This window comes from Pseudomonas sp. HP_12 (genome assembly GCF_055283955.1).
In genome coordinates this window covers 57,672-277,760 of sequence record NZ_JBTOQG010000056.1, presented here as the reverse complement: position 1 = coordinate 277,760, position 220,089 = coordinate 57,672, and the positions used below count along the sequence as shown (strand labels likewise).

171 protein-coding genes and 9 pseudogenes (1 of these 180 cut by a window edge) are annotated in these 220,089 nt (G+C 57.2%); 79 read left to right on the top strand and 101 right to left on the bottom strand.

Features of this window, described 5'->3' with window-relative positions; all coding sequences use genetic code 11:
* Positions 1-384 precede the first annotated feature (384 nt).
* The 6 genes from dxs to ACYASU_RS22630 all read right to left on the bottom strand — a co-directional run bounded on the left by dxs (position 385) and on the right by ACYASU_RS22630 (position 6,929).
* On the bottom strand, positions 385-2,274 hold the full coding sequence (gene dxs, locus ACYASU_RS22655) for a 1-deoxy-D-xylulose-5-phosphate synthase (RefSeq protein WP_463584129.1): 1,890 nt from the start codon (positions 2,272-2,274) through the stop codon (positions 385-387).
* 192 nt (positions 2,275-2,466) lie between these two features.
* Entirely contained in the window at positions 2,467-3,354 is an 888-nt protein-coding gene (ispA, locus tag ACYASU_RS22650) for a (2E,6E)-farnesyl diphosphate synthase (RefSeq protein WP_463584128.1), read from the bottom strand.
* The gene (locus ACYASU_RS22645) at positions 3,351-3,593 is read right to left on the bottom strand and encodes an exodeoxyribonuclease VII small subunit (RefSeq protein ID WP_062384761.1); all 243 of its coding nucleotides are present in this window, start codon (positions 3,591-3,593) and stop codon (positions 3,351-3,353) included. The genes ispA and ACYASU_RS22645 overlap by 4 nt, the downstream gene beginning before the upstream one ends.
* Before the next feature lie 402 nt (positions 3,594-3,995).
* Entirely contained in the window at positions 3,996-4,649 is a 654-nt protein-coding gene (gene nfsB / locus ACYASU_RS22640) for an oxygen-insensitive NAD(P)H nitroreductase (protein ID WP_463584127.1), read from the bottom strand.
* Between the two features lie 28 nt (positions 4,650-4,677).
* The gene (locus ACYASU_RS22635) at positions 4,678-5,865 is read right to left on the bottom strand and encodes an L-dopachrome tautomerase-related protein (RefSeq protein WP_463584140.1); all 1,188 of its coding nucleotides are present in this window, start codon (positions 5,863-5,865) and stop codon (positions 4,678-4,680) included.
* A 56-nt stretch (positions 5,866-5,921) separates the two neighbouring features.
* The gene (locus tag ACYASU_RS22630; RefSeq protein WP_463584126.1) at positions 5,922-6,929 is read right to left on the bottom strand and encodes a zinc-binding alcohol dehydrogenase family protein; all 1,008 of its coding nucleotides are present in this window, start codon (positions 6,927-6,929) and stop codon (positions 5,922-5,924) included.
* A gap of 118 nt (positions 6,930-7,047) precedes the next feature.
* Here ACYASU_RS22630 and ACYASU_RS22625 point away from each other — a divergent pair, with 118 nt between their 5' ends.
* Complete coding sequence (locus ACYASU_RS22625; protein WP_463584125.1) at positions 7,048-7,953, top strand: LysR family transcriptional regulator; 906 nt, start codon at positions 7,048-7,050, stop codon at positions 7,951-7,953.
* A gap of 311 nt (positions 7,954-8,264) precedes the next feature.
* On the opposite strand, the gene ACYASU_RS22620 is transcribed toward ACYASU_RS22625, so the two are convergent.
* Both ACYASU_RS22620 and ACYASU_RS22615 read right to left on the bottom strand, forming a co-directional pair.
* Positions 8,265-10,049 carry an IlvD/Edd family dehydratase gene (locus ACYASU_RS22620; RefSeq protein WP_463584124.1) on the bottom strand — a complete coding sequence of 595 codons (1,785 nt, stop codon included), beginning with the start codon at positions 10,047-10,049 and terminating at the stop codon, positions 8,265-8,267.
* A gap of 46 nt (positions 10,050-10,095) precedes the next feature.
* A complete protein-coding gene (locus tag ACYASU_RS22615) occupies positions 10,096-11,271 on the bottom strand; it encodes a fumarylacetoacetate hydrolase family protein (RefSeq protein ID WP_463584123.1) in 1,176 nt (391 codons plus the stop codon).
* Between the two features lie 121 nt (positions 11,272-11,392).
* Between ACYASU_RS22615 and ACYASU_RS22610 the strand changes: the two genes are divergently transcribed.
* From ACYASU_RS22610 to ACYASU_RS22570, 9 genes are all read left to right on the top strand, one after another.
* Positions 11,393-12,334: a LysR family transcriptional regulator gene (locus tag ACYASU_RS22610; protein WP_463584122.1), complete on the top strand. Its 942-nt coding sequence runs from the start codon at positions 11,393-11,395 to the stop codon at positions 12,332-12,334.
* A gap of 134 nt (positions 12,335-12,468) precedes the next feature.
* Positions 12,469-13,854 carry an MFS transporter gene (locus ACYASU_RS22605; protein WP_463584121.1) on the top strand — a complete coding sequence of 462 codons (1,386 nt, stop codon included), beginning with the start codon at positions 12,469-12,471 and terminating at the stop codon, positions 13,852-13,854.
* Positions 13,855-14,209: 355 nt separating this feature from the next.
* Positions 14,210-14,962 (top strand): maleate cis-trans isomerase family protein, encoded by a 753-nt coding sequence (locus ACYASU_RS22600; RefSeq protein WP_346631183.1) that lies wholly within the window; start codon positions 14,210-14,212, stop codon positions 14,960-14,962.
* A gap of 58 nt (positions 14,963-15,020) precedes the next feature.
* Positions 15,021-15,902 carry a LysR family transcriptional regulator gene (locus tag ACYASU_RS22595; protein WP_463584120.1) on the top strand — a complete coding sequence of 294 codons (882 nt, stop codon included), beginning with the start codon at positions 15,021-15,023 and terminating at the stop codon, positions 15,900-15,902.
* A 48-nt stretch (positions 15,903-15,950) separates the two neighbouring features.
* Entirely contained in the window at positions 15,951-16,646 is a 696-nt protein-coding gene (locus ACYASU_RS22590; protein ID WP_463584119.1) for a DUF6933 domain-containing protein, read from the top strand.
* Positions 16,647-16,753: 107 nt separating this feature from the next.
* Positions 16,754-17,806 carry an ADP-ribosylglycohydrolase family protein gene (locus ACYASU_RS22585; protein WP_463584118.1) on the top strand — a complete coding sequence of 351 codons (1,053 nt, stop codon included), beginning with the start codon at positions 16,754-16,756 and terminating at the stop codon, positions 17,804-17,806.
* A 292-nt stretch (positions 17,807-18,098) separates the two neighbouring features.
* The gene (locus ACYASU_RS22580) at positions 18,099-18,593 is read left to right on the top strand and encodes an Hcp family type VI secretion system effector (RefSeq protein WP_463584117.1); all 495 of its coding nucleotides are present in this window, start codon (positions 18,099-18,101) and stop codon (positions 18,591-18,593) included.
* An 11-nt stretch (positions 18,594-18,604) separates the two neighbouring features.
* Complete coding sequence (locus tag ACYASU_RS22575) at positions 18,605-19,450, top strand: RNase A-like domain-containing protein (RefSeq protein WP_463584116.1); 846 nt, start codon at positions 18,605-18,607, stop codon at positions 19,448-19,450.
* A gap of 37 nt (positions 19,451-19,487) precedes the next feature.
* Positions 19,488-19,820: a hypothetical protein gene (locus tag ACYASU_RS22570; RefSeq protein ID WP_463584115.1), complete on the top strand. Its 333-nt coding sequence runs from the start codon at positions 19,488-19,490 to the stop codon at positions 19,818-19,820.
* Between the two features lie 50 nt (positions 19,821-19,870).
* Here ACYASU_RS22570 and ACYASU_RS22565 read toward each other — a convergent pair whose 3' ends face one another.
* The 9 genes from ACYASU_RS22565 to exaC all read right to left on the bottom strand — a co-directional run bounded on the left by ACYASU_RS22565 (position 19,871) and on the right by exaC (position 27,018).
* The gene (locus ACYASU_RS22565) at positions 19,871-20,311 is read right to left on the bottom strand and encodes an HIT family protein (protein WP_463584114.1); all 441 of its coding nucleotides are present in this window, start codon (positions 20,309-20,311) and stop codon (positions 19,871-19,873) included.
* Positions 20,308-21,159: a macro domain-containing protein gene (locus tag ACYASU_RS22560; protein WP_463584113.1), complete on the bottom strand. Its 852-nt coding sequence runs from the start codon at positions 21,157-21,159 to the stop codon at positions 20,308-20,310. The genes ACYASU_RS22565 and ACYASU_RS22560 overlap by 4 nt, the downstream gene beginning before the upstream one ends.
* Positions 21,159-21,668 carry a TIR domain-containing protein gene (locus ACYASU_RS22555; RefSeq protein ID WP_463584112.1) on the bottom strand — a complete coding sequence of 170 codons (510 nt, stop codon included), beginning with the start codon at positions 21,666-21,668 and terminating at the stop codon, positions 21,159-21,161. The genes ACYASU_RS22560 and ACYASU_RS22555 overlap by 1 nt, the downstream gene beginning before the upstream one ends.
* 120 nt (positions 21,669-21,788) lie before the next feature.
* A complete protein-coding gene (locus ACYASU_RS22550) occupies positions 21,789-22,031 on the bottom strand; it encodes a hypothetical protein (protein ID WP_463584111.1) in 243 nt (80 codons plus the stop codon).
* Positions 22,028-22,762 (bottom strand): S24 family peptidase, encoded by a 735-nt coding sequence (locus ACYASU_RS22545; protein ID WP_463584110.1) that lies wholly within the window; start codon positions 22,760-22,762, stop codon positions 22,028-22,030. The genes ACYASU_RS22550 and ACYASU_RS22545 overlap by 4 nt, the downstream gene beginning before the upstream one ends.
* 440 nt (positions 22,763-23,202) lie before the next feature.
* Complete coding sequence (gene ppa, locus ACYASU_RS22540) at positions 23,203-23,730, bottom strand: inorganic diphosphatase (protein WP_062384817.1); 528 nt, start codon at positions 23,728-23,730, stop codon at positions 23,203-23,205.
* Between the two features lie 107 nt (positions 23,731-23,837).
* On the bottom strand, positions 23,838-24,656 hold the full coding sequence (locus ACYASU_RS22535) for a M90 family metallopeptidase (RefSeq protein WP_463584109.1): 819 nt from the start codon (positions 24,654-24,656) through the stop codon (positions 23,838-23,840).
* A gap of 4 nt (positions 24,657-24,660) precedes the next feature.
* Positions 24,661-25,308, bottom strand: a complete 648-nt coding sequence (locus ACYASU_RS22530) for a DedA family protein (protein ID WP_065988392.1) — start codon at positions 25,306-25,308, stop codon at positions 24,661-24,663.
* 189 nt (positions 25,309-25,497) lie between these two features.
* A complete protein-coding gene (exaC, locus tag ACYASU_RS22525; protein ID WP_463584108.1) occupies positions 25,498-27,018 on the bottom strand; it encodes an acetaldehyde dehydrogenase ExaC in 1,521 nt (506 codons plus the stop codon).
* 313 nt (positions 27,019-27,331) lie between these two features.
* Here exaC and ACYASU_RS22520 point away from each other — a divergent pair, with 313 nt between their 5' ends.
* The 4 genes from ACYASU_RS22520 to ACYASU_RS22505 all read left to right on the top strand — a co-directional run bounded on the left by ACYASU_RS22520 (position 27,332) and on the right by ACYASU_RS22505 (position 31,849).
* A complete protein-coding gene (locus ACYASU_RS22520; RefSeq protein ID WP_463584107.1) occupies positions 27,332-29,236 on the top strand; it encodes a sigma-54-dependent Fis family transcriptional regulator in 1,905 nt (634 codons plus the stop codon).
* A 357-nt stretch (positions 29,237-29,593) separates the two neighbouring features.
* On the top strand, positions 29,594-30,943 hold the full coding sequence (gene mpl, locus ACYASU_RS22515; RefSeq protein ID WP_282372958.1) for a UDP-N-acetylmuramate:L-alanyl-gamma-D-glutamyl-meso-diaminopimelate ligase: 1,350 nt from the start codon (positions 29,594-29,596) through the stop codon (positions 30,941-30,943).
* Positions 30,940-31,569 (top strand): flavin prenyltransferase UbiX, encoded by a 630-nt coding sequence (gene ubiX / locus ACYASU_RS22510; protein ID WP_463584106.1) that lies wholly within the window; start codon positions 30,940-30,942, stop codon positions 31,567-31,569. The genes mpl and ubiX overlap by 4 nt, the downstream gene beginning before the upstream one ends.
* A complete protein-coding gene (locus tag ACYASU_RS22505) occupies positions 31,562-31,849 on the top strand; it encodes a YceK/YidQ family lipoprotein (protein ID WP_463584105.1) in 288 nt (95 codons plus the stop codon). Before ubiX ends, ACYASU_RS22505 begins: the two co-directional genes overlap by 8 nt.
* Before the next feature lie 179 nt (positions 31,850-32,028).
* Here the strand turns inward: ACYASU_RS22505 and ACYASU_RS22500 are convergent, their stop codons facing one another.
* The 3 genes from ACYASU_RS22500 to ACYASU_RS22490 all read right to left on the bottom strand — a co-directional run bounded on the left by ACYASU_RS22500 (position 32,029) and on the right by ACYASU_RS22490 (position 35,116).
* Positions 32,029-32,670 (bottom strand): oxidoreductase, encoded by a 642-nt coding sequence (locus ACYASU_RS22500; protein ID WP_192173770.1) that lies wholly within the window; start codon positions 32,668-32,670, stop codon positions 32,029-32,031.
* Between the two features lie 123 nt (positions 32,671-32,793).
* Positions 32,794-34,488, bottom strand: a complete 1,695-nt coding sequence (locus ACYASU_RS22495; protein ID WP_282372954.1) for a C13 family peptidase — start codon at positions 34,486-34,488, stop codon at positions 32,794-32,796.
* 172 nt (positions 34,489-34,660) lie between these two features.
* Positions 34,661-35,116: a MaoC family dehydratase gene (locus tag ACYASU_RS22490; protein WP_463584104.1), complete on the bottom strand. Its 456-nt coding sequence runs from the start codon at positions 35,114-35,116 to the stop codon at positions 34,661-34,663.
* Between the two features lie 287 nt (positions 35,117-35,403).
* On the opposite strand from ACYASU_RS22490, the gene ACYASU_RS22485 reads away from it, so the two are divergent.
* From ACYASU_RS22485 to ACYASU_RS22475, 3 genes are read left to right on the top strand one after another with little or no spacing between them, the layout of a single operon-like run.
* Positions 35,404-35,766 (top strand): CidA/LrgA family protein, encoded by a 363-nt coding sequence (locus tag ACYASU_RS22485; RefSeq protein ID WP_065988384.1) that lies wholly within the window; start codon positions 35,404-35,406, stop codon positions 35,764-35,766.
* 2 nt (positions 35,767-35,768) lie between these two features.
* A complete protein-coding gene (locus ACYASU_RS22480) occupies positions 35,769-36,479 on the top strand; it encodes an LrgB family protein (RefSeq protein WP_192133651.1) in 711 nt (236 codons plus the stop codon).
* Positions 36,480-36,489: 10 nt separating this feature from the next.
* The gene (locus tag ACYASU_RS22475) at positions 36,490-37,095 is read left to right on the top strand and encodes an LON peptidase substrate-binding domain-containing protein (RefSeq protein WP_192173767.1); all 606 of its coding nucleotides are present in this window, start codon (positions 36,490-36,492) and stop codon (positions 37,093-37,095) included.
* A gap of 62 nt (positions 37,096-37,157) precedes the next feature.
* Here ACYASU_RS22475 and ACYASU_RS22470 read toward each other — a convergent pair whose 3' ends face one another.
* Complete coding sequence (locus ACYASU_RS22470; RefSeq protein WP_192173766.1) at positions 37,158-38,474, bottom strand: bifunctional DedA family/phosphatase PAP2 family protein; 1,317 nt, start codon at positions 38,472-38,474, stop codon at positions 37,158-37,160.
* 4 nt (positions 38,475-38,478) lie between these two features.
* Positions 38,479-39,162: a DNA-3-methyladenine glycosylase gene (locus ACYASU_RS22465; RefSeq protein ID WP_463584103.1), complete on the bottom strand. Its 684-nt coding sequence runs from the start codon at positions 39,160-39,162 to the stop codon at positions 38,479-38,481.
* Between the two features lie 631 nt (positions 39,163-39,793).
* On the opposite strand from ACYASU_RS22465, the gene ACYASU_RS22460 reads away from it, so the two are divergent.
* The 12 genes from ACYASU_RS22460 (at position 39,794) to lipA (ending at position 51,340) form a co-directional block, all read left to right on the top strand.
* Positions 39,794-41,068 carry a glutamate-5-semialdehyde dehydrogenase gene (locus ACYASU_RS22460; protein ID WP_463584102.1) on the top strand — a complete coding sequence of 425 codons (1,275 nt, stop codon included), beginning with the start codon at positions 39,794-39,796 and terminating at the stop codon, positions 41,066-41,068.
* Positions 41,069-41,150: 82 nt separating this feature from the next.
* Entirely contained in the window at positions 41,151-41,795 is a 645-nt protein-coding gene (gene nadD / locus ACYASU_RS22455) for a nicotinate-nucleotide adenylyltransferase (RefSeq protein WP_108121747.1), read from the top strand.
* A gap of 66 nt (positions 41,796-41,861) precedes the next feature.
* Complete coding sequence (gene rsfS / locus ACYASU_RS22450; protein ID WP_065988378.1) at positions 41,862-42,281, top strand: ribosome silencing factor; 420 nt, start codon at positions 41,862-41,864, stop codon at positions 42,279-42,281.
* A 9-nt stretch (positions 42,282-42,290) separates the two neighbouring features.
* Positions 42,291-42,758 (top strand): 23S rRNA (pseudouridine(1915)-N(3))-methyltransferase RlmH, encoded by a 468-nt coding sequence (gene rlmH / locus ACYASU_RS22445; protein WP_037017961.1) that lies wholly within the window; start codon positions 42,291-42,293, stop codon positions 42,756-42,758.
* 31 nt (positions 42,759-42,789) lie between these two features.
* On the top strand, positions 42,790-44,688 hold the full coding sequence (mrdA, locus tag ACYASU_RS22440) for a penicillin-binding protein 2 (RefSeq protein ID WP_282367186.1): 1,899 nt from the start codon (positions 42,790-42,792) through the stop codon (positions 44,686-44,688).
* A 31-nt stretch (positions 44,689-44,719) separates the two neighbouring features.
* On the top strand, positions 44,720-45,823 hold the full coding sequence (rodA, locus tag ACYASU_RS22435) for a rod shape-determining protein RodA (RefSeq protein WP_163022102.1): 1,104 nt from the start codon (positions 44,720-44,722) through the stop codon (positions 45,821-45,823).
* Positions 45,824-45,840: 17 nt separating this feature from the next.
* Complete coding sequence (gene mltB, locus ACYASU_RS22430; RefSeq protein ID WP_282367188.1) at positions 45,841-46,851, top strand: lytic murein transglycosylase B; 1,011 nt, start codon at positions 45,841-45,843, stop codon at positions 46,849-46,851.
* A complete protein-coding gene (locus ACYASU_RS22425) occupies positions 46,851-47,900 on the top strand; it encodes a septal ring lytic transglycosylase RlpA family protein (RefSeq protein WP_192173760.1) in 1,050 nt (349 codons plus the stop codon). Before mltB ends, ACYASU_RS22425 begins: the two co-directional genes overlap by 1 nt.
* A gap of 195 nt (positions 47,901-48,095) precedes the next feature.
* Positions 48,096-49,256 (top strand): D-alanyl-D-alanine carboxypeptidase family protein, encoded by a 1,161-nt coding sequence (locus tag ACYASU_RS22420; RefSeq protein ID WP_282367192.1) that lies wholly within the window; start codon positions 48,096-48,098, stop codon positions 49,254-49,256.
* A 98-nt stretch (positions 49,257-49,354) separates the two neighbouring features.
* Positions 49,355-49,630 (top strand): DUF493 domain-containing protein, encoded by a 276-nt coding sequence (locus ACYASU_RS22415; RefSeq protein ID WP_074892711.1) that lies wholly within the window; start codon positions 49,355-49,357, stop codon positions 49,628-49,630.
* The gene (gene lipB / locus ACYASU_RS22410) at positions 49,630-50,277 is read left to right on the top strand and encodes a lipoyl(octanoyl) transferase LipB (protein WP_463584100.1); all 648 of its coding nucleotides are present in this window, start codon (positions 49,630-49,632) and stop codon (positions 50,275-50,277) included. The genes ACYASU_RS22415 and lipB overlap by 1 nt, the downstream gene beginning before the upstream one ends.
* 73 nt (positions 50,278-50,350) lie before the next feature.
* Positions 50,351-51,340: a lipoyl synthase gene (gene lipA / locus ACYASU_RS22405; protein ID WP_192173834.1), complete on the top strand. Its 990-nt coding sequence runs from the start codon at positions 50,351-50,353 to the stop codon at positions 51,338-51,340.
* Between the two features lie 87 nt (positions 51,341-51,427).
* On the opposite strand, the gene ACYASU_RS22400 is transcribed toward lipA, so the two are convergent.
* From ACYASU_RS22400 to leuS, 5 genes are all read right to left on the bottom strand, one after another.
* A complete protein-coding gene (locus ACYASU_RS22400; protein ID WP_463584099.1) occupies positions 51,428-52,765 on the bottom strand; it encodes a lytic murein transglycosylase in 1,338 nt (445 codons plus the stop codon).
* Between the two features lie 86 nt (positions 52,766-52,851).
* Complete coding sequence (gene arfA / locus ACYASU_RS22395) at positions 52,852-53,010, bottom strand: alternative ribosome rescue factor ArfA (protein ID WP_463584098.1); 159 nt, start codon at positions 53,008-53,010, stop codon at positions 52,852-52,854.
* Positions 53,011-53,105: 95 nt separating this feature from the next.
* Entirely contained in the window at positions 53,106-54,143 is a 1,038-nt protein-coding gene (gene holA, locus ACYASU_RS22390) for a DNA polymerase III subunit delta (protein ID WP_346627663.1), read from the bottom strand.
* Between the two features lie 42 nt (positions 54,144-54,185).
* Complete coding sequence (locus ACYASU_RS22385; RefSeq protein WP_463584097.1) at positions 54,186-54,791, bottom strand: LPS-assembly lipoprotein LptE; 606 nt, start codon at positions 54,789-54,791, stop codon at positions 54,186-54,188.
* A gap of 88 nt (positions 54,792-54,879) precedes the next feature.
* Positions 54,880-57,486 (bottom strand): leucine--tRNA ligase, encoded by a 2,607-nt coding sequence (gene leuS, locus ACYASU_RS22380; RefSeq protein ID WP_463584096.1) that lies wholly within the window; start codon positions 57,484-57,486, stop codon positions 54,880-54,882.
* A 300-nt stretch (positions 57,487-57,786) separates the two neighbouring features.
* Between leuS and ACYASU_RS22375 the strand changes: the two genes are divergently transcribed.
* From ACYASU_RS22375 to ACYASU_RS22365, 3 genes and pseudogenes are all read left to right on the top strand, one after another.
* Entirely contained in the window at positions 57,787-58,158 is a 372-nt protein-coding gene (locus ACYASU_RS22375) for a hypothetical protein (protein ID WP_346631217.1), read from the top strand.
* A gap of 85 nt (positions 58,159-58,243) precedes the next feature.
* The gene (locus tag ACYASU_RS22370) at positions 58,244-59,005 is read left to right on the top strand and encodes a YdcF family protein (RefSeq protein ID WP_463584095.1); all 762 of its coding nucleotides are present in this window, start codon (positions 58,244-58,246) and stop codon (positions 59,003-59,005) included.
* Between the two features lie 476 nt (positions 59,006-59,481).
* Positions 59,482-59,957: pseudogene (locus ACYASU_RS22365) on the top strand (REP-associated tyrosine transposase).
* 381 nt (positions 59,958-60,338) lie between these two features.
* On the opposite strand, the gene lnt reads toward ACYASU_RS22365, so the two are convergent.
* From lnt to miaB, 5 genes are all read right to left on the bottom strand, one after another.
* Entirely contained in the window at positions 60,339-61,859 is a 1,521-nt protein-coding gene (gene lnt / locus ACYASU_RS22360; protein WP_463584094.1) for an apolipoprotein N-acyltransferase, read from the bottom strand.
* 26 nt (positions 61,860-61,885) lie between these two features.
* Positions 61,886-62,728 carry an HlyC/CorC family transporter gene (locus ACYASU_RS22355; protein ID WP_065988361.1) on the bottom strand — a complete coding sequence of 281 codons (843 nt, stop codon included), beginning with the start codon at positions 62,726-62,728 and terminating at the stop codon, positions 61,886-61,888.
* A gap of 5 nt (positions 62,729-62,733) precedes the next feature.
* On the bottom strand, positions 62,734-63,249 hold the full coding sequence (ybeY, locus tag ACYASU_RS22350; RefSeq protein ID WP_463584093.1) for an rRNA maturation RNase YbeY: 516 nt from the start codon (positions 63,247-63,249) through the stop codon (positions 62,734-62,736).
* The gene (locus ACYASU_RS22345) at positions 63,242-64,258 is read right to left on the bottom strand and encodes a PhoH family protein (RefSeq protein WP_463584092.1); all 1,017 of its coding nucleotides are present in this window, start codon (positions 64,256-64,258) and stop codon (positions 63,242-63,244) included. The genes ybeY and ACYASU_RS22345 overlap by 8 nt, the downstream gene beginning before the upstream one ends.
* Before the next feature lie 262 nt (positions 64,259-64,520).
* Entirely contained in the window at positions 64,521-65,849 is a 1,329-nt protein-coding gene (gene miaB, locus ACYASU_RS22340) for a tRNA (N6-isopentenyl adenosine(37)-C2)-methylthiotransferase MiaB (RefSeq protein ID WP_282367219.1), read from the bottom strand.
* A 131-nt stretch (positions 65,850-65,980) separates the two neighbouring features.
* On the opposite strand from miaB, the gene ACYASU_RS22335 reads away from it, so the two are divergent.
* Positions 65,981-66,307 (top strand): DUF1820 family protein, encoded by a 327-nt coding sequence (locus tag ACYASU_RS22335; protein ID WP_065988358.1) that lies wholly within the window; start codon positions 65,981-65,983, stop codon positions 66,305-66,307.
* 6 nt (positions 66,308-66,313) lie between these two features.
* Here the strand turns inward: ACYASU_RS22335 and ACYASU_RS22330 are convergent, their stop codons facing one another.
* From ACYASU_RS22330 to ACYASU_RS22315, 4 genes are all read right to left on the bottom strand, one after another.
* Complete coding sequence (locus ACYASU_RS22330) at positions 66,314-66,880, bottom strand: tetratricopeptide repeat protein (protein ID WP_282367220.1); 567 nt, start codon at positions 66,878-66,880, stop codon at positions 66,314-66,316.
* A 198-nt stretch (positions 66,881-67,078) separates the two neighbouring features.
* Positions 67,079-68,362, bottom strand: coding sequence for a glutamate-1-semialdehyde 2,1-aminomutase (gene hemL / locus ACYASU_RS22325; protein WP_463584091.1), 1,284 nt, complete (start codon positions 68,360-68,362; stop codon positions 67,079-67,081).
* A 57-nt stretch (positions 68,363-68,419) separates the two neighbouring features.
* Positions 68,420-69,046 (bottom strand): thiamine phosphate synthase, encoded by a 627-nt coding sequence (gene thiE, locus ACYASU_RS22320; protein ID WP_192173745.1) that lies wholly within the window; start codon positions 69,044-69,046, stop codon positions 68,420-68,422.
* A gap of 23 nt (positions 69,047-69,069) precedes the next feature.
* The gene (locus tag ACYASU_RS22315) at positions 69,070-69,867 is read right to left on the bottom strand and encodes a hydroxymethylpyrimidine/phosphomethylpyrimidine kinase (RefSeq protein WP_192173744.1); all 798 of its coding nucleotides are present in this window, start codon (positions 69,865-69,867) and stop codon (positions 69,070-69,072) included.
* 472 nt (positions 69,868-70,339) lie between these two features.
* Between ACYASU_RS22315 and ACYASU_RS22310 the strand changes: the two genes are divergently transcribed.
* From ACYASU_RS22310 to ACYASU_RS22295, 4 genes are all read left to right on the top strand, one after another.
* Positions 70,340-72,295 (top strand): sensor histidine kinase, encoded by a 1,956-nt coding sequence (locus tag ACYASU_RS22310; protein ID WP_463584090.1) that lies wholly within the window; start codon positions 70,340-70,342, stop codon positions 72,293-72,295.
* A 200-nt stretch (positions 72,296-72,495) separates the two neighbouring features.
* Positions 72,496-74,142, top strand: a complete 1,647-nt coding sequence (locus tag ACYASU_RS22305) for an acyl-CoA dehydrogenase family protein (protein ID WP_463584139.1) — start codon at positions 72,496-72,498, stop codon at positions 74,140-74,142.
* A gap of 93 nt (positions 74,143-74,235) precedes the next feature.
* Positions 74,236-75,699, top strand: coding sequence for an AMP nucleosidase (gene amn, locus ACYASU_RS22300; protein ID WP_065988354.1), 1,464 nt, complete (start codon positions 74,236-74,238; stop codon positions 75,697-75,699).
* A gap of 83 nt (positions 75,700-75,782) precedes the next feature.
* On the top strand, positions 75,783-76,415 hold the full coding sequence (locus ACYASU_RS22295) for an rRNA large subunit pseudouridine synthase E (protein WP_282367227.1): 633 nt from the start codon (positions 75,783-75,785) through the stop codon (positions 76,413-76,415).
* 181 nt (positions 76,416-76,596) lie between these two features.
* Here the strand turns inward: ACYASU_RS22295 and ACYASU_RS22290 are convergent, their stop codons facing one another.
* Complete coding sequence (locus ACYASU_RS22290; RefSeq protein WP_074893299.1) at positions 76,597-77,076, bottom strand: Lrp/AsnC family transcriptional regulator; 480 nt, start codon at positions 77,074-77,076, stop codon at positions 76,597-76,599.
* A gap of 409 nt (positions 77,077-77,485) precedes the next feature.
* Positions 77,486-77,977 (bottom strand): hypothetical protein, encoded by a 492-nt coding sequence (locus ACYASU_RS22285; RefSeq protein ID WP_463584089.1) that lies wholly within the window; start codon positions 77,975-77,977, stop codon positions 77,486-77,488.
* Between ACYASU_RS22285 and ACYASU_RS22280 the strand changes: the two genes are divergently transcribed.
* Positions 77,963-78,697 carry a DUF6515 family protein gene (locus tag ACYASU_RS22280; protein WP_192173742.1) on the top strand — a complete coding sequence of 245 codons (735 nt, stop codon included), beginning with the start codon at positions 77,963-77,965 and terminating at the stop codon, positions 78,695-78,697. The two genes, ACYASU_RS22285 and ACYASU_RS22280, sit on opposite strands and share 15 nt — an antisense overlap.
* A 221-nt stretch (positions 78,698-78,918) precedes the next feature.
* On the opposite strand, the gene ACYASU_RS22275 is transcribed toward ACYASU_RS22280, so the two are convergent.
* Entirely contained in the window at positions 78,919-79,824 is a 906-nt protein-coding gene (locus ACYASU_RS22275) for a cation diffusion facilitator family transporter (protein WP_463584088.1), read from the bottom strand.
* A 24-nt stretch (positions 79,825-79,848) separates the two neighbouring features.
* Positions 79,849-80,274 (bottom strand): polyribonucleotide nucleotidyltransferase, encoded by a 426-nt coding sequence (locus ACYASU_RS22270; RefSeq protein ID WP_122536914.1) that lies wholly within the window; start codon positions 80,272-80,274, stop codon positions 79,849-79,851.
* 144 nt (positions 80,275-80,418) lie between these two features.
* On the opposite strand from ACYASU_RS22270, the pseudogene ACYASU_RS22265 reads away from it, so the two are divergent.
* A pseudogene (locus ACYASU_RS22265) lies at positions 80,419-80,799 on the top strand (DEAD/DEAH box helicase); the annotation flags it as partial.
* A gap of 320 nt (positions 80,800-81,119) precedes the next feature.
* Complete coding sequence (locus ACYASU_RS22260; RefSeq protein ID WP_463584087.1) at positions 81,120-82,679, top strand: caspase family protein; 1,560 nt, start codon at positions 81,120-81,122, stop codon at positions 82,677-82,679.
* A 282-nt stretch (positions 82,680-82,961) separates the two neighbouring features.
* Here the strand turns inward: ACYASU_RS22260 and ACYASU_RS22255 are convergent.
* The 4 genes and pseudogenes from ACYASU_RS22255 to ACYASU_RS22240 all read right to left on the bottom strand — a co-directional run.
* A pseudogene (locus ACYASU_RS22255) lies at positions 82,962-83,084 on the bottom strand (IS3-like element ISPsy37 family transposase); the annotation flags it as partial.
* Between the two features lie 228 nt (positions 83,085-83,312).
* Positions 83,313-86,585: a DEAD/DEAH box helicase gene (locus ACYASU_RS22250; RefSeq protein ID WP_463584086.1), complete on the bottom strand. Its 3,273-nt coding sequence runs from the start codon at positions 86,583-86,585 to the stop codon at positions 83,313-83,315.
* Positions 86,586-86,848: 263 nt separating this feature from the next.
* Positions 86,849-87,586, bottom strand: a complete 738-nt coding sequence (locus tag ACYASU_RS22245; RefSeq protein ID WP_463584085.1) for a hypothetical protein — start codon at positions 87,584-87,586, stop codon at positions 86,849-86,851.
* Between the two features lie 190 nt (positions 87,587-87,776).
* Positions 87,777-89,030 (bottom strand): hypothetical protein, encoded by a 1,254-nt coding sequence (locus tag ACYASU_RS22240; RefSeq protein ID WP_463584084.1) that lies wholly within the window; start codon positions 89,028-89,030, stop codon positions 87,777-87,779.
* 203 nt (positions 89,031-89,233) lie between these two features.
* On the opposite strand from ACYASU_RS22240, the pseudogene ACYASU_RS22235 reads away from it, so the two are divergent.
* A pseudogene (locus ACYASU_RS22235) lies at positions 89,234-89,614 on the top strand (DEAD/DEAH box helicase); the annotation flags it as partial.
* A 139-nt stretch (positions 89,615-89,753) separates the two neighbouring features.
* Here ACYASU_RS22235 and ACYASU_RS22230 read toward each other — a convergent pair.
* Entirely contained in the window at positions 89,754-90,023 is a 270-nt protein-coding gene (locus ACYASU_RS22230; protein WP_463584083.1) for a helix-turn-helix domain-containing protein, read from the bottom strand.
* A 163-nt stretch (positions 90,024-90,186) separates the two neighbouring features.
* Between ACYASU_RS22230 and ACYASU_RS22225 the strand changes: the two genes are divergently transcribed.
* Positions 90,187-90,657 (top strand): hypothetical protein, encoded by a 471-nt coding sequence (locus tag ACYASU_RS22225; protein WP_463584082.1) that lies wholly within the window; start codon positions 90,187-90,189, stop codon positions 90,655-90,657.
* A gap of 379 nt (positions 90,658-91,036) precedes the next feature.
* Here the strand turns inward: ACYASU_RS22225 and ACYASU_RS22220 are convergent, their stop codons facing one another.
* A complete protein-coding gene (locus tag ACYASU_RS22220; RefSeq protein ID WP_463584081.1) occupies positions 91,037-91,810 on the bottom strand; it encodes an AbrB family transcriptional regulator in 774 nt (257 codons plus the stop codon).
* Between the two features lie 2 nt (positions 91,811-91,812).
* Positions 91,813-92,127, bottom strand: coding sequence for a hypothetical protein (locus tag ACYASU_RS22215; RefSeq protein ID WP_463584080.1), 315 nt, complete (start codon positions 92,125-92,127; stop codon positions 91,813-91,815).
* A gap of 94 nt (positions 92,128-92,221) precedes the next feature.
* On the opposite strand from ACYASU_RS22215, the gene ACYASU_RS22210 reads away from it, so the two are divergent.
* Positions 92,222-93,130, top strand: a complete 909-nt coding sequence (locus tag ACYASU_RS22210; protein ID WP_463584079.1) for a LysR family transcriptional regulator — start codon at positions 92,222-92,224, stop codon at positions 93,128-93,130.
* A 93-nt stretch (positions 93,131-93,223) separates the two neighbouring features.
* On the opposite strand, the pseudogene ACYASU_RS22205 reads toward ACYASU_RS22210, so the two are convergent.
* From ACYASU_RS22205 to ACYASU_RS22190, 4 genes and pseudogenes are all read right to left on the bottom strand, one after another.
* Positions 93,224-93,802 (bottom strand): annotated as a pseudogene (locus ACYASU_RS22205) (tyrosine-type recombinase/integrase).
* 330 nt (positions 93,803-94,132) lie between these two features.
* Positions 94,133-94,906 carry an SDR family NAD(P)-dependent oxidoreductase gene (locus tag ACYASU_RS22200; RefSeq protein WP_463584078.1) on the bottom strand — a complete coding sequence of 258 codons (774 nt, stop codon included), beginning with the start codon at positions 94,904-94,906 and terminating at the stop codon, positions 94,133-94,135.
* Between the two features lie 108 nt (positions 94,907-95,014).
* Positions 95,015-95,311, bottom strand: a complete 297-nt coding sequence (locus ACYASU_RS22195; RefSeq protein WP_463584077.1) for a YciI family protein — start codon at positions 95,309-95,311, stop codon at positions 95,015-95,017.
* 60 nt (positions 95,312-95,371) lie between these two features.
* On the bottom strand, positions 95,372-96,184 hold the full coding sequence (locus ACYASU_RS22190) for an SDR family NAD(P)-dependent oxidoreductase (RefSeq protein ID WP_463584076.1): 813 nt from the start codon (positions 96,182-96,184) through the stop codon (positions 95,372-95,374).
* Between the two features lie 362 nt (positions 96,185-96,546).
* Here ACYASU_RS22190 and ACYASU_RS22185 point away from each other — a divergent pair, with 362 nt between their 5' ends.
* Entirely contained in the window at positions 96,547-97,548 is a 1,002-nt protein-coding gene (locus tag ACYASU_RS22185; RefSeq protein WP_463584138.1) for an AraC family transcriptional regulator, read from the top strand.
* Positions 97,549-97,846: 298 nt separating this feature from the next.
* Positions 97,847-98,347, top strand: coding sequence for a GNAT family N-acetyltransferase (locus ACYASU_RS22180; protein ID WP_463584075.1), 501 nt, complete (start codon positions 97,847-97,849; stop codon positions 98,345-98,347).
* Between the two features lie 29 nt (positions 98,348-98,376).
* Here the strand turns inward: ACYASU_RS22180 and ACYASU_RS22175 are convergent, their stop codons facing one another.
* The gene (locus tag ACYASU_RS22175) at positions 98,377-98,691 is read right to left on the bottom strand and encodes a hypothetical protein (protein WP_463584074.1); all 315 of its coding nucleotides are present in this window, start codon (positions 98,689-98,691) and stop codon (positions 98,377-98,379) included.
* A 530-nt stretch (positions 98,692-99,221) separates the two neighbouring features.
* Positions 99,222-99,656: a tyrosine-type recombinase/integrase gene (locus tag ACYASU_RS22170; RefSeq protein WP_463584137.1), complete on the bottom strand. Its 435-nt coding sequence runs from the start codon at positions 99,654-99,656 to the stop codon at positions 99,222-99,224.
* A 217-nt stretch (positions 99,657-99,873) separates the two neighbouring features.
* On the opposite strand from ACYASU_RS22170, the gene ACYASU_RS22165 reads away from it, so the two are divergent.
* A complete protein-coding gene (locus ACYASU_RS22165) occupies positions 99,874-100,053 on the top strand; it encodes a DUF3606 domain-containing protein (RefSeq protein WP_463584073.1) in 180 nt (59 codons plus the stop codon).
* 41 nt (positions 100,054-100,094) lie between these two features.
* Here ACYASU_RS22165 and ACYASU_RS22160 read toward each other — a convergent pair whose 3' ends face one another.
* Positions 100,095-100,853, bottom strand: coding sequence for a COG4705 family protein (locus ACYASU_RS22160; protein WP_463584072.1), 759 nt, complete (start codon positions 100,851-100,853; stop codon positions 100,095-100,097).
* Positions 100,854-101,243: 390 nt separating this feature from the next.
* Here ACYASU_RS22160 and ACYASU_RS22155 point away from each other — a divergent pair, with 390 nt between their 5' ends.
* The gene (locus tag ACYASU_RS22155) at positions 101,244-103,196 is read left to right on the top strand and encodes an LTA synthase family protein (RefSeq protein WP_463584071.1); all 1,953 of its coding nucleotides are present in this window, start codon (positions 101,244-101,246) and stop codon (positions 103,194-103,196) included.
* 391 nt (positions 103,197-103,587) lie between these two features.
* On the opposite strand, the gene ACYASU_RS22150 is transcribed toward ACYASU_RS22155, so the two are convergent.
* The gene (locus tag ACYASU_RS22150) at positions 103,588-104,502 is read right to left on the bottom strand and encodes a LysR family transcriptional regulator (RefSeq protein ID WP_463584070.1); all 915 of its coding nucleotides are present in this window, start codon (positions 104,500-104,502) and stop codon (positions 103,588-103,590) included.
* A gap of 100 nt (positions 104,503-104,602) precedes the next feature.
* Between ACYASU_RS22150 and ACYASU_RS22145 the strand changes: the two genes are divergently transcribed.
* From ACYASU_RS22145 to ACYASU_RS22130, 4 genes are all read left to right on the top strand, one after another.
* Positions 104,603-105,415, top strand: coding sequence for a phytanoyl-CoA dioxygenase family protein (locus tag ACYASU_RS22145; protein ID WP_463584069.1), 813 nt, complete (start codon positions 104,603-104,605; stop codon positions 105,413-105,415).
* A 98-nt stretch (positions 105,416-105,513) separates the two neighbouring features.
* On the top strand, positions 105,514-106,482 hold the full coding sequence (locus ACYASU_RS22140; RefSeq protein ID WP_463584136.1) for an ABC transporter substrate-binding protein: 969 nt from the start codon (positions 105,514-105,516) through the stop codon (positions 106,480-106,482).
* A gap of 428 nt (positions 106,483-106,910) precedes the next feature.
* A complete protein-coding gene (locus ACYASU_RS22135; RefSeq protein ID WP_463584068.1) occupies positions 106,911-107,507 on the top strand; it encodes a GNAT family N-acetyltransferase in 597 nt (198 codons plus the stop codon).
* Between the two features lie 162 nt (positions 107,508-107,669).
* Positions 107,670-107,894 (top strand): DUF6555 family protein, encoded by a 225-nt coding sequence (locus ACYASU_RS22130; protein ID WP_463584067.1) that lies wholly within the window; start codon positions 107,670-107,672, stop codon positions 107,892-107,894.
* Between the two features lie 86 nt (positions 107,895-107,980).
* Here ACYASU_RS22130 and ACYASU_RS22125 read toward each other — a convergent pair whose 3' ends face one another.
* Positions 107,981-109,576, bottom strand: coding sequence for a histidine kinase famiy protein (locus ACYASU_RS22125; protein WP_463584066.1), 1,596 nt, complete (start codon positions 109,574-109,576; stop codon positions 107,981-107,983).
* 63 nt (positions 109,577-109,639) lie between these two features.
* On the bottom strand, positions 109,640-110,002 hold the full coding sequence (locus tag ACYASU_RS22120) for a response regulator (protein WP_463584065.1): 363 nt from the start codon (positions 110,000-110,002) through the stop codon (positions 109,640-109,642).
* Between the two features lie 1,167 nt (positions 110,003-111,169).
* Here ACYASU_RS22120 and ACYASU_RS22115 point away from each other — a divergent pair.
* The 3 genes and pseudogenes from ACYASU_RS22115 to ACYASU_RS22105 form a co-directional block, all read left to right on the top strand.
* Positions 111,170-111,952, top strand: a pseudogene (locus tag ACYASU_RS22115) (MCP four helix bundle domain-containing protein); the annotation flags it as partial.
* A complete protein-coding gene (locus ACYASU_RS22110) occupies positions 111,947-112,810 on the top strand; it encodes a methyl-accepting chemotaxis protein (protein WP_442969420.1) in 864 nt (287 codons plus the stop codon). The pseudogene ACYASU_RS22115 and the gene ACYASU_RS22110, both read left to right, overlap by 6 nt.
* A 313-nt stretch (positions 112,811-113,123) precedes the next feature.
* Positions 113,124-113,483 carry a response regulator gene (locus ACYASU_RS22105; protein WP_463584064.1) on the top strand — a complete coding sequence of 120 codons (360 nt, stop codon included), beginning with the start codon at positions 113,124-113,126 and terminating at the stop codon, positions 113,481-113,483.
* Positions 113,484-113,522: 39 nt separating this feature from the next.
* Here ACYASU_RS22105 and ACYASU_RS22100 read toward each other — a convergent pair.
* Positions 113,523-114,974 (bottom strand): annotated as a pseudogene (locus tag ACYASU_RS22100) (GAF domain-containing hybrid sensor histidine kinase/response regulator); the annotation flags it as partial.
* Positions 114,975-115,232: 258 nt separating this feature from the next.
* Between ACYASU_RS22100 and ACYASU_RS22095 the strand changes: the two are divergent.
* The 4 genes from ACYASU_RS22095 (at position 115,233) to ACYASU_RS22080 (ending at position 119,984) form a co-directional block, all read left to right on the top strand.
* A complete protein-coding gene (locus tag ACYASU_RS22095; protein ID WP_463584063.1) occupies positions 115,233-116,732 on the top strand; it encodes an ATPase domain-containing protein in 1,500 nt (499 codons plus the stop codon).
* Positions 116,722-118,830: a response regulator gene (locus ACYASU_RS22090; protein WP_463584062.1), complete on the top strand. Its 2,109-nt coding sequence runs from the start codon at positions 116,722-116,724 to the stop codon at positions 118,828-118,830. The genes ACYASU_RS22095 and ACYASU_RS22090 overlap by 11 nt, the downstream gene beginning before the upstream one ends.
* Positions 118,831-118,838: 8 nt before the next feature.
* Positions 118,839-119,111: a response regulator gene (locus ACYASU_RS22085; protein WP_463584135.1), complete on the top strand. Its 273-nt coding sequence runs from the start codon at positions 118,839-118,841 to the stop codon at positions 119,109-119,111.
* Positions 119,112-119,759: 648 nt separating this feature from the next.
* The gene (locus ACYASU_RS22080) at positions 119,760-119,984 is read left to right on the top strand and encodes a hypothetical protein (protein WP_423574486.1); all 225 of its coding nucleotides are present in this window, start codon (positions 119,760-119,762) and stop codon (positions 119,982-119,984) included.
* A gap of 135 nt (positions 119,985-120,119) precedes the next feature.
* On the opposite strand, the gene ACYASU_RS22075 is transcribed toward ACYASU_RS22080, so the two are convergent.
* Positions 120,120-121,685: a sensor domain-containing diguanylate cyclase gene (locus ACYASU_RS22075; RefSeq protein ID WP_463584061.1), complete on the bottom strand. Its 1,566-nt coding sequence runs from the start codon at positions 121,683-121,685 to the stop codon at positions 120,120-120,122.
* 755 nt (positions 121,686-122,440) lie between these two features.
* Between ACYASU_RS22075 and ACYASU_RS22070 the strand changes: the two genes are divergently transcribed.
* The gene (locus tag ACYASU_RS22070) at positions 122,441-124,027 is read left to right on the top strand and encodes a putative bifunctional diguanylate cyclase/phosphodiesterase (RefSeq protein ID WP_463584060.1); all 1,587 of its coding nucleotides are present in this window, start codon (positions 122,441-122,443) and stop codon (positions 124,025-124,027) included.
* A gap of 235 nt (positions 124,028-124,262) precedes the next feature.
* Here the strand turns inward: ACYASU_RS22070 and ACYASU_RS22065 are convergent.
* Positions 124,263-125,714 (bottom strand): annotated as a pseudogene (locus ACYASU_RS22065) (GAF domain-containing hybrid sensor histidine kinase/response regulator); the annotation flags it as partial.
* Positions 125,715-126,212: 498 nt separating this feature from the next.
* Here ACYASU_RS22065 and ACYASU_RS22060 point away from each other — a divergent pair.
* Entirely contained in the window at positions 126,213-127,784 is a 1,572-nt protein-coding gene (locus ACYASU_RS22060; protein ID WP_463584059.1) for a M10 family metallopeptidase C-terminal domain-containing protein, read from the top strand.
* A 425-nt stretch (positions 127,785-128,209) separates the two neighbouring features.
* Here ACYASU_RS22060 and ACYASU_RS22055 read toward each other — a convergent pair whose 3' ends face one another.
* From ACYASU_RS22055 to ACYASU_RS22020, 8 genes are all read right to left on the bottom strand, one after another.
* Positions 128,210-131,041 (bottom strand): TrlF family AAA-like ATPase, encoded by a 2,832-nt coding sequence (locus ACYASU_RS22055; protein ID WP_463584058.1) that lies wholly within the window; start codon positions 131,039-131,041, stop codon positions 128,210-128,212.
* 605 nt (positions 131,042-131,646) lie between these two features.
* Complete coding sequence (locus ACYASU_RS22050; RefSeq protein ID WP_463584057.1) at positions 131,647-132,609, bottom strand: tyrosine-type recombinase/integrase; 963 nt, start codon at positions 132,607-132,609, stop codon at positions 131,647-131,649.
* Between the two features lie 1,000 nt (positions 132,610-133,609).
* Positions 133,610-134,230, bottom strand: coding sequence for a hypothetical protein (locus ACYASU_RS22045; protein ID WP_463584056.1), 621 nt, complete (start codon positions 134,228-134,230; stop codon positions 133,610-133,612).
* A gap of 98 nt (positions 134,231-134,328) precedes the next feature.
* Positions 134,329-134,889, bottom strand: a complete 561-nt coding sequence (locus tag ACYASU_RS22040) for a YkgJ family cysteine cluster protein (protein WP_463584055.1) — start codon at positions 134,887-134,889, stop codon at positions 134,329-134,331.
* A gap of 62 nt (positions 134,890-134,951) precedes the next feature.
* A complete protein-coding gene (locus ACYASU_RS22035; protein WP_463584054.1) occupies positions 134,952-136,862 on the bottom strand; it encodes a UvrD-helicase domain-containing protein in 1,911 nt (636 codons plus the stop codon).
* Entirely contained in the window at positions 136,859-138,781 is a 1,923-nt protein-coding gene (locus tag ACYASU_RS22030) for an ATP-dependent nuclease (RefSeq protein ID WP_463584053.1), read from the bottom strand. The genes ACYASU_RS22035 and ACYASU_RS22030 overlap by 4 nt, the downstream gene beginning before the upstream one ends.
* Before the next feature lie 551 nt (positions 138,782-139,332).
* A complete protein-coding gene (locus ACYASU_RS22025; protein WP_463584052.1) occupies positions 139,333-140,112 on the bottom strand; it encodes a hypothetical protein in 780 nt (259 codons plus the stop codon).
* Positions 140,113-140,115: 3 nt separating this feature from the next.
* Positions 140,116-140,268 (bottom strand): hypothetical protein, encoded by a 153-nt coding sequence (locus ACYASU_RS22020; protein ID WP_463584051.1) that lies wholly within the window; start codon positions 140,266-140,268, stop codon positions 140,116-140,118.
* 178 nt (positions 140,269-140,446) lie between these two features.
* Here ACYASU_RS22020 and ACYASU_RS22015 point away from each other — a divergent pair, with 178 nt between their 5' ends.
* The 3 genes from ACYASU_RS22015 (at position 140,447) to ACYASU_RS22005 (ending at position 143,193) form a co-directional block, all read left to right on the top strand.
* The gene (locus ACYASU_RS22015; RefSeq protein WP_463584050.1) at positions 140,447-140,782 is read left to right on the top strand and encodes a hypothetical protein; all 336 of its coding nucleotides are present in this window, start codon (positions 140,447-140,449) and stop codon (positions 140,780-140,782) included.
* Between the two features lie 242 nt (positions 140,783-141,024).
* A complete protein-coding gene (locus ACYASU_RS22010) occupies positions 141,025-142,059 on the top strand; it encodes a TOPRIM nucleotidyl transferase/hydrolase domain-containing protein (protein ID WP_463584049.1) in 1,035 nt (344 codons plus the stop codon).
* Between the two features lie 324 nt (positions 142,060-142,383).
* Positions 142,384-143,193: an RES domain-containing protein gene (locus ACYASU_RS22005; protein ID WP_463584048.1), complete on the top strand. Its 810-nt coding sequence runs from the start codon at positions 142,384-142,386 to the stop codon at positions 143,191-143,193.
* Positions 143,194-144,707: 1,514 nt separating this feature from the next.
* Here ACYASU_RS22005 and ACYASU_RS22000 read toward each other — a convergent pair.
* Positions 144,708-145,043, bottom strand: a complete 336-nt coding sequence (locus ACYASU_RS22000; RefSeq protein WP_463584047.1) for a hypothetical protein — start codon at positions 145,041-145,043, stop codon at positions 144,708-144,710.
* Positions 145,044-145,692: 649 nt separating this feature from the next.
* Here ACYASU_RS22000 and ACYASU_RS21995 point away from each other — a divergent pair.
* Together ACYASU_RS21995 and hrpB (ACYASU_RS21990) are read left to right on the top strand one after the other, a co-directional pair.
* Positions 145,693-145,944 carry a hypothetical protein gene (locus tag ACYASU_RS21995; RefSeq protein WP_463584046.1) on the top strand — a complete coding sequence of 84 codons (252 nt, stop codon included), beginning with the start codon at positions 145,693-145,695 and terminating at the stop codon, positions 145,942-145,944.
* A 203-nt stretch (positions 145,945-146,147) separates the two neighbouring features.
* A complete protein-coding gene (gene hrpB, locus ACYASU_RS21990) occupies positions 146,148-148,682 on the top strand; it encodes an ATP-dependent helicase HrpB (protein WP_463584045.1) in 2,535 nt (844 codons plus the stop codon).
* 164 nt (positions 148,683-148,846) lie between these two features.
* Here hrpB (ACYASU_RS21990) and ACYASU_RS21985 read toward each other — a convergent pair whose 3' ends face one another.
* The 4 genes from ACYASU_RS21985 to ACYASU_RS21970 form a co-directional block, all read right to left on the bottom strand.
* Positions 148,847-149,998, bottom strand: a complete 1,152-nt coding sequence (locus tag ACYASU_RS21985) for a tyrosine-type recombinase/integrase (protein ID WP_463584134.1) — start codon at positions 149,996-149,998, stop codon at positions 148,847-148,849.
* 307 nt (positions 149,999-150,305) lie between these two features.
* Positions 150,306-150,911 (bottom strand): hypothetical protein, encoded by a 606-nt coding sequence (locus ACYASU_RS21980; RefSeq protein ID WP_463584044.1) that lies wholly within the window; start codon positions 150,909-150,911, stop codon positions 150,306-150,308.
* Positions 150,911-153,007: an integrase gene (locus tag ACYASU_RS21975; protein WP_463584043.1), complete on the bottom strand. Its 2,097-nt coding sequence runs from the start codon at positions 153,005-153,007 to the stop codon at positions 150,911-150,913. Before ACYASU_RS21975 ends, ACYASU_RS21980 begins: the two co-directional genes overlap by 1 nt.
* Entirely contained in the window at positions 152,991-155,273 is a 2,283-nt protein-coding gene (locus ACYASU_RS21970; RefSeq protein WP_463584042.1) for a hypothetical protein, read from the bottom strand. The genes ACYASU_RS21975 and ACYASU_RS21970 overlap by 17 nt, the downstream gene beginning before the upstream one ends.
* 89 nt (positions 155,274-155,362) lie before the next feature.
* Between ACYASU_RS21970 and hrpB (ACYASU_RS21965) the strand changes: the two are divergent.
* Both hrpB (ACYASU_RS21965) and ACYASU_RS21960 read left to right on the top strand, forming a co-directional pair.
* Positions 155,363-157,513, top strand: a pseudogene (gene hrpB / locus ACYASU_RS21965) (ATP-dependent helicase HrpB); the annotation flags it as partial.
* A gap of 196 nt (positions 157,514-157,709) precedes the next feature.
* The gene (locus tag ACYASU_RS21960; RefSeq protein WP_463584041.1) at positions 157,710-159,773 is read left to right on the top strand and encodes a TonB-dependent siderophore receptor; all 2,064 of its coding nucleotides are present in this window, start codon (positions 157,710-157,712) and stop codon (positions 159,771-159,773) included.
* A 78-nt stretch (positions 159,774-159,851) separates the two neighbouring features.
* Here the strand turns inward: ACYASU_RS21960 and ACYASU_RS21955 are convergent, their stop codons facing one another.
* Positions 159,852-160,946, bottom strand: a complete 1,095-nt coding sequence (locus ACYASU_RS21955) for an endonuclease/exonuclease/phosphatase family protein (RefSeq protein WP_463584040.1) — start codon at positions 160,944-160,946, stop codon at positions 159,852-159,854.
* A 4-nt stretch (positions 160,947-160,950) separates the two neighbouring features.
* On the bottom strand, positions 160,951-161,604 hold the full coding sequence (locus tag ACYASU_RS21950; RefSeq protein ID WP_463584039.1) for a YciC family protein: 654 nt from the start codon (positions 161,602-161,604) through the stop codon (positions 160,951-160,953).
* Positions 161,605-161,793: 189 nt separating this feature from the next.
* Here ACYASU_RS21950 and ACYASU_RS21945 point away from each other — a divergent pair, with 189 nt between their 5' ends.
* The 3 genes from ACYASU_RS21945 to ACYASU_RS21935 all read left to right on the top strand — a co-directional run bounded on the left by ACYASU_RS21945 (position 161,794) and on the right by ACYASU_RS21935 (position 164,363).
* Entirely contained in the window at positions 161,794-162,603 is an 810-nt protein-coding gene (locus tag ACYASU_RS21945) for a DUF2076 domain-containing protein (RefSeq protein ID WP_463584038.1), read from the top strand.
* Between the two features lie 164 nt (positions 162,604-162,767).
* Positions 162,768-163,247 carry an NYN domain-containing protein gene (locus ACYASU_RS21940; RefSeq protein WP_108121635.1) on the top strand — a complete coding sequence of 160 codons (480 nt, stop codon included), beginning with the start codon at positions 162,768-162,770 and terminating at the stop codon, positions 163,245-163,247.
* Positions 163,248-163,748: 501 nt separating this feature from the next.
* Entirely contained in the window at positions 163,749-164,363 is a 615-nt protein-coding gene (locus tag ACYASU_RS21935; RefSeq protein WP_463584037.1) for a 3'-5' exonuclease, read from the top strand.
* Between the two features lie 21 nt (positions 164,364-164,384).
* Here the strand turns inward: ACYASU_RS21935 and ACYASU_RS21930 are convergent, their stop codons facing one another.
* The gene (locus tag ACYASU_RS21930) at positions 164,385-166,742 is read right to left on the bottom strand and encodes a DUF4214 domain-containing protein (RefSeq protein WP_463584036.1); all 2,358 of its coding nucleotides are present in this window, start codon (positions 166,740-166,742) and stop codon (positions 164,385-164,387) included.
* Between the two features lie 486 nt (positions 166,743-167,228).
* Between ACYASU_RS21930 and yedA the strand changes: the two genes are divergently transcribed.
* Positions 167,229-168,119 carry a drug/metabolite exporter YedA gene (gene yedA, locus ACYASU_RS21925; protein ID WP_282367256.1) on the top strand — a complete coding sequence of 297 codons (891 nt, stop codon included), beginning with the start codon at positions 167,229-167,231 and terminating at the stop codon, positions 168,117-168,119.
* 69 nt (positions 168,120-168,188) lie between these two features.
* Positions 168,189-169,526 (top strand): DEAD/DEAH box helicase, encoded by a 1,338-nt coding sequence (locus tag ACYASU_RS21920; protein WP_192133561.1) that lies wholly within the window; start codon positions 168,189-168,191, stop codon positions 169,524-169,526.
* Positions 169,527-170,045: 519 nt separating this feature from the next.
* Here the strand turns inward: ACYASU_RS21920 and ACYASU_RS21915 are convergent.
* From ACYASU_RS21915 to ACYASU_RS21860, 12 genes are all read right to left on the bottom strand, one after another.
* Positions 170,046-171,167, bottom strand: coding sequence for a glycosyltransferase family 4 protein (locus ACYASU_RS21915; RefSeq protein WP_463584035.1), 1,122 nt, complete (start codon positions 171,165-171,167; stop codon positions 170,046-170,048).
* A 135-nt stretch (positions 171,168-171,302) separates the two neighbouring features.
* Positions 171,303-172,199 carry a GDP-mannose 4,6-dehydratase gene (locus ACYASU_RS21910; RefSeq protein ID WP_463584034.1) on the bottom strand — a complete coding sequence of 299 codons (897 nt, stop codon included), beginning with the start codon at positions 172,197-172,199 and terminating at the stop codon, positions 171,303-171,305.
* Positions 172,199-173,230, bottom strand: a complete 1,032-nt coding sequence (gmd, locus tag ACYASU_RS21905; protein ID WP_192174574.1) for a GDP-mannose 4,6-dehydratase — start codon at positions 173,228-173,230, stop codon at positions 172,199-172,201. The genes ACYASU_RS21910 and gmd overlap by 1 nt, the downstream gene beginning before the upstream one ends.
* Positions 173,231-173,404: 174 nt before the next feature.
* On the bottom strand, positions 173,405-175,066 hold the full coding sequence (locus ACYASU_RS21900) for a hypothetical protein (protein WP_463584033.1): 1,662 nt from the start codon (positions 175,064-175,066) through the stop codon (positions 173,405-173,407).
* 37 nt (positions 175,067-175,103) lie between these two features.
* The gene (locus ACYASU_RS21895) at positions 175,104-175,442 is read right to left on the bottom strand and encodes an EamA family transporter (RefSeq protein ID WP_346627689.1); all 339 of its coding nucleotides are present in this window, start codon (positions 175,440-175,442) and stop codon (positions 175,104-175,106) included.
* Positions 175,439-176,437: a glycosyltransferase family 2 protein gene (locus ACYASU_RS21890; RefSeq protein ID WP_346627690.1), complete on the bottom strand. Its 999-nt coding sequence runs from the start codon at positions 176,435-176,437 to the stop codon at positions 175,439-175,441. The genes ACYASU_RS21895 and ACYASU_RS21890 overlap by 4 nt, the downstream gene beginning before the upstream one ends.
* 267 nt (positions 176,438-176,704) lie before the next feature.
* Positions 176,705-177,790, bottom strand: coding sequence for an acyltransferase (locus tag ACYASU_RS21885; RefSeq protein WP_463584032.1), 1,086 nt, complete (start codon positions 177,788-177,790; stop codon positions 176,705-176,707).
* A 513-nt stretch (positions 177,791-178,303) separates the two neighbouring features.
* Positions 178,304-180,787 carry a glycosyltransferase family 4 protein gene (locus ACYASU_RS21880; protein ID WP_346627734.1) on the bottom strand — a complete coding sequence of 828 codons (2,484 nt, stop codon included), beginning with the start codon at positions 180,785-180,787 and terminating at the stop codon, positions 178,304-178,306.
* Positions 180,787-182,253, bottom strand: coding sequence for a methyltransferase domain-containing protein (locus tag ACYASU_RS21875; protein WP_463584031.1), 1,467 nt, complete (start codon positions 182,251-182,253; stop codon positions 180,787-180,789). The genes ACYASU_RS21880 and ACYASU_RS21875 overlap by 1 nt, the downstream gene beginning before the upstream one ends.
* On the bottom strand, positions 182,253-183,464 hold the full coding sequence (locus ACYASU_RS21870) for an ABC transporter ATP-binding protein (RefSeq protein WP_463584030.1): 1,212 nt from the start codon (positions 183,462-183,464) through the stop codon (positions 182,253-182,255). Before ACYASU_RS21870 ends, ACYASU_RS21875 begins: the two co-directional genes overlap by 1 nt.
* Positions 183,461-184,255, bottom strand: a complete 795-nt coding sequence (locus ACYASU_RS21865) for an ABC transporter permease (RefSeq protein ID WP_463584029.1) — start codon at positions 184,253-184,255, stop codon at positions 183,461-183,463. The genes ACYASU_RS21870 and ACYASU_RS21865 overlap by 4 nt, the downstream gene beginning before the upstream one ends.
* A 345-nt stretch (positions 184,256-184,600) precedes the next feature.
* Complete coding sequence (locus ACYASU_RS21860) at positions 184,601-186,043, bottom strand: mannose-1-phosphate guanylyltransferase/mannose-6-phosphate isomerase (protein WP_463584028.1); 1,443 nt, start codon at positions 186,041-186,043, stop codon at positions 184,601-184,603.
* A 643-nt stretch (positions 186,044-186,686) separates the two neighbouring features.
* Between ACYASU_RS21860 and ACYASU_RS21855 the strand changes: the two genes are divergently transcribed.
* The gene (locus tag ACYASU_RS21855; protein WP_463584027.1) at positions 186,687-188,876 is read left to right on the top strand and encodes a GSCFA domain-containing protein; all 2,190 of its coding nucleotides are present in this window, start codon (positions 186,687-186,689) and stop codon (positions 188,874-188,876) included.
* 59 nt (positions 188,877-188,935) lie between these two features.
* Here ACYASU_RS21855 and ACYASU_RS21850 read toward each other — a convergent pair whose 3' ends face one another.
* From ACYASU_RS21850 to ACYASU_RS21810, 9 genes are all read right to left on the bottom strand, one after another.
* A complete protein-coding gene (locus ACYASU_RS21850) occupies positions 188,936-190,270 on the bottom strand; it encodes a WcbI family polysaccharide biosynthesis putative acetyltransferase (protein ID WP_463584026.1) in 1,335 nt (444 codons plus the stop codon).
* A 223-nt stretch (positions 190,271-190,493) separates the two neighbouring features.
* On the bottom strand, positions 190,494-191,159 hold the full coding sequence (locus ACYASU_RS21845; protein ID WP_463584025.1) for a hypothetical protein: 666 nt from the start codon (positions 191,157-191,159) through the stop codon (positions 190,494-190,496).
* 12 nt (positions 191,160-191,171) lie between these two features.
* Complete coding sequence (locus tag ACYASU_RS21840; protein WP_463584024.1) at positions 191,172-192,272, bottom strand: glycosyltransferase family 4 protein; 1,101 nt, start codon at positions 192,270-192,272, stop codon at positions 191,172-191,174.
* A complete protein-coding gene (locus tag ACYASU_RS21835) occupies positions 192,269-193,450 on the bottom strand; it encodes a glycosyltransferase (RefSeq protein WP_463584023.1) in 1,182 nt (393 codons plus the stop codon). Before ACYASU_RS21835 ends, ACYASU_RS21840 begins: the two co-directional genes overlap by 4 nt.
* A gap of 180 nt (positions 193,451-193,630) precedes the next feature.
* A complete protein-coding gene (locus tag ACYASU_RS21830) occupies positions 193,631-195,532 on the bottom strand; it encodes a glycosyltransferase (protein WP_463584022.1) in 1,902 nt (633 codons plus the stop codon).
* A 49-nt stretch (positions 195,533-195,581) separates the two neighbouring features.
* Complete coding sequence (locus tag ACYASU_RS21825) at positions 195,582-197,990, bottom strand: glycosyltransferase family 2 protein (RefSeq protein WP_463584021.1); 2,409 nt, start codon at positions 197,988-197,990, stop codon at positions 195,582-195,584.
* Entirely contained in the window at positions 197,980-200,460 is a 2,481-nt protein-coding gene (locus tag ACYASU_RS21820) for a glycosyltransferase family 2 protein (RefSeq protein WP_463584020.1), read from the bottom strand. Before ACYASU_RS21820 ends, ACYASU_RS21825 begins: the two co-directional genes overlap by 11 nt.
* 148 nt (positions 200,461-200,608) lie before the next feature.
* Complete coding sequence (locus tag ACYASU_RS21815; RefSeq protein ID WP_463584019.1) at positions 200,609-202,039, bottom strand: DUF4214 domain-containing protein; 1,431 nt, start codon at positions 202,037-202,039, stop codon at positions 200,609-200,611.
* Between the two features lie 16 nt (positions 202,040-202,055).
* The gene (locus ACYASU_RS21810; RefSeq protein WP_463584133.1) at positions 202,056-202,874 is read right to left on the bottom strand and encodes a hypothetical protein; all 819 of its coding nucleotides are present in this window, start codon (positions 202,872-202,874) and stop codon (positions 202,056-202,058) included.
* Between the two features lie 968 nt (positions 202,875-203,842).
* Here ACYASU_RS21810 and ACYASU_RS21805 point away from each other — a divergent pair.
* The 3 genes from ACYASU_RS21805 to ACYASU_RS21795 are packed head-to-tail and all read left to right on the top strand — an operon-like array spanning position 203,843 to position 208,366.
* Entirely contained in the window at positions 203,843-205,618 is a 1,776-nt protein-coding gene (locus tag ACYASU_RS21805) for a type I secretion system permease/ATPase (protein ID WP_463584018.1), read from the top strand.
* 13 nt (positions 205,619-205,631) lie between these two features.
* On the top strand, positions 205,632-206,957 hold the full coding sequence (locus ACYASU_RS21800; protein WP_346627704.1) for an HlyD family type I secretion periplasmic adaptor subunit: 1,326 nt from the start codon (positions 205,632-205,634) through the stop codon (positions 206,955-206,957).
* Positions 206,954-208,366, top strand: coding sequence for a TolC family outer membrane protein (locus ACYASU_RS21795; protein ID WP_463584017.1), 1,413 nt, complete (start codon positions 206,954-206,956; stop codon positions 208,364-208,366). Before ACYASU_RS21800 ends, ACYASU_RS21795 begins: the two co-directional genes overlap by 4 nt.
* A gap of 11 nt (positions 208,367-208,377) precedes the next feature.
* On the opposite strand, the gene ACYASU_RS21790 is transcribed toward ACYASU_RS21795, so the two are convergent.
* A complete protein-coding gene (locus ACYASU_RS21790) occupies positions 208,378-209,538 on the bottom strand; it encodes a glycosyltransferase family 4 protein (RefSeq protein WP_463584016.1) in 1,161 nt (386 codons plus the stop codon).
* A 170-nt stretch (positions 209,539-209,708) separates the two neighbouring features.
* Here ACYASU_RS21790 and lapG point away from each other — a divergent pair, with 170 nt between their 5' ends.
* Complete coding sequence (gene lapG, locus ACYASU_RS21785; RefSeq protein ID WP_423574116.1) at positions 209,709-210,404, top strand: cysteine protease LapG; 696 nt, start codon at positions 209,709-209,711, stop codon at positions 210,402-210,404.
* An 8-nt stretch (positions 210,405-210,412) separates the two neighbouring features.
* Positions 210,413-212,359: a cyclic di-GMP receptor LapD gene (lapD, locus tag ACYASU_RS21780; protein WP_463584015.1), complete on the top strand. Its 1,947-nt coding sequence runs from the start codon at positions 210,413-210,415 to the stop codon at positions 212,357-212,359.
* A gap of 102 nt (positions 212,360-212,461) precedes the next feature.
* Here the strand turns inward: lapD and ACYASU_RS21775 are convergent, their stop codons facing one another.
* Complete coding sequence (locus ACYASU_RS21775; protein WP_463584014.1) at positions 212,462-212,590, bottom strand: hypothetical protein; 129 nt, start codon at positions 212,588-212,590, stop codon at positions 212,462-212,464.
* Positions 212,591-212,658: 68 nt separating this feature from the next.
* Here ACYASU_RS21775 and ACYASU_RS21770 point away from each other — a divergent pair, with 68 nt between their 5' ends.
* A complete protein-coding gene (locus tag ACYASU_RS21770) occupies positions 212,659-212,979 on the top strand; it encodes a YceK/YidQ family lipoprotein (RefSeq protein WP_463584013.1) in 321 nt (106 codons plus the stop codon).
* Positions 212,980-213,537: 558 nt separating this feature from the next.
* On the opposite strand, the gene ACYASU_RS21765 is transcribed toward ACYASU_RS21770, so the two are convergent.
* On the bottom strand, positions 213,538-213,876 hold the full coding sequence (locus tag ACYASU_RS21765; RefSeq protein WP_037018113.1) for a hypothetical protein: 339 nt from the start codon (positions 213,874-213,876) through the stop codon (positions 213,538-213,540).
* Between the two features lie 83 nt (positions 213,877-213,959).
* Positions 213,960-220,089, bottom strand: partial view of a retention module-containing protein gene (locus ACYASU_RS21760; RefSeq protein ID WP_463584012.1) — the end only. 9,461 nt of this gene lie beyond the right edge of the window; 6,130 of the gene's 15,591 nt are visible here — the last part of the coding sequence; its start codon lies off the right edge, out of view — the gene reads right to left on this strand; its stop codon occupies positions 213,960-213,962.

Below are 220,089 nucleotides of genomic sequence, written 5' to 3'. Positions count from 1 at the left end.
GATCACCCGGACAATGCCATAGATGGACCTGCTGAAAAATTAACTGTGGGAGCGAGCTTGCTCGCGAATGCTGAGTGTCAGGCGATGAAGATGTGTCGAAGGCACGAACGTCTTCGTGAGCAAGCTCACTCCCACAGGATTCGCGTTTGTCAGCTGATTGCGGTGTACAACCACAGCAGGACAGTCTCACGCCTCCGATCACCCGGACAATGCCATAGATGGACCTGCTGAAAAATTAACTGTGGGAGCGAGCTTGCTCGCGAATGCTGAGTGTCAGGCGATGAAGATGTGTCGAAGGCACGAACGTTTTCGTGAGCAAGCTCACTCTCACAAGTTTGCGGAATGACCCGGTCGCTCGGCCACCCCGCTTACGCCTGTAACTGTCTACATCTTCAGCAGGCGCTGGTTGATCGACGCTTCAATCCCTGCAGCATCCAGCCCGCACTCGGCAAGCATCTGCGCCGGTTTGGCGTGCTCGACGTACACATCCGGCAGGCCCAGGTGCAGCACCGACTTGAGAATGTTCTCTCGCGCCAGGAACTCGCTAACCGCCGCACCGGCACCGCCCATGATGGCGTTTTCTTCGATCGTCACGAGCAAGTCGTGGCTGCCGGCCATTTCGCGCAACAGTGCCTCGTCCAGCGGTTTGACAAAACGCATGTCGACCACGGTTGCATCAAGTTTTTCCGCCACGATCAGCGCTTCGGTCAATTGCACGCCAAACACCAGCATCGCGACTTTGCTGCCTTGACGGCGAACCACCCCCTTGCCGATTTCCAGCGGTTCGAGACTGCTCTCGATCACGGCATTGGGGCCGTTGCCGCGCGGGTAACGCACAGCGGCGGGGCCTTTGAACAGGTGACCGGTGGTGAGCATCTTGCGCAGTTCGTTTTCATCGCTCGGCGTCATGACCAGCATGCCGGGGATGCAACGCAGGTACGACAGATCGAAACTGCCGGCGTGGGTCGGGCCGTCTTCGCCCACCAGACCGGCGCGGTCGATGGCAAACAGCACGTCCAGATTCTGCACCGCGACGTCATGAATCAGCTGGTCGTAACCACGCTGCAGGAACGTCGAGTAAATCGCCACGACCGGCTTGGCGCCTTCGCAGGCCATGCCCGCTGCCAGCGTCACCGCGTGCTGCTCGGCGATGGCAACGTCGAAATAGCGCTCCGGGAAACGTTCGCTGAACGCAACCAGATCCGAGCCTTCTTTCATGGCGGGCGTGATGCCGACCAGGCGCTCGTCCGCTTCGGCCATGTCGCACAGCCACTGGCCGAACACGCCGGAATACTTTGGCCCGCCGGCTTTTTTGGGCACGACAGGCGCATTCAGCGGATCGAGTTTGGTGATCGCGTGATAGCCGATCGGGTCGACTTCAGCCGGCGCGAAACCTTTGCCTTTCTTGGTGACCACGTGCAGGAACTGCGGACCCTTGAGGTCACGCATGTTGCGCAGGGTGGCGATCAGGATAGGCAGGTCGTGGCCATCGATCGGGCCGATGTAGTTCCAGCCGAGTTCTTCGAACAGCGTGCCGGGCACCAGCATGCCTTTGGCGTATTCCTCGGTGCGGCGGGCGATTTCCCACGCGCCGGGCAGACGCGACAGCACTTTCTTGCTGCCTTCGCGCATGCTTGTGTACGTGCGGCTTGAGAGGATTTTCGCCAGGTAGTTCGACAGCCCGCCGACGTTGCGCGAGATCGACATGTCGTTGTCGTTGAGGATCACCAGCATGTCGGCGCTGACTTCGGGCGCATGGTTCAGCGCTTCGAAGGCCATGCCGGCGGTCAGTGCGCCGTCGCCGATCACGGCGATGGACTTGCGCTCACTGCCTTGCAGCCGGGAGGCGATCGCCATGCCCAGCGCGGCGCTGATGGAGGTGCTGGAGTGACCGACGCCAAAGGTGTCGTATTCGCTCTCGCTGCGACGCGGAAATGCCGCCACACCGCCTTTTTGGCGCAGGGTCGACATCTGCTCGCGGCGACCCGTGAGGATCTTGTGCGGGTACGCCTGATGACCGACGTCCCAGACCAGCCGGTCGTCGGGGGTATCGAAGACGTAGTGCAAGGCCACGGTCAGTTCGATGACGCCGAGGCCGGCGCCGAAGTGGCCGCCGGTCTGGCCAACGGTGTAGAGCAGCTCCAGGCGCAGTTCATCAGCCAGGGCTTCAAGCTCTGCTTCACCTAAGCGGCGCAGGCCGTCCGGCGTCACTGCCTTGTCGAGCAGGGGCGTGGACGGGCGCTCGCGGGGAATCTCTTTGAACGTCGTGGGCATCAGGCGAATCGTTATAAGTAAAAGAGGCGGCAGTTTACCTGATGCATTACCGGCTGCGCACGATGTGCAGCAACGCGATGTTCAGGAGAAACGATTGCCGGCGAAATGGGGCAGCGGCAGCAAGGCCGCTCACGCCCGATAAGTCCTATGACCTGCGCTTGGTTGCGGGGTTCGACTCGTCGCGGGCTTCGACTAGTTGCGGCGTTCAACGATATAACGCGCCAGGGCCCGCAACGGCTCGGCGGCCTCATCGAACGGTCGCAGCGCCACAAGGGCCTGATCGCGCAATTCAAGTGCGTAATGTTTGGCTTCTTCCAGACCCAGCAGCGCGGGGTAGGTCGGCTTGTCCCGGGCAATATCGGCGCCCTGGCGTTTGCCCAGCGTGGCGGTATCGCTTTCGACGTCCAGAATGTCGTCCTGGACCTGAAAAGCCAGACCGATGGCGCGGGCGTAAATCTGCAGCGAATCGAGTTGAACCTGGGTTGCGTTGCCGCTGGCCAGAGCGCCAAGCCTGACGCTGGCTTCGATCAGTGCGCCGGTCTTGTGCCGGTGCATGAATTCCAGCGCCTTCTGGTCGAGCTTGAGCCCGACCGAGCCGAGATCGATGGCCTGTCCGCCGACCATGCCGGCAGGGCCGGATGCTCGGGCGAGGGTGGCGACCATCTTCAGCCGGGTGTCGGCGTTCTGCGGGGTCAGCGCGTTCTCGCTCAGCACGCTGAAGGCCAGGGTCTGCAGGCCGTCGCCGGCGAGAATCGCGCAGGCTTCGTCAAAGGCTTTATGGGTGGTGGGCAGGCCGCGACGCAAATCGTCGTCGTCCATGGCTGGCAGGTCGTCGTGCACCAGCGAGTACGCGTGGATCAGCTCGACGGCACAGGCCGCGCCGTTGGCGTGCTCGGCGTTGCCGCCCAAGGCTTCGCAGGCGGCGTAAACCAGCAGCGGGCGCACGCGCTTGCCGCCATTGGTGACGCTGTAGCGCATGGCGGCGTAAAGGCGGGTCAATTCAGGGGCGGGCGCATCGAACAGCGTCTCCAGCGCCGCATTGACGCGAGCCTGGCTGAGTGCCTGATACGCCGCGATCATTCCGGCTGTTCCGCGTCAAATGGCTCTTCGGCCAGTTCGCCGTCGCGTTCCAGCAAGACCTGCACTTTCTGCTCGGCCTGGGCCAGCGCGCTCTGGCACTCGCGGGTCAGGCGGATGCCTTGCTCGAAGGCAGTCAGTGAGTCTTCCAGCGACAGCTCACCGTTCTCCAGACGCTCGACGAGCGTTTGCAAATCCGTGAGGGACTGTTCGAAATCCAGTGCAGCTTTCTTGCGGGCCATGGCGGCTATCCCGGTAGACGTTAAACCGGCGCGACACTAGCAGAGCGCACGCATCGGGGCAAATGAGAAGGGGGTGCAGATGAGGGCTCGCTGCTGCCGCACTCCCGTCAAAAACCGAAGATGTCACTACCGGCGGACTAACTGTGGGAGTCGAGCTTGCTCGCGAAGAGGCCCGAACATCCGCTAAATAATCAGCGGCTGAAATACCTTCTTCGCGAGCAAGCTCGCTCCCACAAGAATTGCATCTGCCTCGCGGATGTTGGCCGCAGATGATGGACCTGTGGGAGCGAGCTTGCTCGCGAATAGGCCGGGACATCCGATAAATCTTCAGCGGCTGAACGACCGTCTTCGTCCGGATGCGGCCCAGAGCAAGCTCGCTTCTTCAGGTGTGTGCGGCAAGGGTTAAAGGAAGGTAAACACCGTCTCGGCCGGCAGGCGCGATTTCGGCAGTTTGGCGTTGAAATCGCTGTCGCTGCGGTAGCCCAGGCTGACCACGACCAGACTGGTGAAGCCCTTGTTACGCAGGCCGAGTTCTTCGTCGAGCTTCTTGAAATCGAAACCTTCCATCGGCGTCGCATCCAGCCCCAACGATGCAGCGCCCAACAGCAAGGTGCCCAGCGCCAGGTAGGTTTGCTTTTCCATCCAGTGCTGCACGTCTTTCTGATCGTATTTGTGCATGTTCACGTAACCGCGACGGGTTTTGTCCTGACCGGCTTTGGCCTCGTCGTTGGCGAACCGCCCGTCAGCCGCTTCTTGGGCCAGCACGTCGTACAGGTGCGATTCCGGCATTTCAGTGCGGGTGCAAAGCACTACGACGTGAGAGGCATTGAGCATCTTCGCTTCGTTATAGGCAAAACTACCCTCCGCCGATTTGGCCACGCGCGCTTTGCCCTGCTCATCGGAGGCGACGATGAAGTGCCATGGCTGCGAGTTCACCGATGACGGGCTGTGACGCAGTTGTTCCAGCAACTCGTGGATCGTCTCCTGCGGGATCTTGCGTGAGGCGTCGTAGGCTTTCGTGGTGTAGCGCGATTTTGCCAGTGCGGTCAGTTGCATGATGAATCTCCGGAATTGGAAAACGGAATCAACGTGTCGGTGCAGGTGCGGCGTCGATCTTCACCCGCAGCAGGCTGTAGGGTTTTTCGCGCAGATCCCTGCCATCGTGGAAACCGGCCTGGCGCTGCAGCTGGTTGGCGGTGAAATACAGGTAGCCATCCGGCCCGACCGACAAGGTGTCCGGCCACAGCACGCGAGGATCGTGAACGATGGTCTGCCAGCTGCCGTCGGCCAGGCGTTTGCGGATGCCGTTGTGTTCGTAGTCGCCGGCGTAGACCGCGCCGTTGGCATCGGCTTCCAGACCGTCGGACGCGCCTTTTTCGCCGAGATCTTTGACCGCAGCGTTCAGTTGCGCCTCGCTCACACTTGCATCACGCAGCATCCCGGTAGGCACTGCATACAGGTGGCGACTGGAAAGCGCGCTGAAATACAGTGTCTTGCCGTCAGGGGACAGGGCGATGCCATCAGACGCAACGACCATGGTTTTTGGCTTGCCGTCTGGGCCTTTGCTGACCAGTGCGGTTTGGCCTTCGACGACCGGTTTGAAGTCAGGATCGGCCGAAGTGGATTTTGCGCCGCTCAAGCGACGGGTCGCCTTGCCGCTGGCGATGTCCATGACGATGATCGCGCCGGGCCCGGAGACCGACGAATCCGTCACGTAAACCGTGCCTTCCTTGCCGCTGCGAAAATCAAAGCGCATGTCATTGACGTAGGTGCTCGGCAGGATGACGTTGGCCGGGAAGACCAGGGTTTTGACCACCTTGTTACTGGCCAGATCAACCGCCACCAGCTTGGCGCCGCCGGCTTTTGGCGCGGCGAAATTCGGTGCAGCGGTGTCCAGCAACCAGACGCGGCCCTGACCGTCGGCGACCACGCTTTGCACGCTGATCAGCCCTTTCGCCGGGTCTTTGGGATCTTCCTTGTTGATGGCGGCATCGGGGTAGGCGACGACTTTGCCGTCACGGATCTCACCCACGGTAAACGGCACGTCGTCGCCCCAGTGCGGGAAGTTGACGAAGATGCGCCCGGTTTCTGTCACGGTCACGCCGGTGGGCATGGCGTCGTGGAAGGTGAACACCTGCTCCAGCTGACCGATGGTTTTTTCCGCCGGTGCATTGGCGGGTAGCGCGGTGGTTGCGATCGTGGCGGCGATGCCGGTCTGGCTGATCAAAGCGACTGAGAGTGCCAGCGCCGACACCATCATGTTCTGTTTCATGGACACAAACGACTCCCGGCCTGCCGCAGCAGGCCATTCAAATAATGGAAACAGGTTCAGAAACCTTCGAGAACGATCTTGCCCTTGGCCTTGCCGCTTTCGATCACGGCGTGGGCGCGGCGCAGGTTTTCAGCATTGATCGCGCCGAAGTGCTCACCGAGGGTGGTCTTCAGTACGCCCTGGTCGATCAGATCGGCGACGCGATTGAGCAGTTCGTGCTGGGCAATCATGTCCGGCGTTTCGTACAGCGAGCGGGTGAACATCAATTCCCAGTGCAGCGACAGGGCCTTGCGTTTCATCGGCACCACGTCGAGGGATTTCGGGTCATCGATCAGCGCCAACTGGCCTTGTGGTTTGAGGGCCTCGATCAGCTGCGTGAAGTACGAATCGGTGTGGGTCAGGCTGGCGACATGGCTCACCTGGCCGACGCCGATCTGGTTCAGCTGCTCAACCAGCGGCTGGCTGTGATCGATGACGTGATGGGCGCCCAGGCTTTCGACCCACTCGCGGGTTTCCGGACGGGACGCCGTGCCGATCACGGTCAGCTTGGTCAGTTGACGGGCCAGTTGCACCAGAATCGACCCGACGCCGCCACCGGCACCGACGATCAGCAGGCTGTCACCTTCGCCGCCGCCTTCTTCAACGCCCAGACGGTCAAACAGCAATTCCCAGGCGGTGATCGAGGTCAGCGGCAGCGCGGCGGCGTGGGCGTTGTCGAGTGTCTTGGGTTTGTGCCCGACGATGCGCTCATCGACCAGGTGGAATTCGCTGTAGCTGCCGGGGCGAGCGATGGAACCGGCGTAGAACACTTCGTCCCCGGCTTTGAATAGCGTGACGTCGCTGCCCGTTTCGCGAACTACGCCGACCGCGTCCCAGCCGACCACTTTGGGGGCGGTGGCCGCAGAGCCGGCGCGAATTTTGGTGTCCACCGGGTTCACCGAAATCGCTTTGACTTCGACCAGCAAATCCCGAGCGCCGGGCGTTGGCTTGGGCAGGTCTATGTCGAGCAGCGCATTGGGGTCTTCGATGGGCAGACCGTGTTGGGTGAAGGCGACGGCTTTCATGGCGATCTCTCTAAAATGGGATGACAGAGGCGTATTGAAACGTTGGACCCATCTTGTTCTTGTTCGTCAGGCAGAAAAACCCGCAGAATCCGGCAACACTTTCACCGCTGGAGTGAAAATGATCCGCATCGACGACCTGACTCTGTTCGTTCGCACCGCCGCTTTGGGCAGTTTTTCCAATGCCGCGCGGGAGGTGGATCTGTTGCCGGGGCAAGTCGCGGCGGCTATCAAGCGCCTCGAACGCGAGCTGGATATTCGCCTGTTTGCCCGCTCGACGCGCAGCTTGCGTCTTACCGCTGAAGGCGAGCAGTACCTGCCGACCGCCCAGACGGTGCTCGATGCGTTACGGGATGGCCGGGAAAAGCTGCAGCGGGAAAGCGCTGAGCTGCAAGGCACGCTGCAAGTGGCGGCGCCTTCGGATCTGGGGCGAAACATGCTGCTGCCGTGGCTGACGGATTTTCGCAGTCAGCACCCGGCGCTGAATCTGCGCCTGTTTATCTCCGATCAAGTGGCCGATCTGTTTCGCGATCCGGTGGACGTCGCCATTCGCTACGGCGTGATCGAAGACGCGAATTACATTGCGTTGGCGCTGGCGCCATGGAATCGCCGGGTGTTGGTGGCATCGCCGGACTACTTGGCGCGCAAGGGCCGTCCGATGGTGTCTGATGACTTGCTGCGACACGAGTGTCTCCTGTTTACGCTGGCAGGGCGGGTGTACGACAAATGGCGGCTCGGTGGCCGGGTGTTTTCAGTGTCAGGCCCGTTGCTCACCGATGACGCAGATCTGGTGAGACGCTGGGCGGTGGCGGGGCAGGGCGTTGCGTACAAGTCGTGGCTGGATGTTTGCGAGGACGTGCACGCCGGGCGGCTGGAGCTGTTGCTGCCGGATTACCCGGGCGAACCGACCCCGCTGAATCTGGTTTGCCCGCACCGCAAACAGTTTTCCCCGGCGGTGCAGCAGTTGCATTCGCTGTTGAAAAACCGCTTTGCCGGAATGGAGAAGGGGTTGCCGGCATTGTTGTGAGTATGAGTTGTGATCGTTCCCACGCCGAGCGTGGGAACGATCAAACGCAATCATTGTGGGAGTGAGCTTGCTCACGAAGACGGCATTTCAACCGCTGAAGATTCGGCGGATGTACTGGCCTCTTCGCGAGCAAGCTCACTCCCACAGATTTTGCGTTCGCTGAAGATTATGGTCGCTGCCGAGAGCGACTGTGGGAGTGAGCTTGCTCACGAAGACGGCATTTCAACCGCTGAAGATTTGGTGGATGTACGGACGCCTTCGGGAGCAAGCTCCCTCCCACAAGTTATATGCCAGGCGATACATCTGCGGCGTTAATGGGAATGCCGTGGCTCTCCGCTTCGTGCGATGACCCGCAAATGCAAGGTCGCTGGCTCCAGACATCCGCCGGTGGACAACTGCCCCACCAACTGCCGATACAGCTCCTGCCACGGGGTTTGCGAGGCCGGCATTTTCGGCTCGAACAGCGCGCGGCGCGCGGCCATCTCCTCGTCGCTGACCAGCACGTTGACGCTGCGGTTATTCAAATCCACGCGCAGCCGGTCGTTGGTTTTCAGCAACGCAAGCCCACCGCCCACCGCCGCTTCGGGCGACATATTGAGGATCGAGGGACTGGCCGAGGTCCCGCTCTGCCGGCCATCGCCCAGGCACGGCAGCGAATCGATGCCCTGCTTGATCAGCGCAGACGGCGGCGCCATGTTTACCACTTCGGCGCTGCCGGGATAACCGACCGTACCTGCGCCACGGATCACCAGAATGCAGCGCTCGTCGATTTCCAGCGAAGGGTCGTTGATCCGCGCGTGGTAGTCCTCCGGGCCCTCGAACACAATGGCTCGCGCCTCGAAGCTGTTCTCCGCGCCCGGTTCGGACAGATAGGTCTTGCGGAAGGCCTCGCCGACCACCGACATCTTCATGATCGCGCTGTCGAAAAAATTGCCGCTCAGCACGATAAAACCGGCGCGGTGTTTGAGCGGGTCTTCGTACGGACGGATCACGTCAGCGTCGTGGGCGACGGCGTTGCGCACGATGTCACCAATGGTTTTGCCGGAGACCGTGCCGCATTCTCCGTGCAGCTTGCCGGCCTTCTGCAGCTCGTGCATCACCGCTGGCACGCCGCCTGCGCGGTGAAAGCCTTCCCCCAGGTACTTCCCGGCCGGCATGCAATTGACCAGCAACGGCACGTCTTCGCCGATGCGCTGCCAGTCGTCGAGGCTCAACTCGACGCCCATGTGCCGGGCGATGGCGATCAAGTGAGGCGGGCAGTTACTCGAAGCCCCCAGTGCTGAGGCCACCGCGATCGCGTTTTCAAACGCCTCGCGGGTCATGATCTGCGAGGGGCGCACGTCTTCACGGACCAGATCGCAGATCCGCTTGCCGGTCATGTAGGCCATCTGCCCGCGCTCGCGGTACGCCGCCGGAATACTCGCGCAACCCGGCAGCGACATGCCCAGCGCCTCGGCCAGCGCGTTCATCGAAAGCGCGGTGCCCATGGTGTTGCAGTGGCCCACCGACGGCGACGCGGCGGTGGTCATTTCCATGAAGTCTTCGTAATTGATCTCACCGGCCGACAGCAGATTGCGCGCATGCCAGAGCACCGTGCCGGAGCCGATCAGCTCGCCCTTGTGCCGACCGTCAAGCATCGGCCCGCCGGACAACACGATGGCCGGCAGGTCGGTGGTCGCCGCTGCCATCAGGCAGGCCGGGGTGGTTTTGTCGCAGCCGGTGGTGAGGACAACGCCATCCAGCGGGTAGCCGTGGAGAATTTCCACCAGCCCGAGGTACGCCAGGTTTCGGTCCAGAGCAGCGGTCGGACGGCGGGTCTGCTCGGCCATCGGGTGGACCGGAAACTCCATCGGAATCCCGCCTGCATCACGAATCCCGGCCTTGACCCGCTGGGCGAGCTCCAGGTGATGACGATTGCAGGGCGCCAGATCAGAACCCGTCTGAGCGATGCCGATGATCGGTCGGCCGGATTGCAGCTCCTCGCGGGTCAGGCCGTAGTTCATGTAGCGCTCGACGTACAGCGCCGTCATGTCGGCGTGTTCCGGATCATCGAACCATTGCTGGCTGCGAAGGGGGCGTTTCGGCGTGTCGGACATGGTTCGGGTCTCTCTTGGAATTAGGTGTGCTGCGTAAGGTGCAGCGTTACAACAAACCGCGCACGGCGAGATTGCGTATCAACGCGCCGACGCCGAACGTCCACGGCGCCGCGTCGCTGCTGTGGGTCACCTCATTGTGCAGGCCGCCGAACAGGCTGCTGCTGATACTGACCTGATCGCCCAGCTTGTGGGTAAAACCGCCACCGGCATGGTCGCGGTCGGCGGTCGGGGCGAAGAGGGTGCCGAGAAACAGCAGGAAGCCGTCCGGGTATTGATGGTTGGCGTTGAGCGCCTGGCCGGCGATGTCAGCGGGATCGCGGCTGATCTGCGACATTGAGCTTGAGCCTTTCATCACGTAACCGTCATCGCCTTTTACCTGCAGGTCGACCACGCAGTTGCGCACGTCATCGAGGGAGAAGGTTTCGTCGAACAGCCGAATGAACGGGCCGATCGAGCACGAGGCGTTGTTGTCCTTGGCCTTGCTCAACAGCAGCGCGCTGCGGCCTTCGAAGTCGCGCAAGTTGACGTCATTGCCCAGGGTTGCGCCGTGGATCTGCCCGCGACTGTTCACCGCCAGCACCACTTCCGGCTCGGGGTTGTTCCACTCCGATTTCGGATGAATACCCACCTGGCTGCCGCTGCCCACCGCCGCCAACACGGGCGCTTTGGTGAAAATCTCGGCGTCCGGCCCGATGCCGACTTCAAGGTACTGCGACCACATGCCTTGCTCGATCAGCAGCGCCTTGAGGGTGCTCGCCTGTTCGGAGCCCGGCTTGATGTTTCGCAGGTTGTCGCCGATGGCGTTCTGTACGATCGCGCGCACGCTCTCCGCCTTGGCCGGATCGCCTGCCGCCTGTTCCTCGATTACTCGTTCGATCATGCTTGCGGCGAAGGTCACCCCTGCGGCTTTGATCACTTGCAGGTCCGCCGGCGCCAGCAGGTACGGCTTGTTGGGATCAGGCGTTGCGGTCGAATTCGCCAGCAGTTCTTCGAGGCTGGCGACACGTTTGCCCTGGGCTTCACGCACGGCGGCCAAAGGGGATTCCAGCTCCAGCAACTCACTCAAGGTGGCGAAGCTTGATGAAAGATCAAACACGCCGTCGTTGCGCAGCACCACAGGCGATGGGCCGCTGACGTGTCCGGGCACCCACGCGCGACCGATCAACGTGCCATTGAGGCCGTCGGCGGGGAGGGTGTTTTCGGGAGTGAGCTGGATGGGCATGGTGAAGTCCTCAACGCTTTTTATGATTTACGAACGACCCTAATCAGCACCGGCGATAAACTCCAATGACATCTGCTCAGTAATCGATAACACTGGGTTATCGCTCATCGAGGCATTCCTCATGTCAGACATTTCCTTTTCCACGGTCTGTAACTGGCTCAAGTTCAAGCACCTGGTGCTCATCGAAACCCTGGCGCGCACCCGCAACATGCACGCGGCGGCGCAGCACATGAATCTTAGCCAGCCGGCGGTGAGCAAAATGCTGCGGGAGATCGAACGGCTGCTGGGCTTTGATGTGTTCGAGCGCCTGCCGCGCAACATGCCGCCCACCGCCCTCGGCGAACATGTGGTGCGCTACGCACAGATCGCCCTGAATGACGCGAGCAAGTTCGTTGACCAAATCAGCAGCTTGCGCGAGGGCGGGCATGGCTTTCTGAAGGTGGGGGCGATCTTCGCGGCGACTGCGGTGGTGCTGCCGGAAGCTATCGTGCAGTTGAAACAGCGTTGGCCGCTGCTGTCGATCGAAGTGGTGGAGCAGACCAGCGACCACCTGATGGAAATGCTCGACGACAAGAAGCTCGACCTCGCGGTGGCGCGTTACACCAATGAAAACCAGCAGCAGGTGTACGACTTTCAGGCGTTGGCGCCGGAGCCGTTCTGCATGGTCGTCAACAGTCGCCATCCGCTGACCGAACTGGCGCAGACGCCGCTGCAGGCGCTCGGAAACTGGCCATGGATTCTGTACCCGCTGGGCACGCCGATTCGCGCACGGATGGAGCAGGCGTTCGCCAAAGCTGGAATTCCCGTGCCGAAGAACACCATCGACACCATCTCGATGCAGACCTTTCTGCAAGTGCTGCAGGCAGGGCCGATGATCGCCATGTTGCCGGCTTCCATGGCGCAGCCGCATCTGGATTCCGGCCTGCTGAAAGTGCTGAACACGCCGCTGAAACTGGCGCCCCAGGATTACGGAATTCTTACCCGGCGGGGTGAGCCGTTGCTTGGTGCTGCGTCGGAATTCGCTGAAATCCTGCTGGCGAATGCGCGGCTGGCGCATCAATAACTGATAACGCAGCGTTATCAATCAATGGAAACAAGTCATTATCCTAATCAACGCCGCTGTCAGTAACATCGCCCCTTGTTTCGACCCTCACATAACAACAATACAGGCGCCTCCGAGTGCCTGGAGGTCCCACCATGGAAACCGTTTCCCAGCGCCTGCCCGAGTCCTCGGGTCCCGGGCACGCCAGCTTTGAAGACCGCACCTACCGCAAAGTCATTCTGCGCATCCTTCCCGTCCTGCTCTTGTGTTACATGGCGGCGTATCTGGACCGCGTGAACATCGGCTTCGCCAAGCTGGACATGCTCAACGATCTGCAATTCAGCAACACCATCTATGCCCTCGGCGCGAGCATGTTCTTCTGGGGCTATTTCCTCTTCGAAGTCCCTAGCAACCTGTTGCTGCATCGCTTCGGCGCGCGGTTCTGGATCGCCCGGATCATGCTCACCTGGGCCATCGTATCCATGGCCGTCGCGTTTACCGTGCCGCTGGCGAAGTTTTTCCACATCGAATCGGAAACCATGTTCTATGTGCTGCGCTTCTTGCTCGGCATCTGTGAGGCAGGCTTCTTTCCCGGCGTCATCCTTTACCTCAACTACTGGTTTCCTACCCGTCGTCAAAGCCGGGTGATGGCCGGTTTCCTGATGGCGATGCCGATCAGTCTGACGCTGGGCGGTGTGATTTCCGGCTGGTTGATGACCCGTATGCAGGGCGTCAACGGCATGGCCGGCTGGCAGTGGCTGCTGATCATCGAAGGCCTGCCTTCGGTGGTAATGGCCTTTGTGGTGCTGGCGTTCATGGCCAATAACATCGACGCGGCCAAATGGCTGTCGCCCCAGGAAAAGGCCATGCTCAAGGCCAACCTGGAGACCGACAGCAAAGGCAAGGCGACCAGTCTGCGCGAGGTGTTTTTCAACGGACGCGTGTGGCTGCTGGTGCTGATCCTGCTGACGTTCAACACCGGTTTCTACGGGCTGGCGTTCTGGATGCCGTCGATCATCAAAAGCGCCGGCGTCTCCAATCCGCTGGACATTGGCCTGCTGACGGCCATTCCCTATGGCATCGCCGTGATCGCCATGACCCTCAACGCGCGGCACTCCAACAAGACCGGCGAGCGCCGCTGGCACGCCGCGATTCCGGCGATCATCGGCGGCATCGGCTTGATCCTCAGCGCCTACTTCGCCAGTAACGTGGTGTTGTCGATCATCTTCCTGAGCGTGTCCGCCTCCGGCGTGCTGAGCCTGATGCCGATCTACTGGACCCTGCCCGGCACCGTGCTCTCCGGCGTCGCGGCTGCTGCGGGAATCGGCATGATCAATGCCATCGGCAACCTGTCAGGCTTCACCGGCTCGATGATCACCGCAGTGGCCGAGAACCTCACCGGCAACATCAACAACGGCACCTACGTGCTGGGCGCCTGTCTGTTCATCAGCGCCGGACTGATTCTGTCCATCCCTCGGGCGATGTTGGGCAATCACAAGGCCGAAGCGCCTGCGCGAGGCGAGGTGCTTTCTCACGCGTAATCGAGATAGAGCGGACACACGCTTTTCCTTTTGGGAGATTCCCGGCGTCCAGACGTTCCACACTTTCGCGTAGTAACACGGTCCCTGTGGGAGTGAGCTTGCTCACGAAGACGGCATTTCAGTCGCCGAAGATTCAGCGGATGTTCCTGCCTCTTCGTCCGGATGCGGCCCAGACCAAGCTCGCTCCCACATGAACGGGTGCCAGCACTAATATCGTGCCCCGGTCATCCCTATCTTTTTGCCTGCCATCGCCAGCCGCGATGGCAGGCTCGCCATTGCCTGATATACGCCGCTCACGGTCCCTACTAGCATCGGTCGCACATGACCTCGCCGTCGGCGAAATGGAGAAGACCCTGTGAGAAACTTCCGGATTGGCCAGATCGTCCCCAGCTCAAACACCACCATGGAAACCGAGATCCCGGCGATGCTCACGTCGCGGTATTCCCTGTTCCCGGACGAGCGTTTCACCTTTCACTCGTCTCGCATGCGCATGATGAAAGTCAGCCCCGAAGAACTGAAAAAGATGGACATCGACAGCGACCGCTGCGCACTGGAATTGAGCGATGCGCGGGTCGATGTCATGGCGTACGCCTGCCTGGTGGCAATCATGTGTCAGGGCGCCGGTTACCACAAAGTCTCCCAGGAGCGCTTGAGCAAAACCGTCGCCAGCAACGCGTCCGACGCACCCGTGCTCAGCTCGGCCGGCGCGCTGATCGACAGCCTGCAGATGCTCGACTACAAGAAAGTGTCGATCATCACGCCCTACATGAAGCCACTCACCCAACAGGTCATCGACTACATCGAAGCGGCCGGCATCGAGGTGGTGGACGCCATCAGCCTGGAAGTCTCCGACAACCTGCAAGTCGGGCGGCTCGACCCGATGGATCTGGTTTCCCACGCTAACCGGCTTAACATCGGACAGGCCGACGGGGTGGTGCTGTCGTGCTGCGTCCAGATGCCGTCACTGCCCGCCATCCAGGTCGTACAGGACCGACTGGATAAACCGGTGCTGTCGGCGTCTGTGGCGACCGTCTACCAGATGCTCAAAACCCTCGGGCTCAAAGCGCAGGTTCCGAACGCCGGCCATCTGTTGTCGGGCGCGTTCTGAGGCGATGTCTGACGGGGTACTATGGCGGCCACTCAGGCCAGCACGCCCGGTACCCCACATGAAACTCGACCCTGTCTCGCTGCGCCTCTTCGTCAGCGTCGTCGAAGAAGGCACTATCGCTGCCGCCGCCAAGCGCGAACACATTGCCGCGGCGGCCGTCAGCAAGCGGCTCAGCGAACTGGAAGAGCTGCTCGATTCCCGGCTGCTCAACCGCACCAACAAAGGCATCACCCCGACCGACGCCGGCCTGTCGCTGTTGTTCATGGCCCGCAGCGCGCTGAACAACCTCAACGACATCGTCCTGCAGATGCGCGACTACTCCAACGGTACGCGCGGCTCGGTGCACGTGCTCGCGAACATCTCCGCGATCACCCAATTCATGCCCGGCTTGATCAAGTCGTTCATGGCGCTTTATCCGCTGATCAACATCGTCCTCGAAGAGCAGCAAAGCCTGGCGATCACCAAAGCCGTCGCCGAAAACCGCGCCGAGATCGGCATCTTCACGCGCCTGCCCCATGGCGCCGACATCGAAGTCTTCCCGTTCCGCACCGACCGCCTGGTCTTGATCGTGCCCAACGACCACCCGCTGGCAGGCCGCGAGTCAGTGCGCTTCAGCGACACCCTCGACCATGAATATGTCGCCCTGCGCAGCGGCACCCATCTGAATTTCCAGCTGATCAAAGCCGCCAACGACCTCGGTCGCTCCCTGAGAATCCGCATGGAAGTGGCCAGCTACGACGCCCTGAGCCTGATGGTTCAGGCAGGCGTGGGCATCGGCATCATGCCCGAAGGCAGCGTAGGGATTTACCGAATGGAGGGTGCGAAAGTGGTTCAGCTGGAAGAGGAATGGGCCAGTCGTGAGCTCAACGTCTGCGTGAGATCAAGGGAGGGTTTGGCGGTGGCGGCGGCGTTGTTTTTGCGCCATGTGTTGGCGGGGTGAGGCTGATCGCCGGTATCCTCGACCATCGCCGAACGGACCCCCATCCCCATGCTGATTTTTGACTGCACCAAAGACGCCGCTGATTTTTTTTCGAAGAAAGTGAAGGGCGAAATCATCAGCGCTGTGCAGCCCTCCGCCGCTGCCCAGTCGCTGGAACCGGACAGCGCAGACCACGAGCGAGTGGATCGCTGGCAACTGCACGTCACCAAATTCGGCAGGACTCATGTCCTGCTCGCCATGAAAGTCGACACGCGCTACGCAATGATGTTTGTGGGCCTGAAACGCAACGACGTGCAGGGTTTTCTGCAGCAGTTCAGTGCTCGATACATTCTTGAAGTGCTTGTGTTGGCGGGTAATGTTCGCGGGCAAATTCCGCCTCAGTCTGAGCTCCAGCGATACATTGATCTGTTGGAAGAAAGCCTCCAGTCTGTGCATTTCTTCAAGCGTAGCGATCGGAGTGTTCAAGCCCACATCAATGATGTGCTCTACATGGCTGCATACGATGCCTACGAAGGAAAAGGGCTGCCAGTTGAGGCGCCGAGTCTCATCGCCTTCGGTGAGGTGCCCAACGGTATGCTCCGATCAATCAGGGGCGGGGATTACTTCATTCCGGCCGAGCTGGAGCTGAAGCAGGCTTGTCCGAGGTTCGGAATGGTGATGACCGAGGTGGAGATTGCGGATGGGTATAAGAGGTGGAGGTCGCGTCGGCGTGAGCAAGATCCGGAACCTGAATTTGAGGATTAAAAAATAGAGGATCAGGACTTCGCGTGCAGAAAGCGCCTATGTTGAGCCACTTGAAAGAACGCTCGAATTGCTCCAAACCATGATGCAGCCAGTGTAGGGAAGCGCAGATGAACAGACTTGAACGGATCAAAGGCTGCCTGCTCGGCGGCGCGGTGGGCGATGCGCTGGGTGCGCCGGTCGAATTTCTCAAATGGAATGCCATCCACGCGACGTTCGGTGCGCGTGGCATCGTCGATTTCGTCCCCGCTTACGGTCGACTTGGCGCCATCACCGACGACACGCAAATGATGCTCTTCACCGCTGAAGGTCTGTTGCGCGCCTATGTGCGCGGCATCTCCCGCGGTATTTGCAACGTACCCGGCGTCATCCACCATGCGTTGCTGCGCTGGCTGATAACCCAGGACTACTCGCCGGCCACTGACGTCAGCCTGGACGGCTGGCTGGTGCATGAACGCGAGTTGTGGTCCCGCCGCGCGCCCGGCCTCACCTGTCTAAGCGCATTGAAGGCCAGTACGGAATTTGGCTCTTTCGCCCAAAACGACAGCAAAGGCTGCGGCGCCGTCATGCGCGTCGCGCCGTGCGCGTTCTTCCCCAACGCGTTCGACAACGCCGCCGAATCCGGCCGTCTGACCCACGGTCACCCAACGGGCTACCTGGCAGGCGGTCTTTTCGCCGACATCCTCCAGCGCATCGTCGACCGCCAGGACAGCCTCGAAGAGGCCATCGCTAAAAGCCTGTCCGAGCACGGCCAGAAACCCGGCATGGAAGAAACACGTGCCCTGGTCGAGCGCGTGCTGTTCTTTAGCTACGAAGGCCACCGCCCAACCCCCGAGCGGATCGAGGAATTGGGCGGCGGATGGATCGCGGAAGAAGCCTTGGCGATTGGCATCTGGTGCGCACTGACTGCAACATCGTTCGAAGACGGCGTGATCAATGCCGTGAATCATAGCGGCGACAGTGACAGCACCGGGCTGATTGCCGGGCATCTGCTGGGTATTGAGCACGGCGTAGAAGCGATTCCGGGTCGATGGCTTGCGCCGCTTGAATTGCGTGAAGTGATTGAAGCGGTGGCGGAGGATATCGAGCGGGTGCCGAGGGTGTTTACGGGATATGGCGGGGAGTTTGATGATGAGATTTGGAAACGTTATCCAGGGGGTTGAATTCCAGCCCTTGGCAAGGAGGACCTGATAACACGAAATTGTCCAACAGCCTGTTGGACATTCTCATCGCTTGGGTAAATCTTGTAAAACAGCTTTAAGGGGGCAGCATCGAGCTGTCTTAGCCACTCTTTGTATTTGTTATGAAGAATAATCTGTATAGGATTGCCCCAACATCGCCCCGCAGTTTTTTAAACTGTCGTCGACGTCACAAATTTATACCGCCAATGGGGTGTGATCATTAACGTTCATCAGGTAGCATCGCTTTTCATTTGAAAAAAGCAGGGAGCTAACGATGTCGTTTGACGCATTTATGCAGGTGGGTGGGGTAGAAGGTGAGTCGTTGGATGCTGACCATAAGGGTTGGATCGAGCTGCTCTCTTATCATTACGACGCAATCCAATCGATCAGCCAGTCAGCGAGTTCCAACGGCGGGGCGTCCGCAGGCGGTGTCGCGCTGGGCGATTTCCAGATAAGTAAATATATTGATCGAGCAACACCCAAACTCTTCGAACTGTGCTGCCGAGGCTCGCACATCAAGACGGTGACGATTCGGGTACACCGCTCGGGTGGGGAGAAGTTCAAGTACATGGATATCGTACTTGAGGAAGTTCTAATCGCAACCGTAAGCGGGCAAGGTGCCGAACAAGGTGGTTTTCCTGTCGAAGTCATCAGCCTGAATTATGGTCGTATCAAATTCGAATACTCTCAACAGCGTCGCGCTGATGGCGGAAGTGCGGGAATAGTGTCTGGAGGTTGGGACAGAACCGCCAACAAAGCATTCGCGTAAGGAAACGCAACATGGCAGACGATGGAGAGTTTCGCGTGGCGCTGAGCTTTGCTCAGATGGCTGCGATCTTGACGCAAGAGTCGCTCACACCTGCGGAGATAATGTCGAACCGTATCTTTGGGAGTCTGCGCCTTGTTGGCGGTATCGTAGAGCTGGCAGGTTCAGGGGTACTCTGCGCCGTGCCCGAACCAACGATGATTACTAAAATCGGATGTGTCGCAATGGGCGTGCATGCTTCCGACCAACTTTCCGCAGGCGCAACACAGCTCCTTACAGGCAAAGAGACTGACTCTTTTGCTTTCAAAGCCGGTTCATCTGCCGCTGAAGCACTCGGCACCTCTAAATCGGCTGGCCAGGTGATCGGTCTTGCAACTGAGTTTGCCGTTCCGCTTTCCACCGCTTCGCTGTACAGCGCGTTCAGAGTGTCGTCCGTGCGAGCGGGGCGAATATCAATTGTCACAAGCGAAAAGCTGCCCAATGTGCCTGGCAACTTGGGAGGGGGACACGCGCTGCGAAAGCATGTAGGTAAAGATATTGACTACTTAATAAAGCGCTTTGCGTCAAAAAAAGTTAATGTTTCCTCGACGTTTTATGACATAAATACGGCAGAGTGGGCAGTTAGCAAGGTGCTTCAAAATAGCAGGTTAAAAATATCAATGTTCTCAAAGGCCAAGTTTTTACTGAGAAATAATACTAGTCGTGATTTTAAGATGGATCTTGGGAAGAGTGTTGGTTGGGGGGTTTCGCGAGAAGCACCTAGTAAAATGGTGCACATGTCTAAAGTTAACGTGACTATTCAGTTTGTTGAATATAATCACATGCCATATTACATTGTCACTGCTCATCCGATTTTATAGGGCGTTAGAGATGCGATACGCATATTTACATGGATTCATGTTCTCCGTCGGCGATGCAGTTGGCGAGTTCTTAGATGAAGAAGAAAAGAAAGGATTTGAACCCCTCACGCTTCCTCAGATAGTCAAGGAATGCATCGGCTATGGGTTTCTGGATCTGCTGCACGCAATCCTGTTCAAACGAGAAATAAAGACCTATATCCGAAGGAATATGACGCCCGAAGGTTTGCAGTATGTCGATCCGCCTTTTGGTCAAGACACCTCTTTCGCCGAAGATTACTTCGAAGGCGACCTGTATGTATTCCTGACCACCGTATCCGCATTGCTCGACAGCGAAATTAAAATCCGAAGGAAAAAGCTTTTCGGATTCTGATTGGGAGACGGCGCAAGGTTGTTCGAAAGCGACTAGCGAACCGGCCAAACCTATCTCGCCTCCAGCAACCGCCGCGCAATCTCATCCGTCTCCATCACCGATATCTCCTGCACTTCCCCAAAATCCGTCCCCCCGCCCTCCAGCGTCCCCGCCACATGAAAGTGCACATGCCCAATCGCCTGGCCCGCCGGCACGCCGTTGTTCTGCCAGACCGCGATCCCCGTTTTCCCATACGCCTTTTCAATCAGCCTCGCGGCGTTGCGCACTTCCACCGCAACCGCCGCCACTTCCTCGTCGGTCATTTCCAGCAACGAGGGCACGTGTCGCAGCGGCAGCACCAGCAAGTGCGGGTGACCCCGTTGTTCGCGGGTCACGAAGGTCGCGGTATGTGCGGTGCAGGAGAGGATGGTGTAAGGCCGTTTACCCTTCAGATACGCGCAGAACGCGCAGTCGGGATTGTCCGGCAGGTCGAGGCTGGTTTCCGGGCTCATGATGACCTCAATGACGAGAGGAAGGACTGCAGTTCGAGCCGGTCAAGTTTTCGGTAGTCGTCGGGGCGGACGACGATGCGCAGTTCGTCGCAGACCTTCGAGTTGCGGGAGGCGAACATGAACGAGAGCAGGGTGAAGCGAATGGCGTCCTGGGCGGGGAGCACGCTGGACAGTCGCGCCTGTCCGCCGCCGATCACCGGGATCGAGATCGTGCCGCCGTTGCCGCGCCGGGACACCTCGGCCCACAGCGCGAGCAAGCCCTTCCACACTTTGTCCGGCGTGGAGCGCGCGACGTTCTGGGCGTCCATTTCGCAGTAGGCCAGGAAGAAGATCAGCCGGTGCGCGTGCTTGAGCGTCGCGATGGTGCCGACACCGTATTGCACTTGCTTGCCTGGCTTGTTGAGCGTGCCGATGCAGGGCGTGTTGACCAGCGCGTCGTCCAGATGACGATCAAGTTCTTTCAGGTCGCCGCCGTAGAGCACTTGCAGCGCTTGGCCCTGCAGGCTGGAGGTGGCAATGATGTTTGGCGTTTCCGTGTCGAAGGTGTCGTTGGTGCCAATCACCAAATGGCCGTCCTCCTTGAGAAGGTCGCCGGGCACGATGGTGATCCGCGTTTTCGGTGCGTTGTATTCCTCGGCAATCGGGCGCGGCCACGCCTTGAACAACGCGGCCGAAACTGACAGCGCGATGATCGCGATCAGGATGCCGAACCCTTCCATCGCGTGGCTGCCGGGGTAAATGACGTTGAAGGTCTGCATGATCGTCGACAGCCCGCCGACGCAGGCGAACAACGCCACCAGAAAGTGGCGCCAGAAGCGCCACGTCTGCATGTCCTGAAGGATGGTCATCACAGGCCCAGCTCGTCGTAGATTCTGCCGACATATCGATGGGGGCCCTGCATCTCGCTCTTCGCGTAGCCCTCGACGTAGTTGTCCAGCGCGTACTGAATGATTTTTGGCTGGAAGGACACAGACACGTTGAAGTGTTTTTGATCGATGAGCGGCTGGGGGATGTTGTCCGTGACGATGTTTCTGCTTTGGCAGAGATTCGCGATGACGATAGGAAGATCCAGTTCGAGAATCACCTCGATTTCATAGGCAAGAAACGAATCCCCGTCACCGCCTTTGCGTCGGCCATCTTCGCTGCCCAGAAAAATGACTTGCTTGGTGTTATTGAGGCGTTCGCGCAGTCGGCGTTTGATGGTCTCTGGCGAACTGCTGTCCCGCGCTTCGAACAAGTCATGGGCATTGAAAAAATCGAAGTCGATTTTCTCGTTCTGCTTCCAGGCTTTCATCAGCCAGTAATGCTTGATGTCTTCACTGGCGAACGCGATGTAGGTTTTGTTGCGATAACTCATGATGAACTTCCTGTATTGGAACGAAGGCGGTTGTCCGCTTCGTTGATTAAGGCGCTCAGTCCATTGATTGCCGATTTTCGGGCGCGCGGAGGCGCCGCGTGGGTTAGCGGTGCGACGTATTCATGGGAAGTTAAAAAGCCGGCTTGTGGCCGGCTTCTCGGTGACGGGTTTGATTAGTTTTTGGCTAACCGCACCCGTCCGCAAAAGTGCGCGCTGCAAGGAGGCGCTTGTCAGGTAGACCGGGCAGGTCACGGAGACGGTGCCAGGTCGATCACCCATCGGCGTGTGGCCGAGGGGTGCTGAAACGAAGGCGTGCAGGATACCCATGTTGCTGGCATCTGCCCAGTTCTGAAACACGCTCATTCCGCGCCTCGCCGCAATGTTGCCGGATGACGGCGGTTATTGAGGGTCGACCACCAGAAGATCCACCCCAGAATATGAATGTGCTGAGCCTGAACCTGTTCGGCGCTGAAGATCTCGTCCGGGTATTCGGCGCAATTGTGGCTGCGCAGGCGCAAACCGCCGCCCGGCAGGCGATACAGGTATTTCACCCGCAGCATGCCGTCGTGTTCGAGGGCGTACATTTCGCCATCGATGATCTGCACGCGTCCGCGATCAATGCCGATCAGCGAACCGTCCTGAATCTTGTCCGCCATGCTGTTGCCGACCATTGCCACACAAATGGCGTTGTGCAGCTCCACGTCCATGGTTTCAAGCACACGCCGGGACAGGCGCACTTTGTGGTTGTGGATTTCGCCCACCGCAGTCCGGCCTGAGCTTTGCGTTTCCAGTTCGGTGTAGACCGGCATTTCCAGTTCTTCGCGGGCGCTTCGCTCGGCCTGGGACGGTTGAGTGTCTGGCTGCTGGGCAATTGAGCGGTCTTGTCCGGGGTGCTTCGGGCCCTCGCCGCTGCGCAGCCAACGCGCGTTGACGCTCAGCAGTTCAGCGACTTCCTCAATACGCGCCATGGGGATGCCGCGCTTGAACCAGTTATTCACGTGTTGGGGCGTAACTTTTCGGTTGGCGGCAAAGTCCGTCGCGGAGAGATGGCACTCTCGCAAAAGGCCGCGCAGTCGATCACCTGATGTATTCATGGGCCGAAGTTTACGGCGGGTTGAAGCTCGTTTAAATGAACGAAGTGTTCAAATGAGCACGCCGTCATGCCTGGGCGTGAATGTAAGGATTACAACGTTCGGCTGTTTTTGTAGGCCGATTCATTCACTGTTTTCTTTTGCATCAACAATGGCTGAAGCCGAGGTCATTGTTGGTCTTAAGCCATTGGCGAGCGCAAAGGCCTGCCTAAAGCGGTCGCCAGGGAAGTTTGAATCAAGCGGTGTTGCTCAAATAAGAAATTCTAACGGCGCAATTAAACACGCTGTGTGTGGAAGGCGAGTTTTAAACATTCGTGTAAGGGCGGAGGGCGAAAAAAAGCGGGATGTATGGGGGAGGGGTGTTCAAAAAGCAGGAGGCGGGGACGTGCAGGTAAAGCGTGGCCCCGTCGAAGCGGCGAGCGCTTCGGCGGGGCACAACCGGATCAGCCCTTGTAGGCCGCTACCGATTTGGTGATCGCTTCGCGAGCGGCGTCAGCGCCAGCCCAGCCTTCGATCTTCACCCATTTGCCTTTTTCGAGGTCTTTGTAGTTCGCGAAGAAGTGCTCGATCTGCTGGATCAGCAGCGGTGGCAGATCGGTGTATTCCTTCACGTCCACGTACAGCTGGGACAGCTTGTCGTGGGGGACTGCGATGACTTTGGCATCGCCGCCGCCGTCGTCGGTCATGTTCAGCACGCCGACCGGACGGGCACGGATCACGGAACCCGGAGCCACCGGATAAGGCGTCACGACCAGCACGTCGAGGGGGTCGCCGTCGTCAGCCAGGGTGTTGGGGATAAAACCGTAGTTGGCCGGGTAGAACATCGGGGTGGCCATGAAACGGTCAACGAAAAGGCAGTCGCTTTCTTTGTCGATTTCGTACTTGATCGGCGCGTGGTTGGCCGGGATCTCGATTGCGACGTAGATGTCATTCGGCAGGTCTTTACCGGCCGGAATCTTGCTGTAGCTCATTGGGCTTTGCCCCCTTGGTTGACCATTCAGAATCTGGCATGCAACGCCAAAAAGTGGCCCGGATTATAGGCACATTCCCGGAGCGTTGCCATGCGTGACGGCAGGCTTCAGGCGTCGTGTTGAGCCTCATAGACCGGGTTGTCGCGCTGAAGTGCCGTCAGCCGCGCCAACGGATCCTGCCGATAGAACGCTTTCAGTTGCCTGTAGACGGCGGGATAGGCCTCGACGAGCAAATCCGGGGCGCTGAAGAAGTATTCGCTGATGACCGCGAAAAATTCAGCGGGGTTTTCCGCAGCGTAGGGGTCGATGGCGGTCTCGGCGTCCGGGTCGGCATCGAGTTGCCGATTGAGATCGTCGTATGCGCTCTGCATGGCGTTGGCCCAGTCACTGACGCGCATGTCGGGGTGCAGCGGCGGCAGGCCGTTCGCTTCGCCGTTGAGCATGTCCAGCTTGTGCGCCAGTTCGTGGATCACCAGGTTGTAGGCTTCCCATCCGCCGCTGCTCAGCACACCCGGCCAGGCCAGAATCACCGGGCCCTGGGACCACGCCTCTCCGCTGTGCTCGCTGTCCCATTCGTGTTCGATGCCGCTGGCATCGCGATAGCGTTGCGGGCTGATGAAATCGTCGCCGTAGAGGATGATTTCGTGAAAACCCTGATACCAGTTCAGATCGCCCAGGGCGAGCAACGGCAGCTGCGCCTGAGCGGCGAGAAACAGCCGCGATTCGTCATCCAGTTCGACGCCTTCCAGCGCCGTCAGGTGTTTGGCTTGCAGAAACAGCACGCAGCTGTCGAGCAGGTAGCGGTCTTCTTCGGCGCTCAGCCCGTCGAGGATTGGCAGGCGCTGGCGTACGCGCTCCCACAGTTGCGGATCGACCGGATGGCGGGCCAGCGTGCGCCGTTTGCGCCATTCCCGGAACGACCACATGGGCTCAGCGCGCCTCGGCGGAGCGACCTGCGCGGCTGCGGATCAGACCGATGATCATCGGCAGCAGCGAGATCAGGATGATCGCCAGCACCAGCAGTGTCAGGTTCTTCTTGATGAACGGGATATTGCCGAAGAAGAAGCCCAGGGTGACCAGCCCGCCGACCCACAGCACCGACCCCAGTACGCTGAAGCCGAGAAAGCGCAGGTAAGGCATGCGGCCAAGACCAGCCACGAAGGGGGCGAAGGTGCGGATGATCGGCAGGAAGCGCGCGAGGGTGACGGTTTTGCCGCCGTGGCGACCGTAGAATTCCTGGGTTTTGGTCAGGTAATCGCGACGGAAGATTTTCGAATTCGGGTTGCTGAACAGCTTGTCGCCGGCCGTGCGGCCGATGATGTAGTTAGTGCTGTCGCCGAGAATCGCCGCTGCCATCAGCAGGCAGGCCAGCAACACCGGGTCCATGCCGCCACCGGCTGCCACGGCGCCCGCGATAAACAGCAGCGAATCGCCCGGCAGGAAAGGCATTACCACCAGGCCGGTTTCGCAAAAGATCACCAGGAACAGAATCGCGTAAACCCAGGTGCCGTATTGGGTCACAAGCAGGTCGAGGTAAACGTCGAGGTGAAGAATCAGATCAAGCGGATTGAAATCCATGTAGGCACCTGGTTTTGAGACCCGATCCGGGTCGTGCGGGGCGAAGAGGGGAAATGTGCGCGGCAGTATAAAGGCATGCAGCAGCGATGTCCGCTGACACGCTGCCGCGCGTGCACCTTCAATCGCCGGTATCCGCGAATAAAAAACGGCCTCCGAAGAGGCCGTTGCTTGTCGCCCGATTACGCTAAATCAAAAGAAGCCCAGCGGATTGATGTCGTAGCTCACCAGCAGGTTTTTCGTCTGCTGATAGTGCTCGAGCGCGACCTTGTGGGTTTCGCGGCCGACGCCGGATTTCTTGTAACCGCCGAACGCCGCATGGGCCGGGTACAAGTGATAGCAGTTGGTCCACACGCGACCGGCCTTGATCGCCCGGCCTACGCGATAGGCGCGATTGATGTCGCGGGTCCAGACCCCGGCACCCAGGCCGAACTCGGTGTCATTGGCAATGGACAGGGCTTCCGCTTCGTCCTTGAAAGGGGTCACGCTGACCACCGGGCCGAAGATTTCTTCCTGGAAGACGCGCATCTTGTTGTTGCCTTTCAGCAGCGTCGGCTGGATGTAATAACCGGTCGCCAGCGAGCCTTCGAGCTTCTCGACCTTGCCGCCGGTCAGTAATTCGGCGCCTTCGCCCTGGGCGATTTCGAGGTACGAAAGAATCTTGTCGAACTGCTGCTGCGACGCCTGCGCACCGACCATAGTGTCGGTGTCCAGCGGATCGCCGCGCTGGATCTTCAGCACCTTCTTCATCACCACTTCCATGAACTGCGGGTAGATCGACTCCTGAACCAGGCAGCGTGACGGGCAGGTGCAGACTTCGCCCTGGTTGAAGAACGCCAGCACCACGCCTTCAGCGGCTTTGTCGATGAACTCCGGCTCGGCCTGCATGATGTCTTCGAAGAAGATGTTCGGCGACTTGCCGCCCAGCTCCACAGTGGACGGGATGATGCTGTCGGCCGCCAGTTTCATGATGTGCGAACCCACCGGCGTCGAACCGGTGAAGGCGATCTTGGCGATGCGTTTGCTGCTGGCCAGCGCCTCACCCGCTTCGCGGCCATAACCCTGCACGACGTTGAGCACGCCTTTGGGCAACAGATCGCCGATCAGCTCCATCAGCACGGTAATACCCAGTGGCGTTTGCTCGGCCGGCTTGAGGACGATGCAGTTACCGGCGGCTAGGGCGGGCGCGAGTTTCCAGGCGGCCATCAACAGTGGGAAGTTCCACGGGATGATCTGCCCGACCACGCCCAGCGGCTCGTGAATGTGATACGCCACGGTGTTGCCGTCGATTTCCGCAGCCGAGCCTTCCTGGGCACGCAGCACGCCGGCGAAATAACGGAAGTGATCGACGGCGAGGGGGATGTCCGCGTTGAGGGTTTCGCGCACGGCTTTGCCGTTGTCCCAGGTCTCGGTGACCGCCAGCAATTCCAGATTCTGTTCGATGCGGTCAGCGATTTTCAGCAGGGTCAGCGAGCGTTCCTGCACCGAGGTTTTGCCCCACGCATCGGCCGCGGCATGGGCGGCGTCGAGGGCCTTGTCGATGTCTTCGGCGGTCGAGCGAGGGAATGTTGCGATCAACTTGCCGGTGATCGGCGAGGTGTTTTCAAAGTATTGGCCTTTGACCGGCGGCACGAATTCGCCACCGATGTAATTGCCGTACTGGGTCTTGAAGGTGACGATTGAGCCTTCAGTACCGGGGTGGGCATAACGCATGGTGAATATCTCCTTGCTCTTGTGATTGTCTGGGGATAACGCGTTGCGGCGTATGACTATGTCGCATGGCTAGAGCGTAGAGCAAAGCGCGGGCCACTGCCGTCCGGTGCCCATTTTATGGGGGTTTTGTCGATGGGTCGTGTGGTCCTGACCGAGTGGTGTATCAACGGCGGGGCGGATCGAGTGACACTTTGTACCCTTCGCGTGACAACTCAGCGGACCCCGCCTTTCGCAGCATTGCAATGGATCCGGGCGAGGAGGATGCTGAGTCGCAAATCCTCCGCAGAGCCTCGGCTCAGGGTGAAGAATAAAAATGCACAGCAATCACCTGACGCGCCACGCCGAACAAGTGCTGACCGTTACCCAGGGCAAAACACCCCATCACCTTGCCACCGACCCTTCCATTGCCCGTTCATGGTTGCGGTGTCTGGAGGACTATCACCTCGACCCCGCGCAAGCCATGGCGCCGACCGTGCTTGAGCACGCGCGGGTGCTGGAAAGTCGCGAGCAGTTGCAGCAGGTGCTGACCATCGCCGGCGACGAGATGAACAGCCTGCACCGTCAGCTTGCCGGCGGCAGCGCGGTGCTGCTGACCGATCCCCGCGGGATCATCCTCAACTGCGTGACCGAGCCGGGCGATCGACGGATTTTCGAGCGCGCCGGTCTGTGGCTGGGCGCCGACTGGAGCGAGGCGCGGGAGGGCACCAACGGCATCGGCACCTGCCTGGTCGAGCGTCAGTCGGTGACGATCCATCGCGACGAGCATTTTCGCGGGCGCCACACCGGGCTGACCTGTTCGGCGAGCCCGGTGTTCGATCCCCATGGCGATCTGCTTGCGGTGCTGGACGTTTCTTCGGCCCGTCACGACGTGTCCCGGCAGAGCCAGTTTCACACCATGGCGCTGGTGAATCTGTCGGCGAAGATGATCGAAAGCAGTTATTTCCTGCGCCATTTCGACGATCAATGGCTGCTGCGTTTTCACCTTCAGGCCGGCGCGGTGGGTCTGTTCAGCGAAGGGCTGCTGGCGTTTGATGGCGAAGGTCGCGTCAGTGCGCTGAACCAGAGCGCGTTGAATCTGCTCGGCTTGAGCCGTGACGAACGGGTCGGGCAGGGCGTGGAATCGTTGTTTGACTGCTCGCTGGATGAACTGCTGAGCCGAGCTTCGCCGGACGCCGCCGCCAGTTGGCCGCTGCGCACGCGGGACGGGCGGGGATTCTTCGCCGTGCTGCGTGGGCAATCGCGTACCGAGCTGAAGGGCCTTGCTACGCCGATGGTCAGCAAGTTGGCGGTGCCGCTCCCTTCGAACGACATCTGCCTGGGCGATGCGTCGCTGCAAACTGATTTCCGTCGCGCGCTGAAGGTATTCGAGCGCGACGTGCCCTTGTTGATCAACGGTGAGACCGGCTCTGGCAAAGAGGCGTTCGCCAAGGCAGTGCATCAGGCGAGTCAGCGCTCCACCAAGCCGTTCGTGGCGCTGAACTGCGCGGCCATTCCGGAAAGCCTGATCGAGAGCGAGCTGTTCGGGTATCGCGGCGGCAGCTTTACCGGCGCGCGTAAAGAAGGCATGCGCGGCAAGCTGCAACAGGCCGATGGCGGCACGTTGTTTCTGGATGAGATTGGCGACATGCCGGTGGCGTTGCAGACCCGTTTACTGCGAGTACTGGAAGACCGGCTGGTGGTGCCCATCGGCGGCGAGCCGCAGGCGGTGGATGTACGACTGATCAGCGCGACCCACCGGAATCTGCTGGAGCGGGTGGAGGACGGCAGCTTTCGTGAGGATTTGTTTTATCGGCTCAACGGGCTGGAAATCGCTTTGCCGCCATTGAGAGAGCGGAGTGATCGGGCGCAGTTGCTGGAGTTGCTGTTGAAGCAGGAGGCGGGCGGGCTTGCGATTGAGCTTGAAGCGAAGGCGAGGCAAGCGCTGCTCGACTTCAACTGGCCCGGCAACGTGCGGCAGATGCGCAACGTGCTGCGTACGCTGGCGGCGCTGTGTGATGAGGGGCGGATTGGTTTTGATGACCTGCCGGTGGCGATTCGGCAGGGGAGTGCGCGGACGATGCCCGACGTTTGCCATTCTCCCCTGGACGACGCCGAACGCGCAGCGCTCATCGCCACCCTGGAAACCCAGCGCTGGCACATGACCCACGCCGCCCGGGAGCTAGGGGTGAGCCGGAATACGCTGTACAGAAAGCTGCGCAAGCATGGAATCAGCCGCTAATTTCTAGGGCGGAGGAGATCGGTGTGAGCTCTCTCGATACTGCGGCGTGGCACCTGACGCCTTCCCGGCTAAAGCCGGTCCCACTAGGGCGTCGCGTTCAGCCAGTAGGACCGGCTTCAGCCGGGAAGAGGCCAGTGTGGGCACCATCAATTCTGCAATGTGCACGCGGTCTTTTAGTGGGACCGGCTTCAGCCGGGAAGAGGCCGGTGTGATCGCCATCAGTTCTGCGGCGTAGCGCCCGACGCCGTCCCGGTTAAAGCCGGTCCTACCATGGCGTTCACTCGCTCTCGGTAATTCCCCCGTGCGCATCCACTGCCTTCTACGCTAACCTGCGGCCCATGTTCTAAGAGGTCGGTCATGCACATTCATATTCTGGGTATCTGCGGCACGTTCATGGGTTCGCTGGCGGTGCTCGCCAAGGATCTGGGCCATAAAGTCACGGGCTCCGATGCCAACGTCTACCCGCCGATGAGCACGCAGCTCGAAGCGCAGGGCATTCAGTTGATGCAGGGTTACGACCCTTCGCACCTCGAACCGGCACCGGATCTGGTGGTGGTCGGCAACGCCATGTCGCGCGGCAATCCCGCGGTCGAATATGTCCTGAACAAGGGCCTGCCCTACGTTTCCGGGCCGCAGTGGCTGGCCGATCACGTCCTTCGCGGTCGCTGGGTGCTCGCCGTTGCAGGCACCCACGGCAAAACCACCACCAGCAGCATGCTCGCCTGGGTGCTGGAACACGCCGGCATGGCACCGGGCTTTTTGATCGGCGGCGTACCGCAGAACTTCGATGTCTCGGCGCGTCTCGGTGATACGCCGTTCTTCGTCGTCGAGGCGGATGAATACGACAGCGCCTTCTTCGACAAGCGCTCCAAGTTCGTCCATTACGGCCCGCGCACCGCCATCCTCAACAACCTGGAATTCGATCACGCCGACATCTTCCCCGATCTCCCGGCCATCGAGCGGCAGTTCCACCACCTCGTGCGCACCATTCCGAGCGAAGGCCTGGTCATTCACCCGACCACCGAGCCCGCGCTTGAGCGCGTGATTCAAATGGGCTGCTGGACGCCGGTGCAAACCACGGGCGAGGGCGGTCAATGGCAGGCGAACCTGCTCAGCGATGACGGCTCAACATTCGAGGTGCTGTTTGAAGGTGCGGTCCAGGGCGTCGTCGACTGGGGCATGACCGGCCAGCACAACGTCGCCAATGCCTTGGCGACCCTCGCCGCCGCCCGCCACGTGGGCGTCGTGCCGCAGCAGGGCGTTGAAGCGCTGAGTGCGTTCAAGAGCGTGAAGCGGCGCATGGAAAAGGTCGCCGAGGTACGCGGCATCATCATCTACGACGACTTCGCCCACCACCCGACCGCCATCGCCACCACGCTGGACGGTCTGCGCAAGAAGGTCGGCGATGCGCCGATCATCGCCATCGTCGAGCCGCGTTCCAACTCCATGAAGCTCGGCGCCCACCGCGACGGTCTGCCGGAAAGCGTTGTTCAAGCTGACCAGGTGGTCTGGTATGCGCCGGCCAATCTGGGTTGGGATCTGGCGGGAACAGCGGCCCAGTGCACCATTCCATCGTTGGTCTGCGACAGCCTCGACGGCATCATTGATCTGGTGAAAAACCAGGCTGTGCCCGGCACCCATGTAGTCATCATGAGCAACGGCGGCTTCGGCGGCCTGCACGGCAAACTTGCGGAGGCCCTGCAATGAGCGGCCCGGAACGCATCACCCTGGCGATGACCGGCGCGTCCGGCGCGCAATACGGCCTGCGCCTGCTGGACTGCCTGGTGCGCGAAGACCGCGAAGTGCATTTCCTCATCTCCAAGGCCGCGCAGCTGGTCATGGCCACGGAAACCGACGTCAACCTGCCGCCAAAGCCGCAGATGATGCAGGCGTTCCTCAACGAATACACCGGCGCGACCGCGGGCCAGATTCGGGTCTACGGCAAGGAAGACTGGATGTCGCCGGTGGCGTCCGGTTCCGGTTCGCCGAGTGCGATGGTCGTGGTGCCGTGTTCGACCGGGACGTTGTCGGCAATCACCACGGGCGCCTGCAACAACCTGATCGAGCGCGCCGCAGACGTGACGTTGAAGGAGCGTCGGCAGTTGATTCTGGTGCCCCGCGAGGCGCCGTTTTCCAGCATTCATCTGGAGAACATGCTCAAGCTGTCGAACATGGGCGCGGTGATTCTGCCGGCATCGCCCGGTTTCTATCACCAGCCGCAGACGATCGACGATCTGGTGGATTTCGTCGTCGCGCGGATTCTCAATCTGCTCAACATTCCCCAGGACATGCTGCCGCGCTGGGGCGAGCATCACTTTGGCGCTGATGAATAAGCTCGTCGCCATTGCGCTGGGTCTGTTGCTGACCACAGGCTGCTCGACCGTGCGCACCCTCGACGCCAATCAACCCGGCGCGCCGGTGGTTTACGCCGGGACGCGACTGGATCTGTACGCCATCGAAGGCGGCTGCTGTGAGAAGGACCGCTTCGGCACCGAGGCGCCGAAATACCCCATGCTCGACCTGCCCGGCAGCGCGCTGCTCGACACGCTGCTGCTGCCGCTGTCGATTCTGACCGCGCTGGGTGTGGGATTTCAGGCTACGGGCGGGATGTAACTCAGAACGGCGATCCCTGTAGGAGTGAGCTTGCTCGCGAAAGCGGTCTATGTCCTGTCGGAGATACGTCGGATGTGATGGCCTCTTCGCGAGCAAGCTCACTCCTACAATATGCTGCGGTGTCCGGGCCGAACGCATTCCATGTAGGAGTGTTTGCTGTCAGCTTGAGCAGTGCTCAGTCATTTCCCCAACCGCCGCAAATCATCTGATTCAACCACCCGCACCCCCTCCTGCTCTTCCAGCGCCAGGCGCCACAACGCGCGGGCGAGGTTGCAGGCTTCGATGCCGCCGTATTTGCCGGGAATCAGCTTGGCAATCGGCGCGGCCAGCTGTTCCACAAACCGCTGATCCTGCCGCTCGCCAATCAACAACGACGGCTGGACGATGGTCAGTTGTGGCCAGCCCTGAAGCTTCAGCGCTTCTTCCATCTCGCCTTTGACGCGGCTGTAAAAGATGCTCGATTTCGGATCGGCATTCACCGCGCTGATCACCAGCAGATGACGCGCACCCAGCTCGCGAGCACGTTTGCCGAACGCCACGACCATGTCCAGATCCACGGCCCGAAACGCTTCCTGGGAACCGGCCTGTTTGATCGTGGTGCCCAGGCAGCAGAAAGCGATGTCCACCGGACCTTCGAGGGTGGGCAACAAACTCTGGAGATCGCCGACCGGGTTTTCCAGCCGTGGATGTTCAGCCAGAGGACGACGGCTGGGGGCGAGGAGGCGGGTGACAGTGGGTTCGTTAAGCAGGCGGTCGAGCAAGTGCTCGCCAGTCAATCCGGTAGCTCCGGCAAGCAAAATGTGCTGAGGCGTCAAGTACATGATCTTTCTCCCTTGATACGCCACAAGCATAGGCGCTGTACCGGAACAGACTGCGAGCGAAGCGGGAGGGTTTCACAAAAACACATGAAATGTTCAAGCGACCCCGCTTTTGGGCCTCAGCACTCAGCGTCGAACGGTATTCAACGCCCGCTCCGCCTGGCTCTTGCGCAGCTGCCGCCAATGGGCGACCACACCTTTCGGCGCCCACATCTGCGGCTCGGAGGCTTCGAAGCTTTCGTCCGTCTCACGCTGGGCGACGATGTCTTTTGCCTCATTGAACGCTTGCACCAGATCGTCGGTTTCCACCAGCGCCTTGCCGAACAGCGCCTCGCCGAAGTAGGTGAAATCGGCCTCCTCGGAACAGCCAAACGACACTCGATCTTCACGTGAAGCGGTAATCACCATCGTCCGCTCGTCCTTGATCGCTGGTATGAAACCGCCCGAATAGCAGGCGGAAATCACCACCACCTTGTCGCGATTCTTCAGCGGAGCCAGCACGCCAGCCATCTCATTGGCAGGCAGGTCGGACAGCTCCAGACGCGGCTGATCCAGCACCAACTCGTGTTCATGGGTGCCGTGGCTGGTCAGGTAAATGAAGATCAAGTCTTCCGGGCCGCTGCGCTTGGCCAGCGTTTGCACGGCGCGGCTGATGGTCTCGCGGGTGGCCAGCGGTCGATCGGCCATGTGATCGCGGTGGTTCACCAAGGTGATCTGACCCGAAGCACCGAAGCGCGTCGCGAGCAGCTTGTTGACGTAGTCGGCCTCGCGCAGAAAGACGCTCTGCTTGCCATCGCCACCCACGACGAGGCTGTAAAGCTCGATGGCCGGCGTGGAGGCGGGCACGGCGGCGAGGGCCTTTTCGACGAGGGCACCCTGGGCGAGCAAGCCGATTTCCAGCGGATCCGGCAGCAGCTTGCCGGCGGCGTCGCGCACCCGCTGGCCGTTCGACCAGGTGCCGCTTTGGACTTCGCCTTCCGCAGTGGTCAGCACGCCGCTGCCTTGATAGTTGTCGTTCTCGAACTGCCCGATGTACACGCTGCCGTCGGGGAGCTTCAGGCTGCCCGAGCCTGCGAAGCGCCAGTTCTTGAAGTCGCCTTGGTAGCGGGTCCCGTCGGCGCCGATCAACTCGCCCTTGCCGGTGAACGCGCCATCCTTGAACTGCCCCGACCAGACATCGCCATCGGCGTTTTCGTAGCGACCGCGACCGTTGAGCTGATTGTTGTGAAAGCCGCCGACGTATTGATCGCCATCGGCGCTGTTGAAATTGCCCGTGCCTTCAAGCTGGCCATCGACGAACTTGCCGCTGAACTGGTTGCCCGCCGAATCGTTGCGCTGGCCTTCGCCGTTGGGTTTGCCGTGGGCGAACTGGCCCTGATACTCGCTGCCGTCGTCCAGTTCCAGATGACCGGCGCCGTCGTACAGGTCGGCCTTGAACTCGCCGCGATAACTCATGCCGTGCTCTTTCAGCGTGCCTTCGCCGTCGCGCCGCCCCAGCTTGTAGCCGCCGACGTAGCTGCCGGCGCTGGTCGTCAGCGAGCCTTGGCCATGGAAAAGCCCGTCCTGGAAACCGCCCTTGTACACGTCGCCGTTGCTGGCGTGCCACTCACCCTGGCCGTTCCACTGACCGTTCTTGAATTCCCCGGCGTACCAGCTGCCATTGGGGTAATCGATCCGGCCCTTGCCTTGCAGCACGCCGTTGATCACGTCGCCACGATAGCGTCCGCCGTCGGGCAGGCGAGCGTCCGGGGGCAACAGCGATTCGCCATCGCCGCAAGCGGTAAGAAGGAAGGTCAGGGCCAAAGGAGCAAACGCGCGCATGGTAAATCCCGAAAATAAGATGTTTCGGCGTGATCTGATCGCGTACGTGTATCGAGTCGCTCACACAGCCGCAGCGAGTATGCCGCAGCGAGGAACGCTCATGAAACAGTCTGTTACGACTGTTTCATGTTTCAGGAAGGTTTGCGCAGGCGTTATGGAGGGACGGCGGGGCTTACACGAAGCACAGCGAAAGCGGTTCCGCAATGAACGCAGGCTTGTCCAGGCCTTCGATTTCAAGGGTTGCGGAGGCTTTGAGCAACCATTGGCCGGGCTTCTTTTCGGTCACCTCCGCCAACGTGACTTTTAGACGAACGCGCGAATCCACTTTCACCGGCTGAATGAATCGCACGCTGTCCAAGCCATAGTTGATCGCCATCTGCATGCCTTCGGGCACGACCATCAAGGACTCCATCAGCTTGGGCATCAGCGACAGCGACAGAAAGCCATGGGCGATGGTCGAACCGAACGGTGTTTGCGCTGCTTTTACCGGATCGACGTGGATGAACTGGAAGTCGCCGGTGGCTTCGGCGAACAGATTGATGCGTGCCTGATCGATGGTCAGCCACTCGGAGCATCCCAGGTCCTTGCCTTCATAGCTCTTGAGTTCTGCAACGGGTACGTGGGGCATCGCTACTCTCCTTGTGGGTGATTGTTTTTGCGCGGGATCTTCACGGGCAGGCCCCCTGACACAACGCGCTCGCAGGTTTGCTGCCGCTTCGCGTCAGATCGCGAGCAAGCTCACTCCTACAGTTTGAACCGCAGTCGATGAGGTGACGTCGGCGCTGTTATTGCTTGGCATTGAAGATCAGCACGCGCCACTGCGCGGGTCAACGTGACCTCAACTGGCGAATACCACCCCATAGGCAGCGCGGGTGGCGTGCCTATAATGTCGCCGCGAATCTGCTGGAGTTTTTTATGTTGCTAAGAGGCCTGACCTGGCTTGTGCTGTTCCAACTGATCGGAACCGCGCTCAATCACCTGTTTCTGTCGATCCTGCCCGGCCCGATCATCGGGCTGGTGTTGCTGATGATCTACCTCATGACCCGGGGCGAAGTCAGCGAACCCATCAGCCTGGCGGCCAGCAGTCTGCTGCGATACCTGCCGCTGCTGCTGGTGCCGCCCGCCGTGGGTGTGATGGTGTATGCCGACCAGATCGCCGAGGACTTCTGGGCGATCGTCGGCTCGCTGGTGATTTCCCTGATGGTGTCGCTGACCTTCGCCGGCTGGCTGATGCAGAAACTCATCGACCGTCAGGCCAATCGCCGGGAGCCATCATGAATCTGGACTGGCACGGCGCCTGGCTGTCGGTGATTCATCACCCCTTGTTCGGTATCGCCATCACGCTGGGCGCGTATCAACTGGTGCTGGCCGGCTACGAGAAAACCCGCTGGGTGTTTTTGCAACCGGTGCTGATTTCGATGCTGGTGGTGATAGGCGTACTGGTGAGCTGCGGGCTGTCCTACGTTGAGTACCGCAAAAGCACCGAAATCCTCAGCATTCTGTTGGGCCCGGCAACGGTTGCGCTGGCCGTGCCGCTTTATCTGAACCTGCGGCGCATCCGGCAGCTGTTCTGGCCGGTATTGACTACGCTGGTGGTGGGCGGCGTGCTGGCCACCGGGCTGTGCGTCGGGCTGGGCTGGATGCTCGGCGCCGATCACATGATCCTGATGACCATGGCGCCCAAGTCAGTGACCTCGCCGATCGCCATGCTGGTCGCCGAGCAGATTGGCGGTGTGGCGGCGCTGGCCGCAGTCTTTGTGTTGATAACCGGAGTGATCGGCGGCATATTCGGCCCCGGCCTGCTGACGCTGGCGCGGGTCACCAGCCCGGAAGCCCGCGGCATGGCCCTCGGGCTGACGGCCCACGCGGTGGGTACGTCGGCGGCCCTGCAGGAAAGTGAGGAATGCGGCGCCTTCGCGGCGTTGGCGATGAGTCTGATGGGTGTCGCCACGGCCTTGTTCCTGCCGTTGGCGGTGTCTCTGGTTGCTTGAGGATAGGTTTATGTCGTTGCCGTTGTTTACGCTGCCGCTGTTTCCACTGAATGCCGTGCTGTTCCCGGGGTGCGTGCTCGATCTGCAGCTATTCGAGGCGCGCTACCTCGACATGATTAGCCGCTGCATGAAGCAGGGCGAAGGCTTTGGCGTGGTCTGCATCACCGAGGGCAGTGAGACGGGCGACGTGCCGGACGGTTTCTCGATGATCGGCTGCGAAGCGCGGGTGACCGATTTCCAGAAGCAGGACAACGGCCTGCTCGGCATTCGGGTGGTGGGCGCCCGACGCTTTCGGGTGAAGGACTACAGTACTCAGCGCGACAACCTGCTGATCGGCGAGGTCGAGTGGCTCGACGATCCCGAAGAACAACCGCTGCAAGAGGAGGACGACGACCTGGTCGCGTTACTCGCCGCGCTGGCTGAGCACCCGATGGTGGCCGCGCTGAACATGGGCCTCACCGCGAGCGGTCAGCATTCATTGGCCAATCAACTGGCCTACCTGTTGCCGTTCGCGGAAGAAGACAAGATCGAGCTGCTGGAAATCGAAGACGCCGAACAACGGCTCGATGCGATTCAGGACCTGCTCGACGAAATGCAGGGCGACATGCAGGCCTGAATGCTGTTGTTTTGCGCGGCGCGGACCGGATCGTTGTTCCGGCAGGCCGCGCCTGAGCTGTTTCAGTACTGGTAGCGAATCAAACCGTGGGGGAACGAGTGCAGTCCGAACCCGCCGAACAGCGCCACCATCGCCGGCAGCACCAGCCACCACACTTTGATGGGCAGCGCTTCCAACGGCTTTTTGTTCTGCACGAACGCAAGGCTCGCGGCACAGGTGAAAAACGCCAGTAGCATCCCCGCCGTGACATCCGTCGGCCAATGCACGCCCAGATAGACTCGTGACATCGCGATCGCCAGCGCCGGAATCCCGCCCAGCAGCAGCCACGTCAGGCGCAGCCGCACCGGCTGACCGCGACCGGCAAGCACCGCCAGCGTCATGAACAGCGCAAACGAGGCCGATGCATGTCCGCTCGGCATGCTGTAGGTCCCCAAGGCCTCCGTCAGTACGTCAGGCCGGGCGCGGGCGAAGGTGTATTTCATGCTCTGGTTGATCAGCGCCGCGCCTAGGGTGGTGCCGACCGCGAAGATCGCATGGCGCCATTGCCGCGTGACGACCAGCAGGATGGTCAGCAGGGCGGCGGCGCAGAACTGCGTGCGGAAATCCCCCAGGCCCGTCACCATCACCACGAAGTTCTCGGCCGCAGCGCTCCGGCTGGCCTGGACCACCGTCATGATGCCCTGATCGAAATCGGCCAGGTATGGCCAGCCCAGAAAAACACTTCCCAGCAGCACGAAGCAGGTCAGGGCGATGACCTTGGTCGCGTAGGGCTTTTGCCGAAGGCTGCTCTGCACGCTGATGCCCAGCAGAAGCGCCAGCCCGCCGCCCACCACGGCAGCCTGGGGCCAGAAGTTTTCCGGCAGCGGCAGGCGGATGGCCGCACCGGTCGCCCAGCCCGGCAGTATGTAGGCCACTGACCAGCCGGCAGCGGCAATCAAGCTCACACCGGCAAAGCGCACGAACGGCATGTCGCACATCCCGGCCACCATCGGCAGCATCGGGCGCAGCGGGCCGATGAAGCGGCCGACCAGCAGGCTGGCGATGCCGTAGCGCTGGAAGTAGGTCTCGGCGCCACCGATCCACTCCGGGTGATTGCGCAGGCCGGGCAATTGACGAATCTTCTGATGAAAGCGCCGGCCGAGGAAGTACGAGACCAGATCACCCAATATCCCGCCGAGGAAACCCAGCAACAGCGCTTCACTCAACGGGAGTATGCCGCTGCCGGCCAGTGCGGCGATCGCGAACAGCACAACGGTCCCGGGGACGACGATGCCGGCAATCGCCAGGCACTCGATGAATGCAACGATGAAAATCGCCGCGCCGAGCCAGGAGGGGTTGGCGCTTAGCCAGGAGGTGATGCTGTCGAGCCACGCGCCCATGGGTTCAGTTTCCTTGCTCGATGAAAATATAGTCGCGTCCTTCGACTTGCCCGCGTCTGACCGGGTTCCGTGTGCAGAAGCGGGCATAGGCGGCGTCAACGAACCGGTACATCAGGTGCTCGTCGCGTCCGGCGGGGATGCCGAGGCGTGTCGTTTGGATAATGCGCGGCGGTCGCTGACCCACGTCCTCGACAAAGAGTTGCTCTTCATCGAAACGCTTGGCGTCCCACATCGGCACTTTCAGGCCCAGCGCCTTGCACAGCAGCGTCTGCCCGGCACACAGCCGCTCTGGCGTGCGCACGTTTCCACTGGCGTCGGGATTGTTGAGGAGCATGCGGGCGAGGGCGTTCTCGTCGGACACCGCATCGACCCACGGATAGGCCGATTTGATCAACACGGCATTGCCCGGACCTTCCGCACTGAAGTTCAACGAGTCACCGCCACGGGCGTAATACATATAAATGTGCCCGCCTTCCAGAAACAAAGCCTTACGTTTTTCTGTGTAACCGAGGGACGCATGACTGCCTTTCTCGGCCACGTAATACGCCTCCGTCTCAATAATCCGCGCCGACAACCACAACCCGTCGACCTTGTGGCGGATCACCTTGCCCAGCAAATCCCGGGCAAGCGTCTGAGCATCGCGATGAAAGAAACTGTCCGGCAGGGCGCGTGGCGATTGGTCAGGCATAAACAACGGCAGTCAGAGAATGGACCGCGATCATATCAACATCGGCCTTAATTGGAGCTGAATGGGTGAGAGCCGCCGCGAAGCCGGGGACAGATTAATTTACGGTGAAGCGTTGTAAATAAATCAGTCCCCTACCAACGCCAACAGATCCAGAATCCCGGTGCCCACACGGACGCCTTCCCGGCTAAAGCCGGTCCCACTAAAAGCATCGCATCCCGCCAGTGGGACTGGCGCTGACCCCCGTAGGACCGGCTTTAGCCGGGAAGCTTTTGATCTGCTTCGCTTCTGATCTGCTTTTGATCTTCATACGCAAAAAGTCCAGACACCGCCAAACGCGACTTGGGCCCACGGAGCGAGACCGGAGTGAAGGAACCCGACGAAGTCGGGCCCAACCAGGAGCACGGCCTTTTTGGTTACTTTTTCGGCTGTTGGAAAAAGTGACCCGCCGTAAGGGCGGAACCATAATTCGTGCCGCTGGAGATAATGGGAATACCCCCGATCGCACTACCGCCGCGCCGCCCCGAGAACAACAAAACCCCCTTATTCTGACCATCCGCCCGTCGCCGCTGTCGTTCAGCACGCCCGACAGCTATAATCCGCCGCTTTCCCATTTGCCAAGACCCCCGAGACCATGACTGAGTCCGTTCTTGACTACATGACCCGCCTGGGTCGCGCCGCCCGCGAAGCCTCCCGCGTGATCGGCCGTGCCAGCACCGCACAGAAGAACCGCGCCCTCGCAGCCACCGCTGCCGCGCTGGACGCTTCCCGTGCCGAGCTGACCGCCGCCAACGAACAAGACCTCGCTGCCGGCCGCGCCAATGGACTCGAACCCGCTCTGCTCGAACGCCTCTCCCTGACCCCGGCCCGCATCGACAGCATGATCGCCGGCCTGCGTCAGGTCGCCAGCCTGCCAGACCCCATCGGCACCCTGCGCGACATGAACTTCCAGCCGTCCGGCATACAAGTCGGCAAAATGCGCGTGCCACTGGGCGTCGTCGGCATCATCTACGAGTCGCGCCCCAACGTGACCATCGACGCCGCCAGCCTCTGCCTCAAATCCGGTAACGCCACCATCCTCCGTGGCGGCTCCGAAGCCATCAATTCGAACCGCGCCATCGCCGCCTGCATCCAGCGCGGCCTCGACGAAGCCGGCTTGCCTGCCGCCGTCGTACAAGTCGTCGAAACCACCGACCGCGCCGCCGTGGGTGCGCTGATCACCATGCCCGAGTACGTGGACGTCATCGTTCCCCGTGGCGGCAAAGGCCTGATCGAACGCGTCAGCCGCGACGCCAAAGTCCCGGTCATCAAACACCTGGACGGCATCTGCCACGTCTACGTCAGTTCCCACGCCGACCTGGCCGCCGCCCAACGCATCAGCTTCAACGCCAAGACCTACCGGTATGGCATCTGCGGCGCGATGGAAACCCTGCTGGTCGATCAAACCATCGCCGCAGACTTCCTGCCGCCCATGGCCGCCCAGTTCCGCGAAAAAGGCGTCGAGCTGCGCGGCTGCGAGCGCACCCGCGACCTGATCGACGTTTTGCCGGCTACTGAAGAAGACTGGCACACCGAGTACCTGGCGCCGATCCTCTCGATCCGCCTCGTGACCGGTCTGGATCAGGCCATCGAACACATCAATCACTACGGCTCGCATCACAGCGACGCCATCATCTCCGACTCGCAAGCCCAGACTCGCCGCTTCATGGCTGAAGTCGACTCGAGTTCGGTGATGGTCAACGCGCCCACCAGTTTTGCCGACGGTTTCGAATACGGCCTGGGTGCGGAAATCGGCATTTCGACCGACAAGATTCACGCGCGGGGTCCCGTGGGGCTCGAAGGCCTGACCTGCGAGAAATACATCGTCGTCGGCGATGGCACACAATTGCGCGGGCAGGGGCCGGTCTGACTTGGCCGACGTCGGTCAGGCTTCAGTGAGCGGCGCCCAGGCAGTGGCCGATCCGATTGCGGTTCCGCTGAACACTGCACGGGTGCCCCAGCGCATCGGCATACTCGGCGGCACGTTCGACCCGGTGCACATTGGCCATTTGCGTGGCGCACTGGAAGTCGCCGAGCTGCTGAAACTCGATGAGCTGCGTCTGACGCCCAGCGCCCGACCGCCTCATCGCGACACGCCGAGCGTTTCAGCGCAGGACCGTCTGGCGATGGTCCAGTGCGCGGTGGCCGGTGTGCCGCCATTGACGGTGGATGATCGCGAGCTGTTGCGCGACAAGCCGTCGTACACGATCGACACGCTGGAATCGATGCGCGCGGAACTCGCCGCCGATGACCAGCTATTTTTATTGCTGGGTTGGGACGCCTTTTGCGGGCTGCCTTCCTGGCATCGGTGGGAAGAGTTGCTGGAGCACTGCCATATCGTGGTGCTGCAACGCCCGGACGCCGACAGCGAGTCCCCGGATGCGATGCGAAATCTGCTCGCGGGACGTGCCGTCAGTGATCCGAAGGCCCTTAAAGGGCCCGGCGGAAAGATTACGTTCGTCTGGCAGACGCCGCTTTCGGTGTCTGCCACCCAGATCCGTCAACTGCTGGCCAGCGGTAAGTCGGTACGTTTTCTGGTGCCAGACGCGGTACTGGCCTATATCGATACGCACGGGCTGTACCGTGCGTCGAACTGAAGGTGTGTTGCTACGCAGCCAAGTGCGCGAAGAAACGCCCAAACATACGAGTTGAAAGAGTTTTTTATGACTGACAAACGCGCTGTAAACCCAATCATCGAAGTGATCAGGGCTGCCCTGGAAGACGTCAAGGCCCAGGATATCCAGGTGCTGGACGTTCGTGACAAACAAAGCATCACCGACTACATGGTCATCGCGACCGGTACGTCCAATCGCCAGATCAACGCGATGCTCGACAAGGTCCGCGAAGAAGTCAAAAAACAGGGCCTCAAGCCGCTGGGCGAAGAAGGCAAGGGCGACAGCGACTGGGTGCTGCTCGACCTGGACATCGCCATCGTCCACATGATGACCGCCTCCGCTCGCCAGTTTTACGACCTCGAGCGTCTGTGGGCCGGTGCCGAGCAGAGCCGTTCGGCCAGCGCTGCACACCACAGCCCGGAAAACGCTCACGAGCATTTTGACAAGCTGAACAAAGACCAGGCCTAAGGCTTCGTTGTGCGTTTGCGTCTGATCGCCGTTGGTTCCCGCATGCCCAAGTGGGTGGAAGAGGGTTGGCATGAATATGCCAAGCGTCTGCCATCCGAACTGGCGCTGGAACTGGTGGAAATTCCGCTCAACACCCGTGGCAAGAACGCCGACGTGGCACGCCTCATCCGTCAGGAAGGCGAGGCCATGCTGGCGAAAGTGCAGCCGGGCGAGCGGATCGTCACGCTTGAAGTGCATGGCAAGCCATGGAGCACCGAGCAACTGGCGGGCGAGCTCGATCGCTGGCGTCTGGATTCGCGCACGGTCAACCTGATGGTCGGCGGTCCGGAAGGGCTGGCGCCGGAAGTCTGTGCACGGGCCGAGCAGCGTTGGTCGTTGTCGCCGCTGACGTTGCCGCACCCGCTGGTGCGCATTCTCATCGGTGAGCAGATTTATCGTGCCTGGACCGTGCTGTCCGGTCACCCTTATCACAAGTAGCGCCGCTGCCTTCACTGTGAACCTGCCCTAAATGTCTCAGCCGATTCGCCTGAAAGACCACGAAAAGGACGCACGCCTGGTGCGCAGCCGAGTCGTGGTCGGCGCAGTCGCGGTCGTCGTGCTGATCTGCGTGCTGGTCGCGCGGCTGTATTTCCTGCAGGTCATCCAGTACGAGTACCACTCGACGCTGTCCGAGAACAATCGCGTTCATGTGCAGCCGATCCCGCCGAGCCGCGGGCTGATCTACGACCGTAACGGTGTAGTCATTGCCGACAACCGGCCCAGTTTCAGCCTGAGTATGACCCGCGAACGCTCGGGTGACTGGACCCAGGTGCTGGACACCATCGTCCAGGTCCTTGAGTTGACGCCTGACGACCGGATCATCTTCGAAAAGCGCATGAAGCAGGGTCGCCGGCCGTTTGAGCCGGTGCCCATCCTGTTCGAACTGACCGAAGAGCAGATCGCCCGTATCGCCGTTAACCAGTTCCGCCTGCCGGGGGTTGAAGTGGTGGCGCAGCTGGTTCGCCACTACCCACAGGGCGAGCACTTCGCCCACTCGGTGGGTTACATGGGGCGGATCAACGAGAAAGAGCTGAAAAGCCTCGATCCCGTGAACTACAGCGGCACCCACCACATGGGCAAAACCGGGATCGAGCGTTTCTACGAGCCCGAGCTGCACGGTCAGGTCGGTTACGAAGAAGTCGAAACCAATGCCCGCGGCCGCGTGCTGCGCGTGCTCAAACGGACCGATCCGGTGCCCGGCAAGGACATCGTCCTTAGCCTCGACATCCAGTTGCAGGAAGCCGCCGAAGCCGCCCTGGCCGGGCGTCGCGGCGCGGTGGTGGCGCTGGACCCGAACACCGGCGAGGTACTGGCGATGGTCAGTCAGCCGAGCTTCGACCCGAACCTGTTCGTCACCGGCATCAGCTTCAAGGCCTATTCCGAGCTGCGCGATTCGGTCGACCGTCCCCTGTTCAACCGTATTTTGCGGGGCCTGTACCCGCCGGGTTCGACCATCAAGCCGGCGGTGGCGATTGCCGGTCTCGACACCGGCGTGGTCACGGCCAGCACGCGGGTTTTCGACCCCGGCTACTACATGCTGCCGAACTACGATCACAAATACCGTAACTGGAACCGCACCGGCGATGGCTGGGTGGATCTGGACACGGCGATCATGCGCTCCAACGACACCTACTTTTACGATCTGGCCCACAAGGTCGGGATTGATCGGCTGTCGGCGTACCTGAACAAGTTCGGCATCGGCCAGAAGGTGTCGTTGGACATGTTCGAAGAATCCCCCGGCCTGATGCCGTCCCGTGACTGGAAGCGCGTGACCCGGCGGCAGGCGTGGTTCCCGGGCGAAACACTCATTTTGGGGATCGGCCAGGGCTACATGCAGGCCACGCCGTTGCAGTTGGCCCAGGCCACCGCCTTAGTGGCGAACAAGGGCAAGTGGAACCGTCCGCACTTGGCAAAAACCGTCGAAGGGCAGAAGCCGGTGGACGAGAACCCGATGCCGGACATCGTCCTGCGTGATCCGTCGGACTGGGCCAAGGTCAACCACGGCATGCAGCAAGTGATGCACGGCGCTCGCGGTACCGCGCGCAAAGCCGCCATCGGTGCCCAATACCGAATCGCCGGCAAGAGTGGTACGGCTCAGGTCGTGGCCATTCGGCAGGGCGAGAAATACGACCGCTCGAAAGTCCAGGAACGCCACCGCGACCACGCTTTGTTTGTCGGCTTCGCGCCGGCCGACAGCCCGAAGATTGTCGTCGCGGTGATGATCGAAAACGGCGAGTCCGGGTCGGGCGTTGCCGCGCCCGTCGTGCGGCAGGTCATGGACGCCTGGCTGCTTGATCCACAGGGCCACCTGAAACCCGAATACGCCAGCAATGCACAGCCTCCGGAGACCGCGGCCCGTGAAGAGTAATTTCGACCGCATCTTGTCCAGCGAAGATGTGATGCGCCGTCGCGCCACGTTTCTGCAGAAAATCCACGTCGATGGCCCGCTGCTGATCCTGTTGCTGACGCTGGCGGCGGGCAGTCTGTTCGTGCTGTATTCGGCCAGCGGCAAGAGCTGGGACCTGCTGATCAAGCAGGCGACCTCCTTCGGTATCGGTCTGGTGTCGATGTTCGTCATCGCCCAGCTTGAACCCAGGTTCATGGCCCGCTGGGTGCCCGCCGCCTACGTGATCGGCGTTCTGCTGCTGGTGGCGGTGGACGTCATGGGCCACAACGCCATGGGCGCCACGCGCTGGATCAACATCCCCGGGGTCATCCGCTTTCAGCCCTCGGAATTCATGAAGATCATCATGCCGGCGACCATCGCCTGGTACCTGTCCAAGCGCACGTTGCCGCCGCACCTCAAGCACGTCGCGGTGAGCCTCGGGTTGATTGGTCTGCCGTTCATTCTGATCGTGCGTCAGCCGGACCTCGGCACCTCGCTGCTGATTCTGGCGTCCGGCACCTTCGTGCTGTTCATGGCCGGCTTGCGCTGGCGCTGGATCATCAGCGTGGTGGCAGCCGCAGTTCCGGTGGCGGTCGGCATGTGGTTCTTCTTCATGCATGACTACCAGAAGCAGCGGATCCTGACCTTCCTCGACCCGGAGAGTGATCCCCTCGGCACCGGCTGGAACATCATTCAGTCCAAGGCGGCGATCGGTTCGGGCGGCGTATTCGGCAAAGGCTGGCTCATGGGCACGCAGTCGCACCTGGACTTCCTCCCGGAAAGCCATACCGACTTCATCATTGCGGTGCTCGGCGAAGAATTCGGGCTGGTGGGGATTTGCGCGCTGCTGCTGATCTACCTGTTGCTGATCGGCCGCGGGCTGGTGATCACCGCCCAGGCGCAGACGCTCTACGGCAAGCTGCTCGCAGGCAGCCTGACCATGACCTTTTTTGTTTACGTTTTCGTCAATATCGGTATGGTCAGCGGTCTGCTGCCGGTCGTAGGCGTGCCGTTGCCCTTCATTAGCTACGGCGGAACTTCGCTGGTGACGCTGCTGTCAGCGTTTGGTGTTTTGATGTCGATCCACACGCATCGCAAGTGGATCGCTCAGGTTTGATTAAGGTGAAGAACTTAATGCAAGTAGTGCGTGGCTGGGCTGCTCGATATGCGCCGCTGGTCGGTCTGATGGGCATCTTCGGCTCAGTGCAGGAATCACTTGCCGGTGACTATGACGGCTCTCCTCAAGTCGCCCAGTTCGTCAGCGAAATGACCCGCGATTATGGTTTTGCGGGCGAGCAACTGATTGATGTATTCCGCGATGTGCAGCGCAAGCAGGCGATTCTCGATGCCATTTCGAAGCCTGCCGAGCGTGTGAAGCCGTGGAAGGACTATCGCCCGATGTTCCTCACCGACGCGCGCGTTGCCCGGGGCGTCGATTTCTGGCGTCAGCACGAGGCCGCCCTGGCGCGCGCCCAGCAAGAGTATGGCGTGCCCGCTCAGGTGATCGTTTCGATTATCGGCGTCGAGACGTTTTTCGGCCGCAACACCGGTAATTACCGGGTGATGGACGCATTGTCGACGCTGGCGTTCGACTATCCCCAGCGCGCTGATTTCTTCCGCAAGGAGCTCCGTGAATTCCTGCTCCTGTCCCGCGAACAGCAGGTCGATCCGCTGACGCTCAAAGGCTCCTACGCCGGCGCCATGGGTTTGCCTCAGTTCATGCCGAGCAGCTTTCGCGCCTATGCAGTGGATTTCGACGGCGACGGCCACATCAATATCTGGAACGACCCGGACGACGCAATCGGCAGCGTTGCCAGCTACTTCCAGCGTCACGGCTGGGTCGCCGGTCAGCCGGTTGTCAGCCGCGCGGACGTTCGCGGTGACCGTGTTGACGAGGGCTTGAGCCCCGGCATCGATCCGGTGAAAAACGTTGGGGAGTTGCGAGCGTTGGGGTGGGCGAGTCATGATGCGCTGCGCGACGACATGCCGGTCACGGCGTTTCGCCTCGATGGTGACAAAGGCCCTGAATACTGGATGGGTCTGAAGAATTTTTACGCAATCACGCGGTACAACCGCAGCGTGATGTACGCCATGGCCGTGCATCAGCTGTCTGAAATGCTTGTTCAAGCCCGGGACGTCAAGTAATGCGGCCACTGCCGATGCAACAACCATTGAAACTGATGGCCTTCACGGCGCTGACTTTGCTGATCGTCAGTTGCTCGACCAGCCGCCCGACGACCACGACGCAGCGGCAGCAGGGCAACATCATTCGTTCGCAGCCCGGGCTGGACATCAACAGGGCGCACAAAGACGGCGCTCCCTGGTGGGACGTTGACGTTTCGCGCATCCCCGACGCCATTCCGACCCTGCACACCGGCCCCTATAAGGCCAACCCGTACACCGTGCTGGGCAAGACCTATTTCCCGCTCAGCGATTCCAAGACCTATTCCCAGACGGGAACGGCGTCGTGGTACGGCACCAAATTCCACGGCCAGAACACCGCCAACGGCGAGGTCTATGACCTGTACGGCATGAGCGCGGCCCACAAGACCCTGCCGCTGCCCAGCTATGTTCGCGTGACCAATCTGGACAACAACCGCACTGTGATCCTGCGGGTCAACGACCGCGGCCCGTTCTATTCCGACCGCATCATCGACCTGTCATACGCGGCGGCGAAGAAACTCGGTTATGCCGAGACCGGCACAGCGCGGGTAAAAGTCGAAGGCATCGACCCTTCTCAGTATTGGGCGCAGCGCGGCAAACCGGCGCCGCTGATGCTGGATCAGCCGCAGGTGGCGAGCAGCAATCCTCCGGCGCGTCAGCCGCAACCGGGCGCTCCGGTGATTACCGCATCAGCGGGTACGATCGAACAATGGACGCCGCCGCCGCAGCAACATGCCGCCCCGGTCACACCGGTGCCGATCGACGCAAAAAAAAACGCTTCCGGACAAGCGTCTGGGCTGTTTCTCCAAGTGGGAGCCTTCGCCAACCCGGACGCTGCGGAACTCCTGAGGTCGAAATTGAGCGGGATGGTCCGGGCGCCGGTGTTCGTGAGTTCGATCGCACGCAATCAACAGACGCTCTATCGCGTGCGGATGGGACCGGTCGACACGCCGGGTGAAGCCCAGCAACTGCAAAACAGCGTAAGGTCGGCCAACCTCGGCTCGCCAAGCGTCGTCACGTCGGACCAGTAACGTTTTTATCAGCGCTTCTCGCCCCGGGAACAGAGGCGAGTTTCGCTGCCTGACCGACGACGTGCCGACCGGGTGTGTCGTTGTCAGCAGCTTTTCACGGCACGTTCTGTAGAATGTGAGCCCGTTTGCCGGGGTAGCCCGGCACCCGCTTTGCCCGCAAGGGCATGTTTGCCCATTAGCATTTTCGAGAGACGGATGAACATCACCAGCTTTGCAAAACGCCTTTGCCTGCTAATCCCGCTATTCACCGCGCCTGCCGTGTTTGCGGCGGAACAGATGACGCCATCGCCACCGCAACTGGCTGCCAAGGCTTATGTGCTGATGGACGCCAACAGCGGCAACGTTCTGGTCGAAAACAATGGCGACCAGCGCCTGCCACCGGCCAGTCTGACCAAGCTGATGACCGCCTACATCGCCACGCTGGAAATCCGTCGCGGCCAGATCGGCGAAAACGACCCTGTCACCGTCAGCGAAAACGCCTGGCGCACCGGCGGTTCGCGGATGTTCATCAAGGTGGGCAGCCAGGTCACCGTCAGCGACTTGCTGCACGGCATCATCATTCAGTCGGGTAACGACGCCAGCGTTGCGCTTTCCGAGCACATCGCCGGCAGCGAAGACGCCTTCGCCGACCTGATGAACAAGACCGCTGCCGACCTGGGCATGGTCAACAGCCACTTCATGAACCCGACCGGCCTGCCGAACCCGGATCACTACGCCACGGCCCATGACATGGCCCTGCTGGCGCGCGCGATCATCCACGAAGACCCGGCTCACTACGCGATCTACTCGCAGAAAGAGTTCTTCTGGAACGGCATCAAACAGCCGAACCGCAACCTGCTGCTGTGGCGTGACAAGACCGTCGACGGTCTGAAAACCGGTCACACCGAAGAAGCCGGCTACTGCATGGTGTCCTCGGCCGTTCGTGATGGCATGCGTCTGATTGCGGTGGTGTTCGGCACCAACAGCGAGCAAGCTCGTGCTGCCGAGACCCAGAAGCTGCTGACCTACGGTTTCCGCTTCTTCGAAACCCAGACCTTCTATCAGAAGGGCACCGAGCTGGCTCAGGCGCCGGTCTGGAAAGGCACAGAGCGTCAAGTCAAAGCCGGCCTGGCTGAAGACCTGACCATGACCATGCCAAAAGGCGAGCTGAAAAAGCTGGCTGCCAGCATGACCATGAACCCGCAACTGGTTGCACCGATCGCCAAAGGCGACGTTATCGGCAAGGTTGAGGTCAAACTGGACGACAAGGTCGTGCACAGCGCCAACCTGATCGCCCTGGACGCCGTCGACGAAGGTGGTATCTTCCGCCGCCTGTGGGATAGCATCCGCCTATTCTTCTACGGTCTGTTCAACTGATCAACGATTGATCAAAAACTGACCGTTGCTCCGTACGCCCCTGTCGCCGAACGCGCCGGGGGCCTGTCCGTTTTCCGGCTTACGAGGCCGTTACTGCCATGACAGATACCGAAGTAAAAGCGCCAAAAATCGAATTTCCCTGCGCCGACTATCCCATCAAGATCATCGGCGACACGGGTGTGGGCTTCAAAGACAGGGTCATCGAGATCCTCGAGAAGCACGCCACCGTCGACATGAAGACCCTGGCGGAGCGCCAGAGCAGCAACGGTAAATACACCACCGTTCAGCTGCACATCATCGCCACCGGTCAAGACCAGCTCTACGACATCAATAGCGAACTGCGGGCCACCGGCTTCGTGCACATGGTGCTGTGATGGGGCCGGTTCTGGGCTTTCGTGAACTCGGGCTGACCGATTACGAGCCCACTTGGCAGGCCATGAAACGCTTCACCGACGGCCGCGACCGCGAAACCGCCGACGAGGTCTGGCTTGTGCAGCATCCGCCCGTCTTCACCCAAGGCCAGTCCGGCAAGCCCGAGCATTTGTTGCTGCCGGGGGATATCCCGTTCGTGCAGGTCGATCGCGGCGGCCAAGTGACTTATCATGGCCCCGGCCAACTGGTCGCTTACTTGCTGCTGGACGTTCGCCGTCTGGGCTTCGGTGTTCGCGAACTGGTCACCCGGATCGAGCGCAGCCTGATCGATCTGCTGGCCAGTTACGGCGTAGACGCCGCAGCCAAGCCCGATGCACCGGGGGTTTACGTCGATGGCGCCAAGATTGCCTCGCTGGGGCTGCGCATCCGCAACGGCTGTTCGTTTCATGGCCTTGCGTTGAACGTCGATATGGATCTGGACCCTTTTAAACGGATTAATCCCTGCGGGTATGCGGGGCTGGCGATGACCCAGCTGCGCGAACAGGCAGGTCCGATTGAATTTGCCGAGGTTAGTGCCCGGCTGCGTGCGCAGCTCGTCAAACACCTCGACTACGCTGAGCAGACGACCCTAACGGGCGGAATCGATTGATATGACTACTGCGTATGAGGCAGCTGACACTGTCGTGAATACAGAGAATGCCGTACAGACCCTGATCCCGACGGTGAGCGTGACCACGCCCGAGCGTGTGGCGCGTCCGAAAGTGGAGGCCGGCGTGAAGCTGCGCGGCGCGGAGAAAGTCGCGCGCATCCCGGTGAAGATCATTCCGACGGTCGATCTGCCGAAGAAGCCGGACTGGATTCGCGTGCGCATCCCGGTCTCGCCGGAAGTCGACCGCATCAAAGCGCTGCTGCGCAAGCACAAGCTGCACAGCGTGTGCGAAGAGGCGTCTTGCCCGAACCTGGGCGAGTGCTTCTCCGGCGGCACCGCGACCTTCATGATCATGGGCGACATCTGCACCCGTCGCTGCCCGTTCTGCGACGTCGGTCATGGCCGTCCGAAAGCGCTGGACACCGATGAGCCGAAGAACCTGGCCGTCGCCATCGCCGACCTGAAACTCAAGTACGTCGTGATCACTTCCGTTGACCGGGACGACCTGCGCGACGGCGGTGCCCAGCACTTTGCCGACTGCATTCGCGAGATCCGCCTGCTGTCACCAAACGTGCAGCTGGAGACCTTGGTCCCGGATTACCGTGGCCGCATGGACATCGCGCTGGAAATCACCGCCGCGACGCCGCCAGACGTGTTCAACCACAACCTGGAAACCGTGCCGCGTCTGTACAAGGCTGCGCGCCCGGGTTCGGATTACCAGTGGTCGCTGACCTTGCTCAAGCGCTTCAAGGAAATGGTCCCTCACGTCCCGACCAAATCCGGGCTGATGCTGGGGCTGGGCGAGACCGACGAAGAAGTCATCGAAGTCATGCAGCGCATGCGCGAGCACAACATCGACATGCTGACCCTGGGTCAGTACCTGCAACCGTCGCGCAACCATTTGCCGGTCCAGCGCTTCGTCCACCCGGACGTCTTCGACTGGTTCGCCGAAGAAGGTTACAAGATGGGCTTCAAGAACGTCGCCTCTGGCCCGCTGGTTCGCTCCTCGTACCACGCGGACGAACAAGCCAAGCTGGTCAAGTCGCTGCTCACGGCGGGCTGATCACAGCGTCGTTGATGCAGAAAGCAAAACGGGCCGGATAGAAATATCCGGCCCGTTTTTTTGCGTTGCGTTTAGCTGTGCCGGAATTTACGGCTGGCGCAACTGCTGCAGCAGCTCTTGCGTCGGGTACCCGTCCGCCGGCCAGCCAAAGGATTGCTGTGCACTGCGAATCGCCTTACGCGTGTTGGCGCCGATGATCCCGTCCGGGGCGCCTGCGTCGTACTGTCGGGCCGAGAGCAGCGTCTGCAACTCGATACGCTCGGAGCGGCTCAGCGGACGATCACCCCGCGGCCAGCTGCCCTGCACATAACCGCCGCCACTGAACCGCTCGGACAGCAACCCGATGGCCAGTGCATAGGACGACGAGTTGTTGTACTTGAGGATGGCGCGGAAGTTGTCCATCACCAGAAAGGCCGGGCCCTTGTAGCCCGCAGGCAGCAGCAAGGCCGCCTGCTGTTGCAGCAAATTGGCCGGCAACGCTGAACCGTTTGGTAGCTTCAGCCCCAGCTGTTGCCATTCGCTGATGGATTTACGGGTTGAAGCGTCGGCCAGCGCGTAGTCGAAACCCTGAGCCAGTTGCACCTCAAAGCCCCACGGCTGGCCTTTCTGCCAGCCCGAGCTTTGCAGGTAATGTGCGGTGGAGGCGAGGGCGTCGGTGGGGGAGTTCCAGATGTCACGGCGACCGTCGCCGTCGAAATCCACCGCGTGGGTGTTGTAGGTCGTCGGGATGAACTGCGTCTGGCCCATGGCGCCGGCCCACGAGCCCAGCATGCTCGGCGCGTCGATATCGCCATGCTGGATGATCTGCAGCGCGGCGATCAGCTGGTCCTGGGCAAACTGCGGTCGGCGGCCTTCATAGGCCAGCGTCGCCAGTGAGCGAATCACCGATTGCGTGCCCTGGAACTGGCCGAAGCTGCTCTCCATGCCCCACACGGCGACCAGTGCCTGGCGATCGACGCCATAACGCTGCTCGATGGCGCTCAGCGCGTCGGCGTATTGGTTGAGCAGGGCCTGACCCTTGCGCACGCGTACAGCCGACATGGCGCCATCGAGGTATTCCCACACCGGGCGGCTGAACTCCGGCTGGCTGCGATCGGCCTTGACCACGCTCATGTCCGGGGTGACGCCGGCAAACGCGCTATCGAACACATCGGGCCGCACACCCGCGTTCACCGCCAGAGCACGGAACTGGCTCTGCCACTCGCTGAAGCTCATCGCGGGCTGGATTTCAAAGTTGGCGTCGTCGGGTTGCGCAACAGCGCCTGAAGGCGTGGGCAGGTTCTTGACGACTTGGGCCGCGGGCGCGGACTGGAGAGGGGTGGCAACGGCAGCGGTAGGCTGCTCGGCACAGGCAACCAGCGCGAAGAGGCTGGAGGCGGCGATCAACTGGCGAAGGTGCCAGCGACGGGGAAAGCTTGGGGGCATTCTGGGGTCCACAGGGCTAAACCGGAAGGTGCAGACCTTAACATGCCGGCCCTGTTGGTGGGGCGTCAGTCAGTAACCTGAAGTTTTCAAGCCGCCATAAGGGAAGAAGCCTCCCAGCTTTTAGACTGGAAGGCTTCGCGGCGGTAGCTGCCTTTGCCTTTGCCGGGTTGTTCCTGACGGCTGCGGAACAGTGGCTGGGCGATGATGGATTTGGCCTTGTTCGGCCGCTTTTTGGCTTTGCTCATGGCGTTCTCGCTCAAGTGGTGGGGTGGAGCAGCGGGGATATTCGGCCACTTCGGCGCCGCTGTCCAATTAACCTGAGCTATCGAAAGGTTACATATTATTCCGCTGGCAATGCCAGCCGTTGTCCCGCCATCAGCAGCGTCAGTCGACTCAGGCTGCTCCAGACCGAGCCTTGGGCCTGTCCTTTGATTTGCGCGTCGATGTGTTGCGCGTCCATCAACAGCTGACCCCAGCGTCGCGCGGAGTGGCGTTGCAGGGCCTTGCTCATCAACGGCTTGCGCTTGTCCCAGATGGGCGGGCGCGCCTGACTGAAGGCTTTGTCCAGCGGAATGCCCTGACTGAACTGCAACGCCAGATTGGCCAGCACACGCAGCTCGCGGGACAGCGCCCAGAGAATGACCGGAGGTTCGACGCCTTCGCCACGCAGGCCTTCGAGCATTCGCAGCGCATGGGCCGCTTCGCCGTTGAGGATGGCGTCAGTCAGACCGAAAACATCGAAGCGCGCGCTGTCAGCCACCGCCGCCTGCACGGTTTCGACCGTGATCTGGCCTTCCTCGGCCATCAGCTTGAGCTTTTCGATTTCCTGCGCAGCGGCCAGCAAGTTGCCTTCCACCCGCGCAGCGATCAGTTCGATGGCGTCCGGCGTTGCTGCCAGGCCGGCTTGTGACAGGCGCTGACGAATCCATTGCGGCAACTGGCTGGCGTCCACCGGCCAGATCTGCACGAACTGAGTCTGCGGCCCTTCAACCAGCGCCTTGCCCCATTTGGTTTTCTGCGCCGAGCCGTCGAGCTTGGGCAGGCTGATCAGCAGCAGCGTGTCTTCGGCGGGACGACCGCAGTATTCCAGCAGCGCGGCGGCGCCTTTGTCGCCGGGTTTACCGGACGGCAGGCGTAACTCCAACAGCCGGCGCTCGGCGAACAGCGACATGCTCGCGCCCGCCTGGAGCAGGGTGCCCCAGTCGAAGCTCGAATCGGCGCTGAACACCTGACGTTCGTCATAGCCCTGCTGGCGCGCAGCCGCACGAATGGCGTCGCAGGCCTCCTGACACTGCAGCGGGTCATCGCCGCTGACGATGTAGACGGGCGCAAGGGTGCCTTGCAGGTGTTTGGAAAGCTGGGCGGGGGCGAGTTTCATGGGTCAGAAAAGATCAGGGCCGGCGAACCGGCCCCGATGCCGTCACTTGGACGGGATTTCGATAGGCGACTGCTGTGGCGTCTCGTCGCGAATGCGTTGAGCTGCAGCTTCGGCATCAGCCTGGGCGCGGGCAGCGGCGTCGGCTTTGGCTTGCAGTTCATCGAGGCGCTCAGGCGTCAGTTGCTGCAGACGGGCCAGCACTTTTTGCACGAGGTCGCTTTGCATTTCCTTACGGATCTGCGCGGCTTCCTGGTCAGAGCCGATCAGGTTGTTGCCGTCATGGACGAAGACTTTCTGCGACTGCACGGAGTCATCAAGCAGCAGGACGTCTTTGCTGCCATGAATCTCGTACTTCAGCACGGTGGTCAGCTCGTATTCGGCGGAGCGGCCGGAACCTGCGTAGCTGGCTGTGCGCTGGGTCTCGTCTTCACGGGCGATGAACAATTTGTACTGGGCGCCGGTGTAGACATGTACGCCGCTATTGGTCAGCGTCTGACGCAGTTGAGTGACGACGTCGCCGTAAGCATCGCGCGCGCTCACGTCCAGTTCCTTGATCGACAGGGCGTTGGTGCCGGTGCCGCGCAGCTGGAAACCGCAGGCGCTCAGCAGAACCGCGAGTCCCATTACCAGCAGATTGCGTTTGATCATCTTGTTGCTCCCTTGAATCCGTTAGAACCCGGCATCCCGGGTTCTTGAAGTTGATGCGGCGCCTGCAGACAGGCGCCCGATGATTGCGTCAGCTGGCGACGATGTTTACCAGTTTGCCCGGCACCACGATCACTTTGCGGATGGTCAGGCCGTCGATGAAGCGCAGCACGTTTTCGTTGATCCGTGCGGCCGCCTCGACTTCCTCGCGGGTGGCGCTGGCCGGCATCTCGATATGACCACGCAGTTTGCCGTTGACCTGAATCACCAGCTGCAACGTGTCCTGCACCAGTGCCGAGTCATCGACCACAGGCCAGCCGGCGTCGATGATCGGATCGGAGTGGCCCAGTGCCGCCCACAGCTCGTGGCTGATGTGCGGGGTGATCGGCGCCAGCAACAGCGCGACCGTCTCCAGACCTTCCTGTAACAGCGCGCGGTCCTGAGCCGAAGCCTGCGGCGCTTTTTCCAGCACGTTCATCAGCGTCATCACCTGAGCGATAGCGGTGTTGAATTTGTGATGCTGCCCAACGTCCTGACCGGCCTGCTTGATGGCCAGGTGAATCGAGCGGCGAATGGCCTTCTGGTCGTCGTTCAGCGCGCTTTTGTCGAGTGCGCTTGCAGCGCCCGCCGTCACGTGGGCCTGAGCCAGGCGCCAGACGCGCTTGAGGAAGCGGTGCGAGCCTTCCACGCCGGAATCAGACCATTCCAGGCTCATGTCAGGTGGCGAGGCGAACATCATGAACAGGCGGCAGGTGTCGGCGCCGTACTGGTCGATCATCGACTGAGGGTCGACGCCGTTGTTCTTCGATTTCGCCATCTTTTCGATGCCGCCGATTTCAACCGGCTGGCCATCGGCAATCAGTTTGGCGCCGATGATCTTGGCCTTGCTGTCGCGTTCAAACTCGACATCAGCCGGGTTGAACCAGGTTTTGCTGCCGTTGGCTTCCAGACGATAGAACGTCTCGGCCACGACCATGCCTTGGGTGAGCAGGTTCTTGAACGGCTCGTTGGAACTGACCAGGCCTTCGTCGCGCATCAGCTTGTGGAAGAAGCGCGCGTACAGCAGGTGCAGGATCGCGTGTTCGATACCGCCGATGTATTGATCAACCGGCAGCCAGTGATTCGCGGCCTTCGGGTCGACCATGCCGCCCTCGTAGTGAGGCGAGGCGTAGCGGGCGAAGTACCACGAGGACTCGACGAAGGTGTCCATGGTGTCGGTTTCGCGCTTGGCCGGCGCGCCGCAGGTCGGGCAGCTGCACTCGTAGAACTCGGGCATGCGCGCCAGTGGTGAGCCAGCGCCGTCCGGTACCACGTCTTCAGGCAGCTTGACCGGCAGTTGATCTTCCGGGACAGGCACGTCGCCACAGGTGTCGCAGTGAATGATCGGGATCGGGCAGCCCCAGTAGCGCTGGCGACTGATGCCCCAGTCGCGCAAGCGGAACTGGGTGCGTGACTTGCCGAGTTCTTTCTTGAGCAGCGCGGCTTCCATCGCGTCGAAAGCACCCGCGAAATCCAGGCCGTCGAACTCGCCGGAGTTGATCAGCTGACCGTGCTCGCCGTATGCGTCCTGCCAGGGCGCAGGGGTTTCATCGCCCGCGCTGGTGCGCACAACGGCTTTGATCGGCAGGCTGTACTTGGTCGCGAACTCGAAATCGCGTTCGTCGTGGGCAGGAACGGCCATAACCGCGCCGTCGCCGTAATGCATCAGCACGTAGTTGGCGACCCACACCGGCAGCTTCTCGCCGGTCAGCGGGTGCTCGACGAACAGCGAGGTCGGCAGGCCTTTCTTTTCCTGGGTGGCGACGTCCGCTTCGGCGACGCTGCCGCTCTTGCATTCGTTGATGAACGCTTGCAGCTCGGGATTGTTCTGCGCAGCCAGGGTCGCCAGCGGGTGCTCGGCGGCAACGGCCACATAGGTCGCGCCCATCAGGGTGTCGGGGCGGGTGGTGAAGACTTTCAGGGTGCCGGCTTCGCCGATCGACGCCTGGTCGTATGGGAACTGCACTTCCATGCCACGGGATTTGCCGATCCAGTTGCGCTGCATGGTCTTGACCTGTTCAGGCCAGCCCGGCAACTCGTCGAGGCTCTCCAGCAGCTCATCCGCGTAGGCGGTGATCTTGAAGTAGTACATCGGAATTTCGCGTTTTTCGATCACCGCGCCCGAACGCCAGCCGCGCCCGTCGATGACTTGCTCGTTGGCCAGAACGGTCTGGTCGACCGGGTCCCAGTTCACGGTGCCGTTCTTGCGGTAGATCACGCCTTTTTCGAACAGGCGAGTGAACAGCCATTGTTCCCAGCGGTAGTAATCGGGTTTGCAGGTGGTGATTTCGCGGGACCAGTCGATCGCCAGACCCAGGCTCTTGAGCTGGTTCTTCATGTAGGCGATGTTTTCGTAGGTCCACTTGGCGGGGGCGACGTTGTTCTTCATCGCAGCGTTTTCCGCCGGCATGCCGAACGCGTCCCAGCCCATCGGCTGCAGCACGTTTTTGCCTTGCATGCGCTGGTAGCGGGCGATCACGTCGCCGATGGTGTAATTGCGCACATGACCCATGTGTAGCTTGCCGCTGGGGTAAGGGAACATCGACAGGCAGTAGAAGGTGTCCTTGCCTGGCTGTTCACTGACTTCAAAAGACTTTTGCTCGTCCCAGAAGGTCTGGGCGGCGGCTTCGATTTCGCGGGGCTGGTAGAGTTCGTGCATGGCTACTTTTGGCTGAAATGAGTGACCCTTGACCGCTTCTCGGCGTGACCGGATCAGGAAGCCTTCGCATGCCAGACGAGGCCGTCCGCATTGCGATGCATCCATGCCCGGTTGGGCGGAAGTGGATTTACAGGAAGCGCCGTAGCATACATGAGGCTACCAAGCCGAGGGAAACCCTGATTGCGTGCTCAAGACTCGGCATCTGCGGCATCCGCCGTTGGTCGCGGCACCGCGCCGGTTTTTGCAGTGGCGCTAAGCTCACTGACGGGGGTAAGCGTTTATCTTCAGTGAGGTGAGCGGATGGCAGAGCTGCAGCATGAAGTAGAGCAACCTGATGTGTATGACCGTTTGATCGATCGTCTGGGCCTGGCTCTGGACACAGCAAAAACGGCGGTGCGGCTTCGAAACGAATCCCCCGCCGAGCTTGAGTTGCGTGGATTGAGCCACGCCGAGTTTCAGTTGATCGAGGCTTATCTGGGCAGGACCGAAATCGTTATCAAAGAAGATTCTTCGATCATCACGAGGGGAAGTTCCAGCACCTCACGGGAGCCTTCCGAGTCGATGCGAGCGCCGCATCCTCAAGCCAATGTCATCTGGCTCAAGGAGCAGCGCCGAGCCAAGGTGTCGGCAAAGTTGAGTCGCTACAGTTCCACCAAACATTTCAAGCGTTAACTTCTGCGGGGGCTGACCCCGGCCAATCGAGCATTGCTGCTTAGCGTCATTGCTTCTAGGCTTCGGGCATCTTTGGAGATGCCCGATGCCCGTTCGTTATTTCATCAAAAACCTGCTACTGCCTCCGGGCCTTTTCCTGCTGTTGTTGGCGCTCGCCTGGTGGTTGAAAAATCGCCGGCCGGTGTTGGCGCGGGTGCTGTTTTTCATCGGCGTTGGCGGCATGACCGCAATGAGTCTGCCCATTGTGGTGGAGTGGTCGGCGAAAGGCATCGAGAGCATTCCGCCGCTGCCGCGTAGCGAGTGGGCAACATTGGCCCAGCGCGCCGATGCCATTGTGATTTTGGGGTCAGGCCGCGAACGCAATGACCCGAGCTGGGGCACTGATATCCCAACGGGCGTGGCGCTGGAGCGCATGCGATACGCCGCGCGTCTGTCGAAAGCGTCCGGTTTGCCGATCCTCACCACGGGCGGGCTGCATTACGGCGAGCCACCGAGCGAGGCGGCGATCATGGCTGACTCCCTGCGCGACGACTTCGGCGTGAATGTCCGTTGGCAGGAAGGCGAAAGCCGCACGACATGGGAAAACGCCAACATGACCGCCGCGATCTTGTTGCCCCAGGGCATCAAGCGCGTGGTCGTGGTCACCCAGGCGTGGCACATGCCGCGTTCGGTGTGGAGTTTCGAGAAAGCCGGATTTGACGTGGTTCCGGCGCCGGTCGGATTCCTGAGCGTTGACAACGCCCGCCCCTTCGGCGGCTGGACGCCGGAGGCGAGGGCGGTGTGGCAGAACGGGCAATTGATCAATGAAGCGGCGGGACTGGTGGGCTATCGCTTGTTTTACCGGTGACCTGGGCAGAGCAGGCGTTTGGTCCCGCTGTCACAGTGCGTATCCCCTGACGCCGCGCGTGCTGTTAGTGGGACCGGCTTTAGCCGGGAAGGCGCCGGGTGTCACACTGCAAATCTGATGATGCGCAAACTGGCCTCTTCCCGGCTAAAGCCGGTCCCACTAATAGACCGCATGCATCCAGTCAGGCTGGTGCCCAATTGTAAGATCGTGCGCACTCAGCGGGACTGGCGGTGGCCCAATGGTGGAACCGTACGTGTTCAGCGGGACTGGCTGCGGTTTAATGTGGGACCGGCTTTAGCCGGGAGGCGTCGGGTGATAAACCGCGAAATTGATGGTGTTCATGCGGGCCTCTCCCCGCTGAAGCCGGTCCCATGGGGATGTCATCATCTATCAGAAATCTCTCGATACCCACCCGCTATAGGTAAAGGGGTTCACTGCTTTTACTGTTCGCCTTCACAACGACGGAGAGCGGCAGGATGCATGGAAGCAAACATGAACGGTCTTTGCGTATCGGTCGATATTCCCAACAGGGGAACGTCTATCTCGTAACCTCTGTGGTGAAGGATCGCGCCCCTCTGTTCAGTGATATTCAAATAGGCCGCCTGGCGGTTCAGGAAATGAAACGTTTGCACGACTCAGGCGTTGTGCACTCATTCGCCTGGGTGCTTATGCCTGATCATCTGCATTGGCTGTTTGAACTCAAGTCAGGATCACTGCCTGCGCTCATGCAAGCGCTGAAGGGCAGAACCGCTTTCGCAGTGAACAAGGCACATGGCGCAAAAAAATGACATGGCAGAAGGGTTATCACGATCACGGGGTCAGGGCCGATGAGGACCTCGTTGAAATAGCTCGCTATGTCATTAACAACCCAATCCGGGCAGGGCTGGTAATGCGCCGGGGTGACTATCCCCTGTGGGACTGCGAATGGATGCTTGGGTGGGACTGCCTTTAGCTGTCTTACTGACACACCGCGTGCTCTTAGTGGGACCGGCTTTAGCCGGGAATGCGTCAGGCATCACACCGCGAAAGTGAGGGTGTTCGAACTGGCCTCTTCCCGGCTGAAGCCGGTCCCACTAATGGACCGTAGGCATTCGGTCAGGCCGGTGTTGCTCAATGGTGGGACCTTACTAAGTCATCGGGACCGGCTGCGATTTATTGTGGGACCGGCTTTAGCCGGGAAGGCGTCGGGTGTCACACCGCAAATCTGATGGTGCGCAAACTGGCCTCTTCCCGGCTGAAGCCGGTCCCACTATGGACCGCATGCATTCAGTCAGGCTGGTGGAGGCCAATTGTGGATCGAGCGCAGTCAGCGAAGCTGGCTGCGGTCGAGGGCTCACACCGCCTTTGCCATCCTTCCTGCAAAGAACGCCCAGCCGATCAGCAGCAGCGAAAGCACGATCAGCGGCCATGAGCGCCAGTGCAGGTAGGGCGTGAGGTTCTGCATTGGGGTCACTTCGCCGTACATCACGGCGCGCTCGAACTGCGGCACGGTGGTGGTGATTTCGCCAAACGGGTTGATCAGCGCGCTGACGCCGTTGTTGGTGGCGCGGATCATCCAGCGGCCGGCTTCCAGTGCGCGCATTTGCGCCATTTGCAAATGCTGCAGCGGGCCGATCGAGGTGCCGAACCACGTGTCGTTGCTCACCGTCAGCAGCAGATCGCTTTGCGCCGAGAGCCCGGCGGCGAACTCCGGGTACACCACTTCGTAACAAATGAACGGCGCGATCTCATAACCCTTGGCCTGCAACAGCGACTGCCCGGACGGGCCGCGCGCAAAGTCGGACATCGGCAGGTTGAAGAAGGTAATCAGTCCACGCAGCAGGTCCTGCAACGGCACGTACTCACCAAACGGCACCAGCTTCTGCTTCAGATAAGTGCCGTCGCCTTCGCCGGTTACGGTGATGGCGTTGTAGTAACGGTATTCCCCGTGGGTGCCTTTTTCTCGCAGCGGTACCCCGGTGATCAACGCCGAATCCCGCTCGGCCGCAAACTTGCCCATCACCGACAGATAACCTTCGACCGACTCCTTGAGCACCGGCACGGCGGTTTCCGGCCAGATGATCAGGTCCGCTTTTTTCGAGGTGAAGGTCATGTCCCGGTACAGCGCGAGTTGCGCGTTGAGCGCCGCCGGGTCCCACTTCATGCTCTGCTCGACGTTGCCCTGCATGGCTGCAACGGTCAGCGGCTTGCCCGAAGGCTCGGTCCAGGCGTGATGCTTCAGCGCCAGCCCGGCAACCCACGGCGCCAGCAGCAACACAATGCCAGCCGCCAACTTCGGGGCGCGCGTCCGCAAACGGGGCAGATTGCACAGCAGCGCTGCAGTCAGCGCGAGCACAAAGGAGATCAGCCACATGCCGCCCAATGGCGCGAGCCCTGTGAGCGGGCCGTCGAGTTGGCTGTAGCCGGAATACAGCCAGGGGAAACCGGTGAGGAACCAGCCGCGAAACATTTCCTGGCCGAACCACAAGGCGGCAAAGGCCAGTGAATCCGCCAGCGGGGCTTCGTTACGGCGGATCCAGCGGGCCCAAATCCATGCCGGCAGGGCGAAGAAAAACGCCACCGCCGCGCAAAACAGCACCATCAGGAAGGCCGCCAGCCAGACCGGCGCCTCGCCATAGGTGTGGATGCTGACGTAAATCCAGCTGGTGCCGCCGCCGAACAGGCCAAATCCGTAGGACCAACCGCGCCAGAGGGCCTGACGGGGTGTAAGGTCGCGCAGACCGAGATAGAAAACCACCAGCGCGACAATCGCCAGTGGCCAGATATCGAAGGGTGCCAGGGCCAGGGTAATCAACGCGCCGGCCACCATGGCTAGCAGGTTACCGGGCCAGCCGGGGCGGGTGATCCAGCGCATTTACATTCCTTAAAGCGGGTAGGGCATCACGTGCGGTTGATCGGGCTCAGGCGCAGCAAGTGAATACGACGGCTGTCGGCATTCAGGATGCGGAAACGGTACGCGCCGATTTCGGTGATTTCATTACGCTTGGGCAGGTGCCCGAACGCATTCATCACCAGACCGCCGACGGTGTCGAATTCGTCATCTGAGAACCCGCTGTCGAAGAACTCGTTGAAGCTCTCGATCGGGGTCAGCGCCTTGACCAGGAAGTCGCCACTGGGCAGCGGCTTGATGTAGCTGTCTTCCTCGACGTCATGCTCGTCTTCAATGTCGCCGACGATTTGTTCGAGCACGTCTTCGATGGTCACCAGACCCGCCACGCCGCCGTATTCGTCGATGACGATGGCCATGTGATTGTGGTTGGCGCGGAATTCCCGCAGCAGCACGTTCAGACGCTTGGATTCAGGGACGAAGGTCGCCGGGCGTAGCAGGCTTTTCACGTCGCCGCTGCCACCGTCTTCCTTGAGAATCAGCGGCAGCAGGTCCTTGGCGAGCAAGACGCCCAGCACGTCATCGTGGCTTTCACCGATGACCGGGTAGCGCGAGTGCGCCGAATCGATCACGGCAGGCAGAAACTCGCGTGGGGTCTGGCTGGCCTTGATGCTGATCATCTGCGAACGCGGCACCATGATGTCGCGGACCTGCAGGTCAGCGACCTGAATGGCGCCTTCGACGATGGCCAGCGCTTCACTGTCCAGCAGCTTGTTCTGATGGGCTTCGCGCAGCAGCTCTAGCAGCTCCTGGCGGTTTTTCGGCTCATGGGCAAATGCCTGGGTCAGTTTGCCCAACCATGACTTTTGCCCGTTGCTCGATCGGTCTTCGCTCATAGCCCTTACTCGTGGTCCTTGGCTGATGTTTCTAAATGGGGTGTGTCGGAATTAGTGATGTCGACAGATTCGTCGTCGGCGTAAGGATCCGGATAGCCAAGCTCTGCAAGCAACTCCCGTTCCAGCGCTTCCATCTCTTCGGCTTCGTCGTCATCGATGTGATCGTAGCCCAACAGATGCAGACAGCCATGAATCACCAGATGCGCCCAATGAGCGTCCGATGACTTGCCCTGTTCAGCGGCTTCACGGGTGACGACAGGCACGCAGATGACCAGATCGCCCAGCAGCGGGATGTCCAGCATCTCGTCGGGGACGTCGGCGGGAAATGACAACACGTTGGTGGCGTAATCCTTGTGCCGCCACGTGTTGTTCAGCTCTCGGCCTTCGGCTTCGTCGACGAGGCGAATGGTCAGTTCCGAGTCAGCCGAACGCTGGCGCAGGCCCATTTCACACCAGAGGCGGAACTGGGCTTCGCTCGGGGCGCTGGCCTGACTCGCACGTTGCAGATCCAGCTCAAGCATCGCGGCGGGTGTCCCGTGAACCCTGGGGAGCGACCGGATTGTCGTTGCGTTCCTCGTAGCGCTCGTAGGCTTCGACGATGCGCTGCACCAACGGATGGCGCACGACGTCCTTGGGCTTGAAGTGGGTGAAGCTGATGCCCGGCACGTCCTTGAGCACGTCGATGACGTGGTTCAGACCGGATTTAGTGCCCTTGGGCAAGTCGATCTGGGTGACGTCACCGGTGATCACGGCGGTGGAGCCGAAGCCGATACGGGTCAGGAACATTTTCATCTGCTCGACGGTGGTGTTCTGACTCTCGTCGAGAATGATGAAGCTGTTATTAAGGGTGCGACCGCGCATGTACGCCAGCGGCGCGACTTCGATCACCTGCTTCTCGATCAACTTGGCGACATATTCGAAACCGAGCATTTCGTACAGCGCGTCATACAGCGGGCGCAGGTACGGGTCGATTTTCTGGGACAGGTCGCCGGGCAGGAAGCCGAGCTTTTCGCCCGCTTCCACGGCAGGACGCACCAGCAGGATGCGGCGGATGGTCTCGCGCTCAAGGGCATCAACCGCAGCGGCCACGGCCAGATAAGTCTTGCCGGTACCGGCCGGGCCGATGCCGAAGTTGATGTCGTTGGCGAGGATTTCCTTCACGTACCGCTGCTGATTCAAGCCACGGGGGCGAATCATGCCTTTCTTGGTACGCAGAGCGACGCCGACTTCGGCAGCAGGGTGGTTATCCAGCTCTTCAACGCCGGATTCCTGCAGGAACAGATGAACCATGTCCGGTGACAGTTCGGTCGCTTTCGTTTCCCGATACAGCCGGCGCAACAGGTTCTCTGCCGAGGTGGTTTGTTTGCGCTCGCCGATCATCTCGAACTGGCCTCCGCGATTGCGGATCTCGATGTCCAGGCGCTGTTCGATCAAGCGCAAATGCTCGTCGAATTGCCCGCACAGATTGGCGAAGCGGTGAGCCTCGATAGGTTCGAGGCTGAAGCGATGTGGTTCGATAGGTGCGTTCAAAGTGGTTTTGGGCCGCCCGACGGCAATGTGAAGTGACGTGAAGGATAACCCCTGCAGGCAGTGTCAGGAAGGGTTCACTCACGAATGGATAAATGAGCTGCGCAGACGCCCGGCGGGGCAGCCGATAACAGACAGCCCGCCGGGCCTGCGAGTTGAATCGTGCGCCGGTGAAGCCGACGTATGGCGGCTGTCCGACAGCAGATTCAGCGCGAGGGCCTGCGCATAGACATCATGCGTGGCGATTAGATTGGGGCGCTTTGGCTTATTGCAACAACGACCCGCGCAGCGAGTGGGGTTGGGCGCTGTCGATATAGACATCGGCGAACTGGCCGATCAGCCGGGGGTTGTCGCAGCGGAAATTGACGATCCGGTTGTTTTCGGTACGGCCCTGCAGTTCGCCGGGGTCCTTCTTCGAATAGTCGGTGACCAAAATGCGCTGCACGGTACCGGCCATCTTGCGGCTGATGTCCAGGCCCTGGCGGTTGATCAGGTCCTGCAGCTGCTTGAGGCGCTCCTTCTTCACCTCTTCCGACGTGTCGTCGGGCAAATCGGCCGCGGGTGTGCCGGGACGCGCGCTGTAGACGAAGGAGTAGGAGAAATCCATGCCGACGTCTTCCACCAGCTTCATGGTTTGCAGGTGATCCTTCTCGGTTTCGCCCGGGAAGCCGACGATGAAGTCGGAGCTGATGCAGATGTCCGGTACCGCCGCGCGCAGCTTGCGCAGGCGTGACTTGTATTCGAGCACCGTGTGATTGCGTTTCATGGCCGCGAGAATCCGGTCGGAACCTGATTGCACGGGCAGATGCAGATGCTTCACCAGTTCCGGGACTTCGGCGTGGGCCTGAATCAGGCTGTCGGAGAACTCCAGCGGGTGCGAAGTGGTGTACCGAATGCGGTCGATGCCGTCGATGGCGGCGACCACGCGGATCAGTTCGGCCAGGTCAGCGAGGCGCCCGTCGTGGGTGGTGCCGCGATAACCGTTGACGTTCTGGCCCAGCAGTGTCACTTCGCGCACGCCGTTCTCAGCCAGATGAAGCACCTCGTTGATAACGTCGTCGAACGGCCGGCTGACTTCTTCGCCACGGGTATAAGGCACCACGCAGAACGTGCAGTACTTGCTGCAGCCTTCCATCACCGACACATAAGCGCTCGGGCCATCGACACGGGGCTCGGGCAGGTGATCGAATTTTTCGATTTCGGGGAACGAGACGTCGACCTGGGGCAGGCGGGTGATGCGCGCCGCGTCGATCATTTCCGGCAGACGGTGCAGGGTCTGCGGGCCGAACACCACGTCGACGTACGGCGCACGATCGCGGATGGCCGCGCCTTCCTGACTCGCCACGCAGCCACCGACGGCGATGACCATTTCCGGATTTGCCAGCTTCAATTCGCGCCAGCGGCCAAGCTGGGAGTACACCCGATCCTGCGCCCGCTCGCGAATCGAGCAGGTGTTGAGCAGGATGACGTCAGCGTCTTCCGCCCGTGCGGTGACTTCCAGTGCTTGATGTTCGCCCAGCAGATCGACCATGCGCGAGCTGTCGTACTCGTTCATCTGGCAGCCGTGGGTTTCGATGTAAAGCTTCTTGGCCATGCGGGGGTTCATCAGGTGATTCAAAGAACCGCGCATTATAGGGATGCGAGCCCCGGCTTCCTAGCGTCGTCTAACCAGCGGCATGCTATAGTTCGCGCCCTTTTCAAAACGCTGATCACTGCCTGCCTGTTATGACCAAACGCGAAGCTCCAATCTACAAGGTGATTTTTCTCAACCAGGGACAGGTGTTCGAGATGTACGCCAAACAGATCTATCAGAGTGATCTGTGGGGTTTTCTGGAAGTGGAAGAATTCGTCTTCGGCGAGCGCACCACCGTCGTGGTCGACCCCAGCGAAGAGAAGCTCAAGGCGCAGTTCGATGGCGTAGTGCGCAGCTTCGTGCCGATGCACTCGATCGTGCGGATCGATGAAGTGGAGCGTATGGGCACCGCGAAGATCACCGAGGCGCGTCACACCGGCAACGTCATGCCGTTTCCGATGCCCATGCCGGACAAGTAATTCAGATCAAGGCTTGTCGCTGTCGGCAGGGAAGGGCGCAAACGGCGTGCGTCCTTCAGCGGTCTGCAGCTCCAGCAGGTATTTGCGGAAGATCTGCCCCAGCACTTGGGTGGCCACGTCGAGATCTTCGCGCTTCATTTGCGCGGACACTTCGTCCGCCTGATCCAGCGCATCTTCAGAACCGTTGACCGCCGCCATCTTCAGCACGATATACGCCTGAATGTTGTTGGCCTGCACCCCTTCGCCACGAAAGAACATCAAGCCCAGCTGGTACTGCGCCTGGGCGTGCCCCTGCAACGAAGCTTTTTCGAAGTAATTGAGTGCCTGGGTCAAGTCACGTGGCGCACTTTTGCCCTCGTAGTAGAACTCCCCCAACTCGTATTGCGCCTGCGCATCCCCATCCTGAGCCGCCTGCTGACAAGCGGACAACGCTGCTGGCAGGTTGTCTGGCTGGGTATTGAGGGTGCAACGACCCACCGCCGGGATCAACAACGAGTTGCCACCTGCATTAGCCAGCAGGGGATGAAGAAGCAACAGGCAGCCCAATGCAAGGGTGCGGCCGGTGCGATTCATGGAAGTCGACTTACCTCTGAAAAAGGTGCGGGCATGCCCGTCCAGCGAAACGTGCTGGCTGCGCATTATGAAATAAGCGAGGGCAACCTTACAAAGTCTTTACTGATTTTCTGCTGCGCGGGCTTGATTGGCCTGAATTCAGGGCGGTTGAGTAGCCTGTAGATACGCGGGCGCAATCCGTTGCGCCCTGTCTACCCGTCATTTCAGTTGGGCGAATGCCTTTTCCGCCGCGTCCAGCGTCTGCTGCAACTCTGCGTCGCCGTGGGCGATCGAGGTAAAGCCGGCTTCGAACGCGCTTGGCGCCAGGTACACGCCGCCTTCCAGCATAAGGTGGAAGAACTGTTTGAAGCGATTGGCGTCGCTGGTCATCACGTCCTGGAAGGTGACGATTTCTTTGGCGTCGCTGAAGTACAGGCCGAACATGCCGCCCGCCTGGGTGGTCACGAACGGGATGCCGGCGGCGTCGGCGCGCTGTTGCAGGCCTTCCAGCAGGCGTGTGGTGAACGCAGTCAGTTCGTCGTGAAAACCCGGGCGGCTGATCAGGCGCAGGGTGGTCAGACCCGCCGCCATCGCCAGCGGGTTACCCGACAGCGTGCCGGCCTGATACACCGGGCCCAGCGGCGCGATGTGCGACATGATTTCGCGCTTGCCGCCGAAACAGCCGACCGGCATGCCACCGCCGATGATCTTGCCGAACGTGCTCAGGTCCGGTTTCACGCCGTAATACGCCTGCGCCCCACCGAGGGCGACGCGGAAACCGGTCATCACTTCGTCGAAAATCAGCACCACGCCGTGCTCGTCGCAGGCCTCGCGCAGGCCTTGCAGGAAACCCGGCGCAGGCGGCACGCAATTCATGTTGCCCGCCACCGGCTCGACGATGATGCACGCCACTTCCTGGCCGACGTCAGCGAGCATCGTTCTGACCGCGTCGATGTCGTTGAACGGCAGGGTCAGCGTGTGCTTGGCGAAGGCCGCCGGTACGCCGGGCGAACTCGGCACGCCCAGGGTCAGCGCGCCGGAACCGGCTTTCACCAGCAGGCTGTCGGAGTGGCCGTGGTAGCAGCCTTCGAACTTGATGATGCTGTCCCGGCCGGTGAAACCGCGCGCCAGACGGATCGCGCTCATGGTCGCCTCAGTGCCGGAACTGACCATGCGCACCATTTCCATCGACGGCACAATCGAGCAGACCAGATCGGCCATCTCGGTTTCCATCGCGGTCGGTGCGCCGTACGACAGCCCGTGTTCCAGCTGCTTGCGCACGGCATCCAGCACGTCCGGATGACTGTGGCCCAGAATCATCGGGCCCCACGAGCCTACGTAATCGACGTAACGCTTGTCGTCTTCGTCGGTGACGTAGGCACCGACCGCGTGTTTGAAGAACAGCGGCGTGCCACCCACGCTTTTGAACGCGCGGACCGGTGAATTGACGCCGCCGGGGATGTGTTTCTGGGCGTTGGCGAACAGGGTTTCAGAACGGGACATGATGAGGTCTCTGTTTGAATCGGGAATGAATGAGTGCGTAACCGTCCTGATGCAGAATCAGGCGGGTTTGAACAAATCGTTGAAAGCCCGGGCGCGGCGCGTAACTTCCTGAGTGGTTTCAGCGCCGAACAGCCCGTGCACGACGGCCAGCAGATCGGCGCCGTGGTCCACCAGCGGCGCAGCGTTCTCCAGGGTGATGCCGCCGATCACCGCAATGGGCAGCTTGATGCGTTTGCGTGCCTGGCTGAGCAGGTCGAGGCTGCAGGTCGGCGCGCCGGGTTTGGTCTGGGAATTGAAGAAGCGTCCGAAGGCGACATACGAGGCGCCGTCGGTCTTGGCCTTGTCGGCCAGTTCCAGCTGTGCGTGGCAGGTCGCGCCGACAATGGCTTTGTGACCGAGCAGGGCGCGGGCGTCAGGCAGCGAGCCGTCGGTTTGCCCAAGGTGCACGCCGACGCCCAGGCGCGCGGCCACTTCGGCGTCGTCGTTGATGATCAGACGGGTCTTGTAGCGCTCGCACAGCTTGAGCAGCGCCGAGGCTTCGCGCAGGCGGCGGGTCTCGTCGCCGGATTTGTCGCGGTATTGCAGCAGGGTCACGCCGCCATCGAGGGCGGCTTCGACGTAAGACAGGAATTTACCGGCCAACAGCTGGCTGTCGGTCACGGCATACAAGCCACGTAATCTCATCAGGGTGCCTCTTTTTCGTGGCGTTACGAGCAGAAATCCAGCGGCAGGCGGCGCGGAACGAATTGTCCCCGGCCCAGCTGTTCGGCATCGCGCAGCGTGCGCCAAGTGTAGTCCAGCGCCATTTGCACAGCGCCGATCAGGTCCTGGCCCTGCGCCAGTCTTCCCGCCAGGGCGCTGGCCAGTGTGCAGCCGGAGCCGTGATAGCTGCCCGGCAAACGCTGACAGGTGAAGGTGCGTGACTGACCGCCGCGGATGTACAGACGGTTGTGAACTTCGTGCTCATCGCCATGACCGCCGGTGATCAGCAAGTGCTCGCAGAACGGCAGCAGCTTTTCGGCACATTCATCGGCGGTGCCTTCAGGCAGTTCGGCGAGGATACGGGCTTCCGGCAGGTTTGGCGTGGCGATGGTGGCGAGTGGCAACAGACGCTCGCGCATGGCGTAACCCACTTCGTCCTTGCCCAGCCGACCGCCGCCACCGGCACGCAACACCGGATCGCAGACCATGGGCAGATGCGGATGCGCGGCCAGCAGTTCAACGACGGTGTCGACCATCTCCAGCGAACCCAACATCCCCAGCTTCACTGCCGCGACGGTGGAATCGTTGAGCACGGCATTGGCTTGCGCCAGCACCCACTCGCGGTCCAGCACGCGAAAGTCAGTGACGTTCACGGTGTCCTGAACGGTCAGGGCGGTGACGGCGGGAGCGGCGTGGCAACCCTGAGCAAGCAGGGCTTCGATATCCGCCTGCAAGCCGGCGCCGCCACTGGGGTCGTGACCGGAGAGACAGAGGACAACAGGGCGGGAGCTATAGATATTCATGGTGCGCGAGCTTACCACTAAACTTTTTGCCAGTGGGACCGGCTTCAGCCCGGAAGGGGCCGGTGCAAACACAATCATTTTGCGGCAGGACGCCTGCTGTGAGTAGGACCGGCTTCAGCCGGGAAGGGGGCCGGTGCGTTCACCATTGATTTTGCAGCGAGACGCCTGACGTCTTCCCGGCTAAAGCCGGTCCCACCAGGTGCATTGCGATCAGCCTGTACTGCTTGGCAATCCGGCCAAAGCCAGTCCTGCATGTGAACGAACCGGTCTCACCCGATACACAGATTTAGATGGTGTCATCGAGCTATCAATCGCTATCCTGTGGCGCTTCATCTGTTCCGCCAAAAGAGTAAATGCAAGTGCGTTGCCCGCTGACCCTTTCGACCCATACAGCGGTCGCTCGCAGAATTGCGAAGCCGTCCCACGATTCCACGGCGGCTCGCGCCCGTCATCAGTGCCAAGGCGGTGACCCATGCGCCTGGTGCTGATTGCGCTGTTCTGCCTGTTGCCGATGTTCGCCAGCGCCGTGGACTTCGATGAAAACACCCGCACCCTTGCATTGGGGCGCGACACCCAGGTGTTCGAAGACCCCACCGGCGATGCGACCATCCAGCAAGTCTCATCTCCCGAGGGCGCTGCACGCTTCAAACCGCTTGCCGGTCCGTCGCTCAACGCCGGGTATTCGCGCTCGGCGTTCTGGCTAAAGGTGCGACTGACCTATCGTCCCGCCAACCCGCTGGCGTCCGCCGACTGGTTGCTCGAACTCGCCTACCCGCCGATGGACCACGTCGATCTGTACCTCGGCAACGGCGACGCGCGCCCCAGTCTGGCCTGGCAGACCGGCGACATGCTGCCATTTGCCAGCCGGCAGATTAAGCAGAACAACTACGTATTCGATCTCAACCTGAACGCCCACGAGACCAAAACCGTTTACCTGCGCGTCGCCAGTCACGGCTCGGTGCAGGCGCCGCTCAATCTGTGGGCCAGTCATGCGTATATAGAAGAGCAGCCGTCGCGCCTGTACATCCTCGGCATGATTTACGGCGTGCTGGCGGTGATGCTGGTCTACAACCTGTTCATCTACCTGAGCGTGCGCGACACCGCTTACCTGCATTACATCCTCTACATCACCTTCTTCGGCCTGTATCAGGTGTCGGTCAATGGCGCGGCGATCGAGTATTTCTGGCCCGACAACCCTTGGTGGGCCAATACCTCGACCACTTTCCTGATTGCTGCCGCGATCCTGTTTGCCAGCCAGTTCACCCGTAAATTCCTGCAGACGCCGAGCCTCGGTCGCTGGCTGGATGTGCCGCTTCTGGTGATGATGGTCTGCGCTGCGGTGATCATGGCGCTCGCGTTGAGCATGGATTACGGCGTAGCGCTGCGGCTGGTGACGGGGCTGGTCTTGCTGTTCACGCCGGTGGTGCTGCTGATCGGGCTGGCGGCGTGGTTCAAGGGGCGGCGGGTCGCGCGGTATTTCATTATCGGCTGGTCGGCGTTTCTGATCGGCGGAGTGGTCAACGCGACCATGCTCCTCGGGCATCTGCCCAACAACTTCTGGACCATGTACGCCAGCCAGATCGGCTCGGTGATCGAGGTGGCGTTGCTGTCGCTGGCGCTGGCCGACCGCATCAATGCCATGCGTGAGCGCGAGGCGCAGATCATGGCGGAATCGCAGCAGGGGCTTGAAACCCTCAACCAGCAATTGGCCGTGAGCAACCGGTTGAAGGACGAGTTTCTCGCCACGCTGACCCATGAACTGCGCACGCCCATGAACGGCGTGATCGGTTCGCTGGAGTTGATGCAAATGGACGTGGCCGACAGCGAGATCGAGCTGTATCGCCAGACCGCCGCCGACTCGGCGCAAAACATGATGGGCATCGTTAACGGCATCCTCACGCTGACTGAACTGCAAGCGGGCCGCATCACCGTGCGCAACGAGCCATTCAGCCTGCGTCATGTGCTGTTTCAGCTGCGCAGTGGCTTCGAACCGCTGGCCCGCAGCAAGGCGCTGGCGTTCAGTGTGGAACTGGACGAGACGCTGCCGGACAGCCTGCACGGTGACGGCATCAAGTTGCGCCAGTGCCTGGAGTGCCTGCTGGACAATGCGATCAAGTTCACCAAGACCGGTTCGATCAGAATCCGCGTCAATGGCCAGCGCCCAGACGCCGAGCACGTGCGGCTGGTGATCGACGTCATCGACACCGGCATCGGCTTCAGCCGTCTTGATGAAGAAACGCTGTACGCCAACTTCTTCCAGGTGGATGGCTCGACGACGCGGGAATACGGCGGGCTGGGTATCGGTCTGGCGATTTGCCGACAGTTGATTGAGTTGCAGGGCGGGCGCCTGAGCCATCAATCCGAGCCGGGCAACGGCAGCCAGTTCCGCTTGAGCCTGGATGTGCAGATCGCGACGCAAATGGTGTAGGAGCGCCACCCCGGCCACTCCTACATGGGCCGTGCATCCAGCGGGATGTGCATCAACTCTGATGCCAGCCATCGACAAGGCAAAACCGCCGTGATTTCGTCTTTTATGGCGCTGTCGCCGGTGCGGGGTGCGTGATTCACTAGGTCATCTGCACGACCGCCGCGTGCTGCCCGGACCGGAGTCGCCTCATGGACCAGCGCATCAACCTGCATCAGTTCGCCGAGACCCACGAAGTCACCAATCAGCCGCCTTCTCTGGACGGCACCAACCTGTACCGCATCGACCTGCCGCTGCAAGAGTGGTCGCAGCGCTTCGGCGCGGGTTGGGCACGGGACCGAATCGATGCCTATGGCGCACTGGCTGGTGGCCCGTTGATGGAAGCGGGTTTCCTCGCCAATCAGAACAAACCGGTGTTCGCCAGCCATGATCGCTACGGCCATCGCATCGATCTCGTGGAATTTCATCCGGCGTATCACCAACTGATGCAGACGGCGGTCGAACACGGCATCCCTTCGCTGCCGTGGACCGATCCCCGGGAAGGCGCCCACGTGGCCCGCGCGGCGATGAGCTACTTGCACACCCAGGCCGAGGCAGGCAGCGGGTGTCCGCTGACGATGACCTTCGCCAGCGTGCCGGCGCTGCGTCTTCAACCGGACCTGGCCGAGACTTGGCTGCCGAAGATCCTCGCCACCCACTACGACCCGCGCAACGTCGGCATCGCGCATAAGGCTGGTGCGACCATCGGCATGGCGATGACCGAGAAGCAGGGCGGCACCGACGTGCGCGCCAACACCACCCGGGCCTATCCGGTCGGCCAGCCTGGACCGGGTCACGCCTACGAACTGGTCGGGCACAAATGGTTTTGTTCGGCGCCCATGTGCGACGCCTTTCTCACTTTGGCGCAGACCGACAAGGGCCTGACCTGTTTCCTGCTGCCACGCCATCGCCCGGACGACACCCGCAACGCGTTCTACATACAGCGGCTGAAGAACAAACTGGGCAACTGGTCCAACGCCTCCAGCGAAGTGGAATTCCGCGGCGCTCTGGCCTGGATGGTGGGCGAGGAAGGGCGCGGCGTGCCGACCATCATCGAAATGGTGGCGATGACCCGATTCGACTGCATGACCGGTTCCAGCGCGCTGATGCGTCAGGCGCTGACCCAGGCCGCGCACCATTGCGCCCACCGCAGCGTCAGCGGTCGTGTGCTGAGCGAGCAGCCGCTCATGCAAAACGTGCTCGCCGATCTGGCGCTGGAAAGCGAAGCGGCCCTCGCACTGACCTTGCGCATGGGACGCTCGCTGGAGCGTCTGGATGACGGCCACGAAGCCCGTTTCGCACGACTCGTAACGGCGGTGGGCAAGTACTGGATCTGCAAGCGCGCGCCGGCAATGATCAACGAAGCGGCGGAATGCATGGGCGGTGCAGGCTATGTCGAGGACAGCATCCTGCCGCGCCTTTACCGTGAGGCGCCGGTCAATTCGACGTGGGAAGGTTCCGGCAACGTGCAGTGCCTGGACGTCCTGCGCGCGCTGTCCAAAGAGCCCGGCGTGCTGGATGCTTTGTTCGATGAGCTGGGCGACGGTCATGGCGACAAGCGACTGGCCGCGCATATTCATGGTTTGAAAGAGGCATTTCAGGACACCAGCGACATCCAGTACCGCGCCCGTCAACTGACCGAAGACATCGCCGTCGCGCTGCAGGCAAAACTGCTGCTGGAAGCGGGCAATGCAGTGGTCAGCGACGGGTTTATTGCCGGACGCCTGGAACGGCCGGGGCGCGTCTACGGCGCCTTGCCGCGCGGGGTGGATGTCCAGGCGCTGGTCGCGCGGTCATCGCCGCAGGTATAACGCGTCCATTGCCGCGTCGGCTGCAGGCAAATCGTGCCTTCGTCATCTGTTGCAGGCAAGATATGCGCTTGCAAGATAAGAAGGATATGCATCGTGACCGAAGCTTTCATTGTCGTAGAAACTGCCGAACACGCCGTTGACCGGCTCGCTGAGCTGCACGCACGGGCAACCACCGCCTTGAGCCAGGCGCTCAAGCGCTACCTGAAAGACCGCGTCGAACCTACTGCCGCCGAGCGTCTGACATTCCGCTACCCCGAGCTGCGTCTGACCTACCACTGCCAGGGTGAAGTGCCGCTGACCACCCGCGCCTACGCCAAGGTTCAGTTGCCGGGCACTTACAGTGTCACCGTCACCCACCCGGCGGCGTTCCGCAAATACCTGCTCGAACAACTTGTGCCGTTGATGAACGACTTCACCGTGACGGTGGAAGTGGGCGTCAGCGAGCAGAACATCCCCTACCCCTACGTGGTTGAGCAGGGCGATGAGCTGGCCGGGACCGGCGTCACCGCTGCGACACTGGCCCGCGTTTTCCCGAGCACCGATTTGTCGGCCGCCACCGATGGCATCGCCGACGGTCTGTACGACTGGGCCAACACCGATCCGCTGCCGCTCGCGTTGTTCGACGCCGCCCGTGTGGATTTCTCGCTGCGCCGTCTGGTGCATTACACCGGCAGCGACTGGCGCCATGTTCAGCCGTGGATCCTGCTGACCAACTACCACCGCTACGTCGACCAGTTCATCGTGCATGGCCTGGAAAAACTGCGCGATGACCCGCGCTTCGTGAAGATGGTCCTGCCGGGCAACGTCGTCGTCGACAAGAGCATGGATTACGGCGAAGCCCAGGCCATCGTCTCCGGTGTGGTCTGGCACCGCTACCAGATGCCGGCGTATCACCTGATCGCCGAAGACGGCCATGGCGTGACATTGGTCAACATTGGCGTCGGCCCGTCCAACGCCAAGAACATCACCGACCACCTCGCGGTATTGCGTCCCCATTGCTGGCTGATGATCGGGCACTGCGGCGGCCTGCGTCAGTCGCAGACCATCGGCGACTACGTGCTCGCCCACGCCTACATGCGTCGAGACGGTATTCTTGATCGCGTGCTGCCGCCGAACATTCCGATCCCGGCGCTGGCCGAAGTGCAACTGGCGTTGCAGGAATCAGCCGCCCAAGTCACCGGCGAACGCGGCGACGATCTGAAGAAGCGTCTGCGCACCGGCACGGTCCTGACCTACGACGATCGCAACTGGGAACTGCGCTGGGCCCAGGAACGGCCGCTGATCAACCTGTCCCGAGCCGTGGCGGTGGACATGGAAAGCGGCACCATCGCCGCTCAGGGTTATCGCCTTCGGGTGCCTTACGGGACCTTGCTCTGCGTCTCGGACAAACCGCTGCACAGCGAGATCAAGCTGCCGGGTTCGGCCAACGCGTTTTATGAGCGTGCGGTCACCCAGCATTTGAAGATCGGCATCGCCGCGCTGGACCTGATGCGCACGCAGCTCAACTCGCTGCACTCGCGCAAGCTGCGCAGCTTCGACGAACCGCCGTTCCGATAAGGCTCCGTTAAGGCGCTAGGCGTTCAACGAAAGGGCCACTAAAGTGGCTCTTTCTGTTTCTGTCATTTTTTTACCGGTTTCCCATGCCCCGCCACCAACGTCCCGATTCCCGCCGTCCTTCGCCTGATCGCACGGGCGCGCCCCGGCGTGTCGCCAAAGCACCGCCCGCCGAACCGCGGTTGATTCTGTTCAACAAACCCTTCGACGTGCTGACCCAGTTCAGTGATGGCGAAGGCCGGGCGACGCTCAAGGATTTCATCGACATCCCCGGCATCTACCCGGCCGGGCGCCTGGACCGCGACAGCGAGGGCTTGCTGCTGCTGACCAACGACGGCCAATTGCAGGCGCGCATCGCCGACCCCAAGCACAAGCTGGCGAAAACCTACTGGGTGCAGGTAGAGGGTGAGCCGACGGAAGAGCAACTGCAGAAGCTGCGCAACGGCGTCGAATTGAACGACGGCCCGACGCTGCCCGCACAGGCCCGACAACTGGACGAACCGGAGCTTTGGCCGCGCAACCCGCCGGTGCGGTTTCGCAAAAGCGTGCCGACGAGCTGGCTGGAGCTGGTGATCAAGGAAGGCCGAAACCGCCAGGTGCGCAGGATGACCGCGGCAGTCGGCCTGCCGACGTTGCGACTGGTCCGCGTGCGGATCGGCGACTGGAGCCTTGATGGGCTGGATCAGGGGCAGTGGCGGGAAGTGCCAGCGAAGCTTTGATTGAAGAACTGCAGCAAGACCCGAATTCGAATGCTGCTGAGTTCCATTGTGGGAGTGAGCTTGCTCGCGAAGGCGTCATCTCTACCGGCGGTTATTCAGCGTCTTAACGGGCCTCTTCGCGAGCAGGGTAGATCGGCACCCCGGTCGCTCTCACAAAAACCTGTACCTGCGCGGACGCGCTTCAGCCGCGCAAATGCACCAGCGGCAGTTCGGTGCTCGCCAGTACCTGATTGAGCACGAAGCTGGAGCGCACGCTGGTCACGCCGTCGATGCGGGTCAGATGGCCGAGCAGAAATTTCTGATAGTGATCCATGTCCGGGACGACGACCTTCAGTTGGTAATCGGCGTCGATGCCGGTCACCAGGCTGCATTCCAGCACCTGCGGCAGGTTGCGGATGTGCTGCTCGAAATTCTCGAAGCGGTCGGGCGTGTGGCGATCCATGCCGATCAGCACGTAAGCCGTCAGGCTAAGGCCCAGCTTCTTGCGGTCCAGCAGCGCGACCTGACCCACGATATAACCGTCGTCTTCCAGCTGTTTGACGCGGCGCGAGCAGGGTGAGGGCGACAGGCCAATCCGCTCGGCCAGTTCCTGATTAGAGATGCGCGCGTCCTTTTGCAGCTCGGCCAAAATACTCAAGTCATATCTGTCGAGCTTGCTCACGATAAGCGCCTTTATTGAATGGATTGCGCAGGATTATTCATCTGAAGTGAATTATTGCGCAAGTGGTGTTTTCGTCAGCAATATTCGCAATCCTGTGTCGTCCGCCAAAGCCTATTCTTTTAACCAGAATCACTGCCCGGACACAGCGTCCAGCGCGGCCCGCCGAATCAGGCCAGCCGCGGCCTCCAGCCCGACAGGGTTGATCAGGCCACCGGGCTACGCACTGTCCAGAAGACGATGCGAGGTGAGCCGATGCCACAAGTGTCGAGCCAGGACGAAGTATTCCAGAGAGGGCCATCGAGCCCTCTTTTTTTGTGCCCGGCTTTTGTCCAGCAGCGCAGCGAGCGCTTCTATAGTTTCACCCGCCACGCTGATAGAGTGCGGCGAACGGCGCACCCGACTCGCAGTCCTATCCCATAGGTATCCGCGCCGTAGTGAGGAAAGCATGAACACGCGCATCTGGCGTTTGGCAGGTGTCAGTCTCTTGGCCTTGAGCATCAGTGCTCAGGTGTTGGCCGACGACAACAATCAACAGCAGCAACAGCAGCAGCGTAACGAGCAGCAGCAGCGCCAACAGCAGCAACGTGGGTTCGAGATGCAGCGCCAGCAGCAGGAGAACCAGCGCGGCTTCAACGACAACCAGCAGCGTGAACAGCAGCAACAACGCCAGCAACAGCAGAATCAGCAACAACAGCAGCGCCAGCAGGAACAGGTGCAGCAACAGCGCCAGATCCAGCAGAACCAGCAGGAGCGCGCCAATCAGCAGCGCCAGCAGCAGGATCGCGAGCGCAATCAGCAGCGTGACGATCAGCGCCAACAGCAGCAACGCCAGCAACAGCAGGATCAGCAACGACGCCAGCAAGAGCAGCAGCAACAACAGCGTCAATTGCAGGACCGCCAAGGCGGTCTGCCGATTCAGGGACGGCCGGACACGGTGGTTCAGACCCAGGAGCCGCGTCAGGGCTTCTACCGCGACCAGCCCCGAGACAACCGCTGGCGCGACGGCGACCGTCGTCCCGATAACGGCAACTGGCAGGCCGGCCGCCCCGGTGGTCATGGCGACGGCTGGGGATCGGGTCCGCGCTATCGGCCGGGTTACGAGATTGATCGCATGCCGGGTGGTTACTCGCGGGTGCCTTATCGCGGAGGGGATTACTTCTACTCAGGCGGTTACTGGTATCGCCCACAGGGCCCGCGTTATGTAGTTGTCCAGCCTCCACGGGGCGTTCGCGTCCGTTACCTGCCCGACTACGCGCAACAGGTCTGGCTCGGCAGCGCCTTGTTCTTCGTCGCGGCCGGGACCTACTACACCTACGAGCAGAACACCCAGGAATACGTGGTCGCCGAGCCTCCGCAGAATGTCGAGCCGGTGTATTCACCTCAGCAGCCGCAGCCCGTTCAGCAGGCAGCGAATCCCTACGATGTTGTCGCCTACCCGCCTGAAGGCAAGCCGCAACAGGAAATCGAACAGGACCGCTACGACTGCTACCGCTACGCCGTGCAGCAAAGCAATTTCGACCCGGCAGGCGCAGCGTATCAGCCGGCACCGGAAGTGCTCGGTGTGTACCGTCAAGCGATGGCCAGTTGTTATGCAGGGCGGGGGTATAGCATTCAGCAGTAGAGGCGCGGGCACGCAGGCCGGAATTCGGAATGCCCTAATGGGACCGGCTTCAGCAGGGAAGAGGCCGGTTTGAGCGACATGAGATTTGCGGTGTGACAACCGACGCCTTCCCGGCTAAAGCCGGTCCCACTAAGTGCGCGCGGTGTGTCAGTGGGACCGGCTTCAGCCGGGAAGAGGCCGGTTTGGGCGACATCAGATTTGCGGTGTGACAACCGACACCCTCAATTTAAAACCGGTCCATCCCCACGGCCCACCACTTCCTGCGGGTCCGCGTGCACCAGCACTTCGGCCTTGGGGAATTCGTCTTGAATTGCCGCTTCAACCCGCTCGCACAAATCGTGGGCCACCGACAGCGTCAGCGTACCCGGCAGCTCCAAGTGCAGCTGTACGAACCAGTGATTGCCCGAAATCCGCGTGCGCAGGTCATGGGCGCCCAGTACGCCTGGCACGCCTTCTGCCAGTTCGAGCATTTTGGCGCTGACATCCACAGGCAGTTCAGCGTCCATCAGCACCGACACCGTTTCCCGTGCAATGGAAATCGCGCTCCACAAAATGTAGAACGCGATCGCCAGACCAAAATAAGCGTCCAGTTGGGAATAGCCGAAATAAGCCAGACCCAGCGCCAGCATGATGCTGAAGTTAAGCAGCAGGTCAGAGCGGTAATGCAGGGAATCCGCACGAATTGCCGCCGAACCCGTGGCCTTCACCACACGGTGCTGCAACATCAGCAACGCGATCGTCAGGCCGATCGACAACACCATCACCAGCAAACCTAACCCGGGGGCGCCGAGGGGTTGCGGGTGTTGGATGCGATCGACCGCCTGAAAACCAATCAGAAAAGCACTCACCGCGATAAAAAGCGCCTGGGCCATGCCCGACAGCGCTTCTGCCTTGCCGTGGCCATAGCGATGATCGTCATCGGCCGGGCGCAGCGCGTAATGCACGGCCAGAAGATTAAGGAACGACGCGGCGCCATCGAGCAACGAGTCAGTAAGCCCGGCCAACAGACTCACCGAGCCGCTTAGCCACCACGCGATGGCTTTGGCAACAATCAGAATGCTCGCCACGGCAAGCGATGCACGGGTTGCCAGACGCAATAAGCGGGCGTGTTCGGGGCTGGTGCTCATGGCGCTTCCTTTAAATCATGAATCTCAAGCGGACGGGACAAGGCCCAGAGCAGCGAGCTGCTGCACGCTGCCTTTGTGCTGGATCAGGCGAGGATCATCCAGCGGCAATGTGCGGCCGAGCTCGGTTTGAATGATGGCTTGCAGCTTGAGGTTGTCGACCGTGCCGTCAGCGCGCACCGCCGGTTCAAGTTTCTGCGGATCGATCTGCGCCTGATTGCCGCTTGGCAGGTAAATCGCGCCCGTGGCGAAGTCCACGCCGAACGCGATCACGCCGGGGATGATGTAGAACAACAGGCCGATGGCGTCGAGTATCACGATGGCGGGGTCCATTCGACCGCTGCCCTGAATCTGGCCACGACGATCCGGGTAGAAAATACTGCCGCACGCGGTCAGTTGCGTCAGCAGCGTGGCAACCAGAACACCGCCAATCAAACGGGATGGAATGCGCATGGGGATCTCCTCATAAGAAGTCGCAACTATACAAGGCAAATGCCTAATCAATAAGAGTATCCGTAGGGGAAGACAGTTCGTAGGCAGGGTGAACAAAGCCGCAGCGGCTCGCCGTATAATCGTCGCCCTGTTTCTGGAACTCTCATGAATTCGCTGCCCATCGACGCCGTTCTCCCCGCCTTGCGCCAGGCCCTTGCCGATCGGGACGAGGCTGTGCTCGAAGCGCCGCCGGGCGCGGGCAAGACCACCCGTGTGCCGCTGGCGCTTTTGCACGAGTCGTGGCTTGCAGGGCAGACGATCCTGATGCTTGAGCCCCGGCGTCTGGCGGCTCGTGCTGCTGCCGAACGATTGGCGAGCGAAATGGGGGAAAGCGTCGGCGAGACGGTGGGTTATCGGATTCGTCTGGACAGCAAGGTCGGCCCCAACACCCGCATTGAAGTGGTCACCGAGGGCATCCTCACCCGGCGCTTGCAGGAAGACCCTTCGCTGGAAGGCGTCGGGCTGCTAATCCTCGACGAATTTCATGTTTTCCCACAATCCCTGAAATACCCCTCTATCTTGTCAAACTCTGTATCGGTAGTCGCCGCCCCTGCTCTTGATCCAAAGCCTGGAAGGCTTTGTTGCTCCTGCATTGGTTTGGAAAAGCTTCAGCCGGGTAGGTGATTAGCTGATATGGATTCATCTTACGAGTGGACAATATGCAAGAAAAGCCTGGATGCGCGCGTTCAGTACGCCAACTGTTCCTCGTTGGGACGCCCTCATGCGCTTGACGGCTATCGACGCCAACGACAGAATTCAGATTGTGAGCAGAGGCATTCGCTTCCAGGCGCTAAGGATGAAGTGAATTGAAACGGAAAACCAAAGTAGCTGCGCCAGCTGAAATGTTGAAAAAACAGAAAAGATTCAGTCGAGTGACTGCTTTCGTTGTTGCTGTAGAAAACTATCGCAAAAACTCTCTTCCAATAGTTGACTATGCGCATGCCGACGCGCAGGCGTTCGCCGATTGGGTAAGTGCAGTCTATACAGACCTTTCTGATGAAACTCCATCTGTAACTCTGCTTCAAGATTCAGACGCTAGTCTAGCTGCCCTACAAAACGATCTTGGCTATGCTATTAGGAATCTTGAGGCGGAAGAACTGTTTATTTTTTACTACGCCGGTCATGGGTTTCACGGGGCTGGCGGAAATCGGCTCAGCGCCTACGATACAAACCGGGTGAACATTGCAGCTACTTCACTGATGATGCGAGACGACCTTCTCGAACCATTGCTAGTCAGCCAATGTCAGCAAGCCCTGATATTTGTGGATGCATGTGCTGAAAGTTTCAGAGGCGTGGTCAGCTCGCGTGATGTAATCTCTAATCTCGAAACAGATGAAATAGATGAGTTTTTAAATGAGAGCTGGTATCTAGGTGTTTTCCTGTCTTGCTCTCCTGGTGAAAAGTCATTTCCTTCTGCGGATTTAAAACATGGCATATGGACTCATTTCCTGCTTGAGGCGCTGAATGGCCGAGCTCCCAGCGCTTTGACTCGTGACCGGTGGCTTACTGACATAGGGCTGCGAGATTATCTTCAAACGGAGGTGCGTCGTTACATCAAGCATGAGACGACCCTAAACGCTTCCCAGACACCTCAGGCAATATTGAACGCAAGTGGCTCATTTAAGATTCATCATGTAGTTGAGGAATCCAATGCACCCTTGGATGCTTCGTTTTCAAGTATCAAGCTACGCAACACTAGCGTCTACCTTGAGGGAGTCAAAAGCGGAGCGATTAGATCACTTCCCGGCTTCAGTCCCGCCAAAAAACACCGAGTACCCACCAGTCACAGTGATTCAGCTGCATCATGGTGCCGTCGTCTGTTGGATCAGCAGGTCGCAGAACATCTGCAGCACGTTTACGATGTATCGAAAAACACTCTTAAGGAGGGGCGTCGGAGAGTTACTAAGGACTCTGATCCTGGTATGGGAGACGTCCATTCGGATGTCTTTCGATACTCAATCGTTGCAGGGCAGAATCCTGATGATCCATCTGAATTTGAGATTCGTCAAACGCTAGAACTTAGGGATGACTGGGAGGCGGAGCGTGAAGCCATTGAAGCGATTCTGGATCGTGACCTTGATAGCCTAGTTATAATTTTCTCTAAGCTAGATTATGGCTTTGAAGAACTTGTGAGTCGGATCGAGAATATTCGGGATGCCAGCGGTGGAGATGTCGATGATGACAGTCGTACAAAATGCGTTTCCTATAAAAATGATGGCACGACGTTCAGATTCGATCTCAAGCAGAAGAAACTTGAGATCCGGATTAGTGGAATGAGGGATCTCGATTTGCTTGATCAGATTCTACAAATTCAGTTGGGCATTTCCACTGAAAGCCCAATGCTTGCTCTACCTTTAGAACTATAGAAGGTTAGTCATTGGTTTTCATAGGCGGCTGATGATGGGGGCATCTCCGCAGTTCAACCGGCGTAACTTATTGTTTTTGCGGGAATAACCGAGCTGTCGGGTGTGATAGCGCTATTCATTAGTCTATAGCTGAAGCTGTTAGTGGTCAGTCGTAGCGAGAATGAGGGGGCGCAGCAACCCCTCGATCTCGCTAGGCCACTCGCTCCTCCCCCTTCTGTAGAGCTAACCCACAGGGTTTAACTGTAGTGGTCAATTTTTTCCGAACACCTAAACCGGTGATCGTCAGGCCGCTTGCCAATCATATTGATTAGGCCGCAAGTAGCCCATTGTCGAGTGCAATCGTCCCTCGGCATAGAACCGCACTATGTAATCTGTGATGTCCTTTATTGCTTCGCCATGGTTGGCTGCTTTGCTCGTTATTCAGGTTTCATGTGAATCATAACGTTCGGGGTGCGGTCACCAATCCAGGGAGGCCGCTTGACGGGTGGCGAATTACCGATGCCGCTGATAAGCGCTAACGTGAGGGCTCACGATCCTTACCAACCCTCGCGCCCCATCCGCGCGCCTGGATAAGTGACGAGTACATGGTAGTAATGGTTCGATACCTACGTATGACGCCCCCTCCGCAGCGACTTACCCGCTGCATACGATGTCCATATCACACCCTATCGTCTCCTTGAGGTACGCCACCGCAGCGGCTAGGACGAGGTTTTGGTTAGCAGTACGATTAGTCACAGACAGGCCCGGTTGAACGATGAGAATTTCGGCCTCAACAGGTTTGAAACGCGCTTTCTTGATCAAATCATTGAGTGCCAGTCCATTTCCAGCAAGGTAGCGAGTTGAGCGTTGCAGAGAACGCAGTCGTTCCTCACGGCCTTGCATGTGCTTGCCGAGCTCAGAGAAGCGCCATTTCCATTTAGCCGACCTGACCGCCTGTGAACAGACTTCCACGACATCCTTAACTCGCTCGCCGGGAGTGTCTCCCCCGGAATATTTGCAGTGGATCAGCGCAAGTCGGATACGATCATCTTCCTCCTTGAGGCAGACAAGATCCGCTGCCTCACCGGCGCCGTCGTCGTCGAAGACGATATCAAAATCGCCCTGGATGAAGTGTTGGGCGGCCTTCCACTGAATAGCGTCGGCGCGTGCAATGCCGTCTTTCCAGTACGATTCTTTTGTTATGTCGACCCCTGACCAATCCCACGTCTCGAATCGCTCTTCTCCGATTTCTAAATGTCTGGGGTCTTTTGGCTCGATAAGCATGTTGCCGTCCAGTTCGCTCAGGTCGACGAACCGAACCAGCGGTGGATATGAACTCAGATATTGGCTGAGTGCTCCTGACTTTCTCCCCACGGTGAGTTCGACTGCCTCACCGCCTGTTTGCGCAACTACGAAACCAGCCTCGCCACCTACCGTTAAGGTGAACTCGGCAAACTGGCCGTGCTCGTCACAGCTCAGGGCGAACCTCATACAATCACCTTGAACATCAATGTATTTTAGATCGATAAACGTGATTGGAAGGCCGTTTGGAAACGTTGGCGCGGTGAGTACGACCCTATCTTCTGCAATGCCGATAATCTCAGACGGCCATTCGACCGCAAGCACATTTCTGTCCCTTGGAAACCCCGGTATATCCTTGGGAATGAGGACGTTTGCAATGATGTCATCGACAACGATGCTGTCATCGAGAAGTTTGGCGCCAGCCGTCGCACACCAGCGAACGAACTCGGGTATGGAACCTTGCTCTCTCGACCAGACCCTCCCTTTGTATGAGCAGCCAACAGAAACGCGCTCACCATTCTCCCAACCAGTGCCACTGACATTGTTCTTAACGGAGCCGCTGCGCTCGGCTACACCGAGTGCTACCGCAACGTCGGCGCCTGTGTACATGGCGTAACTGAGATTGCGTCGCCCGTGTTTCTTGACCCCCATGTTTTGAAATACCAGGCGGTTTATATGGCCGAGTATCCGGAACATCTGTTCGCCATGGATCAGGTCGGCTTGTCCTGTGACTTGTTCCGCCAGATCCGGGAAAAGCGAGCTGTGATCGGTCGAGGATAGGAATAGCAGTCCAAGTTCCGGATTGTGGTGCAGGACGAAGAGTGTCCACTCACGGTCGAGAACGCCTTTGATGTTCGTCCAGCGAACCCTGCCTTCAGCGCGGGTGACGAAGTAAAGCGTGCGCATTTCCCGGTTGAGCCAGACCCCTTCTATGTGAAGTTGTTGGGAAAGCCCGTGGTGAAAGCGCTCAGGGAAAAACTGTTGGGCCCTGTAAGTGGCTGTGCTGAAAACTGGGCGGAGCAACTGAGGCGACAGAGAAATTTTGGAGTCGCCTTCCTCATCCAGACGTTCGGATGCTTGCAGGAACTCAATCAACTCGCGGTGCTCCCGGACTGCGTTGGAGCTAAGCTCGCTCAGTACCTGATTCCAGTCGGCGTCTTCGCTATATAGGCGTTCCAGTGAGTGGGCGACATCTTGGTCGCCAATGTTGGCCACCACCGTCGCCTCGCCGATGTCCCTTTCTGCCACGCGGGTGAACCGTCCGATAAACTGGAGCATGATGGCCAAACTCCGATGACTGTCATGGAGCGCAGCCACTTTGAGCTCGGGCAAATCAAACCCTTCGCCCAGCATGTCGACGCAGATGACCACCCTGGAAACCCCTGACCGAAGATCGGCCAGCCTAGCTTCAGTGTCGCTGATCTTTGAATGAACCAGGATTGGCTGCAACTCAGGCGCAAGGTGTCGGTAAAGACGTTCTACTAGGGTTGCACGGGCAATACTGCTGCATCGAGCCAGAAGTAGGTGATTAAACCCTGCATCCAAGTCACGTCGTAGCCTAGCTAAGGCTGCCACAGCGATAGCTTGGTCTGCTTGGGTACCACCGCTCGGCTGGTGCACTGGCTCGAAATGTATTGGCTTGAAATAACCGTCGCGCTGTGCAGCGGCAAGTGAGTAGTTGAAAATCACTTTTCCGTCGACTAGTTCGCCATCCCTACGAAAAGGCGTCGCGGTAAACTGCAAGATGGGCAGAGAGTGAAACGCTGATCTTAGCCCGCTCCATGTTTTGGCGGGGACATGGTGGGCTTCATCTAATATCAGTGATTTGCACCGTTGAGCGATCTCAGCAGCGAGCGGGCTACCAGCTTCGAATGCCAGTGAACTTATTGTGGAAACCACCACGTTGCATTGGGTGAATATGTCCAAATCCGTCAGCGTCTTGGGCTTGGATGTGATCAGTCCGACTATTGGATTTGTCACTTCGTTTGGTAGCACCCCCAGAGAGCGCAGCAGCCCCAAGCTCTGAAACTTATTTGCAGTTTGCTGCCGCAGAAGATCCCAAGGAACGACCACAAGCGTGGTCGATTTACCGTACGCTGTCAGAGTAGCCAGCATCGTCTCAGTCTTGCCCGTGCCGGTGGGCATCACAATCGTTGCGGGCTGTGTATCGAGGCTCCAGTGGGCCCCGATGGCGAAGAGAGCGCCTAACTGAGGCGGTCGCAAACCTTCCTGTCCCATTGGGACTTGCCCATTTGCGCCGCGTTGTTCCGCTCTGTATGAAAGTTGATTCTGCCAGCTCTGCGCCGCGTCGTCGGCTACAACGGCCCACCCAGATTCGAGGACTTTGGCTTTGAGATCGATAAGGAGGCGATGAGTCCTCCAGACGACTTTGTCTTCCCGCAGTTGAATGATTCCATCCACTCCGTCGGGCAAAGTGACATTGGGTCGGTCGGTGAGCAGGACGCGTCTACCACATTCGAGCAGCCACAAGCGTTCTTTGATACGGGGCGACACGTTCACCAAGGTCTCATTGACGACGCGCGTAGTGACGGCTGGCTGTAGCTGATGCCGGATCTTTCCTATAGAACAGCGTTGCTCATAGACCACGGGTGGGAGCACAACCATCAGAATCCTCCTTGAATTACTTACAGTTGGGTGCTGCATAGGGCAGGCATTATATGACGAATGGCTTAATGATGGCGCAGTGGCGCGCACCGAAAGGCCCAGAGCGGGCTTCGCCTCAGTCTTAGTCTTCCCTTCTGCTTCAGCACCGTAGCTAGGTTCTCACGGTTCTCGCCCTTCGGGTGGCCGGGCTTCGAGTCCTTTCAGTAAAGGGTTCGACTCCTGCTCGCGGCCAAGCCACCCCTCGGATGCCAATAATCGCGCTCTTAGCTGTACGGCGTCTTATCACCCCGACCATACATGGCATCACGCTCTTGATCCCGTTGCTTGCGCAGGGGCGGATGATAAACATCGGATCGAGGGTAGGGTTTCAGAATCGTGTTGATCAGCAGCATGATGGCAGTGGGGGCAAGGCAAAGATAGAACGGCACCTCATGGCCATCGGCTAGCCATACGAGCAGCGTCTGAGTGCCGGAGGCGTAGCCTGCCCAGGCATCTGCGATCAGTAACAACGCCAGACCGCACATCAAGGTAGCTGCTTGCTGGTGGTTGCTAAACTTGCGAACAAAGGATGGATTTTTCTCCCGATAGATGGCCATCAGGAACTCATCCCGCGTTCGTAACGCTTCAGTGTGCAAGTAATGAAGGGACACCTCGTGGGGACGCGCAGAATGCTCGCTGAACGCGTTGATGAGCCAGTTGGGAGCATATTCGATCACTATCGCTCTCAGTAATCCAGAGAACAACGGGATGACCAGGGACACGGTGAGGCAAAATCCTGCGGCGGCGATGAGCAGGGCGCCCACCGACCCCCAGATCTGTGCACTGTCAGCGGTGACCGATAACAAGTTTCTGTGAAGGAACCAAGCCAGCACCGCATCGGCGTACAGCGCTATGTAGACGAGCTGGACTCCCCACTTGAACTCCCACGCTTTTTCGATGAACGAGATTGAGATAGCGTCAGCGGCATTCACCTTGCTCTTGCTTTGAGTCTCGTCTGTCATGCAAATCCTTTTTCTTTCTTGAAATGAGAGGATGTATGGATACCTAACACCTACCGAAGCTGACCAGCAGGTGTAGCAACGCAGTTATGGATCGAAATCCTGATGCTGCCATGTGGCTGGACGCCCTCGCCAGCAATGTCCACTTACCTCAAAGGCCTTGGCAAAATTCGTGATGATGCCTGGCTCCTTCTCAGTCGCTATATGGAGCTTCGGCTAAGTTCGATGCAGATGCCTTGGGTACCAGCCGCCTGAAGAAATTCTGCGCCGTCGTAAACCATGCTCCATACCAGCCCTCGTATTTTTCGGCGATCGGATAGCTGTAATCGTAGTCAAATATGTCGTCGAACCAGTGGGCACCAGCTGAGTTGGTTTTGTTCAGAAACTGCGCAGGATGGGTGTTACCAGACAGGATGTCGGCATGCTGCCTAGCGCCAACCACCCTGCCAAAGATCCGCCCTTGGTAATCGTCCGACAGCTGTTTAAGCATGTCATATACTTCCGGGATTCGGTGGTGGTCTCCGCACCAGGCGGCAAAGTTGATGTCGAACCCGATGTTGTAGATTTTCCAGTTTTTGGAATGTAAATGAGCGAGCACTACCAGCTGCTGGGTTGTTTCGTTGATCAGCACGTGCACGGACGTTGGGCAAGCATCCCTTAACCACTTCAGGTGTTCCCAATGGTAGGTAGAGATGGTCTCTATGCAGAACATATCCTTCTCACCGTGGGCCAGCCATTCAGCGCAGACTCCGGTAGCGTGGCAAACGCCTGCAATCTCGACTTGGCTCATTTCGATTGTCTCGGACTCCAAGTAGCCCAATCGCTGCTCGCTGTCGTAATCGACCAAGTCAATGAACCGACTGGGGGACATCGACAGGCTTGCTCTGACTGCATGAACCCGCTTACCGCAGTTGTAGAAGCGTCTTGTCATCGTGTTGTCTGTAGTTGGGAGCTGTTCTTGCTGGGTATCCAGTCTCTTCATCACCGCCGAGATTTCCACGGCGCAAAGTGCATCAGTGATCTCGGGACTTTCATTTGCAAGGTGGGCCAGCTGATGGAGAGGATAAATGGTCGAAGCCCAGCCATGGTTAGCACACGCGTTGCGAAAAACTTCTTCGTCCGTGCCCACGGGGGCCGAAATGCAAACAACGACCTCGTCGATTTTGTCACGGATCCCGCAATCCTCACGGCGGAGCTTCTCAATGTCACCCAAGACCTTGGCTTGCAGTCCGGAAATCTGGCCAGTGCATAGCACGGCAGTGTAGCGGTCATCAGCCTTTTTGTAGGCCAGCAGATCGGCAGGGCCCTGAGTCACCCGACCCAGGTAATTCAAAGTGTCGTTCAGGTTCTCGTAATCGCTGGATATTGTCGGAAGCAGTCGGCGCACGAAATTTTCGAGCTCGGAGCCATGCAGCAATCCGATCTTGGACTTCAGTAGTTCAATCAAGCTTTCCTTCCCCATCTGCGAGAAAAATACGGTCTTTGCCTACTGGCTGCCGTAGGCTCGCTTTCATTCATGATTGCAGCTCAACGCTATTTGCATTGCGCTGTGCATCGTGTTGTTGGCGGTGACTGCTCTTAAGCTAAAACACGCTGCCTGATTCCCCAACCCCACCCCGGTATACTCTCGGCATCTCTCCGGGGGCCCCCATGATCTCGTTACCCATCGACGCCGTTCTCAACGCCCTGCGCCAGGCCCTTGCCGATCGGGACGAGGCCGTGCTCGAAGCGCCGCCGGGCGCGGGCAAGACCACCCGTGTGCCGCTGGCGCTTTTGCACGAGTCGTGGCTCGCAGGGCAGACGATCCTGATGCTTGAGCCTCGGCGTCTGGCGGCTCGTGCTGCTGCCGAACGATTGGCGAGCGAGCTGGGGGAGAGCGTCGGCGAGACGGTGGGTTATCGGATTCGCCTGGACAGCAAAGTCGGCCCCAACACCCGCATCGAAGTGGTCACCGAAGGCATTCTCACCCGGCGCTTGCAGGACGACCCGTCGCTGGAAGGTGTTGGCCTGCTGATCTTCGACGAATTTCATGTTTTGCCATTTGCACCAAAACCCGAGATTTTCGTCAAAAACGCAAAGGGGCTGCTGATCGGTCAGAGCTGATCTGAGGTGTTTGATAAGAGGTGGCGCTGCTTCCTTAGCGGAGTTAGTGAGCCAATGTCACTTAAGCTTACTTACCCAAGTCGCGCAGTTCCTCCCTCACGGACGCGAAGAGAGCTTCGGGCGACTGCCCGTTTGCTAACTGTGAGTATGCCAATATGGTTATTGGGTTAACGTTGAGAGTGGCCGCCAGTTGCTCAAGTTTTTGTAGTGTGGGACTTCTCAATCCTCTCTCAACTGCACTGATGAAGGACTGGCTAGCGCCTAGGGATTCTTGGGGGATATGCTTCCGAGTTCGGATTTCTCTAAGCGCAATTCCAAAATCGCTTTTGCTTGTCATTCTGAATAGCTCACAAAAGGTAAGATAAAGCCCTTTTGTTAATTGAAGCGCTATGCTGTATGCAGCATATGTGGCATTCTTTCCTTTGAATTGATGTCCGATCGGTGTTCTCGGTAGGTGTACTGACCGTGTGCAGCGAGCATTCACCTGTTCCGGAGGAAATATGTTTATCACTTACCTAGATGACCAGATTGAGAGCAGAAGCGAGGCGGGTCTTCACCACCACATTAATGCTTGGAAGCGATTTGATACCACCCAGATACATTTCCAGTTGGTCGAGAGAAGACGGGTGGCCGGAGAGCTTGAGGAAGTTCTGGTTTTTATTTCCGATCCCTACGAACTGCGAAGACTAGTGATGAAGCTAAGAGCAGTAGACTCAGCAGCGGTGCGAAGTGTAAAAGTATGTACGCCGGGACCGTTCAATGGTACGGATGGCTGGTCACAGGATCTTCTTCTTGCGCTATACCTCGCTGTACATAAATTAACTTCGGAGGTCAAGCTGATTTACACAACTGAAAAAGAGGTGTTTGGCTTAGCTGACGCTGAGAATTTGAAGGCTTTTTATAAGGAAGTTTTGTATCAGGCGCCAGGCCATGCCCTTGATCTTTTCGATGACTATATAAGTGTTCTTTGATAGCCGCCTGCGCTTGTTTGGGATGCACTACCGTTGATTTCGAAGTCATTGGATGCTACAGCAGAAATTGTCCAGAATCTAAGGACGTTGGCCATCGTAATACGGGTAAGTTATGACTTCATTTACGAGTCTCCTCTCTCGGATCCGCAAAACCTGTCTCATGCCATGGTAGGTCGATAATTGGTGATAACGTATTTCTTGCCTTAGCAAGCACTCGAGGCCACAGCACAAACGGCATTTATGGTTGATGGAATTGCCTGGCTTGCCTTGCCGAGACCAGCGTACCGCTCGCCTCCCGCCCGTGCCGCGCAAGTTTAAGAAGGTCGATGTAAAGAGGCCGCTTCCGGCCAAAAGCGGTCATTCAGGCCTACCTGCATTTTTAAGCAGCCCAGTTTTTTAACCGAGCTGCCATCCACCTGTGGAGCGGCAACGTGGCCGTTTGTATCGAAATCATTCGGATGATTTGCATGGCCGTCACGAGTGTGACAGCCAGGTTCAACGCCTCAGCCGTAAGGCTCATCTCGGGCGCGCTTCCAGGCATCATACCAAGTCCCAGTGAAAGCCAGGACACGCCCAGCAGCCATCCAAGAACCCATGCGACCGCCCCCGTCGCTATTACCGACCCCGCGAGCAACGACATCACTTTGCACAAGAAAGCCGGTGCCCGGCGAAAGAACGCGCGATCAAAATTGATCGCAAGCGCACACCCGACCATCAACTGCCCACAGGCACTTAGCCAACCTGGCATGCTCATGCGCAGTTCGGCACTAGGGACTACTACCGCACACACTAGAAAAGGGCCAAAGGTCCAGGGGTTAGGCAAATCGAAGCGCTTGAACAGCAATGCTGCGACCAATCCCAACGGCAGAACGGTCAGTAGCCATCCCCACACTACAGGCAGAGCAATGGCCTGCACCGCGTGGGGTGCAGCAAACGATGCGGCTAACGGAACGCCGAGCAGAATCAATAACAGCCGAACGCTATGCGCTGCCGCTACAAAGCCGGCATCTGCGCCCCGTTGGCGTGCAAGGTGGATCATCTCTGTTGAATTGGCAGGCATCAGTGCGAAGTAAGCCGTTGAATAAGGCACGCCCCAACGGCATAGGATGACAATACCCAGCAATGCCAGCACCAAAGTGAGCGCAATTGCCACCGTCACAATCCCAGGTTTGAAAGCACCTCGTGCATGACGCTCAAGGTGAAGTGGCAACCGATTGCCGTAGCGACGATCAGTTGTCCTGCTTTGCGGCCATGGGGAATCTCTGGCAACAACCATCCGCAGCAGCGCACGACCATCACCGTTGCCAACGATCCAATCACCCAAGGCAGCTGCCAGCCAATCAGGCTGGCAAGACCACCGCCAAGCACGCCAGCGAACAGAGTTGCAAGGGGAGAAACAGGAAGTCTGAGCATGACGGCCTCGATATTCGGGTCACGCAGGAGTCGCGGACCACGATCATTGGCGCGCATGTTAATAAGTCCCTTCCATCACGAATAATACTAAGATGTGATTACATTCATCACAGGTTGTTATTCTGTGACTTTCACAATGAGCGTATCTGCCATGAACCTGAAGGCCCTTAGATGCTGCGTCGAAGTGGCCCGGCAAGGCAGCTTCACCAACGCTGCACAGAGCCTGCACATCGCGCAACCTGCTCTGAGCATGGCTGTGAGCCGGATGGAGGAGGAGCTGGGTGTCACTCTCTTCAATCGCGCAGGCCGAAAAATCACCGTGACCGCTGAAGGGCAAAGCTTTCTGGCCCATGTGCAAGTAGCGTTGCTGGAGCTGGACATGGCGCGCCAAGAGCTACGTGACATGACGCAATTGCAGAGCGGCGAGATACGCATAGGCGTGCCCCCGATGTTCGGTCTTAACTATATCCCCGAGGTGCTCAGCGCATTCCGGATCCAGTATCCGGACATTGTGATGACAGTGCTGGAAGGCAGCGCCGATGACATCAGCCAGCGCCTTGAAGACCGCAACATCGAAGTCGCGTTGTTGGAGTCGCGGCGAGTCAAATCAAACTGGGACTCAGTACTATTGGGAACGGACGAGATGGTGTTATGCATGAACGAACACAACCCGTTAGCCCAGGAACCCTTTCTAGAAGCCCGACACTTGCAGGATGAGCCCATGGTGGTGTTCGATCAGACATTTCTGCAACGCCATTTGCTCGACGCTTTCTGCGACGGTGGCGGCGCAAATTACCGGATTGCATTGCAAAGCAACTTCGTATCACTCGTCATCAAGGCCACTGCCGATGGGATCGGGATTTCCACCTTATTGCGCTCTGTTCAGGAGCGCGAGCCGGGCATTCTGGGCGTACCTTTCAAACCCGCACAAGCCATGAGTTTCAGCTTGTGCTGGCGGGCGAACGAATACCTTTCCTTCGCTAACAAGCGTTTCGTCGACTTTCTCCAGACAACGGGGATTTTTGAGAGGGATCCGGCCAGGGGCCGGCGAGCGGAGTGACTGCTTTGGGTCGGACAGCGACGGTCTAGCATCGACCGTCGCAGCGGGTGGTCAGACTTCTGTCTGTTCCGCCATTTCCAGGGCGTCATCGACCTAGATTCCCAGGTATCTGACGGTGCTTTCAAGCTTCGTATGACCAAGCAGGAGTTGGACCGCTCTCAGGTTCTTCGTCCTGCGATAGATCAGCGATGCCTTGGTTCTCCGTAGCGTGTGAGTACCGTACATGGTTGGGTCAAGGCCAATGGCTGTCACCCACGCTTTGACTATTCGAGCGTATTGCCTGGTGGAGAGATGATCTGAGCCGTGCAACCGGCTCGGAAACAAGAAGTCCTCACTGCGGAGGTGAGCCTGATGCATCCAAGCCTCCAGAACCGTTCGGGTTTGCTAAGTGATTTCAAATTGCACTGGGTGCTGAGTTTTCTGCTGCATCACGATGGCCCGTGACGACACATGTTCCTCATGGGCTATGTCTCGTACTCGCAACTTAGTTAAGTCACAGGCACGCAGCTTGCTGTCGATAGCCAAGTTGAAGAGAGCCAGATCCGGTGTCTTCTCCGCGAGCTGGAGCCTGACTCGGATGGCCCAGATACTTCTGACTCGGAGCGGGGCTTTCTGCCCGACAAGCTTTTCCTTGTTCCAAGGCTGGTGGCTGTATGTAGCAATAGTATTCATGGCTTGTCTTCCATGTTGAGGGAGGACAAGGGTGGATCAGTCACAGTGCGTGGTGGTCGCTAACCGGCCCAAAGCGGACATTCGTCCAATCAACGGGACAGCTCTTGGCGATCCACTAGCACTGGTGTGAGGTATCTATTGGCTAGGGCCGGCCGTGCCCTGGCGGGCTACGATGTCTGCGCGTCTAAGGGCGCACTTTTCGACGACAGCCATCAGCTCTCGACGCTGATCTGCAGAGCTATAACCTCACTTTCAGCCGCCTCGAAGGTTAAGGAGTGACCTTCGAGGCGGGGGTAATGGCAACGCCTGCGCCCGGCGTCACCACACTTTTTAAGAGCGGTAGCGTGCTGCCGGTTGGGCGTTGCTGAAACCTTGCGCCAAGAGCCCGCGTTCCCGCTCGAAAGCTTCCCATGCAGTAACGTCAGGTACAGGTGGAATGGTGACCAATTCCTTACGATCAAAACCTACCAGTGCCGCATCCACAAGATCATCAACTTCCATGACGTCGGGCACCTTGCTGATGTCGCCGCCCGCACGTTCGTAAATTTCTGTACGCGTAGCTGCAGGCAGTACGGCTTGAACGTACACGCCCTTCGACGTGACTTCTGCCGCGAGGCTCTGCGAGAGCGTCAGGACATAGGACTTTGTGGCCGCGTAGATGCCATGGGAGTATTCAGGTAGAAGTGCCAGCACTGACGCGATGTTGATGACCGATCCGCTGCCACGTTTCACCATCCCACCAATGACGGCTGATGTTAATAACGTTGGGGCAAGGACGTTGAGTCGCAGTAACTTGTACATGTCGGCAGATTCGGCTGTGGCGAAATCCCCCATCAATGCGGCCCCGGCATTATTGACGAGAATATCAATCGGTGGTTCTGAGCGCAGCCGTTGAAGCACCGGCTCGATCTGAGCGCTGTCAGTCAAATCAGCAGTTATGACTTCGATGGAAACACCATGTTCGTCACGTAACTCAGTGGCGAGAATGTTGAGTTTGTCGGTCGCGCGAGCGACGAGAACAAGGTCATGGCCGCGAGCGGCAAACCGGCGGGCATAAACAGAGCCTATGCCGCTCGATGCGCCAGTGATAAGTGCAGTTGTCATATCTATACTTCCTGTTGTTGGCATTTATAACTTAGTGGGCAGCCGCCTGCTGAGCACTAAAGTCATTTACTTAATAAAAACAGCTCGTCGATATCGACAGCCCACGAATCATCCACGCGCCTTTAAATGAAGCATTGCGTAGTGTTCGTAGTGTCCACTTCCGTTCTTTACGATAGGGTCCTGCGATGTGATCGCCGCGATGTCCTGATCATCCTCAATTTGATACAGCGAAACACCATAGCTGCCATCAGGATCAATCACCGGGCCGTGGGCCACGACCACTCCCTGCTCAAGAAGCTCATTCAGATAACTACCATGTTGAGTCATCCACTGACGCTCGTCGGCAGTCATTGTTGCCAGGAAGTCCGCGCGTGGCGGGATATACTTGCAAAGATAATGTTTCATAAGTTAGTTCTCGTTACCTGAACACATATGAATCGACAAAAACAGAGCCTTATAGATATTCTATAGCTTTTTGCCTAATGCAATGCTTTTAAATATTGCATTCTCAAAAATTTTGGGTAGGTAGCTTTGAAGGAACAAAATCATGCCGGCCATCTTTGCCACAGGATTGCTGAACTTCGGTTCTTTCGTGCCGATAAGCTTGATGATAGTGCTCACAACGGCGTGCGGCGATTCTGCTTCATCTATACCCTTTTGTGTTACCAGGTTCACTTTTGTACGGTAAGGGTCGTAGTCGGCGATCTTGCTATCCGTAACAGAGAGGGCATTCAGCCCCAGATTTGTTTTAAACCAACCGGGTTCGACCACGCTGACATTGATATTGAATTGATTCAACTCGAAGCGTAACGATTTAAAGTATCCTTCCACTGCGTGTTTTGATGCCGAGTAGTAAGAAAGATTAGGTGGCCCTATCAATCCTACCATTGAACTGACTGTGATGATCTGGCCACTTTTCTGTTTTCGCAATTGCGGCAACACCGCATTTGTAACCTTGACGGTGCCCCAGAAGTTTGTTTCAAGCTGCTGGCGACCTACTTTTACAGGTGTTTCCTCCGCAATCCCAGTCACCATATAGCCAGCGTTGTTGACCAAAACATCCAAAGTTTTGATGTTTTTAAACAGCTCGTCAGTAAACGACCGGATAGAACTATCATCGTCAATATCTAAGCGCAGTAATTTGAATGGAACTCTGCTAACATACTTTTCTGGATTACGACTCGTACCAACGACGTTAAAACCTTGCTGGTGAAGATTGGTGGCAAGAATTAAGCCAAATCCCGATGAGGCGCCGGTGATTAAAACTGTTTTTTTCATATGACTACCATTAGTGGGAGGAGAAGCGCAAAACCCGTCTTGTTCTGGAAGATGCTTTGTTCTGTATTTACTCGATACCGATGCGACCATCGAGATCGGGCAATTCAACATCTCAGATAGGCATACATTGCTCGCCTAATGAACAGCTAGCACTCGCCTAACGCGCCAACTTGACCTCGAAAGGCGCCAATTTTGTTTTGGTGTTTCTGGCGCCATCCGCCGTTGTCGTGGCGTGATTGGCGACCTAAACTGAGCCTGTGAATACTGAAAATAAATCTCCCCATGAGTGAAGTAAATTTCCCATGATTGGTAAGCGCAGCTCAGCTTTGGACTATTCAGTTTGGCCAGGATGGCGGGTATTGATGCAAGATGCGGGACTGGCAACTGCTCCCGTTTTGCGTCGCGCGGAATTGCCAGGCGATTTGTTTACGCGACAGAACGTTCGCCTGGACTCGGCAAATTTTTTCAAGCTTTGGGAGGCTATTGAAGCTGAAGCCAAATCTATAAACGCCGACTTGCCCGCTCCCTTACAAATTGCTCAGGTCATGTCGTCAGACTGGTTTGACCCGGAGCTTTTTGCTGCGCTGTGTAGTGCCAATATGGGCAGTGCCCTCGACCGGATTGCCAAATATGTGAGGTTAATCGCGCCCATGGTGATTCGGGTTGTACGGACTAACTCGCACACCACCGTCACCATGGACTTTTTAGACTCCTCTGAGCCACCTACAGTGTTTTTAGCGTTCAAGCTCGTCTTCTTTGTTCAACTGGCAAGGTTGGCGACACGTAGTGCTGTGCAGCCGTTGCAGGTGAACTGGCCATCGCCGTCAACCCTTGGCCCGGACTTAAATACGTACCAAGCCTACTTCGGTGTTCCCGTAACTAATGCGCCACAGGCCAGCGTGGTATTTGCAGCAGCGGATGTCGAGCGCCCTTTTCTGACAGAAAACCATAAGATGTGGCTGTTTTTTGAACCCAGTCTGCGACAGCGATTGTCTGACCTGGACAGGACATCCGGAATGGTCGAACGGGTACGCAGTACGCTGCTTGAGTCTTTACCGGCGGGCGCGGTATCGATGCAGGAAATCAGTCGAAAACTAGGGGTCAGCACCCGCACGCTTCAGCGCAGGCTGCAGGACGAAGGGACTACGTTCCAGCAGACGCTGGATACTTTGCGCGACTCCTTGGCACGCCACTACCTGCGCAATACCGCTATGTCGAGCGCGGAGATATCGTTTCTTTTGGGGTTCGAGGACTCCAACTCTTTTGCTCGCGCATTTCAATCGTGGACAGGAAGTACGCCACGCAAGGTGAGGGCTCAAATGGATAATTCCAGCCATCCCTTGGCTGATAGTTCAGGCGAATAGGAGGGGGGGATCGCCGCTGATTAAATAGACACTCGGGAGCGTCCGCTTCGGGCCGTTTTCTGCCTGTCGTGGACGGGCAAAAAACGACCCAAAGCAGCCGCTCCGACTGAGGGCCTTTGCCACCTGCTACCGCTACCTGCGTGGAACGGGGTTCTGTTAAACCGCTCGACTACTTCATATAGTGGTTATGTGGCGAAGAATGACCAGATTTTTTTCAGGTTTGCACGGCGAAAAATAAACTTCAGAGGCGCAGGGGATAACCACTGCAGAGGTCCAGAACTCATGGGAGGAAAGTGCGGTGATTGACTCTAAAATTCGTATTGATCGTTATGCGCAAGGTGATGAGCAAGGCATCGTCGAGATGATCGTGCCCATTCAGAGGGAGGAGTTTGGCATCAACATCTCGGCTAAAGAGCAACCCGATCTGATGTCGATCCAGACGTTCTATCAGACCGGCGCGGGGGATTTCTGGGTGGCAAGATGTGAGGATGATGTGATTGGCTCGATCGGCTTAAAGGACATCGGCAACGGCGAGGCGGCATTGCGCAAGATGTTCGTTGCCGCGCCTTGGCGCGGCCGTAAGTACGGTGTGGCACGGCAGTTATTGGAATGCTTGCTTGAAGCTGCTCAGCGGCGAGGATTGCAGCGGATCTATCTTGGGACCACGGCGAATTTTCTGGCGGCCCATCGATTTTATGAAAAGCACGGATTCGAGCTCGTCGAGAAGAACGCGTTGCCAGCGAGCTTTCCGCTGATGGCGGTTGACACGCGATTTTACGTGTTGCGTTGCCAGCGCTGAGCTTTCTGCTTTACCAGGTCTGGCCGCCATCATGTTTCGATGCAGTTGGCCGGATCGAAAAGCACCCATTCGTCTTCGTCCATGATCTGAATTGCTCGCAGCGAGCCGTTCGTAAACTCCAGTCGGTATTCTTCGACAGCATCGCGAATGTCGAGCCATCCGGTATAGCTCAAGTCGCCCACAGGCCGCTCGTAGACATCCTGAGTGCAGACACGGACCAGACGGCCTGATGTCGTAACTTCGTATCGGTCTTGCTTGCATTCGAGGTCTGTCGTCTGGAAGTGGCCGCCTTCGCGTCCGTTTGGCAGGCGGTAGCTGAAAATGACTTCGTCGTACATCTCCATAGATTTCCCCTCAGTATTTGAAGAACTTCAGACGGCAAGCATATTTCTTTCGGACGCGGCGTTCAGGCGGATCAGCTGGTGCAGACAGCCAGGCACCTGCTCAAAAACGGCCACTTATCGCAGCTAGAGATTTAAAGACTTACGTTAACCCGCGGTAGGGATATCTAAGCACGGCAACGCGCGAGGTAATCTATTGCGCAGAACCGCTGAACACTTAAGCGGTGTGGTGTTTTACCTCAAAGGGCTAGCGAGTGCAGATCATGTGCTGCGGTGATGTGACCGTCCACCTGTGAGCCCCAATGATAGGAGAAGCCCGTGGTCCGCCGCCTGCTCAATTCCAGATATGAACCCCGACGTATGATTCGAGCGATAGGGCTGCCCCTGGAGTTGCAGGAGGGTCTACAGACATGTGTTGAACAGATCATGAGTGCGCACAACATGATAGATCTGAGTTATGCCCATGGTCGTGCCCTAGGCCCCCTTAGTTTCATTTCTTATGCCAAAACTGGACACATCCCTGTGCAGCTGCTTTAGTACTTCACCTTGTAGGTCGGAGAGTCCTCGGGCCTGTTCTCACGCCGATCGTAGATCTTGGTTGTGCTGATATTGGCATGACCCCACCAGGCCTGGACCTTGGCGATATCGGCTTCATGCTCCAGGGCGTTGGTGGCTGCGGTTGCTCGGAGTCCATGAACCCCAAGGCCGTCGACCTCAATCCCGGCCTTTTTCGCGTAGGCCGTGACGGCGGCATAGATGCCGTTGGCCGTGATCCCGGCGCTGGTCAGCTTGCCCCGCAATGGTATGAACAGCGGCACCTTCCTGTCCGCCAGATGATGCCTTGAGCTTTCCAGGTATTGGTGAATGCGGCCGGCCGCGATTGGGTGCAATGGTAGGTAGCGCCGGGTCGCGCTGGCCTTCAAGCGTCGTTTCATCCGGCGCCTCGAGCAGCGCCTTGGCCTGGTGATTATCCAATGCCGGCGTCTTGCCCTCGTTGCTTTCTATCCTGGGTCGTTTCACCCCATGCTGGGATTGCCGCCGGTTATGGCTGCTTGACGCAAACGACGGATTGGCTAAAAAAAGGTAAGGTTTAAACGCCTTAAAGGCGCATGCTATCAACACGGGGGCGGGAATGGGCAAAAATGCGTCATATGCTAACCTGTGCGAAAAGGAGAGGTAGCTGACATGGAAAAAGGGAATGTTTTACGTGGTACGGATGACATAAAAATCAATCCAGGTGATGCCACTGAGCTGAGGTACTGGTCGACCAAATTCGGCGTCAGGAAAAGCGACATTCTCACTGCAGTGAGCGAAGTAGGTGACTCGCTCACTGCAGTGACGAATTACTTCAAGCCTCGCCGGTAATGACCGGCATAATCGGCATTCATCTTCGCTGCAACGCAAAGCTATTCGTTAAGGCCCACGGGCAGCCTTGCATAGCGTTGACGATTATAAAACGTCGCGACTCCAACCAATGTGAGTAATACCGCAAGCAGGACCGCGGATGAGCCGACCGTACCAAAATCCAGTCCACCCTTTTCGTGGGATTTGGTCAGAACATCCCCTAAGGTCGCGCCAAAAGGGCGAGTCAACACGAACGCAAGCCAGAACAGCAGGACAGAGGATACCCGAGTGGTGTAGTGCAAAAGCGCTATCAATGCGATGGAACTGCCGATGAGCATTGCTCCTCCCGCGAATCCCAAGCCTGAATCGTCGGCTAGAAAATCCCCTAACGCCGTGCCCAAAGTGTTTGAAAACAAGATGGCGAACCAATAAAACAGCTCTCCCTTTGCGCTCGTAATTAGATGCACAGACAGGGATTTTTCGCTGCGATACCACAGAAAAAATGTGGCTGCCAAAATTGCAATCAGGGTCGCGGATCCGGCGGCGTAACCCATGCCCAGACTGCGATCCATGAAGTCGGACATGGTCGTGCCCGCTGTGCTGGTACTCAAGATCACAGACCAGTAGAGCGCAGGCTTATAGCGGTTGGAGGCTATTTGCCCGAGGAGTGTGAGTACGAAAAAGCTTATAAGTATCAGAGAACTGATCGCATATCCCACGTCCAGGGTCATCGAAAGCAGGTCGCCCGCAGTCTCTCCGAGCGTGGTTGCACAAATCTTCATGATCCAGAAAGCCAGCGTGATTTGAGGCAATTTATTCATTTTTAGCCTAACCGGTTTGAATAAAAGAGTGGCTCCAGACGCTGGAGGTTGGTCGATTTTCAAGCGGAGACTGTTAAAAATACGTCATAAACGTATCAAAGTATTACGAAGGAATAAGAAGTTGAGCCGCGTCCGCTATCCCGTAGGAATGAACCTGTCCTCCCGTAAGGTAGGAGCGATGTGACTTACCTTAGTCGAGGGATCTGGTCAAAAAGGTGGTCGCCATGTGATGAAGAAGTCATAACCCCCCCCCTGATGCATGCCACACTTCCGCGCCATGCGGATCGGCTTGACATATTTTTGCGATTTGGATCGCTATCCTAAGACGTCAACTAGTCGACCCCCCGATCCCCATAGGGAAGGTCCCGAATTCGTCTTAAAGGATTAAGTATGTCTGCCACTCGCCCCGCGCCCGTGCGTTTCATGTTCCTGATGATTTGCTGCTGGCTGTCGATTTTCTCTGTGACCAGGTCGCTGCTGCTGCTCTCCCACTTCACCGAAGCGGGGAGCGGCTCCGCAGTCAGCTATCTCGTAGGCTTTGCTTATGACTTAGCTTTTATAAGTTACGGGATGCTGCCGCTAGCGCTTTATCTTTTTCTTTGTCCTGCCAGGCTTTGGCATTCCTCACCCCATCGCTGGCTCATGCGCGGGGTATTTATCTGCAGCCTGTTCCTCATGCTTTTCGTCGGGGTCGCCGAGTGGCTGTTCTGGGACGAATTTGGCGTGCGATTCAACTTCATTGCCGTGGATTACCTAGTGTATTCGGACGAGGTGTTGAACAACATCCTTGAGTCGTATCCGGTTGCAACCTTGCTTTCAATTCTCGCGATCCTTGCACTGGTTATTGGAGTAATGCTACGTCGTCCACTTAACGAGGCGCTGCACGCCTTTGTTGGCAGTCGCCGTCAGCGATTTGCATGTCTGGCTGCACTGGGTATCTTGGCCGGTGCAAGCTCGTTGCTATTAGACCAGCAATGGCCCAGGGGGCAGAACGGCAATGCATACCAACGAGAGTTGGCCAGCAACGGGCCCTACCAGTTCTTCGCTGCATTTCGTAATAACGAGCTGGACTATGAGCAATTTTATGCCACGCTCGGCGCCGAGCGCGCCGGTAATCTCATTCGCTCGGAACTTGTGCAACCGCCCGGTCAGTTTCCCGGCACTGATCCCATGGACGTACGACGTAAAGTTGTGAGTGATGGAGTCCCTCGTACGCCCAACATCATATTGGTGACTATCGAAAGCCTGAGTGCGAAGTACCTTGGCAGCAACGCCGGCCCAGGAAATCTCACTCCAAACCTGGATGATCTGCGTAAGAAAAGCCTCTACTTCAGTAACTTCTACGCAACGGGCACCCGTACCGACCGCGGGCTGGAAGCAATCACTTTGTCTATGCCCCCTACGCCGGGACGTTCTATCGTCAAGCGAGTCGGCAGAGAAAGCGGCTTCGCCAGTCTCGGTCGGCAGGTTCGGGAATTGGGTTACGATCCGGTCTTCCTGTATGGCGGGCGTGGCTACTTTGACAACATGAACGCTTTTTTCAGCGGTAACGGGTATCGTGTGGAAGATCAAAGCAGCGTCAAAGAAGATGAAATCTCCTTCAAAAACGCGTGGGGTATGGCGGACGAGGATCTTTATAACCAGGCACTGAAACTGGCAGATACCAGTTTTTCAAAAGAGGTGCCGTTTTTGCTGCAGCTGATGACGACGTCCAACCACAGGCCCTATACCTATCCCGCTGGCCGCATTGATATCCCCTCTGGTCAAGGCCGGGACGGTGCGGTCAAATACACTGACTACGCAATTGGGAAGTTTCTCGACGAAGCGCGCACCAAACCGTGGTTTGGCAACACGCTCTTTGTCTTTGTCGCTGACCATACAGCCGGCAGTGCAGGGAAAGAAGATCTGCCTGTGAGCAACTATCTGATTCCCCTGTTTATTTACGCTCCAGCTTTCATCGAGCCCGGTGAATATAAACAGCTAGCAAGCCAGATCGACTTGGCTCCCACGGTACTCGGGCTGCTGAACGCAAGCTACACGTCGACTTTTTTTGGCCGGGACCTGTTGAAGCAGTCTGATCTGCCCCCTAGGGTGCTGCTCGGCAATTACCAGCATTTGGGATTGTTCGATGGGCAGGACTTGGCGATTCTAAGTCCACGTAGTGGCTTACGTCGTCACAACCAGGCGTTGGGTATGAGTCAGGAGGAGGCGGCGTACGTCGACGATCCGCTCATCGCGAGGGCTATCGCTTACTATCAGAGCGCTAGCCATGATTTCAAAGAACAACTGCTCGATTGGGCCGCCGCCCCAGCGTCTGATGAAGTTAAACCGGGCCGACCTTAACATTGCAGTTTGGGGCCGCACGTGAAAAAGAGCAGGCCGGATAATCTCTCGCCTGCAGTACACGTCTCAAAACGTGCCCATCATGCCGTCTGGTCCAGCAGAGCATCTGCAGCCGAACGTAAGACACGTCGTGGATGTGTTCGTTGTGCGGACGGAAAGTGGTGTGCTGAGTTGATCGGCACAGTCTTTGCCCCTCGGCAGCTTTTAAGCCAAAGCGGCCCTCCACGAAGGGAATATCGACCATCTCCGACGTGCTTATCAGAATCATGTCGACTGCCACCGGATACTAGGAAGCTCAGTAGCCATTCAAGTGCACACCCGCCGCTATCTGCCCATGAGAAGAATCAGCAGATCATGCCTTGAAGCGACGCGGCGCTTGAGCCTGACCGCGCTAGATCGATGAAAATGTCTGCCGCTCCGAGAACCACTCCAGAGCCTTCGCTTTGAATGCTTCGGCCGCAGGGGTTAGAGGATAACGCTGGTCATAAGCCAGGACGATTCGCTGGGGAGGAAGTACCTGCTTGATGGGGCGACAGACCAGAGGCAAGCCATCGTAGCTTCGGTCACCAAAGGGCCTGGTATAGGTCAGAGCTACACCAAACCCATTGGCTACCAGACTGCGCTGAAATTCGAAGCTATGAGCCCGGGTGACGTTCTCAGGGACAAGGCCAAAGGTATTGAACAGATCCAGCACGTGCTGCCAGCTGTGAGTCTGATCTGTCACCACCAGATTGCATGCGCTGAGTGCCTTCATACTGACGTGGGACTCAGTGGATAATGGGTGATCTGCGGCCAGCAGCGCGTGGGCAGTCAACTGGCAGAGTTCCAAGCGTTCAGTATGGGTGGGCAGGCCCAGATCATAAGTCAGCGCCAGCTCCAATGTCCCTTCGCCGAGCCGCTTTCCAAGGTATTCAAAACCACCTTCGCGCATGTCGACCGAGACGCGAGGATACTCGAGTTGGAGACGCTTGAGGATCTGCGGAAGGCAATAAGGTGCCAGGTCTGCGTAGCAACCGATAACCAATTCTCCAGCGAGATCGCTGCCGTCACTTCCGATGTCTGCAAAGCCTCGCGCTTCTGCCAGTACGCGCTTCGCCTGAGTCATCACAGTACGACCAAAGGGCGTCAGCGATACGCCCAACCCGCGCTGACGAACGAACAAAGGTTGCCCAAAAAGGCCTTCAAGTTCGGTAATCGCCGTGGATATAGATGGCTGGGAAACATGCAGTTCCTCGGCTGCGAGCGTGAGATTGCTGTGTTTGGCCGCAGCGATTGCATAGCGCAATTGTCGAAGTGTGAAGTTCATAAGTTTTTCTTGGGTGATAAATCAATACATATTATTTTATCTTAACTGATACTCATGGAATATTTGTCCTGTGCCCACCTTTTCTAGGGAGTCTCAGGTCATGACGCACAGTGAATACACCGTTGATCAACAGGACATCGAAGCTTTTCAGCGCGATGGCGCGGTGTGCCTAAGGGGCATTTTCAGTGGCTGGATAGACCGGATCGCAGCGGGCATCGAGCAGAATCTCGCCGAGCCGGGTGTTTATGCGAGCCGGTACGTCGAGCAGGGCGACGCATCAGGTGGTTTTTTCGACGACTATTGCAACTGGGAGCGCATCGAGGGCTTTCGTGCGATGGTTGAGGAGTCGCCCGCTGCTTCGATTGCCGCCCAGGTCATGCTATCCGCTAGCGCACAGTTCTTTCACGACCATGTCCTGGTCAAGGAGCCTGGTGCGCAGAAAGCGACACCTTGGCATCAGGATATTCCGTATTACTTTCTTGACGGTAGCCAGTCTGTGAGCTTCTGGATTCCTGTCGATCCGGTACGTGAATCGACGTTGAGACTGCTGCCTGGTTCTCATCGTTGGGAGAAAGGTATCAGGCCGGTGCATTGGGCTGATGAGAGTGATTTTTACAAAGGTGCCGAGGGTTACCGGGACGCCCCTGATCCTGATGCTGAAGAAGGAATGCCGGTGCTGGAGTGGGAAATGCAGCCAGGGGACGCCGTGCTTTTCGATTTTCGTACCGTGCACGGCGCCAGGGGTAATGGGGCAGCGCAGCGGCGGCGGGTGCTCTCGTTGCGTTGGGTAGGTGATGATATTCGTTACGTGGAGCGGCCGGGGCGTACATCTCCGCCGTATCCAGGACATGAAATGCAGACCGGCCAACGGCTACGCGAAGACTGGTTTCCAACAATATATAAATCTTGCTGACCTTTTTCGCTCGCAGCCGCTGCACTGCTGATTGAGCCTGTTTTGCTGACATCTGCCCACACCTGGTTTGATTATTTCAGTGCTTAGGAGCGCCGATGATGAAGATGAAAAACAGCGTGAAGGCTTGTCTGCTGTCTATTGGGTTGGTAATGGGTAGCGCCCCGACCTACGCTGCTGGCTGGTGTGGTTCAGGCAAGCCTGTGAAATTTGCCGGACTCAATTGGGAGAGTGGCATGCTCCTGACCGATGTGTTGCAGACGATTCTCAAGGAAGGGTATGGCTGTCAGGTCGACACCATTCCGGGGAACTCCATCACCATGGAAAGTGCATTGAGCAGCAACGACATCCAGGTTCTAGCCGAAGAATGGGTGGGACGAAGTGAGGTCTGGAACAAGGCTGCCCAAAGCGGAAGAGTCGTTGGCGTTGGCGCGCCGATCATTGGTGCGACTGAAGGCTGGTATGTCCCTCGATACCTGGTTGAGGGGGACGCCAAACGAAATATCAAAGCCAAGGCACCTGATCTCAAAAAAATCGCCGATCTGACCCGCTATACCGAGCTGTTCAAGGATCAGGAGGAACCGGGCAAAGGACGCTTTTATAACTGCCCGGCCGGCTGGACCTGTGAGCTTGAGAATACCGAGATGCTGAAAAGCTACGGTCTCGAAGGGAGTTACATCAACTTCCGACCCGGTACCGGCCCGGCTTTGGATGCGGCCGTGCTGTCGAGCTACAAGCGTGCGGAACCAATCCTTTTCTACTACTGGACGCCGACGCCTTTAATGGGACAAGTCGATCTGGTGAAGCTGGAAGAGAAGCCTGGTGTTGACAAGAAAATCAGTATTCAGGTCGGGTTGTCGAAAACCTTTCACGAGCAGGCACCAGAGCTGGTAACGGTTTTAGAGAAGGTTAATCTGCCCATCGACTTACTCAACCAGAACCTGGCGCGAATGACCAAGGAGCATATCGACTCTCCGAAGCTGGCGAAGATTTTCTTCAAGGAGCATCCGGAAATCTGGCATGGCTGGGTAAGCGAAGCAGCTGCAAAGAAAATCGAAGCGACACTGTAATCTGGCCCAGAGTGCAGATGCGACGCCTGACGTCGCATCATGCGTTTATCCCCCAGCATCTACCAAGCATCGAGGGAAGGCTCGTGGCCGCTGAGGGTCTGTGGCAAGGAAAGCGCCAGGGCCTGATCGACCCTAACGGCTCGATCAGGGGAGTGGACTAGAAACTCCAGTTGGAGGGATGACGCGAGTTACTGATAACGGGTTATCTGTTAAATAGGCCCCCTGACTTTCCGACGGTCCGGGGGCCTTTTTATGGCCGCAGATCTTGTTCATTGCGAACGACAGCCATCGACCCAAAGCAGCCGCTCGACCTCAAGGCCTTTGCCAGTTTCTAGCCGTGTAGAGCGGTATTCCTATCAAGACGTCTTTGACTTCCAGCGCTCTGGACACGTAAATTTTGCCGTCGAATGATCAGACGAAGCGCGGATATGGATATCGATTTGAACCCATCAACAGCATTGAGCGTACCTAGTTTTGACTTGGGAAATTACGTGCTTCGCGAGATACGACCCGAGGACATCCAGGGCGTTTTCGCAGGTCTCTCGAACCCTGACGTGATACGACATTATGGCGTGTCTTACCACAGCCTAGAGGCGACCGTAGAGCAAATGCGGTGGTATGAGCGGCTGTTGTCTGAGCGTCAGGGGATCTGGTGGGGTGTTGCAAGGTATGAGGGCGACGAGCTCATCGGAGCCTGCGGATTCAATGACTGGATACACGAGCATCGCAGTGTCAACTTGGGATACTGGCTACTGCCTGCCTACTGGAGGCGCGGAATTATGCAAAAAGCGTTGCCGGAGGTTTTACGGCATGCTTTTAGGCATATGAACATCCATCGGGTGCACGCAGATGTTGAGCCTGAAAATGCAGCTAGCTTCCATCTTCTCCGTAAGCTCGGTTTCCTTCACGAAGGAACCTTGCGTGACGTCGAATACAAAGAAGGAAGCTATGTCAGCTTGCATCAGCTGAGCATCATACAAAGTGACCCCGTAGCAATGGAGCTTCACGACCCGAACATTGGTTGATCGCAGATCAAGGCTTCTCCACTTGCATCGCGTCCCAAGTGTGAACCACGCACTTCGCCGCCGGCGCCAGAGCGGCCGAGGTGATTCAAAGATACGGAACGAAGGAGTGTGTGAACTCTCAGAGTAAGTGAATTTCGTCACATATTGGGAAAGGAGTCGCCCATGCCACACTCCGCTCATTATCGAATCGACTACGTTCACGATGGTGCCGACAAGAGCTTTTACGTCAGCGCGCAGACCATGAGTAATGCTGAAGCATGGCACTGGGCTGCAATGGATTTGGGGGTTGCTCAGATCCCGAAATATCGCCGAGACAAGGTGCAGGCCTTTAGCAAACCACTCGCAGAGCGGCACGGTATTGTCCATGTGCGGTGGTCGCACGCTTAGACAATGCTCGGTCTGGCACGCCGCTTCAAAGAACCATTAGTGCAGCCTGGCGGGCTTTCGCGACTGCACCAAACAAGAACGGACAATCAGCTTACCCCGTTGGGTCCCTCCAGCACCTGCCTTATCTTCTTCGCCAGATCGGTGGGCACGTAGGGTTTGGATATCACATCAAACTCGTTGCCCCCTGCATCCGTACGCTCTAGCGAGTTTTCGGAATAACCAGTTGTCAGCAACACCTTCAAGGTGGGGTAAAAGCGCTTGGCTTCACGGGCCAGCATCACGCCGTTCATTCCACCGGGCATGATCAGGTCGGTGAAAAGCAGGTCAAATTTCTCTCCCTTGAGAATGGCAAGCGCCTCTTTGCCGCTGTAGGCCAGTCCGCACCTATAGCCGTATTCTTCCAAAACCATCCTGGCCAGTTCCGCGACGTCTGGACGGTCTTCCACAATCAGGACCCGCTCTCGGCCTGATTGCTCGACGATCACCTCCATGACGGGAAGGGTATTGAGCTGGCTGTCATCCACAGGGAAATACATCCGAATCGTTGTGCCGATGTTCTCTTCGGAATAAATCCGGGCTGTTCCTCCGGATTGCTTCATAAATCCGTACACCATGGAAAGGCCTAATCCAGAGCCCTTTCCTTCGTCTTTGGTGGTGAAGAAGGGATCCATCACTCGGTTGACGATGGAGGGCGGCATACCAGCGCCGTTGTCGGTAATAGCCACGCTGACATAACGTCCAGGCATCAATCCGTCATATGACGTGGAGGCCAGGTTCTGAATTTGTACGTTCTTGGTCTCCATGGTCAGACGTGGCTGCTGTCGTGATTCCATGGCATCACGGGCATTGATGAATATATTGAGCAACGCGACCTCCGTTTGGGTCGTGTCCACTCTGCAATTCCATAGATCACTTGCCAGAGAAAGCCTGATTTCGGTTCCGACCAACGTGCGTTCGGCCATTTCCTGCGATGAAGTGATGATGGCATTCAGGTTCACCACACGGCCCTGAAGCTTCTGTTTGCGCGAAAAGGCAAGCAGCTGTTGAGTGAGCGTTTTCGCCCGTTCAGCGGCGTCTCGCGCATTACCGGCACTGCGTAGAATCCGCTGTTGATCATAATGCGGTTTATCGGCGGTGCGCTGAATCATGTCCAGGTAACCAATCATCACCTGCAGCAGATTGTTGAAGTCGTGTGCGATGCCCCCTGTAAGCTGGCCCAGAGCTTCCATTTTCTGAGCCTGGCGCAGCCCATCTTCTGCATCACGCCGGCGGCTGACATCCAGCTGCGAGGCAAAGAAATAGATCAGCTCACCGGACTCGTTGTACACCGGCGAAATAAAAAGCGCGTTCCAGAAGGCCGAACCGTCTTTCTTGTAATTCACCAACTCAACGGCCACTTCGTTATTGGCAGCAATGGCCTCACGGACCTGCTTGACGGCAGCTGGATCGGTTTCTGGCCCCTGCAGGAATCGACAGTTGGAGCCCACGATTTCATCGCGGCTGTAACCGGTCATGTCGATGAATGCGTTGTTCGCGAAGATGATCGGGTTATCAGGCCGCTTGGGGTCTGTAACGATCATCGGCATGCGCGTGGTCTCCACGGCAGCGAAGAAGATGTTGTGATCTGATCCGCTGATGTCTCCGGTGGAGCTATCGTTTACACGTGTTGGGTGGCTCGCCATCGCTGCTCCGGCCTGTATCAAGCAGTACGCTATCTTTGAATAGTCTGTATATATGAACAGTGTTTAACGCTGTGGTGCAAGTTTTTGGCATATTGCATGCAATTGGTCGACATCAAACGGTTTGGGTAACCAGTGCACGCGATGGTCATCCAGTGACTCAGCGGTTGAGTGATAGCCGGAGGCGACGACAACGGGCGTCGAAGGCTGAAGTTGCTGAACTCGCTTGACCAACTCAATGCCGTCAATCTCTCCTGGCATCTGTAAATCCGTAATCAGTAACCGCGGAGGATAGCCGCAGCTTTCGATAAATCTCCAGGCAGCATCGGCATTGCTGAAAGGAGTAGCCGTGTAGCCATACATTTCAAGAACGTCGATCACCAGATTCAGGATCAGAAGCTCGTCTTCAACAACCAGGATGGAGTCCATTCGCAGCATTCCCGCTGAGGAGTGTTACGTTCCGACAGAATCTTGAGTGGTTGATTCCTAGTAATCACGTCGAACGGGCTGGTGGGATCGGTCCAACTGCAGCGATCAGGCCAAGTGAAACCGTAGATGGAACGATCCATCGACTAGACCACTTATCATGAAGAAGTGTTTCGTCCTCTCACGAATTTCGCTGACCTGCGGTGTGTAGCGTTCCGAGAACTGTTATTGTCAAATGGCCACTATGGCTCTGAGCGGCCAGCGACGCCGGCTCATCCTCGTGATCCAGGTGATATTTCATTCGATTGGCTGTTCTGCGGTAGCGACAGTGACTGCGATGCTGGGTCGAAGCCCGGTATTGCTAAGAACATACTAAAAGACATTCAGACAGGGATAGATCTTGAATGAAAGCGGATTTCAGCGATGCCCCGGAAAGGGTGACCCGACGACGTCGCAGCCGTAGCATTCGTAGCATTCGTAGCATTCGTAGCCTTGTCGCCTGTCTAGCAGTGGTGGGTATGGTGGCCGCCGCCGTTTTTTTGTTGATTGGCCGACCAGAGCCTCTTAGGTTCATCCCCCCATTAGGGATTACGTCCCAAGCGCTAGATGGAGACACCAATACAGGTTCTGTCTTACGATCCGAACCAGCGTCGCTTGACACTGTTGTGGACTCCGCTTACCGGCAAACCAGCTTTAACGATCAGAATTTTGAACCGACAGGCGCTCATAATATTGTCATCTATCATCCAAACTACGACGGTATCCATCGGATTGAACCGACGCAGAAGGTGAAACTGACGATCGTTCGGCAGACGCCTAGCATGAAGGATCGGGTGTGCTGGCCTTTTCGGCAGGGGAGTATCGAGTCTCGCAACTGTCGGCTTTCAGTAGGTCTCAAGCATCGAGGCTAGCGAGGGGGCGACTAGCGCGCCCCATTGCCTTACCGGGTGCTGTCATCCAGTGCGATAAGTCACTGCGCTTACCTCATCTCCAGAAACGCTAAATCTCCTTGAGCCCACAAGCCTGGACCCTTGATGCGGGGGCATTTGGGGCAGCGATCACCTGTTTGTTGAGGGCTTGCCGACGTTCTCTGTGTAATCCGCCTATCTTAAGTTATCCACCTGCGGGCCGATTACTGGGTAATCCCTTCCCTTTTCGGCGAGTACCGTTATGTCTTGGTTAACCAATCTCAAGTTGAAGTCCAAGCTTCTAACCGCCTTTGGCTTGTGTGCGTTGATCACTGTCGTCGTAGCGGCACTCGGCAAGTCGGGTATCGCCGGACTCTACGAACAGGTTCAAGGCATCACCGGTAATAATCTGGTATCGATCAAAAAAACCGATGCAGTTAAGGCTAACCTCATCGGTACCAATCGGGATCTCTATAAAGCGATTGTGCTCACCACTTCAAATGCCGAACAGTCCGATATCGACGCCGTTTTCGAGTCATATCGCATGAATCAAGCTGAGGCCTTGGCCTCGTTCAAGGCGTATCGGGCCACGCCGCTGGAGGCTGACGAGCGCGCAGCTGGTGATGATTTCGAACGCGATTGGCCGACGTACATTGCGGCGGTGGACGCAGGTATTGCTGCACTCAAAAACGGTGATGCAGGATCGGCCAAAAGAATCGCCAACGACGTGGTAACGCCGGTATACAAAAAGCTCATGAGTGAGGTATCGATCATCATTGAGTCGAACTCCCGTCAAGCTAATGAATCGACGCAGGCCGCTGCCAGTACAAATTCGCAAGTCACCTGGACTCTGATCATTGGATGTTTGGTGGCCGTCGCGTGTGCGATTGCCCTTGGGATGATTGTAACGGCGATGATTACTCGACCGATTTATCGATCTGTGGAAGGAGCCGGACGTGTTGCTATTGGTGATCTTACTCAGACCATCGAGGTGCGCGGTAAGGATGAAACGGGTCAGCTCCTCAAGTCGCTATCTGACATGCAGAGTGGCCTCAAAAACACTGTACACCAGATTGCTGATGCGGCTAACCAGTTGGCGTCGGCGGCAGAGGAGCTGACTGCGGTTACGGAGGATAGTACGCGCGGATTAGTCACGCAGAACGGCGAAATCCAACAAGCAGCCACCGCTGTCAACGAAATGACAGCGGCTGTGGAGGAAGTAGCACGAAACGCAGTCAGTACGTCGCAGATATCCAATCAAACCGCTGAAGATGCAATGAAGGGGCAAAAACAGGTTCAGCAGGCGGTTACAGCCATCAACACCGTGACAGAGGTAATCAACGATTCGACACAGCGTGTCGAAGCATTGGCTGAACAGATCCATGACATCACCAAGGTTCTGGAGGTCATAAGCGGTATCGCCGAGCAAACCAACCTGCTTGCCCTCAATGCTGCGATCGAAGCTGCTCGGGCCGGCGAACAAGGCCGAGGTTTTGCCGTAGTCGCGGACGAGGTGCGAGCCTTAGCTCACCGCACTCAAACTTCAACAGGTGAAATCGAAGCCATGATCAGTCGGGTGCGAAATGGTGCCGACGAAGCTGTGCATGCGATGGGCAAAAGCCGGACTCTTGTGCAAAACACACAGTTGCTAGCGACCGAAGCCGGATTGGCATTAGAGCGAATCAGCAATGGGGTAAGTCAAATCAACGAGCGTAATCTGGTCATTGCCAGCGCTGCAGAAGAGCAGGCCCAAGTAGCGCGGGAGGTGGATCGCAATCTGGTGAACATCCAGGACCTATCCACGCAGACGGCTGCAGGCGCGAATCAGACCAGTGCCTCTAGCCAAGAGCTGTCGCGGCTAGCGATGTCGTTCAATAGTTTAGTGGGGCAATTCAAGCTTTAGCAGAGGCTCCCGAACGTATAGGAAGGAAAAACGGCTACCGTCCCACGTCCCGATGGATTTGCTGGCTGCTGAGCGCCGGCGTGAGCCGGGGCCTTTACTCTATCGGCGGTAACGCTTTGAGAGGAGCTGTTGAGGCAAGACTACGTAGCGGCGGTTGCAAACCACCACTTGGAAGTCCCGGCGCATTGACCTTTTCGACCCGTTCATCGGACTTAACGCTTAAATGTAAGCTTGGTTTGTCCAATCAGTTACATGCACTCAAATGCTCAGACATCGCTCAGACAGGTCTGATCGTCACGACAGGAATTACCTTATGAGCACCATCATTCTTGTCGAGGATGAGCAGGACATATTGACCATCATGGTCGAAATTCTGGAAACGGAAGGCCATAGAGTCAAAGCATTTTGCGAGGCAGATTCAGCCTGGAGTCACATTCAGCATAATGGTTTCGATGCAGATCTGTTGATCACTGACCTAAGAATGCCTGGCAGGATCGACGGGCTTGAGCTGGTCCAAAGGCTTCATGACCTGGTACCGCAGGTGCCTGTAGTCGTCGCCTCAGGTTTCCATGCTGCGGTAAACACGTTGGACTATGATCATGTGCACTGGTTGAACAAGCCATTCACCTTGACTCAGCTGCAGGCGATTTGCCAAAAGCTGACCGCGCACTGATCAACTGGATTTGCCCGGAGCCTCGGAAATTTCCTCCAGATAACGCGGCAGGTAGATACAGACTGTCGTGCCTTCACCCACGCTCGACCAGACGCGCACCTGACCACCCGATTGCTTGGGAAAGCCATAGACCATCGAAAGGCCAAGTCCGGTGCCCTGGCCGACGGGCTTGGTGGTGAAAAACGGCTCAAATATATGGGCCAGGGTTCCGGGCGGAATGCCCGACCCAGTGTCTTTGACATAAATGCACAAATACTGGCCTTCAGCGAGACCTTCACCTTGCGCTGTGTATTCGTCTATCTGCTGGTTGGTCGTATTGAGCGTGATGCGACCGCCGTCGGGCATTGCATCCCGGGCGTTTATACAGAGATTTAAAAGTGCATTTTCAAGCTGGCTGGCATCGACATAGGCCAGCCACAGGTTTGAATCGCCATGAGCATCGAGCTCGATGTTTTGCCCCATCAGAGGCCGAGCGAAATCGGCTATTTCGTGCATCAAGTTGTTGACGTCGGTGGGCAGCGGCTCCAAGGTTTGACGACGCGAAAACGCAAGCAGCCGATGCGTCAGTGCCGCAGCGCGATCGGTGAAGCTTTGTGCCATCGTTATATACCTGTCGAGGTCCAACACTCGGCCTTGGGCCACACGCAATTTCAGCAAGCCCAGGGAGCCTGAGATACCTGTAAGCAAGTTACTGAAGTCGTGAGCGATACCTCCAGTCAACTGACCCACTGCTTCCATTTTTTGTGACTGGCGCAGCTTCTCTTCCAGCTCCATGAGCAGGGCTGTACGGCTCATTTCACGCTGTTCTAGAGCTTCATTGAGCAGCCTCAATTTCGCCTCGGTATCACGGAGTGTATGGCAGGTGCGTTCGAGGTCCTGCTCGCGCGTTCGCAGTGCTTCTTCAGCAATGGTACGTTCGAGCAGGTCAGCTGCCTGTCGCGCCAGAATATCCAGCAGTTTCAGATCCCGCTCGGAGGGATGATGCGCATCGCGCCAGTGAGTCGATATCATCCCCAACAACAGGCCGGAGCGTGACAGTAGTGGTGTGCTCTGCGCCGATCGTATGCCCGTCTTACGAAAAGCCAACAAGTCTTCGGTCCCGGCGATTTCTGCCCATTCCTCGAAATCCGGAATGATGGCCCGCTTACCCAGCTTGAGCGCCTGAGTACAACTGCTATGAGCCGTTGGGCTGACCCACTGCCAGAAGCCAATCGCTTCCGGGGACAATCCTCGCGAGCAAAGTAGCTGAAGTTTGCCACCGTGGCCCGACGCGTGGCCCTCGGGGCAAAGCAGTTGCATTGTTCCGAATTGAGAGCCGGTAATGGACACTGCGGCGTCTACGATCTTGCCGTATAGCGTCTCCAGGTGTTGTTCACCGATCAACTCGGTACTGATCGCGTGCAGTAACGCGATATCTGATGGTACATCTGTCGCGGTGACCGAAGAGGCGGGGTGAGCCTCCAGCTGACGGGGAGCAGATTGAGCGGGCATGACAACCTCTGCTGACGCTGGAGTAGACGCGAAGTCTAGCATTTGCAGTACTTTCCGCGACAGCAGCCGCCTTTGCCTCCGTATTTTAGTTGGGGAGAGAATGATTGCATTCCCCCAATTTCGTCCTGCTGGTGTGCTGACTGATATTCGATAACCGTCTTAACGGTCGCACGCTTGTTTTCGTAGCGTCGGTATCTACGCGGCTTCATACTGGAAGCCCTAAGCTTTAACGCTTGCCTCCCTATTAAGGTTTAAAAAATGGCCTCGTTGCGCCCAGTGATATCAACCGGCAACGTCGGATTCGATTCAGTGTTGAGAGGAGGCCTACCCAACAATCGGCTTTACCTTCTGGAAGGAACGCCTGGGTCAGGCAAAACTACGCTTGGCCTTCAGTTTTTGCTGGAGGGAGTAAAAGCCGACGAGTCCGTCCTGTACATTACCCTTTCAGAAACGAGCGAAGAGTTGGAAGGCGTCGCGCATTCGCATGGCTGGACTTTGGACGGCATTGACCTTTTTGAGCTTTCTTCAACCGAGGAGGTGCTGGGCGCAGGTTATGAACAGTCCATCCTGCACCCTTGGGAGGCAGAACTGGGTGACATCATCAAGCTAATCCAGGAGCGAGTGGACAGGATAAAGCCGAAAAGGGTGGTATTTGACAGCCTTTCCGAGATGCGCCTTCTGGCTCTGGATCCTTTGCGTTATCGCCGTCAGGTGTTAGCCCTAAAACAGTATTTTGCTGGTCGGGACATAACCATCCTGCTGGTGGACGATCTTACGGCTTCGAATGGGGAAAGAGACAACCACCTTCACAGTCTTTGTCATGGCGTCATCACCCTTGAACGGCTGACTCTGGATTTCGGAGCCGCCCGCAGGCGCCTTCAAATACAAAAATTACGCGGCGTTGATTTCGTTGCGGGCTTTCACGACTTCACTATCCGCAAGGGCGGACTCGAAGTGTATCCGCGGCTAATCGCGGCCACCCATCATGTGCCGTTCGCCGCAGAGCCTGTAGGTAGTGGGGTTGCTGCTCTGGATGAACTATTGGTAGGAGGTCCACTAAGGGGGACTAGCACCCTAGTAACCGGGCCTGCCGGCTCTGGCAAAACCACTATTGCGCTGGCTTATCTTGCAGCGGCTTGCAGTCGGGGTGAGAACTGCACTATCTACGAATTTGACGAGCGCGTCGCTACTCTGGTTTTGCGTGCGGATAGCATGGGGATGGATTTGAGTAGTCACATTTCCAGCGGTCGCCTGGTCATTCAACAAATCGACCCGGCAGAGATCTCACCAGGTGAATTTTCCTGGCGCGTGCGCACCGAAGTTGAAGAGCGCAACTGCACCATGATCGTGGTTGATAGCCTGAACGGCTACTTGGCAGCGATGCCGCAGGAGCAGCAGCTGATCTTGCAGATGCACGAATTGCTTTCCTATCTCAGCCAGCTTGGCGTGGTCACATTCCTGATCAACCCTCAGCACGGCCTGGTTGGCTCAATGTCAACAAATCTCAATATTTCTTACGTTGCAGACTCAGTGATCCTTATCCGGTTCTTTGAGGCGCAGGGACGGCTGCGTAAAGCAATTTCTGTCCTGAAGAACCGTAGTGGTGCCCATGAAGACGCGATTCGGGAGCTTCGCATTGACTCGAAAGGCGTGCGCGTTGGTGAACCACTGGCCAATTTCCGTGGCGTGTTGACTGGAACGCCGGAGTACTTCGGCGCAGACCTGCCCTTGATGGAAGAACGAAAGCGTGTCGACTGAGCGATTCTCTGAAGGTAGAAATCTGCTTGTGGTGGCTCCCTTCCAGGGAGATGCAATTGCTTTGCGCAAGCTCTTCGGCCAGACCTACCCGATTGAAATCCATAGTGATTTGCACTCACTTTCGGCGGCAGTCGGTGAAAGCACTGGTCTTGTGATACTCACCGAGGAGAGTCTTTCCGGTGAGGTACTTAGCCTTGGAGCAGCACTCGACCTTCAACCACGCTGGTCCGAGATTCCAATCATCCTCCTCGCGTCCAATAAAAGCCGGTCTGGCCGAGACACCGAGATGGCTCGGCGCAGGCTCCCTAAATCGGCGGGGCACGTGATCGTACTGGAACGCCCGATCAGTTCGGCATCGTTGTTGAGTGCTACAGCTGCAGCATGGCAGTCGCGTATGCGCCAATTCGAAATGCGCGAGAGTATTGAGCAACTGGCGGAGGAGAGGAGGCGATTACATATCCTGCTTGAAAATATTCCAGTGGGCGTGTGCTTCATGGACATGCAAGGGACCGCACTCGTTAGCAATCCCTTGTATCGGCACTATGTGCCGGGAGGCATCATCCCTTCTAGACAACCGGAAGTCGCTACTATGTGGGTAGGGCTTGATGCTCATGGCAGGCAGTTGGAGCCCGATATGTTTCCGGGTGCTAGAGCGCTGAGAGGAGACCCGGTAGCTGGCTTGGATTTTTACCATCGCCTAAATGACGGCACAGAGTCATGGATGCGTGTCAGTGCTGTTCCTTTATACGATGAAAAGAAGTCCATCATCGGTGCAGCTTCTGTGATCGTCGACATCAACGAGGAGAAGCAAGCTGAACTGACTCTGCGCAGGTTCAATGAAGAGCTTGAGATTCAGGTTGAAGCGAGGACTCGTCAGTTAAACGCGGCTGTCGAGCAGCTCAAGGCCGAGAGTGAAGAACGTGCGCGCGCCGAGGAGCAATTGCGCCAATCCTTGAAAATGGAAGCAGTGGGGCAGTTGACCGGTGGCATTGCCCACGACTTCAACAATATGCTGACGGGCGTTATCAGCGCGCTCGACCTTGTGAAACTTCGAATGAACAAGGGCCGCCTGGAAGGTATTGATAGGTTTATGGACGCAGCGCAGAGTTCAGCGCAAAGAGCTGCGTCTCTGACGCACCGTCTGCTTGCCTTCTCTCGACGCCAGTCGCTGCATCCAAAAGCAGTTTCGGTCAATGAGCTTATCCGATCGCTCGCTGATCTACTCAAGCGTACGGTTACGGAGAACATCGTTCTCAAGGTTGAGCTGAGCCTGGACCAACTCTGGGTTTTTGTGGACTCCAACCAGTTGGAGAACGCGGTTCTCAACCTGGTCATCAACGCACGAGACGCCATGCCTGATGGCGGTGAATTAACCATTGCCACCTTCCTTGATGCGGGAACAGGTACAAGCCCTTTCCAGCACGTCTGCCTGCAGATACGTGATACCGGCTATGGCATTCCAGAAGATCTCCTAAACAAGGTTACTGAGCCGTTTTTCACTACCAAACCTATAGGCCAGGGTACTGGCTTGGGATTATCCATGGTTTATGGATTCGCTAAACAGAGCAACGGTGGTCTGTCCATCGAGAGTAAAACCGGCGTAGGAACTGTCGTTTCAATCTGTTTACCGGAACATCAGGGGGTCGAAGAAGATCATCCGAGCGCCGCCTTGCAGTTCACCGCAGGACAAGGTCAGACCATCCTTCTGGTTGAAGATGATGACTCTGTTCGCCTGATCAATCAGGAAGTGCTGAAAGAGCTTGGATATCGGGTGTACGAGGCCCGCAGTGGTGAAGAAGCCCTGAAGGTGTACAACGATTTGCAAAATGTGGACCTCTTGCTTACCGATGTCGGATTGCCGGGCATGAACGGGCGTCAGTTAGCCGAGATTCTTCAACAACGTAAGCCGCGTCTTCCAGTACTGTTCCTCACAGGGTATGCAGAGGGGGCTATGGTGCGGGCCGATTTTCTAGGCCCTTTCATGCAGCTACTCACTAAACCACTAGCTTTAGACGTGCTTGCCAGCCGAGTGGCAGAGATGATCGCGGAGCCGGATGCGAGGGTCGAAACCTTGGCAGATGGCCTTGGCCGTGTCTGAAACGTCGACTGGTAGTAACCCAGCACCTCCTGCAGTCCAAAATTCCCTGTGCATTGCTGATCACCGATTTTACTTTGCTAGGTCAGCTTGATGTCAAAGAGCTCGCGATGATGGTGCAGCAGCGCTGGCCAAATACCCCGACTATAGAGACCACAGTCTACGGAGCCGAAGTGAGCCGTGATCTGCCTGCCAGAGTTGCTTTCCTGCAAAAGCCTTGGAGTTTGGATCAGCTGGTTCAAACAGCTAGGCACATGCTCAAAACCGCCACTAATCGCAGCTAGACATTTACAGGGCTAGCGAGTGCAGATCATGTGCTGCGGTGGTGTAAACGTCCACCTGTTAGCCTAAATAGGAGAAGCCCGTGGTCTGCCGCCTGCTCAATTCCCGATATGATCCCCGACGTATGATTCGAGCGATAGGGCTGCCCCTGCAGTTGCAGGAGGGTCTACAAACATGTGTTGAGCAGATCGTGAGTGCGCAGGACCTCATAGAGCTGAGTCACGCTCATGGCCGTGCTCTAGGCCTGAGCACCGGATTCGGGATGGTGAACGCAATTACCCATACGCATTTCAACCTGCTGGGTGAGATCTATCAGCGAGCCTTCGACGATCGCCTTGTAATGCTGAAGAGGTCAGCATTCATTTTGTCAAATAACGTATTTCGATAAACTATGCCAATCGGCAGCCGCCGGGCAGGAAAGACCGTGCGTGCCGACCTCTCCGCAAGGAAGTATCGAACTGGGACACTGCCGCGCCGGAGTTGGCAAGCGAGGCGGACGAGGTGATCAAGGACATTCAGCAGAGTGCTAACAGTGTGGTAGCAGCCGTTGAGCAGTTCTCGGGCCAAGCCAGATAGCGATGGATTTAAAATCAGGCTTGCCCAGCAACTCGCATTAACCACTCGGTTAAGCGCGATATCTAGGTGATCCTATGCTCGATGCTCTCAAACAATCCATTCGTAATCTGCACCTGGCTCACTGGGCCAGCCTTGAAGATGAATGTGATGCATTACTCATCAGGATTGAGCAAGCCCGAAGAACACGTGTTGTGACTGACGAGCAGGCCATGCAGCTGGTCTATGATGTCCGAAACGAACGCTCACGTTGCTTTCGCAGCGTGAATCGTTGTCGCATCAAGGGCTCCGCTTCAAGTTGATTTTCCTTTGACCCCAGTTCACCAGGTGCGGCTTTTCGAGACGGGACCGACCGACTGAATGACCGATCCCCGTTCAGTTCAGCTTTCCGCGGTTGTGGTTATGGTTCTTCTCAAGTATGCCCTGATGCTCGGCTATCAAGACAGGTCGATAACGTTTGTCTGATGCAGCCGGTAAGCATCAGGCATTGACTGACCCTCTACAGCATTGCGACCTTTGCTTTTAGCGAGATAGAGAAGTCGATCTGCTTCAGCCAGGGCGGCTGTATAGGAATCCTTTGCAGGTGAATTAATCGCCACCACGCCGGAACTGATCGTTAGGATGCCCAGCGAGCTGCCGGCGTGATCAATGAGTGCACTGGCGATGGACAATCTGACATTTTCGGCGACGCTCAAAGCGCCGGCCAGATTCGTCTCAGGCAGCAGGACCACAAATTCCTCCCCACCATACCGTGCGGCAAGATCGCCCGGCCGATTGACGCAGGTCCCGATGATTTCTGCCACTTGCCTCAGGCAGTCGTCACCCTGCAGATGGCCATAGTGGTCGTTGTATTGTTTGAACCAATCAATGTCCAACAGAATAATCGCTATGGTTGAGTTATTTCGCCTGGCCCGGCCCCACTCCTGTTGGAAGGTAGCATCGAAACGCCGTCTGTTGGCCAGATGCGTCAAGCTATCAGTCTGAGCGATAATCTCCAGTTCATTTCTGGCGACGTTCAAATCACCCTCCGCGGTGATTAGCTGCTGGATCTGCCGGTATAGCAGAATGCCCAGCAAGCACAGAGTCAACGTGATCATGCCGATCAAAGCCATGGATCTGTATGCATAAACCCACCAGGGCGCGAAGACATGTTGGTACGACACACCTGCAGCTGCAACGATGGGTAGGCCGGACACCCGTCGATAGGCATATATCCTTTCCACGCCATCCACCACAGACTTGATTACGGCAGCGCCATTTTCGCTGTATGGCAGATAGCGGGTAAATATATCCCCCTTGGCCACATTGGTCGTCATCAGTGCAGTCAATGTTGGCCGGCGAGCCAGCAGATCACCATTGTTCAATGCGAGAAAGATAACGCCTTTGTCGTCTACATCCATTCGCTCGAAGAACGCTTGAAAATATGCGACCGGGACCGTCGCCAATGCGACGCCTGCAAACTCCCCATCAGGAGTATTGATACGCCGACTGATCGGGATAACCATATCTCCCGTACTGCGGCTTTTTACAATTGAGCCAACGTGAATGGATTCATCGGTATTGTCGCGGTGATAGGCAAAATAGGCGCGGTCGCCGTTGTTTTTTTCCTGCACACTGTGCGCAAAGGAATTGGCGACCCACTGACCTTGGGCATCGTAGATAAACAGCCCTTGAAGCCCTGCCACGTTTATCACGTCCTGAGCCATTACCTTCGTCAGTCGTGACGAATGTTCTCCCGTTACACCATCGTTTTCCACACGTTCGACAAGATCACGCAGCGTATTGTCAGCTTGGCGTATTGTGTCTTGAGCTTGCTGTTCAGCAGCTAGAACAATGTTTGAAACTGCAATCTTGGCGTTAGCGATGCGCTCAAGTCTGGATTGATTCATCTGCCACGCGGCAGCAAGCATCAACGATAAACATACTAGCGCAATGAAGCCAATCAGCGCCCTGGTGAGCGCCGAGGGTGAAAGCCTCGGTAAGGTAAAATATGGAGGCTTCATAGGTTGTCATCAAATTGGCGGTCGAATGGTGTATGCAGTTTTTGTACCCGAGCTGAGTGGACGGGCGCCGAGCGAGCATCTCCAGGCCATCGCGGTGGACCGAGGTAGTAGAACCAATTTCGCTTTGGCGTCGACTAAATCGAAGGACGGAGACAGGCCGCGACCGCCCCCAAACATGGCCCTCCGCCGGCTGCGAGCCGCCAAGGCTCAGCTGCTAAGGGCCTTGGCTAGGGTGAGAGGATCCAAACCTAAACCTGCCCGCCAAGCGCGCTGCTTCTGAGGGAGATACTCAAGGTTTCACTCGTCCCGTCGATAGCATTTCATGACAATGCGAGTGTCTGGGATGTCCATCTGCCGGTCACAAACGAGAATCCAGCAAGGAGAAAAGCCGATGAGGGCTCTTGAGCAAGTCAAGAGTGAATCGGGATCTTGGACCCATGGCGGTCACTTGGACCCAGCAATGCCAACCAACCATTGTGTGGAAGCTGGGACGGACGCTGTCTGATGCTTAATGAAGAGCGGGTCGGCTGGGTGGCCTTGCCCACAGGCGCAGTTTCTCAGGGCAAACTACTGGGCCGTACGCTATTTCGGCGATAGCTCCAACCTTCGTTGGCCTGCCAATAAAAATGAAGCTCCCTAGAAAAAGCAATCTTTTCTATTGAATGAATAGACAGGTTCTATAACCGACGCAATGGCTGTATGGGATGATGGCCATATGATATTACGTGCTGTTAGCTTGGCCTGTGAGGCTGCCCATGACCTATTTACGCTTACCCAGTCCATCCCGTCTGATACAGCTACTTTTTCTCACCCTGCTTACCGTCATGGCCCTTTCCATTCTCTGGGAGTTCGAGCTGGAGGCAGGGGTGATGCGGGGGCTTGGCCTTCACTATGACGGTATTTTTGAGGAAGGAGAAAGGTTACGTTTCGTACTGACATCTACGGGTTTTTCACTGATCGCCTTGATCGGGCCGGGAGTGATGCTCATGAAAATGATCAGTAATGCCCGACGCAATTACCTTCAACTCGAAGGGTTGCAGTTCCACACAGAGAAGCTGGCAAGGTACGACTCACTCAGCGGCCTGCTCAATCGGCGTGCCTTTATGGAGCTTGTAAACGAGCAACTCGCTCAGCTGGAACCTGTGATTGTGATGCTGATCGACCTTGACTATTTCAAGGCGGTTAACGATCAGCGCGGGCATGCAACGGGTGACGCAGTGCTCATTGAGGTAGCGAAACGACTGGAGGAGATTGCAATCAAGTACGGCTGCATCGCTTCGCGTCTAGGAGGCGATGAATTCTGCGTCGTATTTACCAGCCGTAGAGAGGAACGCGAGCTGGGCCTCATTGCCGCAGATGTGATTTCGCGAATAGGGGACCCTATGCTCGAGAAGCTTCGACCCTTCCGACAGGGAGCTACAGTTGGCATCTCTCGTTCGTGGGTCGACGCTACCGAAACCTCAGCGCTATTGCACTGCGCAGATGTAGCAATGTACAGGGGTAAGGTTACGGGTCGTTCAACCTACCATTTTTACGAAACAGAGCATGGGCTCCAATATCAGGCTCAAATCGATGAAGACGCTGCGCTTAAACAAGCAGTGGAACTGAATGAGATTGTTCCATTCTATCAGCCTATTGTTGCACTGCCTTCTCAGGAAGTCGTCGGATTTGAGATCTTGGCCAGATGGCTCAAGCCAGATGGGAGCACTGGGATGCCTGCTGATTTTATTCCAGCGCTCGAACGCCTAGGGTTGATCCCCATGATGACTCAATCTCTCGTCAAGCAAGCTTGTAGTGCTGCCAGGGACTGGGACGATAACCTTCATCTTTCGCTGAACGTCAGTGCAGCAATGATCACCGATGAGCTTTTTCCTGATCGGTTCCTAGAGCAGTTGCGTCATGAGCAGTTTCCATTTGACCGCTTTGAGGTCGAAATAACCGAAGAGGCCTTGGTCGGTAATATCGAAGCGGCCGAGCGCAACCTGAACAGACTTCACGCACATGGCATCACAGTGGCACTTGATGACTTCGGCACTGGCTACTCAGGTCTTTATCATTTGACACGTTTGTCCATTGATAAAATCAAGATAGACCGATCTTTTTTTGAGAACGGTAAGACTGATCATCGTCCAATGGTAGAAGCCATTTTAGGGATGGCACGTAGCCTGAATATGAAAGTGACCGCGGAAGGCATCGAGGATTTTCACTCACCCTTCCTTCCATCTTGGCTGGCCAGCAATGGGTGTAACTATGCTCAGGGGTATCACTACGGTCGGCCCCAGGCTCACGTTTCACGCTCCGTAGCTGGAGTTTCGGGTCCTGAAGTTCTATCGCGGCTGTAGCTGGGCGTGCAGCAAAATTGACGGGCTCTAGCTGGTCCAAAGGCTGCATGACCTGCTACCTCAGGTGCCTATAGTCATCGCCTCAGGTTTCCATGCTGCGGTAAACACGCTGGACTATGATCAGGTGCATTGGGTGAACAAGCCATTCACGTTGATTCAGCTGCAAGCGATTTGCCAAAGACTGACCGCACACTGATCAACTGGCTTTGCCCGGAGCCTCGGAAATTTCCTCCAGATAACGCGGCAGGTAGATACAGACTGTCGTGCCTTCACCCACGCTCGACCAGACGCGCACCTGACCACCCGATTGCTTGGCAAAGCCATAGACCATCGAAAGGCCAAGTCCGGTGCCCTGGCCGACGGGCTTGGTGGTGAAAAACGGCTCAAATATATGGGCCAGGGTTCCGGGCGGAATGCCCGACCCAGTGTCTTTGACATAAATGCACAAATACTGGCCTTCAGCGAGACCTTCACCTTGCGCTGTGTATTCGTCTATCTGCTGGTTGGTCGTATTGAGCGTGATGCGACCGCCGTCGGGCATTGCATCCCGGGCGTTTATACAGAGATTTAAAAGTGCATTTTCAAGCTGGCTGGCATCGACATAGGCCAGCCACAGGTTTGAATCGCCATGAGCATCGAGCTCGATGTTTTGCCCCATCAGAGGCCGAGCGAAATCGGCTATTTCGTGCATCAAGTTGTTGACGTCGGTGGGCAGCGGCTCCAAGGTTTGACGACGCGAAAACGCAAGCAGCCGATGCGTCAGTGCAGCAGCGCGATCGGTGGAGTTCTGTGCCATCGTTATGTACCTGTCGAGGTCTAACACTCGGCCCTGTGCCACACGCAATTTCAGCAAGTCCAGGGAGCCTGAGATACCCGTGAGCAAGTTACTGAAGTCGTGAGCGATACCTCCAGTCAACTGACCCACGGCTTCCATTTTTTGTGACTGGCGCAGCTTTTCTTCCAGCTCCATGAGCAGGTCTGTACGGCTCATTTCCCGCTGCTCCAGAGCTTCATTGAGCAGCCTCAGTTTTGCCTCGGTGTCACGGAGCGTATGGCAGGTGCGTTCGAGATCCTGCTCGCGCGCTCGGAGTGCTTCTTCAGCAATGGTACGATCGAGCAGGTCAGCTGCCTGTCGCGCCAGAATATCCAGCAGCTTCAGATCCCGCTCGGAGGGATGATGCGCATCGCGCCAGTGAGTCGATATCATCCCCAACAACTGACCAGAGCGTGAGAGCAGTGGGGTGGTCTGCGCCGATCGTATGCCCGTTCTGCGAAACGCCGACAAGTCTTCAGTACCGGCAATTTCTGCCCATTCCTCGAAATCCGGAATGATGGCCCGCTTACCCAGCTTGAGCGCCTGAGTACAACTGCTATGAGCCGTTGGGCTGACCCACTGCCAGAAGCCAATCGCTTCCGGGGACAATCCTCGCGAGCAAAGTAGCTGAAGTTTGCCACCGTGGCCCGACGCGTGGCCCTCGGGGCAAAGCAGTTGCATTGTTCCGAATTGAGAGCCGGTAATGGACACTGCGGCGTCTACGATCTTGCCGTATAGCGTCTCCAGGTGTTGTTCACCGATCAACTCGGTACTGATCGCGTGCAGTAACGCGATATCTGATGGTACATCTGTCGCGGTGACCGAAGAGGCGGGGTGAGCCTCCAGCTGACGGGGAGCAGATTGAGCGGGCATGACAACCTCTGCTGACGCTGGAGTAGACGCGAAGTCTAGCATTTGCAGTACTTTCCGCGATAGCAGCTGCCTTTTGCCTCGTACGTCAGCCCAGCGAGAAAGGTTGCTTACCCATTACCTTCCTGCAGGTGAAAGAGTGAACATTCACGACCACCCTTTGAAACGGTGGGGAGCCCATCAACACCAGGGCAATCACTGCACCAAACTCAGATCCGAGCTAGGCACCTGACCTGGTGCTTTAGCGTGAACTAAGCACTGTGCTGAGCTCAGGACCCATAGAGCGCGAAATTAACGTCCTTGCTCTCCATGACTCCGCCCAAGCACCCCGGGGCTTTTTGATTGGTCCAGTAAAGGTTGGTGCGCTTGATTACGGCCTCTGCGGGAGGCGCGCCCGTTTGCGTCATGTCTTCGTCCATACCGGCCCATGGCCTGCAACGAAATGGCTTTAATAGCGTTACACCACACGCGCTGTGGACCAACGGAACCTAAGGAGCAGGTATGACCAAAATTTCAGGCATCAAGAAAGTCACCAGCTATACGGATTTACAGGTCACGAGTGCCAGTAGCCAGGTCAGCAAGAACGCGATCGAACTCATCGTGCAGGGTACGCCTGGCAACGACTACATACGTGGTGGGCTGGCCAATGAACTGCTGATGGGTGGAGGCGGCAACGACCACCTAGTCAGCGGGGGTGGCAACGATGTGATGGTCTCCAGTGCCGGATACGACGGCATGGACGGCGGCGCCGGTAATGATGTATTCCGCTTCGACCGCCTCGGCGACAGCTATATCAAGGACGGAGGCGAGTATACCGACACCATCAACTATTTCGATCCCGCCCACGATATCCTCGACGTGTCGGCTCTGGGCTATAGCCATTTAGGCAATGGTTATGGCGATACCTTGCACATCCGTAGCGAGCCTCTGCGCGGCATTTACATTTTGGAAAGCTACGAGCGAGACGGTAATGGCAAACATTTTGCCGTGCAGTTTCTGGCCAATAGCGGCCTTATTACCGATGCCAACTTCCAGCCGCTGATCAACGGCACTTCGCACAACGATCTGCTCGAAGGCACACACGCCAGCGAATCCCTGAAGGCCGGCACTGGCCGCGATACCGTCGAAGCAGGTGCGGGCAATGACCGGCTATTCGGCGGCACCGGCGGCGATACCCTGAGCGGCGGAGCAGGTGCAGACAACTTCGTGTATACCCGGCTCAGCGACAGCTACCGTAATGATGCCAGCGGTAGCTACAGCAGCCGCGACCTAATCACCGACTTCAGTGGCAGCGGCCATGACATGATCGACGTGTCCGCATTGAGCTTCACCGGGCTGGGCAACGGCTACAATGGTACGCTGAAGGTGGTCCTCAACTTGGCCGGCGATACCACCGCGCTTAAATCGCTGGAGCCCGATGCCAACGGCAACCGCTTCGAAATTCTGCTCAGCGGGAACCACGTCAGTGAGCTCAATGCCAGCACCGTGCTGTTCGCCCCGCCCAGTGACGCGACCGCCGTGACCACCCCGCAGCCGATCACACCAGTGAATCTGGCCGGCGACGACAAGGCGAACATCCTGTATGGCTACTGGGGCAACGACACGCTGGCCGGCGGCGCCGGAAACGACACGCTGGCCGGCGGCGCCGGAAACGACACGCTGGAGGGTAACGCCGGCGACGATGTGCTGACCGGTGGGTTAGGCGCGGACAAGCTCACTGGCGGTACAGGCAACGACCGGTTCGTGTTCACGAGCAGCGCCGACAGCTATGCCGGCAGCAGCGACCTGATCACTGACTTCATCTGGGGCCAGGACAAGCTCGACGTCGCTGCGCTCGGCGTGACCGGTTTGGGAGACGGCCGTGACGGTACCTTGCGCATGACCTACGATGAAAACACTGATCGTACCTACCTGCGCAGCGGCGAAGCGGGGGCCGATGGGCACACTTTCCAGGTCACGCTAGCCGGATTCGACTACACGCAGTTGATCACCAATGCCGATTTGGTGGTTGCCGATAAGGCAGAGGTGGTCCTCATCGGCCACACCACTATTGACATTGACCACGTGGGCTAACGCTGCCTGAGCAACAGGGCTATCAGCACGCAACTTTGGCTTACGCAACCGCTACGGTGTGCGTGCTGGACGGCAGCTGTGGAGCCCAAAGCAGCCGCTCCAACTGAGAGCCTTTGCCACCTGCTACCGCTACCTGCGTGGAACGGGGTTTACGTTAAATACTGATTCCACCCGGCTGGTATCTTTGCTGGATAATCCCTGCCCGGTGACCGTCCAGAAACCAATGCCGGTGCCCACCGGCATCAGCATGTTTTCTGGTGAGAAAGCACGTATTTCGAAGCGTTGGGCTGACGCACGTTCGCTAAGCTAGTCCACTTCAACGAACCGCCAAAAGGTGGTCACCTGCAGCTTGGGAACAACCTGCTGCATTTGTTGCCGAGTTACGTGCCACATTTCACAACATGCGCTGACGGGGTCTTGCCTTTTCAGACCTCACCCCCCAAGCGTTGATAGCGTCGCTCAAAGGCTTCGGCACCCCCTTCCATTACCTGGCAAACCTCCTGCCTCATATCCTGCTCCTGTAGCGAACCGGTTTGCTTCACATGGCACTGGTTGTTGAAGTCCAGCACATGGATAAGCTCAGCATCACCATTGACTACGATGTTAGGGTTGTGAGTCACGATTATCAGCTGCCGGCGCTGTTTGTTAGATCGGATCTGCTGAACAACCAGCCCGTAGATCAGGTGGTTGTCCAAGTCATCCTCCGGCTGGTCGAGCACCAAGGGCTCGCCCCCATGGGCCAGCAAAAATGCCAGCATGGCGGCTGCGCGCTGACCTGCAGACGCCTGACTGATGGATTGGAAATCACGGCCATTACCTTTGCGACTGTATTCCACCTTTAGACCGTCCTCAGGGAACCAGCACAGCAGGTGGTCCATGTATTCGGGTCGTCTTTCGGCTTCAGCTTTCAGAAACTTGTTGAACCAGCCGCCAAACTCAGGTTTGCCACGACATGCTTGGGCTAGCCGCGCCTTCAAAACTTTCATCGATTCTTCGAAGCTGGGCGTGTCCCCGAGTAGCTTGACTGCAACCACTAGGTCCGCAATGAGTCCTTTCGGAGAAGAGCCCTGCTGTTCCTGATACAGATCATCCGCATATTTTCCGTCCGGCACGCCCAATGCTTCACGCAACGATCGTTCAATCGCGTGTGTATCCTGGCTATAGGGAATGAGCTCGATCCTCACGTACGGATTGTCGTGAAGAGTGGCCTGCAGGAATTCGCTGCGTCGGTCGCTGATTGTCCGGCGTACCACCTGTACTTGATCTAGTTGTGACATCGCGGTGCTGCGCAATTCAGCATGTTGAGATTTCAATGCGTTTAAGTTTCTCAGCTCAGTATCCAGCCGCTGAGCCTCTTGAACCAAGCGGCCGTACTCGCTAGGGTCATTGACACCCTGCTGCAGAAGCCCCTCTTTCAAATGGTTGTAGGCTTCTGTAGCAGTAGTGGTTCGAGTAAACCAGGCCGATGAATCAAGTTCTTCCTTAAGCGTTTGCCCAAGTGTTGCTAGTTTGGCAGCGGATGCTTTGACCTCCTGTCTTGCCTTTTCGATACCGGCATTCAACGCATGAAAGACAGCCAGCGCCGTAGCGTCATCATTGGCATCAAATAGCCCTAACTGCAGGTCCTCCGGCTGTAAAGTCGCAGCAACGTTTTCCAAATTAACGGCGAGCTTGGCCGCCGTACTAAGTTGACGTTCGAGCTCACGATTTTGCTGGCTCGTGCGCTGGTAGTTTTTCAATACGACCGTATGGTCCGCACCTTCGAAGCGCTCGAGTTTTCTCTTAATGTCCTGCAGTGCGAGCGTCAAGGAATCGAGCCCTGACAATCTTCCCTCCATCTCCCGCATCCGGGCTCGGGACGCCAGAAAAGCGCTTACTGCTTCCTCATGTGCAGACCTCTGTAAACGAGTGTCGGCGGCATCATCGATTACCTTGAGTAAAGCCTGCTGACTGTCACCGGCCAAGGCGGCAATTTGGCCCTGACTAAAAAGCCTTACCGGAAAACGCTGATTATTGATGACCTGACTGTCCGAGAGCATAAAGTCAGTAGACAAGATGTCCCATTCTTCCACAGCGTTTTCAGTGTCATCCTTTCGCCAGTTAAGCCGATAGGGCCAACCATCTCGAAGAACTTTTACACGAACTGCTGTGTCGTCGAGTAAGCCGCCATTGTCATTCTTAGTCTTCGCGACAGCGTTAAACTTGCTAAAGGTTTGTCCGGCTTCGGATAATTGCGACAGTTCCTTCTCCCTCCGATATGCCAAACGGAGGGCGTGCACGATTGTGGATTTTCCTGTTCCTCGACCACCTATCACGGCATTGAAGTATGGGTTGAGGGGCAGAGAGACCCCTGCTTTGCCTCGGCCCATGTAACGTGCATTTCGGATTTCAATGGACTCAATGAAGTGTTCGGGCGTTTTGAATGGTGCAAACCCATTGCACTGATCGCATCGGCGAACGGAAACGTCCTGACCATCCAACAGCGCCAATCGGAGTCCTTCCATGGTGGGTTTGGCCATTTTAACCCAGGTGAATCGCGAGCCCGGGACCGCTGAGCCCTTGAAACTGTGGCAATCGCTTCCAACTACGCTTGCAAAGCGTAGTTTCAGTTCCTGGAGCATTTTGGGAGGCGTGCTGTTTCCTGAAGTCCACTCAATCGCTAAGATGCCTGGCTCTTGAAGAACTTGCTTGACGGTGTTCGTATCCCGTAAACATTTGCGGGTACCCGTTTCAACCTGCAGCAGGCCCTTTTCGCCTTCCGCATGGGCAGGAATAGCTAGACCTCCTTCGGCGATGACATGCTCAATCACCTTGGCAGCGCCCTCACGTGTCACACCATCACTGTCGCCACGCGTACCTGCATAATGCACCTTAGCCAGCAAATCACTGATGGTTTGGCTGGAAGCGGGTGGGTCAAAAATGGCCAGCAGATGGAAGCCGCCCTGAACAGATATCTCCACTCCAGGAAATAAATGTAATTCGCGGAAGCCCTCGGGCGGGCTACCGGCATCCGCCAGATTCTTCATGGCTGTGTAAGAGATTTTGAGCCTGTCTACCCACTCACCGGTGTTGTGATCGGTGACGGCTACACAGTCAATTTCGGCGGCCATGTATTTAAGCAGCCATTTTTCTGGGGTCAGCTCATTAGGGGTGCCAATCGCAGCTTGCCAGGCAGTCGTATCCTTGGATGCTGGGGTGTGCGTATGAAAATCGAATTTCCACCAGCGGGCGCCGGCGTACGGCCAAAGCTGACTCATGTTCTCTCCTTGTTGGCCATCCTCAACGGCTTATTACCGACAGTGCTCGCGTCCAGTTACAGATGGCACTTTGCCGCAATCGTATCGCTCAATCGTCCGATACGGCTACATGATTCACCTTGTGGTCGAGTACGATCTGACAATTAAGCAGCTATGGGGCATTGCGTGGTTGCTGGGCAAGAACTGGATGTGCAGGGCAGGGAATTCCCTTCACCGCCCAATCCACCGATAGGCCAACGAGAGGAGGCAGAAGTTCTTTAGATCGATGCGCCTGAGCTACCCGCAAACAAGGGTATGCTTTAGAGCGTTTCAATTCGGTTCTCCCAGAGGTAAGTTCAGCTCTGCGAGATGCGCGCCGAGGAATCGAATTGTGGAGAATGAACGAAGTATCGAGGAGTGGAATGCTCAGTGGATGATTGTCGCCGGGCGAGCAGTGTGCTCAGAGTGCCTAGAAAGCCAAGCACTAGAAAACTGCGAAACCCCCTTTCTACACGCCGATACCTGCGGCGGCAATAATGTGGAAGGTCATCATCCTTGGGTAGCGTTACACCACATTCTCGACAAGGCGCGTGGGTGAGCTGTTGCTCAGCCCTCAACGCTTTCTATCAATACTTCACCTTGTAGGTCGGTGAATCCTCCGGCCGGTTCTCCCGGCGATCATAGATCTTGGTCGTGCTGATGTTGGCATGACCCAGCCAAGCCTGGACCTTGGCGATGTCGGCTTCGTGCTCCAGGGCGTTGGTGGCTACGGTTGCTCGAAGTCCATGGACGCCCAAGCCGTCGACCTCAATCCCGGCTTTTTTTGCCCAGGCCGTCACCACGGCATAGATGCCGTTGGCCGTGATGCCGGCACCGGTTAGCTTGCCTCGCAGCGGTATGAACAGCGGCACCTTCCTGTCGGCCAGATGATGCCCCGAGCTTTCCAGGTACTGATGAATGCGACCGGCTGCAACCGGGTGCAGCGGCAGATATCGCACCTTTCCGCCTTTGCCGTGGATCTTTAAATGCTGAATACCGCGGCGCTCCTGAATGTCGCTCACCTGCAGCAGCGCCGCTTCTTCACGGCGCAGTCCGTGATAGAGAAGAACAGCCAATAGCGCCCGGTCGCGCAGCCCTTTGACAGTCGTTTCGTCCGGCGCATCGAGCAGTGCCTTCGCCTGGTGATCGCCGAGTGCCGGCGTCTTGCCTTCGTTGCTTTCTATCCTGGGTCGTTTCACTCCATGCACGGGGTTGCCGCCGGCGACCGCGTTGCTTTCCAGAAGGTGATCAAAGAGGCTGGCCAGTGCCGCCAACTTGCGGCGGATCGTGGCGCCCGCCAAACCGCGATGTTCGAGCTGGGCGCGCCAGGCCAGAACGTGTGATCGGGTCACCACACGAAACTCATCGGCCGAAGCCAATCCGACAAACCCGCAGAAGTCTTCCAGGTCATTTTGGTAGGCGCGTCGTGTTCGAGGGTTATCCAGGTTGGCAAACCACTCGACCGCGGCCGGAACTTGAGCCAGCGTCTGGAATTCGACCGACGTGAGCCGACGCTGATCATTCTGGTGAGCCTTCGTCAGTCCTTGCATGTCATCCTCATGATTGACTCGGTTGCGATCATTGGCTATGGCTCTAGTCACTAAAGCAACGTCAAATGCGCCAGCCGCCTTCAAAACCGATAAACGGTAATAATTGGTGATAACCTATTTTATCGCCAGTTCTGACGGCTACCATATTCGATTAAATGCAAGGGACGGGTATCAGAAAAGTGTGCTCGTGGCCAGTATCAGCCCTACATAAGCGCCTAATTTTTAATGGGCTAGGTATCCAGAGATTGACCCAGTGACCGCCCAACGTTGAAGGTTTACAACCTGCAGTGATCACGGAGGGTCATTACCAGATGTAGGCTTCGGCATAAACGCGTTAGGTTTAATGCTAAATCGCTTGGCCAAGGTCAAGACCATTTCTTGGCTGATCGTCTTTTTTTCTTGGAGGATTAAACGACGGTCATATCCACAATTTCAGGCAAGTCAGAGGCGCTGAGCTGCAGCGTGGCCATCATGTCTTTAAGCAATTGCACCGAGGTGGTTTTAAGGCCGATGGCCATTGTGAATGCTTTAAGTTGTCGACATTCTTTCTCCTAAGAAAAAATGGAGTCTCTAGTTCAATTAACGTCTGCACCCCGTGGTCAGTCAGTGCATGGCCATCGGTCAGCTCGTCTAACCGAGCTGCAGCTCGTGCGTAATCCTGAGGGTCTTTGATGCGACTCGCGGCTGCATTGCGCAAATTTCCAGAAGAATTTCAAGATTACCACGCGCTCAGAGCGCGCTCTGAGCGTTATCAAGAACGGCCAACATGACGGTGAGCCCGCTTGCGTCACGGGAGTACTGATCACGGAAAAGCCCAGTCGCCCTGGCGCGGTCACGCGAGGCTTTGCGAGGTAGATGCACGCTTGCGCCCCAAGTTTTAGCTGCCGGACGGATCCACACTGAATGCGGTCACTCAAAGCTCGCTTTCGGTTCTGTTGTATCCGCCTGGAGTGCGTCAATGGTTACCGGTATTGACCTCTGCCGCTGGTTGGGTTTGCCCTTACGTTAGCGGCAGTGAAGGGTTGGCGTTTTGCTGAGCAACGAGTTGTGTTCGAGAAATCCGCCAAGTCCACATTATAGTGGCGAACATGCCGATGATGGCTAGGATCACGGCTATCGTGATTCCCGTGATGCTCAGCAGGAAATCGAGTACACCATCTATTTCTGAGGTTTGACCCATCGTACGCTGCAAAGCCATAAAACGAATCTTGGATGCCACATCGACCTTCATGGCGCCAAACGCCGCTTTCTCCACGTTTTTATCACCGTCGTTTGGCATCTCCTTGAACGTGAGTTTGTAAAGATCCAATGCCGTGGTGCAGTAGTAACTGCGATTCTTATCATGATTTTTTGACGCGTCGATGCAGAGCTCAAGGTAATCAATGGTTCGCTTGTCTTGGCTTTCGGTAACCAAAGAACTGTAATTAGCACTATGTGCGTCTGAGGTTTTGCGATACTCGCCTAGCAGATAGGTGAGATAACCGAGATAACTGCCAACAATCAGGATACCCACGGCGGCCATGAGAAGGACCCTGGTCAATGCCCGTTTTGATGCCTTACCCGTAATCCCTCGGGCTAACTTTACCAGCACGCCTGCATCTTCGAATGCATCCTTAATCATATGGCTCCTTCATCGATTAAAGCTTATTTTGAGTAGATGTCACTATGCTATTATTGAGTCATTGCAGCGAGGGAAGATGGATCTTCGGCGCTTGAGTCTCACCTCGGCAACGTGCTCCCGAAGACTTGGCGTATGTCGCCGAGCGTTCTCATACCTCGCACCAAATCGAAGGCCAACTGGGCTTCGCTGGATTGCGCCCTAGCGAAATCGCCAGCAAATGATTTCTCTGGAGCACACCACTCCGCCGTGGGTGCCAAGCTGTGATGCCGACGGCAGGAGTACGGCCTACATGAATAAATCGAGCACGCCCCGTTCACCAAGAAGGGGCATGGCTGCCCATTGAAGTCACCGGGCTCACGGACCACTTTCAAACGTTTCTTCTTTGCGACTTGCTCAATGAACTGAACCTCAACCTCGGAAATCGACACTGCGTAATGGCAACAACTGGAGCAGCCTTTCTTACATGGTGAAGGCGCGATGTACTGGCCGAGATCGTCTAGGAACTCATAGATGGCGGCTAGCTTCTTCAATGGCGATAGCTTCGAGACTTCCAGCCTCGCAGTTAGGCCCGCCTCCTTCTTCAAAATCGCTGGTGGGAGATTGGCGATGATGCGGGCGCAGTTTTCGCGTGCAAATTTTTGATCGTCTTGAAGGCTCATTTATACTGTCCCAGCCTTAGCTATCGGATATGTGGCTGTCTGCGCGGCCTGTGCGATGCCTGCTACAGCAAATGGGTGATTTCCCAACCTTGATCGACCAATGCCGTTTTACACTGGTCTGAAACCCGTTCTGCATTGACTGCCAAGCACAGAAAGCTGGTAGGTCGCGACATACCGACATAGAGGTTCCGAAATTGAGAAAGCTGAGTCTCAGGCATTTTCCCGGAGCGAGTGGCAATGCCAGCAATTATGGGTAGCGCCAGCTGTAGGTCGAAGCGACGACTTGGATGGCCTAGAGACTCCATGACGAGCGTAGCCAGATGCGTTTCGCCTTTCATCGAGGCGAGGGTACCGATATGAATATCTAAATTGCGGCCATTTTTTTCGACAGAGCATATGGACCGGTGCGCTCCGTGGATAGCCTTGGCCTCTGGTGGCTCAAAAACCGGGAGCGCAGCGAATATCTGTGGCGTCATGTGATTTGGGAGCAACCGGCGGAGCCTCAAGTATAAAAAATTCACGATACGGATACGCTTAGCTTCATCCACATCGCTCACGTTTTTCATGCACAGATCACGAATTAGTAGCCGGAAGGCTGAAACATCCTCATCAGCGTCACGCAGTTTTCGAATTAACTGATGATCGCTTTTCAAGCCTTCGACAATCCCTGCCTTGGCCGCGCGCAGTACCAGAAATAGCGCTCTGCGGATCTCCTCAAATCGTGATGCAAACGATGCATTTACGGCAGGCTTGGCCCCCCCGAGAAGCGCCCAGAATCGCACAAGCTTGAGTCCGGATGATTGGTCGCCACCTGAAGCCGGCCAATAATCCAGGAGGGTACGGCCTGCTATCTGTTTTAGAGCATCGCCCTGTTTGCGGGCGCAAAGGGCTTTGACTTTTCCACTGGTCAGATCGGTATCGCTGAACCGGTCTAGTACATGGTCTCCAAACGTCGTGATCACATCCTTCACCCTCCCGGTACTGTAGACGATCAGCATGGACGCGTGACTGTCTTCGCCCTCTCCGGTGACAGCGGTACCTGCGAGCTGTGTTCTAGACACGGACTTAGCAATGTGAGGACCAAAGCGCTTGCTGGAGGAGATCGGAAGCACGTCGCCCCGGGGGAAGGTGAGGTTTCCCGCGCCTTCCGAGCTTCCAAGGATTCGTTGGTTGATGTCGCCGAAGCGCTGAACGGTGACGGTCTCATCGAACATCAGCTGCAACAAGCGCTCTTGCTCCCAGGATGTGTCCTGCATTTCGTCGATGAAAACGATAGGGAATCTTCGGGATAGCTGGGTGCGAACCTTAGGGAAAAGAGTCAGTAAACGTTCTGCGTACGCGAACATGTCCGCGTGCCGGAAAATCCCTTCAGCGGCGAGTTTTCCTTTGATATCGATAATTGTCGGAAGGGTTTTCGCACCTGGCTTCGGAAGTGAGCCAAACTCGCTGGCGAGGTCCAGAGAGGCGCCTTTGTAGACCAGCCCCTCTAGCATGGGCGCGACGCTCGCATTCTTTTGCATATACAGCTTCAAACCAAAGTAAGCTTGGGCTAACCCCAATGCTCGACGAGCAAAGACATCGTTGTCGATCACATCGACAGTCATCCCGTTGCTTCGCAGGTAGGGCAGAGCCAAAAACTGATTCACCATGGCGTGAATCGTCCCGATGAAGTGGGGATGCGTGAGCAGGCGACTTCCGTCATGGCTTGCACCTAACCGGCGCTGAATTTCATCACGGGCGACATTCGTATGACTGAGCACACAGACGCCTATGCGGCTTGAAGTCCATCTACGGCTCAGCATCAGGAGCTTCGCGGCTAGCACTGTGGTTTTTCCACTACCTGGCGCGGCGTTAATGTCGCAAGACTGATTTTCCAGTAGCACGGCACGTCGCTCTTGATCATCAAAGCGCAGATCGGGCATCAGGTCGAGCAGCGCCGCAAGGTCGGTGGCGTCGATCACCGGTACGGTCATGGCTCCCCCCTGCCAGTCAGATGACGTAGGGCTCGCTGTAGGTAAGGCGGCAGCTTGTCGAACAGGTAATCCCCTTTCCCATAATCGCCTGTGGAAATCAGGTGCGCAGCGTATTGGGCGGTGATGGCTTTTGAAGCTTCTTTTTCCACGAGCGGCTGGTAAATAAGCGCCGCCAATTTCTTTGGAGAATGTCCGGCATCCGAGAGTTTTTTCCAGAGCTCTCCTGCCTCGACGATCGCATTCCTTTCGTCTTCCTCCGTGAGCCGTTCACTCCTCGAATCTGCCTTCTTAGCCAGGTGAATAGCGTCATGCATTAGCCGGGCGCATCCGTGAAGGGCGAGATCGAATTCGAGTGTCCAGTTGTTGGAAACGCAGACCAGTGTGCTGCCACCCTCGGCGCGGTCGACCTTCGTTTTGACGAGTGCCTCGACCTCCTCAGGCGTGTAGTCCTTTTCGAATCGTTTACGGTTGTTCTTGGGAGGAGATACGTAGGTGGCCTCATTGGGAACGATGTCACGATCTGTGATGCAGACGACAGGGATGGGAACCGCCGACCCATCAATGGGCTGAAGGATCCGGGCGTAGTGATAAAGCCCAACTCCACCGACGTTGACACAAGAGATGCCATGTTCGTTGAACGAATATCCCGAAGCCGCAGCAAGCGCAGGCAAAAGCAGCGCTTCTGCTGGCCCCTCCACGATCGCAACACCGCGAGCGAAGAACAGATTGGCTTTGGTGGCATCGATAAAGCGCCTCAAAAACTCGTAATCGCTTTTCAGCAGTTTGGTTTTCCCGTGAGCCAGGCTGAATAGTTGGGCACGGTTCACCAAGGTCAGGCTTGCAATGTCCGCACCCGCCGCCAGAGATGGGCTGTGGGTAGTCACGACAATCTGCACAGGGCGGCTATCTGGCTCCGCCGCGTTGGAGGTACGTTCGAGGAGCTGCTGTACGCGCTCCTGCAGTTGCGGATGGAGATGGGCCTCGGGCTCCTCGATCAGCAGCAGTCCGAGCTCATCACCGTCCCGCAACAGAACCAGTTCGGTCGCCATGAACAGAGCGTTGTTATAGCCGAGTCCGCGAATGCACCGCTCACCCGGGTCAATGGTCGAGGATGGCAGCAGCGCCAATTCGAAGCGCTCCAGAATGGGTTGGAGCCCTAGTTCCGGAGCGATCTGGATACGTGAGGACAGGACATCGCCGGCAAATGCGAATTTATTCAGGTAGTTGTCGTTGATGTCGTCTTGGACATCGCTGATGACCTGATGCTCGCCCAAGTGGTGCTGAGCAAACGCCATCAGCCCGACCAGGTTGCTGGGGACGGTAGCTGGAGCCGCTAGATCGAAGTCGTTTTGCTCCTGCCCATCAATGCGTTTATGAGCACCCAAAATTTGGGACAGCCGGGACTGGCGACCAGGCCGTAACTCGGCTTCGGCATCTCGGAGGGGGCGCAAGTATGTGGCTCGGATGAGCTCGCGAACCGCCGTACCGATCTCTGGCCCCGTGCCGTTCGGGCCCGAGCAGGTGATTGCCTCGACCCGTCCACGCTTGTTGGCCTTCGGTGGTATCCACCGCGCTTGCACGTGGACGACCAAGCTGTGAGACCCGTCTGTTTCGTGGGTCATCCATTCGAGAACTGAGGCCTCTTGAGCTGGGTCCAGGTCCACAAGAGTGGCTTCGATGAACAGGGAGCGGGCTCGTGTTGTGCCCGTGATGTGAAAGTCAGTTTCGAAGAGTCGAATAAACTCGTAGCTGGTTGTCCACAGCACATAGCGAATTGCGTCGATTACAGAGGTTTTGCCGGAATCGTTTTCCCCTACAAGGATGTTCAATCCGGGCGCAAGCTCCCAATTAAGTGAAGGGGCAACCTTACCGTCGGCAAACGCCCTAAAATTTGACGCCCTGATCCGCTTTAAATACATCTTGCTTCTCCGTCCTGTTGGAAAGCCTATCCCGGATGGCGTACGGCAGTCCGTGCGCTCGTTGGGTGCGATTGGCTTTTATCACGAGCGAAAGCGGGTCGGAAGGATAATTTGGTGGCGTAGAGCCATCGCTAGGTTGGAATGCAGACCCAACTCGAATTTGGACACCCAATTCACGCCAACTTGGACACTTATCCATAGGTGCTTGAATCCTGAGAAGGCGGGCTAGCTGCCGTGGCTTCGTCGGGAGGTATTTTCACAGAGCTGCCCAGACTGGTTAACTCAATCACCGACTAACGCAAACGCTAAGAATTACTTCTGCCGATGGGTTTACCCTATCAAGGCCGGGTGGCTGTCACAGCGCAGCACTGGGGGGGACAAGACTGCTGATCACTGGCTAGTCGTCCTAAAGTTCGTAAGCGGAATTGAGTGCCCTAGGGCAGCAGCCACAGCGTAGAATGGTTCGGGACCTTAGTCATCCAAGAGTGTGCACTTGTCGGAGTTCATGTAGAGGTCCTCCGTCCGCTAATGATAATGGGCGATCAACGAATTCAGGGTTTCATGGCAACAAATTCATTAGCGGCGGCGACCTTCTTCCTGCTCGGCTTCCCGAGCTTGCCAGTAGACTTCTCAGGGTTGAAGGCTGGCCATTTATCGCCTAACCCACGCACAAGGTAACGATTAGTCCGATCCTGTTCGGTGTTGCCGGGCTCGTAATAATCCGCCTGCTTGTAGGAAATTAGCTCAAAGTGATACAGGCGATTCAATGAGCCTGGGATCTGGTGCATGGGCACGCCCGCCAACCGAGAAATGGTTGAATAATTGATTGTTGCAATGTTGAAATTGCTTTTATTTCTGAACGCGCAAATAACCAGAAATATTTTCAACGAATACAAGCTCAGGGCACTGAACTCAAACTGATGCAGTACGAGCAGCTGGGTCTTGCTCCCATCGTACAGCTTGGCCTTGGGTAGCTTTCCATGGAAGGGCTCCTCCCAGCCGGCCATCTGCAATAAAGTTCCCTCGCATACAGGTTTGTCATATTTCTCTAGCAGCCCAAGCTCCACGAGACGCCTGAGTGAGCGAGCAACGATTGGCCTCGACAACCCGGATAAAGCAATTAACTTTGGATATGTCGTTTTCAACTGACCCGTGTAGTAGTCCGCAAGCATGCATAGACTGATGAAAAGCCTCAGGGCGCCAATGCTTTTGTTCTGCTCTAACTGGCAACGCTTTCCATCACCAACTCGGCTATCGAACATGGCGACGCCGCCGCTTTGAATCCACTTGATAGGGAGACGAGCAAAATCAGGCTTTTCAGTTCTGCTCATAGGTCAACTCCGCTTCCATACGACCGCGACGACAGCGACCGAAAGGGTAATCACGGCACACAGTGCCAAATTGAGGGGATCCGCCGTGAGCGCGGTCAAGATGATGCTGTTCATTGAATCCATGGTGATGAGCTCCGAAACCAATTCAGGAGCCATTTGACATCGTCCTCCAAATAGCATCTAGATGATCCATTATCTGAGAAACGCCGGCAAGCCCCCGAAATACATGGGCTGGACGTTTTTTTGATTAGTTAATTTCAGACGCTCTTACCAGCACAAATCCGCAATCAAAAATACTGAATTGAATCAATATTATGAAGATGATAGGTGATAGATGACGGGGTTCGTAGAGCAGAATTTGAGTGAGAAGCTGAGAGAACCCAAAGCGGTTCCCTACGCCCGACACATTGCTGGGGGACATTTCATTTTGGAGATCTCGACACCTGAGGGTGTTAAGACTTTGCAGCGACAACGAGGCGGCAATCGTGTCTTTAAGACTTTTGAAGCCTTGCTCAGCCTGCTCGCCAAAGAAGGTGTGGTGGAGTTCGCAGTGATTTTGGATAAGGCAAAGGTCATTCCCGGAGGGCCACCAATCCCTTGGGGTGGGCGTGCGCCCCAAGAAGAGGTATCACGCGCTTCTTGGCGGCATGATTTCGACATACCGTTCTGAATGCAGCTGTAACCCAGCAAAAACTCGATCGTAGCCTGCTGGGTTATCCGCTTGATAAAATCGATGTTGGACCATGGGAGTCGGATCTTCTCCGTGTCTTGTCAAGCGTGGGCTCTCGCACTCTTCAAGTTAGTCAGTAGCCGAGACTCAGTCGCAGCTCTGGCTTTGCCCTTCTGGTAGCATCGTCCATGGGTTCCTCGTCATACTGGGCGTTCCTACCCGCATCGCTGGACGCCATTCTTATGAGCCAGGAGCCTAGCCTCCCCGAGCAGTACGCACAGCTTCGCCAACTTAGCGACAGCGCTCCTGCGCCGTTGAAACGTAAGCGGGGTTTCGACTTCGAGCGCGTATTGAAGCGGCTACTGGACGCGGATGGTCTGGAGCCGCGCTCTAGCTACAAAGCCACGGGGGAGCAGATTGATGGTTCGTTCTACCTTGACGGGACTTTCATTCTCCTAGAAGCAAAATGGCACGCAGATCCGATACCTGCTTCCACGCTTTACCAGTTTAAAGGCAAGGTGGACGGCAAGCTCGTCGGAACGCTAGGTGTTTTCATCTCAATGTCTGGCTATTCAGAGGATGCGGTCGATGCGCTGACTGCAGGGAAATCGCTTAACCTGATCTTGTTTAACAAAGAGGATATTGACGCGGCCATCGCAGGCAAACAGGGTTTCAAGAACATTCTGAAAGCCAAACTGCGTAAGGCTGCCGAAGAAGGCTTGGTGTACTACCCGACAGCAATCGAGCTGGTGGAAAGTGCTGGAACGGGAGGTGTGGCAATCGAACGCGTCCACTTCGACCGTATGACAGACAGGGTGCTTGGTCGACCAGGTCCGTCATCAGCTGACCTGATCATTGTCTGCGAAGGGGACTCAGACAGAGAGGTTCTAGCTCATCTCGCGCAGCGAATCCTAGAGAATTCACCATCATCGAAGAAAATCGAGGTGATATCAGCTTTGGGAAAAATAGGTGTACCCAAAATCGTCAACGCCCTTCTGATGAGCCAGCCCGAGGTCAGGGTTTTGGCTGTGATTGATAGTGACGATGACATTGAAGGCTCCAAGTCGATGTTGGATAAGATCATCACCTCTACCAACTGGGCGCCCATCATCATCCATCCCAGTATCGAACAATGGCTGGGCCTCACCAGGGAAGAGGTGAGACGCTATCCGCGCCTCGAGGTCTACTCCAAAGCGCTTTTGACATTGGATATGAGGGCGCTGCGGGCGACAGACCCTGTGTTCCAGCGGTTCTATGACGAAGTCAGCTCAATCTGATCGCAAGCCAGTAGCGCCTGCGTGCTGGAGCGTGAGTTATCGTTTGGTTATGGCCCGCGTCTTTCAATGATTATCAGGCTCATACGATGTGATTGAAGCTTAAAGAGGCGCATCAGCAAGGTGTGCGTAACACCGATTCGGTCCAGATAATCCCTGCATGATCTGATCTCCTCCATACGATCATTTCCTGCGTTTATCACTACAGTGTCAGGTCACACGGTTGAAGCAACGCGGGCGTCGTACACCAGATATTCGCGACGGTCTGCTATGGGTAGTCGGTCGCTCAAATCAAAATTCGAGCGGGTCACAAGGAGACCGCAATCTATGACGTTGAGAGCTCTTGCACTGTCATACCTTGACGATTTTTCGGCTGCGATCCTGTCGAGCACGGATCCTGCATTCATCAGATCGCGGCTGAGTTTTTTGCTCGACTACTATCAGGTCATCAACTACGAGATGAAGTACGATCGGGCATTTTGGCGGGTGCGAAAATGTCCAACCGAGGAAGGTTTTGAGCGTCTCAATGAGCTGAGCCATCCTCCTGCCGAACACGCTGTTGCTGGACGGTTAAATGAGAGAAATAGCCCTGTCCTCTACCTGTCAGCCAATCTGATGTCCACGTTTGAAGAGGTGGGGGCTGCCCAAGGTGACTATCTGCATTGTGTAGGTTTCCAGCTACGACCTAACGAATCGCTGAGATGCGCGATCATTGGCGAAATCACTCATGTTCATCGCTGGGGTGCAGGCTTAACTTCGGAAGTGGTTGGCCAACTGATTAATCAGCAGTTGGATCGTATGCCTCATGATTTCGGGAAAAGCTTTGTGTTCACTGACGCATTTCTTTCTGCCATCTTAAAAGACAGGTCGGCTCGCGACACGGAGTATCTGCACTCAAGAACGCTCGCCAGTCTCATCTTCGAGCGAAATTCGGGCATTGATGCCATAGCCTATAGTGGAGTGGCCTCTGAGGCTTCAAGAAACTACGCGGTCAAGCCTGTCGCGGTTGAGAGAGCTTTGGAGATCTCAGGGAATACTGTGATCAAAATAACCAAAAGGTACAAATTTGGCATGTACGAGTTTGAGATCATTCGGGATGCTCGCGGATTCGAGTCCGACGGCCGGATTGTGTGGTAAACGGCGTAGCCTCGGCTTGATGCATTTGCACGGTGCAGTACGGGAAGACGCTAATTCAAGAGACCGTGGTTTCTGGTCCAAGAAGACTTATCCAAAAGCCCCAGACAGAGTTAAGAGAATCGGCAGGAATGAGCACCACTACACCTACGAAACGTCAGTGGCACGGCAGCCACCACCCCTGAAGCTATCGTCCACATGCCTTCCGCTGGAGAGGTGAGGGGATCGCAGGGGTGAACCTACTGCCTCTCGCAGGTGAAATGAGGGCATGGATGCAGCAGGACGGACTGTTATCCCTGATGCCTGCACCTCAATCTCCAACGACGGGAGGCTACACGAACCCGTTTACCGAGAGCGGAGTCACGCTGCAGCTATTGATGAGCAGGGTCATCAATGCGGCTCACGAGTACGCGAAGGGCGATTCGTCCATTGATAGTGAAGTAGATGCAGAAGTGGAGAGAGTACGCTTCTACAACGAGTTATTGATGTACTCAGCACGGCTTTGCGAGGTCGCGATCAAGCAGCTCTTGTACTGTACTCAGTTTCCAGAAGCACGGTACAAGCGGATGGCCTTGGGAGCCCTGCTCGAATCGCCGTGCCCAGATTGCAAGCGTCAGAACGGTAAGACGCCTCACCTAGTCTCACTTGTCGGTACGTTGGCGCACCCGTTTAATCTCTGCCTTGAGTTCGAGCAATGCGCTATGGACCACGTGGACTTGGTGAATCGGCAACGAAATTCTGAAGCCGCGCACTCGGGAGTACAGCCTTTGAATGTCAGGTCTGTCGAGTCGTCGAAATTGCAGCTCATGGAAGACAGTCGGGACGCGCTAAATGGCTTTGTGCATATGCTTTCCCATTTGGAGGACCTTGAGCGCAAAATGCTTACTGATCTAGCCCACAAGGGGACTTCTATAAACGCTTTCAAAAGGAATGGGCTATCCGCTGCTGACTGCAACTTTCACTTGGTTCCTGGTGAGAGGCTCGCCTTTACCCCTTGAGGGGCAGGGTCCTTTGCGTTGATCACGTCACATGCAGACTAAGCGTAGGTTTCTACCTACACGTATAGTAGCTTTTTGCTGGCTGCCACAGATTTAACACTCTAGCGCATGAGGCCGCATGAGCGTTTAAGGTCGTTGCGACAGTTTCGCGCTTCTCCAACGAGTCTGAAGGCGCCAAAAATCGGGAGCTCGATGCGACAGTTTAAATCCTCTAAAATCAGCTCGACATTCTAGGGAACGGGATTACCCATTTTCAAGAATAGGGGCACCGTCGGTGATTCTCTGGCTGGGGATTATTCTAATGGCACTCACAGCGCTGTTGACTGCGTGCAACTTCAAAGCTTGTGTCGCGTTCAGGTTGTGATCAAGAGCGAGATGGTCATCTAAACTAAAGATACAGGTGCCAATCGACCCCCTGCCGAGAGCAGTCAACGATGCGCATGGTTTCAATGGGTTGCCGAAAAGGGTGAAGCGTTTACCTACGCCACGGTGGCTGAAAAGCAACCGCATAACGCATCCTCAAAGTGGCCAATTGTTCGTGAGATGGCTGGAGTGAGCTACCTTGAACTTTTTTCCGGTGACGACTCGCTGCTTGGGCTTCACCTTACCAACGACCTTTCCGCGACCATGTGCCGACATCTCAACGATGTCCGTTCCCTCAACAACAAGGACGGTGAACCCACCGTCGATGGCTTGGTTGTAAGCAGCTGAGGTGAGTTCGGCAGCACGCTTGGTGATGTGGTTTACCCATTCATCAGATGCGGCTTCTTCATCTAGTGTCATCTCAAGCCCCCTCATGTTGCTGTCGATATATGCAGATACACAATACTGGCTTTTTACTGCTGGCGCACTCACGATGAATCGTACAGCGGATGTGTGGGGACGCCGCCGTGTTTACTGCTCCGAGAACGTTCAGCACGGCTGCGGGCGGTCTACAATCCACCACGACTTCTATGCAATCTTTGCCTGTCGCGCATCTAGACTCTGATGCAAATCTCTATCGAAATCGCGTCTGAGGACCATTAGCCACTAGCCATTTGGTATTGGTCGGGAAAGGGGCTGGTGACGGATGAGCAATCTCAATTTCCAAAATCAAAGCCCGTCCGACGGTGATGTATTCATGGGTGGAAGTCACGACCGTTTGACTCAAGCGATGCATGATTAGCTAAAGCTTAAGAGTAAGCATCTTGTGTCGATTCGAAGCAGGCGGTGCGCAAACAGCTGCATGCAGTGCATGATCACCACATCGTCGTGATCGATAATCTGGACAGACTGCCACGGATTGACTACCAACTGTCCCGAGTGTTCTAGAGGATTTCACCTACCTTACAAACGAGGAGATTCTCAGTGTCATCGCCCATTCTGCTTCCCCAAGGGAACCAGGCCTAGACGGTGCGGAACGTGTGCGGGCCTGTGAGGGCGGTGAAATGAAACAGACGGGGTATCGCGTGTAGGACGCGATGCCGTCAGGTTATAGCTGGCAAATGGTAATCGGAGGCAAATGGTGGACAAAATACCTGCAACGCTCGAAGAAGACGGCGGCGAGCTTTTGGAAAAACCGGATCTCTCAGCCGCAGAAATCGAAGTACGCCTGGCCATTGCAGACTATGTGATCCGAAGGGTGGGCGGGACACCTCGTGGGCAAGAAATATTCGATGCTCTGATATCTCGTTTTGAAAACCGTTATCCCCATCACAAGTTACTTGCCAATTGCCTGACATCTCCTGGACATATCGATCATGAATATCTCGTTTAGCTTTGGCAGAGACGGGTAATAGGGGCATTGATTTGTTGTCCCCTCTGGCGGAGCCGGCGTGCCCAGTTCCTTGATGTCAGATGCTTCTCATCTTAGCTCTGATCCGGATTCGATGTCCCGATTAATGAATGCCAAGTCACGGCTATTTGAATCCGGCAGCTTAGCCTCGACAGGCTATACTCGCAGCTCTATCAGGAGTTTTAATGAGTTCCTTGCCCATCGACGCCGTACTCTCGGCGCTGCTTGACACTCTCGCGATTCAGCCGAACGTTGTCCTTCAAGCGCCACCTGGTGCAGGTAAAACTACGCGTGTCCCCTTAGCCCTCCTTCGAGCGAAGTGGCTCGGCGACCAGACAATTTTGATGCTTGAGCCTCGTAGGCTGGCGGCTCGTGCAGCGGCAGAAAGGTTAGCGAGTGAACTGGGCGAAAAAGTCGGGGAGACGGTCGGATACAGGATCCGACTGGAGAGCCGGGTAAGTGCTAAGACTCGAATCGAAGTAGTTACCGAAGGTGTTCTTGGCCGAAGACTTCAAGATGATCCTGGGCTCGATGGGGTCGGACTAGTCATATTCGATGAGTTTCATATCCGAAATCTTGAGGCTGACCTTGCGCTGGCACTCACTTTAAGCGGCCGCGAAATTTTTCGCGATGACCAGCCTTTAAAGGTTCTGCTGATGTCGGCAACCCTGGACGGTCAGCGGCTTTCGAGCTTGCTCGATGATGCACCGGTGGTTACCAGCGAAGGACGCATGTTCCCGGTAAAAGTGCACTGGGGGCGGCCTTTTCATCCGGGTGAGTTTATCGAGCCGCGGGTGGTTCAGACCGTGCTCGATGCGCTGGGCAATGATAGCGGCAGTCTGCTGGTGTTTCTGCCAGGCCAGGCGGAAATTCGCCGCGTCCATCGGGAACTAATCGACGCGTTGGGCGAGCGCGGCGATCTCTTGTTGTGCCCGCTGCATGGCGAGTTGGACCTCAATGCCCAGAGCGCGGCCATCGCCCCGGCACCTGCTGGCAAACGCAAGGTGGTGTTGGCGACTAACATCGCTGAAACAAGCCTTACCATCGAAGGCATTCGCGTCGTGATAGACGCTGGCTTGGAGCGGGTACCCAAATTTGATCCACGTAGTGGTATGACTCGCTTGGATACGCAGCGAATCTCCAAGGCGAGTGCCACCCAGCGCGCGGGCCGAGCTGGGCGTCTGGAGCCGGGCATATGCTACCGCCTATGGTCGGAATCCCAGCATGGGCAATTAGCTTCCTACGGCACGGCGGAAATCCTTCAAGCCGATCTGGCGGGACTGACGCTGCAACTAGTACGTTGGGGCGTAGATCCAGCGCAACTGCGTTGGCTGGACGCACCGCCTGTGGCTTCTCATGCTCAAGCCACGGATCTTCTAATGCGCCTCGGCGCACTGACTCGCAACCCCGGAGAAGACTGGAAGCTCACGGCCCATGGTCAGGCCATGGCCGAGGTGCCAGCCCATCCGCGTATCGCGCACTTGTTGTTACGCGGTCACGAGCTGGGCCTAGGCCCGATGGCTTGCGATGTCGCTGCGTTGCTCGATGAGCGAGATATTCTACGTGGGGCGGGTGCAGACCTTCACATGCGTTTGTCTTTGCTGGCAGGCTCCGAACGAGTGGCACGTGATGCGCAAGGCGGCTTGCAGCGGGTTAAACAGCTGGCACGGCAATATCGCGGTTATCTAAAAGGCGCGCCGACTCAAGCCGTCACCGACCCCGAGCACTCGCGCTGGTTAGGTGCCTTACTGGCATTGGCTTATCCCGACCGCGTCGCCCACCAGCGTCAGGCTGGTGGCCCCGAATACAGGTTGGCTAATGGCCGCGCAGCGCTGTTCACTGAGCCGGATGCTTTGATGAAAGAGCCATGGCTGGTGATCGCAGATCTGGGCAGTCGGCAGGGGCAGCGTGAAGAACGGATTTACCTAGCGGTGGGTTTTGATCCGGCGTTGTTCGATTCGGTGCTGACCGAGCAGGTGACCCTAGTCGATCATATGGACTGGGACGAGCGTGAAGGCGCGTTCCGCGCTGAGCGCCAGCGTAAAACTGGAGAATTGATCATCAGTCGTGAACCACTGATCGGTCTCGATGAGTCGATACGCGGCCAGGCGCTGTTATCGCTGGTTCATCGCAACGGGCTGGAATTGTTGTCGTGGACGCCGGAGTTAAGACAGTGGCAGGCGCGGATTGAGTTGTTGCGTCAGCTCGATATGAGGGAACAGGGCAGCAGCGAATGGCCGGACCTCAGCGACCAGGCGCTGCTTGATCGGCTGGAGGACTGGTTGTTGCCATATCTGGGCAAGGTGACCCGGCTAAGCCACTTGGCCAGTCTTGATCTATCGTCGATTCTGCACAATCTCCTGCCATGGCCGCTGCCGCAGCGCTTGGAAGAGCAAGCCCCGCACCACCTAATGGTGCCGTCCCGCTCGTCGGTGCGCTTAGACTATACCGAAAACCCGCCAGTACTCTCGGTGCGTTTGCAGGAATTGTTTGGTCTGGCCAACACCCCGCGCATCGCTCAAGGCCGACAGATAGTCAAACTGCAGTTGTTGTCCCCGGCCCGTCGCCCGGTGCAAGTCACGCAGGACCTAGCAAGCTTCTGGACTAATACCTACCAAGAGGTTAAGAAAGACCTCAAAGGCCGTTACCCCAAGCATTATTGGCCCGACGACCCATTGTTCGCCGAGCCCACTGCACGGGCGAAACCTCGGCTTAGGTGATAAGTAACGCGTACGCGATGAGAGTGTGAGACCAGCCTTGGATTTTCAAACCCGGGTCGATACCAACAAGGGAGGAGGCACTACCACGTTGAATTTTATATGTCGTTCCTTCGTTGGTTGGTCGGCAATTAGAATGTTGGTGATAAAAAATATCGATATGTGAATCAACTAAGCAAAGTTTTCCTTTGGCTCGCAATATTTAAGTCTTGATCGCAGAGCTGCCTAAGCTGGAGGATTTCAGCCTTAAAAGTTTTAGCGGGCATCCCCGCGATTAGTAGCTGAATTAAATCGTCCTCTCTTTCGCGGAAGGCGTGTAACACCTTAATTGCATGTATACTTGAAACAGTTTCAGAGTAGCCGGAGAGTGAAGAACGTGCTAGCGTGATATATCGGTCGAGGGATTCACTATCGAGGTGGCCCGTCCATTGCATGACTTCAGCTTTAAATGCTTCGCTATCAAGGAGTGCACGCTGGAAGTCGTCTTCGTTATTCATTTTATGTCGTAACATGATTAGGGCGAACAGATTGGTAATAAATGCATGCCTGAACATATGCGGGCAGACAGGCTCGTCTATGTTAGCGAGCTTCCTAAGTAAGGCTATTTCATTGGAAACGGTTGCACTGCTCATCGCTCTACCAGTCGTCAACGAAATGAAAAAATAGCCTTGATCCAAGACGTGAGAGGGTGAAGATTTCATAACATTTTTACGGTTGAACTCAATATGTTTCTTTAAATCATGCAGGAGCATTTTGGTCGTGGGAATGAAGCGTTCACTCTTATCGCCCTGTTTGAGGGTTTTCATACGCAAGAGCGGTTCCGGCATGTGGTACGCTCGCAGTATATCCTCAGTCCGAACCATTGCTACTTCAGTTCTTCGCGCGCCTGTCTGCTCAAGAAGAGAAATGAGACAGCGCCTACGTTCTCGTACAAACGCTGAGTTACTTGAGATGTCTACGACGCTTTTGAGCCTCTGGATATTCTCTGTACTGATTGGGTTCCGTCGACGCTGCCTGAAGCCGTTGGTGAATGAGTGATGATGTAAATATGTAATGCTACTTGATTTGCGTGAGTCTTTCCTGATTCGGTGGAACCGTTCCGTGGCCCGTATAGTTCCATTTGGTGCTACAAAAGATATTTCATTATAAAAATGTCCGACGTACGTAAGAAAGCTTAAGCAGATTTTTCCAATCGCGACGACTGTGTTCTCGTTCCGTTTTTTTAACAAGGGGTTTGTGGGGGACTGTTCATTACGAAGGCTTGAGATAAAATTGGTAAAGTCGTTGTCGTTTAGTTCTTTAAAATCTTTTCTGACCATATAGCAAAACTTTATTAAATGACTGATTTTAAAGGCGTACTCTCCCATCGTGCCTCCTTTGCTACCTTTCCTTGATAGTCCGTGGAGTTCGCCTCGGCCGCGCTGCCTAAGGAGAGACAGCATGTATAGGTTACCTAAGCTGCAAGGGTTTCCATTTGGCCAGCTGAGAAAAGGGAAGTTGGTTATCTCGGAGGTGACTAACGTGTCAGCTGATTGGTAGCTGAAGAGTGTGGTGTTTTCTATTAAAGTGAAAAGTTGATAGCTTATCGTAGTCATAGGGCTGTCCTAGCATTGGTAATTTAAGGTGTTAGATCCTGTAGTCATCTATCTGTGTGATGTTAGATTTGCTAGCGGACGGGTCTTTGAATCTGCTGGTATTTAGGCTGATTATGCTATAAATGGTGCTGACAGCGTCGGTGTGATGTTTTGCTCTAAGTGAATCATCTTTAGTGTCTTTAAGTAGCATCAGGTAATTGAGCGCTTCGGATGCTGCCTGTAACAGACGAACATTATCTTGGCGAGTTTTCTGAAGATCGGCTTCAAGGCTTGCTACTTTCAATGCTAGGCCTTGTTTGGTTCGCTTTTCAGGTCTGAATTGTGATTGATGAGATTGATTTATGCGGTCTAGTGCTTGCTTCCGTAAGAGATCTAAACTACGGAATCCACCAATGATAAATTCGTTAGCATACGCTTTTAGGGTGTTAAGGCTTGTTGGAAATACCTCATACTTTGTGTTAGATGCTGGATCGTCAATTTCGATAGCCAATGCAGCGGTGGTTGCTTGACTTTTCAGTGCAAGGACCAGCGTGGGGTGTCCGCTAAATGTGACTGGAGACTTGCAAATAGACGCGAGTAGTTGATATAGCAGCAGTACATTTGAGGCTTTGTCTTGGTGGCCTTCATTGCTCATCATCAGATGCTCGTTTTGGCTTGCAATACTTTTACTATTATTTGCATTTTTTGTCCTTTCTCGTCAGTGAAAAAGAATGGTTCGATCCTGACAATTCCTTCCTTTATCAGGTCGTCAATATGACTTTGCAGGTCTTCGGTGTCCAGAATGGCAAATTCGTCGGTTCCATATTTGGCACTGAGAAGGTTGGAGAGCTCTCGAAATGATTCGGTCGGTTCGGACTGGAGTTGCTCGGCTAGAAACTGTGCGGACGCGCTGCGAAGAGTCGCTCCGCCCATGGTTTCAGTAATATAATGCCAGATATGAATTGCTTCCTCATGGCCAAGCATCCAACGAAGCGTGTCTAACTGGCCAAAGCTGCCATTGTAAAAGAACACCATGGCGAAGAAGCGCCTTAATTGATGCTGCCTAATGTAGTATCTCTCTTGGTTGCGATTTGTCTGAGTCTGAAAGTAGTCGCAAAAATTGTCCAGGTTTTTGTTGTAAGCCGTGTGGTCGGTGTCCTTGAAAATAAACTGCCCAGATAAATGAGGAGTGGAAAAAAGTCGTTGTGGTTTTGCAATGCAACCCTCTTCCACTAACGTGTGCTGCATGTTTTGTAGATTTTTTATCATTGAGACTGCTATAGGGTCAATCGGTCGCGCTATTTTTTTGCGCAGTCCGAACAGGCTTTTAGTGCTTTTTCCGGCAAACGCCAACAGCCACGTTTCGGTACTGTCTAGACTATGTTCTGTTGGTAATTCCACCAGTTCGCTGGCACGCTTAGCCATGAGCGCCCCGACTACTATTTGGACGCAACCAATGTACACAGATACCATTTCTAGTAGTCCATTGTTCTTTCTTAAGCTCTTGAAGTGGGCCGCCTTATCTAATTTTATTTTTTGCTGCCACTGTCTGCCAGTTGGTAGTCGGACAGACAAACCAACTCTGTTTACTCCTCTTGACCGGGCGTCCTCAGAGATAATCTTCATGAATTGTTCATCTGTGATATCACTTGGGCTAATGCCTAGCTTCTTACATTCAATCAACAATGAGCAGTAGGCGTCTAGAAACACAGCCCCATGAATAATGTGAAATTCGATAGCATTTTTTATTGCACTAAAAGCTACTGAGGTTGGGAGCGTTTTAAATCTGCCAGGCGTTCCCACTTCTGGTGTGTAGTTTTCGATGGCGAGCAAATGCGTCATGGCGGGTGTCGGCAGATGCATGTCTCGAAGCATGCCAAGTCGATAGATTATGGCTCTAAAATTGTTGTATGAGTCTTTTCGTTGCCTAGCGTGGCTGTTTGTCACGGATGCTCCCGGAAGCTCTCTGACGAAACGAGGGGTAGAATCGTCAATGCATAATATCTCGTAACTTGGTTTAGACCTCTTTTTGCCGAGGATAGTATCTGGGTATATTTGTGAGCTCAAAAATAAGGTATTGGCAAGAGGGGAGTGAGTAAGCTGGCGCTTGTAAGCTCCTTTCAAAAATAACGCTGCGCGAACTTTAGGTATAAGCTCTCTCGGGAATTCTAAACCACAACAAAGTTGTTCTTCTGTAACGATTTTCATCATCGGTCGAGCATCGAGTACCGAATCCAACTCCTTTTGGGTGTATTGGTCTAATAGTTTGATGCAATAAAACTGGAGGCGTTGGGGCCACTCATAGATTGCGAGCGATAAATCTGATGTGGATGCGATCCGATCTAACAATCTTTTTAGGTCTCCGCTCGTTAGGCCGGCGAGACCAAATGCGGATAGTTTGAGTGCTTTGCCATTTATAAGCAAATAGTCAATTATAAGACAGGCCCGTCTAAATAAGCTGTGCTGGCGACTCTGTAGTTTGTTTGTTTCATATGTTGGATTGTGATTATTTCGGGTGGATAGTATTAAAATATATTTGAAGCTTGCCAAGAGTGCGGAATTTCTTTTGTGGATTAACGGGGTCCCATTATCTAAGTGGATGTTCCAATCGATAATGTACGTATTCTTGTTGTTGAAATCTAAAGACCAGATGTTATCTTCAAATTCTGACTTCAGCCACATTGCAGTCCTAAAGATGTCAGATGTTTTAGCTAAATGCGGTTCGAGGAAAGCTAGCTCAGGAGGTAGACTCATAAATTAATTTCTCCATTCTAGATGGTTCAATTAGCAAACGAGCACCCTTTAAATGGTCAATAAGTGTCGAATCTCGGGTGCGTTCAATCTCACGCTCAATGAGCGTGGTGACTTTGGACCAATATTTTGAAAGCGCGTTGATTCTCAGTTTTTCGTGTGCGCCATCTACTGCCGCTCGTAGAGAAAGGAGGGTTGTCAAGATCCATTTGTCTACTGATATAAGTAATTGGCCTTGGGATTCCGTTGGGATGGTCGACGTCGTTCCTTCAGGATCCTCTAGATGGGTGGGTATGTCTCTGATTGCATGATTTTTTAGGAATTCGTGCATATCCTCAATGGAGCAAAAGCCAGAGGCTTGAAAGAGATATGGACTATCTTTCATAGCCTCACAAAGAATCCCTTTTTGGAAGATTCGAATCCATCGACTTTGAAAGAATTGCTGGATTGATTCAGGTAAATAGTGACTTAACAAGGTGGATGTATAATATGTGTGCCCTAATGCTTTCGCCATCGCCTCTGTGCTCTGTGTTTCCAAGTAGATAGCTACCGCGCAGGATGATCGGAATGAAGAAGGACTCACCCGAAGAACGAAGTTAAAAAGATCAATGCCCTTGAGTTTTGAGTGTTGCTCGAATTGTGCAACAACAAAGCACCTAGGACCTGAGAGCTTAGCGCTGTCCCACTTCGAAAATTCGCACCTTGCTGGACGGCCAAGCGCTAGCTGACCATGGAGAAATAGATAACGCCATGAGTCATTTTTCTCAGCCCGAAGCGCGGCTCGCAGAGGGTCGGTTAATTGGATTATTTGACGAACTAGAACGGCCTCACGGGGAGTCAATGTTATTAGTTGCTCACTTCGGCCTGCTCCCTTCCGGTCTTTATAGCCCAACAGTTGATATTGTCCTTGAACCTTGGTAAAGCCAACTAGCTTTCCTGTTTTGTCGTACAGTTCAAAACCATTCAGAAAAGAGGCAGTAATACAAGGGTGTCCATGTATTAGTAAGTAGTGGAAAGCGTAGAAGTCGTTATAATTTGGAATTGCGAGTTCCCTGGCTAACGCCTGTCTCCTGAACTCGTGGCGATGGTAGGTGCTGTCTAGTATATTTCTCAGGCCATTATAGCCTGCTATGCACAAGGTGGCACATAAGTGTTCGATAGGCGTTTGCTCGACTGAACTATATATTTTTGCGTCTGACGGAAGAAGTATCCCCTCGCGACTGAGCTTAATTCTACGTTTTAGCGCGTGGCCTTGCTTTCTGCATTCGCACCTGGCCCATCTGACCACGGTGTCAATATCTTCCGTTATTTTGGTGAAAAGTAACTGGAACGCTTGTGTGTCGGTTATCTGTAAAGGGACGAGCGTCAATAGCTTATTTTTTACCGCTACACCGTTGGTTTCTGTTATGCGCGTTAGTGTGCCAGGCTTGGAGCTGCCTATTGGAGCCGAAATATGTCCCTGATATGGTCTTGCCCAAACCTTACTTTCGAAAAAATATCTTTCAACTACGCCGATAAATTTAACATAAGTTCTTTTCTTGGTGATCAGGTCGTTCCCTTTTTTGTAGCAGTTCATAAATGAATGAAGCATATAATTTTTAAACAGCCTCGCGTTGAGGTCCGGATCTTTGAACGTATCTCGGTTGTACAGTTGGTGGTTTTCTGAAAGATAATCTATAAAGTCTCTAAGCTCTTGGATAGCTGTACCTGCTTGCGTCTCAAGATAGAGTGCGAGTTGTTGCTGGATTTTTTTCGCAAAGGAAATTCCGTAATGCGGGATCAGCTTTGCGATAGGAAGATATACAGGCTTGTTTCTTTTTGTTTGGATAGCCCAGCCACACCAATATTCTGCCCGCCCCTCATTAATCCTTTTTGATGCCGCTTTCCAGTACGAATGCAGCTTGCTTGGTAAGCTTGGGTCCCAAGTAATATCGGTTATATCGGGATTGAAGCCATGCAAAGAGCTAAGAACTCTTACAAATCCCTTTGCATATTCTTGTCTAACGCTTCTTACTGAACCGACAAAATCATCCGAATGAAGTGATCCCAAAAAAGATTTAACTATTTTGTTAAACTTACGAGAACCAATATTTTTTGACGTAACTTCAAACTCGCATACGTAGCAAAATGCTTCGAAGAGTCTGATAGCGCTCTGCGCCCCTTTGATGCTCATGCGCTTCTGGCATGCGAGCATTTCTTCAGCGATCGCCGATTCGATCGCTATGAAGGGGTAGACATCCAGGTATCTGCAGTTTTTGATGATTGTCAATGTCACTTTCCCCCAGATCACTGCGCCTAAGGCCCGCTGAGGAGGGTATAGCTCACTTTTGACAACTCTGCGTTGATGGCAAAAACTGAGAAAGAAGCCTCGACGCTGATCTCGCGCTTGCCCTGAGCTTGAACGGCCGTGCGCTGTTTCGTGACGAGCAGCCGCTGAAGATTCTGCTGATGTCGGCGACCCTTGAAGGCGCGCGTCTGTCGAGCTTGCTCAACGACGCGCCGGTCATCAGCAGCGAAGGGCGCATGTTCCCGGTGTCGATGCAGTGGGGGCGGCCGTTTCAGCCCGGGGAGTTCATCGAGCCGCGGGTGGTGCAAACCGTGCTCGACGCGCTGGGCAACGAGTCCGGCAGCGTGCTGGTATTCCTGCCGGGCCAGGCCGAGATCCGTCGGGTCACTCAACAGTTGGCCGATGCCATTGGTGATCGCAGCGACGTGCTGTTGTGCCCGCTGCATGGCGAGCTCGACCTGAGCGCCCAGCGCGCGGCGATCGAACCCGCGCCCAAGGGCAAACGCAAAGTGGTGCTGGCGACCAATATCGCCGAGACCAGCCTGACCATCGATGGCGTGCGGGTGGTCATCGACGCGGGGCTGTCGCGGGTGCCGCGTTTCGATCCCGGCAGCGGCATGACGCGCCTCGACACCCAGCGCATCTCCCGTGCCAGCGCGACTCAGCGGGCGGGCCGGGCAGGGCGACTTGAGCCGGGCGTGTGTTATCGGTTGTGGTCCGAGGCGCAACACGATCAATTGGCGGCCTACGGCGCGGCGGAGATTCTTCAGGCCGACCTTGCCGGCTTGGCACTGCAACTGGCGCGTTGGGGCGTTGAACCGGCGCAACTGACCTGGCTGGATCTGCCGCCCGCCGCCGCATATGCCCAGGCGCAGGACCTGCTGGCCCGACTGGGCGCTCTGACGCGCAAGCTGGGTGAAGACTGGAAACTCACCCCTCACGGCCAGTCGATGGCAGAGCTGCCCGCCCATCCCCGCATCGCCCATTTGCTGCTGCGCGGTCATGAACTGGGCTTGGGGCCGCTGGCGTGCGACGTCGCAGCGTTGCTGGGCGAGCGGGACGTTCTGCGCGGCGCCGGAGCCGATCTGCACAGCCGGCTGACGTTGCTGGCCGGCGCAGAACGCGCGGCGAAAGGCGCACAGGGCGGCGTGCAGCGAGCGCGGCAATTGTCGCGGCAATATCGCGGGTATCTGAGGGGCACCGTCCGGAAACCGGTCGCCGATCCCGATCACCCGCGCTGGCTCGGCGCGCTGCTGGCGCTGGCCTATCCCGATCGCGTCGCGCAACAACGCCGTGCCGGCGGAGCGGAGTATCGACTCGCCAACGGTCGGGCTGCCCTGTTCGCCGAGCCAGACGCGCTGATGAAACAGCCGTGGCTGGTGGTCGCTGATCTGGGCAGCCGCCAGGGCCAGCGCGAAGAGCGTATTTATCTGGCCGCCGAGTTCGATCCAGAGCTGTTCAACACAGTGCTCGCCGAACAGGTGACGACGTTCGATCAACTGGACTGGGACGAGCGCGAGGGCGTGTTCCGCGCCGAACGTCAGCGCAAGGCCGGTGAACTGATCATCAGCCGCGAGCCGCTCACCGGGCTGGACGATTCCGCACGAGGTCAGGCCCTGCTGGCGCTGGTGCGGCGCAAGGGACTGGAACTGCTGCCGTGGACGCCCGAGCTGCGCCAGTGGCAGGCGCGCGTCGGTCTGCTGCGTCAGATGGATCTGCAAACCCTGAGCGAAAGCGAGTGGCCGGACGTGAGTAACGACGGGTTGCTGGCGACGCTGGAGCACTGGCTGCTGCCGTGCCTGGGCAAGGTCACGCGACTGAGCCACTTCGGCAATCTGGACCTGTCATCGATCCTGCACAACCTCCTGCCATGGCCCTTGCCGCAGCGGCTCGACGAACTGGCGCCGCACCACCTGACCGTGCCGTCGGGTTCATCGGTGCGCCTCGATTACAGCGAGTCCCCGCCCATTCTGGCGGTGCGCCTGCAGGAGCTCTTCGGCCTGGCCGACACCCCGCGCATCGCCAATGGCCGGCAGATCGTCAAGCTGCACCTGCTGTCCCCCGCACGCCGCCCGGTACAAGTCACCCAAGACCTCGCCAACTTCTGGCGCAGCACCTATGCCGAGGTGAAGAAGGACCTGAAGGGGCGGTATCCGAAGCACTATTGGCCGGACGATCCGCTGATCGCTGAGCCGACCGCGCGGGTGAAGCCGAGGAAGTGAACGGCAGCACAAGGGCATGACATCGGGTGGATGCAAAAAAACTTCACACGCCATGTGAGGTAAATGCGCGCTCAACCCGTGTAATAGTAACGAATCGCATTTGCACTCGTTTCAATTACGGAGTCAGCTCGTGGTCAAGCGCTTTAACCGGACTCATGCGTCAGTCCTGCTGTGTTCTGCCTTACCTGGTTTTGCAATGGCTGCCCAGACGGTCACCGAGTTGGCGCCCAGTGTCATCCAGTCCACACGCGATGCGGCTTACGGCTCGGGAAGCTATACGGTTTCTGAAGGGAGCACCGCCAGCAAGACCTCCACTCAGAATCGGGATGAAGCCCAAACCGTCAACACGGTCACTGCGCAAACCCTGGATGACTACCAGGTCAAAGACCTCAACGACGCCATGCGCTTTGTGAGTGGTGTGTCCCAGACGAACACGTTGGGGGGCACGAAGGATGCCGTGATCAAGCGCGGATTTGGCAGCAACGACGACAACTCCATTTTGCGGGACGGGGTCCGCTCAGCGATTGGTCGCAATCTCGGCGCTACCACCGATCACGTGGAAGTGTTGAAAGGCCCGGCATCGCTCATGTACGGCGCGCTTGAGCCGGGCGGGCTGATCAATGTGATCAGCAAACAACCGCAGTTCACCCAAAGCACGACCTTGACGGGCTCTGGTTACAGTGAAGGCGGCGGGACCTTTGGTGTGGACACCACCGGGCCGCTCGGCGATACCAACTTGGCGTACCGGCTGGTTGCCGAGCGCTCCCACGAGGACTACTGGCGTAATTACGGTGTCGATGAGCACACGCTTATTGCGCCATCGATCGCCTGGGTCGGCGACCGCGCCAGTTTCTCACTGGCCTACACCTATAACGATTACGCCAGCCCCTTTGACCGCGGCACGGTGTTCGCCAACGGCCACCCGGCCGACATCAGTTACCGCGACCGTCTGGATGAGCGCTGGGCCAAGACCGTCGGCATCAGCCAAAGCACCACCGCGAAGTTCGAATACCAGCTCAATGATGACTGGCGAAGCCGGTTGACCTATGGATGGACCGAGGATCGTTACAGCCTGGCGATTGCACAGCCCAGCACCTTGAAAGGCGACACCCTGCGCCGGATTGCCAACGGCGGGCACTATGACTACGAGAGCCGCTACACCGCGCTGGACTTCATAGGCGATCAGCAGTTGTTCGGCCAGCGGCATGAGATTGTCGTCGGGGTGGACAACGAGTCGCTGGATAAATACCGCGGTAAAACCTACCGCAACGCCAGTAGCACCGCCGGCAACCTCGACATCCAGAACCCCACCTACGGCAATCTGGCTGAGCCTGCGACGGTCAGTGCGGCCCAGAGCAACGCCGAAAATAACCTGGTCACCACCTCGGCGTACTTCAAGGACAACTGGCACCTTAACGATCGCTGGATTCTGGTGTTTGGTGGTCGTCAGGAACACTGGGATCAATACAGCGATCAGGGGCTGGGCAGCGCGTACGCACCGGGTGCGGATTCTAACGGCGACAAATTTCTCCCCTTCGGCGGGATTGTTTATCAGCCGACCGAGAACGTTGCGCTCTACGCCAACTACAGCCGTTCCTTCGTGCCGAATGACGCCGACGATGCAGGCAACAGCTTCAAGCCTACCGAAGGGCGCAGCTACGAAGTGGGTGTCAAATACAGCCCGGTCCAGGCGCTCAACGTGAACCTGGCCGTGTATGACATCGTCAAGAACAACCTTGTGAACAGCGTGCTGCAGGCAAACGGCGACAGCATTGACGAAGCCGTAGGGAAGGCCCGCTCGCGAGGGGTTGAGCTGGATGTGACCGGAGAGATCGCGCGTAACTGGAGCATCATCGGCACCTACGCCTATGACCACACGGAAGTGCTGAAAAACGCAGAATCACCCGAGCAGGAAGGCAACCGCTTGCCCAATGCGCCGATGCACACCGCGAGCCTGTACCTCAGCCATCAACTCGGGCTGCCTGCCGAAACCGGCAAGTGGCATGTCGGCGCAGGTGCCCGATACGTCGGAGAGCGGCCGGGCGACGATGCCAACAGCTTTTGGCTGGACAGCTACACGACGGCCGATGCCTTTGTGCGCTGGGATTTACCCACCCATGACTACAAGACCAGTCTGCAGTTGAACATCGACAACCTGTTCAACAAGGAATACTACCCGGCCACCACGGGCAGCAGCACGCTCCAGGTGGAGGAGGGAGCGCTCCGAACTGCGCGGCTGACTGCCAGCGTCACGTTCTGATGGCAGCGATCGGTGCCGGGCAATCCGGCACTGGTCGGTTCAGATCAAACGACTCTCTTGTGCATCCGTACAGAGGGTTTACTCACCCTGCGCTGGGACTCTGAACCGCGCGATCACCGGCATGTGATCAGAAATCAACAACGTGTCCGCCTGCCTCACCCGCGCCTCGACCCGTTTCAGCTTCGGGCTGTAGAACAGAAAATCCTGCGTCCGGTCCGGGCCGCTGATGCGGGGATCGTTAGGGAAGCGGGTGTACCACGTGCGACGGTCCTCACCGGCCACGTCTTCATTGCTCGGGATCATCGGGAAGCTTTCCCACAAGCCACGCAGCTCACTCTCTGCCGCAAACGGCACGCGCTGTTCGGCGGGTAGCCGCGGATATTGCCCCTGTGGCAGCAGATTGAAATCTCCGCCGGTTATCCACAGCGTGCCGTTTTGCTCGAAGGTTTGTTGCAACTGACGAACCGATGCTAATTGCCGTTTTCGCACGTCGCCGCCCGGCTTCGCATCGCCCAGGTGCGTGTTTGTCACCGCCAGATGTCGGCCATCGCTCAGCGGCAGGTAGCTGACCAGCAGCGCAGGTTGAGGTTGAAACAGGCGGCTGATGAAATGGCCGGACGGCGAGGGCAGGTGCAGACGTTCGGCGCTGTCCAGTTGGTAGCGGCTCAGCGTCGCCAGTTTGCGGCCGACGCTGCCGAAGATGTGGCGATCCGGCACGAAGTCGGACTTCCAGTCAAACGCCTCGCTGCTGCAGGGGTACAGGTCGGCGACGCGCGCTTGGAGCAGGGCAAGTTGGTTGCCGTAGTCGGTGTTCTTCGCGCCGTCGTCGACTTCCTGCAGCAACACGATGTCCGGCTGCTCATCGCGGATGACCCGTGCGACTTCATCGAGGTTGTACTCCAGGTCTTCCGGGGTCGGGCGCTCGTCAGGGCCGCTGCCGTCGGGCAGGTCGTACCAGAAGACATAACGCTTGCCGGCCAGGTATTGAATGTTCCAGGTCATCACCTTGAGCGTCTGACCCGGCGCCAATACCGGTGGCTTTCCGTCCTTCGCGTTGCAGGATACCGCCACCTTATCGTGTCGGGCGGGGTGCCAGGTCACGTCATAAAGCAGTATCACGAACAGCCCGGCAGACACCGCGAGGTAAAGCAGGTACCGCGTCGGACGTGCCATCTTCTTATGCCGACCGCGCGGGCGGGTCAATGAGCATGAACAACCGGAACATCATCACGCTGATAAGCAGCTGCAGGAAGCTGGAAACACTGTCCACCGCAATCGACAGCATCGGGCTTTGCTGGTCTGGCAGCACGTAATAACTGAGCGCCTCGAGCAGCGACAGCGGGATGTAAACGCACAGCACGCAGACGAAAATCCGCACCACGTGGCCCTGCGTCATTCTGAAGCTTTCGCGCATCGCCTCCAGCGGCCCCATCCCGCGCAATACCAGCAAGTATTCCGACAGCTGCAGTTTGATCATCACCCACACGCCCGGCAGGATGAACAGCGACATGCCGGCCATGATCAGCAGGGTGCTCAGCGCCGTCAGCACCGCGAACGTGGGCCACATGCGCAACGCAACGGCCCACAGGTTGGATTTGACCGGCTCTTCGCCCCGGGTTTTCGCATCCAGGAAAAGGATCAGCGCGCCGGTGTAGAGCGGATAAAAAAGCAGCCCGACCAACAGTGGCGCGACGCCGTTGCCCTGCCCGAAGCCGATGAGCTGTTTGGTCAGGGCCTCCAGCACTACCAGGGGCAGGCACAACGTAAGAATGCTGCCGAAGTTGCGTCGGAAGAAGTACAGCGAGTCTTGCAGAATGGTCAGCGGATTCATGAACGGATCACAGGGATAAGCAGGCCGACACTGTAACGTAGCGCCGCAGAACCGGCCAACAGGCACCCACTAGCCGGCTTTCTTAACTTTTTTTACATCCTATTGAAACGCCCTTGAACAGCCCCATTACTGGCTATGTCCGAGCAATGGCTCAGAACAGAATTCCTACGGCAATCTAACGAGGTCGCCATGAACAGCGAAGAACAAACCCTGATCGATGGCTTGTTTGGCAAGCTCAAGCAAGCAGAAACCGAATCGGTCCCCCGTGATGCGCAGGCCGAAGCGCTGATCAAGGAGCACCTGACTCGCCAGCCGGCCGCGCCTTATTACATGGCGCAGTCGATCCTCGTGCAGGAAGTCGCGATCAAGCAGCTGGAGGCCCAGAACCGTCAGCGCGACGAGCAGATTCAACAGCTGCGGGCTGAGCTGGAGCGGGCAAAGTCCGCCGCGCCTGCCCAGTCCGGCAGCGGCGGTGGATTTCTGTCGAGCATTTTCGGCGGCGGTTCGCGCGAGCCACAGGCTCAGCAGCCAGCTTCGTCGTTCTCGCGTCCGTCGAACCCGCAACCTTCCTCGGGCGGCTGGCGTGAAAGCGGTCCGGCCAGCGCACCGCAGCAAAATTATGCTCAGCCACAGCAAAACTATGCCCAGCCGCAACAGGCACCGGCGGCCCCAGTCGGCAGTGGTTTCCTGGGCGGCGCCCTGAAAACCGCAGCGGGCGTGGCCGGTGGCGTGATGCTGGCGGAAGGCATCAGCAGCCTGTTCCACCACAACAGCCAACCGCAGGAAATCGTCGAGATCATCCAGGAGCAGCCGGCCCAGCCTGCTGCCGAACATGATCAGGGCGGCAGCGGTGGGTGGGGTGACGACCAGCAGCGCGTGACAGGTAATGACAGTACCGGCAATGACAGCTGGGGCAGTGATTCAAATGGCTTCGCCGACACTGACTACGGCAGTGACACCGGTGGCGGCTTGTTTGACGACGACGATTCTTTCGTCTGATAACGAAAGGCAGCGGCGGCATATTCTCCAGGAATGCCCCGCTGCCCCGACAGCACGCTGCGGCCCTCCACACCCAATCCTTCAATCCCTTTCCCAAAATGGCATACTGAGCGCCGGTCCGGTTTTCGGGCCCTTGTCGCTTGTCAGCGCATCGAGGATTTTGGGTGAGAAGAATCGCGGTCTTCGCCGACGTACAGAACCTGTATTACACAGTGCGTCAGGCTCACGGTTGTCACTTCAATTACGCCGCCCTGTGGGCTGACATCAGCCAGCGCGGGCAGATCGTCGAGGCGTATGCGTATGCCATCGACCGTGGCGACAGCAAGCAGCAGCAATTCCAGCAGATCCTGCGCAACCTCGGTTTCACCGTCAAACTCAAACCCTACATCCAGCGCAGCGACGGCTCGGCCAAAGGCGACTGGGACGTGGGCATCACCATCGACATCATGGACGTCGCGCCGAATGTCGATGAAGTCGTGCTGGCGTCCGGCGATGGCGATTTTGACCTGTTGCTGGAGCGCATCATCAGCAAACACGGCGTCGAAGCGATTGCCTACGGCGTACCGGGGTTGACCGCCAATTCGTTGATCCGGGCGGCCAGTCGTTATGTGCCGATCGAGGGCGGGTTGCTGCTCAAGACCTGATCCACCGCCTCGGTGCAGCAGCGTCTGTGTCGCCTATGCGACTGACGACGAATGACTTGTGGGAGTGAGCTTGCTCACGAAGAGGCCGGGGCATTCAGCCACTTTCTCTGGGGCTGAAAGTAAGCCTTCGCGAGCAAGCTCGACTCCCACGGGAGGGTGATTCGGCTCGGGATTCCCGGTTGGCGCAAGACCTGTGGGAGTGAGCTTGCTCACGAAGAGGCCGGGGCATTCAGCCACTTTCTCTGGGGCTGAAAGTAAGTCTTCGCGAGCAAGCTCGCTCCCACATGACGGTGGGCTGACTCAAAATCGCCGGTTGTTGCAGGACCTGTGGGAGTGAGCTTGCTCACGAAAAGGCCGGGACATTCAGCCACTTTCTCTGGGGCTGAAAGTAAGTCTTCGCGAGCAAGCTCGCTCCCACAGGAATTGAGTTTGCTGCAGAACAGTGTGATGTCTGAACATCACGCGTTTTCCAAAAAAATCGTCACTGTTAAGGCCACCTCCATGCAAGAACGCATCGCCGTCATCGACTTCGAAACCACCGGCATTTCCCCCAGCAGCTACTGCCGCGCGACGGAAATCGCCGTGGTGATCGTGGAGCAGGGCGTCATCGTCGAGCGCTATCAAAGCCTGATGAACGCCGGCGTGCGCATCCCGTCCTTCATCGAATCCCTGACCGGCATCAGCAACAGCATGCTGCGCACGGCGCCGCCGGCTGAACGGGTCATGAATGAAGTTGCCGAGTTCGTCGGCCTGACGCCACTGGTGGCGCACAACGCCTCGTTTGACCAGAAGTTCTGGGACTTCGAGCTGTCACGCATCAAGCGCAATCGCGTACAAAGCTTCGCCTGCTCGATGCTGCTGGCGCGACGTCTCCTGCCACACGCGCCGAACCACAAACTCGGCACCCTCACCAGCTGGGCCGGCTTGCCCCACACCGGCAAGGCTCACCGGGCCATGGCCGATGCGGAAATGGCCGCCAACCTCACGCTGCACCTGGGCCACCAACTGCGCGACACCCACGGTCTCGCCGGTGTCTCCCACCAGTTGCTGTGCACGCTGCAAAAAGTCCCGGCGAAGAAGATTGCGGATGCGATCAGCAAGCACCGGGGGCTCTAGTCAGTCTTTGGCGCAGGTGCCTCAAGCCCAATCAGCATGCCCGATCAAATGAATGAAGCCGGCATCGCCTTGAGTCAGGGCAGCAGACTCCGGGGAGTTGGCGATATTGAATGCGACCTGCCCACGGCTTGCGCCGCCTTCCAGCGTCTGGACCCAATAGGCAACGCCGTTAGCGTCGCCGCCTCGGCCCAGGACATTGTTGTACAGCTGCTCGACAAAGGCCGCATTGCTGCTGTCATCGGGCAGGCGTTGAGTAAATTCGGCAGAGTGCACAAAACCATCCGCCACCTGGGCAGCGCTTTCGCCTGCGGCGCCCTGTGACAGCCAGAACTTGAGGCCTTCGATATCGGGCGCACGATCCAGAATGGTATACAGACGCCCGATGTTTGCCTGCGCCGCGTCGAGGACGAACAGCTCGCGATCTGCGAAATCGAGCAGATTGAAGCCACTCAGTTCGAATGTCGCCGCAGCTCCCGTGGAACGACTGACTGACAGCGTGTCGGTATCGAGGGCGTTGATCGTGTAGGCGGATGCAGCGTCGTTGAACATAAAGGTGTCGATACCGGCGTTGCCCGCCAGATGCGAAACCCCATTGCCGTCAAGCCTGACTTCCTGCTCACTGATCTGATCGTCGCCAGCCGTGCCGGTGGCCACGCCCTTGCCCACCACCATATCCATATTGTTCCAGGCGTTATGATCCACGATCCTGATGTAGCCTGTCTCGCCCTCCGAGAGGTCATGGCTTTCACGAGAATTCAGGAAGCCATCAGCAACCGACGTTCGACTCAAACCCTCCTGCAGCAGCGTGCTCCAGTACGACACACCTGAATCATCGCCTGTGCGATGCAGTACGGTCTGATAGAGCTCAAGGACAAAGTCCCGACTACCCAGCACGCTGTAGCGCTGTATCCCTTCAGCGGAATTCAGAAAGCCATCGCGAATCTCTGCATCCGAGCTGCCCATCGCTTGATGCGTCAGCCAGTAATCCAAGCCCTGATAATCGGGCGTCCGACCGAACAGTGAGTAGAGCCTGGCAACGTAAGCCTGATCCTCGGTGAGCGCGATGTGATGAAGATCCCTGCCAAAGCTCAACGAAACAGTGGCATCACTCTGGGCGTTGAAGGCGCCATACTGGCTGCGAAAAGCCATGAGCAGTTCGTCAAGACCGGCATCGTGGTCGCTGAAAGCCAGCTTTTCGACGCCTAGAAGGGTGTCCACATCGGACGTTTGCGCATCATGAACCCTGAGGGTGGCATTGCTCACAAGCGCGGCATCGTAGGTTGCAAAGTAGCGAGCACCGGCCTCGGTATACAAAGCGGTGTCGAAGCCGTTGCCACCATCGAGCACGTCCGAGCCGGCCCCACCGATCAGCCGATCGTTGCCATCGCCCCCTTGCAACAGGTCATTGCCCGCGTTTGCGTTGAGAAAGTTGTCACTGGCGTTGCCGATCAGCGTATCCGCGCCTGCACCCGTTATGGCGTTCTCGATAACCGTACCGCGCGCGATGGCGATATTCGATAGACCGCCGTATACGCTGGAAAAAGCTTCACTTCTCAGATCGACTGTCTGAGCGCCGACATAGGTGCTGACGTTGATCGTGTCGTTGCCGCCCGAATCATAGAGCGTGGCCACCAGGCCGGTCACGAAGTCGGTTCCGGTGTTTATGGAGGCCTTGTTAAAACTGTAGGTGTCGTCGCCCGTGCGGGTGATGGCGGTGCCGTACAGTGCCTGGATGGCGACGATGTCCGCCAGCATGGGGGTAGCGACATAGCCGAAAGAGGCATTGGAATAGGTATTCTGGTCCTGACTGAAGTAGGACATTATCGAATATTTCCAGCTGTCCTCTTGGTAGAAGGCATTGCTGGGGAAGGTCGCGCTGCCGTTGTAATTGCCCGCATGGCCCAACCCCAGCGCGTGGCCGATTTCATGAATGTAGGTCTGCTGATAATACCAACCGTAATTCACCCAATTGGACGCGATGTTGACGCTGCTGTCCGAGATGACGCTGCCTGCGTAATTGGAGCTGGTGTACGCACCGCTCTTGTTTTCGCTGAAATTGATCGCCCCGGCAGCGGTGGTTTCCACAAAGTGGATGCCACTGACGTTGGTCCAGGTTTGCAGCGCATATCGAGCAACAGCCTGAGCGTTTGCGCTCAAGCTTGCCAGGTTGACGGTGAGCGAGCCTCCGGCGTGCACGTCAAAGTGGTGCTGGGAACCGCCATAGGCGTCGTACCAATAGCCATCAGTCAGGTAGTTGGCTTGCTGGTCCAGCGTCAGGTGCTCAAGCGTCGCTTGGCTGGTGGCTGTCTGGTGGCTCGCACCTTGGCTGGTCGCTCCGTCAGCCCAGAGTTGGGTGAGTGAATCGCACATCGAACACATGTAGAAACTCCGGGGCAAGGCAGGCCTGGCCAGGTCAATGACGCAAAAATCGGGTACGGACCGGTGATGAGTTCAAGCCGCTGAGCCGGTTTTGGAAACTGGCGGCATGACCTTCACGCGCGTTTGACCCGCCTTGATCTTGACGATGGTGAGGCTCTTCGAGAAGGTACGGCAGGGCATGGTCGAAGACTCTCGATGCCCATTCCTGATGAAGTTGTCGGCATGCTTTCTGGCGACTTAAGGCGGTTTTTCTTGGAGTCGATGAAATACAGCTGGACTAGGGTGGAAGAAGCGTTCTGGTTGGGAAGGCTGCTTTGGAGCGCTTTGCGCACTTTTCCCGGTCATCTCGCCGCTCCCGCGTCAGCGGCGGCAAACACCGGCCAGCAAAAATTGTACGGGTCGAATAAACCACATTTGTAACTGACGCCTGCGGCCCGGACATTTCTAGAATCAGTCCCACAATAAACGACTGTACTAGAGCCCTTCATGCCTGCTGTCCGCCGTTTCCCCCTGCTGCTCATCGGGGCCTTTTTCGCGCTTTATGTGATCTGGGGCTCAACCTATCTCGCCATCCGCATCGGTATCGAAACCTGGCCTCCGCTCATGATGGCCGGGGTCCGCTTCACCATCGCCGGCTCCATCCTGTTTGCCTTCATGCGCTTTCGTGGCGCGCCGATGCCTACCTGGAAGCAGTGGAAATCCGCTGGGATGATCGGCTTTCTGCTGCTCGCCTGCGGCAATGGCGGCGTAACCCTGGCGGAACATGCAGGCGTTGCTTCGGGTGTCGCCGCATTGGCCGTGGCCGTGGTGCCGTTGTTCACCTTGTTGTTCGGCCTGTTCTGGGGGCATCGCAATACCGGGCTGGAGTGGGCTGGCATTTTGCTCGGCCTCGTCGGCATCTCCTTGCTCAACCTCGGCTCGAACCTGCAGGCCAGCCCCATGGGCGCCGCGCTGGTGATCTTCGCCGCCGCGACCTGGGCGTTCGGCTCGGTGTGGAGTCGCTACCTGCCCTTGCCCGCCGGGCCGATGGCCAGCGCCTGCGAAATGCTGGTGGCCGGCGCGGTGTTGTTGCTTGGCAGCTTTGTGAGCGGCGAACGCATGACCCAATCCCCGGGTCTGTCCGGCTGGCTGGTAATGGCATATCTGGTGGTGTTCGGCTCGATCGTCGCGTTCAGCTCCTACATGTACCTGCTGAAGAACGTGCGACCCGCCGCCGCGACCAGCTATTGCTACGTCAACCCGGCGGTGGCGGTGTTGCTGGGCGTGTTGTTCGCCGGCGAACACATCGGCTGGGCAGAAGGTGCGGCGATGGCGGTGATCATCAGCGCCGTCGTGCTCATCGGCCTGCCGCAGTGGCGCAAGCAGAAACCGGTGTAGAAAGGGTAAACTGCGCGCCATTGTCTTCTACAGACTCTTGTGCGCTGACCTTTTTCCAACGGTACTGAAATGACATTCGCCTCCCTCGGCCTGATCGAACCCCTGCTGCGTGCCCTCGAAACACTGGGCTACCAGACTCCCACCCCCGTTCAGGCCCAGGCGATTCCGCCCGTGCTCGAAGGCCGCGACCTCATGGCCGCCGCCCAGACCGGCACCGGCAAGACCGCAGGTTTCGCGTTGCCACTGCTGCAACGCCTGACCATGGAAGGCCCGAAGGTCGCTGCCAACTCTGTGCGCGCGCTGGTGCTGGTGCCGACCCGCGAACTGGCCGAGCAGGTTCACGAAGCCATCGCGCAATACGCCGAGCACCTGCCGCTGACCACGTACGCGGCGTACGGCGGCGTCAGCATCAACCCGCAGATGATGAAACTGCGCCGAGGCGTTGACGTGCTAGTCGCCACGCCGGGCCGCCTGCTCGACCTGTATCGCCAGAATGCCGTGAAGTTCTCGCAGCTGCAGACCCTAATCCTTGATGAAGCCGATCGCATGCTCGATCTCGGCTTCTCCGAAGAGCTGCGCGACATCTACGCCGCGCTGCCGAAGCGCCGCCAGACGCTGCTGTTTTCCGCGACTTTTTCCGATGCGATTCGCGCTCTGGCCGGGCAGATGCTCGACAACCCGCTGACCATCGAAGTCAGCCCGCGCAACGTCGCGGCCTCGTCGGTCAAGCAGTGGATCGTCACCGTCGACAAGAAGCGCAAGAGCGAGCTGTTCATTCACTTGCTCAAGAAACATCGCTGGGGTCAGGTGCTGGTCTTCGCGAAAACCCGCGTCGGCGTCGACCAATTGGTGGAGCGCCTGCAAGGCCTGAGTCTCAACGCAGACGGCATTCACGGCGACAAACCCCAGGCCACTCGCCAGCGCGCGCTGGATCGGTTCAAGAGCGGTGACGTGCAGATCCTCGTCGCCACCGACGTTGCGGCTCGCGGCCTGGACATCGACGACCTGCCGACCGTGGTCAACCTTGATCTGCCGATCGTTGCCGAAGATTACATCCACCGCATTGGACGCACCGGGCGTGCGGGGCAAACCGGTGAAGCGATCTCCCTGGTGTGCGCCGACGAAGTCGACCTGCTCAGCGCCATCGAAATGCTCACCCGCCAGACCCTCCAGCGCCGCGAAGAGCCCGACTTCATTCCAGAACACCGCGTGCCGGCTACCGACGCAACCGGGCAGATTCTGAAAAAACCGAAAAAGCCGAAGAAACCCAAAACCAGCGGCGGAGGCGGCAAACGCAATCTGGGCAAGTGGGTCGATAGCGGTGAAGCGGCGGCAGAAGTGCCGTCCATCAAGCCAGTGCGCAAAGTGCCGGTGTTCAACACCGGACCGCGCAAGCGCAAGCCGTAAGAGTTGATACGACGGCGAAGTCCGGACGAGATCCATTGCCCGGATTTCTGTGCTCTCACTGGATAAACGCGTGCTCTCAGTAGGACCGGCTTCAGCCGGGAAGAGGCCCGTGCGAACGCCATCAATATCGCAGCATGACAACTGACGCCTTCCCGGCTAAAGCCGGTCCCACTAGGTGAACGCGCTGTGTCAGTGGGACCGGCTTCAGCCGGGAAGAGGCCGGTGTGAGCACCATCAATTCTGCGGTGTAACAACTGACGCCTTCCCGGCTAAAGCCGGTCCCACTAGGTGATCGCGCTGTGCCAGTAGGACCGGCTTCAGCCGGGAAGAGGCCTGCATGAGCACCATCAGATCTGCAGCGTGACAACCGACGCCTTCCCGGCTAAAGCCGGTCCCACAAGGTGAACGCGCGGGGTCAGTAGGACCGGCTTCAGCGGGGAAGAGGCCTGCATGAGCACCATCAGATTTGCAGCGTGACAACCGACGCCTTCCCGGCTAAAGCCAGTCCTACGGAAATACTCAACGCTTACTGATCACATCCTGATAAAGATCCGCATACCCCTGCACCATCTTCTCCGACGTAAACATCGACTCAAATCGCTGCGCCGCCTTCAACCCCATCTGCTTCGCCCGCTCTCTGTCACTCCACAGCGTATTCATTGCTGCTGCCAACGCATCCGAATCCCGGGGCGGAACAACCAGCCCGGTCTCGTCCGCGATATTGATGAAGGTCGTGCCAGTGCCCATCTCGCACGAGATCATTGGCTTGCCATACATCGCCGCTTCCAGCAGCGAAATGCCGAACGATTCCGAGCGCTGGTGCGACGGGAACACAAACACTTCACAAAGCATCAGCAGCGCGTTCTTGTCCTCGTCCGGCAGGCTGCCCACAAACACGACGTTGCTGAGCCCGAGCGCCTTGGCTTTCGCCTTGAGCTCCAGCTCCTGATGCCCGCCGCCCATGATCACCACCGGCAGGCGATTTTTGTGCGCTGCCTCAAGCAGGAAATCCAGGCCCTTGTAGTAACGCAGCGCACCGACGAACAGAAAAAAGCGCTCGCCCAGTTGCTGCTTCCAGTGATCGAGTTTCGTCTGAGACGGAGCAGGGTAGGTGGCGCGATCGAGCCCAAACGGAATGATCTCGACCTTATCCTTGAAGCGAGTGAGCACTTCGCTACTGGCGGCGTAGTTGGGCGAAGACACGACAATCCGATCAACGCTACCCAGAAAACGGTTCATCAGCGGCGCATACAGCTTGAGCAGCGTCTTCTGCTTGATGATGTCCGAGTGGTAGCTCACCACCGTCGGTTTTTTGATCTGCGCGGCGAAGTGCGCGACGTCCATATACGGCCACGGGAAGTGGTAGTGCACGATGTCAGCTTCGCGCGCGAGCTCTTTAAAGTCCCGAAGGCCTGACAAAGAAAAGCCCGTCGACGCGACGTACAGATCCTGCTTTGAGCGGTGAGCGATGTGATTGCCGACCGTCTCGTTACGCGCCGCGCCTTGTGTGCTCAGCGACAGGACCTGGGACTCGATCCCGTGGGCCTGGCAACCCTGTGCCAGTTGGAAGATGACTTGCTCGACCCCACCGCCCTTGCTTTCCGGGAAGTAGGTTTTGAAGAAGTGCAAAACTTTGGTCATCAGGATTCTCTGACGAAACGATAACGTCCGCTGTTCTCGCGATAGGTGCGTTGCGGGCAGAGCGGGGATGTGTGGAGCGGAGGATAAAGGAAAACCCGAAGCGCCTCACAGCGCTTCGGGTTGGGTACTGCGGCGTTACGCGTCGGCCAGCATCCAGCCAAGCGTTTCGCTCAGCTCGGGTGTCTGCCAGCCCGGGACCAGCGACTTCAGCTTGCTGTTGTCGCCACACAAGGTCTTGACCTCGTTGGCTCGCACGAAAGCAGGATTCACTTCGACGGTGAGGTCGTGGCCGGTGATAGCGCGACACATGTCGATCACTTCACGCAGCGAGTGAGTCTTGCCCGAGCTGACGTTGACGTACTGACCGAACGGCTTGGCTTCCAGCAGCCCGCGGTAAGCGGCCACCAGCGAACGGACGTCGCTGAAATCGCGCCAGACATCCAGGTTGCCCAGCTCGATCTTCCCGGCCTTCTCGTGGAAGTGTTTGACGATCTTCGGCAGCAGGAAGTTATCCGCCTGGCCGACGCCGGTGTAGTTGAACGGGCGCGCGATGATGATCGGCAACCGCCCGAACCACAGACTGGCCATGTATTCCATGGCCAGCTTGCTCACCGCGTAATCGTTGGCCGGCGCCGGCGTGGTGCTCTCATCAAGCAACCCTTCCGACGCATTGCCATACACGTTGGCACTGCTGGCGAGCAAAACGCTTTCCGGCGCCTTGCCGCAGTTGGCGATGGCTTCGAGCAGGTTGCGCGTACCAATCAGGTTGACCTGATAAAACGCATCCGCCGCGCCATGTCCGACAAAGGCCAATGCCGCGAGATGAACGACGATGTCCGGCTGAAGGTCCGCCAGCAGCTTGCTCAGACCCACCAGATCGGTGAGATCGGCCTGATAATAATTGGCTTCATCGGACGGATTGCTGCCCAGGCCAACAACCTCGCAGCCCTGGGCTGTGAGCTCGGCCGCCATGTAGCGCCCCGTAAATCCATGAATACCCGTTATCAGCGCTCGCTTGCCGGCGATACTCATCAGAACGAGAACCCTTTTTCGTTACGACGCAGGTCTGCTTCGACCATCATGCGGCACAGCTCTTCCAGGTTGGTCTTAGGCTCCCAGCCCAAGACTTCCTTGGCTTTGGCCGGGTTGCCGATCAACAGCTCAACTTCGGTCGGGCGGTAGAACTTCGGATTGACCGAGACCAGGACCTTGCCAGTGGCAGCGCAGGTACCGATTTCTTCTTCCGCTTCGCCACTCCAGTTGATGGTGATGTCGACAGCCTTGAATGCCATCGCGACGAAGTCACGAACGGTTTCAGTGCGGTTGGTGGCCAGAACGAAGGTGTCCGGCTGATCAGCCTGCAGCATGCGCCACATACCTTCGACGTACTCTTTGGCGAAGCCCCAGTCGCGCTTGGCGTCCATGTTGCCCAGTACCAGCGAGTCCTGCAGACCCAGCTTGATCTTGGCAACGGTGTCAGTGATCTTGCGCGTGACGAACTCACGGCCGCGCAGTGGCGACTCGTGGTTGAACAGAATGCCGCTGGTCGCAAAAATGCCGTACGACTCGCGGTAGTTGATGGTCATCCAGTGAGCGTACAGCTTGGCGACGCCGTAAGGGCTGCGCGGGTAGAACGGCGTGTCTTCAACCTGAGGAATGGCCTGAACCTTACCGAACATCTCGGAAGTCGACGCCTGGTAGAAGCGGACTTTCGGGTTAACGATACGGATGGCTTCCAGCAGATTCACAGCGCCCAGGCCGGTGATTTCGGCGGTGGTGATCGGCTGTTCAAAGGAAACGCCCACGAAGCTCTGCGCGGCGAGGTTGTACACCTCGGTGGCTTCGGTGGTCTGCAGCAGGCGGATACTGGCCGACAGGTCGGTCAGGTCGTACTCGACCAGGTGCAGGTTTGGATTGTTCTGGATGCCCAGTTCTTCGATCCGCCAGAAATTGACAGAACTGGTACGACGATAGGTGCCGTAGACGGTGTAGCCCTTGCCAAGCAGCAGTTCAGCCAGGTAGGCGCCGTCTTGACCAGTGATGCCGGTAACGATTGCTTTCATGCGAATCCTTTGAACTCCGTCTTAGTGCTTTACCGCACGTGTTGGGTAGATGATATGGGCAGACGCGGAATCTTACTATGAGGGTCGTAAACGCACAAAGCTTAAGCCGTATCGCAGGGCCCACGTAGGGTGGGCGAACCCGCGTCCTGCTTGACTTTGTGCGTCATGCATCTGTCATTGACCGATGGTCCGCCAAGTTTTGGTGTCCAGGTCGAGCTTGCATGTGTTTACTATTTTGTGGCTCGCCAAGTACGCAGCAACCCGAGCATCATAATCGGCGGCATTAGGATCAGCGAGATTCCAGTCGGGCGGGTTAAATGACGCGAAACCGTTGATCGTTGGTTTTTTAATTAGCTCGGCGATCAACATCGCACTGACGTTGTGCGCGTAGATTTTGTCGATCATCGTGGTTTGGGTCTTCCATCCGCTCACGTAGAACACGTCACACGTGTTCGGAGCAGGAGGAATATCTGCGATCTTGCGAAGCTCCGCCTGTCTGTCAAGACTGATATAAGCCCTGTTTAGCTCTTCCAGAATCAACAGTCCAACCAGGATGAGCAAAATAGAAACAGGAAGCCGTGGCGACATCCGTGAGAGATAAACCAAGGACAGTGTCACGATGGGAAAGGTGAGGAATAGTTGGTACGCAGTCACAACATTAAGCGCCTGGGCGCCTGGGAAGTAGGTGAATACGTAATACCAAAGGCTCACCCCATTGATCTGGATGATCAAACTCCATGTCACCAGCGTGGCCAGTCCGGCCGCTCGTAGCAGTGCTTTGTTCCTGGGTTGCGTATTCTTCGAAAACAAGGTGAGCGTTGCAAAGATAAATATTACAAACAAGATCGGCGCGATGCCGGTGTTGGAATATTCGCCCTCAGCTGGGTAGTTCGAGGTGATTATCTTCGCTACTTTATTGTATAAGTCACCAAACAGCAGGTTTTGTTGTCCGACCTGAAGTATTCCAATGGGAGGGACGGTGTAGTGAAAGGCGGTCTCGTACAACCTGAACCCTGTTTCAGCGGCCTTCGGCAAATAAATGATCAGTAACGGCACAAATGACAGGCCGGTGATAACAGCCACGATCAATACCGCTACCCAGTGGGTAATGATTGCGCGGAAGAACAGGTAAGTGCTGTGGCGATTGTTGACGATCAACAGCGCCAGGCTGAAAAATATCGTAAAAAATATATAAAACCAGGTCATGTAAAAGCAGGTGATGGCCCAGGCACCTAGAAGAATGCCGGCAGCGCCTCCGTTGATCACCACTTGTCGCCGGTTGTTAGCCAGCAGATGATTGCAAGCTGACCACAGGAGAGTGGTGACTATCGGTGCGAAAGCCAGTGTGGCGAGTTGTACCCGGGTGCCGTGCGACGTCAGATTGTTAGCAATCATAAACAATCCTGCGGCAAGAACTGACCACAGGAAATTAACGCTGAAGACCTTGCGCATCATCCAGAAAAAACCGCTAAATCCGATGCATTTGATGACGGCATTTGAGAGTTCGGAGGAGATAAAAGGGTCGAAATCAAACACCCGAATGACAGAGTAAATCATTCCGATGATGAAGTAACCATCGGTCTGGGCAAGCGTATTCTTGTAGGGGTAGAAATAATAAAGCTCAGACCAGACCGCGTTGCCATGCCAGAAGCTTAGCCAGTGTTCCATAATGGCGACAACGATTGCCGCATCGTAGCTGTCGCCATAAAGGGTGGTAAAGCCGTTCAGGACCTGTACCCGAAACTGGAGAAACAGAAAAAACAGCATGCCGCTTATAAAAATAAGGGTCTTTATGCTAAGTCTGAAAACGTTGGTCTGCTTGGGTGTCAGTATCATTGTGGTCTTCTACTTTCCATGTGGTTTCAGCGTCCAGTTACGCGCGTAAAGACAGGACGATTCCGCCCATGATCAAAGCGACCCCGGCGAAGTATTGAACGCTGAACTTCTCACCGAAAACGAAGTGGCTGCCGATGGGAACGATGATGAACGCCATCGCCATAAGCGGGTAGGCTTTTCCCAAGTCTATTTTTTGCAGCACCCACACCCACGCAATCGTGGTGACGCCATACAGCGCGAATGCGATGAAAAGGGTCGTCAACGTCTGGGTGTCAAACAGCGTGCCAGAGCGCTGCAGAGAGGCCGCGGACAACTTGAATAGAATCTGACCGCCAGCAATGCCCAGCACACAGAGTACGGCTACGAAGTAAATCATTTGTCATCTGCCCGCTTGGCTATTTTGAATTTTCTTCGTACTTGATGAAACGCTCTCTGTGGGGCTGAAGCAATGTCGTGGCCTATGAACGCGAGCAGAAACTGCGTGCCAATGATGACGGGCACGGCAGACAACATCACGGTTCCCGCAGGGGTTGGTATGTCTGTTCTGATGGATTCAATCCAGTGGGACATGCCGAAAACGCTTCCCCATACGAGCAGGGCGAGGCCCAGAGGAAGCTCCAGCGACGCCAGCGACATGCCGCGTAGGTAATAGTTGTAAAAAATGCGCTTGCCGAAGTTCCTGCAATGTTTGATTAGGAATTCGCCGACAACATCCGAGATCTTTAGATTGCTGACTTCATCTTCATACTTGGCGTCCATTGGTATGTCCAGCACAACCGCCCGCAAGGTGTTAAGTCTGAACAGCATGTCCGTTTCAAAAAAGTAACGCTTACTTATTTTTTTGAAGGGCAAATGTTTGACCACGTCAATATGAATTGCAGTGTAGCCATTTGTAGGGTCGAACAGATCCCAATACCCCGAGGAAAGTTTTGTCATGAACGACAATACGGCATTGCCAAAAAGCCTGACCTTAGGCATTTCGGTGATTTTTTCCAAATCAAAGAATCTGTTGCCTTTGGTGTAGTCTGCGTAACCAAGCAAGATGGGCGAGATAAAGTCTGGAATCAGACTAGGGTCCATCTGGCCGTCGCCATCGATTTTGACAATGACGTCGATGCCATCCTCGATAGCTGCTTGATAACCGGTCATGACTGCGCCGCCGACCCCTTGGTTCTCGGGGTTTTTGAGAACGCGGACGCGAGGGTCGACGCAATTTAGGGTAACAAACTCTCCGGACTGTTCCGGGCAGCAGTCGTCTACCACGTAAATCGTATGAACTTCGTCCCCTATGCTCGCTATCACGCCCAGGATATGGGCTTTGACTTTGTAGCTAGGGATAACGACCCCGATTTTTGGTTCGCTAAGAATCACAATTAACCCCGGATATTGCTCAAAGAAGATCGCGTGCCGATCAATAGCCTGACGCTTCCAAATCCAAGCCACTCAAGCGTAAAAAAAGCCCGATCATACCTGTACCGGCTTAATTTTGGGAGGTGTCCCGTCCTGAATAAGACTTGCGCCTTCTGGCCTTTTCCTCGATAGGAACCTATGGATTCGGGGGAAAGGCGCAGTCAGCGTGTGACACGCCCGGCTTATGGTCTGGCGCATGCCGAGCGTGAACTGGCGCGAATGGTGGCTTTAGCCAGGAATGAGCCAGCGTAGACCGACCGTTCGACGCACGGCCCAAGTGATTGCGCCGGAAACTATCGATACTCCGAGTAAGAGCGCGGGGACCGCGATCCATGGATTGGTGAAGTTCCATGCGTAGCCTTGGCCTTCGAATTCCCAGATGATCGCAGGGTGGATGAGGTAGACCCCGAAGCTGAGGCTGCCGAAGAACGTCAGCGCGCGGCTGGATCTCGGGCAGCGATCGGCCAGGAAGCTCGCGAACCAGCGGAGCGAATAGAAAAGCGCAAAGGTAGCAATCACTACTAGCGGTGCGAAATACTCGTAAAAAAGCTCAGTGTTTACCGGAAGGTCTTTTGAGTAGAACCATGTGCAAAACGCCGTGCAGCCGGTCGCTGCAATCCATACAAGGAAGGCGAGGGCGGCGCGAGCGGGTGTCATCCGGACATGCCGGTAAAATATCGCACCCGCGAGTATGTAAGCGGGGTAGATATAGAAAAAGTGAAAATCCAGCCCTAGTCGGACAGTGCCGGTAAAGCGGTCAAGGAACGGGATCATGCTCGACCCAAGCACCCATACCACCAGCACCAGAATCTGCATCGGCAGCGCGGTATTTCGGTGAAAGCTTGAAAGTACCGGGATGACGAAATAGGCAGGGATCAAAGCATAGAGGTACCAGAGATGGCCAATCACAGGCCCCTTCGCTATGGAGTCAAGCCATGTATCAACAGGCGCGGTACCGTGCCTGAAATGCAGATAGGTAAAGAAGATGATGGACCACGCCACCAGCACATACAGAATACGCCATGTGCGTTTCAAGATGCTCTTCACACTGTGTTCCCGAGGCAATAGCAGCGCACCCGTGATCATGAAGAACAGTGGTACGCATACCCTTGAAACGCTTTCCCAGGTATTGATTGCCCACCAGTGAGGTAGATGAATACCCGCAAACCCTTTCCCCGAAATATGGATAAGCAGGACCATCAGCGTCGCGACGATTCGAAGCGCGTCCAGCGAGACGTCGTGGATGGGAGTGCGTGGAGGTTGTGACGCAGATGAACGACTGGTCGGTTCCGTAAAAGGGCCAGGTAGGGTCATGAAACACCGTGATTGAATGTGATAGACCGAAGTACAGCGGGGTAGCTCCGCTCCCGATCTTTTTTAGTTATAGAAAAGTGGCGCGACTATTAGCCACGGCGACACGCGCGGCATCTGATGCTCTGCTCACCGGGCTTCCATACTGAACTTTATATGGTCCTGTCCCCACCAGCTCCAGCTAGGTGGAGGCGTGTAACAGTCAGGCTGGTTGGGAGGGTATGCGTCACACCTAACGGTGAATCCCTTGTGGGTGACCTCCCTGCCCCCCTCATTGGTCCCTCTGTTGGAGTAGGAATTGCAGCCGCCCAACAGTGCAATTGCGGTAATGATCAATGTGTATTTCATGAGGCCTCCTTGCTAAGGGGGCTAGCTTAGCAATCGGCCCGCTGACGTGCGGGATTTTTTTGCGCGGCGCTGGGGTCAGGTCGCTGGACTGTCGTTGCCGGGCAGGCATTACCTCCTTGCCCGCTTGCGGGTGCGGCAGCGCCCCTTGCCGCCGCACTCCGGTTCACTTTAGTCAATCAGCACTTTTTTCAGTTGTTCAGCGCTTTGCCTCCATGTCAGCCAAGGCATTGAGTCTGATGTCGGATGGTTTCCTGCAGCCATCTGCGTAAGCCAGCTTTCGACTGCATGGGCAAGTGCGACAGGTTCCAATCCACTGAAGTACGCAGCATGCATTCCTGCCACTTCCCGGAAAACAGGTATGTCACGAATGATCATCGGGACTTTGTGCTGCGCCGCTTCAATCAGCGGCAAACCAAACCCCTCACCCTCGGACGCCGCTATCAGGCACGAGCACGTTGAATACACCTGCTCCAGATATTCGTCACTGATGCCTTCCAGCCAAAACAGCTTTTTGTGCATCTGCGGGTGGGTTTCCAGTCGAGCAACAAGCTCATCCACCAGCCACCCGCGCTTGCCGACGATAACCAGATTGATCTCATGGCCTTGCTCCCACAGCAGCTCAAATGCCGAGAGTGTCTGTGCGTGGCCTTTGCGAGGCTCGATGGTGCTGACCATCAGGAAGGAAGGGCGCTGAGAAATCAGATCCAGCGTCTGGGCCGCTTCATCAGGCATGCCTCCACTTGGCAAACTGCTATCGATGTCGGCGCCCAGGTGGAAGCTTTCAATCACAGGGCCGCCGTCGATTCGGGCCGGAGGATTCTCCGCGAGCCAGTTGCGCAGTTCTACCGCTACCGCCTCGGAGATGCAGATGAGTCTGTCCCCGACAAGGCAGATTTTCTCAAGCCAGTTTCTGAAAAAATCAGGGTTCGGCGCATGCCACCAGTCTGGACGGTGAATCAACAGCAGGTCGTAAACCAGGTAGTTGATCTGCACACCCATATTCTGCATGTGCGTGTGCAACGGCAGTAGCTGACTGGCGAGGTGCATGTTCAGATCAAGGGATAAATAGATATCCCCTTGAGTGACATCGATGAGCGAGTCTATGGAAACGGCCTGGTCGGATGTCACCGCTGACGTAAATTTTTCCGCGTAGTAGTAAAAGCCTTCCTGGTAGTAAATCGGACGCACGTCATAGCCGGCAGGTGCGGAGTTCAAGAACTCGTGCAGCAAGCTACGTACGACGCGCTGGATCCCGGACTTTGCATCTGAATGCACGATGCTGGAGACATCCAGCAGCAGTTGGTTTCCCTTACTTCCTTTGAAGTTATAAGCGATGCTTTTCGCAACCCTTTGCATCGCTTCATCAGACTCTGGAGCCGCGTCAATAGCGACTAGCTCAGCTATCAGCGACTGCTTGTCGATACCAGATGCATCTGCTGGAGACCGTAGCCCGAGGGACTCGATAGCTGCGATCGCTTTGGTTGCCGACGCGTCCCACGAAAAACGTTTGGACTGCTCGAGAGCATTCTCGAGCAGGCGCTCGCGGAATGAGTAGTCCTGAAGGCCCTGTTCGATTTTTTCGGCGATCGAACTGATCGAAAATGGATCGAACAGTGCTTCTTCCATCCCTATGACTTCCGGGACGCTGCTGCAATTGGAACCAATGACGGCGGCACCGCACGCCATGGCTTCCAGCACTGGCAGGCCGAAGCCCTCGTGGGTCGACGGGAAAACAAAAAGCGTTGCCATCGAATAAAGGGCAACGAGCTCGTCATCTTCGACATATCCAGTCAGTACCAGCTGGTTTTCCTGGAGGTCGAAGGCCTGTGCGTATTGCTCGAGTTCGGCGCGCTGAGGCGGATGAAGTTTGCTGGCAATTACGAGTTGGTGAGAAAACTTCAACTCAGGCGAGAGCGTGCTGTACGCTTCTATCAGCCTGGCAAAATTCTTCCTCGGATCAAAGCCGCCTGGCGCAAACAGAATGTATTTGCCGGTGATTCCGAGCCGACCAAATAGCAGTGCAGACGCAGCAGCATCAAGCTGCGTCGGCGTGAACTGGTCGCCAATGGCCGCGGAAATATTCGCAATCTTGGCTTCAGGTATCGAGAGGTGCTCGGCGCCTTCATTGCTGGACGAATTAGAGATTGCCAGCAGCATGTCAGCATTTTTGAGCCACTGGATTTTTCTGAAGTAATAGTCACGCAATGCCGGATTCGGCAGATAGACGTCCGGATCCAGCAATGGGATCAGGTCATAGAAAATGACCGCCGTTTTGTGCCGGGTCTCACATGCGCCGATAGACGTCACAGCGCCAGCCCAAGGCCCTTCGAAAACGCTGCTCACCAAGACGACGTCTGGCTCCAGTGCATCAAGAAAGCGTTCGCGGAGGACTTCGGATGCTTGAGCCGTCCAGGGTCCCGGCGCGCGGTCATCGGGCACGTCGAATATGCGAATGCGGTTTGCGGGGATCAGCGGAGCAAAGGCTGCTTTGATGCTGGCGATACTCTCCGTCAGCTTTCCATTGAGTGCGATCCAGATCTCATGATCCTGCGCGAGTTTTGCAATCGCCAGGCTGAGAGAAAGCGAATATCTGCCTATTCCACGAAACCGGCTCTCTGATTGCGCGCCTTGCAGGTCTATTACTATTCGCATCACTTACTTTCCTTGCGCTCAAAAGCCTGTTTGAGCTCCATATAAATTTCGGCCTCCCGCAAGCTCAGAGATGAGGAGTTGGCAGGTGTCGCTTGGCCCGTGGCAACAGGTGCTACCGAGTGAACAGATAGCGCCCAGAGCTTCGCTCTCAATGAGGCTGGTAGAAATTTGATACCGGTCCGCGCATGACGCTTTAGAAACGGGCGGGCAGAGACAAAGTTGATTGCCTTCAGGGCCAGCGCTCTCTTCTTGCTTGCTTTTCGAGTTACCGGTTTGCTACGCGAGACAAGACTTGAAAGCTTTCTGAGCGGTTGCGTAATTTTCCACGAGGTGCTCTGCACAACCGCGTTCAAATTGGCAGCCATGTTGTGCCTGTCCAGGGCGATACCGTCCAGTTGCGCCTGTAGATCATGCGTGCCGCCCTGGAGGTTCTGCACCATAGAACGAAGATCCTGGATGACAGCCTCAAGATCCGCATGCTCGGCTATAAGCTTTTTATTCTCATCGCTGACGGTAAGGTGTTCTTCAACCAGCGCAAAGTTTTGCTGCTCCAGGGCTTCATTGCGCGAAGTTAGCAGGCCATTATGGTATTCCAGATATCCATTCTTATATTTCGTGTCACCTAGCTCCGCCGTTATTTCCGAGATGGTTTCCAGAAATTTTTCAGAGGTCGATGTTAGTTCCGCCACTTGTGCTCCTACCGTCTGAAATCGCGTCTCGATACTTTGATCGTAACGGGCAGCCAGCTCGCCAGGGGTAATACCGAAGATCTGGGCGAAGGGTTCGTCAAAAAGGGACATGACGGAATCAGCCGCTTTTTTCTGCGCGACGATTGCGTAATCAGGACTGGAGCTGCCGAGCGCTGTAATGAGGTCAACAGGCGTGGCGGGATCATGCAGGCGAGCCTCTTCCTGAAGGCGCAGCAGTTTGCTTCGTTCGAAACCGGAGAACTCGGTCAGGAAGGACAGCAACAAGTGCGGAATTGGTCGTTCGTGGGTCGGATCCATATAAAAACCGTTGGATCCGACGAAAAGGTTTTCTGCGTTAGGGGTCTCAAGAATCAATAGCCCCCCGGGCTTCAGCACCCGAAGAGCCTCGCTCACCAGCTCTTGCAACGCCGGGAACGGTATGTGTTCCACCAGATGAAATGCGCTGATGACAGACACGCTCTCGGCAGCACGCGCTTTAAGCGCGCCTACGGCATCACCCAGGTCGGCCGGCAGACCTCGGGATCGGCAACCTTCAAGCATCCCCTCATCCAGGTCTACTCCGCGCGCAGCAAACCCTGCGCCGATGACCATCTCCAGCCACTCACCTCGACCGCAGCCGAGATCAATAGCAACTGGCCCGTTTTCCAGTTTGAGAAACGGTTCAAGAAACGGCATGTAAGCCTGGAGACGTTCGAGTATCAGTTCCCTTGAACCACGATGACGATCCTCAAAGGCCCTGTAAAAACGAGCAACCATCAATCACACTCCACGGTAGGGGGTATCCATGCCATACCGATAAATTTATGTTCTGAAATGTTCACAACGTTGAACACCAGCGCCAGGTCCCGCCATTCAAAGTTTTCAGCAATGTGTGTATCGGAGGAGTGGAGGGCGACTGCCACTGAGTAAGATCCAATACCAAGATTTGCCGTAAAGCTAAACTTGTACGAGAGACGGGCGCCGGCTTTGACAGAGTGCAACTTGCACTCAAGATGATGGGTGTTGGTCCCGAAAACATCCTGGCCCAGCCGGTCCTTGATCACGTACCCGACGACCAACTCAGGGAGGTCGACATTCGCCTGTACGTTGATGGTCAGGCAAACTTCAGCGCCGACGCCAACGTATTCAACTGGCGCGTCCCGCTCGTACAGCGTCACGCTTTCTATGGACGCTTCGCCTGTGCCAGATCGCGTCTGCACGCCTTTCCCTTCAAGGGAAACCACTTCAACGGTGCTGTTTTCTTTTTGAGCGATAATTGCGTTGTAGTAGTCCATTACCTGCTCGGGAGGACCGTCTTTGATGACCGTGCCGTTGTCGATCAGGATGGCGCGGTTACACAGCGCCTGGATCGAGGCTCGATCGTGGGACACGATCAATAGCGTCGTTCCCGCTTGTTGAAATTCTTTGATGCGGCTGAAGCTTTTGTGCTGGAAATAACTGTCGCCAACCGACAAGGCTTCATCGACGATCAGAATGTCGGGGCGGAACGCAGTGGCGACTGCGAACGCGACTCGCATCTGCATCCCGCTGGAGTAAGTCCTGACAGGCTCATTGAAATACTCACCGATCTCGGCAAATGCTTCGATGTCCTCGATAACCTCATCGATCTGGGGGGTGTTGAAGCCCATGAGACCGGCAGCATGGTAGACGTTCTGGCGCCCTGTCAGCTCCGGACTGAAACCCATCCCGAGTTCAAGAATGGCGGCAATCCGACCGTTGACATGGATCTTGCCTTCCGTCGGGCGGAGTGTGCCGGTGATCATTTTCAGAAGCGTCGACTTGCCCGCCCCGTTCTGACCCACGATACCGATTGCTTCCCCTGCCTCGATAGAAAAGTCGATATGGCGCAGCACCCAGTGCTCATGGCTGGGTTTGACAGGCAGATAAAACCAGTTCGCGAAGCGTTGCCATTCTGATGTGTACGTGCGGTAGGCCTTACCCACATGGCTGATGGATAGCAGGGTCATAGTGAGTCCACCATTTCAGGAGCGGCGCGTCGGAACAGAAATAGTCCGAGGATCAGCAAGGCTGCCGAGAGGCCAATCGCCATGCCGAGGTGAGCGAGGTTAGGCGCAACCTGATAAACCAGTACATCGTGGTAGGCCGTGACCACCGGGAACATGGGGTTAAATTCCAGCGCTCCCCGCATGTTTTCAGGAATGATGTTCAGCGAATAAACGATAGGCGTAAACCAGAACCAGACCTGCAGCACGATCGGCACCACCTGCCCGATGTCCCGGACAAAGACGTTAAGCACGCCCAGCACCAGGCCAAGGCCAACTGCCAGCGCGGTGACAGTCAAGGTCAATGGGATCAACCAGAGCATCTGAAGGGTGGGCATATGACCCAGCAGCGCGAATACGATGAAAACGGCGACGAACAGCAGCAGGTTATTGAGCAGGCACGAACCCACGACGATCACCGGCAGCGCGATCCTCGGGAAGCGCATCTTCTTCATCAAATTGCCTTGCTCGATGAATACAGTCAGGCATCGCCCGACAATCTCGGCGAACAGGTTCCATGCCAGGATGCCCGCCATCAGATAGAGGGCGTACGCATATTTGTTGTCAATGCCCGGCAGTTTGGCGGCGAGGACGTTGGACAGGATAAGGGCGTAGATCGCAACTTGGGAGAGTGGGTGGATGATCATCCAGAGCCCGCCTAGTTTGCTCCTTGCAAAGCGTGCGATGAATTCATTGCGGATGGATGTGATGATGAAGCTTCGGTATTCCCAAAGCCCTTGCAACATACCGTACATTCTAAAACCTCAATGACCTGTTCTGTAACGCCTGAGTTGTGCGGAATCGGTGGGGCGTCTTGGCTCTCACACAGCTTGCGACCCTGTGCTGACGCACAAGACCTTGTCGCAGATGACCGCCTCCCCTCCACCAGCGCCCGATGACGTCATGGGGGTGGCGGCACCATACCAGAAGCGACGAATCGCCGCCCGCGCAGAGGCAGCCTGCATTGAGCAAAAGGGAGTTGATGATGGTGCGGGATCAAGGGCAGATACGCCCGGATGATCCATGCGCTTTTACCGGTTGCGGAGACGCTCGAGGCGACCCCGCAACCAGGCCCGCAGACGCGGGCGAAAGGCTACGCTTCAGCTACCGGCCCGACCGTACACGTCCTCAAAGCGCACGATATCGTCCTCGCCCAGATAATCACCGCTCTGGACTTCGATCAGCACCAGATCGATAACGCCCGGATTGCTCAGGCGATGCCGGTGACCGGCGCGGATGAAGGTCGATTCATTGGTGTTGAGCATCAGCTCCTGGTCATCGTTGACCACGACCGCCATGCCGCTCACCACAATCCAGTGTTCACTGCGGTGGTGGTGCATCTGCAGAGACAGAGAGGCTTTCGGCTTGACCACGATGCGCTTGATCTTGAAACGCTCACCGTTCTCGAGCGTGGTGTATGTACCCCACGGGCGATGAACCGTCTGGTGCAACTGGTGAAGCGTGTGCCCGGATTTCTTCAGCTGAGTGACGATGTGTTTCACGTCCTGAGCATGATCCTTGTGCGCGATCAGCAAAGCGTCTGCTGTATCAATCACAAGCAGATCTTCAACGCCAACCAGCGCGGTGAGACGCTCTTCGCTGTGGACGTAGTTGTTGCGAGCGCCGTGAGAAAGCACTTCACCTTCGCAGCGATTGCCGTGGTCATCCTGAGAGGTCAGTTCGCTCACCGCGTTCCACGAGCCGATATCGCTCCAGCCAATGTCGCATGGGACAGTGGCGACGCGATCAGAGCGTTCCATCAGGGCGTAGTCGATGGAGATATCCGGCACTTTGGCGAACGAGTCAGCGTCCAGTGCCAGGCAGTGGTAGCCCGCCGACTGGGTCAGGCGAGAGCTTGCAATCGACTCGACCGCCGCGTTTAGAACGTCGGGTGCATGTTTGGCGAACTCTTCGAGCACAGTGCCCACTTTGAAGCAGAACATGCCCGAGTTCCAAAAGTAGTTGCCGGCGGCAACGTACGTCTCGGCGGTCTTGAGGTCCGGCTTTTCAACGAAGCGGGAGACCTTCAAGCCGCCTGCCTCGCCTGCGGAGCCACCGGCCTCGATATAGCCGAAGCCTGTCTCTGGATATTGCGGCTGGATGCCAAAAGTGACCAACCAGCCCTTTTCGGAAAGGCGTACTGCGTTTTCGACGGCGGTCGCGAACGCGCGTTCATCCTGTATCAGATGATCAGCGGCCAGGACCAGCATGTGGGCGTCAGCGCCATTGAGTTCTTTGATCTGCAGTGCCGCCATCGCAACGGCAGCCGCGGTGTTGCGGCCGAACGGCTCAAGAATGAAAGCTTGATCCAGCTCAGCCTTGTTCACAGTCCGGTATTCGTCTTCGGTTTTGAAGAGCAACTCACGGTTGGTGACAGTGAGGATTTGCGAAACGCCTTCCAGTGCCGCGGCCCGAAGGAACGTCTTCTGGATCAAATTCTGGCCGTCGGGAAGCGTCATGAACGGCTTCGGATGGGCCTCGCGGGACACGGGCCACAACCGGCTGCCAACGCCGCCAGACAAAATTACGGGTATCAGATCCATAGCGAGTAATCCCTATATATATACGGTGTGTCTAAACCGAGACGAAATCAGTGAAAAAAATCCCTGGAGATTCCCTGCTAGCTTGAGGGCTGGCCGCTCCGACGACAGTCTTGAACACTGCCTGGCCAAGGGAGCCGGAAGGATACCAGAGAACGCAAACCGGGAGACGTAGCTAGGGGTATGTCAGGCCCCGTTTCTCAGGGTGTTTGGGCACGGCGTTCCGCGCATTCCATCTCCGGTGCTACGGCTCTTATCAATATTCGCACGTGCTTTCACGGGCGCGGGCTGATGCGCACGCGCCCGAAAGGCTGAACAGATCCAAGCAGCCCGTAACCACTCATCAGCTTGATCGATCGACGGTTACGACCGACCTCTTGACCTGGGCCCGCCAGTTACGGCTCGACTACCAGAGGTAGGGACGTCCCCGGAAGCATCCGACAACCTGCCGTGATAAGCGCAAAACGCGTAGCGCTCGGTTAGTCGTCATTGATCTGTTGGATCTATTAGCCGGAAATTTTCTATGCTAACGTCGGCTGCTACTTACTTTTTAATAAAGACGGAAGGTTGCATCACCACAAGTGTGAGCGGGAAGCAAGAAATCTCGTGAGTCTTTTTGGTGGCACCAGCACAGGAGTTACGAAAGATGGCGGCGTCTAGAGAATTTGTAATTGACGCGTTCGTGAAGTATTTGGGCAGAAGACCAGAGTCAGAGGAGTCTGTTATTGCCCATATGTCCTTGGACAGCGAAGAGGCAGTAATTAAAGTACTCACCGAGTCCAAGGAATATTTTGACAAGCTGGGCGCCACGTTGCATTTTTCTGCAGATGCTTCCTCCAAGTTTCTGTTCCTAGGAAACTGTCAGCTTACTGTTATTGGCAAACTCATAGAGGCGATGTCTAGTCACGCCTCAGCTGTTGCGATCGAACTGAACCCGCGCAACACAGCAGGCATTCAGAGTGGTAAGTTCGACTTGTCAAAGCTCGTTGATGAAGCCGACTACGTCGTACTCCAGCACCTGCCGACGGAGCCATTTAGTTCTGTGTTGAGCCAGTTATATCCCGGGATACAGGCCAAAGTAAGGCTGATTCCGGGAATAAGTTATAGCGGCTTTCATCCGGATATGGGTTATATAAGAAAAGCCTCAGGCGCTCATCTAGGTGGGCCAATGGGGGAGTATCACTCCATGCTTGTGTTTTGGGCCTGGAAGAACAGGCTTACAGTGAATCAGACACTGGGTTTGTTTGACGATAAGGTCTTCAAGTTTCTTGGGTATTTTGATCATCATGCAGCGTCAGTAGAGTTCTTGGTCGATCGGGGCTCGCACACGGACACGCCGATGAGATCCTTGCTTTCCAGTTGGTCGTCCAACGGATGTTTCATGCATAGCTTGAACCATCCAAAGTTAACAGTGCTTGGAGACTTGGCCAGGCTGATTTTGCAGCGCGAAGGTGTTGAATATAGCCTTGATATCGAGCGCTATATTGCTGATGACCTTGCGGATCATCCTTGCTGGCCAATTTATCCAGCCGTAGCAGCCTTGTTTGGCTTGGAGGGTGGGTATGAATTCAAACAAGCAAGGCACTTGGGAAACGCCAGGCGGCCCGTTCCAATCCTAGGGTTGGAGAGTTTTATCAAAGCTTCTTTCGAGCAGTACGACATGAGCGCCAACAGTGGCCTTACCTGCTTCAGGCTAGACTCCGAATCTTTCAAGAATCTTGGATCGTTTCTGTCCACACTCAAAACTGAAGCGGAGCGCGGCGCTGCACCGACCAAGCAAGTCAATCCTTATGCCGGGCTGGAGAATTACCAATTTTGGCGCCGTGCAATTGAATCGGTTCCGAGTTCAGAGGTTGATCCCGTTGTTACCTCCAAATTTGGCCTCACCAAGTCAGATCGCGTAGCGACTGCGGGTAGTTGTTTTGCCCAGCACATCTCGCGAACCCTCTCTCGTAATGGTTTCAACTATTATGTGACGGAAACCGGAGCTTCAATTAGCCAAGACGCAGAGTTCCTGAAGGAACAGAACTATAGTGTTTTCTCAGCACGCTACGGGAATATTTATACTGCGCGGCAATTGCTCCAGTTGTTTGATCGATGCTACGGAAACTTCACCCCGCTGGACGAAGGGTGGAAGAGGAAAGATGGTCGTCTTGTAGATCCCTTCAGGCCATTGGTCCAGCCGTTAGGCTTTGCCTCGGTGGAAGAAATCAATGATGAGAGGCAGCTTCACTTCGCCAGCGTCAGAGAAATGTTCGAAAACATGACGGTGTTCGTATTTACCCTTGGCCTAACCGAGTCGTGGAGGCGTAAGGCCGACGGTGCTGTCTTTCCTCTAGCGCCAGGTGTGGCCGCAGGATACATGGACCCGAACAAGTACGAGTTTGTGAATTTCGAAACCCACGACATCGTGAAAGATATTGAGGTATTTCTAAGCCGTCTCGAAACAGTCAACCCGTCTTGCAAAGTGATCCTGACAGTATCGCCAGTCCCGCTGGTCGCAACCTACGAGAATCGGCATGTACTGACTTCGACAACCTATAGCAAGTCTGCGCTCAGATCCGCAGCAGACTACATTGTTCGTCGTTATCCTCAATGCGAATATTTCCCGTCTTATGAGATCATTACCGGCAACTACATCCGAAGCGCATATTATGAGGCCGATCTGAGGTCCGTACGCGACGAAGGGGTTGCTCACGTGATGCGACTGTTTATGGAGCATTACTCATCCGAGTTGGATGTGCGGGCGCGTCCCGAGGTCGATAAAGTGCTCGTTGCAGAAGCTGCGATGAACAACTCTATTGTCTGTGACGAAGAAGCGCTAGACGCCGAGTAAGGAGGTAGAGGCTGGTGAGATGCAGGCATGCATGGTACTGCATCTCGCAGTTTGTATGATTACATATTAGCAAGCTTGCTTAAGATAGAATCAAGGTCAATGTGCCTGTCGAGTTGTTTGACGTGCACATCGCTGAAGTTGTAAGGAGCTAAAGATCGGTAGGTGGCGTCGATGAATTCTTCTAATGTCAGAAACACGCCGGCGTTGGCGGTAGGGACCAGAGCGTTCGGTAGCTTGAACCTGAACCCAATGTCGGAAGGTGTATTAACCGACAAACCAGGATAAACCGGCCAGTCTACATTTGATGCCAGTTCATCACTGACGTAATCGTCGACGTCTCTTTCTACAGGAATCGATTCTTGTTCAAGGGCGTATGTTACCAAGTCGCTCAGTACGAATTTCTTGGGGTGGTTCACGCTTCTCATCCACTTGCCTTTTTCGTCCCACAGGGACATAAGGCTGGCCAGAGGGTATCCAGTGGTATTCTGCTGATGAAGCAGGTCTACTCGGGCGGCCGCAGCGGTTTCTTCAAAACCTATCAAGTTATATACCGATGGATCAAATAGACTCCTGCATTTCGCTTGGTTAAATCCAGAGTAAAAAGCGGCTACGGCAATCAACGATTGATATTCCCCCAATGGGCCCACGATGCGTTCGTGGGTTATATTGCTGGTAACGTAAATTTGATCAGGTTGGAACGCAGCATATTCTATTATCGGCATCAGACGCACTCGATCTTTAAAAATATCGATATTTCTAAGCGTATCGAATAGACCCTTTTTCTGGGTGTATATAAGGTCAAACGATTTCAAGTTCTCAAGGTATGCTTGGCCCTGAGTAGTCACAAAGTGGTTCAGCGCCGCGCCGCCCATGAACAAGTGGGGGACTGTGATTAAGCCTGATTTAATCTGGAATAGGTCAGCGATTGTTTTGGCCTGGCATCCACTTAAGACGATGATCTTTTTTGAGTGAGCTTGGGAGGATGTCGATGCGCTCTGGAAGTCATACGGTTTACGCCGTAAAGCAATCGTGTCCTTCAGGATCTGGTTAGATTTGAACTCCTCTGATTTAATGATGGTTTCAAGTAAGTGCTCAATGTTCGGCGAGTTTCGCTTATCAGAATAAATTATTTCTGATTCTGGAAGTCGTCCAAGCAAAAATTTGTAGGCATAAAAAATGTCGACGTCTTTAACAACGAACGAGCTTGAGTTTAACCCTGACTTACCTTGATATTCTTCTGATAGTAGTAGCTCATCAGTGAGGTGTAGAGCATATTCCAATACCCCCATGTCTGTCGGTACGTGCAGAAGGCGTTCACCCAGCTCCGCGTCGCTGATCTCTCTGCGCAGGATAGTCCCATAGAGGGCAGTGATGATTTTTTTAATGGGAGTCATAGTCGTCTCTGACGCTGGTTCTGTTTACGTTCGCTCGCGCCAGCGTTACTTTTCGCCGATGCGTCATGTCGCGTCAAACTGACACCTCGTAACGGACAGCGGCACCGCATTACGGTCCTACGTCTCTGCTCAACACCAAGGCATCTTAAATATCCAACCCTTGGCCCGTGGATCACGCGTGTTATCGCAATGATTCACGGACGTCTCCTCAAGACTGCGCTCGTCAGGTTGCGAACTTCTTCACGTCAGCCGTGGCGGCGGCTACTGACCTTTTGGCGACGAATTCGGCAGATCCTATCACGTTGGACAAGAAATGCCGTTTCTCCATCTCTGAGGCAACTTTGTGGCGAAGCGAACCGCGGAATCCTTCTGGATCCGGTATTCTGCCCAGCAGAAGCAGGTAGCTCATCGCCATGAGCGTGTTAGGTGGCAGTCGGCCTAAAACCTCCATACACAAATCTACAAGTGCTGCCGAGTCCTGGCTCGCGCCAGCAGCGTCGTATATGCTCACGTAAGAACTCACAGGAATCAGGCCCGGTTCAAAATCCATAGTGGCCTGAGGGGTGATTATTCCATTTCGACACACAAATGTTCCGTTCCCCAGCAACTCACCGAACACGGACTCATGCATTGATATAAAACAGCCATCCTTTGGCAGATCTTCCAGATTCAATTTGAAATTGAAACCACAATTTGCTTGCTCTATGCCGGCGGCCTTGACATCCGGCCGTAGCGCATTGGCCATCACCTCAGTGATGATATGCCCATTGAGTTTGAAAATGATTTTCTGTTCTGCACGGCTATTCGTATAAGTCCAACCTGTGAAATGGCCGTTCTCATAAGTGTCGACGAACCCGATGCTTCCAATTTTCTTTGGCTCTGCGGTCATAAATACTACGCCTTATAGGTCTTCGCAAATAGCAAAAACGCTTGCCGCGTAAGTGCTCCAGGTTTTCTTTTCGAGGTATCGCTTCAAGTCGGCATGCCAGTCAGGTCGTACAGCGCAACCGGTCTGAAGTATGCGATTTAGCTGATCCTCGAAATCGCTAAAGTCGTTCGGATCGAAATACCAAGCGAAATCGCCACCCGCCTCCATGATGCTGGATGAACAGGACGCAAGCACTGGCGTGCCACAGGACAATGCCTCGATCACGGGCAGCCCGAATCCCTCGTAGAAAGATGGGAACAACAATAGTGCCGCTTTGGCGAGCAGGTCCCATTTTAGATTTTCGGCCACGTACGGTAACCTGATGACCTTGCCAAGTCTCACCTCATCTTCTAGGTGATACTTATTGATTAGCTGGTCGAATGATATGAGCCATCCGTCCTTGCCGCAAAACACAAAGGTGTAATTGTCAAGGCACTCACGGTTCGCAGCGATATATTGCAACGCAAGTTCTATATTTTTTCTAGGTTCAACCGTTCCCATCACCAATACAAATGGCTGAAGCGGATTCTGACCATCACCTAGCAATTTGCTGTTGGGAGGAATGGTAGCGCCCAATTCTGCAACTCGAACCTTTCCGTCGCTTGGCTGAAGGTAAGTCTCCACATCGTAAGCTGTGGATGTTGATACGCAGATCAACGCATCCGAAATCTTCGCGTCTCGAAGGATCGTGGTTCCGTGGTGCCTTACAGTGTCGGCGTGATGGTATTCCGGCGAGGTGATGAATACAAGGTCGTGGATGATCTGCGCGTGTTTGTGAAAGAAAAACCTAGTCATCACATTCGGAAATAATCCTACCGACTTGGGAGACTCGGCAACCTTACATATGACAGGCTCTAATGAGATCAAACCATTCGCGATCTCATGGAGTACCGCGCCACTTTGCACGGCGATGATTTTTTCAACGGTCGCTCTTGGAATAATATAATCATCCCAGAAGAACTCAACGTTTTCCAAAGTAAGCCCGTACCGCGCCAGCTCTAGTGCGACTTTAGGAATTCCCGTGTATGAGAGTTCTTGGAGTGGTGAGATATCTAGGAATATTCGAGTCTTCATCTTGCTGAACTCTGGGTGGAAAGTGCGTTATGCATGAGCGTGGCGACTGCTGAATAGGAGTATTTTCTCTCGATCATGTTTATCGCGGCTTGCTGTTTAGACTTCATATCTGCCGGGCTTAAACTCACAGCTCGGCTGAACGCGTTATAAATATCAACCTCGCTGCAATCGTGCCACTCGAATCCCCAAATAGAAGCGTCTGAGGTGCACAAGTGCGTCACCTCGGCCGGCCGGCTGGGAATGATGACCGCATTGTTATCATCGATATAGTCGAGCATTGCAGTGTTTTTTGTGGTGATTGGCACAAGTCCACAAGCCATTGCTTCTTGGAGGGGTAGATTCTGACCCTCAGCCCTGGATGGTGAAACATAGTAGTCAAAAAGTCGTAGAAAGGTGGCTTTGTCGGCTTCCGGAATATAGTCAGTAGTGAAGTAAACACCAGAGGCGTCCAGTGCATGACTATCGTCTATGAACCAACGCAGAATTTCATAAATGGACTCATCCTTCTCCGGGCTGGTGAGTTTGAGGATTAAAACAGCGTTCGGATTTTTATAATGGAAGGCATGAAACGCCTTCACCGTCTTTTTAAGATTTTTTCTACTGTCGTGTGGGTTAAGGATCTGTAAAAATATTTTTCCGCCATCGAGTATAGGCTTTTTCAATACCCGCGAAAGCTCGCTTGGTGTGTTTGCTAGTGACGCTTGAGAGTAGAGAAATCCGTGGTTTCTAATCGACAGCGGGTAACACTTAATATTCAAAGCTTTGATCTGCCCCAAATCGGTAAGCGCGCTGTTCTGGTCTTTCGTCACTAGGCTTTTACGTGGAATCTTTATAGGAGCAGGTACGGTAAATACAGATTTCAAGCCATGCTCATTAAAAACTCTCTTGGTAAACTCACACCCGACCCATACTTGATCAAAGGCTGCAAGCATTCTGAGGTCATCATTTGCCGGAAGCACCGGTTGAGTGGCGTACTTTGAGCGTAGCTTGTCAAATTCCCACGCGACATGGGCGATATTTCTAAAACCGCCCGCTGTTCTGGCATATTCAGCTGGCTTAAACGTCAGGTGTACTTTCTCACCCTCAAAGTTGCTAAATATTGAAGCTCCGAGATTGAAGTCCCTATAAATCTCGGGTCGGAGGATGTCGATCCAGTTTTCATCCTGCTCGTTCAGCATGTCGCAAAATTTGTCCCTAACCGTGCGGTATGAATAGTGCGCTCTCCCTGGCTCTACAACGGTTTTGACACCCAGCTTGTTAGGGAGCTCGGAGCTGACGGCAAAGACGTACTTTTTGGGTTTTGATGATTTCATTAGCCGATATTCAAAGTGGATTAAGAGTGGGTATGCGATATTGTTCTAATTCGTACTGGCAAGCGAAGTCGGGGACCCCACCGTGGTTGCAAGCACCTCAAGGCGGGTCCGATATCGGTTCCCGATGACGGTAGGCGAGAAGAGCGCTTCTAGCGCCGTTTTGTAGTCGGAAGAATCATCCGCTGTGCGGCGAGCTGATCTTTTCAATGCCACTGAGCGCATCGCGTTAGCTGCTGCGTTCAGGTCGGGTTCGGCCCAATAATTATTTTCAGCTTCTACGTAGTCTTCCGGTTCGAGACTGACCAACTGATAGGGTATGAGGGACGCGTTAGCGGCTTCGCAGAATTCAACATTGCCTCCGTAGCCTGTCGCGATCACGTCGAGGTTCAACGTTAAAGCCTCCGCGATTCCGCGTCCGAAGCCCTCAGCTCTATGGAGCGAGACAAAGCAATCGCAGCAGCCATATAACTCCATCACGTCATCTTTCGAAAGCATCTCATCTATAACGATAAGCCTGCTGTCGCGGCTGGCGGCTTCCAGAATTTGACGCCATTCGTCATTGTTAGGGTCTGGCCGCATGCACTTGATAATCAAGCTCACGGTTTCTTCGCCTTTAGGAAATGCCTCAGTGAAAGCCTTGACGATACCCGCTGGGTTTTTCCTACGGGTGTACGAGTTTCCGTCGAACGAAAAAACAAACAATGTACGGTGTTTGGGCAGCGCAAATTTATTTCGAGATTCTAGATAGTTAAGGCGCCTGTCATTAAGCGCAACCGCCATGGGCATGACTAACACCCGTACGTCGCTTGCTTCGCAAGCCGCCCGCGCAATGTGTTTGCTAGATGCCCAGATTTCATCAGCCAGGGAGAAGCAGTGCACCCAGTTAGCGGGCCACGCGTGTAGCTCCCACGGCCAGTAGCCGATCGTGTACCTGCCGGTGAAAAGCGCCCGGCCACGTTCGAGGTAGACCCGGAGATGTTCCAGCGCAGTCAGGCAGACAATATTGAACATGTATTCCGGGACTTCGCTTACCCATTGCTCAAGGCTCCGCTCGTTTTGCCGCACACTCTTGCCTGGCTCTATATTGACGATTGTGAACGGTACGCCAGCCGCCAACAGGGAGCGAGCAGCCATCCTCACATCCTCTCCGATGCCCAACTCACCGTAAGCGTACCCAATCAGGTTCACACCAAAACGATGGGTTCCCCGGACGGCGTCGGCATCTGGCCACGCATTTTTAACCGGGTTGACCAGCAGCCCTAGTCCGGTCTCACGCATACCGTGGTTGATAAGCCAGTGCTCGATGCCGCGCTGTCCCTCTTCTGTCTGCAGATCAAAAGCCGAACGTAAATCCTCCCTGGTTCGGATGACGAGCTCCACGAAGTTCGATCTGGCGATGCTTGAGCTGCCTAAGAAGTAGCCACGCTGCCAAGTCCCTTGGTTAAGCACCACCGTTGTTTCTAAATGCCCTCCCTTAAGGAAGTACCATGACAGTGCCTGCTCCTGAGATTCAGGGTCAGCCAAACTGCTGTCAATTCCCAAATCTGGGCGGCCAAGAACGATGAGCTGCAGCAGTCTAGAGATGCCGCCGCTCCATCGCGTAGAAGGTACACATGCAGGTTGCGAAAGTTGGTTCCAAAAGGGTTGCAACTCCCTAAGGGCGGCGTACTCATGTTGCCCATGGACAACGCACCAAGCGAGGTATCGAGCCCGCTGGGTAGGTGTCCGAAGGGGAAATAGTTTCTGTAGGTCCGCATCGCGGATTTGCCAAATGGCGAGGTGAATGCCGTAAAACTCGGATATCCCGGGCACACTCAGGCTTGGGATAGGTTGCGAGTAGACATACTCGGCGTTTCCTTCAACCCACATACCCGCGATTGTCTCCCAGATCTGATCGTCAGTGACTTCGGCGATAGCGCTGGGAGTGATGCTGTCGGCAACGTTCATTTTTGTTAGAGACCTCACCCTGTAACCAGCGCTAGCAAATCAGCGCGCCTCATTCCAAACCACCGTCCAAAATGGTTAGGGATCTCTGGCCTCGCTGCATTGGAGGCATGGCCAGCCCGCCATACGGATTGCTTAGATAGTCATGGCTCAACGCAGGGTGATAATGCAGATCAACCTGCCCATCCAGCGACCACCGCCCAATAAACCCCTGCTGCTCCCGCTGCGCCCGCGCCCGCTTCTCAGCGCTGACGTCTTTCCCGCGGCTCGCCGACTCAGCGTGAATCAATTTGGCAAAAGCAGTCCAGATCACGTTCCGTCCGGTTGCCTGAACGCGAAGGCAAAAGTCGACATCGTTGAATGCAACGGGAAACGCGTCTTCGTCCAGCCCACCGACTTCATCAAAAACAGATCTGCGCACCAACAGGCAAGCTGCGGTCACTGCGCTCTGGCGGCGGGTGAGCTGGTTCGTCGCAAGATAGCCCGCATCATGTTCTTCCAGGTTGTTACCTGTGTGTGCTGCCAAACCGTTAATGCCCACCACAACGCCGCCGTGCTGCACCATGCGGTTGGGCCATAGAAGTTTGGCACCCACGGCGCCGACCTTTTCACGCAACAGCTGGCTGAGCATTTCCTTCAACCAGCCGGGTTCTATGATTTCGATGTCGTTGTTAACCAGACCAGTGATGTCTCCCGTCGAGTGTTCGACTGCCCGGTTGTTGATCGTCGAGTAGTTGAACGGAAACGGATGCGGCAGCACTTGCACGCCACGCTTCGGCAGCTCACTCAGATAGGCGAGCGTCTCCGGATCGCTTGACTGGTTGTCGACCACGATGATTTCGAGGTCGGGGTAATCCGTGTTATTCAGCAGGCCTTCAATGCACGTCCTCAGCAGACCGACCTGATCCCGAGTCGGGACGATCAGGCTGACGCGGGGGAGGGTGGACGGAAGCGGCCAGTGTGCACGCAGCAAGGCTGGAAACCGAGGAACCACGCTCACCGTTGACCCTGGCGTCAAGGCGTCGCAAAGCCAGGCAATGGCGTGCTGACGAGCATCTGACGGCGAAGCCTGATCCGGGCTCGCCGGCGCCAGGTGATCCCGGTGATAAACCACGTGGGGCAAATGGACTACGCGGGCGTTCAGCTTCTCTGTGGCCAGCGCGACGCCGGCGATCAGATGGTCCCAACCAAGCGAATGCAACAGGTCGGAAGCCGCCAGGAGAGTCAGCGCTTCGTGGACGATTGTGGCGCTGAAGATCGCCCCAGGCGTGAAAATGTCTGCGCCGATGAACAGATCGATGTCCCACACGGGCTTCAGCCACGGAAGGGAGCGTTCACCCTGTGGCCCATCGCGGTCGCAGTCACCATAACCCCACGCAGCTCCGTCACTTAGCAGTTGGGTCAAGTGATCCAGCGCGAAACTGGCCAAGTGATCGCCAGCCTTGATCGGGACAATGGCTTCGCAACCGGTCTCAAGCAGTTCTTTCAACGCAGACAGCACGTCAGCACTTTGCGTCTCTACGGTATGGAAAGGCTGTAAACCACGGACGTTTCGGCTCGTCCCGATTGACCCGCCGAGATCGGCCTCACCCTCCGCTATCAGCAGCAGACCGACCTTGGTGCTCGTCGTGTCACCTGCCGGAAGAACGTCGCGCTGGAATGCCTCGAACCACTGAGGGTAGTGGTGAAAGCCCGCATTTTTTGGCAGACGCATTCCATGATCTTTGGCGACCTCACTGAGCAACGCCAGGGTCTTTTTATCCGGACTTTGTTGCTCGTGATTCCTGAGCAGGCCTTCAAGACCCTCCGGCCAGCAGCACAGGTGTATCGGGCTACCGGATAGCGGGTGGCCGAGGTCGTTTTCGATGTGAACCACGTGGGGCTTGCCGTCGGCCAGTTCCCATGGGAGATCAAGGGTAAAACCGTGGTTGCTGGTGGCCCGGTAAACCAGTGCCTGGTGGTGTTCCTCGCAAGAAATCTGCGCCAGCACCCGATCGTTCTCGCGAGCAATCACCTGAACGTGACGTTGTGGTGCATCAGGATCCCATGCCCAGCCGCCCAGGCGCAGACCGCCGCTGTGCCAGACTTGAGTGGCAACAGGCAACGGCGCTTTATTGGGTGTAGCAGGCAGATTTATCTCACCCGCCAGGCTGTGATCGGTATTCGCGACACGGGCGCTGATGTGCCGCGCTTCGTCCAGCCATCCCTGCCTGAGCTGCACGGTAAACCCGTAAAAATCATCCCCGGCATTTGCGTCGGGGTAAAACTGATCGGCGCGGGCGAGTGCGACGCAGGCGCCGTCGACAAGAATCTCAACGACCAGTGTCTGTTCCGGCCGCGTGCTGTCCAGCGCCCAGCCTTGAAGCACGTCGCCATAAAGCCCGACGATTGCGCCTTGGATCGGGGCGTCAAGCTGCGTTGGATCGCTGAGCGCGAGGGTGGTTAAAACTTCAAGAGACATCAGACTCGGCTCGGGTAAGGGGTAAATGATTTACGGGCAATGCACCTGCCTCCACGGCGAGCGCGCTCGGGACCGCGTAAAGTCCGATCCCCAGCGAGTCAGCGAGATCAGGGGCGGTCCAGTCGGCGCCAGGGTTTGTGTCCAGGCTGAGCACGCCTTCGCAACCTGCAAGCTGCGCGCAGTCTTCGAGTGTCAGGCCGAACAGCAGGGGCAGTGCATGAACCACGCCAGAGGTCAGCAGCGCTTTACGCCAGGGGCTGTCGACGTGGGTCAGCAATTTGATCGGAAGCTGGTCGCGCCGGATGCGTTTGGCGAGTGCCAGCCACTCATTGCCGATGTCTTGATCATGTAGCGCATCGCCAATCAGTAAGCATGAAGGGCGTGATGCATGGACGCGTTGAACGTGTTGCCTGGATTCAACAGCCAGTCTGGCGCCAGGGAACGCGTTGGCGTAATGCGGCTGCAGTGCCTGCCACGGCAGATGAATGCTGTTTGCCTGAACCGCAAATGTGGCCCAACTCTCGACGCTTGCCCGGCGCAACAATGCGTCATCGCGGCAGACAACCCGGTACCGTTTGTCGAGCCGGGCAGGCAAGGTGCACAGCCACTCGGGTCCGCCCGAGAGGTTCTGAAAGATCAATTCATCTACTGCAAACCTGGCCAGATCGTTGAACAGTTGCTCGGTTTGTGCGGGCAGTTCGTATTCAAGGCTGAATAGCAGCGGCTTCACTTGGGCTTGCAGCGTCACTATCGTGCGCGAGTTCTGGTAGCGCCAAGTCATGCTAAGCGGGGCGTCGAATGCGCCCGCTTTCCCTATGTGCAGTTGCTTGAGTCCAGGCTCGGGCCAGCTGCGCAGAGGGCTTTCCGCTATCTGCGCCGCCACGTCTTCGAGACGCGTGCGCTGCAGCGCCTGGCGGGCAGGCTTGATGGGGTCACGCAGGCAAAAATCGTCAAACCGCGCAGAGGCGTCCGGGTAGCGTCGCCTGAGGATCGCGTTGTTGTGTGCGACGCGCAGGGTTTTCTCTTCACCGAAGGAGATTCCACCCTGATGCGCGACAAACACGGAGGGCGCGCCCATGTGGCGCCAGCCCAGAGCCCGTGCACGCATGCACCAGTCGGTTTCTTCTCCGTAACCCCGTGACAGTCCCACTTCATCGAGATAACCGACTTCGTCGATGGCTTCGCGCTTGATATACAGACAAAAGCCGCATCCGGTCTCGATTTCCATCGCAGGGCTATTGGCGAGCCGAGCCAGATCATCCAGCCGGCTCTGTTCCAACGCACTGGGCATAGGGTGGCTGAAGCGACTTTCGGGAAAGCTCATCAGCTCGCCGTTGTTGGTAAACGGCGTCACTGAGGCAATAGATGCATCGCTGTAGGCGACGTCACGCAAGCGATCAAGCCAGTTGCCGTGCACCCGCGTGTCGGCATTCAGCCAGACGACGTCCTGCCTGGGGCTGAGGGCCATCGCACGGTTCATGCTGCGAATGAAGCCCAGATTCACCGGATTGTGAATGAGGGTTATTTTGCCTTTGCCTGCCAGGACCTTGAGCGCCTTGCGCAGCGCCGCCACTGGCGTCATGTCTTCGATCACCACAAGACCATGAGGCGTACGGTTCGACTTGCGGGCGTCGATTGCGCTTTGAATGCACGCCAGCGTTTCTTCCAGTCCGTCAAACACAGGAATCAGCACATCCACTGGCTGCTTCTCGCCCACAGTGGCTGAGGCCGTGGGCGGGCTGAAAGCGGGCATCGCATACACCGGACTGCCTTGCAGCGCTTCGCCTGTCGCGAAGCGGACATTTACGGCAGCTGTAGCGTTCGGCACTTTGATACGCGCGCCGCCATGGGCTATTGGCAGACCGGCGGCAGCGAGAACAGCACTGGGCGAGTTGGCGACCATCTCAATCTGATGCCCGTTCGCCTCCAGCAGGAGCTGAACTGGATTTTGCAGGTCATGCAGATTGACCGCCCAACCCTGGATTTCCTGCTGGTCAGGCAGGTAACTCACCACCCCGACGCAGCCCGTCAGCTCTTTCTGAGACGCCAACAGTTTAAGTACGAAAGACAGTTCAGCTGGCGCAGTGATGTCAGGCAATTGCGCGAGTATCAGGCGCCTGAGCTGCTCAGGGGATTCACTTTGACTGCGTGACTGCCAGAGCATCATTCGCAGCGGCGATTCATCAGGGAGTTTTTGCCAGGCACCACTCAGAAAGCGGCTGGCCAAGTCAGGTTGCCCTTGCGTGAGAATGCTGCGGCCGACCAGCGCCTGAACATCCGCGCGTAAAGGGAAGGAATGGGTAGCGTTGTTCAAGAAAACAAATGCGAGCTTGGGGTCCAGGGTCAGTGCATCGATACCTTTCCAGATGCAAGCCTCTGGGTAGTATTCGGGCGTCTGCAATGCGCGCTCAAGTGCTGAAGCGGCGAGCCCACCTTCACCGGTTTGCCGGTGACGATGAAAAATGTCCATGAGCGTTTCTTGCCCACGGTCAGGTTGTCTGGACATAAGCTGGCGGGATCACTAAAAAAATAAAAGAGGGGCGACCCGAAAGTCGCCCCTTTTTTTGCACACTACCCGGCCTCGCGGCCGGGAGTATCCATCGCTACTACAGGGCTAGTTAGACTGCGCCGTGCAGTACTACAACGTTGTCGTTGTGTGCGATTGCTTCTGCGGAACCAACGATGCCGATAGCAACATCAGCGTGGGTGCCGCCGTTAGCCAGTACTTCGGTCCAAGTGGCTTTGCCACCTTCATCAGCTGCGCGACCGGTAGCGGTCTGATACAGCGAGTCGATGAAGTTGCTGTCGACTTTAGCGGTTGCCTCGGCCGAACCAACAATTGCAGCAGCTACGTCGCCACGGCTGGTGCCGTTGAACAGCTGGGATACCCAGTTATCCAGACCGCCGTCGTCAACAGCGCGACCCAGCACGTTGGTGTACAGGTCACGAACGAAGGTGCCGTTCGACTGGTCGAGCGCTTGAGCTTCAGTGGAACCAGCGATACCCGCGGCTACGTCAGCCAGGCTGCCGCCGTTGGCAATGATGGCTTCCCACGTGTCCGAACCGCCAGCGTCAGCACCGCGACCCAGCAACGTGGTGTACAGGTTGTCGATCTGAGCTTCAGTCGCCACGCCACCAAACTCAGCAGAGTTCAGGAACTGGTTAGCGATATCAGTCAGCGACGTACCCGCGTCAACCTGGTTGATGAAGTGTTGAGTGCCGCCCAGATCAGCGTCACGGCCCAGGATGCCTTCGTACAGACGCAGAGCAGAAGCTTCAGCGTCGCTTTGTGCGAGTGCAATGGTGCTGCCGTCGGTGAAGCTCAGGAACTCGGCATCAGTGATTGCTGCGGTCTGGCCAACGCCAACTGCGGCGGAGGTCAGGGTCACATTGTTGCTGTTGCCAGCAGTAACGGTGTAGTCAGCAGACGAACCGTCCAGTTGAACAACGTCGTAACCGCCGCCAGCGTTGACGATGTCAGCGTGAGCAATGCCGCTCAAGATGATGGTGTCGTTACCGGTACCGGTGGTGATGGTGTTGTTGCCAGCGCCAGCTACAACGGTGTTGTTGCCGTTGCCAGTGGTGATGGTGTCGTTGCCAGTGCCAGCGTCGATGTAGGTGTTCTGATCGCCTTTGACGTTGATGATGTCATCGCCATTGCCGGTGGTAACGGCCAGTGCGATGGTGGTATCAGCGGCAACAAAGGCGCGAGCCAGGGATGCAGTCTCGGCAACGGCTGGGGCATCAATGGTCACGGACAGGTTGGCGTCGCTCTGGAATACGAGCGCTTTGGCCGAGCTCAACGAAGCTGGGACGTCCAGAACAACCAGATCACCCTGCGCGCCTGCGATATTGGCTACTACAACGTCTGCAGTCTGACCAGCCGGTACCTGAGGAGCGTTAACGCCGTCCCATGTGCCAACGTTGACAGTCTGAGCAGTGTCCAGACTCAGCAAGCTGCTGATAGTGGCCGCTGTTGTATCGGAGAACGCCGGAGCGTTCAGGAAAGCTTGGAAATTGGTAGCTGAAACCGGGCTGTCGTATTGCATGGGAAGTCCTGTTACTTCAAGCCATCTGGCTTGTATTACTGAGTTTCTGCGTCAATGCAGAGTTTTCCCACGGAGACTTATAGCGGGCAGCGTTCGTCTTCGTTACGGGTGTAATGCAGATGTGCAGCGCCACCAACGGTTCGGTGCCGGTAGGGCCATGCATCATCTGATTGGGCACAATGGATCGCGGCGAGGAGCCGCTGAACACAATGTGGCCAGATAATTCGTATAGATGTCGGTTCGGGCCTACGAGGCTGAAACCTGCCGACACAAGCGGAAGACGCTTGCCACGGGTACCGGTGAAGGTCCCCGCAGGCACGTTCGAACTCGGGCCGGAGCCTGCCACTGTAGAGGTGTAAACAAGGTCGACACCCACGGGCTTGTCATTCCAGATGACTTCGAAACCTTCGAGACGCTTGGTGCTGTCATGCATCCCGGCCCAGCCTTCATTCGACCTTACATCGCCCATACCTTGCAGGTGGGCGATCAGCGTCAAAGAAGCAGGCGCCGTATTCGGAGCAATGACGGGATTGGATTCGGCGGCACTGATCACGCTGAAGTCGCGCATGATGGCGGGAGACGTGTCGATACGGTCGATGCGCAGATCAATGGGATCAATGCTTTCATCGAACATGTGATATTCGGTAATCAGGACTGTCGCGATGCCGCCCTTGACCCGGGCCACAATGGTGTCGCCCAGCTTGGCCAGCATATTCTTGCTGATGCCTTCGGCAGGGAAGAAATCGATGGCGCCTTTGCCAAGCGGAGCTTGCTGCAACGCAATGCAGACGGGCTTGTCTGCGGAGGGCTGTGAGGCGTAACGGAAGATATACATTCCCGGTTCAAGTAATGTGACGCGGGAACTAATCTTCAAGCCATCTAATGTTTGCGACTGCACTCAATAAGTTTCCTTCTTATCCCGAGCTCACAGCCGTTGATAGCAACAAAATTGGTCCATCAACGCTGCAATCGTACTGCCCAACTTAGTGGCGCACTGGTGGCATCTGCAGAGAGCCGAGGTTAATCGATCCCTCAGAAATGTCAATTCGGAATGTAGGAATCTTCCAAATTGCCAGTGCGAAACGAGTGTGGAACATAGTGATCTGGATTGACCCATTTGTGGGAACCGTTGGTCCGATGCGTCCAGGTAGAGTATGTCGGCAGGGCTCTCATTATCTTGAGAGCAACCGCTGCCGGGGCATGGCGCTTGAAGCGCGTCGGGAGAGCAGCCGCGGAGGGAACAGCGAGCCGTCGTGTAGCAATTCTGCGGAGGGTGTCAAATCGCGCGTGTGGAGGTATGAAAATTTCGACCGCTCTAGCGCGGGCACTTGAGGGATATGAAGGTCAGGGTGGTGAATTTTTCGGGGTTATGTTGCACGCTGTGTATGGGCATGACGGGGCGCCCGCTCAAATCCTCCCTCTAGGCGAACCTACGAAGGTAGTTCCAGCGCTTTGCCCGGTTCGTTCGCGGCGGCTTTACGACCGTCGATGCTGCATGCAAATCGAGGAGTGGCCAGTGTGGGGTAAATCGAGCAACGGTAGTGGCGTGATGTGAGCAATGCCTGCAACATTGCACACTCATATTCATGACATCTCATCCGGTTGAGCATCAAATCTTTGAACTTTTTAAATTGTACGTACCGCTCCGGAGCTACTGAAATTGTCCAGTATTGAAACATTAAGAAAACTTAATCTGAAACGACCACCCTTGCAGCAGTTGATGGCCTTTTAATGCTGTCTGTCTGATCTGCCGCTGGTACACTCTCCGGCTTTGCAGCCTTTTTCTCATCAGTAATGGATTCTATGAGTCGTTCACACGAAAACAACCTGCAAGCAGCGCTCAAGGCTTGTCGCGGAAGCTTCCTCTCCGTCGGGTTCTTCAGTCTTTTCGTCAACACGTTAATGCTGGTTCCTACCTTCTACATGATTCAGGTTTCAGGTCGGGTGGTGCCCAGCAGCAGCACCTCGACGCTGATCATGCTTACCCTCATTCTTACCGTCCTGATGCTGACAATGGGCTCCCTCGAGTGGGTCCGGTCGCGCATCATGGTGCGCATCAGCAATCGGTTGGATGTCTTGCTCAGTCGTGACGTGTACCGGGCGAGCTTCAAGAAGGCGTTGAGCAGCGGCGGTATGGACGCTTCGGCGCAGTCGCTCAATGACCTGACCTCGTTACGGCAATTTCTCACTGGCAACGGGCTGTTTGCATTCTTCGATGCGCCCTGGCTTCCGGTGTACACCGCCGTGATGTTTCTGTTTCATCCCTGGTATGGATGGATAACGGTTATCTCGGCGGTGGTGCTGGTAGTTCTCGCTTACGTCAATCATCGCTACACCGGCAAGGCGCTGACAGAAGCAAACAAGCAAAGCCTCACCTCCAACCTGCACACCACCAAAAGCCTGCGCAATGCTGAAGTCATCGAGTCGATGGGCATGCTCGATACGCTCATGAGCAAGTGGGCAATCCGGCAGCGGCGCGTCCTGGTGCTGCAATCCGAGGCCAGCGACAAAAGCGGCATCATCACGTCCATTTCCAAGACTTTCCGCAACTGGGCGCAGTCGATGATGCTGGCGGCGGGCGCGTACCTGGTGATCACTCACGAGATCAACCCCGGCTTGATGATGGCCGGCTCTCTGTTGCTGGGGCGTGCGCTGTCACCTATCGATCAGATGATTGGGAGCTGGAAAGGCTTCGTCGCGGCTCGCGTGCAGTACCAGCGCTTGAACGACACGCTGGACAAACTCAACGCCGAACCGGAGCGCATGTCTCTGCCGGACCCGGAAGGCCATCTGCAGGTCGAAAACCTGGTTGTGGCGCCTCCGGGGGCGAAAGCGGCGGTGATCAGAAACATCAGTTTTGTGACACCCGCCGGCAGCATCGTCGGGATTGTCGGGCCAAGCGCGGCGGGCAAGTCGACGCTGGCCCGTGCGTTGCTCGGCATCTGGCCGCCGCAACACGGCGTCGTCAGGCTCGACGGCGCCGATATCAGTACCTGGGACAAGCAAAAGCTGGGTCCGCATCTGGGTTACCTCCCGCAGGACATCGAGCTGTTCGAAGGCAGCATCAGCGATAACATCGCTCGCTTCACCAAGGTCGATCCCGAGAAAACCGTGTTGGCGGCACGCATTGCCGGCGTCCATGAAATGATCCTGCAATTGCCGGACGGCTACGACACGGTGATCGGCAGCGAAGGCGTCAACCTGTCCGGCGGCCAGCGGCAGCGCATTGGTCTGGCGCGTGCGGTATATGGCAACCCTCGGTTGATCGTGCTGGATGAGCCCAACTCCAACCTCGATGAGGTCGGTGAGCGTGCATTGGGCGTGGCACTGCAGAAGATGAAAGAGACAGGGGCGACGGTTTTCATTATTTCGCACCGTCCCAATGTCCTTTCACGCCTGGACCGGATCATGGTCCTGAACAGCGGCGCGATGACGATGTATGGCCCGCGTGATCAAGTGATCGCCGAACTGGCTCAGCAACAGGCCAAAGCTCAAGCCCAGACGCAGGGTCAAACCCCGCCTCGTGTTGCTCCAGCTCCAGCTCCAGCTGCGACCGGCGCAATTCAGCCCAGCGCCTGAAAGGAATTCTTGAATGACCAGTAACGCGATTACCGTGCTCGACGAGCCGTCTGATGATATGCCGACTTCTGACCGCGGCATCCGCCGGGTCGGGATGACGATTGTTCTGGTGACCTTCGGCTTGTTCGGCACCTGGGCAGCTTTTGCTCCGCTGGGCAACGCGGTCTACGGCACCGGCGTTGTCACCGTACAGAGCTACCGCAAAACCGTTCAGCATCTGGAAGGCGGGATCGTAAAAGAACTGCGCGCTCGTGACGGCGACACGGTGCACAAGGGCGATCCGTTGATCATCCTTGACGACGGGCAGCTCAGTTCAGAGTACGAATCCACCCGCAACCAGCTCATCACCGCGCGCGCCAAAGAGGCGCGTCTTCGTGCCGAACGTGACAACCTGCCCGCTATCCCGGCATTGAAAATTGACGGTGTCGAAAGCGATCGTGCCCGCGAGGCCATCGACGGTGAGGCCCAGGTTTTCCGGTCGCGGCACGACGCGCGGTTGGGTGAAATCTCGGTGCAGCAAGAGCGCATCGGCCAGTTGAAGCAGCAAATCATTGGCCTCAACGACATGATCGGTACCAAGGTCAATCTCGAGAAATCCTACACCCGCGAGATTACCGAGCTTAAGGATCTGCTGCGCCAGGGTTTCGTCGATAACCAGCGTCTGCTGGAGCAAGAGCGCAAGCTGGACATGCTCAAGTCCGAGGTCGCCGACCACCAGTCGACCATCACCAAGACGCGCCTGCAGATCAACGAAACCGAAATGCAGATTGTCCAGACGAACCAGAAATTCAGCTCCGATGTCGCCAAGGACTTGAGTGACGTGCAGGCGCAGGTCTTCGACTTGCAGGAGAAGGCCAGCGCGCTCAAGGACAGGCTGTCGCGCATCGTGATCCGCGCGCCGGAAGACGGCATGGTGCTGGACATGAAAGTGCACACCATCGGCGGTGTTGTCAGCGCGGGAACACCGTTGCTGGACATCGTGCCGGAATCGTCGGACCTGGTAGTCGAAGCGCACGTCTCGACGAATGACATCGACCGCATCACCCTTGGCAAACTCACCGACGTCCGCTTCAGCGCGTTCAACGCTGCCACTACGCCGGTCATTCAGGGGGAGGTCACGCGAATCTCGGCGGACCGTCTTACCGACGAGAAAACCGGAGAGGGCTATTACCTTGTGCGGGTGAAAATCACCGATGAAGGTCTGAAGCGTCTGGGTGATCGCAAGCTGCAGCCGGGTATGCCAGCGGAAGTGCTGATCAATGCCGGCGAACGCACGATGCTGCAATACCTGCTCAAGCCTGCGCGCAACATGTTCGCCAAGTCGATGATCGAGGAATGACAGTGGTACGTTTTCTTCCCGGTTTGCTGTTTGGTTTGTTTGCACTTAACGCCAATGCGGCGCAGCCCGCAGCCCCGCAACAGGTCAGCGCTTCAACCTATTCCCTTGATCTGATGACGCTGTACAAAGAGTCACGGCTTGAAGACCCGCGCATTCTGTCGGCCTATGCCCACGCGCGCTCTGCCGAACAGCAGGAGCGCGAAGCGTTTGGCGGGTTGTTGCCCCAGGTGTCGGTGGATAGCAACTTCAACAGGATCTTGCGCAAAGACGCTGAGTCGCGGGAAATCTATGACAACAAAAGCTATGGGCTGAACCTCAGCCAGTTCATCTACAACAAGGAAGCGTGGGAGCGTTATCAGAAGGCCAAGAGCGTCACATTGCAGAAGGCGTCGCAGTCCGAGGACTCGCAGGCCGAAGCAACGGTGGATCTGGCCAAGCGATACTTCGCGGCGCTCGCTGCCGATGATGCGCTGGAGCTGGTCTCGGCCGAGCGCCGCGCCACCCAGGGCAGCCTTGATCGCGTCAATGCGATGTACGCCAAGCAGATGGCCAAGATCACCGACATGCTGGATCTCAAGGCACGGGTCGACTCATTGCTGGCCCAGGAAATTGAAGCGCGCAATCAGGTGCGTCTGTCGCGGGAAGGGTTGTCGGAAATTGTCGGTCGCCCGATCAACGAGCGCTTGAGCCGGATCCGGAACGACATCGCGCTGCAGGCACCTACGCTGCCGCTCGATGCCTGGATCGCCCAGGCGCTCGACAGCAATCCCCGCCTGAAAGCCTATGAAAGCAACCTGGCGGCGGCCGATGCAGCGGTTCGTGAGGGGAAGGGCGGTCACTACCCTTCTCTGAGTCTAAACTTGGGCGCTCAACAGAGTGACGTCGGTTACGACAACACGCTGACCCCTCGAAGCGACAGCTATGTCGCAACCATTGGCCTGAAAGTGCCGATCTACAGCGGCGGCTCGACCTCAGCACGAGTGCGTGGGCTGTATGACGAGCAATATGCGGCCGAGCAGGATCTTGAAGGGGTTCGCCGGCAAGTGGTGAAGGAAACCACTAACGCCTATCTCACTGCTCAATCTGCCGTAGACAAGATCCGCGCGGGGCAAAACGCATTGTCCTCGGCCAAACAGTCGAGCATCGCGGCGCAGAAGGCGTTTACCTATGGTGTGGTTAACGCCGTCGACGTGCTGACCGCTGTGCAGAACGAATTCAAGGCGCGCAGCGATCTGCTGAAATCGCAGTACGACTTCATCACCAATCTGTTCATCCTGAATCGCTGGGCCGGCAAGCTGTCGCAAGAGAGCGTTGCCAGCGTGAACGTTTGGCTGGGCGGCGATGATTCGGAAGCGCTAAAGGACCTGAATAATTCAGCCCCCAGTAACACCAAAGCAACCCCTAAGTAACCTGCAGCGACTTACGCCTTGGGGTGTGCCGCCAACACTTTGCGGTACACCGCCAGGGTCTGCCGCGCGCATTCCTGCCAGGTGAACTGGCGGGCGCGTTCCAGCCCTATTTCAACTCGCTCTGTCCTGAGCGCTTCGTTACTCAACACGTCGAGCATCGCAGCTGAAATACTTGAAGCGTCCAGCGGGTCGACCGCCCAGGCGGCATTGCCGGTCACTTCCGGCAGGGACGTGGTGTTCGACGCAATAACAGGGCACTGGGCCGCAAATGCTTCGATGACCGGCAAGCCAAACCCTTCATACAAAGACGCAAACACCATGGCGCTCGCGCTTTGCAGCAGCGCCATGACTTCGTCTTGGGGCAAATAGCACAACCATTTGCCCTCGCCGTGCTCCTCCAGCTTTTTCAGTTGGGGGATGAGGTCCTCGATTGCCCAACCTTCGCGGCCAACAACGACAAGCGGGTGATCTTTTCGCACCGAAGCCGGCAAGGCTTGAAACGCCTCCAGCACGCGGTGAAGATTTTTGCGCGGTTGCAGCGTCCCGACAAAAAGGAAAAAGCCCGGCTTGAGGTCATGTTTGCTGATGACCGATTCTTTACGGGGCCCGGAAATACGCTCGAAATAAACAGGGTTCACCCCAAGTGGGGTAACGCTGATCTTGGCGGGAGGAATGCCCAGAAGACGGATCAGATCCTGTCTGCTGTGTTCTGAAATAGTGATCACGTGGTCGGCTTTGCTGACGCTTCTCGCAAAGAGAGCGCTCTTCAGGCCTCTGAAGCTTTTCCTCATCCACTCGGGATGGATAAGCGGTATGGCGTCCATGACCGTTGCCACCACGGGAAGGCCTGCAATATTCGGAATCTGGTGATCGGTGGCATGCAGCAGAGATACGTCGTTTCGAATGGCGGCTGAGTTGGGTAAGGAAAGATTGAACAGCCCGCTGAGAAGAGCGTGAAGTTTGAATCGTTCAGCTAGTACTTCAGGCGTACCGCATTCCAGGGTCGGGAGCTGACGTCCAAATGCGTAGGGCTTGAAGTTAATTCCGCCGGCTTCGGTCAGTTTGAGATCGTCCATGGCCTGCCAGAGTGAGCGGGTGTAAACGCCTATTCCGTCCAGATGTCCCGTGCGCTCACCCTCAGCCCAAACACTGCAGCTCAAACCAATATCCATACGCGTTTCCAAACCAACCCGGTGAGTCATGAAATCAAGGGGCGCGAGCCTATCATGAGTCGCGTTTGCGGGCATTTGCTTCTGCGCATGATCTCACCGCGCCATTGCGTTTCCTCCCTCAACCCCTCACCATCGCTTTCCGTTATCCATGGCCTGATGGACTAGACAAATTGGCGACACGCCCGGCTCAAAAGCGCCCTGGATTATGGATGCTTCTGGCGCTTGCACTGACGTGCACGGCGTGTGTCGGCTATCTGAGCGCGGATTGGGATTTTTCCCTGATCAGCCGCCGTGCTGAAGCGTTATATGGGCCGTTGGGCGCGGGCAAGCAGCGCATTGATGCCTGGCAGAACTTGCTGGCGACCGAGAAGCAGGTCAGCGAAATGGACAAGCTCAAGGTCGTGAACCTGTTCTTCAACAAGCAGATGCGCTACGCCGAAGACATCGACCTGTGGCATGAGGTCGATTACTGGGCGACGCCGATCGAGTCGCTGATCAAGGGCGCGGGGGATTGTGAGGATTATGCGATCGCCAAGTATTTCAGCCTGCGCCGCCTCGGCGTGCCCAGCGAGAAGCTGCTGATCACCTACGTCAAGGCGCTGCGCCTGAACCGCGCGCACATGGTGCTGACCTATTACTCGAGCCCGAACGCGATGCCGCTGGTGCTCGACAGCCTGATCGACGACATCAAACCCGCCAGCGAACGCACGGACCTGTTGCCGGTGTATGCCTTCAACGCTGAAGGGCTGTGGCTGCCGGGTGCGCAGGGCAACAAGAAAGTGAGCGACACCAAACGTCTGTCCCGGTGGCAGGACGTGCTGAAAAAAATGACCGCAGAAGGCTTCCCCACCGAGCCCGAGAATTAGGAGTACTGATGTCTCTGTTCAAACAGCTGTTGATCGCGATCTGTCTGTTCATGGTGGTTGCCTTTGCGGGAAGTTTTGTCGTGAGCCTGGAAAGCTCCCGGGCGCAATACGTCAATCAGCTGCGCTCCCACGCCCAGGACGCCGCGACCTCGCTGGCGCTGTCGCTGACGTCCAATATCGACGACCCGGCGATGGTCGAACTGATGGTGGCGTCGATCTTCGACAGCGGTTACTACGCGAGCATCCGGGTGGTGGATCTGGCGAGTGGCGCCGCGATCGTCGAGCGCAGTGCGACCCCTGACAACCAGGGCGTGCCGCAGTGGTTCATCAACGCCATCGGGCTTGAGCCGGCGGGCGGCGAGGCGATTGTCAGCCGTGGCTGGCAGCAGACGGCGCGGGTCGAGGTGGTCAGCCATCCGATGTTCGCGCTCGCGAAGTTGTGGCAGAGCGCGCTGGGCAGCCTTGGCTGGTTGCTGGTGTGCGGTGTGGTCAGTGCGATTCTGGGCGCGATGTTGTTGCGCCGGCAGCTCAAGCCGCTGGACTACATGGTGGCGCAGTCCCAGGCGATTGGTCGTCGCGAGTTCCTCGTTCTGCCCGAACTGCCGCGCACGCCTGAGTTGCGCCGGGTGGTGCAGGCGATGAACCAGATGGTCGAGAAACTCAAGGCGCTGTTTCAGGAAAGCACCGAGCGCAGTGAGAAGCTGCGCATCGAGTCGTATCAGGACAGCCTGACCGGGCTGTCCAACCGCCGTTATTTCGACATGCAGCTCAACGCCCACGTCAGCCATCTGGAAGACGGCCGTGCGGGGTATCTGATGATGTTGCGCGTCAACGACCTGGCCGGCTTGAACCAGCGTCTGGGCGGCAAGCGCACCGATGCCTTGCTGGTGGCGGTGGCGGAGCAGTTGGTGCGTCACTGTGAGAAGTACCCTGAAACCCGCAACCTCATCAGTCGCAGCCGTGGCGGGGAGTTCGCCGTGCTGGCGCCAGGCATGGTTCACGATGAAGCCGTGCAGTGGGTGCAGAATCTTGAGGCGGCGCTGCAAAGTCTGGAAGCCACCGGCGCCTCCGATGTCTCGCCTGCCGCTCACATGGGGCTCGCGCCGTACAGCCCGGGCGATGCGTCGCTGACCTTGCTGGCGTTGGCGGATCAGGCGCTGTCCCAGGCCGAAAGCGGCGGCGAGCAGTCGTGGTATTGCATCGAGCGCGGGGCGATTGGCGATCTGGGTGAAGATCAACACGCGTGGCACAGGACGCTGGACCATGCCCTTGAGCACGGGCGTTTTCAGCTGTTCTTTCAGCCGGTGGTCGAGTCTCGTGATGGGGCGAAAGTGCTGCATTACAAAGTGCTGTCACGGCTGGTCGATGCTGACGGCGAGACGATTCCGGCGGGGCGCTTTCTGCCGTGGCTGGAACGCTTTGGCTGGTCGAGCCGGCTGGATTTACTGATGTTGCAGCAGGTGCTGGCGCACCTGGGCACGCACAATGAGCGACTGGCGCTGAACCTGTCGGCGGCCACGCTTAACGATCCGTCAGCGCTGAATGAGGTATTCAACGCCCTGCGCCAGCACCCGAAACTCGGCGCACGCCTGACCTTCGAGATCGGCGAGGAACAGGTGCCCGAGCAGGCGGTGCTGGAGAAGTTGACCCGCCGTCTGCAGGAAGCCGGCTATTCCCTGGCGCTGCAACGCTTCGGCGGACGTTTCAGCATGATCGGCAACCTGGCGCATCTGGGGCTGGCCTATTTGAAGATCGATGGCAGCTACATCCGCACCATCGATCAGGAAAGCCACAAGCGCTTGTTCATCGAAGCGGTCCAGCGCGCGGCACACAGTATCGACCTGCCGCTGATTGCCGAGCGGGTTGAGACCGAAGGCGAACACCGGGTGATCCTGGAAATGGGCATCGAAGGGGTGCAAGGGCGGCTGTTCGGCGACCCTGCGCCGTGGAAGTAACGAACGAAGGAACGCGCCCGCTGTTTTCTCAATATCGATGGCTGACGCGCTAGTATGGGAGCGCGCTTGCCCGCGAAATCGGCGTGCCAGATGGCATTGATGTCACAGACCCGCCGCTTCGCGACCGTCGTAACCTCCGATTGCTCCTACAGGGGATTTGCGTTCGACGCTGATGTTGAATGCGGGCGTGAACGTGTAGGAGTGAGCTTGCTCGCGAACGCGTCGGTTCATCCGCTCATTTTTCTGGGACTGAAAGGCCTACCGGGCTGTTATTCACATCAAACAATGGAAGCACTTTCATGAAGCTATGGACTGCAGTATTAATGATGGCAACCCTCTCAGGGTGCGGCACCATCAAGACCCTCAACGACGAAAAAGGGGCCGCGGATACACTGGCGCGCCACAGCTCCAATTGCCAGTCCATCCCCCGTGCCTTCAGCGGTGCGGTTTACCAGTTCTGCACCTTGAACGCCCCGCCGGTTTCCGGCCCACACTGGTCTGCGCCCACCATTGCACTGGACATGGCCCTTTCTGCGGTCGCCGATACCGTGCTGCTGCCCTACACCGGGTACCAGCAATACCAGCAGGGCGATATCAAGGTCCGACGCAAGCAGTACTGATCAGTCGGCGCCGTCACCTGGGGTTGAAAGCTTCGTGAGCAAGCTCACTCCCACAAGTGCGTCGTTTGCCGCGGAGTAGCAGCGCATCTGAAAGATGGGCTCTGCTCAATCATGACCACCAGAGATGTATCAGTCGCCGCAGATTCTGTGGGAGCGAGCTTGCTCGCGAAGAGGCTGGTACATCCGCCAAATCTACAGCGGCTGAAACACCGTCTTCGTGAGCAAGGTGGAGCGCCACCCCGGTCACTCCCACAAGTGCATCTTTTGCCGCGGAGTAGCAGCGCATCTGAAAGATGGGCTCTGCTCAATCATGACCACCAGAGATGTATCAGTCGCAGCAGATTCTGTGGGAGCGAGCTTGCTCGCGAAGACGTAGGCACATCCGCCACATCTCCAGCGGCTGAAATGATGCCTTCGTGAGCAAGGTGGAGCGCCACCCCGGTCACTCCCACATGTGCACCATTTGCTGTGGGATAGCAGGCTGTCAGAAACAAGCATCGGGGTTTGCCGCGCGACAGCGCGCCGTTGCCAAACGGTGCGTGCGAGAAAGAGAGGCCTTCAGATCAGCCGTTGTTCATCATCATTGATCAGGTCACTCAGGCCGCCCAGTGTTTCCCGGGCCTGGGTTCGATCCATCAGTTTCGCCTGTGCGGCGGCGGGGAGGTCGGTGATGTTGAGGATGCCTTTGCTGGTCAGGACCTGAATCAAGTCGTCCAGTACCCGGATCATGTCCATGTCGCTGGACTTGAGCTGGATCAGGCTTTTCTCGACCACTTCGTTGGCAAACCAGGCTTGCACCTGATGGTCATCGGGCGGCAGTTGCTCGCTCGCTTCGGCGAACGCCGTTGCTTCCACGCGAACTAGCGTTCCATCGGCATCGCGCTGAACGTAAAACATGACTCATTCCTCAGGGAGTAACCGGGCTGGCATCCGTCAGGGACGGCTGCCAGCACAGTACAACAGCTCTCGCGACTCAGCTATCAGTGGTGATCGACTTTGATGGTCGGATCCGCACCGCTCACCAGCGAGTTGACCATGGAATTGCTCCAGGTCACGCCTTCCACCTTGATGTGCACATCGGCCGTGGTCGCCGCGGCAGCCGCAGTGACATTCGACGCGAACTGCCCGGTGGTGCTGACTTGCAGAATGGTGTCATGACCATCGTTGGTGATTTGCAGGTACTTGCTGAGGGTGTCGGTGTCTTCACCTTGCAGCAGGTCACGCAGGTCGATCCGGTCGCCTTCGCCCTTGTTGAAGTCTTTGATCACGTCAAAGCCACCGCTGTTGGTGTCGCCTGCTTTCCAGGCGAATGTATCGGCACCTGCGCCACCGGTAAGGATGTCGTTGCCTTTACCACCGATCAGAATGTCGTTGCCGTTGCCACCGTTGAGAATGTCGTCGCCACCCTGGCCGAACAGAATGTCGTTGCCATTGCCGCCCAGCAGGGTGTCGTTGCCGTCCTGGGACGTCGACGACGAATTGGTCAGGTGAGCCACCGCGTCAAGGTTGTTGGTCACGAACGAGTGCAGCGTCTTGTCATCGATGGTCGACACATTCACGTGCAAGGTATCTGCCGCGAACGCCTTCAGCGCCGTAATGCCGCCCTGCGTGTTGTAGGTGATCAGATCGCCGAACAGGATGTCATTGCCGTCGCCACCGTTGAGGGTGTCGCTGCCCGGAGCGATATCTTTCTGGTCGCCCAGTACCGCTTTCGCCAGGTCATCGGCGTTGACGTTGGTCTGCGCGTGACCGTCGCTGTCGTAGTGATTCAGCGTGCTGGTCTTGACCGCCGAGTTCAGGCCGATCGCTTCGATGGTGGGCGACTGCTTCAGCAACAGCGCGTAACCGGTGTCCGCTTCAGCCAGCACAACGCTGCTGCCGTTGGTTTCAGGTGAGTTCAGGCTGTATTCCTGACCGCCCTTGCCGTCGGCGTGGCTGGCGAGGGTGCCCACCAACTTGCCGGTCGTGCTGCTGGCGTAGCTGTAAACATGGCCCACGGTGTCGATGGCGACTTTGCCGTTCACCGAATACGTGCTGCCCAGATGCCAGCTTTCCAGGCCCATCGCCAGTGTGACAGCCGTGCCGTTCACCGTACCGAGCACCGTGCTGGTGTTCTGGTAAACGTTAGGCTCGCCGTCGGTGATGAAGTACGTGCGGTTCTCGCCCGTCGGGTTGGTGCTGTTCAAGCCGGCAAACCAGTTCGCCGTGGTCTTGAAGGCATCTTCGTAGTTGGTGGTACCGCCCGATGTCATGGTCGCCAGAGCAGCGGCCAATGTTTTCAGCGCAGCGGCCTTGTCAGACATGTCCACCGATACGGTCGAGCGCACGTTGGTGTCGAAATCCACCAGCAACACGTTGATCTTGCCGGCGTTGGCCGTCTGAGCACCGTTCGCCAGTTTCTCGAAGACCGACTGCAGCTGCGTTTTCGCCGTGTCGAGGGATTTGCCCATGCTGCCCGAGCTGTCGACGATGAAGGCGATGTTGTAGCTCTTGCCCTGCACGATGGTCGTGCCGCTGACGTCGCCAACGATGATGTCGCCGCCGGTGGTGCCGTTGATTGGCGTCGGGTCGGTGCCGGCCAGGCCTTCACTCGATTTGTAGGTCTGAGACTCGACAGTAACGGTGATCGCCTTGCTGTCGCTGGCGCTGGCCACGGCGCTTGGTACGCCTGGCACGTTTGCTTCGGTCGCCGTCGCCGTGACGTTCAGCGTGAACTTGCCGCTGAAGTAGTCAGGCGTGGTGATGCTCAGCGTCGACAGGTCGAATTGGCTGACGTCGATCGTGTCCATCACGGTTTTGCCGTTTTCGACGTGGGTCGTCACGGTGGCCGTGTGGCCTGCGGCGTCGGTCAGGATCGAGCCGGCCGGTGCGCCGCCGCTCAGGGTCGTGACGTGAGTCTCCGAACCGTCGAGGCTGTCGCCGAATACCGCCTGGATCGGGCTCAGCTTGATCGCGGCGCCTTCGGTGCCGTGGTTCAGCTCGTAGCCGGTGTAATAACCCTCACCGCTGCCAACCGTGCCTTCGTGCAACGGCGAGACGTTCAGGCCGGAAGCCTTGAGGTCATCGACCGTTGCGAACAGCAGCACGTTGCTGCCGTTGAGGGCCACGGTCTGAGTCGCGCCGGTGCTGATGGTCTTGTCGACCAGATTGATGCTGTAGCTGCCCGGGCCCGCCTGGTTGTAGTGGTAGATGTCCAGCGTGTAGTAGCCAGACTCCGTCGGCGTGAAGCCCGCGCTCTGGATCTTGCCGCCCGCACCCCATGTGGCGTTGGCCGCAGTCTGGCCCGCCACGGTGATCAACAGGCTGTCGTCTGCCGTACCGGAGAAGGTGTAGGTGTGGCCGGCTTCCATGTAGATCAGGCCGGACAGCTTGGTGCCGGTGCCGACCGCGACGGAAGAGTCCTGTGCAGCGGTGGCGACGGTGTGCGAGGTCGATGCAACGGTGGTGTTGAAGCCGGCCTTGATGGTCGCTTCATTGGCGCCGTTGCCGTCGGTGCCCATGTTCTTCAGCGTGCCGACATAAACGTCTTTCACCAGACCGGTCGACTGAACGACGCCGGAGCCCAGCGTCACCACTGGTTGGTCGGCGACAGGCGCCACATTGATGGTGCCGGTGGCTTTGACCGAACTCGCCAGACCCTGATCGTCCACTGCCTTGTAGGTGAACGACGTGCTGCCCGCCCAATCGGCGGCCGGCTTGAAGTACACCGTTGCAGCGTTGCCGACGGCGACGATGTTGCTCAGGCTGGTCAACGCGACCTTGCCCGCCGCATCGGCGTAGAACGTGCCGTGTGCAGCCATGTCGACCAGGTTGAAGTGGTCGATTTTGCTGTCCACGTCGGTCGCGCTCAGCGTCACGGCGATGGCCGGGCTGTCTTCGTTACCGCTGCCGGTCGTGGCGTTGGCCACCGGAACATCATTGACCGTCGTGATGTGAATCGTCGACGTGGTGTTGGCGATGTTGTTGGTGGCGCTGCCGTCGTTGACGCTGATGTTGATGATGCGGTCGTCTTTGACAGGGTCGTGAGACGTGCTGTCGAAGGTAATCGACGAGATCGCCGTCTGATACTGAGCCGCCGTGCCCGCACCGAACGTGATGACCTTGCCGGTCACCACGTTGTTGGTGACGATGTCGGTGGTGGTGACGCTCAGGCCAGCGGTGTTGCCGATCGCCAGCAGATCACCCGCCTTGTAGTTGGTCAGCGTGACAGTGGCGCTTTGCAGCGTCGGGCTGTCGGCGTCTTTCAGGGTGAAGTCTGCAGCAATCAGGCCTGGACCTTTGCCCGGCGCGGTGACATCGCCGCCGACCAGGGTTTCGTTCCAGGTGTTGCCGAATTCCTTGCCATCGCCGGTGTGGCCGATGACGGGCGCGTCGTTCACGGCGGTGACCGAGATCTTGCTGCCGGCAACCAGCGAATCCTGCGTACCGGTACCGTCGCCTTTCGCGCCGGAGTCGGTCACTTGAACCGTCACGGCACGGTCACCCGCCTGAGGGTTGTCGCCCGGGCTGTTGAAGGTGATCGACTGGATCAGCGCCTTGTACTGGTCAATGGTCGCGATGCCGTTGATCTTGAAGCCGTTCACCAGGCCTGCATCGTTGTGGGTTTCCACCACGCTGACGCCTTTCGGCGCAGTGCCGGTGAAGGTCAGTACGTCGCCTGCCTTCACATCGACCGACACCACGGCCTTGCTCAGGGTGGTGTTGTCGACATCGGCCAGGTTCAGGTTCTTGACGATCGAGACCGCCGCGTCGTTTTCAGTAAAGGCAACCGACGCAGTGCTCACGGTTGGTACATCGTTGACCGTGGTGATGTGGATCGTCGAGGTCGTGGACGCGATGTTGTTGACCGCGCTGCCGTCATCGACAGTGATGTTGATGATGCGGTTGTCTTTCGACGGATCATGGGACGTGCTGTCGAAGGTGATCGACTGAATCGCCGTCTGGTACTGGGCGGCTGTGCCTGGACCGAACGTGATGGTTTTGCCGGTCACTGCGCCGGAAGCGTCTTTTACATCACTCAGGGTATAGGTCAGGGCGCCCGGTTTGCCGACATTCAGGACGTCGCCGTCTTTGAAGTTGGTCAGCGTGACGGTCGCGCTTTTCAGCGTGGTGCTGTCGGCGTCGTTCAGGGTGAAATCGCGAGCGATCTGACCTGGGCCTTTGCCCGGCGCGGTGACATCGCCACCCACGGCGGTTTCGTTCCAGGTGTTGCCGAACTCCTTGCCCGTTCCGGTGTGGCCGATGACGGGCGCGTCGTTCACGGCGATCACGTTGATCTGACTGTTGTGGACCACAGTCAGGTTGTCAGTGCCGTTGGCATCGGCGTCAGTCACAGCGATGGTCACCCCGCGTGGCGCGGTGTTCGGGTTATCGCTGTTGTCGGCGTAGGTGATCGACTTGATCAGGGTTTCGTAGTTGGCAACCGAAGCCTTGCCAGTCAGGTCGATGACGATGTTGCCGTTGGCGTCGTTGCTCAGCGTGTACTTGATGCCCAGACCGGTATCGCCGCTGGTATCGCCTTTGTAGTACTGGGAAACGATCAGGTCTTCAGCCTGAATACCGGTCAGCGTGATTTTCGCGCTGCTCAGCTGGGTGCTGTCGATATCGGTGATGCTGAAGTTTTTGACGATCGCGGTCGGGGCGTCATTTTCGGTGTAGGTGATGCTGCCGAAATTCACGACCGGTGCGTCGTTCACTGGCGTCACGTTGACGGTCAGCGGCTGTTGGGTCGTCGCAGACGGTCCATTCAGTTCGGTGGACGTCGCGTTGACGGTCAGGTTGATCTGGCCGTTGAAGTTTTCCGGTGGCGTGATGGTCACCTTGGTCAGGTCCCAGCCGTCGAGCGCCGCAGTGCCGTTGCCGCCGGCAGTCGACGTGTAGCTGTGAGTGCCATCGGTGACAACGGCACCGACCGGAACGCCGGAAACGGTCAGGTGGGTCAGGCTCTCGGAACCGTCGGTATCGACCAGCGTGGTGCCAATGTTCAGGTGGATGGCCGTGTCTTCCGGGCCGGTGACGGCAGGCGCGATCACGGTCGGGGCGTCTGCCACCGGTGCCACATGGACGTTGAACGTCAGGTCTTTGCTGACCGGAGCCGCTGCGCCGTCTTGGGCGGTAGCGGTGACGGTCAGAGCGATGTCGCCGCTGAAGTTGGCCGGCGGGGTGAGCTTGAGTTTGCTCAGGTCCCAATCGGTCACGTCAGTCGCGGTTGCACCGGCGGTGGCGTTGAAGGTGTGCGTGCCGTCGCTCAGGGAAGCGCCAACCGGAATGCCCTTCATGCTGACGGTCAGGGTTTCGGAACCGTCGACGTCAGTGGTCGCTGCCTTGATGGTCGACAGCAGAATCGCGTTGTCTTCCAGGCCGCTGTTCAGGTGCTCGGTGACGCTGATGTTGTTGATCACGCCGCCGAGGGAGTTCGCGTCGCCTGCCTTGAATTCCAGCTTCGCGCTGCCGTCGGTGGTGACCGGCACGTCGAAGGTGTAGGTCTTCAGACCCACCACGGTATTGGTCAGCGTGCCGACCAGCTTGCCGCCCCAGAAGACGTTGATCAGCGAGTTGTCGACCGCACCTGCACGGACCGAATAATCGAGCGAAACGGTGTAGGTCGCGCCGGCTTTGGCGTCGATGTTGGTGTACAGGTTGCTCGGGTCGCCGCTGTTTCGCTCCAGCTCCAGCACCTGGCTGTTGTTGCTGTTGCCGGCAACGCCGTAGGTGCCTGGAGTTCGGATCTCAACGGTGCCGCCGCTGTTGTCGGTGTGCCATGCGCCGCTGCCGATGTTGCCGATCACAGTCGTGGTCGCGCCGTTCACATTCAGCGAAGCCACGGTCTGGTCGTCCACGAGGGACAGGGCAGGGGTGTCGGTGACCGGATTGACCTTGATGGTGCCGGTTGCCGGAGTGGTGTCTGCCTGACCCTGGTTGTCGACCGCGGTGTAGGTGAAGTTGGTGCTGCCGCTCCAGTCGCCGACCGGCTTGAAGTAGACGGTTGCGCTATTGCCGGTCGCCTTGATGACGCTGGTGCTGTCCAGTGCCTGAGTGCCTGCGGCATCGGCGTAGAAAGTACCGTGCTGACCCAGGTTGACCAGGTTGAAGTGGTCAATGGTGCCGTCG

Bases quoted from the DNA above. Each gene is read 5' to 3' on its own strand.
- ACYASU_RS22130 (WP_463584067.1), top strand. From the start codon at position 107,670: ATGCCACACTCCGCTCATTATCGAATCGACTACGTTCACGATGGTGCC.
- ACYASU_RS22555 (WP_463584112.1), bottom strand. From the start codon at position 21,668: ATGAGTTATCGCAACAAAACCTACATCGCGTTCGCCAGTGAAGACATC.
- ACYASU_RS21930 (WP_463584036.1), bottom strand. From the start codon at position 166,742: ATGTGTTCGATGTGCGATTCACTCACCCAACTCTGGGCTGACGGAGCG.
- ACYASU_RS21900 (WP_463584033.1), bottom strand. From the start codon at position 175,066: ATGATACTGACACCCAAGCAGACCAACGTTTTCAGACTTAGCATAAAG.
- ACYASU_RS22425 (WP_192173760.1), top strand. From the start codon at position 46,851: ATGCGGCCACTGCCGATGCAACAACCATTGAAACTGATGGCCTTCACG.
- ACYASU_RS21855 (WP_463584027.1), top strand. From the start codon at position 186,687: ATGGCGGCGTCTAGAGAATTTGTAATTGACGCGTTCGTGAAGTATTTG.
- gmd (WP_192174574.1), bottom strand. From the start codon at position 173,230: ATGAAAGCAATCGTTACCGGCATCACTGGTCAAGACGGCGCCTACCTG.
- ACYASU_RS22025 (WP_463584052.1), bottom strand. From the start codon at position 140,112: ATGAGCAGAACTGAAAAGCCTGATTTTGCTCGTCTCCCTATCAAGTGG.
- mrdA (WP_282367186.1), top strand. From the start codon at position 42,790: ATGTCTCAGCCGATTCGCCTGAAAGACCACGAAAAGGACGCACGCCTG.
- holA (WP_346627663.1), bottom strand. From the start codon at position 54,143: ATGAAACTCGCCCCCGCCCAGCTTTCCAAACACCTGCAAGGCACCCTT.
- ACYASU_RS22490 (WP_463584104.1), bottom strand. From the start codon at position 35,116: ATGCCCCACGTACCCGTTGCAGAACTCAAGAGCTATGAAGGCAAGGAC.
- ACYASU_RS21945 (WP_463584038.1), top strand. From the start codon at position 161,794: ATGAACAGCGAAGAACAAACCCTGATCGATGGCTTGTTTGGCAAGCTC.
- ACYASU_RS22630 (WP_463584126.1), bottom strand. From the start codon at position 6,929: ATGAAAGCCGTCGCCTTCACCCAACACGGTCTGCCCATCGAAGACCCC.
- ACYASU_RS21815 (WP_463584019.1), bottom strand. From the start codon at position 202,039: ATGCAATACGACAGCCCGGTTTCAGCTACCAATTTCCAAGCTTTCCTG.
- mltB (WP_282367188.1), top strand. From the start codon at position 45,841: ATGCAAGTAGTGCGTGGCTGGGCTGCTCGATATGCGCCGCTGGTCGGT.
- leuS (WP_463584096.1), bottom strand. From the start codon at position 57,486: ATGCACGAACTCTACCAGCCCCGCGAAATCGAAGCCGCCGCCCAGACC.
- ACYASU_RS22050 (WP_463584057.1), bottom strand. From the start codon at position 132,609: ATGCAAGGACTGACGAAGGCTCACCAGAATGATCAGCGTCGGCTCACG.
- ACYASU_RS22230 (WP_463584083.1), bottom strand. From the start codon at position 90,023: ATGACAAGCAAAAGCGATTTTGGAATTGCGCTTAGAGAAATCCGAACT.
- ACYASU_RS22330 (WP_282367220.1), bottom strand. From the start codon at position 66,880: ATGAATCGCACCGGCCGCACCCTTGCATTGGGCTGCCTGTTGCTTCTT.
- ACYASU_RS21915 (WP_463584035.1), bottom strand. From the start codon at position 171,167: ATGACCAAAGTTTTGCACTTCTTCAAAACCTACTTCCCGGAAAGCAAG.
- rsfS (WP_065988378.1), top strand. From the start codon at position 41,862: ATGACTGACAAACGCGCTGTAAACCCAATCATCGAAGTGATCAGGGCT.
- ACYASU_RS22595 (WP_463584120.1), top strand. From the start codon at position 15,021: ATGAAACTCGACCCTGTCTCGCTGCGCCTCTTCGTCAGCGTCGTCGAA.
- exaC (WP_463584108.1), bottom strand. From the start codon at position 27,018: ATGCGTTATGCCCACCCCGGTACTGAAGGCTCAATCGTCACCTTCAAG.
- miaB (WP_282367219.1), bottom strand. From the start codon at position 65,849: ATGGCCAAGAAGCTTTACATCGAAACCCACGGCTGCCAGATGAACGAG.
- mpl (WP_282372958.1), top strand. From the start codon at position 29,594: ATGCACATTCATATTCTGGGTATCTGCGGCACGTTCATGGGTTCGCTG.
- ACYASU_RS21935 (WP_463584037.1), top strand. From the start codon at position 163,749: ATGCAAGAACGCATCGCCGTCATCGACTTCGAAACCACCGGCATTTCC.
- hemL (WP_463584091.1), bottom strand. From the start codon at position 68,362: ATGTCCCGTTCTGAAACCCTGTTCGCCAACGCCCAGAAACACATCCCC.
- ACYASU_RS22095 (WP_463584063.1), top strand. From the start codon at position 115,233: ATGGCCTCGTTGCGCCCAGTGATATCAACCGGCAACGTCGGATTCGAT.
- ACYASU_RS21800 (WP_346627704.1), top strand. From the start codon at position 205,632: ATGACCAGTAACGCGATTACCGTGCTCGACGAGCCGTCTGATGATATG.
- ACYASU_RS22520 (WP_463584107.1), top strand. From the start codon at position 27,332: ATGCACAGCAATCACCTGACGCGCCACGCCGAACAAGTGCTGACCGTT.
- ACYASU_RS22620 (WP_463584124.1), bottom strand. From the start codon at position 10,049: ATGTCCGACACGCCGAAACGCCCCCTTCGCAGCCAGCAATGGTTCGAT.
- ACYASU_RS22310 (WP_463584090.1), top strand. From the start codon at position 70,340: ATGCGCCTGGTGCTGATTGCGCTGTTCTGCCTGTTGCCGATGTTCGCC.
- ACYASU_RS22570 (WP_463584115.1), top strand. From the start codon at position 19,488: ATGTTCTCCGTCGGCGATGCAGTTGGCGAGTTCTTAGATGAAGAAGAA.
- ACYASU_RS22485 (WP_065988384.1), top strand. From the start codon at position 35,404: ATGTTGCTAAGAGGCCTGACCTGGCTTGTGCTGTTCCAACTGATCGGA.
- ACYASU_RS22125 (WP_463584066.1), bottom strand. From the start codon at position 109,576: ATGGCGAGCCACCCAACACGTGTAAACGATAGCTCCACCGGAGACATC.
- ACYASU_RS21775 (WP_463584014.1), bottom strand. From the start codon at position 212,590: ATGAACCGACGCGTTCGCGAGCAAGCTCACTCCTACACGTTCACGCCC.
- ACYASU_RS22145 (WP_463584069.1), top strand. From the start codon at position 104,603: ATGACGCACAGTGAATACACCGTTGATCAACAGGACATCGAAGCTTTT.
- hrpB (WP_463584045.1), top strand. From the start codon at position 146,148: ATGAGTTCCTTGCCCATCGACGCCGTACTCTCGGCGCTGCTTGACACT.
- ACYASU_RS22155 (WP_463584071.1), top strand. From the start codon at position 101,244: ATGTCTGCCACTCGCCCCGCGCCCGTGCGTTTCATGTTCCTGATGATT.
- nfsB (WP_463584127.1), bottom strand. From the start codon at position 4,649: ATGCAACTGACCGCACTGGCAAAATCGCGCTACACCACGAAAGCCTAC.
- ACYASU_RS21835 (WP_463584023.1), bottom strand. From the start codon at position 193,450: ATGCTGAACGAGCAGGATGAAAACTGGATCGACATCCTCCGACCCGAG.
- ACYASU_RS22005 (WP_463584048.1), top strand. From the start codon at position 142,384: ATGACGTTGAGAGCTCTTGCACTGTCATACCTTGACGATTTTTCGGCT.
- ACYASU_RS22210 (WP_463584079.1), top strand. From the start codon at position 92,222: ATGAACCTGAAGGCCCTTAGATGCTGCGTCGAAGTGGCCCGGCAAGGC.
- ACYASU_RS22080 (WP_423574486.1), top strand. From the start codon at position 119,760: ATGCTCGATGCTCTCAAACAATCCATTCGTAATCTGCACCTGGCTCAC.
- ACYASU_RS22545 (WP_463584110.1), bottom strand. From the start codon at position 22,762: ATGAATACATCAGGTGATCGACTGCGCGGCCTTTTGCGAGAGTGCCAT.
- ACYASU_RS21895 (WP_346627689.1), bottom strand. From the start codon at position 175,442: ATGATTTACTTCGTAGCCGTACTCTGTGTGCTGGGCATTGCTGGCGGT.
- ACYASU_RS22040 (WP_463584055.1), bottom strand. From the start codon at position 134,889: ATGAGCCTTCAAGACGATCAAAAATTTGCACGCGAAAACTGCGCCCGC.
- ACYASU_RS21840 (WP_463584024.1), bottom strand. From the start codon at position 192,272: ATGAAGACTCGAATATTCCTAGATATCTCACCACTCCAAGAACTCTCA.
- ACYASU_RS22075 (WP_463584061.1), bottom strand. From the start codon at position 121,685: ATGAAGCCTCCATATTTTACCTTACCGAGGCTTTCACCCTCGGCGCTC.
- ACYASU_RS22535 (WP_463584109.1), bottom strand. From the start codon at position 24,656: ATGTGGTCGTTCCGGGAATGGCGCAAACGGCGCACGCTGGCCCGCCAT.
- ACYASU_RS22645 (WP_062384761.1), bottom strand. From the start codon at position 3,593: ATGGCCCGCAAGAAAGCTGCACTGGATTTCGAACAGTCCCTCACGGAT.
- ACYASU_RS22590 (WP_463584119.1), top strand. From the start codon at position 15,951: ATGCTGATTTTTGACTGCACCAAAGACGCCGCTGATTTTTTTTCGAAG.
- ACYASU_RS22585 (WP_463584118.1), top strand. From the start codon at position 16,754: ATGAACAGACTTGAACGGATCAAAGGCTGCCTGCTCGGCGGCGCGGTG.
- ACYASU_RS22355 (WP_065988361.1), bottom strand. From the start codon at position 62,728: ATGAGCGAAGACCGATCGAGCAACGGGCAAAAGTCATGGTTGGGCAAA.
- ACYASU_RS22580 (WP_463584117.1), top strand. From the start codon at position 18,099: ATGTCGTTTGACGCATTTATGCAGGTGGGTGGGGTAGAAGGTGAGTCG.
- ACYASU_RS21825 (WP_463584021.1), bottom strand. From the start codon at position 197,990: ATGTCTCTTGAAGTTTTAACCACCCTCGCGCTCAGCGATCCAACGCAG.
- ACYASU_RS22615 (WP_463584123.1), bottom strand. From the start codon at position 11,271: ATGCCCATCCAGCTCACTCCCGAAAACACCCTCCCCGCCGACGGCCTC.
- yedA (WP_282367256.1), top strand. From the start codon at position 167,229: ATGCCTGCTGTCCGCCGTTTCCCCCTGCTGCTCATCGGGGCCTTTTTC.
- ACYASU_RS21820 (WP_463584020.1), bottom strand. From the start codon at position 200,460: ATGGACATTTTTCATCGTCACCGGCAAACCGGTGAAGGTGGGCTCGCC.
- ACYASU_RS22275 (WP_463584088.1), bottom strand. From the start codon at position 79,824: ATGAGCACCAGCCCCGAACACGCCCGCTTATTGCGTCTGGCAACCCGT.
- ACYASU_RS21860 (WP_463584028.1), bottom strand. From the start codon at position 186,043: ATGGATCTGATACCCGTAATTTTGTCTGGCGGCGTTGGCAGCCGGTTG.
- ACYASU_RS21980 (WP_463584044.1), bottom strand. From the start codon at position 150,911: ATGATGAGCAATGAAGGCCACCAAGACAAAGCCTCAAATGTACTGCTG.
- ACYASU_RS22565 (WP_463584114.1), bottom strand. From the start codon at position 20,311: ATGAGCCCGGAAACCAGCCTCGACCTGCCGGACAATCCCGACTGCGCG.
- ACYASU_RS22245 (WP_463584085.1), bottom strand. From the start codon at position 87,586: ATGACAGACGAGACTCAAAGCAAGAGCAAGGTGAATGCCGCTGACGCT.
- ACYASU_RS22625 (WP_463584125.1), top strand. From the start codon at position 7,048: ATGATCCGCATCGACGACCTGACTCTGTTCGTTCGCACCGCCGCTTTG.
- ACYASU_RS22475 (WP_192173767.1), top strand. From the start codon at position 36,490: ATGTCGTTGCCGTTGTTTACGCTGCCGCTGTTTCCACTGAATGCCGTG.
- ACYASU_RS22500 (WP_192173770.1), bottom strand. From the start codon at position 32,670: ATGTACTTGACGCCTCAGCACATTTTGCTTGCCGGAGCTACCGGATTG.
- ACYASU_RS22225 (WP_463584082.1), top strand. From the start codon at position 90,187: ATGTTTATCACTTACCTAGATGACCAGATTGAGAGCAGAAGCGAGGCG.
- ACYASU_RS22195 (WP_463584077.1), bottom strand. From the start codon at position 95,311: ATGAAACATTATCTTTGCAAGTATATCCCGCCACGCGCGGACTTCCTG.
- ACYASU_RS21845 (WP_463584025.1), bottom strand. From the start codon at position 191,159: ATGACCGCAGAGCCAAAGAAAATTGGAAGCATCGGGTTCGTCGACACT.
- ACYASU_RS22505 (WP_463584105.1), top strand. From the start codon at position 31,562: ATGAATAAGCTCGTCGCCATTGCGCTGGGTCTGTTGCTGACCACAGGC.
- ACYASU_RS22165 (WP_463584073.1), top strand. From the start codon at position 99,874: ATGGAAAAAGGGAATGTTTTACGTGGTACGGATGACATAAAAATCAAT.
- ACYASU_RS22530 (WP_065988392.1), bottom strand. From the start codon at position 25,308: ATGGATTTCAATCCGCTTGATCTGATTCTTCACCTCGACGTTTACCTC.
- ACYASU_RS21910 (WP_463584034.1), bottom strand. From the start codon at position 172,199: ATGAGTATCGCCGGCAAGCGAGCGCTGATAACGGGTATTCATGGATTT.
- rodA (WP_163022102.1), top strand. From the start codon at position 44,720: ATGCGCCGTCGCGCCACGTTTCTGCAGAAAATCCACGTCGATGGCCCG.
- ACYASU_RS22150 (WP_463584070.1), bottom strand. From the start codon at position 104,502: ATGAACTTCACACTTCGACAATTGCGCTATGCAATCGCTGCGGCCAAA.
- ACYASU_RS21770 (WP_463584013.1), top strand. From the start codon at position 212,659: ATGAAGCTATGGACTGCAGTATTAATGATGGCAACCCTCTCAGGGTGC.
- ACYASU_RS22295 (WP_282367227.1), top strand. From the start codon at position 75,783: ATGCCCCGCCACCAACGTCCCGATTCCCGCCGTCCTTCGCCTGATCGC.
- ACYASU_RS21880 (WP_346627734.1), bottom strand. From the start codon at position 180,787: ATGCGAATAGTAATAGACCTGCAAGGCGCGCAATCAGAGAGCCGGTTT.
- ACYASU_RS22035 (WP_463584054.1), bottom strand. From the start codon at position 136,862: ATGACCGTACCGGTGATCGACGCCACCGACCTTGCGGCGCTGCTCGAC.
- ACYASU_RS22495 (WP_282372954.1), bottom strand. From the start codon at position 34,488: ATGCGCGCGTTTGCTCCTTTGGCCCTGACCTTCCTTCTTACCGCTTGC.
- ACYASU_RS22550 (WP_463584111.1), bottom strand. From the start codon at position 22,031: ATGAGCGTGTTTCAGAACTGGGCAGATGCCAGCAACATGGGTATCCTG.
- ACYASU_RS22215 (WP_463584080.1), bottom strand. From the start codon at position 92,127: ATGCGCGCCAATGATCGTGGTCCGCGACTCCTGCGTGACCCGAATATC.
- ACYASU_RS22315 (WP_192173744.1), bottom strand. From the start codon at position 69,867: ATGAATATCTATAGCTCCCGCCCTGTTGTCCTCTGTCTCTCCGGTCAC.
- thiE (WP_192173745.1), bottom strand. From the start codon at position 69,046: ATGAGATTACGTGGCTTGTATGCCGTGACCGACAGCCAGCTGTTGGCC.
- ACYASU_RS22060 (WP_463584059.1), top strand. From the start codon at position 126,213: ATGACCAAAATTTCAGGCATCAAGAAAGTCACCAGCTATACGGATTTA.
- ACYASU_RS22070 (WP_463584060.1), top strand. From the start codon at position 122,441: ATGACCTATTTACGCTTACCCAGTCCATCCCGTCTGATACAGCTACTT.
- lipB (WP_463584100.1), top strand. From the start codon at position 49,630: ATGGGGCCGGTTCTGGGCTTTCGTGAACTCGGGCTGACCGATTACGAG.
- ACYASU_RS22270 (WP_122536914.1), bottom strand. From the start codon at position 80,274: ATGCGCATTCCATCCCGTTTGATTGGCGGTGTTCTGGTTGCCACGCTG.
- ACYASU_RS22400 (WP_463584099.1), bottom strand. From the start codon at position 52,765: ATGCCCCCAAGCTTTCCCCGTCGCTGGCACCTTCGCCAGTTGATCGCC.
- ACYASU_RS22460 (WP_463584102.1), top strand. From the start codon at position 39,794: ATGACTGAGTCCGTTCTTGACTACATGACCCGCCTGGGTCGCGCCGCC.
- ACYASU_RS21850 (WP_463584026.1), bottom strand. From the start codon at position 190,270: ATGACTCCCATTAAAAAAATCATCACTGCCCTCTATGGGACTATCCTG.
- ACYASU_RS22185 (WP_463584138.1), top strand. From the start codon at position 96,547: ATGCAAGATGCGGGACTGGCAACTGCTCCCGTTTTGCGTCGCGCGGAA.
- ACYASU_RS21830 (WP_463584022.1), bottom strand. From the start codon at position 195,532: ATGAACGTTGCCGACAGCATCACTCCCAGCGCTATCGCCGAAGTCACT.
- ACYASU_RS22605 (WP_463584121.1), top strand. From the start codon at position 12,469: ATGGAAACCGTTTCCCAGCGCCTGCCCGAGTCCTCGGGTCCCGGGCAC.
- ACYASU_RS22370 (WP_463584095.1), top strand. From the start codon at position 58,244: ATGCCCGTTCGTTATTTCATCAAAAACCTGCTACTGCCTCCGGGCCTT.
- ACYASU_RS22635 (WP_463584140.1), bottom strand. From the start codon at position 5,865: ATGAAACAGAACATGATGGTGTCGGCGCTGGCACTCTCAGTCGCTTTG.
- ACYASU_RS22030 (WP_463584053.1), bottom strand. From the start codon at position 138,781: ATGTATTTAAAGCGGATCAGGGCGTCAAATTTTAGGGCGTTTGCCGAC.
- ybeY (WP_463584093.1), bottom strand. From the start codon at position 63,249: ATGCTTGAGCTGGATCTGCAACGTGCGAGTCAGGCCAGCGCCCCGAGC.
- ACYASU_RS21875 (WP_463584031.1), bottom strand. From the start codon at position 182,253: ATGGTTGCTCGTTTTTACAGGGCCTTTGAGGATCGTCATCGTGGTTCA.
- ACYASU_RS21960 (WP_463584041.1), top strand. From the start codon at position 157,710: ATGGCTGCCCAGACGGTCACCGAGTTGGCGCCCAGTGTCATCCAGTCC.
- ACYASU_RS21805 (WP_463584018.1), top strand. From the start codon at position 203,843: ATGAGTCGTTCACACGAAAACAACCTGCAAGCAGCGCTCAAGGCTTGT.
- ispA (WP_463584128.1), bottom strand. From the start codon at position 3,354: ATGATCGCGGCGTATCAGGCACTCAGCCAGGCTCGCGTCAATGCGGCG.
- ACYASU_RS21950 (WP_463584039.1), bottom strand. From the start codon at position 161,604: ATGAATCCGCTGACCATTCTGCAAGACTCGCTGTACTTCTTCCGACGC.
- ACYASU_RS22010 (WP_463584049.1), top strand. From the start codon at position 141,025: ATGAGCCAGGAGCCTAGCCTCCCCGAGCAGTACGCACAGCTTCGCCAA.
- ACYASU_RS22200 (WP_463584078.1), bottom strand. From the start codon at position 94,906: ATGACAACTGCACTTATCACTGGCGCATCGAGCGGCATAGGCTCTGTT.
- ACYASU_RS21920 (WP_192133561.1), top strand. From the start codon at position 168,189: ATGACATTCGCCTCCCTCGGCCTGATCGAACCCCTGCTGCGTGCCCTC.
- ACYASU_RS21870 (WP_463584030.1), bottom strand. From the start codon at position 183,464: ATGACCCTGCTATCCATCAGCCATGTGGGTAAGGCCTACCGCACGTAC.
- lnt (WP_463584094.1), bottom strand. From the start codon at position 61,859: ATGCGCTGGATCACCCGCCCCGGCTGGCCCGGTAACCTGCTAGCCATG.
- ACYASU_RS21795 (WP_463584017.1), top strand. From the start codon at position 206,954: ATGACAGTGGTACGTTTTCTTCCCGGTTTGCTGTTTGGTTTGTTTGCA.
- ACYASU_RS22190 (WP_463584076.1), bottom strand. From the start codon at position 96,184: ATGAAAAAAACAGTTTTAATCACCGGCGCCTCATCGGGATTTGGCTTA.
- dxs (WP_463584129.1), bottom strand. From the start codon at position 2,274: ATGCCCACGACGTTCAAAGAGATTCCCCGCGAGCGCCCGTCCACGCCC.
- ACYASU_RS22015 (WP_463584050.1), top strand. From the start codon at position 140,447: ATGACGGGGTTCGTAGAGCAGAATTTGAGTGAGAAGCTGAGAGAACCC.
- ACYASU_RS22575 (WP_463584116.1), top strand. From the start codon at position 18,605: ATGGCAGACGATGGAGAGTTTCGCGTGGCGCTGAGCTTTGCTCAGATG.
- ACYASU_RS21790 (WP_463584016.1), bottom strand. From the start codon at position 209,538: ATGGATATTGGTTTGAGCTGCAGTGTTTGGGCTGAGGGTGAGCGCACG.
- ACYASU_RS21985 (WP_463584134.1), bottom strand. From the start codon at position 149,998: ATGGTCAGAAAAGATTTTAAAGAACTAAACGACAACGACTTTACCAAT.
- ACYASU_RS22175 (WP_463584074.1), bottom strand. From the start codon at position 98,691: ATGGAGATGTACGACGAAGTCATTTTCAGCTACCGCCTGCCAAACGGA.
- ACYASU_RS22375 (WP_346631217.1), top strand. From the start codon at position 57,787: ATGGCAGAGCTGCAGCATGAAGTAGAGCAACCTGATGTGTATGACCGT.
- ACYASU_RS22470 (WP_192173766.1), bottom strand. From the start codon at position 38,474: ATGGGCGCGTGGCTCGACAGCATCACCTCCTGGCTAAGCGCCAACCCC.
- ACYASU_RS21865 (WP_463584029.1), bottom strand. From the start codon at position 184,255: ATGTACGGTATGTTGCAAGGGCTTTGGGAATACCGAAGCTTCATCATC.
- ACYASU_RS21975 (WP_463584043.1), bottom strand. From the start codon at position 153,007: ATGAGTCTACCTCCTGAGCTAGCTTTCCTCGAACCGCATTTAGCTAAA.
- ubiX (WP_463584106.1), top strand. From the start codon at position 30,940: ATGAGCGGCCCGGAACGCATCACCCTGGCGATGACCGGCGCGTCCGGC.
- ACYASU_RS22140 (WP_463584136.1), top strand. From the start codon at position 105,514: ATGAAGATGAAAAACAGCGTGAAGGCTTGTCTGCTGTCTATTGGGTTG.
- ACYASU_RS21765 (WP_037018113.1), bottom strand. From the start codon at position 213,876: ATGTTTTACGTTCAGCGCGATGCCGATGGAACGCTAGTTCGCGTGGAA.
- arfA (WP_463584098.1), bottom strand. From the start codon at position 53,010: ATGAGCAAAGCCAAAAAGCGGCCGAACAAGGCCAAATCCATCATCGCC.
- ACYASU_RS22250 (WP_463584086.1), bottom strand. From the start codon at position 86,585: ATGGTTGTGCTCCCACCCGTGGTCTATGAGCAACGCTGTTCTATAGGA.
- ACYASU_RS22160 (WP_463584072.1), bottom strand. From the start codon at position 100,853: ATGAATAAATTGCCTCAAATCACGCTGGCTTTCTGGATCATGAAGATT.
- ACYASU_RS22055 (WP_463584058.1), bottom strand. From the start codon at position 131,041: ATGAGTCAGCTTTGGCCGTACGCCGGCGCCCGCTGGTGGAAATTCGAT.
- ACYASU_RS22610 (WP_463584122.1), top strand. From the start codon at position 11,393: ATGTCAGACATTTCCTTTTCCACGGTCTGTAACTGGCTCAAGTTCAAG.
- ACYASU_RS21955 (WP_463584040.1), bottom strand. From the start codon at position 160,946: ATGGCACGTCCGACGCGGTACCTGCTTTACCTCGCGGTGTCTGCCGGG.
- ACYASU_RS22135 (WP_463584068.1), top strand. From the start codon at position 106,911: ATGGATATCGATTTGAACCCATCAACAGCATTGAGCGTACCTAGTTTT.
- ACYASU_RS22560 (WP_463584113.1), bottom strand. From the start codon at position 21,159: ATGACCATCCTTCAGGACATGCAGACGTGGCGCTTCTGGCGCCACTTT.
- ACYASU_RS22415 (WP_074892711.1), top strand. From the start codon at position 49,355: ATGACAGATACCGAAGTAAAAGCGCCAAAAATCGAATTTCCCTGCGCC.
- ACYASU_RS21885 (WP_463584032.1), bottom strand. From the start codon at position 177,790: ATGACCCTACCTGGCCCTTTTACGGAACCGACCAGTCGTTCATCTGCG.
- ACYASU_RS22385 (WP_463584097.1), bottom strand. From the start codon at position 54,791: ATGATCAAACGCAATCTGCTGGTAATGGGACTCGCGGTTCTGCTGAGC.
- ACYASU_RS22420 (WP_282367192.1), top strand. From the start codon at position 48,096: ATGAACATCACCAGCTTTGCAAAACGCCTTTGCCTGCTAATCCCGCTA.
- ACYASU_RS22110 (WP_442969420.1), top strand. From the start codon at position 111,947: ATGCAGAGTGGCCTCAAAAACACTGTACACCAGATTGCTGATGCGGCT.
- ppa (WP_062384817.1), bottom strand. From the start codon at position 23,730: ATGAGCTACAGCAAGATTCCGGCCGGTAAAGACCTGCCGAATGACATC.
- ACYASU_RS22335 (WP_065988358.1), top strand. From the start codon at position 65,981: ATGACCAAACGCGAAGCTCCAATCTACAAGGTGATTTTTCTCAACCAG.
- ACYASU_RS22045 (WP_463584056.1), bottom strand. From the start codon at position 134,230: ATGATTAAGGATGCATTCGAAGATGCAGGCGTGCTGGTAAAGTTAGCC.
- ACYASU_RS22120 (WP_463584065.1), bottom strand. From the start codon at position 110,002: ATGGACTCCATCCTGGTTGTTGAAGACGAGCTTCTGATCCTGAATCTG.
- lapD (WP_463584015.1), top strand. From the start codon at position 210,413: ATGTCTCTGTTCAAACAGCTGTTGATCGCGATCTGTCTGTTCATGGTG.
- ACYASU_RS22465 (WP_463584103.1), bottom strand. From the start codon at position 39,162: ATGCCTGACCAATCGCCACGCGCCCTGCCGGACAGTTTCTTTCATCGC.
- ACYASU_RS22105 (WP_463584064.1), top strand. From the start codon at position 113,124: ATGAGCACCATCATTCTTGTCGAGGATGAGCAGGACATATTGACCATC.
- ACYASU_RS22020 (WP_463584051.1), bottom strand. From the start codon at position 140,268: ATGGCTCCTGAATTGGTTTCGGAGCTCATCACCATGGATTCAATGAAC.
- ACYASU_RS21810 (WP_463584133.1), bottom strand. From the start codon at position 202,874: ATGTATATCTTCCGTTACGCCTCACAGCCCTCCGCAGACAAGCCCGTC.